244 protein-coding genes, 4 tRNA genes, 1 other RNA gene and 1 riboswitch (2 of these 250 cut by a window edge) are annotated in these 221,175 nt (G+C 61.4%); of the genes, 95 read left to right on the top strand and 154 right to left on the bottom strand.

Features of this window, described 5'->3' with window-relative positions; all coding sequences use genetic code 11:
• Positions 1–118, bottom strand: partial view of a cobalamin biosynthesis protein gene (locus tag AC1DOG_RS03155; RefSeq protein ID WP_477926887.1) — the start only. It extends 317 nt beyond the left edge of the window; 118 of the gene's 435 nt are visible here — the first part of the coding sequence; the start codon lies at positions 116–118; the stop codon falls past the left edge of the window.
• A gap of 106 nt (positions 119–224) precedes the next feature.
• On the opposite strand from AC1DOG_RS03155, the gene AC1DOG_RS03150 reads away from it, so the two are divergent.
• Complete coding sequence (locus tag AC1DOG_RS03150; RefSeq protein WP_477926792.1) at positions 225–1,010, top strand: TSUP family transporter; 786 nt, start codon at positions 225–227, stop codon at positions 1,008–1,010.
• 3 nt (positions 1,011–1,013) lie between these two features.
• Here AC1DOG_RS03150 and AC1DOG_RS03145 read toward each other — a convergent pair whose 3' ends face one another.
• The 6 genes from AC1DOG_RS03145 to AC1DOG_RS03120 all read right to left on the bottom strand — a co-directional run bounded on the left by AC1DOG_RS03145 (position 1,014) and on the right by AC1DOG_RS03120 (position 8,325).
• Entirely contained in the window at positions 1,014–1,439 is a 426-nt protein-coding gene (locus AC1DOG_RS03145; protein WP_477926791.1) for an EamA family transporter, read from the bottom strand.
• A complete protein-coding gene (gene cobO / locus AC1DOG_RS03140) occupies positions 1,439–2,083 on the bottom strand; it encodes a cob(I)yrinic acid a,c-diamide adenosyltransferase (RefSeq protein WP_477926790.1) in 645 nt (214 codons plus the stop codon). The genes AC1DOG_RS03145 and cobO overlap by 1 nt, the downstream gene beginning before the upstream one ends.
• A gap of 1 nt (position 2,084) precedes the next feature.
• A complete protein-coding gene (gene cobN / locus AC1DOG_RS03135) occupies positions 2,085–6,260 on the bottom strand; it encodes a cobaltochelatase subunit CobN (RefSeq protein ID WP_477926789.1) in 4,176 nt (1,391 codons plus the stop codon).
• A gap of 226 nt (positions 6,261–6,486) precedes the next feature.
• Positions 6,487–7,542 carry a cobalamin biosynthesis protein CobW gene (cobW, locus tag AC1DOG_RS03130; protein WP_477926788.1) on the bottom strand — a complete coding sequence of 352 codons (1,056 nt, stop codon included), beginning with the start codon at positions 7,540–7,542 and terminating at the stop codon, positions 6,487–6,489.
• Positions 7,543–7,546: 4 nt separating this feature from the next.
• A complete protein-coding gene (gene cobU, locus AC1DOG_RS03125) occupies positions 7,547–8,065 on the bottom strand; it encodes a bifunctional adenosylcobinamide kinase/adenosylcobinamide-phosphate guanylyltransferase (RefSeq protein WP_477926787.1) in 519 nt (172 codons plus the stop codon).
• Positions 8,062–8,325: a hypothetical protein gene (locus tag AC1DOG_RS03120; protein ID WP_477926786.1), complete on the bottom strand. Its 264-nt coding sequence runs from the start codon at positions 8,323–8,325 to the stop codon at positions 8,062–8,064. The genes cobU and AC1DOG_RS03120 overlap by 4 nt, the downstream gene beginning before the upstream one ends.
• Positions 8,326–8,371: 46 nt before the next feature.
• Positions 8,372–8,764, bottom strand: a riboswitch (cobalamin riboswitch).
• 246 nt (positions 8,765–9,010) lie between these two features.
• Between AC1DOG_RS03120 and AC1DOG_RS03115 the strand changes: the two genes are divergently transcribed.
• The gene (locus AC1DOG_RS03115) at positions 9,011–10,801 is read left to right on the top strand and encodes a chloride channel protein (RefSeq protein ID WP_018900664.1); all 1,791 of its coding nucleotides are present in this window, start codon (positions 9,011–9,013) and stop codon (positions 10,799–10,801) included.
• Here the strand turns inward: AC1DOG_RS03115 and AC1DOG_RS03110 are convergent.
• Positions 10,798–12,252 carry a cobyric acid synthase gene (locus AC1DOG_RS03110; protein ID WP_477926785.1) on the bottom strand — a complete coding sequence of 485 codons (1,455 nt, stop codon included), beginning with the start codon at positions 12,250–12,252 and terminating at the stop codon, positions 10,798–10,800. The genes AC1DOG_RS03115 and AC1DOG_RS03110 overlap by 4 nt on opposite strands.
• 444 nt (positions 12,253–12,696) lie before the next feature.
• Here AC1DOG_RS03110 and AC1DOG_RS03105 point away from each other — a divergent pair, with 444 nt between their 5' ends.
• Positions 12,697–13,044 (top strand): hypothetical protein, encoded by a 348-nt coding sequence (locus tag AC1DOG_RS03105; protein WP_477926784.1) that lies wholly within the window; start codon positions 12,697–12,699, stop codon positions 13,042–13,044.
• Positions 13,045–13,050: 6 nt separating this feature from the next.
• Here the strand turns inward: AC1DOG_RS03105 and AC1DOG_RS03100 are convergent, their stop codons facing one another.
• Together AC1DOG_RS03100 and AC1DOG_RS03095 are read right to left on the bottom strand one after the other, a co-directional pair.
• Complete coding sequence (locus AC1DOG_RS03100; protein WP_113010586.1) at positions 13,051–13,206, bottom strand: entericidin domain-containing protein; 156 nt, start codon at positions 13,204–13,206, stop codon at positions 13,051–13,053.
• A 153-nt stretch (positions 13,207–13,359) separates the two neighbouring features.
• Positions 13,360–14,301 (bottom strand): LysR family transcriptional regulator, encoded by a 942-nt coding sequence (locus AC1DOG_RS03095; RefSeq protein ID WP_026283379.1) that lies wholly within the window; start codon positions 14,299–14,301, stop codon positions 13,360–13,362.
• Between the two features lie 72 nt (positions 14,302–14,373).
• Between AC1DOG_RS03095 and AC1DOG_RS03090 the strand changes: the two genes are divergently transcribed.
• Together AC1DOG_RS03090 and AC1DOG_RS03085 are read left to right on the top strand one after the other, a co-directional pair.
• Positions 14,374–14,628 (top strand): hypothetical protein, encoded by a 255-nt coding sequence (locus tag AC1DOG_RS03090; protein WP_477926783.1) that lies wholly within the window; start codon positions 14,374–14,376, stop codon positions 14,626–14,628.
• Positions 14,629–14,706: 78 nt separating this feature from the next.
• Positions 14,707–14,907, top strand: a complete 201-nt coding sequence (locus AC1DOG_RS03085; protein WP_018900462.1) for a hypothetical protein — start codon at positions 14,707–14,709, stop codon at positions 14,905–14,907.
• An 81-nt stretch (positions 14,908–14,988) separates the two neighbouring features.
• On the opposite strand, the gene AC1DOG_RS03080 is transcribed toward AC1DOG_RS03085, so the two are convergent.
• Positions 14,989–15,189: a hypothetical protein gene (locus AC1DOG_RS03080; protein ID WP_162726935.1), complete on the bottom strand. Its 201-nt coding sequence runs from the start codon at positions 15,187–15,189 to the stop codon at positions 14,989–14,991.
• An 11-nt stretch (positions 15,190–15,200) separates the two neighbouring features.
• On the opposite strand from AC1DOG_RS03080, the gene AC1DOG_RS03075 reads away from it, so the two are divergent.
• A complete protein-coding gene (locus AC1DOG_RS03075; RefSeq protein WP_018900461.1) occupies positions 15,201–16,220 on the top strand; it encodes a GlxA family transcriptional regulator in 1,020 nt (339 codons plus the stop codon).
• 90 nt (positions 16,221–16,310) lie between these two features.
• Here the strand turns inward: AC1DOG_RS03075 and AC1DOG_RS03070 are convergent, their stop codons facing one another.
• The 4 genes from AC1DOG_RS03070 to AC1DOG_RS03055 all read right to left on the bottom strand — a co-directional run bounded on the left by AC1DOG_RS03070 (position 16,311) and on the right by AC1DOG_RS03055 (position 22,828).
• Positions 16,311–17,141: a response regulator gene (locus AC1DOG_RS03070; RefSeq protein ID WP_112941732.1), complete on the bottom strand. Its 831-nt coding sequence runs from the start codon at positions 17,139–17,141 to the stop codon at positions 16,311–16,313.
• Between the two features lie 195 nt (positions 17,142–17,336).
• Positions 17,337–19,880, bottom strand: coding sequence for a mechanosensitive ion channel domain-containing protein (locus AC1DOG_RS03065; protein ID WP_477926782.1), 2,544 nt, complete (start codon positions 19,878–19,880; stop codon positions 17,337–17,339).
• Positions 19,881–20,058: 178 nt separating this feature from the next.
• Positions 20,059–21,498, bottom strand: a complete 1,440-nt coding sequence (locus AC1DOG_RS03060) for an MFS transporter (protein WP_477926781.1) — start codon at positions 21,496–21,498, stop codon at positions 20,059–20,061.
• A gap of 175 nt (positions 21,499–21,673) precedes the next feature.
• On the bottom strand, positions 21,674–22,828 hold the full coding sequence (locus tag AC1DOG_RS03055; RefSeq protein WP_477926780.1) for an amidohydrolase: 1,155 nt from the start codon (positions 22,826–22,828) through the stop codon (positions 21,674–21,676).
• Between the two features lie 166 nt (positions 22,829–22,994).
• Between AC1DOG_RS03055 and AC1DOG_RS03050 the strand changes: the two genes are divergently transcribed.
• Positions 22,995–23,780 carry an IclR family transcriptional regulator gene (locus AC1DOG_RS03050; RefSeq protein WP_477926779.1) on the top strand — a complete coding sequence of 262 codons (786 nt, stop codon included), beginning with the start codon at positions 22,995–22,997 and terminating at the stop codon, positions 23,778–23,780.
• Here the strand turns inward: AC1DOG_RS03050 and glpK are convergent.
• From glpK to AC1DOG_RS03005, 9 genes are all read right to left on the bottom strand, one after another.
• A complete protein-coding gene (gene glpK / locus AC1DOG_RS03045) occupies positions 23,770–25,272 on the bottom strand; it encodes a glycerol kinase GlpK (protein WP_477926778.1) in 1,503 nt (500 codons plus the stop codon). The genes AC1DOG_RS03050 and glpK overlap by 11 nt on opposite strands.
• Before the next feature lie 149 nt (positions 25,273–25,421).
• Positions 25,422–27,146, bottom strand: a complete 1,725-nt coding sequence (locus AC1DOG_RS03040) for an ABC transporter substrate-binding protein (RefSeq protein WP_477926777.1) — start codon at positions 27,144–27,146, stop codon at positions 25,422–25,424.
• Positions 27,147–27,223: 77 nt separating this feature from the next.
• Positions 27,224–27,505, bottom strand: a complete 282-nt coding sequence (locus AC1DOG_RS03035) for a DUF2160 domain-containing protein (protein WP_113198489.1) — start codon at positions 27,503–27,505, stop codon at positions 27,224–27,226.
• A gap of 15 nt (positions 27,506–27,520) precedes the next feature.
• Positions 27,521–28,336 carry a carbohydrate ABC transporter permease gene (locus AC1DOG_RS03030; protein ID WP_477926886.1) on the bottom strand — a complete coding sequence of 272 codons (816 nt, stop codon included), beginning with the start codon at positions 28,334–28,336 and terminating at the stop codon, positions 27,521–27,523.
• A 37-nt stretch (positions 28,337–28,373) separates the two neighbouring features.
• Positions 28,374–29,240: a carbohydrate ABC transporter permease gene (locus tag AC1DOG_RS03025; protein ID WP_037178749.1), complete on the bottom strand. Its 867-nt coding sequence runs from the start codon at positions 29,238–29,240 to the stop codon at positions 28,374–28,376.
• A 3-nt stretch (positions 29,241–29,243) separates the two neighbouring features.
• On the bottom strand, positions 29,244–30,314 hold the full coding sequence (locus tag AC1DOG_RS03020; RefSeq protein WP_477926776.1) for an ABC transporter ATP-binding protein: 1,071 nt from the start codon (positions 30,312–30,314) through the stop codon (positions 29,244–29,246).
• A 12-nt stretch (positions 30,315–30,326) separates the two neighbouring features.
• Positions 30,327–31,403, bottom strand: coding sequence for an ABC transporter ATP-binding protein (locus AC1DOG_RS03015; RefSeq protein ID WP_477926775.1), 1,077 nt, complete (start codon positions 31,401–31,403; stop codon positions 30,327–30,329).
• Positions 31,404–31,448: 45 nt separating this feature from the next.
• The gene (gene glpD, locus AC1DOG_RS03010; protein ID WP_477926774.1) at positions 31,449–32,975 is read right to left on the bottom strand and encodes a glycerol-3-phosphate dehydrogenase; all 1,527 of its coding nucleotides are present in this window, start codon (positions 32,973–32,975) and stop codon (positions 31,449–31,451) included.
• A 169-nt stretch (positions 32,976–33,144) separates the two neighbouring features.
• The gene (locus AC1DOG_RS03005; protein ID WP_112980561.1) at positions 33,145–33,948 is read right to left on the bottom strand and encodes an AraC family transcriptional regulator; all 804 of its coding nucleotides are present in this window, start codon (positions 33,946–33,948) and stop codon (positions 33,145–33,147) included.
• Between the two features lie 130 nt (positions 33,949–34,078).
• Between AC1DOG_RS03005 and AC1DOG_RS03000 the strand changes: the two genes are divergently transcribed.
• Positions 34,079–35,287 carry an MFS transporter gene (locus AC1DOG_RS03000; protein ID WP_477926885.1) on the top strand — a complete coding sequence of 403 codons (1,209 nt, stop codon included), beginning with the start codon at positions 34,079–34,081 and terminating at the stop codon, positions 35,285–35,287.
• A gap of 327 nt (positions 35,288–35,614) precedes the next feature.
• On the opposite strand, the gene AC1DOG_RS02995 is transcribed toward AC1DOG_RS03000, so the two are convergent.
• Positions 35,615–36,394: a putative nucleotide-diphospho-sugar transferase gene (locus AC1DOG_RS02995; protein ID WP_477926773.1), complete on the bottom strand. Its 780-nt coding sequence runs from the start codon at positions 36,392–36,394 to the stop codon at positions 35,615–35,617.
• 229 nt (positions 36,395–36,623) lie between these two features.
• Between AC1DOG_RS02995 and AC1DOG_RS02990 the strand changes: the two genes are divergently transcribed.
• The 8 genes from AC1DOG_RS02990 (at position 36,624) to AC1DOG_RS02955 (ending at position 45,775) form a co-directional block, all read left to right on the top strand.
• Positions 36,624–37,067: a hypothetical protein gene (locus tag AC1DOG_RS02990; protein ID WP_477926772.1), complete on the top strand. Its 444-nt coding sequence runs from the start codon at positions 36,624–36,626 to the stop codon at positions 37,065–37,067.
• A gap of 376 nt (positions 37,068–37,443) precedes the next feature.
• Positions 37,444–38,895: a zinc-ribbon domain-containing protein gene (locus tag AC1DOG_RS02985; protein ID WP_477926771.1), complete on the top strand. Its 1,452-nt coding sequence runs from the start codon at positions 37,444–37,446 to the stop codon at positions 38,893–38,895.
• Positions 38,896–38,965: 70 nt separating this feature from the next.
• The gene (locus AC1DOG_RS02980; protein WP_477926770.1) at positions 38,966–39,691 is read left to right on the top strand and encodes a hypothetical protein; all 726 of its coding nucleotides are present in this window, start codon (positions 38,966–38,968) and stop codon (positions 39,689–39,691) included.
• Between the two features lie 489 nt (positions 39,692–40,180).
• On the top strand, positions 40,181–40,372 hold the full coding sequence (locus tag AC1DOG_RS02975) for a hypothetical protein (protein WP_477926769.1): 192 nt from the start codon (positions 40,181–40,183) through the stop codon (positions 40,370–40,372).
• Positions 40,365–41,123, top strand: coding sequence for a hypothetical protein (locus AC1DOG_RS02970; RefSeq protein ID WP_477926768.1), 759 nt, complete (start codon positions 40,365–40,367; stop codon positions 41,121–41,123). The genes AC1DOG_RS02975 and AC1DOG_RS02970 overlap by 8 nt, the downstream gene beginning before the upstream one ends.
• Positions 41,120–43,420 carry a Mu transposase C-terminal domain-containing protein gene (locus tag AC1DOG_RS02965; RefSeq protein ID WP_477926767.1) on the top strand — a complete coding sequence of 767 codons (2,301 nt, stop codon included), beginning with the start codon at positions 41,120–41,122 and terminating at the stop codon, positions 43,418–43,420. Before AC1DOG_RS02970 ends, AC1DOG_RS02965 begins: the two co-directional genes overlap by 4 nt.
• 2 nt (positions 43,421–43,422) lie before the next feature.
• A complete protein-coding gene (locus AC1DOG_RS02960) occupies positions 43,423–44,355 on the top strand; it encodes an AAA family ATPase (protein ID WP_477926766.1) in 933 nt (310 codons plus the stop codon).
• Position 44,356: 1 nt separating this feature from the next.
• Complete coding sequence (locus AC1DOG_RS02955; RefSeq protein WP_477926765.1) at positions 44,357–45,775, top strand: TniQ family protein; 1,419 nt, start codon at positions 44,357–44,359, stop codon at positions 45,773–45,775.
• A 135-nt stretch (positions 45,776–45,910) separates the two neighbouring features.
• Here the strand turns inward: AC1DOG_RS02955 and AC1DOG_RS02950 are convergent.
• The 3 genes from AC1DOG_RS02950 to AC1DOG_RS02940 form a co-directional block, all read right to left on the bottom strand.
• Positions 45,911–45,987: transfer RNA gene (locus AC1DOG_RS02950), tRNA-Arg, on the bottom strand.
• 62 nt (positions 45,988–46,049) lie between these two features.
• Entirely contained in the window at positions 46,050–46,355 is a 306-nt protein-coding gene (locus tag AC1DOG_RS02945; protein ID WP_477926764.1) for an ETC complex I subunit, read from the bottom strand.
• Between the two features lie 152 nt (positions 46,356–46,507).
• Positions 46,508–48,178 carry a phosphoethanolamine transferase gene (locus tag AC1DOG_RS02940; RefSeq protein WP_477926763.1) on the bottom strand — a complete coding sequence of 557 codons (1,671 nt, stop codon included), beginning with the start codon at positions 48,176–48,178 and terminating at the stop codon, positions 46,508–46,510.
• 175 nt (positions 48,179–48,353) lie between these two features.
• Here AC1DOG_RS02940 and AC1DOG_RS02935 point away from each other — a divergent pair.
• The 6 genes from AC1DOG_RS02935 (at position 48,354) to AC1DOG_RS02910 (ending at position 50,904) form a co-directional block, all read left to right on the top strand.
• A tRNA-Pro gene (locus AC1DOG_RS02935) sits at positions 48,354–48,430 on the top strand.
• A gap of 121 nt (positions 48,431–48,551) precedes the next feature.
• Complete coding sequence (locus tag AC1DOG_RS02930) at positions 48,552–48,851, top strand: hypothetical protein (RefSeq protein WP_477926762.1); 300 nt, start codon at positions 48,552–48,554, stop codon at positions 48,849–48,851.
• Positions 48,848–49,222 carry a thermonuclease family protein gene (locus tag AC1DOG_RS02925; protein ID WP_477926761.1) on the top strand — a complete coding sequence of 125 codons (375 nt, stop codon included), beginning with the start codon at positions 48,848–48,850 and terminating at the stop codon, positions 49,220–49,222. The genes AC1DOG_RS02930 and AC1DOG_RS02925 overlap by 4 nt, the downstream gene beginning before the upstream one ends.
• Positions 49,223–49,304: 82 nt before the next feature.
• Positions 49,305–49,562 carry a hypothetical protein gene (locus AC1DOG_RS02920; RefSeq protein WP_112988964.1) on the top strand — a complete coding sequence of 86 codons (258 nt, stop codon included), beginning with the start codon at positions 49,305–49,307 and terminating at the stop codon, positions 49,560–49,562.
• A gap of 120 nt (positions 49,563–49,682) precedes the next feature.
• The gene (locus AC1DOG_RS02915) at positions 49,683–49,865 is read left to right on the top strand and encodes a hypothetical protein (RefSeq protein WP_477926760.1); all 183 of its coding nucleotides are present in this window, start codon (positions 49,683–49,685) and stop codon (positions 49,863–49,865) included.
• A gap of 529 nt (positions 49,866–50,394) precedes the next feature.
• Entirely contained in the window at positions 50,395–50,904 is a 510-nt protein-coding gene (locus AC1DOG_RS02910) for a DUF2335 domain-containing protein (RefSeq protein WP_477926759.1), read from the top strand.
• 17 nt (positions 50,905–50,921) lie between these two features.
• On the opposite strand, the gene ligD is transcribed toward AC1DOG_RS02910, so the two are convergent.
• A complete protein-coding gene (gene ligD, locus AC1DOG_RS02905) occupies positions 50,922–51,956 on the bottom strand; it encodes a non-homologous end-joining DNA ligase (protein ID WP_477926758.1) in 1,035 nt (344 codons plus the stop codon).
• Between the two features lie 5 nt (positions 51,957–51,961).
• Positions 51,962–52,246 (bottom strand): DUF982 domain-containing protein, encoded by a 285-nt coding sequence (locus AC1DOG_RS02900; RefSeq protein WP_477926757.1) that lies wholly within the window; start codon positions 52,244–52,246, stop codon positions 51,962–51,964.
• A gap of 172 nt (positions 52,247–52,418) precedes the next feature.
• Between AC1DOG_RS02900 and AC1DOG_RS02895 the strand changes: the two genes are divergently transcribed.
• The gene (locus tag AC1DOG_RS02895; protein WP_477926756.1) at positions 52,419–52,691 is read left to right on the top strand and encodes a hypothetical protein; all 273 of its coding nucleotides are present in this window, start codon (positions 52,419–52,421) and stop codon (positions 52,689–52,691) included.
• A gap of 48 nt (positions 52,692–52,739) precedes the next feature.
• Here AC1DOG_RS02895 and AC1DOG_RS02890 read toward each other — a convergent pair whose 3' ends face one another.
• The 14 genes from AC1DOG_RS02890 to AC1DOG_RS02825 all read right to left on the bottom strand — a co-directional run bounded on the left by AC1DOG_RS02890 (position 52,740) and on the right by AC1DOG_RS02825 (position 67,128).
• A complete protein-coding gene (locus tag AC1DOG_RS02890) occupies positions 52,740–53,366 on the bottom strand; it encodes a hypothetical protein (RefSeq protein ID WP_477926755.1) in 627 nt (208 codons plus the stop codon).
• 149 nt (positions 53,367–53,515) lie between these two features.
• Positions 53,516–53,842 carry a hypothetical protein gene (locus tag AC1DOG_RS02885; protein WP_477926754.1) on the bottom strand — a complete coding sequence of 109 codons (327 nt, stop codon included), beginning with the start codon at positions 53,840–53,842 and terminating at the stop codon, positions 53,516–53,518.
• On the bottom strand, positions 53,824–54,288 hold the full coding sequence (locus AC1DOG_RS02880; protein WP_477926753.1) for a hypothetical protein: 465 nt from the start codon (positions 54,286–54,288) through the stop codon (positions 53,824–53,826). The genes AC1DOG_RS02885 and AC1DOG_RS02880 overlap by 19 nt, the downstream gene beginning before the upstream one ends.
• Positions 54,285–54,653, bottom strand: a complete 369-nt coding sequence (locus tag AC1DOG_RS02875) for a hypothetical protein (protein ID WP_018900435.1) — start codon at positions 54,651–54,653, stop codon at positions 54,285–54,287. The genes AC1DOG_RS02880 and AC1DOG_RS02875 overlap by 4 nt, the downstream gene beginning before the upstream one ends.
• Positions 54,650–55,273: a glycoside hydrolase family 19 protein gene (locus AC1DOG_RS02870; protein ID WP_477926752.1), complete on the bottom strand. Its 624-nt coding sequence runs from the start codon at positions 55,271–55,273 to the stop codon at positions 54,650–54,652. Before AC1DOG_RS02870 ends, AC1DOG_RS02875 begins: the two co-directional genes overlap by 4 nt.
• A gap of 231 nt (positions 55,274–55,504) precedes the next feature.
• A complete protein-coding gene (locus AC1DOG_RS02865; protein WP_477926751.1) occupies positions 55,505–56,554 on the bottom strand; it encodes a dienelactone hydrolase family protein in 1,050 nt (349 codons plus the stop codon).
• A gap of 159 nt (positions 56,555–56,713) precedes the next feature.
• A complete protein-coding gene (locus tag AC1DOG_RS02860; protein WP_477926750.1) occupies positions 56,714–57,040 on the bottom strand; it encodes a hypothetical protein in 327 nt (108 codons plus the stop codon).
• Between the two features lie 12 nt (positions 57,041–57,052).
• Complete coding sequence (locus AC1DOG_RS02855) at positions 57,053–59,386, bottom strand: hypothetical protein (protein WP_477926749.1); 2,334 nt, start codon at positions 59,384–59,386, stop codon at positions 57,053–57,055.
• A gap of 12 nt (positions 59,387–59,398) precedes the next feature.
• A complete protein-coding gene (locus AC1DOG_RS02850; RefSeq protein ID WP_477926748.1) occupies positions 59,399–60,934 on the bottom strand; it encodes a hypothetical protein in 1,536 nt (511 codons plus the stop codon).
• A complete protein-coding gene (locus AC1DOG_RS02845) occupies positions 60,934–63,351 on the bottom strand; it encodes a phage tail protein (RefSeq protein ID WP_477926747.1) in 2,418 nt (805 codons plus the stop codon). The genes AC1DOG_RS02850 and AC1DOG_RS02845 overlap by 1 nt, the downstream gene beginning before the upstream one ends.
• On the bottom strand, positions 63,351–63,755 hold the full coding sequence (locus AC1DOG_RS02840) for a DUF6950 family protein (protein WP_477926746.1): 405 nt from the start codon (positions 63,753–63,755) through the stop codon (positions 63,351–63,353). Before AC1DOG_RS02840 ends, AC1DOG_RS02845 begins: the two co-directional genes overlap by 1 nt.
• A 4-nt stretch (positions 63,756–63,759) precedes the next feature.
• The gene (locus AC1DOG_RS02835) at positions 63,760–64,404 is read right to left on the bottom strand and encodes a DUF2163 domain-containing protein (RefSeq protein WP_477926745.1); all 645 of its coding nucleotides are present in this window, start codon (positions 64,402–64,404) and stop codon (positions 63,760–63,762) included.
• Positions 64,405–64,507: 103 nt separating this feature from the next.
• Positions 64,508–65,125, bottom strand: coding sequence for a hypothetical protein (locus tag AC1DOG_RS02830; protein ID WP_477926744.1), 618 nt, complete (start codon positions 65,123–65,125; stop codon positions 64,508–64,510).
• A complete protein-coding gene (locus AC1DOG_RS02825; RefSeq protein ID WP_477926743.1) occupies positions 65,125–67,128 on the bottom strand; it encodes a hypothetical protein in 2,004 nt (667 codons plus the stop codon). The genes AC1DOG_RS02830 and AC1DOG_RS02825 overlap by 1 nt, the downstream gene beginning before the upstream one ends.
• A 64-nt stretch (positions 67,129–67,192) precedes the next feature.
• On the opposite strand from AC1DOG_RS02825, the gene AC1DOG_RS02820 reads away from it, so the two are divergent.
• A complete protein-coding gene (locus AC1DOG_RS02820; protein ID WP_477926742.1) occupies positions 67,193–67,501 on the top strand; it encodes a hypothetical protein in 309 nt (102 codons plus the stop codon).
• 49 nt (positions 67,502–67,550) lie between these two features.
• Here the strand turns inward: AC1DOG_RS02820 and AC1DOG_RS02815 are convergent, their stop codons facing one another.
• From AC1DOG_RS02815 to AC1DOG_RS02805, 3 genes are all read right to left on the bottom strand, one after another.
• Complete coding sequence (locus AC1DOG_RS02815) at positions 67,551–67,934, bottom strand: hypothetical protein (RefSeq protein WP_477926741.1); 384 nt, start codon at positions 67,932–67,934, stop codon at positions 67,551–67,553.
• The gene (locus AC1DOG_RS02810) at positions 67,934–68,644 is read right to left on the bottom strand and encodes a phage antirepressor KilAC domain-containing protein (protein WP_477926740.1); all 711 of its coding nucleotides are present in this window, start codon (positions 68,642–68,644) and stop codon (positions 67,934–67,936) included. Before AC1DOG_RS02810 ends, AC1DOG_RS02815 begins: the two co-directional genes overlap by 1 nt.
• A gap of 77 nt (positions 68,645–68,721) precedes the next feature.
• Positions 68,722–68,889 (bottom strand): Arc family DNA-binding protein, encoded by a 168-nt coding sequence (locus tag AC1DOG_RS02805; RefSeq protein ID WP_477926739.1) that lies wholly within the window; start codon positions 68,887–68,889, stop codon positions 68,722–68,724.
• Between the two features lie 106 nt (positions 68,890–68,995).
• Here AC1DOG_RS02805 and AC1DOG_RS02800 point away from each other — a divergent pair, with 106 nt between their 5' ends.
• Positions 68,996–69,382 carry an Arc family DNA-binding protein gene (locus AC1DOG_RS02800; protein ID WP_470423835.1) on the top strand — a complete coding sequence of 129 codons (387 nt, stop codon included), beginning with the start codon at positions 68,996–68,998 and terminating at the stop codon, positions 69,380–69,382.
• 346 nt (positions 69,383–69,728) lie between these two features.
• On the opposite strand, the gene AC1DOG_RS02795 is transcribed toward AC1DOG_RS02800, so the two are convergent.
• The 15 genes from AC1DOG_RS02795 to AC1DOG_RS02725 all read right to left on the bottom strand — a co-directional run bounded on the left by AC1DOG_RS02795 (position 69,729) and on the right by AC1DOG_RS02725 (position 80,235).
• Positions 69,729–70,130 (bottom strand): hypothetical protein, encoded by a 402-nt coding sequence (locus AC1DOG_RS02795; protein WP_148199562.1) that lies wholly within the window; start codon positions 70,128–70,130, stop codon positions 69,729–69,731.
• 8 nt (positions 70,131–70,138) lie between these two features.
• Positions 70,139–70,624, bottom strand: coding sequence for a hypothetical protein (locus AC1DOG_RS02790; protein WP_289726650.1), 486 nt, complete (start codon positions 70,622–70,624; stop codon positions 70,139–70,141).
• 2 nt (positions 70,625–70,626) lie between these two features.
• Positions 70,627–71,052, bottom strand: coding sequence for a phage tail terminator-like protein (locus tag AC1DOG_RS02785; RefSeq protein ID WP_477926738.1), 426 nt, complete (start codon positions 71,050–71,052; stop codon positions 70,627–70,629).
• A gap of 185 nt (positions 71,053–71,237) precedes the next feature.
• Positions 71,238–71,684: an HK97 gp10 family phage protein gene (locus AC1DOG_RS02780; RefSeq protein ID WP_477926737.1), complete on the bottom strand. Its 447-nt coding sequence runs from the start codon at positions 71,682–71,684 to the stop codon at positions 71,238–71,240.
• On the bottom strand, positions 71,684–72,733 hold the full coding sequence (locus tag AC1DOG_RS02775; RefSeq protein ID WP_477926736.1) for a head morphogenesis protein: 1,050 nt from the start codon (positions 72,731–72,733) through the stop codon (positions 71,684–71,686). Before AC1DOG_RS02775 ends, AC1DOG_RS02780 begins: the two co-directional genes overlap by 1 nt.
• A complete protein-coding gene (locus tag AC1DOG_RS02770) occupies positions 72,730–73,092 on the bottom strand; it encodes a hypothetical protein (RefSeq protein ID WP_477926735.1) in 363 nt (120 codons plus the stop codon). The genes AC1DOG_RS02775 and AC1DOG_RS02770 overlap by 4 nt, the downstream gene beginning before the upstream one ends.
• The gene (locus tag AC1DOG_RS02765; protein WP_477926734.1) at positions 73,092–73,583 is read right to left on the bottom strand and encodes a DnaT-like ssDNA-binding protein; all 492 of its coding nucleotides are present in this window, start codon (positions 73,581–73,583) and stop codon (positions 73,092–73,094) included. Before AC1DOG_RS02765 ends, AC1DOG_RS02770 begins: the two co-directional genes overlap by 1 nt.
• Positions 73,584–73,586: 3 nt before the next feature.
• Complete coding sequence (locus AC1DOG_RS02760) at positions 73,587–73,934, bottom strand: hypothetical protein (protein ID WP_477926733.1); 348 nt, start codon at positions 73,932–73,934, stop codon at positions 73,587–73,589.
• Between the two features lie 54 nt (positions 73,935–73,988).
• Positions 73,989–75,032 carry a major capsid protein gene (locus AC1DOG_RS02755; RefSeq protein ID WP_477926732.1) on the bottom strand — a complete coding sequence of 348 codons (1,044 nt, stop codon included), beginning with the start codon at positions 75,030–75,032 and terminating at the stop codon, positions 73,989–73,991.
• A 12-nt stretch (positions 75,033–75,044) separates the two neighbouring features.
• Positions 75,045–75,494, bottom strand: coding sequence for a hypothetical protein (locus AC1DOG_RS02750; RefSeq protein WP_477926731.1), 450 nt, complete (start codon positions 75,492–75,494; stop codon positions 75,045–75,047).
• A gap of 3 nt (positions 75,495–75,497) precedes the next feature.
• On the bottom strand, positions 75,498–76,628 hold the full coding sequence (locus AC1DOG_RS02745; RefSeq protein WP_477926730.1) for a hypothetical protein: 1,131 nt from the start codon (positions 76,626–76,628) through the stop codon (positions 75,498–75,500).
• 10 nt (positions 76,629–76,638) lie between these two features.
• Positions 76,639–76,833, bottom strand: a complete 195-nt coding sequence (locus AC1DOG_RS02740; RefSeq protein ID WP_477831594.1) for a hypothetical protein — start codon at positions 76,831–76,833, stop codon at positions 76,639–76,641.
• Complete coding sequence (locus AC1DOG_RS02735) at positions 76,830–78,209, bottom strand: anti-CBASS protein Acb1 family protein (protein ID WP_477926729.1); 1,380 nt, start codon at positions 78,207–78,209, stop codon at positions 76,830–76,832. Before AC1DOG_RS02735 ends, AC1DOG_RS02740 begins: the two co-directional genes overlap by 4 nt.
• Complete coding sequence (locus AC1DOG_RS02730) at positions 78,206–79,657, bottom strand: PBSX family phage terminase large subunit (RefSeq protein WP_477926728.1); 1,452 nt, start codon at positions 79,655–79,657, stop codon at positions 78,206–78,208. Before AC1DOG_RS02730 ends, AC1DOG_RS02735 begins: the two co-directional genes overlap by 4 nt.
• Positions 79,624–80,235, bottom strand: coding sequence for a terminase small subunit (locus AC1DOG_RS02725; protein WP_477926727.1), 612 nt, complete (start codon positions 80,233–80,235; stop codon positions 79,624–79,626). The genes AC1DOG_RS02730 and AC1DOG_RS02725 overlap by 34 nt, the downstream gene beginning before the upstream one ends.
• Before the next feature lie 21 nt (positions 80,236–80,256).
• Between AC1DOG_RS02725 and AC1DOG_RS02720 the strand changes: the two genes are divergently transcribed.
• Positions 80,257–80,685, top strand: coding sequence for a hypothetical protein (locus AC1DOG_RS02720; protein WP_477926726.1), 429 nt, complete (start codon positions 80,257–80,259; stop codon positions 80,683–80,685).
• Here the strand turns inward: AC1DOG_RS02720 and AC1DOG_RS02715 are convergent.
• From AC1DOG_RS02715 to AC1DOG_RS02625, 19 genes are all read right to left on the bottom strand, one after another.
• Complete coding sequence (locus AC1DOG_RS02715; RefSeq protein WP_477926725.1) at positions 80,682–80,810, bottom strand: hypothetical protein; 129 nt, start codon at positions 80,808–80,810, stop codon at positions 80,682–80,684. The two genes, AC1DOG_RS02720 and AC1DOG_RS02715, sit on opposite strands and share 4 nt — an antisense overlap.
• A gap of 36 nt (positions 80,811–80,846) precedes the next feature.
• On the bottom strand, positions 80,847–81,152 hold the full coding sequence (locus AC1DOG_RS02710) for a hypothetical protein (RefSeq protein ID WP_477926724.1): 306 nt from the start codon (positions 81,150–81,152) through the stop codon (positions 80,847–80,849).
• A 500-nt stretch (positions 81,153–81,652) separates the two neighbouring features.
• The gene (locus tag AC1DOG_RS02705; RefSeq protein WP_477926723.1) at positions 81,653–82,213 is read right to left on the bottom strand and encodes a hypothetical protein; all 561 of its coding nucleotides are present in this window, start codon (positions 82,211–82,213) and stop codon (positions 81,653–81,655) included.
• A 28-nt stretch (positions 82,214–82,241) separates the two neighbouring features.
• Positions 82,242–82,745 carry a hypothetical protein gene (locus AC1DOG_RS02700; protein WP_477926722.1) on the bottom strand — a complete coding sequence of 168 codons (504 nt, stop codon included), beginning with the start codon at positions 82,743–82,745 and terminating at the stop codon, positions 82,242–82,244.
• Positions 82,742–83,038, bottom strand: a complete 297-nt coding sequence (locus AC1DOG_RS02695; protein ID WP_477926721.1) for a hypothetical protein — start codon at positions 83,036–83,038, stop codon at positions 82,742–82,744. Before AC1DOG_RS02695 ends, AC1DOG_RS02700 begins: the two co-directional genes overlap by 4 nt.
• Positions 83,035–83,553: a helix-turn-helix domain-containing protein gene (locus tag AC1DOG_RS02690; protein WP_477926720.1), complete on the bottom strand. Its 519-nt coding sequence runs from the start codon at positions 83,551–83,553 to the stop codon at positions 83,035–83,037. The genes AC1DOG_RS02695 and AC1DOG_RS02690 overlap by 4 nt, the downstream gene beginning before the upstream one ends.
• Complete coding sequence (locus tag AC1DOG_RS02685) at positions 83,550–84,191, bottom strand: hypothetical protein (protein WP_477926719.1); 642 nt, start codon at positions 84,189–84,191, stop codon at positions 83,550–83,552. Before AC1DOG_RS02685 ends, AC1DOG_RS02690 begins: the two co-directional genes overlap by 4 nt.
• Positions 84,184–84,672 carry a DUF1376 domain-containing protein gene (locus AC1DOG_RS02680; RefSeq protein ID WP_477926718.1) on the bottom strand — a complete coding sequence of 163 codons (489 nt, stop codon included), beginning with the start codon at positions 84,670–84,672 and terminating at the stop codon, positions 84,184–84,186. Before AC1DOG_RS02680 ends, AC1DOG_RS02685 begins: the two co-directional genes overlap by 8 nt.
• Complete coding sequence (locus AC1DOG_RS02675) at positions 84,665–85,030, bottom strand: RusA family crossover junction endodeoxyribonuclease (protein WP_477926717.1); 366 nt, start codon at positions 85,028–85,030, stop codon at positions 84,665–84,667. Before AC1DOG_RS02675 ends, AC1DOG_RS02680 begins: the two co-directional genes overlap by 8 nt.
• The gene (locus tag AC1DOG_RS02670; protein ID WP_477926716.1) at positions 85,027–85,209 is read right to left on the bottom strand and encodes a hypothetical protein; all 183 of its coding nucleotides are present in this window, start codon (positions 85,207–85,209) and stop codon (positions 85,027–85,029) included. Before AC1DOG_RS02670 ends, AC1DOG_RS02675 begins: the two co-directional genes overlap by 4 nt.
• Positions 85,206–85,778, bottom strand: a complete 573-nt coding sequence (locus AC1DOG_RS02665; protein WP_477926715.1) for a TRM11 family methyltransferase — start codon at positions 85,776–85,778, stop codon at positions 85,206–85,208. Before AC1DOG_RS02665 ends, AC1DOG_RS02670 begins: the two co-directional genes overlap by 4 nt.
• Positions 85,775–85,960, bottom strand: a complete 186-nt coding sequence (locus AC1DOG_RS02660; protein ID WP_477926714.1) for a hypothetical protein — start codon at positions 85,958–85,960, stop codon at positions 85,775–85,777. Before AC1DOG_RS02660 ends, AC1DOG_RS02665 begins: the two co-directional genes overlap by 4 nt.
• Positions 85,960–86,343: a hypothetical protein gene (locus AC1DOG_RS02655; protein ID WP_477926713.1), complete on the bottom strand. Its 384-nt coding sequence runs from the start codon at positions 86,341–86,343 to the stop codon at positions 85,960–85,962. Before AC1DOG_RS02655 ends, AC1DOG_RS02660 begins: the two co-directional genes overlap by 1 nt.
• Complete coding sequence (locus AC1DOG_RS02650; protein WP_477926712.1) at positions 86,340–87,680, bottom strand: DUF4942 domain-containing protein; 1,341 nt, start codon at positions 87,678–87,680, stop codon at positions 86,340–86,342. The genes AC1DOG_RS02655 and AC1DOG_RS02650 overlap by 4 nt, the downstream gene beginning before the upstream one ends.
• Positions 87,681–87,707: 27 nt before the next feature.
• On the bottom strand, positions 87,708–88,082 hold the full coding sequence (locus tag AC1DOG_RS02645; protein ID WP_477926711.1) for a hypothetical protein: 375 nt from the start codon (positions 88,080–88,082) through the stop codon (positions 87,708–87,710).
• Between the two features lie 445 nt (positions 88,083–88,527).
• Entirely contained in the window at positions 88,528–88,680 is a 153-nt protein-coding gene (locus AC1DOG_RS02640; RefSeq protein WP_477926710.1) for a hypothetical protein, read from the bottom strand.
• A 97-nt stretch (positions 88,681–88,777) separates the two neighbouring features.
• The gene (locus AC1DOG_RS02635) at positions 88,778–89,131 is read right to left on the bottom strand and encodes a hypothetical protein (protein WP_477926709.1); all 354 of its coding nucleotides are present in this window, start codon (positions 89,129–89,131) and stop codon (positions 88,778–88,780) included.
• A complete protein-coding gene (locus AC1DOG_RS02630) occupies positions 89,128–90,081 on the bottom strand; it encodes a DUF2312 domain-containing protein (RefSeq protein ID WP_477926708.1) in 954 nt (317 codons plus the stop codon). The genes AC1DOG_RS02635 and AC1DOG_RS02630 overlap by 4 nt, the downstream gene beginning before the upstream one ends.
• Complete coding sequence (locus AC1DOG_RS02625) at positions 90,078–90,296, bottom strand: helix-turn-helix domain-containing protein (protein WP_477926707.1); 219 nt, start codon at positions 90,294–90,296, stop codon at positions 90,078–90,080. Before AC1DOG_RS02625 ends, AC1DOG_RS02630 begins: the two co-directional genes overlap by 4 nt.
• A 102-nt stretch (positions 90,297–90,398) precedes the next feature.
• On the opposite strand from AC1DOG_RS02625, the gene AC1DOG_RS02620 reads away from it, so the two are divergent.
• The 21 genes from AC1DOG_RS02620 to AC1DOG_RS02520 all read left to right on the top strand — a co-directional run bounded on the left by AC1DOG_RS02620 (position 90,399) and on the right by AC1DOG_RS02520 (position 101,105).
• A complete protein-coding gene (locus tag AC1DOG_RS02620) occupies positions 90,399–91,013 on the top strand; it encodes an XRE family transcriptional regulator (RefSeq protein ID WP_477926706.1) in 615 nt (204 codons plus the stop codon).
• A 152-nt stretch (positions 91,014–91,165) separates the two neighbouring features.
• Entirely contained in the window at positions 91,166–91,414 is a 249-nt protein-coding gene (locus AC1DOG_RS02615) for a helix-turn-helix domain-containing protein (protein ID WP_477926705.1), read from the top strand.
• Between the two features lie 64 nt (positions 91,415–91,478).
• Positions 91,479–91,829 (top strand): hypothetical protein, encoded by a 351-nt coding sequence (locus tag AC1DOG_RS02610; RefSeq protein WP_477926704.1) that lies wholly within the window; start codon positions 91,479–91,481, stop codon positions 91,827–91,829.
• Positions 91,826–92,050 (top strand): hypothetical protein, encoded by a 225-nt coding sequence (locus AC1DOG_RS02605; RefSeq protein ID WP_477926703.1) that lies wholly within the window; start codon positions 91,826–91,828, stop codon positions 92,048–92,050. The genes AC1DOG_RS02610 and AC1DOG_RS02605 overlap by 4 nt, the downstream gene beginning before the upstream one ends.
• On the top strand, positions 92,047–92,391 hold the full coding sequence (locus tag AC1DOG_RS02600; RefSeq protein WP_477926702.1) for a hypothetical protein: 345 nt from the start codon (positions 92,047–92,049) through the stop codon (positions 92,389–92,391). Before AC1DOG_RS02605 ends, AC1DOG_RS02600 begins: the two co-directional genes overlap by 4 nt.
• Complete coding sequence (locus AC1DOG_RS02595) at positions 92,375–92,689, top strand: hypothetical protein (RefSeq protein ID WP_477926701.1); 315 nt, start codon at positions 92,375–92,377, stop codon at positions 92,687–92,689. The genes AC1DOG_RS02600 and AC1DOG_RS02595 overlap by 17 nt, the downstream gene beginning before the upstream one ends.
• The gene (locus AC1DOG_RS02590) at positions 92,686–92,922 is read left to right on the top strand and encodes a hypothetical protein (protein WP_477926700.1); all 237 of its coding nucleotides are present in this window, start codon (positions 92,686–92,688) and stop codon (positions 92,920–92,922) included. The genes AC1DOG_RS02595 and AC1DOG_RS02590 overlap by 4 nt, the downstream gene beginning before the upstream one ends.
• Complete coding sequence (locus AC1DOG_RS02585; RefSeq protein WP_477926699.1) at positions 92,910–93,920, top strand: hypothetical protein; 1,011 nt, start codon at positions 92,910–92,912, stop codon at positions 93,918–93,920. The genes AC1DOG_RS02590 and AC1DOG_RS02585 overlap by 13 nt, the downstream gene beginning before the upstream one ends.
• 1 nt (position 93,921) lies before the next feature.
• Positions 93,922–94,251 (top strand): hypothetical protein, encoded by a 330-nt coding sequence (locus AC1DOG_RS02580; protein WP_477926698.1) that lies wholly within the window; start codon positions 93,922–93,924, stop codon positions 94,249–94,251.
• A 10-nt stretch (positions 94,252–94,261) separates the two neighbouring features.
• Entirely contained in the window at positions 94,262–94,444 is a 183-nt protein-coding gene (locus AC1DOG_RS02575; RefSeq protein ID WP_112988841.1) for a hypothetical protein, read from the top strand.
• Positions 94,441–95,427, top strand: coding sequence for a recombinase family protein (locus AC1DOG_RS02570; protein WP_477926697.1), 987 nt, complete (start codon positions 94,441–94,443; stop codon positions 95,425–95,427). The genes AC1DOG_RS02575 and AC1DOG_RS02570 overlap by 4 nt, the downstream gene beginning before the upstream one ends.
• Position 95,428: 1 nt before the next feature.
• The gene (locus tag AC1DOG_RS02565) at positions 95,429–95,839 is read left to right on the top strand and encodes a recombination protein NinB (RefSeq protein WP_477926696.1); all 411 of its coding nucleotides are present in this window, start codon (positions 95,429–95,431) and stop codon (positions 95,837–95,839) included.
• Positions 95,836–96,141 carry a hypothetical protein gene (locus tag AC1DOG_RS02560; RefSeq protein WP_477926695.1) on the top strand — a complete coding sequence of 102 codons (306 nt, stop codon included), beginning with the start codon at positions 95,836–95,838 and terminating at the stop codon, positions 96,139–96,141. The genes AC1DOG_RS02565 and AC1DOG_RS02560 overlap by 4 nt, the downstream gene beginning before the upstream one ends.
• Positions 96,138–96,494, top strand: coding sequence for a hypothetical protein (locus tag AC1DOG_RS02555; RefSeq protein WP_477926694.1), 357 nt, complete (start codon positions 96,138–96,140; stop codon positions 96,492–96,494). Before AC1DOG_RS02560 ends, AC1DOG_RS02555 begins: the two co-directional genes overlap by 4 nt.
• Positions 96,494–96,856 carry a hypothetical protein gene (locus AC1DOG_RS02550; RefSeq protein ID WP_477926693.1) on the top strand — a complete coding sequence of 121 codons (363 nt, stop codon included), beginning with the start codon at positions 96,494–96,496 and terminating at the stop codon, positions 96,854–96,856. Before AC1DOG_RS02555 ends, AC1DOG_RS02550 begins: the two co-directional genes overlap by 1 nt.
• Positions 96,853–97,053 carry a hypothetical protein gene (locus AC1DOG_RS02545; protein WP_477926692.1) on the top strand — a complete coding sequence of 67 codons (201 nt, stop codon included), beginning with the start codon at positions 96,853–96,855 and terminating at the stop codon, positions 97,051–97,053. Before AC1DOG_RS02550 ends, AC1DOG_RS02545 begins: the two co-directional genes overlap by 4 nt.
• Positions 97,053–97,472 (top strand): DUF968 domain-containing protein, encoded by a 420-nt coding sequence (locus AC1DOG_RS02540; RefSeq protein ID WP_477926691.1) that lies wholly within the window; start codon positions 97,053–97,055, stop codon positions 97,470–97,472. Before AC1DOG_RS02545 ends, AC1DOG_RS02540 begins: the two co-directional genes overlap by 1 nt.
• Positions 97,469–97,696 (top strand): hypothetical protein, encoded by a 228-nt coding sequence (locus AC1DOG_RS02535; RefSeq protein ID WP_477926690.1) that lies wholly within the window; start codon positions 97,469–97,471, stop codon positions 97,694–97,696. The genes AC1DOG_RS02540 and AC1DOG_RS02535 overlap by 4 nt, the downstream gene beginning before the upstream one ends.
• Positions 97,693–98,475 carry a deazapurine DNA modification protein DpdA family protein gene (locus AC1DOG_RS02530; RefSeq protein ID WP_477926689.1) on the top strand — a complete coding sequence of 261 codons (783 nt, stop codon included), beginning with the start codon at positions 97,693–97,695 and terminating at the stop codon, positions 98,473–98,475. The genes AC1DOG_RS02535 and AC1DOG_RS02530 overlap by 4 nt, the downstream gene beginning before the upstream one ends.
• Before the next feature lie 165 nt (positions 98,476–98,640).
• Positions 98,641–99,084 (top strand): hypothetical protein, encoded by a 444-nt coding sequence (locus AC1DOG_RS02525; protein ID WP_477926688.1) that lies wholly within the window; start codon positions 98,641–98,643, stop codon positions 99,082–99,084.
• A 764-nt stretch (positions 99,085–99,848) separates the two neighbouring features.
• Positions 99,849–101,105: a hypothetical protein gene (locus tag AC1DOG_RS02520; RefSeq protein ID WP_477926687.1), complete on the top strand. Its 1,257-nt coding sequence runs from the start codon at positions 99,849–99,851 to the stop codon at positions 101,103–101,105.
• A 239-nt stretch (positions 101,106–101,344) separates the two neighbouring features.
• On the opposite strand, the gene AC1DOG_RS02515 is transcribed toward AC1DOG_RS02520, so the two are convergent.
• The 5 genes from AC1DOG_RS02515 to fdhD form a co-directional block, all read right to left on the bottom strand.
• Entirely contained in the window at positions 101,345–101,527 is a 183-nt protein-coding gene (locus AC1DOG_RS02515) for a hypothetical protein (RefSeq protein WP_477926686.1), read from the bottom strand.
• Between the two features lie 10 nt (positions 101,528–101,537).
• A complete protein-coding gene (locus AC1DOG_RS02510) occupies positions 101,538–101,744 on the bottom strand; it encodes a hypothetical protein (protein ID WP_477926685.1) in 207 nt (68 codons plus the stop codon).
• Between the two features lie 190 nt (positions 101,745–101,934).
• Positions 101,935–102,453, bottom strand: coding sequence for a Dps family protein (locus tag AC1DOG_RS02505; RefSeq protein ID WP_289726715.1), 519 nt, complete (start codon positions 102,451–102,453; stop codon positions 101,935–101,937).
• 40 nt (positions 102,454–102,493) lie between these two features.
• Positions 102,494–102,655: an SPRY domain-containing protein gene (locus tag AC1DOG_RS02500; protein WP_162726938.1), complete on the bottom strand. Its 162-nt coding sequence runs from the start codon at positions 102,653–102,655 to the stop codon at positions 102,494–102,496.
• A gap of 280 nt (positions 102,656–102,935) precedes the next feature.
• A complete protein-coding gene (gene fdhD, locus AC1DOG_RS02495) occupies positions 102,936–103,757 on the bottom strand; it encodes a formate dehydrogenase accessory sulfurtransferase FdhD (RefSeq protein WP_477926684.1) in 822 nt (273 codons plus the stop codon).
• Positions 103,758–104,008: 251 nt separating this feature from the next.
• On the opposite strand from fdhD, the gene AC1DOG_RS02490 reads away from it, so the two are divergent.
• On the top strand, positions 104,009–105,589 hold the full coding sequence (locus AC1DOG_RS02490) for a sensor histidine kinase (protein WP_477926683.1): 1,581 nt from the start codon (positions 104,009–104,011) through the stop codon (positions 105,587–105,589).
• Between the two features lie 158 nt (positions 105,590–105,747).
• Positions 105,748–106,122 (top strand): response regulator transcription factor, encoded by a 375-nt coding sequence (locus tag AC1DOG_RS02485; RefSeq protein ID WP_289726718.1) that lies wholly within the window; start codon positions 105,748–105,750, stop codon positions 106,120–106,122.
• Positions 106,123–106,203: 81 nt separating this feature from the next.
• Here the strand turns inward: AC1DOG_RS02485 and msrA are convergent, their stop codons facing one another.
• A complete protein-coding gene (gene msrA / locus AC1DOG_RS02480) occupies positions 106,204–106,716 on the bottom strand; it encodes a peptide-methionine (S)-S-oxide reductase MsrA (RefSeq protein WP_018900361.1) in 513 nt (170 codons plus the stop codon).
• A gap of 369 nt (positions 106,717–107,085) precedes the next feature.
• On the opposite strand from msrA, the gene AC1DOG_RS02475 reads away from it, so the two are divergent.
• Positions 107,086–107,310 (top strand): alkylphosphonate utilization protein, encoded by a 225-nt coding sequence (locus AC1DOG_RS02475; RefSeq protein WP_018900360.1) that lies wholly within the window; start codon positions 107,086–107,088, stop codon positions 107,308–107,310.
• Positions 107,311–107,498: 188 nt separating this feature from the next.
• Here the strand turns inward: AC1DOG_RS02475 and AC1DOG_RS02470 are convergent, their stop codons facing one another.
• The gene (locus AC1DOG_RS02470) at positions 107,499–107,978 is read right to left on the bottom strand and encodes a DUF192 domain-containing protein (protein WP_477926682.1); all 480 of its coding nucleotides are present in this window, start codon (positions 107,976–107,978) and stop codon (positions 107,499–107,501) included.
• Positions 107,978–108,556, bottom strand: a complete 579-nt coding sequence (locus tag AC1DOG_RS02465; RefSeq protein ID WP_018900358.1) for a cold-shock protein — start codon at positions 108,554–108,556, stop codon at positions 107,978–107,980. Before AC1DOG_RS02465 ends, AC1DOG_RS02470 begins: the two co-directional genes overlap by 1 nt.
• Positions 108,557–108,749: 193 nt before the next feature.
• On the opposite strand from AC1DOG_RS02465, the gene AC1DOG_RS02460 reads away from it, so the two are divergent.
• The 3 genes from AC1DOG_RS02460 to AC1DOG_RS02450 all read left to right on the top strand — a co-directional run bounded on the left by AC1DOG_RS02460 (position 108,750) and on the right by AC1DOG_RS02450 (position 110,693).
• On the top strand, positions 108,750–109,190 hold the full coding sequence (locus AC1DOG_RS02460) for a VOC family protein (protein ID WP_209190778.1): 441 nt from the start codon (positions 108,750–108,752) through the stop codon (positions 109,188–109,190).
• Positions 109,191–109,345: 155 nt separating this feature from the next.
• Entirely contained in the window at positions 109,346–110,422 is a 1,077-nt protein-coding gene (locus tag AC1DOG_RS02455) for a YcbK family protein (RefSeq protein ID WP_477926681.1), read from the top strand.
• A gap of 196 nt (positions 110,423–110,618) precedes the next feature.
• Positions 110,619–110,693: transfer RNA gene (locus AC1DOG_RS02450), tRNA-Glu, on the top strand.
• Positions 110,694–110,798: 105 nt separating this feature from the next.
• Here the strand turns inward: AC1DOG_RS02450 and AC1DOG_RS02445 are convergent.
• The 4 genes from AC1DOG_RS02445 to AC1DOG_RS02430 form a co-directional block, all read right to left on the bottom strand.
• Positions 110,799–111,155: a cupin domain-containing protein gene (locus AC1DOG_RS02445; RefSeq protein WP_477926680.1), complete on the bottom strand. Its 357-nt coding sequence runs from the start codon at positions 111,153–111,155 to the stop codon at positions 110,799–110,801.
• A 168-nt stretch (positions 111,156–111,323) separates the two neighbouring features.
• Positions 111,324–112,655 carry an NAD(P)/FAD-dependent oxidoreductase gene (locus AC1DOG_RS02440; RefSeq protein WP_477926679.1) on the bottom strand — a complete coding sequence of 444 codons (1,332 nt, stop codon included), beginning with the start codon at positions 112,653–112,655 and terminating at the stop codon, positions 111,324–111,326.
• Positions 112,656–112,821: 166 nt separating this feature from the next.
• A complete protein-coding gene (locus AC1DOG_RS02435) occupies positions 112,822–114,048 on the bottom strand; it encodes an adenylate/guanylate cyclase domain-containing protein (RefSeq protein ID WP_477926678.1) in 1,227 nt (408 codons plus the stop codon).
• 165 nt (positions 114,049–114,213) lie between these two features.
• Positions 114,214–114,978, bottom strand: a complete 765-nt coding sequence (locus AC1DOG_RS02430; protein WP_477926677.1) for a TIM barrel protein — start codon at positions 114,976–114,978, stop codon at positions 114,214–114,216.
• Positions 114,979–115,210: 232 nt separating this feature from the next.
• On the opposite strand from AC1DOG_RS02430, the gene AC1DOG_RS02425 reads away from it, so the two are divergent.
• Positions 115,211–116,395 (top strand): MFS transporter, encoded by a 1,185-nt coding sequence (locus tag AC1DOG_RS02425; RefSeq protein ID WP_477926676.1) that lies wholly within the window; start codon positions 115,211–115,213, stop codon positions 116,393–116,395.
• A 280-nt stretch (positions 116,396–116,675) separates the two neighbouring features.
• On the opposite strand, the gene AC1DOG_RS02420 is transcribed toward AC1DOG_RS02425, so the two are convergent.
• From AC1DOG_RS02420 to AC1DOG_RS02390, 7 genes are all read right to left on the bottom strand, one after another.
• A tRNA-Lys gene (locus AC1DOG_RS02420) sits at positions 116,676–116,751 on the bottom strand.
• A 123-nt stretch (positions 116,752–116,874) separates the two neighbouring features.
• The gene (locus AC1DOG_RS02415; protein WP_477926675.1) at positions 116,875–117,786 is read right to left on the bottom strand and encodes a PhzF family phenazine biosynthesis protein; all 912 of its coding nucleotides are present in this window, start codon (positions 117,784–117,786) and stop codon (positions 116,875–116,877) included.
• 65 nt (positions 117,787–117,851) lie between these two features.
• Positions 117,852–118,592, bottom strand: coding sequence for an NUDIX hydrolase (locus tag AC1DOG_RS02410; protein WP_477926674.1), 741 nt, complete (start codon positions 118,590–118,592; stop codon positions 117,852–117,854).
• Positions 118,593–118,603: 11 nt separating this feature from the next.
• Complete coding sequence (locus AC1DOG_RS02405; RefSeq protein WP_477926673.1) at positions 118,604–119,713, bottom strand: endonuclease/exonuclease/phosphatase family protein; 1,110 nt, start codon at positions 119,711–119,713, stop codon at positions 118,604–118,606.
• A 70-nt stretch (positions 119,714–119,783) separates the two neighbouring features.
• Positions 119,784–120,812, bottom strand: coding sequence for an ABC transporter ATP-binding protein (locus AC1DOG_RS02400; protein ID WP_477926672.1), 1,029 nt, complete (start codon positions 120,810–120,812; stop codon positions 119,784–119,786).
• On the bottom strand, positions 120,800–122,494 hold the full coding sequence (locus AC1DOG_RS02395; protein WP_477926671.1) for an ABC transporter permease: 1,695 nt from the start codon (positions 122,492–122,494) through the stop codon (positions 120,800–120,802). The genes AC1DOG_RS02400 and AC1DOG_RS02395 overlap by 13 nt, the downstream gene beginning before the upstream one ends.
• Before the next feature lie 10 nt (positions 122,495–122,504).
• The gene (locus tag AC1DOG_RS02390) at positions 122,505–123,482 is read right to left on the bottom strand and encodes an ABC transporter substrate-binding protein (RefSeq protein ID WP_477926670.1); all 978 of its coding nucleotides are present in this window, start codon (positions 123,480–123,482) and stop codon (positions 122,505–122,507) included.
• A 168-nt stretch (positions 123,483–123,650) separates the two neighbouring features.
• On the opposite strand from AC1DOG_RS02390, the gene AC1DOG_RS02385 reads away from it, so the two are divergent.
• Entirely contained in the window at positions 123,651–124,709 is a 1,059-nt protein-coding gene (locus tag AC1DOG_RS02385) for an aldo/keto reductase (protein WP_477926669.1), read from the top strand.
• A 19-nt stretch (positions 124,710–124,728) separates the two neighbouring features.
• Here the strand turns inward: AC1DOG_RS02385 and AC1DOG_RS02380 are convergent, their stop codons facing one another.
• Positions 124,729–125,952 carry an aminotransferase-like domain-containing protein gene (locus tag AC1DOG_RS02380; RefSeq protein WP_477926668.1) on the bottom strand — a complete coding sequence of 408 codons (1,224 nt, stop codon included), beginning with the start codon at positions 125,950–125,952 and terminating at the stop codon, positions 124,729–124,731.
• A gap of 201 nt (positions 125,953–126,153) precedes the next feature.
• On the opposite strand from AC1DOG_RS02380, the gene AC1DOG_RS02375 reads away from it, so the two are divergent.
• Positions 126,154–127,254 carry a branched-chain amino acid aminotransferase gene (locus AC1DOG_RS02375; RefSeq protein ID WP_477926667.1) on the top strand — a complete coding sequence of 367 codons (1,101 nt, stop codon included), beginning with the start codon at positions 126,154–126,156 and terminating at the stop codon, positions 127,252–127,254.
• A gap of 74 nt (positions 127,255–127,328) precedes the next feature.
• Here the strand turns inward: AC1DOG_RS02375 and AC1DOG_RS02370 are convergent, their stop codons facing one another.
• On the bottom strand, positions 127,329–127,820 hold the full coding sequence (locus tag AC1DOG_RS02370; RefSeq protein ID WP_112982571.1) for a YidB family protein: 492 nt from the start codon (positions 127,818–127,820) through the stop codon (positions 127,329–127,331).
• Between the two features lie 143 nt (positions 127,821–127,963).
• Between AC1DOG_RS02370 and AC1DOG_RS02365 the strand changes: the two genes are divergently transcribed.
• Entirely contained in the window at positions 127,964–128,221 is a 258-nt protein-coding gene (locus AC1DOG_RS02365) for a GlsB/YeaQ/YmgE family stress response membrane protein (RefSeq protein ID WP_112425912.1), read from the top strand.
• A 241-nt stretch (positions 128,222–128,462) separates the two neighbouring features.
• On the opposite strand, the gene ilvC is transcribed toward AC1DOG_RS02365, so the two are convergent.
• From ilvC to AC1DOG_RS02350, 3 genes are all read right to left on the bottom strand, one after another.
• Positions 128,463–129,482: a ketol-acid reductoisomerase gene (gene ilvC / locus AC1DOG_RS02360; RefSeq protein ID WP_018900336.1), complete on the bottom strand. Its 1,020-nt coding sequence runs from the start codon at positions 129,480–129,482 to the stop codon at positions 128,463–128,465.
• A 60-nt stretch (positions 129,483–129,542) separates the two neighbouring features.
• On the bottom strand, positions 129,543–130,211 hold the full coding sequence (locus tag AC1DOG_RS02355) for a TetR/AcrR family transcriptional regulator C-terminal domain-containing protein (protein ID WP_183794365.1): 669 nt from the start codon (positions 130,209–130,211) through the stop codon (positions 129,543–129,545).
• 105 nt (positions 130,212–130,316) lie between these two features.
• On the bottom strand, positions 130,317–131,219 hold the full coding sequence (locus tag AC1DOG_RS02350) for an AraC family transcriptional regulator (RefSeq protein WP_477926666.1): 903 nt from the start codon (positions 131,217–131,219) through the stop codon (positions 130,317–130,319).
• A 218-nt stretch (positions 131,220–131,437) separates the two neighbouring features.
• On the opposite strand from AC1DOG_RS02350, the gene AC1DOG_RS02345 reads away from it, so the two are divergent.
• The gene (locus AC1DOG_RS02345; protein WP_289726736.1) at positions 131,438–132,484 is read left to right on the top strand and encodes an NAD(P)-dependent alcohol dehydrogenase; all 1,047 of its coding nucleotides are present in this window, start codon (positions 131,438–131,440) and stop codon (positions 132,482–132,484) included.
• A 155-nt stretch (positions 132,485–132,639) separates the two neighbouring features.
• Here the strand turns inward: AC1DOG_RS02345 and AC1DOG_RS02340 are convergent, their stop codons facing one another.
• Complete coding sequence (locus tag AC1DOG_RS02340; RefSeq protein ID WP_477926665.1) at positions 132,640–133,902, bottom strand: NAD(P)/FAD-dependent oxidoreductase; 1,263 nt, start codon at positions 133,900–133,902, stop codon at positions 132,640–132,642.
• Between the two features lie 284 nt (positions 133,903–134,186).
• On the opposite strand from AC1DOG_RS02340, the gene AC1DOG_RS02335 reads away from it, so the two are divergent.
• The 4 genes from AC1DOG_RS02335 (at position 134,187) to AC1DOG_RS02320 (ending at position 137,855) form a co-directional block, all read left to right on the top strand.
• A complete protein-coding gene (locus AC1DOG_RS02335) occupies positions 134,187–134,903 on the top strand; it encodes an aspartate/glutamate racemase family protein (RefSeq protein ID WP_477926664.1) in 717 nt (238 codons plus the stop codon).
• A 67-nt stretch (positions 134,904–134,970) separates the two neighbouring features.
• Complete coding sequence (locus tag AC1DOG_RS02330; protein ID WP_477926663.1) at positions 134,971–135,888, top strand: bifunctional helix-turn-helix transcriptional regulator/GNAT family N-acetyltransferase; 918 nt, start codon at positions 134,971–134,973, stop codon at positions 135,886–135,888.
• 66 nt (positions 135,889–135,954) lie between these two features.
• Complete coding sequence (locus AC1DOG_RS02325) at positions 135,955–136,572, top strand: TetR/AcrR family transcriptional regulator (RefSeq protein WP_477926662.1); 618 nt, start codon at positions 135,955–135,957, stop codon at positions 136,570–136,572.
• A 71-nt stretch (positions 136,573–136,643) separates the two neighbouring features.
• A complete protein-coding gene (locus AC1DOG_RS02320) occupies positions 136,644–137,855 on the top strand; it encodes an MFS transporter (RefSeq protein ID WP_477926661.1) in 1,212 nt (403 codons plus the stop codon).
• A 53-nt stretch (positions 137,856–137,908) separates the two neighbouring features.
• Here the strand turns inward: AC1DOG_RS02320 and AC1DOG_RS02315 are convergent, their stop codons facing one another.
• Positions 137,909–138,328: a winged helix-turn-helix transcriptional regulator gene (locus AC1DOG_RS02315; protein ID WP_477926660.1), complete on the bottom strand. Its 420-nt coding sequence runs from the start codon at positions 138,326–138,328 to the stop codon at positions 137,909–137,911.
• A gap of 123 nt (positions 138,329–138,451) precedes the next feature.
• Between AC1DOG_RS02315 and AC1DOG_RS02310 the strand changes: the two genes are divergently transcribed.
• Positions 138,452–139,339: an SDR family oxidoreductase gene (locus AC1DOG_RS02310; protein WP_477926659.1), complete on the top strand. Its 888-nt coding sequence runs from the start codon at positions 138,452–138,454 to the stop codon at positions 139,337–139,339.
• A 69-nt stretch (positions 139,340–139,408) separates the two neighbouring features.
• On the opposite strand, the gene AC1DOG_RS02305 is transcribed toward AC1DOG_RS02310, so the two are convergent.
• Positions 139,409–140,161 carry a pyridoxine 5'-phosphate synthase gene (locus tag AC1DOG_RS02305; protein ID WP_477926658.1) on the bottom strand — a complete coding sequence of 251 codons (753 nt, stop codon included), beginning with the start codon at positions 140,159–140,161 and terminating at the stop codon, positions 139,409–139,411.
• Between AC1DOG_RS02305 and AC1DOG_RS02300 the strand changes: the two genes are divergently transcribed.
• Both AC1DOG_RS02300 and AC1DOG_RS02295 read left to right on the top strand, forming a co-directional pair.
• Positions 140,160–140,333, top strand: a complete 174-nt coding sequence (locus AC1DOG_RS02300; RefSeq protein WP_477926657.1) for a hypothetical protein — start codon at positions 140,160–140,162, stop codon at positions 140,331–140,333. The two genes, AC1DOG_RS02305 and AC1DOG_RS02300, sit on opposite strands and share 2 nt — an antisense overlap.
• Positions 140,334–140,590: 257 nt before the next feature.
• Positions 140,591–141,280 carry a MerR family transcriptional regulator gene (locus tag AC1DOG_RS02295; protein ID WP_477926656.1) on the top strand — a complete coding sequence of 230 codons (690 nt, stop codon included), beginning with the start codon at positions 140,591–140,593 and terminating at the stop codon, positions 141,278–141,280.
• Positions 141,281–141,343: 63 nt separating this feature from the next.
• Here AC1DOG_RS02295 and AC1DOG_RS02290 read toward each other — a convergent pair whose 3' ends face one another.
• A complete protein-coding gene (locus AC1DOG_RS02290) occupies positions 141,344–142,471 on the bottom strand; it encodes an ATP-dependent DNA helicase (RefSeq protein ID WP_112941776.1) in 1,128 nt (375 codons plus the stop codon).
• A 174-nt stretch (positions 142,472–142,645) separates the two neighbouring features.
• On the opposite strand from AC1DOG_RS02290, the gene AC1DOG_RS02285 reads away from it, so the two are divergent.
• Genes AC1DOG_RS02285 through AC1DOG_RS02275 form a run of 3 tightly spaced genes read left to right on the top strand, consistent with a single transcriptional unit; the run spans position 142,646 to position 144,342 of the window.
• A complete protein-coding gene (locus AC1DOG_RS02285) occupies positions 142,646–143,026 on the top strand; it encodes a COG4315 family predicted lipoprotein (RefSeq protein ID WP_018900320.1) in 381 nt (126 codons plus the stop codon).
• A gap of 21 nt (positions 143,027–143,047) precedes the next feature.
• Entirely contained in the window at positions 143,048–143,563 is a 516-nt protein-coding gene (locus AC1DOG_RS02280) for an RNA polymerase sigma factor (protein ID WP_477926655.1), read from the top strand.
• Positions 143,560–144,342, top strand: a complete 783-nt coding sequence (locus tag AC1DOG_RS02275; protein WP_477926654.1) for an anti-sigma factor family protein — start codon at positions 143,560–143,562, stop codon at positions 144,340–144,342. The genes AC1DOG_RS02280 and AC1DOG_RS02275 overlap by 4 nt, the downstream gene beginning before the upstream one ends.
• Before the next feature lie 27 nt (positions 144,343–144,369).
• On the opposite strand, the gene AC1DOG_RS02270 is transcribed toward AC1DOG_RS02275, so the two are convergent.
• The 6 genes from AC1DOG_RS02270 to AC1DOG_RS02245 all read right to left on the bottom strand — a co-directional run bounded on the left by AC1DOG_RS02270 (position 144,370) and on the right by AC1DOG_RS02245 (position 147,445).
• Entirely contained in the window at positions 144,370–144,741 is a 372-nt protein-coding gene (locus AC1DOG_RS02270) for a nitrile hydratase accessory protein (RefSeq protein ID WP_477926653.1), read from the bottom strand.
• Positions 144,728–145,411 carry a nitrile hydratase subunit beta gene (gene nthB, locus AC1DOG_RS02265; protein WP_477926652.1) on the bottom strand — a complete coding sequence of 228 codons (684 nt, stop codon included), beginning with the start codon at positions 145,409–145,411 and terminating at the stop codon, positions 144,728–144,730. Before nthB ends, AC1DOG_RS02270 begins: the two co-directional genes overlap by 14 nt.
• On the bottom strand, positions 145,383–146,057 hold the full coding sequence (gene nthA / locus AC1DOG_RS02260) for a nitrile hydratase subunit alpha (RefSeq protein ID WP_477926651.1): 675 nt from the start codon (positions 146,055–146,057) through the stop codon (positions 145,383–145,385). The genes nthB and nthA overlap by 29 nt, the downstream gene beginning before the upstream one ends.
• Positions 146,058–146,117: 60 nt before the next feature.
• Entirely contained in the window at positions 146,118–146,711 is a 594-nt protein-coding gene (locus AC1DOG_RS02255) for a LysE family translocator (protein ID WP_477926650.1), read from the bottom strand.
• A 109-nt stretch (positions 146,712–146,820) separates the two neighbouring features.
• The gene (locus AC1DOG_RS02250) at positions 146,821–147,165 is read right to left on the bottom strand and encodes a type II toxin-antitoxin system PemK/MazF family toxin (RefSeq protein ID WP_477926649.1); all 345 of its coding nucleotides are present in this window, start codon (positions 147,163–147,165) and stop codon (positions 146,821–146,823) included.
• Positions 147,166–147,172: 7 nt separating this feature from the next.
• A complete protein-coding gene (locus AC1DOG_RS02245) occupies positions 147,173–147,445 on the bottom strand; it encodes an AbrB/MazE/SpoVT family DNA-binding domain-containing protein (RefSeq protein WP_209190808.1) in 273 nt (90 codons plus the stop codon).
• 65 nt (positions 147,446–147,510) lie between these two features.
• Here AC1DOG_RS02245 and AC1DOG_RS02240 point away from each other — a divergent pair, with 65 nt between their 5' ends.
• Positions 147,511–148,359, top strand: a complete 849-nt coding sequence (locus tag AC1DOG_RS02240) for an aldo/keto reductase (protein ID WP_477926648.1) — start codon at positions 147,511–147,513, stop codon at positions 148,357–148,359.
• A gap of 22 nt (positions 148,360–148,381) precedes the next feature.
• Here AC1DOG_RS02240 and gstA read toward each other — a convergent pair whose 3' ends face one another.
• On the bottom strand, positions 148,382–149,017 hold the full coding sequence (gene gstA / locus AC1DOG_RS02235; protein ID WP_477926647.1) for a glutathione transferase GstA: 636 nt from the start codon (positions 149,015–149,017) through the stop codon (positions 148,382–148,384).
• A gap of 129 nt (positions 149,018–149,146) precedes the next feature.
• Here gstA and AC1DOG_RS02230 point away from each other — a divergent pair, with 129 nt between their 5' ends.
• Positions 149,147–149,497, top strand: coding sequence for a winged helix-turn-helix transcriptional regulator (locus tag AC1DOG_RS02230; protein ID WP_477926646.1), 351 nt, complete (start codon positions 149,147–149,149; stop codon positions 149,495–149,497).
• 71 nt (positions 149,498–149,568) lie between these two features.
• Here AC1DOG_RS02230 and ilvN read toward each other — a convergent pair whose 3' ends face one another.
• The 4 genes from ilvN to AC1DOG_RS02210 are packed head-to-tail and all read right to left on the bottom strand — an operon-like array spanning position 149,569 to position 152,717.
• On the bottom strand, positions 149,569–150,141 hold the full coding sequence (gene ilvN, locus AC1DOG_RS02225) for an acetolactate synthase small subunit (protein ID WP_018900306.1): 573 nt from the start codon (positions 150,139–150,141) through the stop codon (positions 149,569–149,571).
• Positions 150,142–150,167: 26 nt separating this feature from the next.
• Entirely contained in the window at positions 150,168–150,569 is a 402-nt protein-coding gene (locus AC1DOG_RS02220; protein ID WP_477926645.1) for a type II toxin-antitoxin system VapC family toxin, read from the bottom strand.
• The gene (locus tag AC1DOG_RS02215; protein ID WP_477926644.1) at positions 150,550–150,867 is read right to left on the bottom strand and encodes an AbrB/MazE/SpoVT family DNA-binding domain-containing protein; all 318 of its coding nucleotides are present in this window, start codon (positions 150,865–150,867) and stop codon (positions 150,550–150,552) included. Before AC1DOG_RS02215 ends, AC1DOG_RS02220 begins: the two co-directional genes overlap by 20 nt.
• Before the next feature lie 56 nt (positions 150,868–150,923).
• Positions 150,924–152,717 carry an acetolactate synthase 3 large subunit gene (locus AC1DOG_RS02210; RefSeq protein ID WP_477926643.1) on the bottom strand — a complete coding sequence of 598 codons (1,794 nt, stop codon included), beginning with the start codon at positions 152,715–152,717 and terminating at the stop codon, positions 150,924–150,926.
• Positions 152,718–153,058: 341 nt separating this feature from the next.
• Here AC1DOG_RS02210 and AC1DOG_RS02205 point away from each other — a divergent pair, with 341 nt between their 5' ends.
• Complete coding sequence (locus AC1DOG_RS02205) at positions 153,059–155,149, top strand: ATP-binding protein (protein WP_477926642.1); 2,091 nt, start codon at positions 153,059–153,061, stop codon at positions 155,147–155,149.
• Between the two features lie 4 nt (positions 155,150–155,153).
• Here the strand turns inward: AC1DOG_RS02205 and AC1DOG_RS02200 are convergent, their stop codons facing one another.
• Both AC1DOG_RS02200 and miaA read right to left on the bottom strand, forming a co-directional pair.
• Positions 155,154–155,411 carry a hypothetical protein gene (locus tag AC1DOG_RS02200; protein ID WP_112941788.1) on the bottom strand — a complete coding sequence of 86 codons (258 nt, stop codon included), beginning with the start codon at positions 155,409–155,411 and terminating at the stop codon, positions 155,154–155,156.
• Between the two features lie 72 nt (positions 155,412–155,483).
• Entirely contained in the window at positions 155,484–156,380 is an 897-nt protein-coding gene (gene miaA / locus AC1DOG_RS02195; protein WP_477926884.1) for a tRNA (adenosine(37)-N6)-dimethylallyltransferase MiaA, read from the bottom strand.
• On the opposite strand from miaA, the gene serB reads away from it, so the two are divergent.
• Complete coding sequence (serB, locus tag AC1DOG_RS02190) at positions 156,379–157,269, top strand: phosphoserine phosphatase SerB (RefSeq protein ID WP_477926641.1); 891 nt, start codon at positions 156,379–156,381, stop codon at positions 157,267–157,269. The genes miaA and serB overlap by 2 nt on opposite strands.
• 65 nt (positions 157,270–157,334) lie before the next feature.
• Here serB and AC1DOG_RS02185 read toward each other — a convergent pair whose 3' ends face one another.
• From AC1DOG_RS02185 to AC1DOG_RS02165, 5 genes are all read right to left on the bottom strand, one after another.
• Positions 157,335–158,924, bottom strand: a complete 1,590-nt coding sequence (locus AC1DOG_RS02185) for a DegQ family serine endoprotease (protein ID WP_477926640.1) — start codon at positions 158,922–158,924, stop codon at positions 157,335–157,337.
• Between the two features lie 197 nt (positions 158,925–159,121).
• The gene (gene hflC / locus AC1DOG_RS02180) at positions 159,122–160,066 is read right to left on the bottom strand and encodes a protease modulator HflC (protein ID WP_113236510.1); all 945 of its coding nucleotides are present in this window, start codon (positions 160,064–160,066) and stop codon (positions 159,122–159,124) included.
• Positions 160,067–160,069: 3 nt separating this feature from the next.
• Complete coding sequence (gene hflK, locus AC1DOG_RS02175; protein ID WP_112941793.1) at positions 160,070–161,164, bottom strand: FtsH protease activity modulator HflK; 1,095 nt, start codon at positions 161,162–161,164, stop codon at positions 160,070–160,072.
• Positions 161,165–161,318: 154 nt separating this feature from the next.
• Positions 161,319–161,831 carry a dihydrofolate reductase gene (locus AC1DOG_RS02170; protein WP_477926639.1) on the bottom strand — a complete coding sequence of 171 codons (513 nt, stop codon included), beginning with the start codon at positions 161,829–161,831 and terminating at the stop codon, positions 161,319–161,321.
• 12 nt (positions 161,832–161,843) lie between these two features.
• Positions 161,844–162,638, bottom strand: a complete 795-nt coding sequence (locus tag AC1DOG_RS02165; RefSeq protein ID WP_477926638.1) for a thymidylate synthase — start codon at positions 162,636–162,638, stop codon at positions 161,844–161,846.
• Positions 162,639–162,754: 116 nt separating this feature from the next.
• On the opposite strand from AC1DOG_RS02165, the gene ssrA reads away from it, so the two are divergent.
• The 5 genes from ssrA (at position 162,755) to AC1DOG_RS02140 (ending at position 164,872) form a co-directional block, all read left to right on the top strand.
• Positions 162,755–163,124: a transfer-messenger RNA gene (gene ssrA, locus AC1DOG_RS02160) on the top strand.
• A gap of 127 nt (positions 163,125–163,251) precedes the next feature.
• Positions 163,252–163,770, top strand: a complete 519-nt coding sequence (locus tag AC1DOG_RS02155; RefSeq protein WP_477926637.1) for an SspB family protein — start codon at positions 163,252–163,254, stop codon at positions 163,768–163,770.
• A gap of 62 nt (positions 163,771–163,832) precedes the next feature.
• A complete protein-coding gene (locus tag AC1DOG_RS02150) occupies positions 163,833–164,027 on the top strand; it encodes a DUF4169 family protein (protein ID WP_113010225.1) in 195 nt (64 codons plus the stop codon).
• Positions 164,028–164,106: 79 nt separating this feature from the next.
• Entirely contained in the window at positions 164,107–164,382 is a 276-nt protein-coding gene (locus AC1DOG_RS02145; protein WP_477926636.1) for a ribbon-helix-helix domain-containing protein, read from the top strand.
• Positions 164,366–164,872 (top strand): GrpB family protein, encoded by a 507-nt coding sequence (locus tag AC1DOG_RS02140; protein WP_477926635.1) that lies wholly within the window; start codon positions 164,366–164,368, stop codon positions 164,870–164,872. The genes AC1DOG_RS02145 and AC1DOG_RS02140 overlap by 17 nt, the downstream gene beginning before the upstream one ends.
• A 37-nt stretch (positions 164,873–164,909) precedes the next feature.
• On the opposite strand, the gene AC1DOG_RS02135 is transcribed toward AC1DOG_RS02140, so the two are convergent.
• From AC1DOG_RS02135 to AC1DOG_RS02125, 3 genes are all read right to left on the bottom strand, one after another.
• On the bottom strand, positions 164,910–168,662 hold the full coding sequence (locus tag AC1DOG_RS02135; protein WP_477926883.1) for an AsmA family protein: 3,753 nt from the start codon (positions 168,660–168,662) through the stop codon (positions 164,910–164,912).
• A 242-nt stretch (positions 168,663–168,904) separates the two neighbouring features.
• Entirely contained in the window at positions 168,905–170,317 is a 1,413-nt protein-coding gene (locus tag AC1DOG_RS02130) for an FAD-binding oxidoreductase (protein WP_477926634.1), read from the bottom strand.
• 107 nt (positions 170,318–170,424) lie between these two features.
• The gene (locus tag AC1DOG_RS02125) at positions 170,425–171,459 is read right to left on the bottom strand and encodes an aldo/keto reductase (protein ID WP_477926633.1); all 1,035 of its coding nucleotides are present in this window, start codon (positions 171,457–171,459) and stop codon (positions 170,425–170,427) included.
• Positions 171,460–171,551: 92 nt separating this feature from the next.
• On the opposite strand from AC1DOG_RS02125, the gene AC1DOG_RS02120 reads away from it, so the two are divergent.
• Positions 171,552–172,454 carry a LysR family transcriptional regulator gene (locus AC1DOG_RS02120; RefSeq protein ID WP_477926632.1) on the top strand — a complete coding sequence of 301 codons (903 nt, stop codon included), beginning with the start codon at positions 171,552–171,554 and terminating at the stop codon, positions 172,452–172,454.
• A gap of 157 nt (positions 172,455–172,611) precedes the next feature.
• Positions 172,612–173,700 carry an AbrB family transcriptional regulator gene (locus tag AC1DOG_RS02115; RefSeq protein ID WP_477926631.1) on the top strand — a complete coding sequence of 363 codons (1,089 nt, stop codon included), beginning with the start codon at positions 172,612–172,614 and terminating at the stop codon, positions 173,698–173,700.
• Here AC1DOG_RS02115 and AC1DOG_RS02110 read toward each other — a convergent pair.
• Complete coding sequence (locus AC1DOG_RS02110; RefSeq protein ID WP_477926630.1) at positions 173,697–174,596, bottom strand: AraC family transcriptional regulator; 900 nt, start codon at positions 174,594–174,596, stop codon at positions 173,697–173,699. The genes AC1DOG_RS02115 and AC1DOG_RS02110 overlap by 4 nt on opposite strands.
• Positions 174,597–174,629: 33 nt before the next feature.
• Here AC1DOG_RS02110 and AC1DOG_RS02105 point away from each other — a divergent pair, with 33 nt between their 5' ends.
• Complete coding sequence (locus AC1DOG_RS02105) at positions 174,630–175,037, top strand: DUF2000 family protein (RefSeq protein ID WP_112982604.1); 408 nt, start codon at positions 174,630–174,632, stop codon at positions 175,035–175,037.
• Between the two features lie 117 nt (positions 175,038–175,154).
• Here the strand turns inward: AC1DOG_RS02105 and AC1DOG_RS02100 are convergent, their stop codons facing one another.
• From AC1DOG_RS02100 to AC1DOG_RS02085, 4 genes are all read right to left on the bottom strand, one after another.
• Positions 175,155–175,820 (bottom strand): YiaD family glycine zipper/OmpA-like lipoprotein, encoded by a 666-nt coding sequence (locus AC1DOG_RS02100; protein WP_047505753.1) that lies wholly within the window; start codon positions 175,818–175,820, stop codon positions 175,155–175,157.
• A 180-nt stretch (positions 175,821–176,000) separates the two neighbouring features.
• The gene (locus AC1DOG_RS02095) at positions 176,001–176,996 is read right to left on the bottom strand and encodes a flagellin N-terminal helical domain-containing protein (RefSeq protein ID WP_477926629.1); all 996 of its coding nucleotides are present in this window, start codon (positions 176,994–176,996) and stop codon (positions 176,001–176,003) included.
• Positions 176,997–177,263: 267 nt separating this feature from the next.
• Positions 177,264–180,419 carry an efflux RND transporter permease subunit gene (locus AC1DOG_RS02090; RefSeq protein WP_477926628.1) on the bottom strand — a complete coding sequence of 1,052 codons (3,156 nt, stop codon included), beginning with the start codon at positions 180,417–180,419 and terminating at the stop codon, positions 177,264–177,266.
• Complete coding sequence (locus AC1DOG_RS02085; RefSeq protein WP_477926627.1) at positions 180,419–181,618, bottom strand: efflux RND transporter periplasmic adaptor subunit; 1,200 nt, start codon at positions 181,616–181,618, stop codon at positions 180,419–180,421. Before AC1DOG_RS02085 ends, AC1DOG_RS02090 begins: the two co-directional genes overlap by 1 nt.
• Positions 181,619–181,970: 352 nt before the next feature.
• Between AC1DOG_RS02085 and AC1DOG_RS02080 the strand changes: the two genes are divergently transcribed.
• Both AC1DOG_RS02080 and AC1DOG_RS02075 read left to right on the top strand, forming a co-directional pair.
• Positions 181,971–182,792, top strand: coding sequence for an alpha/beta fold hydrolase (locus tag AC1DOG_RS02080; RefSeq protein ID WP_477926626.1), 822 nt, complete (start codon positions 181,971–181,973; stop codon positions 182,790–182,792).
• 192 nt (positions 182,793–182,984) lie between these two features.
• Positions 182,985–185,468, top strand: a complete 2,484-nt coding sequence (locus tag AC1DOG_RS02075) for an ATP-dependent helicase (protein WP_477926625.1) — start codon at positions 182,985–182,987, stop codon at positions 185,466–185,468.
• Positions 185,469–185,739: 271 nt separating this feature from the next.
• Here AC1DOG_RS02075 and AC1DOG_RS02070 read toward each other — a convergent pair whose 3' ends face one another.
• Positions 185,740–186,087, bottom strand: a complete 348-nt coding sequence (locus tag AC1DOG_RS02070) for a hypothetical protein (protein WP_477926624.1) — start codon at positions 186,085–186,087, stop codon at positions 185,740–185,742.
• A gap of 286 nt (positions 186,088–186,373) precedes the next feature.
• On the opposite strand from AC1DOG_RS02070, the gene AC1DOG_RS02065 reads away from it, so the two are divergent.
• The 5 genes from AC1DOG_RS02065 to pncA all read left to right on the top strand — a co-directional run bounded on the left by AC1DOG_RS02065 (position 186,374) and on the right by pncA (position 192,968).
• The gene (locus AC1DOG_RS02065; protein ID WP_477926623.1) at positions 186,374–187,210 is read left to right on the top strand and encodes a siderophore-interacting protein; all 837 of its coding nucleotides are present in this window, start codon (positions 186,374–186,376) and stop codon (positions 187,208–187,210) included.
• A gap of 281 nt (positions 187,211–187,491) precedes the next feature.
• Positions 187,492–187,995, top strand: a complete 504-nt coding sequence (locus AC1DOG_RS02060) for a hypothetical protein (protein ID WP_477926622.1) — start codon at positions 187,492–187,494, stop codon at positions 187,993–187,995.
• 240 nt (positions 187,996–188,235) lie between these two features.
• Positions 188,236–189,876, top strand: a complete 1,641-nt coding sequence (locus AC1DOG_RS02055; protein WP_477926621.1) for a Na+/H+ antiporter — start codon at positions 188,236–188,238, stop codon at positions 189,874–189,876.
• Positions 189,877–190,933: 1,057 nt separating this feature from the next.
• Positions 190,934–192,235 carry a sugar MFS transporter gene (locus AC1DOG_RS02050; protein ID WP_477926620.1) on the top strand — a complete coding sequence of 434 codons (1,302 nt, stop codon included), beginning with the start codon at positions 190,934–190,936 and terminating at the stop codon, positions 192,233–192,235.
• Positions 192,236–192,338: 103 nt separating this feature from the next.
• Positions 192,339–192,968 (top strand): bifunctional nicotinamidase/pyrazinamidase, encoded by a 630-nt coding sequence (pncA, locus tag AC1DOG_RS02045; protein WP_477926619.1) that lies wholly within the window; start codon positions 192,339–192,341, stop codon positions 192,966–192,968.
• Positions 192,969–193,066: 98 nt separating this feature from the next.
• Here the strand turns inward: pncA and AC1DOG_RS02040 are convergent, their stop codons facing one another.
• Entirely contained in the window at positions 193,067–193,315 is a 249-nt protein-coding gene (locus tag AC1DOG_RS02040; protein WP_477926618.1) for a DUF2164 domain-containing protein, read from the bottom strand.
• Between the two features lie 133 nt (positions 193,316–193,448).
• On the opposite strand from AC1DOG_RS02040, the gene AC1DOG_RS02035 reads away from it, so the two are divergent.
• Positions 193,449–194,165, top strand: coding sequence for an AzlC family ABC transporter permease (locus AC1DOG_RS02035; protein WP_477926617.1), 717 nt, complete (start codon positions 193,449–193,451; stop codon positions 194,163–194,165).
• A gap of 1 nt (position 194,166) precedes the next feature.
• Positions 194,167–194,475: an AzlD family protein gene (locus AC1DOG_RS02030; RefSeq protein ID WP_477926616.1), complete on the top strand. Its 309-nt coding sequence runs from the start codon at positions 194,167–194,169 to the stop codon at positions 194,473–194,475.
• Between the two features lie 45 nt (positions 194,476–194,520).
• On the opposite strand, the gene AC1DOG_RS02025 is transcribed toward AC1DOG_RS02030, so the two are convergent.
• A complete protein-coding gene (locus tag AC1DOG_RS02025; RefSeq protein WP_477926615.1) occupies positions 194,521–196,356 on the bottom strand; it encodes an aminopeptidase P family protein in 1,836 nt (611 codons plus the stop codon).
• Positions 196,357–196,641: 285 nt separating this feature from the next.
• On the opposite strand from AC1DOG_RS02025, the gene AC1DOG_RS02020 reads away from it, so the two are divergent.
• Entirely contained in the window at positions 196,642–196,791 is a 150-nt protein-coding gene (locus AC1DOG_RS02020; protein ID WP_018897591.1) for a hypothetical protein, read from the top strand.
• A gap of 237 nt (positions 196,792–197,028) precedes the next feature.
• On the opposite strand, the gene AC1DOG_RS02015 is transcribed toward AC1DOG_RS02020, so the two are convergent.
• From AC1DOG_RS02015 to AC1DOG_RS02005, 3 genes are read right to left on the bottom strand one after another with little or no spacing between them, the layout of a single operon-like run.
• Positions 197,029–197,907, bottom strand: a complete 879-nt coding sequence (locus tag AC1DOG_RS02015; protein ID WP_477926614.1) for a 50S ribosomal protein L11 methyltransferase — start codon at positions 197,905–197,907, stop codon at positions 197,029–197,031.
• 15 nt (positions 197,908–197,922) lie between these two features.
• Positions 197,923–199,047 (bottom strand): FAD-dependent oxidoreductase, encoded by a 1,125-nt coding sequence (locus AC1DOG_RS02010; protein WP_477926613.1) that lies wholly within the window; start codon positions 199,045–199,047, stop codon positions 197,923–197,925.
• A 4-nt stretch (positions 199,048–199,051) separates the two neighbouring features.
• Complete coding sequence (locus tag AC1DOG_RS02005; protein WP_477926612.1) at positions 199,052–199,654, bottom strand: SCO family protein; 603 nt, start codon at positions 199,652–199,654, stop codon at positions 199,052–199,054.
• A 314-nt stretch (positions 199,655–199,968) separates the two neighbouring features.
• On the opposite strand from AC1DOG_RS02005, the gene AC1DOG_RS02000 reads away from it, so the two are divergent.
• Both AC1DOG_RS02000 and AC1DOG_RS01995 read left to right on the top strand, forming a co-directional pair.
• A complete protein-coding gene (locus AC1DOG_RS02000) occupies positions 199,969–201,933 on the top strand; it encodes a methyl-accepting chemotaxis protein (RefSeq protein ID WP_477926611.1) in 1,965 nt (654 codons plus the stop codon).
• Between the two features lie 2 nt (positions 201,934–201,935).
• Positions 201,936–202,406 carry a chemotaxis protein CheW gene (locus AC1DOG_RS01995; protein WP_037110830.1) on the top strand — a complete coding sequence of 157 codons (471 nt, stop codon included), beginning with the start codon at positions 201,936–201,938 and terminating at the stop codon, positions 202,404–202,406.
• 85 nt (positions 202,407–202,491) lie between these two features.
• Here AC1DOG_RS01995 and AC1DOG_RS01990 read toward each other — a convergent pair whose 3' ends face one another.
• From AC1DOG_RS01990 to AC1DOG_RS01975, 4 genes are all read right to left on the bottom strand, one after another.
• Positions 202,492–203,361 carry an aldose 1-epimerase family protein gene (locus AC1DOG_RS01990; RefSeq protein ID WP_477926610.1) on the bottom strand — a complete coding sequence of 290 codons (870 nt, stop codon included), beginning with the start codon at positions 203,359–203,361 and terminating at the stop codon, positions 202,492–202,494.
• 117 nt (positions 203,362–203,478) lie between these two features.
• Positions 203,479–203,973: a CreA family protein gene (locus AC1DOG_RS01985; protein ID WP_112944291.1), complete on the bottom strand. Its 495-nt coding sequence runs from the start codon at positions 203,971–203,973 to the stop codon at positions 203,479–203,481.
• A gap of 147 nt (positions 203,974–204,120) precedes the next feature.
• On the bottom strand, positions 204,121–204,711 hold the full coding sequence (locus AC1DOG_RS01980; RefSeq protein WP_477926609.1) for a 3'-5' exonuclease: 591 nt from the start codon (positions 204,709–204,711) through the stop codon (positions 204,121–204,123).
• A 99-nt stretch (positions 204,712–204,810) separates the two neighbouring features.
• Positions 204,811–205,269 carry a nuclear transport factor 2 family protein gene (locus tag AC1DOG_RS01975; RefSeq protein ID WP_477926608.1) on the bottom strand — a complete coding sequence of 153 codons (459 nt, stop codon included), beginning with the start codon at positions 205,267–205,269 and terminating at the stop codon, positions 204,811–204,813.
• A 341-nt stretch (positions 205,270–205,610) separates the two neighbouring features.
• Here AC1DOG_RS01975 and AC1DOG_RS01970 point away from each other — a divergent pair, with 341 nt between their 5' ends.
• Positions 205,611–206,144: a GNAT family N-acetyltransferase gene (locus AC1DOG_RS01970; RefSeq protein ID WP_477926607.1), complete on the top strand. Its 534-nt coding sequence runs from the start codon at positions 205,611–205,613 to the stop codon at positions 206,142–206,144.
• A 52-nt stretch (positions 206,145–206,196) separates the two neighbouring features.
• Here the strand turns inward: AC1DOG_RS01970 and ligA are convergent, their stop codons facing one another.
• The 8 genes from ligA to AC1DOG_RS01930 form a co-directional block, all read right to left on the bottom strand.
• Positions 206,197–208,359, bottom strand: a complete 2,163-nt coding sequence (gene ligA / locus AC1DOG_RS01965; RefSeq protein ID WP_477926606.1) for an NAD-dependent DNA ligase LigA — start codon at positions 208,357–208,359, stop codon at positions 206,197–206,199.
• A 142-nt stretch (positions 208,360–208,501) separates the two neighbouring features.
• Positions 208,502–210,175, bottom strand: a complete 1,674-nt coding sequence (gene recN / locus AC1DOG_RS01960; RefSeq protein ID WP_112980921.1) for a DNA repair protein RecN — start codon at positions 210,173–210,175, stop codon at positions 208,502–208,504.
• A 5-nt stretch (positions 210,176–210,180) separates the two neighbouring features.
• Entirely contained in the window at positions 210,181–211,047 is an 867-nt protein-coding gene (locus AC1DOG_RS01955) for an outer membrane protein assembly factor BamD (protein WP_181459232.1), read from the bottom strand.
• A gap of 273 nt (positions 211,048–211,320) precedes the next feature.
• Positions 211,321–212,277, bottom strand: a complete 957-nt coding sequence (gene lpxC, locus AC1DOG_RS01950; protein WP_113198361.1) for a UDP-3-O-acyl-N-acetylglucosamine deacetylase — start codon at positions 212,275–212,277, stop codon at positions 211,321–211,323.
• A 288-nt stretch (positions 212,278–212,565) separates the two neighbouring features.
• On the bottom strand, positions 212,566–214,287 hold the full coding sequence (gene ftsZ / locus AC1DOG_RS01945) for a cell division protein FtsZ (RefSeq protein WP_477926605.1): 1,722 nt from the start codon (positions 214,285–214,287) through the stop codon (positions 212,566–212,568).
• Between the two features lie 57 nt (positions 214,288–214,344).
• Complete coding sequence (gene ftsA, locus AC1DOG_RS01940; protein WP_018897575.1) at positions 214,345–215,676, bottom strand: cell division protein FtsA; 1,332 nt, start codon at positions 215,674–215,676, stop codon at positions 214,345–214,347.
• On the bottom strand, positions 215,673–216,605 hold the full coding sequence (locus tag AC1DOG_RS01935; RefSeq protein ID WP_113198360.1) for a cell division protein FtsQ/DivIB: 933 nt from the start codon (positions 216,603–216,605) through the stop codon (positions 215,673–215,675). The genes ftsA and AC1DOG_RS01935 overlap by 4 nt, the downstream gene beginning before the upstream one ends.
• Positions 216,593–217,519, bottom strand: a complete 927-nt coding sequence (locus tag AC1DOG_RS01930; RefSeq protein ID WP_111562104.1) for a D-alanine--D-alanine ligase — start codon at positions 217,517–217,519, stop codon at positions 216,593–216,595. Before AC1DOG_RS01930 ends, AC1DOG_RS01935 begins: the two co-directional genes overlap by 13 nt.
• 499 nt (positions 217,520–218,018) lie before the next feature.
• On the opposite strand from AC1DOG_RS01930, the gene AC1DOG_RS01925 reads away from it, so the two are divergent.
• The gene (locus AC1DOG_RS01925) at positions 218,019–219,323 is read left to right on the top strand and encodes an MFS transporter (protein WP_018897572.1); all 1,305 of its coding nucleotides are present in this window, start codon (positions 218,019–218,021) and stop codon (positions 219,321–219,323) included.
• Between the two features lie 116 nt (positions 219,324–219,439).
• Positions 219,440–220,537, top strand: coding sequence for a metallophosphoesterase (locus tag AC1DOG_RS01920; RefSeq protein ID WP_477926604.1), 1,098 nt, complete (start codon positions 219,440–219,442; stop codon positions 220,535–220,537).
• A 45-nt stretch (positions 220,538–220,582) separates the two neighbouring features.
• Here the strand turns inward: AC1DOG_RS01920 and murB are convergent, their stop codons facing one another.
• A protein-coding gene (murB, locus tag AC1DOG_RS01915) for a UDP-N-acetylmuramate dehydrogenase (RefSeq protein WP_111562107.1) crosses the window boundary here: on the bottom strand, positions 220,583–221,175 show its 3' portion. It continues 382 nt past the right edge of the window; 593 of the gene's 975 nt are visible here — the last part of the coding sequence; its start codon lies off the right edge, out of view — the gene reads right to left on this strand; its stop codon occupies positions 220,583–220,585.

Here is a 221,175-nt window from a genome sequence, read left to right as displayed (position 1 = left end):
CACCCGCCATCTCCAAGGCCGAAGCGACCAGCGCCATGACCTCGTCAGCCGATGTCGCGCGCTCGCAGCCGAGGCCGAGCACGTAGCGGCGGGTGGTATCGAAGGAGAGTGCGGTCATATGCGCGAAATGCCGGTTGCCTGTGTCACGCAAGCCATTGCAGCCCCGTCAGGTAAATGCAACAAGCGCGACGACACAGCGCATTAGCAGCCCCACAGGTTTCCCCTTGTCCGATCTTGCCCCCCACCTGCTTTTTCTCCTCGCTCTCGCAGCTTTCCTTGCCGGTTTCGTGGATGCCATCGCCGGTGGTGGTGGCCTCATCACCGTTCCGGCAATGCTGATCGCGGGCATCCCGCCCCTGCAGACGCTGGGCACCAACAAGGTGCAATCGGTCTTCGGCGCGGCATCGGCCACCATCGCCTATGCACGCAAGGGCCACGTGAACCTGCGCGATCAGCTGCCGATGGCGTTGATGGCCGTCATGGGTGGCGCGCTCGGCGCGGCACTTGCGACGATCGTGCCGGGCGATGTGCTGAGGGCAATCATGCCGGTCCTGCTGATCGCGATCGCGCTCTACTTCGCGCTGAAGCCGAATCTTGGCGACGTCGACAAGCACCGCCGCATCACACCCTTTGCCTTCGGCCTCACACTGGTGCCTGCCATCGGCTTTTACGACGGCGTTTTCGGCCCCGGCACCGGCTCGTTCCTCATGCTCGGCTTCGTGTCGCTGGCGGGCTTCGGCATGCTGAAGGCAACCGCCCACACCAAGCTATTGAACTTCGGCTCGAACGTCGGCGCGCTCGCGATCTTCGTATCATTCGGCGCGATCATCTGGAAGGTTGGCCTGATGATGGGCGTCTGCCAGTTTCTCGGTGCACAGCTCGGCTCGCGGCTTGCGATGCGCATCGGCGCCAAGCTGATCAAGCCGCTGCTCGTCATCGTCTGCATCGCGTTCACGATCAAGCTCTTGTCCGACCCCGCCAATCCGCTGCGCGTCTGGCTGGGGCTCTGAACCTCAGAACAACGCGAGAAGCAACGCTCCGCCAGCGATCAGGCTGACGCCGAGCCAATTCATCATGTTGAGCTTCTCGCCGAGAAAGACGACGCCGAAGATGGCGACGAGGACGATCGACAGCTTGTCGATCGGCGCGACACGGGCGGCATCACCGATCTTCAGGGCGCGGAAATAGGCAAGCCACGACGCCCCGGTCGCCGCGCCCGAGAGGCAGAGAAACAGCCAGGTCTTAGACGAGATGCTGGAAAACGGCTGCCACTGCCCGCTCGCCAGCACGATGGCGCTGATGATGATGAGAATGACGACGGTGCGAATGAGCGTGGCGAAATCCGAATTGACGCCCGCCACGCCGATCTTCGCGAAGATCGCCGTCAGCGCCGCGAACGCGGCCGACAGAACAGCCCAGAAAACCCAGCTCTGCGTCATCAGAACTCCACGCCTGCCTGCCCCTTGATACCCGAGCGGAACGGATGCTTGATCAGCTCCATCTCCGTCACCAGATCGGCAATCTCGATCAGCTCATCCTTGGCATTGCGCCCAGTGAGAACGACGTGAGTCATATAGGGCTTTTCCGTCTTCAGGAACTCGATAACCTCGTTGATATCAATGTAATCGTAGCGCAGCGCGATGTTGATCTCGTCGAGCAGCACCATGGAATTGCGCTCGTCGCGGATCAGCTCCTTCGCCTTCTCCCAGGCAGCGCCGGCGGCAGCCACATCACGGGCGCGATCCTGCGTTTCCCATGTGAAGCCCTCGCCCATCGTGTGGAACTGGCAGACATCGGAGAAATGTTTCTCGATCAGGTCGCGCTCGCCCGTCCACATCGCGCCCTTGATGAACTGCACCACGGCAGAGGGCTTTCCATGCGCGATATGGCGGAAGATCATCCCGAAGGCCGAAGACGACTTGCCCTTGCCCTTCCCCGTGTGGACGATGATCAGGCCCTTCTCGCCCGTCTTCGTCGCCATGATCTTGTCGCGCGCGGCCTTCTTCTTGGCCATCTTCTCGCTGTGGCGTGCGTCGTCGTGGCCAGTGGCTTCCGTCGTGGTCTCGGTGGTTTCCTCAGTCATGTCAAACTTCCCCGGATGCAATCTTCAGTCGGTCGGCGGTGTCGCCACCGCCTGATCTTTCGTGTGTATGGTCTGTGGCAGCGAGATCGAACCGCGCCGAATTGCTGCGCGGCGTCCACAGCCGTCGTTCGATCGCCTCCAGCAGCCGCTCTCTCATTTCCTCGTAGGCTGCAGGGTTCTTCTCGATCATGAAATCGCGCACGCGCTGATCGACGACGAAGGCCTGATAGACCGCCTCGAAATGATGGTTGCCGACAGCACCTGTTGTCGCCGCGAAGGCGAAGAGATAATCGACTGTGGCCGCGATCTCGAAGGCACCCTTGTAGCCATGGCGCATGACGCCATCGATCCACTTCGGATTGACGACGCGGCCGCGCACGACGCGAGCGATCTCCTCTTCCAGCGACCGGATGACCGGTTTCTCCGGCATCGAGTGATCATTGTGATAGATCGACGGCCTGCTGCCGCCGAGCGTCTCCGCCGCCGCCGCCATGCCGCCTTCGAACTGGTAGTAATCGTCGCTGTCGAGCAGGTCGTGCTCGCGATTGTCCTGGTTCTGCACGACAGCCTGGATGGACCGCAGCCGCTCCTCGAAGACGCCGCGCTCGGCCCGGCCCTCTTCGCCGGCGCCATAGGCATAGCTGCCCCAGACCAGATAGGCCTCCGCCAGATCGGCGCGCCGCTCCCAGCCTTTCTCGTCGATCAGCGCCTGCAGCCCTGCGCCATAGGCTCCCGGCTTCGACCCGAAAATCCGATACCCCGCCCGCCGCATCGCCTGCGCAACGTCTAGCCCGGCCTCCTCAAGCCGCGCCGCCTCGCCGCGCATCCGCGCCGCGATCGGATTGTCATCGGCATCCTCATCCAGAGCCCCAACGGCCCGGATCGCCTTGTCGAACAGCGCGATCTGCTCCGGAAAGGCATCGCGGAAGAAGCCGGAGATACGCAGCGTCACATCCACCCGCGGCCGCCTGAGCATCGCCTGCGGAATGATCTCATAGCCGGTGACCCGCCGCGAGGTCATATCCCAGACCGGCTTGACGCCGATCAGCGCCAGCGCCTGGGCGATATCGTCGCCGCCGGTGCGCATGTTCGACGTGCCCCAGGCCGTCAGCCCGAAGGACACCGGCCATTCGCCGTGATCCTGTACATAGCGGCGCACCAGAAGCTCCGCCGATTTCTTGCCCAACTCGTAAGCCGCCGGCGTCGGCACCGCGCGGCTGTCCACGGAGTAAAAATTCCGCCCCGTCGGCAACACATCCGGCCGCCCGCGCGTCGGCGCGCCCGAGGGGCCGGGGGCGACGAAGCGGCCGTCGAGGCCGCGAAGCAAGCCTTCGATCTCGGCGTCGCCGCAGGCGAGGATGGCGGGCTTCAGGCGGGTTTCGATTTCGTCGAGGACGGCGCGGGTCGCGTGCCAATCGGCAGGGCATGGCAGCTCACCGGAAACGAACTTGGCGGCCAGCAGTTCGATGCGCTCTACGGTATCGCCCTGGGTGCGCCACGGGTCGGACGAGACGTCCGCGAGGATTTCGGGGCGTGGGCCGGCCCATGCGGCGGCCATGTCGCAATCGAGGGGGTCGAAGGTTGCGTTGGCGGGTGGGGTACCCCCCTCTGTCCTGCCGGGCATCTCCCCCACAGGTGGGGAGATTGGCTGGGCTTGCCCGCTCGCTCCACGCTCATTGTTTGGTTGGGGAGCAAGCCGCGAGTCGATCTCCCCACCTGTGGGGGAGATGTCCGGCAGGACAGAGGGGGGTACCCCACCCGCCAAGCTCCCCACCGCGTCACCACCACTCCCGAAAACATCCCCAGCAATCGCCCGCTGCAAACTCCGGTCACCACCCTCACCCAGCCCGCGCGGCACCCGCGCCAGCGCCACCGTCAGATCCGTCAGCAACCGCCCTGCCGGCGACACCCCAAACACATGTAGCCCATCGCGGATCTGCATTTCCTTGAGATCACACAGATAGGCATCGAGCTTCTTCAGCGCCTCGCTCTCGCTTTCCCCCTTCGCAATCCCCGCATCCTGATCGAGCCCGATATCGGCGACCAGCTCTAGGATCTGCTTTCCAAGCAACCGAATCCGCCGAGGATCGCCGCCCGAGGCCTCATAATATTCGTCGACCAGCGCTTCGAGATCTTTCAGCGGCCCGTAGCTCTCCGCCCGCGTCAAAGGCGGCGTCAGATGGTCGATGATCACGGCGGCGGTGCGGCGCTTGGCCTGCGTCCCCTCGCCGGGATCGTTGACGATGAAGGGATAGAGATGCGGCAGCGGACCGAGGATCGCTTCCGGGTAGCAGCTCTCGGACAGCGCCAGCGCCTTGCCCGGCAGCCATTCGAGATTGCCGTGCTTGCCCATGTGGATCACCGCATGCGCATCGAACTGATGGCGGAGAAACGCATAGAAGGCCAGATAGCCATGCGGCGGCACCAGATCCGGCGAATGGTAGCTTTCCTTCGGATCGATATTGTAGCCACGCGCCGGCTGGATGCCGACGAGCACATCGCCGAAACGCGTGAACGGCAGCGCGAACGCGCCGTCCACGACATAGGGATCAGCCTCCGGCTCGCCCCAGCGCGCGCCGATCTCATCTTGAATCTTTTTCGGAAGAGTTACGAGGAAATCCTTGTAACGACTCACGGAAAGCATCTCGCGGATGATCTTCCCGTCACGCCCGGAATTGGTCGGGCCATCCATGATATGACGCATCAGCGCGTCGCCATCGGCAGGGATGTCGCTGACAGGATAACCAGCCTTGCGCATCGCCTGGAGCACCTCGATCGTGCCCGCTGGCGTGTCCAGCCCGACGCCGTTTCCGAGCCGGCCATCGCGGTTCGGATAGTTCGCCATCACAAGCGCCACCCGCCGCTCCGCCGGCTTCGCATGCCGCAACCGCGCCCAGTTGGCGGCGAGCTGCACGGTGTAAGCCATGCGTCCAGCATCCGGCTCGCTGGCGACGATATTGGCCTCGACCCGCGCATCATAGCGCGCCGCCGACTTGAACGAGACCGCGCGGGCAAGAACACGGCCATCGACCTCGGGCAACGCCACGTTCATCCCAAGATCGCGCGCCGACAGTCCCTGCGAGGAGTTCTCCCATACCTCCTTCGAGGATGCGGAAAAGATCGCCTGCAGCACGACGGCGTCGCTCGCTTCCAGCACCGTCGGCTGCCGCTCCGCACCCGGCGCCGAGACCGCGAAACCTGTCGTGTTGATGACGACATCGGGCCTCGTGGCGGCGAAGACGCTTTCAAGGATGCCTTTGGAGACGGGGTCCTTGAGGCTGTAGGCGAAGACCGGAAGCGGCCGGATTCCTTGAGCGATCAGCGCTTCGATCAGCGACTCGACCGGGCGGGTTTCGCCACTTTGCACGAGGGCGCGGTAGAAGGAGATGGCGATGGTGGGGATGTTCGCGGTGGCTAGCGTCTCACTCGCGATACCCCCCTCTGCCCTGCCGGGCATCTCCCCCACAAGGGGGGAGATCGACTCGTTGCTATCTCCCAGCCAAACAATTGAGGTTGGAGCGAGCGGGCGCTCCCAGCCAATCTCCCCACCTGTGGGGGAGATGTCCGGCAGGACAGAGGGGGGTAACCCGCCCACCGACAGCGCCCTCCACTCCTCAACCCCAACAACACCCCGCCCCGGCCACCAGATCCCAGCCTTCATCAAAGGCGCTGCCGCCTCCGGCTTCTCGACCCCCGACAGCATCGCCTCGGCATAATCGAGAAACGCATGCGTATTCGCATCGCCCCCCTCGATCAGATAAGCCCAGAGCGCATTCAGATCCTCAAGCGGCACATTCGAAAACGGCGTCAACCCCGCATCCGGCTTGGAATCTCCCGGTAGTACCGCGATCAGCGCCCCGTGCCGCGCAGCAGCCGCATGCAGCGCCTCCAGCGCGTAGTGAAAATAGCTGGCGCCGCCCAGTGCTCTCACGATGATCAGCTTCGCATGCCGCGCCGTGCGCTCTACATAGGCATCGACGGACATCGGATGCTTGAGGCTCATCAGGCTGGCGATACGCAGCGACCTTGCATCCGCACGCCGGCCATGCGTAGCGGCCACCGCCGCCAGTTCGGTGTCGGCGGCCGAGAGGAACAGAATGTCGCCGGGGGACTGACCAAGATCGATCGCCTCCTCGCCGTCGCTGATGGTTCCCTGCTGGGCTAGGAGAAGGTGCATGTCGGTGTGTCTTTACGGGAAATGTTGGTCGTAGGCGCGGAGTACGTGGCCCCCTCATCCGACCCTTTGGGCCACCTTCTCCCCGTCGGGGAGAAGGGAAGATTGGCACTAGCGGCTAGCCACGAGTCTCTTCTCCCCCGCGGGGAGAAGGTGCCGGCAGGCGGATGAGGGGGCCGCACCGCATCGCTCAAACGATTCTCAAAGCGACAACCGCCCATCCCAACCATCAACCTTGAACCAGCGCCTCGATCGCCTTGCGCACCGCGCTCTCGTCCATCTCATGCAGCCCGATCACCACCAGCCGCGTGCCACGCGTCTCGCCGGCCGCCCAGGCGCGGTCGAAATAGTGGTCGATACGGCCTCCGACAGCCTGCAACTGCAGGCGCATCGGCTTGCCGGGAACGTCGACGAAGCCCTTGAGGCGCAGAACGTCATGCTCGGCGATGATGCCCTTCAGGCTCTCAACGAAGGCGGCTGGATCGGCGATCGGGCCGAGCTCGACGACAAAACTGTCGAACTCGTCGTGGTCGTGCGGCGTACCGTCCTCATGCTCCAGCTCGTGATGGGACTTGCGGTTGCCGATATCCTCCTCGGTGCCGATGCCAAGGCCGAGCAGCACGCTTGCCGGCACGTCGCCGTTCTTCGCCTCGATCATCGCGGGCTTGCGCGCCGTGCGCGAAGCAACCTCGTCGCGCACCCGGGCAAGGCCGGCGCCGTCGATGAGGTCGGTCTTGTTGAGCACGATCAGGTCGGCGCAGGTCAGCTGATCCTCGAACAGTTCCTCGATCGGGCTCTCGTGGTCGAGCGTCTCGTCCTCGACGCGGCGGGCGTCGACGGCATCGTGATCGTCGGCAAAACGGCCGGCGGCGACGGCGGCGCTGTCGACCACGGTGATCACGCCGTCGACCGTCACCTGCGTTCGGATGTCGGGCCAGTTGAAGGCGGCGACCAGCGGCTGCGGCAGGGCAAGACCCGAGGTTTCGATGACGATATGGTCAGGACGGTTCTCGCGCTCAAGGAGCTTGCTCATCGTCGGGATGAAATCGTCGGCCACGGTGCAGCAGATGCAGCCATTGGTGAGCTCGATGATATCGTCCTCGGTGCAGTTTTCCGCGCCGCAGCCCTTCAGCACTTCGCCGTCGACGCCAAGATCGCCAAACTCGTTGATGATGAGCGCGATTTTCTTGCCGCCCGCATTGGTCAACAGGTTGCGGATCATCGTCGTCTTGCCGGCGCCGAGAAAGCCGGTGATAACGGTGGCGGGGATCTTCTGCTGGTTCATCAATTCAACCCTTCATTTTCAGCGGCAGTCCCGCCGCGATAAAATACACATCCGCGGCGACCGCCGCGATCATCTGGTGCAGCCGTCCGGCATGGTCGCGAAACTCGCGCGCCATCCGGTTCTCGGGCACGATACCGAGGCCGACTTCATTGGAAACAATGACGAGGCGCGCCTTGGCCTTCGGCAGATAGGCGGCAAGTGCCGCAAACTCCGCCGCCATGTCGCGCTCCTCCATCATCAGATTGGTGACCCAGAGCGTCAGGCAATCGACCAGAACCGCCCGCCCCTCGCCATCGATCGCGGCAAGCTGGCCTGCGAGATCGAGAGGCTCCTCATGCGTAGTCCAGAGGTCGCCGCGATCGGCCTTGTGCTGATCGATCCGCGCGCGCATCTCCTCGTCCCAGGCGCGGCCGGTGGCGATGTAGTGGCGATCGAGGCCGCTGTCGACGACGAGCTGTTCGGCAAAGCGCGACTTGCCGGAGCGGGCGCCGCCGAGGATGAGCGTAGAGGATACGGTCGTCATACGCGCAAGGCTTCCAATGTCGAGCGCGATTGCCTGCCCACATCTCCCTCATTCCTGTGCTTGTCACAGGAATCCAGCCACCGCGCGTCCGCGCGGTGAATGACTTCGTTGCTTCCATGGAGTCTTCCGCGTCCAAGGACTTGGACGCGCTGGATTTCTGTGGCATCGCCCGAGCCAAGCTTGGGCACAGGAATGAGGGCGCGCTTATTGAAGCTTCCAAGCATCGGTCCGGCCGACGCCAAAATCTCATTGTCTGCCATGACAACCTCCGTGCTGGCATTGGGCACACTTGCCCAGGGATGGGCTTTGCGCCCGGCACGATTGGCAGGTCTCCTGGCTCGCGGGTCCAGGCGACGATCGGGATAGCCGTGCAGGCCATCCCGATCGTGCCATCGGTTCTTCCTCGCCTTCCCGGCTGCAATCATGAAAAGGCGGACGATTCGTAGATTTAGAGGCGTCCAACCCCGGTTGATCGTGCTTGCATTGCCAGTGGCTTTTTCCGCCGTCTTCAGCCTCTCGCCCGCCTGCACCACGCAGGCAGCCGGCTTGAGAACATCCGACGCCGGACGGAAGACCCTGACCGCTCTACAGTCGCGGGGTCGGCTGTGATGAAGGCGCCCTGGTTGGGTCCACCCCGTCACATTCCCTTTTCATCCGCACCGCTTTTGGCGATCCGGAACCATCCGTTATCGATCCATGGTTAGGCAAGCGCGACTGCGAAGTCAATCGACCGCCAATCGCGGCCACCAGCCAAATTGACTGGCATCAACTCTCAAGACGATCATCTCTACCAGATTTATCGTCTATTATCAGAGACTTAATGTCATAAAAACTTGTTGCGTCAGCCGGGTTTTTGCCGCATTTGCAGCGCATGCGGCGCAGCACCGTAAATGTCCCCTCCTTCGCCACCCTTGAACGGGCTTTCGCCCGCCTAGTTTCCCCATCATGCGCCTAAAAATCAATCTTAGACGGCTTGGCCCGCTACACACACTGCTCGATGCGGGGCGCATGCGCGCGCTCCTGAGGCGCAGCGAGATGGGCATGGTGCTGGCCGGCGCGCTGATCGGCGTCACGTCTGGCCTCGCCGTCACCGGCATGAGCCTGATCTCGCGCGAGATGCACAGCCTGATCTTCGGGATCAGCGATGTGGAGCGTCTGAGCTCCTCGCAAATCGACGACAAGTTCCTGCTGATGGCGGCCCCCGTCTGCGGCGGCATCCTGCTCGGCCTGTTGATGTATGTGCTGGCGAAGACCCGCAAGAAGCCGATGGTCGACCCGATCGAGGCCAACGCGCTGCATGGCGGCCGCCTGTCCTTGACCGACAGCATCATCGTCGCGATCCAGAACCTGATCTCCAACGGTTTCGGCGCCTCCGTCGGCCTAGAGGCCGGCTATACGCAGTTGGCGTCGGGCATAGCCTCGAAGCTCGGCTTCAAGCTGCAACTGCGCCGCGCCGATCTGCGCGTCCTCGTCGGCTGCGGCGCCGCCGGCGCCATTGCGGCCGCCTTCAATGCGCCGCTGACGGGCGCCTTCTACGCCTTCGAGCTGATCATCGGCACTTACACGATCGTATCGCTGACGCCGGTCGTCGTCTCGGCGCTCGTTTCAACGCTGGTGGCCCGGCTACTCGCCGGCAGCGACTTCATCATCGATGTCGGCGATTTCGGCACCGTCATGCCGGCCGACTATGTGCCCGCCATCCTGCTCGGCGCCTTCTGCGCCGGCATCGGCATCCTGATCATGCAGGGCGTCGCCTTCATCGAGGAGCTCGCGCGCCGCAGCTCGATCGCGCTCCCCTTCCGCCCGGCGCTAGGCGGCATCATCGTCGGGCTGCTCGCGCTGGTGACGCCGCAAGTGTTGTCGGCAGGCCATGGCGCGCTGCATCTCAATCTCGATCGTGAGGTCGTGATTCCCGTGCTGATCGGCCTTTTCCTGCTCAAGGCGCTGGCCTCGGCGATCTCGATCGGCTCCGGCTTCCGCGGCGGCCTGTTCTTCGCCTCGCTGTTCATGGGCGCGCTGCTCGGCAAGTTCTTCGCCTACTCGGCCCCCTATTTCGCCCATGCGACGCTGACGCCGATCATCTACGCCGTCGTCGGCATGAGCTCGCTTGCCGTCGCCGTCATCGGCGGGCCGCTGACCATGACCTTCCTGGCGCTCGAGATCACCGGCGACTTCCCGATCACGGCGCTGGTCTTGGCCGCCGTCATCACCTCGTCGCTCGTCGTGCGCAGCACCTTCGGCTACTCCTTCGCCACATGGCGTTTCCACCTGCGTGGCGAAAGCATCCGCAGCGCCCACGATGTCGGTTGGATCCGCAATCTGACGGTCAACAAGCTGATGCGCGCCGACGTCAAGACCGCGAAGGTCGGCATCAGCATCGAGCAATTCAAGGAGAGCTTCCCGATCGGCTCGGCCCAGCGCGTGATCCTGGTCGAGGACAGCGGCAAATATGCCGGCCTCGTGCTCGTGCCCGATATCTACGCCAATCTCACCGACACCGCCGACGAGAGCAAGGGTCTCGACGAATTCGTGCGCTACCGCAACGACTTCCTGACGCCGCAGATGAACGCCAAGCAGGCCGCCGCGATCTTCGACAAGACGGAGAGCGAAGCGCTCGCCGTCGTCAACAATCTCGTCGAGCGCACCGTGGTCGGCCAGCTCAGCGAAGCCCACACGCTGCGCCGCTACAGCGAAGAGCTCGACCGCCGCCGCCGCGAGGTCTCGGGCGAAATCTAACCCAACAGGTTGTCCAGCCAGCGCTTGTCGAGATGGGCCTCGAGCTCGGCGGCCACCTCGTCGAGCGCCTGCTCGACGCCTGCACGATAGTCGCGGCTTTGACCGGTCAGGCCGAAGCTCGCAAGCAGCCGGGACCGGTAGCCGTCGCTCGCAAACAGCCCGTGCAGATACGTCCCAACGACCCGCCCGTCCCCGGATATCGCGCCATCAGGCTTGCCGTCGACGATCGCGAAAGGCCGAACGCGGTCGGCGCCTTCGGTAATCCCGAGATGGATCTGGTAGCCCGAGAGCGCCTCGCCATTCTCGGCCGAAACCGCCGCGCTGTTGCGCACCGTCTTCTCCGCGTCCATGACGGTCTCGACGTGGAGCAGCCCGAGCCCATCGATCTCGCGCACACTCCCTTCGATGCCCAGCGGATCACGCACCATGCGCCCGAGCATCTGGTAGCCACCGCAAATACCGATGACCCGTCCGCCGCGCCTGATATGCGCGGAGAGATCCTTATCCCAGCCTTGAGCCCTGAAATCCGCAAGATCGGAAATGGTCGACTTCGAGCCTGGAAGAATGATCAGCTGCGCATCGGCAGGCAATCTTTCGCCGGCACGAACGAAAACAAGCTCCACATCCGGCTCCGCCAGCAGCGGATCGAGATCGTCGAAGTTGGCGATGCGCGGCAACACGGGAACCGCGATCTTCAGCGCCCCGGCCCGCCCCCGCGCCAGCCGCTCCAGCGCCACCGAATCCTCAGCCGGCAGCCGCGCGGCGGCCTTCAGCCACGGCACAACGCCGAAACAGGGCCAGCCTGTGAAACGCCCGACAGCAGCAATCCCGTCGTCGAACAGCGAGACGTCGCCACGAAACTTATTGATGATATAGCCCGAGATCATCGCCCGATCCTCGTCGGACAGGATCGTGTGCGTCCCGACCAGCGAAGCGATCACCCCGCCACGATCGATATCGCCGACCAGAACCACGGGCACACCGGCGCGCGTCGCAAAGCCCATATTGGCGATATCGCCGGGCCGCAGGTTGATCTCGGCCGGCGACCCTGCCCCCTCGACGATGACGAGATCGGCGCCGCGCGAAACCTCCTCGAAGCTCTGGGTCACGTAATCGAGCAATTGCGGTTTGAGCCGCTGGTAGTCGCGCCCCTTGGCCTGCCCCCAGACCTTGCCCTGCACGATGATCTGGCTGCCGACATCCGATTGCGGTTTCAAGAGCACCGGGTTCATGTGCACGGAAGACGGTACGCGCGCGGCCATAGACTGCAGCCACTGCGCCCGCCCGATCTCCCCGCCATCATCGGCGACGGCGGCATTGTTCGACATGTTCTGCGGCTTGAACGGGCGCACCGAAATGCCGCGATTGGCGGCCAGCCGGCACAGGCCGGCAACCAGCACCGTCTTGCCGACATCCGAGCCGGTTCCTTGCAGCATGATGGCTTTGGTCATTGACGCGGCGCTCCTCGAAACTGAAGACGGCGTACAACGGCGTTTCAGCCCTGGTCAATTGCAACGGCTCGATCGCAACCGTTCTAAATGCGAAAGCCGCGCAGACCCGAGGTCGCGCGGCTTGCCGAAATACGCTGGCGCTTTGCCCATACACGGCGAAGCTCACGTTCCCCGGGACGCAATACCTGATCCGGAGAAGCAGCGGTTGTCCCCCGCCACGTCGCTATTCTTAGCGCCACATTGTTACCGGATGGTTAGTGAGCACTTAACCAAATATGAATTCAGGCCGTTTTGACGATTTTGTTTCGGCAACGATATGAGCGGGTTGAGACAGGCTGCCGCACGGGCGACAGGTTTCCGCAAGCAAGCACGTTGCATATAAGTCGCCGAAGACGACTCGCCGCTTCCAGCGACGAACGAATACAGACGACATGGAGAATGACGATGACCTCAGCCCCGTTTCCCGATTCCGAGACGATCGCCGCCAAGTTTTCCGCGCTGGGCGAACAGGACAAGTCCTATCTCGGGCTGATCATGGAAAACCCGGCGCAGGACGACAGCCTGATTGATGGCATCCATCGTCACCTCGACAATGCGTCGCGCGCACCGTTCCTGAACACGCTGAAGCTCGAGGCATTGGGAAAATGGGTTGGGGACGCAGCGCCGCCGCGTCTCCAGATTCGTTTGATGGAAGCTTCCAAGTCCAGCCAGCATCCGACCTATTCCGCCTTCCGCAAGGGCCTGACGGCGTCCGGCGGATTGGAAAAAGCCTATCCGCCGGCGCAGATCTGAGCCGGCTTAGCGCTTCGCGGCGTGATTGACGCTGCGGCCGGCATCCTGCGTAGCATTGACGGTGTTGGCCGCGTCGCGGCCGACGCCACGGATGGTGTTGGCGCAAGAGGCCAGAGTGAACAGAAGCATGATGGCAGCACCAATCTTTACCGTGGTGGTCATAGTCGGAAATCCCTTGTTAAAAACCGCTCTCCGCAGCCAGTCGCACGACTGCTGCGCGCTGATAACGCACTGAACCCAAAAAGGTTTCAGCCGGACTTCTCTTTTTTAAATGAACGATATTAGCCGGGCATCGGTCACATGCCCGGTCGGCCGTCAGGCGGCGATCGCCTTGGCCTTTTCGCTGAATGCCAGCCGGATGCTTTCGGCCACCGTTTTCATCGGTGCGGTCATCTGCGATACGGTCAACAGGCGGATATCGAACGAGCCGAGTTCGGGCAGCCCGTCCTGCGCGCCGAGAATTTCCATGTCCTCTCCGACATAGGAGCGCGGCAGAGGCGCGATCGCGAGATCGGAGACCACGGCGGCGCGCTGTGCCATCGTGTGACCGCTCAGAAACGCCACGCGGAAATCCCGCTTCATCCGCTCGAGCTGCGCAAGCGCCTCAAGCCGCCAGATGCATCCCTCTTCCCAGATGGAGATCGGCAAGGGTTCGCGGCGATGCGCGGTACCGCATTTGGCGCCGGCCCAGACCAGCCTTTCGCGATAGACGATCTCGCCATCGGTCGGCAGCGGGCGCGTGGCGCAATTGATCAGCGCCAGATCGAGCCTCTGCTCCTCCATGCGCTTGCGCAGCCCCAGGCTCATGTCGATGGTCACATCGACCATGATGCCGGGAAAATTCTCGGCGAAGTTCTTCAGGATGCCGGGCAGGATGCGCTCGCCGATATCCTCGGGCGCCCCCAGCCGCACGACGCCGCTCAGCTCCGGCATGATGAAGCGCGACACGGCCTCATTGGAGAGAGCCAGCATGTTGCGCGCGTACGACAGCAGAACCTCGCCATGCTGCGTCAGCGAAACCGAGCGCGCGTCGCGCAGAAACAACGTCGCGCCGAGCTGCTCTTCGAGTTTCTTGATCTGCATGGACACGGCCGAGGGTGTCCGGAACACGGCTTCGGCGGCCGTTGAAAAATTGCCGGTCTCGGCGATCGCCACGAAGGTGCGAAGCACATCGTTGTCGAGGAGCGGAATGGGACGGCGAAGCGGAGCTGTCATCATCTCATCTTTCAATTTTCTTGATACATAACACAATATCATTTTGTTTGATTGAAAGTCAACGGAGGTTCAGTCTGGTTGGCATCGGATCACTTCGATGAAGGAGACAAACCGATGACCACTCGAACCCTGACAGACAGCCTGCGCGACTTCATCGCCCGCCGCCGCGTTCTGGCGATGCGACGGACCGCCATCGAACAGATCGCCCGCCAGCCCGGCCACCTTGCCGCCGACGTGAACGTGCCGCGCCGCTATGCGCCAGCGGGCATCACCGTCGTCATCGTCAGCGCCGTCGGCTGCCCGATCCAGATGATCGGCCAATCATTCAAAATGATTGATGATAGCCATAAACTCTATTCGTTTGATTGATGGGCCGCAAAGGACCATATCAGTAACAACGAATTCACAACCGAGAGACGTCGGTCGATACGAGAAAGGACATTCGACATGACCACGATCACCTTCAGAGACAACAAGCTGTCCCATGTGGCTCACCATGACCACTCCCTGTCAGCCTATGCCCGCAAGGTTGCCCGCGCGTGGCATCAGTGGCAGGCAGCACGCGAAATCGAAGCCATGCCGATTGACATGCGCAAGGATTTCGGCTGGCCGTCGGCGGATAATGTAGACGACCACAAGGCGATGTAATGGATGCGACATACCTCCCCGCATGAGAGCGGCGCCTGCTTCCCGGCAGAGCCGCTTTCGTCGTTTTAGGCCCCTCGTGATTTAATCTTGAATATCAGGAACATGTATTTCTAAAGGGGCTTTTGGCGAACATTTGTTCTTGTCAAAAGCCAATTGACCGACGTCAATTAAAGCAATGTCGCATTTTTGCTCTTTGCGGCCGCATTTTTCCATGAGAATGTCGCTTTCTGAATATCTAAGCGGCGCAATCCAAGCACCAATAGCGCATTGGCCCTCCATCATGGATTTCTCACATGAGCAAGATGTCGCATAAGAAACGCTCCATCGTCTTCTTCATGGTACCGCAGTTTACGATGCTGCCCTTTTCGGCCGCAATCGATACGCTGCGCATCGCCAACCGCATGCTGGGCTACCAGGCCTATACCTGGCGCCTGACCTCGGTTGATGGCGAAAAGGTCTATTCCTCCTGCGGCATCGGCGTCGAGGCCAACACGTCGCTGGCAGACGAGCGTCGCAACCTCGGCGGCGAGAACCGCCCGAGCATGGTGCTGGTCTGTTCCGGCATCGACGTCGAGGAATTCAACAACAAATCCGTCAATGCGTGGTTGCGCGAATCCTACAATCGCAGCGTCGCCGTCGGCAGTCTCTGTACGGGCGCGCATGTGCTTGCTCAGGCTGGTCTCCTGAACGGCAAGCGCTGCGCGATCCACTGGGAAAACCTGCCGGGCTTCTCCGAAGCCTTCCCGCAGGCGGAGGTCTATGCCGATCTCTACGAAGTGGATAGCAATCTCTACACCTGCGCCGGCGGCACCGCCTCGCTCGACATGATGCTCAACCTCATCGGTGAGGACTTCGGCGAGACGCTGGTCAACCGCGTCTGCGAGCAGCACCTGACCGACCGCGTACGCAGCCCGCACGACCGCCAGCGCCTGCCGCTGCGCGCCCGTCTCGGCGTCCAGAACGGCAAGGTTCTGTCGATCATCGAATTGATGGAAGGCAATCTCGCCGAGCCCTTGTCGCTGCTGGAGATCGCAGACGGCGCCGGCCTGTCGCGCCGCCAGATCGAGCGCCTGTTCCGCCAGGAAATGGGCCGCTCCCCTGCCCGCTATTATCTCGAAATCCGGCTCGACCGCGCTCGTCACCTGCTGGTGCAGTCATCCATGCCGGTGGTTGAAGTGGCTGTCGCCTGCGGCTTCGTCTCCGCATCGCACTTCTCCAAGTGTTATCGCGAACTCTACCACCGCTCGCCGCAGCAGGAGCGCGCCGAGCGGAAAATGACGATGGCGACCGCACGACAGGCCATCGCCGCCTGAGCAGAAAAGCAAAGCCAAGAGCAAAAAGAACCCGAAACGCTCCACGCGCTTCGGGTTGTCTTTTGACAGGTGGCCTGCGAAAGCGACGTGTCAGGCGCTCTTGCGCATCGGCTGCATCGATTGGATCTGCAACAACGTGTCGAGGTTCTGGTTGACGCGGCAATAGAACTCTTCGTCGATGAACGGCCGCAGCATGAAGTCGTTGCCGCCGGCCTTCAGGAACCGCGCCGAGAGCAAACGATTTGACGAAGACGACACGCCGATGATCCGCAACTGGTGCGAGCCGATGCTGGAACGGATGCGTCGCGTCAGTTCGAAGCCGTCGATATCAGGCATGTTGTAGTCGGTGATCATCAGCCCGATATCGCGATTGGCCTTGAGAATCTCCAGCGCCTTGGCGCCGCTATCGGCCGTGCTCACACGGAAATTGTAGCGCTTCAGCCGGCTCGACAGCAGCGCGCGTGCCGTGGCGCTGTCGTCGACGATCAACACGTGATGGCGATGGTTGGTCAGGAAGCGGCAAATGGATTCGGCCAGGAGATCGACGGCGAAGACGTTGTCCTTGAGGATGTAGTCGACGATATCCTTTGCCAGCAGCTTGTCGCGCATGCCCTCATGGAACGTGCCGGTGAAGACGATCGTGGGAATGCTGAGATCAACCAGATACTCAAGCGCCTCGCCGTTCTCGGCGCCCGGCAGATTGATGTTGGAAATGGCGAGCGTGATTTCCTGGGACGACTTGTCGTAGCACAGCTGGAGATCTTCGAAATTCCGGCAAATCTCCACGTCGATGTTGAAGAGTTCCTTCAAACGCGTGCTGATCATCGACGTAAAGACGTTCGAATCCTCCGCCAGAACAATACGAACATCATTAAATGTGTCGCCGGAATACTGCATCCCGGAAATCCCCAAAAACGCCATGTCAAAACCCCAAACTGAAATCGGTCTCCCTGCTTCAAATCGGTACATGGGGCGGTTTGAATAAGTATTAAACGGCAAGCTTACTTGCGGCACAAATGACCGCAAGAACACGCCGCAGGGCCTTTCTTCGCAACATGATTAAAGGACTGTTCGCGCAGCGCTATTCTATCGCCTAGTGACGAGCAGGCAGACGGCTTAGCCGTCCGCCGTCTTCCCGCGCAGCCGGCGAACGCGGCCATCGTCCTCGTCGATCTTGGCGTCGCCGGAAACCTCTTCCGCTGCCGGCTCCGGCGCAAGGATTTCAGCGTCCGGCGTGACGGTATCCGGCTGGCGGTGGAACACCACATCGCTCTGCGGCAGCGGGATCTCGATCGCCTCCTGGCGGAAGCGCTTGAGGATCGCAATCCTGAGATCATTGCGCACCTTCAACCCGTCGCCCATGTCGCCGAGCATGAAGCGCAGCTCGAAATCCAGCGAGTAAGGACCGAAGCGCAGGAACTCCACATGCGGTTCCGGATTGCGCAGCACCAGCGGCACCGCATTCACCAATTCGAGCAGGATATCCATCACCTTCTGCGGATCGGAATCATAGCTCACCGAAACAGGGATTTCGGAGCGTCCCATCTTGTTGCGATGGGTCCAGTTGCCAACATTGGCGTTGATCAGCTCCGAGTTCGGCACGATGATCGACTGCTTGCGGAAGGTCTCGATCTCCGTCGCACGCACCGAGATGCGCTTGACGATACCTTCAGCGGTCCCCGAGACCACATGGTCGCCGACCTTGAACGGCCGCTCGACCAGCAGGATCAGGCCGGACACGAAGTTCGATACGATGTTCTGCAAGCCGAAACCGATACCGACGGACAGAGCCGAGGCGACCAGCGCGAAGCTCGACAGATCGATACCGGCCGCCGACACGCCGATCAGCGCCGCGATGCCGACACCCAGATAGCCGATGCCCGTCTTGACCGAGTTGCGCACGCCAAGGTCGACATGGCTGCGGGCCATGACGTTGTTATCAAGCCAGCGCTGGATCCAGCGCGTCAGGAGATAGCAGCCGGCGAACAGCAGGATACCCGTGAGGATGCCGACCAGCGAAATGCTGATGCCGCCGAGCCGGACTTCCGTGAACAGGCGATAGGCGATCAGCTGCAGGTCCTGCACATGGAAGCCCCAGAGCAGCAAGATCAGCGGAATACCTGTTGCCAGCGCCACGCCGTAGATGCAGAAGCCGACGAGCAGCCCGACCTGATCGATCACGACAGGCCCGAGCTTGAAACGCGACGCGAGATACTGGCCCGGCCGCGTATCGCCGAAGGTTTCCGTCCGCGAAATCGCCTTGCCCGAGAGCAGGCCGATATAGGTCGTTACGCCGATCGCGCCGGTAAAGATCAGCTGCGATGCGATGAAGCGCGCGAAACCGACATAACCGGTCAGCGCCGCGAAGATGAGACCGCCGCCAAGCACGCGGAGCACGATCGCCAGGCCCTTCGGCCAATGCCGACCAGGCGCATCGGGATCACGGCTCTTCGCCATCATCGGCCGCCCGAAGGACGCCGCGATCAGGATCAGACCGATGATCAGCGCCGCGATCCAGCTGCGTACGACGGTGAGAACCAGAGGCGAACCCATCGATTCGCTGATGCTGCCGAAGAAGAAGTCCAGCGCATGGACGATCGCCATCGCCAGCAGGCAGGCGCTGATCGAGCTCGCGCCGCGATTGGACAGTCGGACGAGACGCCACTGCGGATCGCGGGGCGCGAACACTGCATTGGTGAAGCGCCGAACGAAATAGATAACGCCGATCGTCGAGAACAGCGCCGCCACAACGGGCGCGATATCGGGTCTCAGGACATTGAAGCTATCGAGGAAGAGATAGGACGTGACCAACAGTGTCGCGAGCGACAAGGTTCTGACCAACGTCGACCAGAAGGCGATCGACAGCCGGCTGATATAGGAAGGCGGCTCGTCGCTCTCCTTGCGCTGCAGATAGTGCCCGAAGAGCCGGTAGCTGCCGGAGAGAAGGATCAGCGCCGTTGCGAGCGACATGAAGATTGCAGCCGCAAAGGCGAAGGCCTTGAACTTCAGCACGAAGCCCAGCCAGCTCGCCAGTGCCTGCTGGAATGCGCCCACTTCCTGGACAAACGCGGTGCCGGCATCGGCAAGCACGGAGGCGGAGATGTCGCTGCGGCGAAGCAGCGTTGCGGCAAAAAGCTTGCGGCGCAGTTCCGCGATCTGGTTGCTCATCCGGCCGAGCGAGGCGGTCAGCGTTTCGGCATCGCCCTGTACCACGTTGAGCTGCGCGCGCTCGGACATCAAGGCGTTTCGCTCGTTGGCGACGATCTCGGCCTCGGGCGGCTGCCCGTCCTTCGGCGGCTCGCCAAGCTCGGCCAGACGTGCCTTGATCTGATCGAGGCGTGGCGTGATACCACCGGCAATCCCGGCAACGCCGCGATTGAGCTCATCCGCCCGCCCGGCCAGCGCCACCAGTCCGTCATCGTCGTCGACGTTCTGCTTCAAGTTTTCCTGAAGTGCCGCAAAATCGGCCTTTGCCTTGGCCATGTGCTTGGCGGCCTGGTCGCCCGGCCCGCTCTGCGCCGGAGGATTCTGTGCAGCGGCTGGCTGAGCGCTCTGCGTAGGTGCTGCGGGTGGCGGGGTCTGCGCATGGCTGGAACCAGCGCCGGCCACGGCCAGCGAGACAAACAATAGGCTCTGAAGCAGAAAACGTGTCAGCCGCAAGGTATCCCCGCCAAGTTTGGTAGCAACTTCGGTAGTAAGAACGAGCGCCCGCTTTTCATAGGAAAGAAAGGCGACAGAAAGGCGACGCGGCTCGAAGCAATCATCTGAGCCCTCGCTATCACGTCACGATCCGGGCGGCGACGTGGAAATCGGCCGCACCTGGATAACTGACTAGGCACTACCGCTGACGCTTGTGTCCCGAAACCTCGGCGCCGGCATCATGAGGCAATTGCAGAAACCGCAGCGTCGAAACGACGCCGATCGCGCCGATGACAACGAAAGCCCAGCGAAAATCGACAAGCCCGGGATCGCTGAGCCCGCGAACGGCAGCCGACACGTTGAGAACGGCGGCCGCAATCGCAACACCGAGCAACATCGACATCTGCTGCAGCATGCTCGACAAGGTCGAGGCCGAACTTCTTTGCGCGCCGCTGATATCGGCAAAAGCGATCGTGTTGAGCGCGGTGAACTGCATGGAGCGCGACAGGCCGGTGATGAACAGCAAGGCGTAGATGACCAAACGCGGCGTCTCCGGCACGAGAAAGCCGCAGGCAGCAATTGTCAGTGCCGCGATCAACCCGTTGAAGAAGAGTACGGTCCGGAAGCCGAACCGCGCGAGCAACGGCGTCGTCACCGTCTTCATGCTCAGATTGCCGAGGAAATAGACCAGCAGGTAGATGCCCGCCTCGATGGAGCTCAGCCCGAAGCCGAGCTGGAACAACAGGGGCAGCAGAAACGGCGGCGCATTGATGGAGGTGCGGCTTGCCGTTCCGGCAGACAGCGTGGCGATGGCAAAGGTCTGCACCTTGAACGACGAGAGATCGAGCAGCGGATTGTCGACGCGCATGAAATGCCGATACGCCAGGAAAGACAGAACGATACCGGCAACCAGCATGGCGCCGACGGGCGCAAGACCGCCATGCCATTTCGCCGACAGTTCGAGCGCCGCCAGAAGCAGCGTCAGCCCGGCGCCGCTCAGGATAAAGCCGCGCACGTCGAGCCTTCCGGCATCCTCCTCGCGCTGCTCCGGCACGAAACGCCAGACAAGCGCCATACCGAGCACACCGATCGGAAGATTGATCAGGAAGTTCCAGTGCCAGCTTGCATAGGTGGTGATGACGCTTCCTAGCAGCGGCCCGATGACGGGTGCCGTCAGTGCCGGCCAGGTGATCAGCGCGATGGCCTGCACCAGTTCGGATTTGCGTGCGTTCTTCAGCACGATGATCCGCCCCACAGGCGTCATCAGCGCGCTGCCGGCGCCCTGGACCGCGCGGGCAAGCACGAATTCGGTCAGATTCTCTGAAAGCCCGCAGAGCAGCGAGGCGACCGTGAATACGGCGATGGACGCCATGAAGACGCGGCGCGCGCCGTAGCGATCGCCAAGCCAGCCGGAGAGCGGAATGAATGCCGCCATGGTCAGCATGTAGACGGTGATGCCGATGCTCATCGATATCGTGGGAACACCGAAGCTCGCCGCCATCTGCGGCAGCGAGGTGGTGACGATCGTACCGTCGAGAATCTGCATGAAGAAAGATACGGCGACGACCAGCGCCACTATTTTCGAACGGCGCGCGCTACCCGCGTCACCATCCGCCTCGACCGTCTCAACTGCTGTCATCAATCTGCCAATGTGAAATCTGGATCAAACGGCCGGCAACAGCACATGCGGCGTGGGGCGTCGGTCGACCCGATCGTAGATAGGCCCATCCCGCCGAGTGGGAAAGGGAAAAACGACCGGCGCGGGCAATTTCCATGAGCCGGCGCACATGACATCAATCAAATCTGCGGCATCATCAGCCGAGGATATTGGTGATCGCCCGCATGAAGACGCCGGCCCCGATCGGGATCAACGCCTCGGGAAAATCATAATCCGGATTGTGCAATTGCGGATGCGTTTCGCCCGACCCGAGGAAGAACATGGCCGATGGCGCGACGGTTCGAAACAGCCCGAAATCCTCCGAGCCCTTCATCGGCAGCAGGCGGCTGTCGCTCTGGTGACTGACGCCCTCGTCATCCAGCGCCCGCCGCAGCGCATCGACGGCTTCGGGCGAATTGAAGCACTGATGAAACACATCCTCGTAAGTGATCTCGATCTCAAGCCCGGCGGCATCCGCCTCGTTCTTCGCCAGCATTTCGGCGCGCTGCACCAGCCCGGCCATCCGCTCGTCGGTCAGCGTCCTCAACGTCGCCCATATCTCGGCCCGCCCGGGGCTGATGCCGAAGGCGGGCTCGCCGAGCCGGGCGTGGGTGACGGTCACCWGCGCGAAATCGGGACCGACAGGTGCGACGCTCCCAAGCGCCGTCAACCCGCCAAGCAGGCTCGCCAGCGCGAATGTCGGCGCAATGCCATCTTCCGGGCAGGAGGCGTGCGAAGTCTTGCCGTTGAGAACGATCTTCATCCCACGCGACGCGCAGTTGACCGGACCTTCACGCAGCAGCACATGCCCCAAAGGCACACCCGGAAGATTATGCAACGACAGCGCCATATCGGGCTTCAGCGTCGCGAACTGAGGATCGGCGAGCACCGCGGCCGCACCCGCGCCATTCTCCTCGGCCGGCTGAAACAGGAGGATCACACGCCCTTTGTTCGGCCGCTTCTGCCCGAGCGCCGTCGCAACCGCCATCAGGATCGACATGTGCCCGTCGTGACCGCAAAGATGCCCCTTGCCCGGGATCGTCGACCGGTATTCCTCGTTGGATATCTCCTCGATCGGCAATCCATCGAGCTCGCAGCGGATAAGGACCGTCGGCCCCGGAATGGCCCCGTCATAGACAGCGGCGACACCATGGCCGCCAAGGTTCGAGACGATCCGATCGGGCTTTGCCAGAAGCAGCGCCTCCTGCACCCGGCGCGCGGTCTCGACCTCTTCGCCCGACACCTCCGGATAGCGGTGAAGCTCGCGGCGAAACGCGGTGATATTTGAAAGCTCTTCCTGCGTCAGAAACATCGGCGTCATCCTGCAAATCTGCCGCATGCTATGTGCGCCTGACCTGGGTAGCAAGCCGCTTCGTGAAACGGGGAAGTTGTCCCGGATTGCCGAAAGCGCCGCAGAACTTTCGCTTTTCGGCTTCGGCTTATTTGTATATGTAAAGGCATATTCACAGGAGAACAGCATGGACGCGGATGAAGCCGACCGGTACCGGGCGCCTGCCTTGGACAAGGGGCTTGATATCCTCGAGCTTCTGGCGAGCGTCGAGGAGGGGCTCACCCAGGCTGAAATCGCCAAGCGCCTCGACCGCAGCCCCAACGAATTCTACCGCATGCTCGACCGCCTCGTGCGCCGTGGATATGTCACCAAGCTCGAGGGCGACCGGTTCACGCTGACGCTCAAGCTCTTCGGCCTGTCGCAGCTGCACGCCCCTGCCCGCCGGCTCGCCTCCTTCGCCATGCCGCTGATGCGCGATCTCGCGCAGCGCACCCGTCAGGCAAACCATCTCGTGGTCTTCGATCGGGGTTCCGCCGTCGTCATCGCCCAGCACGAGGCGCCGAATTACTGGGGCATCTCGATCCGCGTCGGCTCGCATATGAGCCTGCTCGAAACCGGCTCCGGCCACGTGCTGCTGGCCTTCCGCACCGATGAGGAACGCGAGATGATGATCGCCGAGCACGCCCGCGATCCCAAGGCCAAGCGGCTGGGACCGGAGTTCTACCAGCGCCTGTCAGATATCCGCGAACGTGGCTACGCGAAGATGCCGAGCGCCCAGACCGCCGGCGTCCACAACCTCTCCGCCCCAATCCTCGGCCCCGACGGCCGCGTCATCGCCGCCCTCACCTGCCCCTATATCGGTCTCGTCAACGCGCCAGACGCGCCCGATATCGATCAAACGATCGTCATGCTGCAACAAGCCGCCCGCGACCTCTCACTGCTGGCAGGATCGGACGTCAAGATCACGGGCTGAGCGGGCGCGAAAGCGTTCGCGATACGGCATCGCGCCAGCCGGCGATCTTCGCCTGCCGTTCGGTGTCCGGCATCGTCGGCAGGAACTGGCGGTCGCTGTGCCATGCTTTCGCGAAAGCGGCGCGATCCGGCCAGACACCCGCCCGCGACCCCGCAAGCCATGCGGCACCGAGAGCCGTCGTCTCCTGCGCTGCTGAGCGATCCACGGGATTGGCGACGATGTCGGCGAGGCGCTGCATCGTCCAGTCGGAATTCGTCATGCCGCCATCGACCCTGAGCACGGTCCCGGTCCGACGCTCGCCCCAATCCTTGCGCATGGCCACAAGCAGGTCCAACGTCTGGTAAGCGACCGATTCAAGCGCCGCATGCGCCAGCTCCGCCGGCCCGCTGTTGCGCGTCAATCCAAAGATGGCACCGCGCGCCTGCGGATCCCAATAGGGCGCGCCGAGACCGGTGAATGCGGGCACCATGTAGACGCGCTGCCCCTGGTCGGCCGCAACAGCCAAAGCGCCGCTGTCGGAGGCGCGCGAAATGAGGCCGAGTCCATCGCGCAGCCATTGCACGGCAGCACCCGCAATGAAGATCGACCCTTCGAGCGCATAGGTCGTTTCGCCGTCCAGCCGATAAGCGATCGTCGTCAGCATGCGGTTCGACGAGGCAACCCGATCCCCGCCGGTGTTGAGCAGCGCGAAGCAACCCGTCCCGTAGGTCGATTTCATCATGCCAGGATCGAAACAGGCGTTACCGATCGTCGCGGCCTGCTGGTCTCCGGCAACGCCCAGGATCGGGATTGCCGCTCCGAGGATAGACCTGTCCGTGACCCCGAAATCATCAGCGCAGTCATTGACATCAGGCAGCAGCGGCGCCGGTATTGCAAGCACGCCCAAAAGCTCGTCGTCCCAAGTCGCATCGGTGATGTTGTAAAGCATGGTGCGCGAAGCGTTCGTCGCATCGGTGGCGTGAACCCGCCCGCCCGTCAAATTGAAGATCAGCCAGCTGTCGATGGTGCCGAAGCAAACACCGCCCATCCGTGCGCGCTCCCGCAGCCCGTCGACATTGTCGAGCAGCCAGCGCAGCTTGGTGCCGGAGAAATAGGGATCGAGCAGCAGCCCCGTCTTGGCGCGAACCAGCCTCTCGTAGCCGTCCGCCTTCAAGCTGTCGCAGATCTCGGCGGTCCGCCTGTCCTGCCAGACGATTGCCCTGTAAAGCGGCCTGCCGGTCTTGCGGTCCCACACAACGGTCGTTTCACGCTGGTTGGTGATCCCGATCGCGGCGATCGCCGAAGCCGCGATGCCCGCCTTGTCGATCGCCTGCCGGGCGGTGGCGACGACGCTCTCCCATATCTCGCAGGCATCATGTTCGACCCAGCCCGCCTGCGGATAATGCTGCCGGACGTCCATCTGCGCCGAGGCGACCATCGTCATTCTGTCGTCGAAGATGATTGCCCGCGACGACGTCGTGCCCTGATCGATCGCCAGAATGAACCCGCCCATGATCTGTTCCGACTGAATAGGAGTACCGTTCCCGCCGTTCGAACGGCAGGTTGCCAACATGGATTTGAAAATGGAGAGAACCGGCGACAGCCTTCGCACGCCGCCGGCATGGAGATTGGCCGGGGTTTGAAACCCCGGCCTGGCGCCCGTTACTGGGACTGCCAGCTCTTGACCAGTTCGTCGTAGTTGACGGTAACCGGCTTTTCCTTCTCGTTCTCGATCTTCAGCTGGGGAGCGAGGTTGCCCTTGGCGACCGCGTCCTTGTTCCAGTATTCGAGATCATGCTCTTCGGCGAGCTTCGGGCCGATATCGCCCTGCACCTTGGCGCGCTCGAGGCGCTGCAGGACCTTTTCCTGCTCGGCGCAAAGCGAATCCATGGCTTCCTGGGCGGTCTTGGCGCCTGAGGACGCATCGCCGACGGCCTGCCACCAAAGCTGTGCCAGCTTCGGGTAGTCAGGAACGTTGGTGCCTGTTGGAGACCACTGCACGCGGGCCGGCGAGCGATAGAACTCGACCAGACCGCCGAGCTTCGGAGCGCGCTCCGTGAAGCTCTTGTCGCGGATGGTGGATTCGCGGATGAAGGTGAGACCGACATGGCTCTTCTTCACGTCGACCGTCTTCGAGGTGACGAACTGCGCATAGAGCCATGCGGCCTTGGCGCGGTCGTCGGGCGTCGACTTCATCAGCGTCCAGGAACCGACGTCCTGATAGCCGAGCTTCATGCCGTCCTTCCAGTAGACGCCGTGCGGGCTTGGTGCCATGCGCCACTTCGGCGTGCCGTCCTCGTTGACGACTGGCAGACCCGGCTTGACGGCATCGGCCGTGAAGGCTGTGTACCAGAAGATCTGCTGCGCCACTTCGCCCTGCGCCGGCACGGGGCCGGATTCGGAGAAGTTCATGCCCTGCGCCGCCGGCGGTGCATAGGCCTTCAACCAATCCAGATACTTCTGGATCGAGTAGACGGCAGCCGGACCGTTGGTATCGCCGCCACGCGCGACGCATGAGCCGACGGGACGCGAGTTCTCGTCGACCTTGATGCCCCACTCGTCGACCGGAAGACCGTTCGGAAGGCCCTTGTCACCGTTGCCGGCCATCGACAGCCATGCGTCGGTGAAGCGCCATCCAAGCGACGGGTCCTTCTTGCCGTAGTCCATGTGGCCGAAGACCTTCTTGCCGTTCACTTCGCGGCCGGTGAAGAACTCGGCGATATCCTCATAGGCAGACCAGTTGACCGGAACGCCGAGATCGTAGCCGTACTTCGCCTTGAAGTCCGCCTTGTTCTTCTCGTCGTTGAACCAGTCGTAGCGGAACCAGTAGAGGTTCGCGAACTGCTGGTCGGGAAGCTGGTAGAGCTTCTTGTCCGGCGCGGTCGTGAACTTGGTGCCGATGAAGTCGTTGATGTCGAGTCCCGGATTGGTGACATCCTTGCCTTCCTTTTCCATCCAGTCGGTCAGCGAGCGGGCCTGCTGGTAGCGCCAATGGGTGCCGATCAGGTCGCTATCGTTGACATAGGCGTCGTAGATATTCTCGCCCGACTGCATCTGCGTCTGCAGCTTTTCGACGACGTCACCTTCGCCGATCAGGTCGTGGGTGATCTTGATGCCGGTGATGGCGGTGAACGCCGGTGCCAGCACCTTCGATTCATATTCGTGGGTGGTCAGCGTTTCGGAAACGACCTTGATGTCCATGCCGGCGAAGGGCTTCGCGGCATCGATGAACCATTGCATTTCCTTTTCCTGGTCCCCACGGGAAAGCGTCGAAAGATCGCCGACTTCCTTGTCCAGGAATGTTTTCGCCTCGTCCATGCCGGCATAGGCGGAACCCGCCATGGCCAGCAAGATGCCTGCTGTTGTCGCTAGTAGATGCCGTCGCATGATATCCTCCCAAGGTTTGCGATTGCAGTCTTCACGTCAGGCGGCCAGTACCCCCGGCCATCTGTATCTCCCTGGCCTCACACGTAGCGGAACACGCCGATGGCGTAGACTACGGCAAGCCCAAGAGCCCACCACAGGTTGGGCCCGACGAGGCCCAGCCATGCGAGATGAATGAACGCTGCTCCCAGCAGCGAAATGAAGAGACGGTCTCCCCGCGTGGTCTCGAACCTCAAGACCCCCACACGCGGCGATCCGCCCGGCGCCAGATACTCCCAGACGCTCATGCCGATCAGGAGCACGAGGATCGTGAGAAAGAACAATGCGGTCGGCAGCGTCCACGCCATCCAGGAAAAGTTCATGTCTGGTCTCCCCTTTTAGACGCGGCCGAGCGCGAAGCCCTTGGCGATGTAGTTGCGGACGAAATAGATGACGAGCGCGCCGGGAATGATGGTGAGCACGCCGGCCGCCGCCAGCACGCCCCAGTCCATCCCCGAGGCCGAAACCGTACGCGTCATGATCGCCGAGATCGGCTTGGCCGCCGTGGTCGTCAGCGTGCGGGCAAGCAGCAGCTCCACCCACGAGAACATGAAGCAGAAGAAGGCCGCCACCCCGATCCCCGATGCCACCAGCGGCATGAAGATGCGGATGAAGAAACGCGGGAACGAGTAGCCGTCGATATAGGCCGTCTCGTCGATCTCCTTCGGCACACCGGACATGAAGCCTTCGAGGATCCAGACCGCCAGCGGCACGTTGAACAGGCAGTGCGCCAACGCCACCGCGATATGGGTGTCGATCAGGCCGAATGCCGAATAGAGCTGGAAGAACGGCAGTGCGAAAACGGCGGGCGGCGCCATGCGGTTGGTGAGCAGCCAGAAGAACAGGTGCTTGTCGCCAAGGAAGCGGTAGCGCGAGAAGGCATAGGCCGCAGGCAGCGCCGCCAGCACCGAGATGACGGTGTTCATGACCACATAGGTGATCGAGTTGATATAGCCGTTGTACCACGACGGATCGGTGAAGATGATCGTGTAGTTCCTGAGCGTCGGGTTCTGCGGCCAGAGCGAGAAGGTGCCGGTGATCTCGGCGTTCTCCTTGAAGCTCATGTTGACCAGCCAGTAGATCGGCAAGAGCAGGAAGATGATGTAGACGGTCGAGACGACCCAGGAGAAGTTGGCGGCCGGCTTGTATTTCATCGTCTGTGTTGTTGCTTGGGCCATGGTTCTCTCCTCCTCACGCGTTCTCGTCGCCGCTGGTCATCACGGTGTAGAAGATCCATGAGAGCAGCAGGATGATCAGGAAGTAGATGATCGACATCGCGGCCGCCGGACCGAGGTCGAATTGACCGACGGCCATCTTCACCAGATCGATCGACAGGAAGGTAGTCGAATTGCCGGGTCCGCCGCCGGTAACGACGAAGGGCTCGGTATAGATCATGAAGCTGTCCATGAAGCGCAGCAGCACGGCGATCAGAAGCACGCGCTTCATCTTCGGCAGCTGGATGTAGCGGAACACCGACCAGCGCGACGCACCGTCGATCTTCGCCGCCTGATAATAGGCATCCGGGATCGACACGAGGCCTGCGTAGCACAGCAGCACCACAAGGCTCGTCCAGTGCCAGACATCCATGACGATGACGGTGATCCAGGCATCGACTGGATCGCGGACGTAATTGTAGTCGAGCCCGATCGCCTCCAGTGTATGGCCGAGCAGGCCGATATCGACGCGACCGAACACCTGCCAGATCGTGCCGACGACATTCCACGGGATCAAAAGCGGCAGCGCCATCAGCACGAGGCAGACCGGCACGCCGATCCCCTTCTTCGGCATGTTGAGCGCGATGAAGATGCCGAGCGGGATCTCCAAAGCCAGGATGATCAGCGAGAAGGCGAGATTGCGCTGCAGCGCTGCCCAGAAGCGGTCGGATTGCAGCGTCTGCACGAACCAGTCCGTGCCCGCCCAGAAGAATTCGTTGTTCCCGAAAGTATCCTGCACCGAGTAGTTGACGACGGTCATCAGCGGGATCACCGCCGAGAAGGCGACGAGCACCAGCACCGGCAGCACCAGAAACCAGGCCTTGTTGTTCCAGGTCTTGTTCATGGCTCAGCCCTCCCTGCCGACGCGCCAGGAATCGGCGTAGATGTTGATGGCCTTGGGATCGAAGGTGACCCGCGCCTCCGCGGGGATCTCGGCATCCTCCGTCAACACGATGGCGATCGGCTGGCCCGCGAAATCCGCCCGCACGATCTTCTGCCGGCCGATATCCTCGACCCGGTTGATGGTGACGGGCATGCCCTCGCGCCCGAGGCGGATGAACTCCGGCCGGATGCCGAGCTCCGTCTTGGCGCCCGCGGCAGCCTTCGGCGCGTAGTCGAGAGCCAGGGTCTCAGCGCCCATCGTTACTCTATTGCCGTCGAGCCTTGCCGGCAGGACGTTCATGCCGGGCGAGCCGATGAAGTAACCGACGAAGGTGTGGCTCGGCTTTTCGAAGAGCTCGGCGGGCGTGCCGATCTGCACGATCTCGCCCTCATACATGACGACGACCTTGTCGGCGAAGGTCAGCGCTTCCGTCTGGTCGTGCGTGACATAGACCATCGTAAAACCGAACTGCTTGTGCAGCCGCTTCAGCTGCGAGCGCAGCACCCATTTCATATGCGGGTCGATGACCGTCAGCGGCTCGTCGAAGAGGATGGCGTTGACGTCGCTGCGCACCAATCCCCGGCCGAGCGAGATCTTCTGCTTCTGGTCGGCGGTAAGCCCCTGCGCCTTGCGCCGAGCCATGGGCGTCAGATCGATCATCTCGAGAATTTCGCGAACGCGACGATCGACTTCGGGCTCCAATACGCCGCGATTGCGCAGCGGAAAGGCCAGATTGTCGTACACGGTCATCGTGTCGTAGATGACGGGGAACTGGAACACCTGCGCGATGTTGCGCGCCTGCGTCGCCAGATTGGTCACGTCCTTGCCGTCGAACAGGATGCGGCCATGCGAGGGCTGCAGCAGGCCGGAGATGATGTTGAGAAGCGTCGTCTTCCCGCAGCCCGACGGCCCGAGCAGCGCATAGGCGCCGCCGTCGTTCCATTCGTGGTCGACTTCGCGCAGCGCGTAGTCCTTGTCCGATTGCGGGTTCGGCCCGTAAGCGTGGCGGATGTGGTCGAGCGTGATGCGTGCCATGTCCCTACCCCTTCAAGCCGCTGCGCCGGACGAGATCGCCCGGCCGCTGGTGTCGAACGCCATCAGGTGGCGGCCATCAAGAAACACGTCGATATCGGTATCCGGATCGATGTCGTGAATACCATGCGCCAGCATAACCCAGCGCACACCCTCGTAATCGAGATAAACGAAGCTCTCCGAGCCGGTGATCTCCGATAGCTGCGTGCGCGCCTTTAACCTCACTGCACCCGGCGTCTGCGCCGCAAGCCCGAGATGATGCGGATGAAACGCCACCGTCACCGGCCCATCGGCCATGCCGGCCAGATGCGCCGGCACCGCGAACACATCGCGCCCGTCGCGCTGGAACGTCGCGCCCGCCTTCACCACATCGATGAAATTGAGCGGCGGATCGGCGAAGGTCTTGGCGGTGGTGAGATCGCGTGGGCTCCGGTAGACCGAAATCGTCGGCCCGAACTGTGTCACTCGCCCTTCCGACAGCGTCGCCGTATTACCGCCGAGCAGCAGCGCTTCGGATGGCTCGGTGGTGGCATAGACGAAGATGGCGCCCGATTGCGCGAAGATCCTGGGCAACTCGGCGCGCAGTTCCTCGCGCAGCTTGTAGTCGAGATTGGCAAGCGGCTCGTCCATCAAGACGAGGCTGGCGTTCTTCACCAGCGCGCGGGCAAGCGCCGTGCGCTGCTGCTGGCCGCCGGAGAGATTGAGCGGCGTGCGGTCGAGATAGGGCGTCAGCCGCAGGAGATCGGCGGCCTTGCGCACCTCGCGATCGATCGTGGCGGCATCCTTGCCCGATATCCGCATCGGCGAGGCGATGTTTTCATAGACCGTGAAGGCGGGGTAGTTGATGAACTGCTGGTAGACCATTGCGACATTGCGCTTCTGCACCGGCATGCCGGTGACATCGACGCCATCGAAATGGATCGTCCCGCTGGTCGGCCGGTCGAGCCCGGCCATCAGCCGCATCAGCGACGTCTTGCCAGACAGGGTCGGCCCCAGGAGCACGTTCAGCGTGCCGCGTTCAAACGCGAGATCGGTCGCGTGGATGTGCGTATCCGCACCCACCGTCTTTGCGATGTTTCGCAATTCCAGCATTCAGGTTCCCGTGCCTCCTCACAGCGGGGACCACATGCCGCTCTTTTATCCGGCCATCTGAGCCGGTAGCGCGGCCATGTACTCCTCCAAAACCGCGGCTTGCTCCCTCGTCAGGCGCAAGCCCTCCTTCGTTCTCCTCCAGAGCACGTCATCGGCGTGTCGCGCCCATTCGTGCTCGATCAGGTAGCGGACCTCCACCTCATAGAGGTCGCTCCCGAAACAGCGCCCGAGATCCTCTGTCCCGCGCGCCTGTCCCAAAAGCACCGCGGCCTTCGTGCCGTAGCGGCGAACGAGGCGGCGGGCATGCGTATCGATAAGAAACGGATAGCTGCCCTTCAGCTTACGCACTTCCGCCTCGTACCCCTGAGCCGGAAAATCGCCGCCCGGCAGATGGCTCTTGGCCGTCCACGGGGCACCCTTGGCGCCGATTGCCGCGCCGATCTTCTCCAGCGCGTGTTCCGACAGCCGGCGATAGGTGGTGAGCTTGCCGCCGAACACATTGAGCAACGGCGCCGGCGCGCCCTCGCCTTCGAGCTTCAGCACGTAATCGCGCGTCGCTTCCTGCGCCTTCGACGCTCCGTCGTCGAACAGCGGGCGCACGGCCGAATAGGTCCAGACGATATCTTCCGGCCGCACCGGCTCGTTGAAATACTCGCTCGCGGCCTTGCAGAGATAAGTCGTCTCTTCGTCCGAAATCTTCACATCCTTCGGATCGGCCTTGTAGTCGCGATCGGTGGTGCCGATCAGCGTGAAATCCTGCTCGTAGGGGATCGCGAAGATGATTCGGTTATCGGGGTTCTGGAAGAAGTAGGCTCTGGGATCGTTGAACTTCTTCTTCACGACGATATGGCTGCCCTGGACGAGGCGCACATGCCGCGCCTCGTTCTGCCCGAACGCGGCGCGAATGACGTGATCGACCCAGGGACCCGCCGCGTTGACCAGCATCCGCGCCTGAAAGTGCCGCTTCTCGCCGGTCACCGTATCCACGGTCTCGATCGCCCAGACACCGTTCTCGCGATGCGCCGAGACGACCTTGGTGCGCGGCATGATCAGCGCACCCTTGTCGGCCGCGTCGCGCGCATTCAGCACCACCATGCGGGCATCGTCGACCCAACCGTCGGAATATTCGAACGCCTTCGAAAACAGCGCCTTCAGCGGCTTGCCCGCCGGATCGCGGCGCATGTCGAGCACCTTGGTCGGCGGTAGAAGCTTGCGACCACCGAGGTGGTCGTAAAGGAACAGCCCCAGCCGGATCAGCCATGCCGGCCGGATGCCGCCCTTGTGATAGGGCAGCACGAAGCGCATCGGCCAGATGATATGCGGCGCCATCACCCAGAGGATCTCGCGCTCCATCAGCGATTCGCGCACCAAACGAAACTCGTAATGCTCGAGATAGCGCAAGCCGCCGTGAATGAGCTTGGTGGCACCAGAGGACGTACCGGAGGCGAAATCGTTCATCTCGGCCAGCGCAACCGAATAGCCGCGCCCGATCGCGTCACGCGCAATACCGCAGCCGTTGATGCCGCCACCGATAACGAAAAGATCGTGAATCTGACCGCTCACGCGTCCCATGCCCCCAGAAAATGCCGCAACGCAAACAAGACAACGCAATTGCGAAAGCGAAAACAGTTAAAGCGAAACTTATTCGAATGTCAAACGAATGTTTCGCACAGTTATGCCGCGCGCCGATGTCGGGCGTGTGACAGCGCGAAACGCCTGCGCTCGAAATTATCGAGGAATTTCAATTGGGCTCGGCAACCCGGAAATAGGCGCGAGGCGGCGCGCCAAGCATGCGCTTGAACATGGTGGTGAACGCCGCGACGCTTTCGTAACCGAGATCGAACGCAACTGTTGTGACCGGCTGGCCCGCCGCCAGCCGTGGCAACGCCGTAAACAAGGCAGCCTGCTGCCGCCATGTCGAAAGGCTGATGCCGGTCTCGCGCCGGAATGCGCGGGTGAACGCCCGCCGGCTCATGTTCAGCTGCTCGGCCCAATCGTCGATCAAGAGCCGCGCGGTTGGGTTCGCCAGAAAGGCGCGGCAAAGCCCCGCAAGCCTCGCGTCACCCGGAATGGGCAGGCCAAGCGAACGGTCCGGCAGCCGCGAAATCTCCTCAAGCAGCAGCGCCACCACCAGCCGCTGGCGCCGCGAACCCTTGAGATCACCACTCGGAGACACTGCTTCGATGATCAGCGCACGCGCGAGATCGGTGAGCCCGACCACACGAATGGCCTCAGGCAGCGCGACCAACGCGTCGGAGCTGATATAGGCCGAGAGCATGGTGACCTCGCCCAGCATATCCACCGAGTGATCCAGTCCGGCCGGTATCCACAGCGCATGCTCCGGCGGCACCATCCAGCGCCCCTGCCGCGACGACACCATGACCACGCCGGTGCGCGCATAGACGAATTGCGCGCGGCTGTGCCGATGGGCCGCCACATGATAGCCCGAGGGGTACTCGGACGGGATCGTGTGAACCGGCTCGGACGCAGCCTCGATGGCCGCCAACCGCTCGACATGGAGCTTGGCCAGTTCGGCCGATGTCATATTTTGCAACGCTTTCATAAGCCCTGGCCCAATCGCGAAAGAATGAGACCAAAACACGAAAGCGGGACTATCACAAGGAGACTATGCGGATAGTCAGTTTCTCAGGAGGAACATCGTGACTACAGGTACAATGACGGCGGAGAAACACTCCGCGGAACAGACGGTTTTCAGCATCATCATGGCAGTCAGCTTCTGCCATCTCTTGAACGACACGATGCAGTCGCTCATCCCGGCCCTCTATCCGATGATCAAGGACGGCTACGGTCTCGACTTCACCCAGATCGGCCTGCTCGGCCTGGTCTTCCAGGTCACGGCCTCGCTGCTGCAGCCGCTGATCGGCATCTACACCGACAAGCGCCCGCTGCCCTATTCGCTGTCGATCGGCATGGGCTTCACGCTGATCGGCCTGGTGCTGCTCGCCTATGCGCATGCTTACTGGGTGCTGCTCGTCGGCGCCGGCGTCGTCGGTCTCGGCTCGGCGGTCTTCCATCCGGAATCCTCCCGCGTCGCCCGCCTTGCGTCGGGCGGACGCCACGGTCTGGCGCAATCGCTGTTCCAGGTCGGCGGTAATTTCGGCTCCGCCATCGGCCCGCTGGCCGCCGCCTTCATCGTGTTGCCACGCGGCCAGACCAGCGTCGCATGGTTCTCGGTTGCCGCATTGACGGGCATGATCATCCTGTGGCGCGTCGGCGTCTGGTATTCGAACCACCGCCGCACCAATGCCGGCCGCAAGGCTGCCATGCCTGCCGTCGTGCTGCCGCGCGCCAAGGTGATCATGTCGATCGCGGTCCTCGCCATGCTGGTCTTTTCGAAATACGTCTACATGACCAGTCTTTCGAGCTACTACACCTTCTACATGATCGAGCGTTTCCAGGTGTCGGTCCAAGAAGCGCAGATCCTGCTCTTCGTCTTCCTGGGCGCGGTCGCCATCGGCACGGTCGCCGGCGGCCCGATCGTCGACTGGTTCGGCACCAAATTCACGATCTGGTTCTCGATCCTCGGCGCCCTGCCCTTCACGCTGGCGCTGCCCTATGCGGGCTACACCTGGACGATCGTGCTCACCTTCGTGATCGGCATCATCCTGGCGTCGGCCTTTTCCGCCATCGTCGTCTTCGCGCAGGAACTGGTGCCCGGACGCGTGGGCATGATCGCCGGCCTGTTCTTCGGCTTCGCCTTCGGCATCGGCGGCATCGGCGCGGCAGCACTTGGCATGGTGGCGGACCGCATGGGCATCGTCTTCGTCTACAACATCTGCTCGTACCTGCCGCTGCTCGGCCTGCTCACCGTCTTCCTGCCGGACCTCGGCAAAGGCAGGCGCCACGCAACGGCCTCGAAGTAGCCGAAAGCAAGCCGCAGCATCATCAAAACCACAAAAGGCCGAAGCACCCGCTTCGGCCTTTCGTCTTTGAATGTCATGTGAAGCTTTTGAGCCGGCCCGAATTCCGGACAATAAAAAAGGCCGGGGCGAAACCGCACCGACCTTCCTATTCGCATCTCACACCAGTGCCAGTACATCCGTGGTCAAAAGCATAAAAGCGATACCGGCAACTGCGAGCGTTCGCTGTGTGGAACACTGACCAGCAATGCCGATGAACCTCATATGGTAGGTCAATGTGGCGAATTCAAGTCCGAGGGGGAGTTTTGCACGCACGAACCGACATCGATGTTAGGCGGCCTTGTCCTTGCGCATGGAGGATGCCAGGCTTTTTTCGATCGTCGCGATCCTTTCGCGACGACGTTCGAGCTTTTTGTTGCGGCGGCATGTTTTGCCCGCTGTAGCCTGTCGGCTTGCCTGAAGCTGCTCGATGTAGACGGTCTCGCCTTTCGGGTTCGAAAGTCGGTCGAATATCCAGCAGAAGGACGCGGAGAGTTCCTTGACCTTGTAGAGCGGCGTATGCGAGGCCTGATCCTGATCAAGAATTTCCTGAAGCACGACCTGATCCCAGATATCTGGATCGCTGTCGCAGCGCTCTTTCCACACTTCCAGAAGCCGGAGCGTCGCTGGCGTATCGTTCAGCAGAATGGTCGCGGAAATCAGCCGGTCGCCCTCGCGATAAACTGCCACATCGCAGTCATATCCGGCCAGCACCGGCCACGGGTCACGATGGAACACCGCATCGACGTCGACGTAGAGCAGCGGGCCAGGAAATTTCCTGCGCGCCTCTAGGAGAAATGTCGGCTTGAGCGCCGCATTGCGCACCCACGTTCCGGCACTCTCGATCGCCGTTGTATGCACCGTCAGGCCAAGACGCTCAGCAGACGCCACCATGCGCGCTGCCTCGTTCGCATAAAACGAATCCGCCGTGTGAAAGGCGACGATGTCGCCCTTGAAGCCGTGGGATAAGACGATCTCCGAATCCGTCGGGAAAGATACGACGTGATCGCGGTACTTGGCTTTCGACTTGCTGAAGAGGTCAAGGAACCGGTAAAATAGGTTCGTGGTCATACTCAATCCTGGCTGTCCATGTCGGACAGAAAATTTAGAGCGTCAGACCGCGACGGAATCCCTGACTTTGTTTTCGTTGGGCAATTAGGCGCTGACCTCAGGTGTTGGCGGAACAAACATCACAACAATGCGGAATGGAGTCTCATAACCTCACACCGATCCGGAACCACCGGTTAATTGTGCCGGCGGGGAAACCAGGCAATGCTGTATCGTTGTCAGAGGCTGCCCGATGCGCATACGTTTTACAGCCATAATCGCCGCTAGTGTTTTGACCCTCCTCCTTGGTTCCATTGCGTCCGCAACGTCAATGCCTCCGCTGGCGTCGGAACCGGAACAGAGCGCTGCCATGTCGTTCTACCGAATGAAGAGATGTTCGGCACTCCATTTTGCTATGGGCAAGATGCTTGAAGATGCCGAACAAGAGGACGTAGTAGATATCGCTAAGAAGCACTTGGTGTCTTCGTTTTACTTTCAGACCTTTGCGATAGATGCCGGCTTTCGCTTCGGCTCCAGTGCAAAGGTGATCAACGACGACATCGAGGCCATTGCGATCAACTATTTCGGGATGTGGCGTGAAAACGCGCTGGCAACCGGGAACAACTTCGATCCGGTAACAATCTCCGATTCGAGTTATTGCGTCGCCTATCTGAACATGATTTTGGGTCGAAAATAAATCTGCGCAGAGAAGCACCCTCGAATAGGGCGATCACCCAGACCCCCAATAACCCAGGCCGCCAATCGTAGACTGGTAGACAGAACATGCCCGAGGGAGAAAAAGCAACTAGACTTGAATTCAATATCGCAAAGCCAGATGGACCTTCGCCAGACCTTGTTATTCACTTCAAACACAAGCGAAGGACTTTATGAGGACCTCCTTTCAGGGAAACTCAACGGCGTCAGCGATTTGGCCATTGGCAGCGCGGAAATGACGAACTTCGTGAGTAGTAAAACGTTGTGATCTCCAGGCTGTCACTATCGGCGGGATCGCCATCGTTCTCCTGTAGTTGCTTGCACCATCACCTCCGACCCTTTTCGAAAGAGGGTCGGATATGTCACGGAAAACTTCCATTACGAGTGCACGGTCGAAAGCAACAGCGAGGGGCTATGAACTCCTGGACGCAGAGTTTCGTGGTTACAAGCATCAGCATTCGTTTCGTTGCGCCGCCAACCACGTATTTCTGGCCAGAGCAGGTAACATTTTCTCAGGTGTTGCTGGGTGCAGAGACTGTTGGGAAAATCGACGAGGCGATCATACTCGGATCGACGAGAGCCATATATTAGAAGCCGCTGAGCGGTTTGAGTGCCAGGTCGTCACGGACCTTAGCTCGTTCAAGAACACGAAGCAGCGTATCGACGTTGTCTGCGGTGGCGGCCATGCCTTTGATATTGAGGTGGGCTACCTGCTTGGAACGAAGGTAAAAGTCCTTTGCGCTGTATGCCGCGACGACAACGAGCCAGAACGGATAGCGAAGAATGGTATAGCCAGGCTGGAAAAGCTCGTTGAGAAACACGGCGGCACCGTTCTCTCAACCTGGGAGGAGTGGCCAGGAGACCGCGGCAAGTGTCGTATTCACTGTCCTATGGACGCCGGTCACGAGTTCAAAGCGAGTCTGTCAAACATCAGGAAGGGCAACTTCTGCGACATACATAAGCAACGCCGAAAGGTGTGGAACCTTCAAATGCTTCAGCACGCTGCAGCGGAACGTGGTGGGGCATGCTTGTCGCCAGAGTACCACGGAACGACCGAAAAACACCTTTGGAAGTGTATCGCTGGGCATGAATGGAAGGCTGAAGCCTATCGGGTCGTGACCGAAGGGACATGGTGTCCGCACTGCCCAAAGAAGGGAGAGCTTCGCTGCCGCGCCATATTTTCCCAGATTTTCGGCGTCGATTTTGCCAGTCAGCGGCCCGACTGGCTTCGTGAGGCGGCAGATACTCCACGTCTTGAGTTAGACGGGTATGGTCTTGAGTACGTCATTCCATCGGGACCCCATATGGGGTTGGGTATCGCCTTCGAATATCAAGGTAGGCAGCACTACGACGCCACCGTGTTCCACTCGAGCCAAGAAGCCTTCGAGGACCAAGTCCGGAGAGATGAAATCAAGCGACTACGATGCAAGCAGAATGGCGTAGTCCTGATCGAAGTGCCGTATTTCGACAAGCCATACGCCCCAGATGATCTCCTATTTCCGATTGTCTATGACCTCTTGAGAGCAGCCGAGGTTCCAATACCTGTTCATGTGGCGCAAACACAGGCTGAGAACTACAGTTCCGATTACCGATCGACCTTCATGACAATCGTGGCCGAAAAGGGATACACACTTTTCGATGAATACGCAGGAGAAGGCGTGCAGCTGAATATGCTCTGCCCTATCGGACATGCAATTAGGCCGACTCCATTTAATGTCCGCCGTTCCACAACATTCATATGTCGGCGCTGCAAAGTAGGAAATCTTCGAAGACGAGTAGAGCGGCAACGAGCAGATGGAACGAAACAGTAGCACTTTCTGACCGGCGATCACCATACCCGTAAACCTCTGATACGATTCAGGAAAAATCGGGGAAGAGAGAATGAGAATCGCCAAGGAACTTTTTTGTCAAGCTGCTGTCGCTATAACGGCATCGCTTGTAACTCTTTACGCCGATAAAAGCTGGCCAAAACGCGAGGAGCCGCGGCCAGTCGTCTTTCATCAGAAACGGCCGGGCCTGAACGGAACCTTTGAACACGTCTATTACATCTGGAACGCACGAGGAGACACGTTCTCGATCGAGGCGCGAAATCGAGGCCTCGACAACGTCTCGCTGTACGGCCAAGAGGTCTTCGAGGTCAACAAGCAGCCTGCGGGATGGACATTCAAGAGTCAGCTCCCAGATTCGCTAGCAATCATCGCGGGGACATCTTCTAGCATCAATCCGATTACTTTCACCATAGGTGGCAAGGAGCTGCGGGCATTTGCACTCGACGCGCATCAGCAAATGGACAAATGGTTCGACTGGGTAAGAATTGCCGATGAGCTCAAGATGGATCGGCTTCGGGCGATCACCAGTCGCCTCGAGGCGAAGATACACTATTTCGATTTGGGTACTTCTGGCGCACCTGTTGTTACAAGAACGATAGATATTCCACCAGTTAACGCCGAAGACTACCGGGACAGTTCTGAAGACGAACTTCTCGCTCGCGTGAAAGGAAGCCCCGTGAGTCCTCTTCCACCGCCCAGAGGGATACCGAAACCCAAGGGTGGCCACACCAAACCCTACGATAGGACTCAAGGAAATACCCCGCGGCCAGAAAGGTAAATGCTACCACCCGCGGTTTTCGCCCACGCCCCTAACAGCGATCGCTAAAATCGATCGCTCCCTCCGCGTTCCCCGTTAACCTTTGATTCACGGATGCGGTGTATAACCGATCACAGGACTGACCAACCAAGGGAATACCTTGATGATGTCGATAGCCACCATGGCGCTGATATGCGGAATATCCGCATCGCGATCCGCAGGCTGACGACGGGTTCTGTCTTACTGGCGCATACGCCGGGCCTTTTTGACCACCCCGAGTACCAGTGAATTCTGTTTGTGTAATCGAGGTGGTGCCAATGTCTTACTCCCCAGATTTTAAAATCCAAATTACAGCCGAGGCGCGTCTTCCATCAGAGACGGCCACCATTCGCAACATCCAACTCCTCATGCGGAGCATACGCGGGTTCTGACGCCCCCATCCGGGCCGATTCCCGATTTTGTTCTCCCGTGACGTCGTCTTGACGGCTCACGGCATGCAGGAGGTGTGTGGTGAAGGCGCATTTTTACCCGTTCACGGGACAGGTCACCCCTGTCGCGATGGAGATGCTCGTCTCTCTCGGTGTGCCGGCATCGACCGTCGGCGCATTGCGGTTGCAATTCGACGCGTCTGTCTTCGAAAACCAGACAGGTGCGTCGGTTTCCAACCGCGCCGACCGATCAAAAGGAGGCTCCCGTGGATAAGACGGAAGCCATCCTCGAGGCGATCTTCTCCGATGCCCACGTGCCCGTCCGCAAGGTCGGCCGCAGCATGTACGGCACCGGCCACGCCGTCTCTCACCCGTCGTCGAAGGTTCCCAAGGGGATCATGCGCGCACGTTCGCCTTTGATGGCGGACGGGCTGCTGCATCTCGACACCGACCCGAACGTGGTGCGGATGTCGCCGTATCCTTTGGTGGCCCTCCATTGGTCCACGGACGACAACGTGACGGTCTTCAAGCGCGAACACATCCCCGACATGGCGATCGAGCTTGCCGACGGCAGCGTGGTCTTCGTCGACTACCTGTCACGGGCCGAGCAGGCCGCCACGCCGGAGTTCCAGCGCCGTGTGGCGGAGCGTATCCGCCATTTCGGCGACGAGTTCGGCTGCGCTTACCAGGTGCTGGACGAGCGCACGGTCCGCATCGAGCCGCGGCTGTCGAACGTGCGTTTGATGTGGACCCACCGCGAGCGCGAGACCGAGCCCCGTTCGCTGTCGCACGCACGCGAGGCGCTGCGCCGGACGCCGCTGCCGAACACCATCCGAGCGGTCTCGGACAATGCCGACATCTCCCGCCAGGCGATCCGCTGGGCGGGCGACGAACTGCCGACAGCGGTCGAGGAGACCAACCTGGTGTTCACGGCCGTGATGCAGCTGGCGATGCGCGGCGAGGTCCTGCTCGACCTCGGCCGCCCACTGACACTCGATTCCACGATCCATGAGGGGACGAAATGACGATCAACTCGAAAACCTTCGAATTCCTGTCGGAGAAGGTCATCCGCCTGCTGTCGCCGGCCGACCTGAAGCTTCCGGAGACACCTGCCGACCATGTGAAGGCTCCGTCGCAGAACATCCTGCCGGGTGACGAGTTCATGGTCTACGTGGAGGACAAGTCGGTCTGCGGCCACTACGTCGCCAAGGAATGGACGAACGGATCGCCGAACGCGCCTCGCAAGCTGGTGCTGGTCGACAACGAGTACCAGGTGCCGCTGTGGCTGTCGTCGTGGCAGATCGACTGGCTGAGCATGCAGGGCCGCATCCGCACGGTCCACCAGTCGCCACGGCCGCATTCGAAGGTCGAGCTTCCGGACAATCCGCTTGGGCTGACGGAGTACCAGAGCCGTCATGCACATCGGCTGCTCGCCTACGTCGATCACTACCGCGATCTGTGCATCAAGGAGAACCGTGGCCAGCCGAGCGTCGCGTTGATGAACCGTGCGCGCGACGAGGTCGCTGCCAAGCGCGGCGAGCGCCCGCTAGGCAAGACGGCGATCCACGAGGCGATGGTGAAGCTCCGCGACCGCCGTAACATGGACCGCGTGTGTGCGGTGGCTCCGCTGCCGAACAACGGCAATCCTGGTGGCCGTCTGGGCGAGAAGCTCGAGGAAGCGGTCCAGAAGGCCGTGCGTATCGCATGGACCGTTCCCAAGGGAACGTGGCTTCAGGTGAAGGCACAGCTCGAGAAACTGTGTGATGCCGAGGACGGCGAGTACAGCGAGCTGGCCGAAGAGGCCAAGAATGTCTCGAAGAGCACGCTCCAGCGCCGTTTCGCGGGCGTCGACCTCTATACGCGCACCTTCCTGCGCTACGGGGAGGAAGAGGCAAACCGCATCAACGCCATGTACATGCGCATCGCCCGCCCCGGCCATCCGCTGGACGTCGTGGATATCGACCATACGGCCTTGAATGTCGTGGTGTACGACGAGCTGGTTCCCGTCAGCTTCGGCCGCCCGGACATTATCGTGTTCCGCGACCGTCATTCGGGTGCGGTGATCGGCTTCCATATCGGCTTCGAGGCACCGTCCTTCGCGGGTTTCCTCGCTGGCCTGAAGCACACGGTCTACCCCAAGGACCCGCAGTCGTTGCCGCCCAAGATGAAATGGCCATGGTACGGGATGCCGGTCCGCCTCGGCGTCGACCAGGCGAGCCATTTCGTCGGCGGCGACATGGAGAACGCGCAGCGCGAACTCGGCTTCCAGGTGATCGAGTATCGCCCTGGCCGTCCGTGGGAAAAGGGCGCGACGGAGAAGCTGTTCTCGATCCTCGGGATGAAGATGATCCACAGCCTTCCCGGCGCGACGGGAGCGACGCCCGACGAGCGCAAGAAGTTCGACGAGGATGCGGAGAAGGCAAAGCCCGCGATCTCGATCCAGGAGCTGTACGGTTTCCTCGCCTACTACTTCGCGGAAGTCCACAACCGATCGCTGACGGCCGGCATCGGCCCGCTGATCACGCTCAAGGACACGCCGGCGAAGCTGTGGGCGGAGGGCATCCCGCACGCCACGATGCGTCCGCTGATCGATCCGGCGGTGTTCACCCGCCTTGTCGGCTACACGCAGGAGGTCACGATCCAGGCGGACGGCATCCGCATCAACTACCTCCACTACATGTCGGCGGAGCTGATCGCGCTGCGCTCGCATCCCAAGCACAAGATGGGGAGCCACAAGGCGGCGATCGGCAAGCACAGCGCCACGAAGTACACGGCGACGATCGATCCGAACGACCTCGGCCGCATCTGGGTGCGCGACCCGTACCGCAAGGTGATGATCGAGGTTCCGATCATGGACATGGAGAAGCGTTACGCCAACGGGCTGTCGCTTTACCAGCACAAGAAGATCGTCGAGTACCACCTCAAGGAGTCCGGGGATGCGCCCGGCGTCGGCGAGCTGACGGAGGCGCGGCGCAAGCTCGAGCTGATGCTTGGCGATATGCATGCCAAGCGCCGGCAGCACAACACGGCCATGAAGCTCGCGCGGTTCCTGACGGGCCAAGCCGCCAAGATCAGAGGGTCGGAGGTCGTCGAGCTCGCGCCGAACGGCTCGGTCAGCACGCATATCGACTACGCGCAACCCGAGGTCCAGACGCCGGAGGCGAAGCTCTCCACGCGCGGCCGCGGGCTGATGCCCGGTGACGACCACACCACCGTCGTCGAGGTCGCCGAGCAGACGCCGCCCGAGGCCGAGTCACCGCCGGAACCGGCCGTCGCCGACATCGAAACCCTGAAGGAACGACACAAAGGATGGGAAGACTGAACATGACCGACGCCATCAACATGGACAAGCTGACGCCGGAGACGCGCATCGTTGCAGCCTCGTTGCCGCCGCAGGAACGGCAGCGGATGATCGAGACGCTGATCTATCCCTACCCGCTGTTCAAGCAGGGGTTGGCAAACATCGGGAAGTTCCACATGCCGGTGGAAGGCGGAACGCATGGCCGCGGGAAGATCGGTGGCCTGCTCGGCCCATCGCGCGTCGGCAAGTCGTCGATCTGCAAGTTCTACCGCTCCAAATTCCCGTCGGGCTTCGACGACGAGGGCGAGGTACATCCTGTCGTCTACCTCCAGGCGTCCGACGACATGCTGCCCAAGACGATGTCCGAGCGCATCTGTCGGCAGGTCGGCGCGCATTCGCTGGCCCAGATGAAAATCCCGGCACTGATCGACAACACGATCGAGCGCCTCGTGTGGGCGAAGGCCCAGCTGCTTGTCATCGACGACGCGCAGTTCATGTTCATGAACCGCCGCGCGGATCAGGTCCGCAACTTCAAGAGCTTCCTCAAGCTTGCCGCCGACCGCAATGCCTTCAACATCCTGCTGGTCGGCGACAGGTCGATCCTCGATGTGATCCGTTCGGTGGATTACCTCCGTGGCCGCGGCGGCTTCCCACACACCAACCTCGATCCGCTTGGCGAAGGCCAGGATGAGTTCGAGCAGTTCTGCCTACTGCTGGAGGGCATCGACAACCGCCTGCCGTTCGCGGTGAAGTCGGACCTGTCGACCCCACACATCGCCCGCGACATCCATCGGCACAGCAGCGGCTTGATCGGCCGCGTGATGGAGCTGGTCCAGACCGCAGCGTTCGAGGCCATTAACGACGGCACCGATAACATCCTGACCGAACATCTGCGGTCGGCCGCCGAGCTGCTGCTGCCCGCGACCGATTCCCACCGGTACTTCCAGGGAGGCTGACATGACCGCCACGACCAATATGCCGTTCTCACGCTGGCGTCTGCGTCCGCAACTGGGCGAGCCTGCGTATAGCTACTTCGCTCGGCTGGTTGCCGACGAAGGGCATTCCAGCGTCACCGTCTATGCCAACGAGATCGGGCTGAACGGCCGCAACATCGTGCCTGAGGAGATGCTGGCGGCCCTGCTTAGGCTTCCGCTCTCCGATACGGAGAAGGCGATGCTGCAGGCAGCCACGCCGCTCTTGAGGGGCGACCACTGGCATATCGGAAACGAGCGTCTGCTGATGAAGCATATCTCATTCAAGACGCGGCGCTATTGCCCGAACTGCCTCGCTGAGGCCCCGTACCACCGCATTCAGTGGGATGTCGTCGTCGCGACGCATTGCGCCGAGCATCACGTCCCGCTTGTCGCCGGAGGAGTGGGCTGGTGGTGGCCGCATTTCGATATGACACCCAAGGGCCAGAGCATGCGGACGCTGGTCCATGCCACCGACCACAGCAGTCTTCCATTCCACGAGTTCATCCGCGACCGCCTGGAATTCGGTCGACGTGAAACCGGCCCATTCGAGAACTGTGATCTCGGCGAGATTATTGCTCCGCTGCGGCACTACGCTCGCTACACGGATACGAATGGGAACCGAGTGAACCCTGTACTGAACGAGCATCCCGACATCGAAGCGGGATTCGCTCTAATGATGGCGTCCCCTGAGGACCGGGCAGCGTGGTTCGGCGACTGGTACAAATCAGTTGTGCCTCCAGAAGTTCTTCGACGTGGGTTCATTGCATCGACCAAGGTTGCCTCGTGGCAGCACCAAGGGCGGATCGGCAATAAAATCTGGGACGACATCGAAGAGGCCCAGCACCAAGGGTTTGCGAGGGTCGGCGTCCTCGGCCGTATGTATTCCGGCGGTGTAATGGCTCGAAACGATCGAACCATGAAAGAGATCGCCGCGGAGATCGGCGTGCCTGTGAAGGGCATCCGCAATCTCATCAGGACACTCGACATCCTGCCGGACCGCGTGTGGGATAAGCGGGCGTTGGTGATCGATGAGGAAACATACGGCAAGATCAAAGGCTACGCAGACGATCTGATCACTCTCCCAGAGACTATCTCCATCACGGGGGTGCCGGGGTATATCTTCCGATATTTGGTGAAACAGGGTTTCGCCCATGAGATTTTGGGCATGACGACGGGCGGCACTTGGGGGCCGAGGTATTTGGCATCGGAAGTTCGAGAACTCGTGGACCGTCTCCGATCATGCCACGCGACAGGTAAAAGCGCCGAAACCCGAACGTTGAGAGGTTATGCGAAACGGCGTGGCATCTCGGAAGGAGAAGTTCTGGCGCGCACCCTTCGTGGCGAACTCGCACTCGCGGCCGTGGATACATCCCGAAACGGGCTAAGGGCGCTCTACTACTAGATCAAATCAATCGTACGATATTTCAGCCGGGGCCGCGAAAGCGGCTCTGGTTTTTCGTTTTGCGGACTTCGTTTGGGGACCTTGATTCCGGATCGTCTGACCATGTTCCGGATCGATGTGATGCTCGAAAAAAAATGGCGACCCCTGCAGGATTCGAACCTGCGACCACCTGCTTAGAAGGCAGGTGCTCTATCCAGCTGAGCTAAGGGGCCACACTGCCGATGCGCCTGGGCGCATCGAAGGCATGGGCTCTGGTAGCGATCGGTACGTCCGATCAGTGCGTCCAGGGCTGCGTGCGCGTATAGCGGAAATTATCCGGATATGCCACCGTCTGACGCTGCGGATCTTTCGGCGCGATCACCCGGTATTCGATGCCGTTGCGCTTGGCATAGGCTTCGGCCAGTTCCTGCGTTTCGAAATTCAGCTTGACCTGCTGGCGCATGTCCGACGACGAGGTGTAGCCCATGATCGGGTCGATCGTGCGCGGCGCTTCCTGATCGAACTCCAGCACCCAGAGATGAGCCTTTGCCTTGCCGGATTGCATGGCGGTCTTTGCTGGACGATAGATCTTGGCAGACATAGCTGCACGCCTCCGAATTATGGCTTTCGCAATCAATGGACTGCCCCCGTGCGGGGCATCTTCATCTACGATCGCACAGATAGATGAATTTTGCTTAGCGGCGAATCCCTTCCTTTTCAAGCGAAAAGCCATGGAAGCCGCGCGCCAGCGACTTACCCCTTGAACGAGGCCTGCACAGCCCTGCCCGGCGCCTTCCGGCAGCCGGAAAACAGGTCGAGCTTCGCGTCATAGACGCTGGTTTCGACATCCATCAGCCCAAGAACGCTGTGGAAGAAATTGTCGTGCGACACCGGGTTGGCGGCGCTGGCCGCAAGGCAGGCCGTGTCGATGCCGGAAGCCGCGCTGAAATCAGGCGACAGCCAGACGATGATCGGCGCCCGCGTCTGCTCCGCCGGCGCAATGATATAGGGCGCGCCATGGAGATAGAGCCCGTTCTCGCCCAGCGATTCGCCATGGTCGGAGACATAGAGCATCGACGCCGAAATCGTGTCCTGATGCTTCTTCAGATTGTCGATGACCTTGGCCACCACGTGATCTGTAAAGAGGATCGTGTTGTCATAGGCATTGACGACCTCCTCCGGCTTGCAGGCGCCGAATTCGGGCGTCCGGCAATCCGGCGTGAAGCGGCGGAAATCGTCGGGGTAGCGCCGGTAATAGGCAGGCCCGTGGCTTCCGAGCTGATGCAACACGAGAACGCTGTCGCTCTTCACATTCGAGAGCCAGTCGCCGAGCTTGTCGAGCAACACGGTGTCGAGGCATTCGCCATCCGTGCAGAAGCGCGGGTCGGCGGCATCGGGCAGGAAGCGATAGGGAATGCGGTTGGCGACGCCATAGCTGCCGGTATCGTTGTCCCACCACTCGACGTCGACCTTGGCGTGGCCGAGAATATCCGTGAGATTGTCGGTCTCGAGCCCCTTGCGGTGCGTATAGTCCTGGCGCGGATAGACCGAATACATGCAGGGCAGCGAAACCGCGGTAGAGGTGCCGCAGCTCGTCGAATTCTTATAGTAGATGACGCCGCGCGCCTTCATCTCGGGATTGGTCTCGCGCGGATAGCCGCCGAGCGAAAAATTCTGCGCCCTGCCCGTCTCCCCGGCAACGATGATCGTCACCCTGGGCTTACCATTGGCGCTCGGCGTGCGCTGATGCGCATCCGTACCGAGTGGCCGGCGCACGATATAGCGGTCATCCTCCGAGGCGAAGGCAAAGCGCGCGGCACTGCCGATCGGAACGAAGGGATTGAGCGTCAGCATCAGGTCCTTGTGGAGGCGCCCGACCGAGGCATAGGTCTGCGAGAAGCCGAGCCCGGCCGCAATGGTGATACCAAGGCATGGCACGATGACGGCCATGTTCCAGACGAACTTCTTCAGGAACGGCTTGTGAACGACCCTCACCCAGAGGATGAACAGCGACGGCAACACGCCGGCAAGCAGGATATGCAGCAGGAACGACGGCGTGATCAGATGCGCCGATTCCGCCTGCGTCGTCACTGCCGCGTTGCGGATCATCTCCTTGTCGATGATCACGCCGAACTGATCCGTGAACCACGACGACACCACCGCCACCATCAAAAAGAAGATCAAAGCCGGCTTGGTCAGGTATTTTACGGAAAACGTCGTGAGCGCCGCGATCGTCAGCGTCGAAATGCCGACCACGAAGGCGGCGAAGGCAACCGGGGCCGAGGAGAGATAGTCGAAAGCGCGGGTCCAGAAGGTGTGGTTGGCCACCACGAGAATATAGATCGCCGTCAATACCGATAGCGTCACGCTCCCGATCTTCGGCCGAAAGCGCTCGCTGGGCTCCGCTAAAACCGTGTCTTCCAATTCCACCCATCCTGAAACCGCATGCCCGGCTCAGATGCCGGGCGACCAAGCCGCGGGGGATGGCATTCGATACTGACATCAACCTGAATGAGTGGGAGAGAGCCGATCCTTGTGAAAAGACCATTTTAGTTATTGCAGCGCATGATCGAACCGTGTATTGCGCTCCTCGTTGGCACGGAGTGTAGCGCAGTCTGGTAGCGCATCTGGTTTGGGACCAGAGGGTCGGGAGTTCGAATCTCTCCACTCCGACCACCGACAAATGCCTGAGAATTCTCGGCAATTTCCCATCTCACACAAACTGTCCAAACTCCCTTTGTGGGAGTGCCGTGGGAGAAACCCACTATTTCAGCATCTGTGGGAGACAATCACCCGCATGCCCGATCGCTACCAACCCCTGTACCACTGGCGCCGCACGAAGCTGGACGAGAACGACGAGCCAAACGATTCCGACTGGTCAGGCTATGACGGGGAGATCGGGATAGGGAGGATACAGTTGCAGGCGCATGGGCCGACAAAGGGGAAATGGCTCTGGGCCGCGCATGGCCCTCACGTCCGCCGCCGGCATACCCCACACACAGGATACGAACCGGAAGGCCGGGAGGCCATGAGGAAGGTCGAGGAATACTATCACGCGCTGATGGCGGCCAATGGCCTCAAAGGGAGCAAGCAATGATCGCCACACTGCTGGTATGCGCCAGCCTGACCGTCGTCGACGGCGATACCGTCAAGTGCGACGGACAGAACTTGAGACTGTTGGGGGAAGGCGTTCCGTTTGTCTCGGGCATCGATACGCCGGAGATCGGAAGTCATGCCAAATGCATGAAGGAACGCAAGCTGGCGCTGTTCGCCAAGGGAAGGCTGAAAGAGATATTGGCCGAGGGAGGCCTCGCGGTCGAGTTTTATGGGGTCAGGGACAAGACCCCTGCCCGCCGGCCGCTGGTGAACATCTACCGGAACGACGGGTCAGAGGTAGGGCAAACCCTGCTGAAAGAAGGGTTCGCCAGGACGTGGCGGCCGGGACACAAGAACAACTGGTGTGACTGAGCGCAGGTCAGACTTTTGGCCATCTTGGACAGTGTCGGCTTTGCCAGTATATTTGCCACCGCGTTCTACGAGTGTCGCTGAGATGAAAACCGAGATCGACCACGTTTCCCATGGCTGGGCTTTGCTGGCGCTACGAATTCCCGAGATCCGTGCGCTGTCTAAGCACCGCCAATCGATCGGCGAGATGTGTGAAGCCTACAGCATCGCCGTGCTCCACCTGCGCGAGTTGAAAAAGCTTGGCCCCGACACCGAAAACATCGCCGAGTATGAGCGCCTTATCACCGAAATCGAACGGGAAACGTCGTACTACTTGACGATGCGGGCCCGGCTGTCGGCTTAGCGAGTGACCGAATGGATAGGTTCGCGCAAGGTCTGACGATTTTTATCCGCACCGCTAACCGCACCGCACCGTGACGAACGTCAGCTTTGGTTTTGAGGCGGCCCTAAAGGAATCCGATTCATGAGCGACGATGGACACGACGATAAACACCTGGCTGTCATAAAAGACGTCGTCCGTCACGCGATCCAGCTGACCGAGGCTCTTGCCGAAGCCGAAAAAGCCGGCGTGGATATGATCGTATCTTACGGCGAGCTCAATATCGGCGACAAGCGTATCAAACACGTGATCGCAAGGCCGCGCTAGTCTGCCAACGTCTTGCTCGGCAGGTGGAGAGCCTAAAGTCCCTCACGCTTGTCTCTCACATTTTCCCGACTGACGTAAGCACGCATGAGGCGACGCAGAGCCCAACCTCCCCATTCGATTGATGCATTGAGAAATTGGTACATCTTTATGTCAGAGTGACCCGCGCACCCGCCAAAGCTTAGAATGACGGCGAATTGGCGCGACAGACTGGAACAAGGTTCGCCTACGAGATTTTCCTTGTGAGGAATCTTGGAAACCGTTAACGAAGTTTAATAGAGTTTACGTTGAAATAGCCCGATCAATAATTAGATTTGCGCTATGCACAAAACCAAAACTCGAAACGAAGGAAAGAAACGTATGATCGTGCCTCATTCCCTCAAGGTAGGGTTTGTCGAGGGCTTGGCTTCGCCTCTGTCCTTTCTGTTTGTACCAGTCACGCCTGTCGAAAAATATGAATCGTCTGTCGAAAGCGCTATCGAAGAAGTCGGCAGGGCGTTCCGGATGGTAATGGTCAAGGAACAGAGAGAAGTTGGCAAAACAGCCAGAGCAAAAATCCGAGTTAAAGCCGGAAAAAGAGCCCGAAAAAGCAGGTGAAGCCGATAACGGCGGTGCCCTTGAAGGTATCGTTGAACGTCAGCTCGACCCCGTACTATCTAACTTATCGAAGGTCCAAAGAGATCAGGTCATCTCTAAGGTTGTTCGGGTAGTGCAGGCCGAGAAGTTCTCGGGGCCCCTTCCTCATCCGCGACACCTCAGTGAATACGACGCTATACTTCCGGGCGGCGCCGAGCGTATCTTCACGCTGGTTGAGACTACGATGGATCACAACATGGGTGTCCAAAATAAGGCTCAAAAGGATGATCATCACTACCGTCTGATAGGAATGGGTCTCGGGTTTCTTGCGCTCGTCCTGTTGGTCGGAGCAGCTTTTTATGCGGGAATGCATGGCAACAATATCTTGGCCGGCCTCTTTCTCGGCACCGGGGTCCTTAGCTCAATTGGCGTCTTCGTATCGGCTCACTTGAGAAAAGACCAGTAATCTAAGATTGTTCTGCGTCACTCGATTTCAGATATCGCCGCATTGTCCCAAAGTTCTCGCAGCCCCTTGTACGAGGCGTGCCGCAGCTTCCCGTCCCTCGTCCATGCTCGATATTCAATCTCGGCTATAAGCGTCGGCTGAACCCACACCAGGTTCTTGCGGCGGCCCCCGTACGCGATCGGTGACGTCTTGCGCTTGATCCGATCGAGCGTCTTTCGCAGATCGTTCGCTACGCGCTCGGTGAAGCCAGTTCCGACCGATCCGACATAGACGAGCTCGCCGCCACGCCGGGCCGCCAGGAGCAAGCTCCCAATCCCTCCCCGCGCCGACATGGAATGCTCGTAGCCAACAATCATGAAGCTGTCGGACTGGACGCATTTGATCTTGAGCCAGTCGCCGAGGCGTCCTGAACGGTAGGTGCTATCGAGCCGCTTGGCGATGACGCCCTCAAGGCCGTGCTCGCAAGCTGCCTGGAAGAGTTGCTCTCCGTCGGCATCGGACTCCTCGGAAAGTCGGATCGCACCGTGTCCGCCGGCCGGGACCAAGCTTTCGAGCAGATGCCGGCGCGTCGATAGCTCGGTGTTGGTGAAGTCATGACCGTCGAAATATAGAAGATCGAACGCCATGAAGATCGCATCGCGAGCAGTGAGCTTGCCGCCACGGCCGCCGAGCGACTGCTGCAGCATGTTGAAATCCGATCGGCCCTGATCGTCCATAACGACAGCCTCGCCGTCGAGGATCGCCGTGGAAACAGGCAGAGCCTTAGCGGCGGCTTCGATCAGAGGAAAACGGTGCGTCCAGTCGTGGCCGCCTCTGGTGAGAATTCGGACGCCCTTAGGCTCGATATGGACCGCCAGGCGGTAGCCGTCCCACTTCACCTCGAACGCCCAATCAGGTCCGACGGGTGGCTTCTGCTTCAGCAGCGCAAGGCACGGCTCGATACGATCCGGCATAGGGTCAAGGGGAAGGTTCGGCTGCGCGGGGTCGCGAGGCTTGCGCGCGCGGCTACGGAGCGGCTTGTCGCTCGTCTGGAGAGGTTTGGCTCGGACCATGGCGATCAGCTCGCCTTCCGGATCTCGGCCATGTCATCTGGAAGGATATGCATGCCGGCCGCGTGGGCAGCATCGACGAAGGCAGCGCGGGCCGCAGCGGGCTCGGCAGCCATCACCATGGCATCGATCGACCGCGCCAGCGCGCTGTGAAATCCCGGCTTCGTCTTATCCGGCCAGTCCGACATGAGGAATGAAACCATCTCCTCGACGGTCTCGGCGGGAGCATACTGTCCGACGCCGCGGATCTCGACTTCGAGCGGTTCGATCGGGGTAAGGGAAAAGCTGGCCATGACGCGGAACCTCGGCTGATGTTGATGGCGAATCAACTGACGCCGAAGTGATTCGTTCCGAATCTAATCAAAGGGTTGCTATGATCGTCCATATCGTGGAGAACTCTCACATCTGAGACTTGCCGGCGTTCATCTGTCGCGACACAGTCACGATCGCACGAGGAGAGCGCCAATGAAAATTATGACAGAAGATCAAATCCCGAGTTTCGTCCAAGACGTTGCGGACACCGGTTGCGATATCGTCGCCATCATGGGAGGAGCAGGGTTCCACTTCGGAGACGCCGATTTGTCACCCCAGGATTACGAGGTTGCCGAGCCGCAGATTCAAGCCATCTGCGAAAAATACGGACAGCGCGACCACCTCACGTCAGAGATCGCCGCATATCTGGTATCGATCGGGCGCTATTCGCAACGGGTGTCAAACGCGGCCCGAAGACTCAACTAAGCCGTCGCACATCGACAAGTTTTAGCCCCGCCATCGTGCGGGGCTTTTTTATCCGCCTTGGGCACCAGAGAGGCGTTGGCGTTCGATTCGGTCCAACCGCTCGCGCATATCGAGGATCACGTCCCTCGCCCCGTATGTGGCCGCCTGGCTCTGCTTCAGCTCGTCGATCTGCTTTTGCAGCTGAGCCTTCTGCATATCGTCCGACTGCCAGACGCGCTCAAGCTCCGCCCGCGGCACCTGATCCTTCTGAACCGTCTCGATCCTTGCTGTCAGCTGCCCGAACTTGTCGATGTAATCGTTCCGGCTGACGACGCGGTTGTTCTCATAGGTCGCCCTGAAGTCCTGAAAAGCTGATACAGAGAGGGCATTTTCGGCCACACGGGAGACGGACACCTCAATGCGGTCCTGGCTCTTCGAGAGCGTGCTGTAGAAAAACGTCCCGATCGTCACCAGAACGGTGAAGCAGACGCCGGCGGCCGCCCAAATGACCGGCCACTGCGTTTTCGAGTTTGATCGCAGCTCGTTCGACAGTGTGCCGATCGCCGCGTTGACGCTCTGAAACCCGGTGTTCATGTTCGACCGGAGATCGACGATATCCTTGCCCTGGTTCTCAACCCGCTCGGATAATCGAGCGTATTGAGCCATTGGGTCGAAGCCGTTGCCGTTGTTGCTCATGTCACTGTTCCCTGCCAACCCCGTATGCCCTTTCGATCGAATGCCATGCTTGACCGGTGTCATCCGATCGACTAAATCCGCCGCCGCCGTGCTTCCTGTCACAAGACGGCAATGGGAGGGTCCGGCCTGACGAGGAGGTCGGGCCCTTGCTACTCCTTGGCAGATCCCTTGTTGAGGGCCGCGTTTCGCCGGTTGAGATCGGCAATCCAAGCCGCGCAGTCATCGGCCTGCTTGTCCCTGTTGTCGGCTGCGACTTCCCAGCGGAACTTGAAAATGACCCACGGCTCGTCTCGCAATTGGACGCGCTCCATATGGGCGATGCAGGCCGGGATCGGGACAATGGGCGGGATTTGCGCCGCCGCCTGCCCTCTCGTCACCGCAGCAGACTGCAAGCGCCCGTCCGCCTTCTCGTCCGTCGACTGGCAAGCAGCGAGAGCCACTGCCATGACCAGGACGGCTATCGTTTTGGTGACCATGACCTGTCCTTATCGTTAGGGCGTGAGAGTTGGGCATCTTGATCGGCCTCGGCGCGCAGGCGTTCTATCTCGGCCGCCTTGGCTTCCTCGCCCCGCTTGGCGTCAAGGGCGCGCTTGTCGGCCTCCGCCGCCGCCTCATCCGCCATTCGCCTCAGAGCGCGCTCACGGGCCAGCGTGGCGTTTGCTGCCGTCAGTTCGGCGGCAGACACCATCTTCTCTATGCGGGCGTTGTAGATGGCGGTTTGCGCGGCCGTGGCAAGCTTTACCTGATCGGCGGCGAAGGAGTGCGCCCTGCCCGTCGTCAGGTCACCGATGATCGGGATGCTCGACAGGTATGGAATGCGCGAAGCGCCGGGAATGCCCCAGTCGTAGACGTAGAGACCAAGGAAGGCCAAGCCACCGAAGCCGATCGCGCGGTACAGGAATGTGAATATGGCACCAATCATGGCCTGCCCTCGTCTTTGGCGTTGAATGGTTGGGGTGGAGGCTCGTATGGCTCTGGGCAAGCCCGATCGACCGGATCGCCGTCGACGGCCACAGGAGGCGTGGCGTATGGCAGGCCAGTCCCAGTGCGCCAGATCGCGATGATGTCTTGGACGGTCGCAAACCCGGTGTAGCCGAGCACGAGGACCATGATCATGACGCCCCATATCCATGCGACTGTTTCATTGACCCTAGTGTCGGGCGCGTCGATGAGCTTCATTAGCTGCCAGCAAGCCCAGGTGACGACTGGAAAGATGATTAGGCGGCGCCATTTCCAGCCAGGCTCCCCGGTCTTCTTCGCCTCAGTGGGCTTCCCCTTCGTCTTCATGCGGCAGCCTGCAAGGCTTCGTAGAATCGCTTGGCATAGCCGGCGACATCGTTAGCCCGATCGAGGCCGTTTATGATCTTGCGAGCGTTCACCCAGTCGGTGCTCTGCGCGGTGAAGTAGTCGCCGAGCTTCTTGCCGGTGAAGAGACCGCGAGCCATACCCTCGAACATGATCTTGACGGCCACATCGTCCCGCATGGCCAGATCAGGGTTGCCGACGAGGTCAGCGCCGACGATCGGCCCCATCCTCTCATAGTTGGCCTTGTGGGTCAGCTGCACGAGACCACGGCCCAGCCATGACTTACCCTGCGCATCCTTCCGCCAGTAGGCAGACTTGACCCACGGCATCCGACCCTTTGCCCACGAGCTTTCGAGGCGGGCAATGGCCTTGTCGACCGTTGGGTTGGTGGCCTCGTCCGCCTGGCGGGTCTCGATGACCGGCTGCATGGTTCGAGCCGTCTCGTGGAAGGCCGTCGCCAGCATGTAGGCCAGCCAGCGCGGGTCGATGACAGCCTTTGCCGCCTCGTCGAGGATGGCCTCCATCCCCTGTACTTGAGACGCAGTGAGCGATCCGCCGAACAACGAGGTTCGAACGCTCGCGAAGAATCGCGATCGGTCCATTATGATCTCCGAATTTTGAGATTTTCAGTTCAAGAGAAGCCGCGCGCGGACGCTCAGCACATCCCTGCAAGGCCGGCGTTGTGATTATTTGCATTTTGCAGGCGACCACATCGATGATGGTCGTCGCCCGCTACGCGACGGAGATATGACTTGGTCTAGACAAAACTCTCACTCCACTCGCTCACTCACGACCGCGTTTCACTAGCACGAGCGGGACAGTGAGCCTGGCGGTTAGTGAGTTTCAATAAATGCCTTGGCTGCGTCAAAATCAAAAACGTGCCCCGCACCATGTACATACAGATCGGGCGCCCCACCTTTAATCTCCCATAGCCTCTTGATGAGTAGCCATTCGCCTAAGAAGTCTTGTACTGATACAGGTCGCGGCAAGCCTGGGAAATATGTGCTGATTGGTGGAACTGGCTTCGTACTCGGAAAAAACGGATCTCTTCGGCCCATTTGCCACTGCGCAGGCTTTGGAGCCAAAAGTGCGTAGATCGGTGCGTAATCAAACAGCTGATTCATATCAAAGTTGTTCGGCTGATCCACAATCCGATAATTTTCGCGAAGGTAGGTCAAGCCGACCAAAGATCCCGCGAATACTCCCTTCGAGATATCATCTCTGTACGCCATCAGGAAAGAGGCAGAAACAGCTCCGGAGGAAAGTCCCGCCACCACCATGCCGGTGTGCGCCGGAAGATACGGTTGTACGCCGTCAACAAGGCGCGACAGCATCATCACCCACGTCGTGTAATGTGAGTTACCCAGATTTTGATAGTCTGCAAGTTGCGAGTACCAGAGGTGCGATGGCGCAAAGACTACATAGCCAGCCTGAGCCCACTTTTCTGGCCAGTACCCGGCGTCAAACATGCTCCATGGAGTCGTGCCGCGCTCAGGCATTTCGTGACCGTGGATGACAATTATGATTGGCTTACTCAGATCAACCACGTGAGGGACGGCGAGGAGTGTACCGAACATTTGGGATGACGGGAATTGGAATCCTATCTCTGTGAGAGTATATCCCGTCTTCTGCTGCTCATCGCCGACAACGACCCGTGAGGGCAGGTCGATCGCGTTCTTCTCCACCATTGCTTTGTAGGTGATCTCAAACGATGAGCGCCAAGCATCGAATGTAGTTCCTCCTTCAGCGACGGCATCATATGTTAGATCATAGGATGGCGTGGTGTGCGGCCAGAGCCATGGGCTAAAGTCCGAGAGGGAAGCAGCGAGAGATTTATCGCAAAGAAACGACAACATAAAAAGCAAAGCGAATATTTTTCTCACGATTTGACCTCAATCACCCTTCGTGTCTATCGGGTACCATGCTGCGATCATGAAGTCACCCGCATGAAGTGTAGAGTTACCGGAATCGAGGGGGTGAATTCGCTCATTTGTTGAGCCAACGCTCCGCGCTCGCAAACAATCGCAAAGCAAATTCTACGGCTATTCCAACATGGCGCCATCGCGCCAGAAGCCGTCCATGTATTCGCTCGTCAGCGATTTCATGGCAGCGAAGAAGCCGACGAACCAGTTGCTGCGCTTGAACTCAGTGGCGCCGGCAAGGAGCATTCTCGCCTGCCATTGGATATCCTCGTTGAGGATGGCATCGACCATTGCAGCGAACTCAGCTGGCAAGGTGTTGGCGACGATCGCCGCCAGCGCCTCTTCCTTGGTGATCATACCCCGATTTGCCAGCTCCTGGTAAAACTGGCGACGGCTTATCGTCTCCGGCACCGCTACAGGTGCCAGAGTTCCCCACATTGTTGGCATGGTCTAATATCCTTATGACTGCTGGAGAACGACGCCGGAGGCGATGATGCCCTTGTTTGTTAGTGTCTTGAAGCGCCACTTCATCGACGTGCCAGAAGGTTGACCGGTGATGGTCGCAACACCCTCATACATCTTCACCCCTCCGAACAGCGGCATCGTTAGCGCGAGAGTGACCGCCGTCCATGTCGTGCCGTTGTCGCGCGAGACTTCCATGGTGAAGTCCGTACCTGGCGTCAGCGTCAAAGCGTCAGCGAGCTGCACCGCAATGCGTGCTACAGAAGGGACCGACGATGCGGTGTAGGCCACTGACACAAGCGTCATGTTGTTGTAGAGGGACGCGATCGCCCAAATATCGTCTTGCGCGCCGGCGCCGCCAGTAAGGTTGGCGACTGAATGGTTGACGGTTGTAGATGAAAGAGCGCCACCACCGCCTGCACCCGTGCCAGATGATGCCGCCCCGCCAGGATTGCCGGTCGCTCCTCCGCCGGTACCAAGCCTACCGTTACCCCCAGTACTGCCCGTCCCGCTGGATCCGCCGTTAGCGCCACCACCGCCGCCGCCATTGGCGGCCGAATTCCCAGCGGCCGCGCCACCAGCCCCACTAGGACCGCCGGCACCGCCGCCACCTCCACCGCCCGAGCCGTCATTTTGTGTTGGCGTGCCGCCCGCGCCTCCCGAATATTTTACGGTCCCTATTCCCGACGCGGAAGCGCCGCCAGCGCCTCCGGCCCCGGAGCCACTGACGGATCCATTGGCGCCCCCGCCACCACCCTTAGCGCCGACAGACGACGCCGCGAGACTTGCACCGTTGAACCATGTGTCTCCACCGTTAGCGTTGGCGACGCTCGTGCCAACTTGGTAGGAGACGCTTGCTCCGGGCGTTAGCGTCAAGTTGGTGGTTTTCGAATATGCACCGCCACCACCGCCGCCGCCAGCGTTTCGACTTGAAGAGCCACCTGACGCATAACCCGAACCCGAACCACCGCCGGCGCCAATCGTTTCGATTGTATTGTTGGCGCTATTCCAATCGGAAGGTACCGTCCAACTTGTCCCACTCGTTAGGACAACAGTGATATTTACACCGCCAGACGTGACATACTGGACGACGATGATACCTGGTGCGCCAGGAGCGCCGACCCCGGGGCCCGTTGATCCACCGGCGGCAGCGCCGGCACCGCCACCGTAGCCGGAGGGTGTTTTACCGTTACCTGAATTAGCCCCGGTGTTGTTGTTGAATGTACCGCCACCCGCGCCACCACTTGGGCCATACGGCCCGCTGCCGGCAGATAGGACGGTGGGCGAGTAGAGATCGTTTGTAGCGTCGTAGGTCGCGTTGGTCTTGGTTGCGATGCCGGTCTCATCGTCAAACGAATCCGACACTCCACCAACCATGCCCATGCGCTGCCCTTTCAGATCGGAAATCTCGATCGCAAAGAGCGCGTCGTTCTTACCACCACTGCTCCCGATCGCGTTGATCGCCGCCTGCACGGTCGTCGGTGAACCAGGAAGATTTGCTGCCGAATTGTCGAAGGAGACATCGGCGGCGGTGGCGGCAAGCCAGGTCTTGAACTGAGACTTGCTCTTAAATTTCAGGAGTTTTCCGGTCGTTCCGTCAAAAAATGCCGGCATGTCATCGGTTACGCCGGCCGGTCCTACGACGTCGCCGGTGCCAGATCCATCAGTGCCTTTGATCGCGGTCAGCTGCCAGTATGAGTTGCTGGTAGTTGGCAGTGTTGGCGGTGCGTTTCCGGTTGTGGCTTGTAGTGCAACGAACGATGATCCGTTGTAGAGCACCCCATCATTCCGAGCGTACGCGGTCACCGCACTATATGTGCCGCGCGGGTTAACGTACCCGGCCGGCCCCTCCGGACCGATGGGGCCTACACCGTAGGTGAAGGGACCAGCCCAGTCACCTGACGCCGCACTCGCCTTAATGAACAGCTGGGCGGGATTGGTGTCGATTACGAGGTAGGAAAAGCCTTTCGGGCGCTCGTTGTATGTAGCGCGGTCAGTTGCCGATCCGGCAACATCATATTTCCAAAGGCTTCCGGCCTGTAATTCGGCGTAGATCGTTGCGAGGATCGAGCTGTTGACGGAGTTCTGCTCTTCGTCAGCGGACCAGCGCACAAGCACGTAGTCATAGGTGCCGCTTACCCCTGCCCAAGGCTTCTCAGCGGTGATCGAAGTGTTGCTGTCGACACTCTGGATCGCCAGCGGATTGCCGCCTGCTACCGGGAATATGATGCCGCCAGCGATCAGCATGGTTGCCCACGCGGTGCCAACACCCGTAACCACGGCAGAGCCGTTCGCCAGGGTGATCTGCCCTGTCTTGTATACTGCGGTCATGTTTTGAAGCCCTTAGGAAGCTGGGATGCCGAGAATGTAATAGCGGATCGCGTATGGCGGGTTAGCGTCAGCTGTCGTGCCGATCGTGTAGCCGGGCGAGACATTCGAAGATGTTGAGGTGTAGGCGATTGGGTTGCCGATGAACGAAAAAAACCTCGCCTCGCTCGCTGTCAGTTGGCAATAAGTGGAATCGCCGGAAGTGACGACGGTGCCTGCGTCGTTGTTGTAGTAGATCAGCTTCGTGAAAGGCGTCCGCACGCGCTTCCCGAATGATCCGTTGAACTGCATGTTCGTACCGCCGCCGTGGATGGTCATGAATTTAACGATCGGGAACAGTCCGTTCGAGTTAAACGGCACAGAGTATTGAACGCCGTTTCCGCCAGAAAGACCGATTGTCCCTTGAGCCAAAATGCGAAGCGTCGGCCAACGGCTGTCAATGATGACGTCCGCGAGGCTGGGCGTGCTGGATGCGCCCGGTCGCAAGAACTGCACGACGTCCTGGGTGCCGTCGTTGAACTGCCTCAGCACACGATTGCTGCCCGACGTTTGCGCGCTGTTGTCGCTGGCAAACACCACAACGCGAGCCCGGCAAGCGCCATAGGGGTTATTCAGGGTGACGGTCGTTCCAGAGACGATGTACTGAATGCCGAAGTTCGTGTTGAACGTCGCTGGTGTTGTCGGGAAGAACAGCGCTCCACCGGTGTAGGCCGAGATGTCGACCAGCAGCTGCCCCGTCACCGCGATCCCGCGCAGATAAGGCGTCATGTCGAGATTTGTCGTCCCCGACGGCACCGCCAGATCTGCCGCGTAGATCACCTTCAACGGACGGTTGATGCTGTCGAAGACCAGCTGCGTTCGTGACGCTGTGCGAACGTCATAGCCCGTCTTGGCGACACGGCATTGGGTGCTGTTGATCTGCACCGACATCTGGCCGGGGATAGGAGCCAAGGGAGGACTTGCCAGAGCCGTCTCATCGCCGGGCAGGTTCCAAACCACTAGTTGGCGATCTCCCACGTCCAGCGGCCAGGTTGATGTTGCCGGGCGCGTGCCGATCAGATTGGACTTGGAATTGCCGAGCTGCGGAAAGGTGCTTGACCAGCTCTGCATCCATCCGCCCTCCTGAGCCTGCCATAAGGCATACTCACCTGCGCGGTTTTGATATCCGTAGCTCTTCTGTGAGACTATAGGACCCTGCACCCACCCCCCGATAACCCTCTTCATATCATGGACTGGCAGGTTGTAATCAAGCAGCGGAAAATAGTCTGTCGTCCACGCTATCCAGCTGTAACCCAGGGTGTTGCCGATATCGGCTCGCCCGTAGTTTGATGTGCCTGTCCCGCCTGGGTAGTAAGCGGCGGAATTTCCGTTGCCGACATACCCAGCCGTATCACTGCCAGCAAACTTGAAGAACCCCGCATCCTTGGAGTTGAAATCGAACTTTGCGTAATCCGAGTCCGGCGTGGCGAAAGGATCATATGACGCGTCGGCCATGATCTTAATTGAAGCCGAGCCTGTGCTATCCAGGCCAATCATCGTCCGTTTTGACATTAGCTGAAGATCTCGATCGTTCCCTGGATGCCGTCGATTTGCATCTTATTGTTGTCGGATATCCACGCGCCGCCACGGATCGTACGGATGCGTGCCGAATTGAGGGTCAACTCTCCGTCCTCGACGACAAACGGAAATGAATTTTCATCATCAGACGTGATGAGAACGAACTGATCCACGTCGAATGCGGCTCGCGACTTGAGCACACCGTCGTCCGTATACAACTCGATGAAGAAACCACTTTGCTTCCACGTGTCGCCGATAGAGCCCTTGAGAAGAATGGCATAGCGAACGGTGACGCCTTCTGGAGCTGCTACCGCTTGGAATGCCACAAGGCCGTTAGCCAGGTTCTCGCCGAAAGCCGCAATCAGCTCTTCGGTCTGCGCCACGATGTTGGCGACGCTGGAATTGAGAACAACGATTTCCTCGCTGAAGCTCGCACCCTGTACTGCAACCTTCCGGCTGAGCGTCTGCGACACCCCGCTGGTGATCTGGAAGTTCTGCTGCAACTGATCGAGCAGACCCTCGTTGCGATTCATGCTGGCATAAAGATCCTTGAAAACGTCGAGCACCTCGCCTTTCAGCTGTCCGAGACCGATTTCCAGGTCTGCGTTGCCGCCGTCGAGCGACGTCACATCGACTGGATCTGTCCAACTCGTCGCGCGATCGGCAATCAGTTTGTGACGAAATTGGTATGTCGTCAGGCTCAGAATGCCTTCCTGAATGAAGGCAATGTTGGCGTCAGCCTGAACAGTTCGCGAGAACTTGTTCGCCGGCTCTGTCTTGATCCACCACTCGATGACTATGCCCGTGACCGTGGCATCCTCGACTGGCGACCACGAGACGCGGAAAGCGGGGTACGAGCGACCATCAGCACCGACGCCGAGGACAGGAGCGATCGAAAAGTCCTGCAGCTCATTGAGATAGACCGGCTCGCCGTTAGGGATCGGAATTGCTGGCGGAATGACCGAGACAGAGTCATAAATGGCGCCATCACGCTCCTGCAGTGAAAGCGAGACGTTGCGCGGCCCGTCGCTGGTCAGCGCCCTGATCGATCGAGCCTGCACCATGTAGACGCGGTCACCGTATCGAGCCGAGTTCCAGCGGACCCAATCACCTGCCTTGATCGTCTGGAAGCGCGGCCGAATGACGATGTCGGCCGTTGCCTCGTAGCGATTTTCGTTGAAGTAAATCGAGGCGAGCTGATTGGCCTGACGCTTCGAGCGAACTTGCGGGAAGTCGAGATTGACATCACGAGTACGCCGATCGAGCGACACGTATCCGGCATTCGTCTGGGTGTCATAGCCGGCTGGCGACCACATGTTCTCTGGCTCCGGATAGGTGCCAGAGACGGCGTTGACAAGATCAGCCATTGAGCGGCGACGCTGGAAGCGGACGGCTTCCCCTGCAATAAGATCATCATCGGTAAACGTCTCAACGATCGGCTGGTCGGTCCCGATCAGCGGCCACGAGCCGGTGACGTCGTCGATGACGATCCCGCCGCAAGCCGTCATCACTGCTTCGATATTGTCGCCATGCTGGGCGTCAGCATCAAACAGCACCGAGCAGCGGTAGCGAGGCTCGCCGCCTGCATCCTCGTCGCAGATGTTCATGGCGGTGGCATAGCGGTCAAACGGCAGGTCCGCCGACGCCATACCCATACCGCAGAACATATCGCCATTGACTGAGAAGCCGCGCCGGTAGTTGTACTCCTGAACGATCGGGCTCTCGGAAAACTCGTGCGTCGAGTAGTCATCCCACCGATGTCCGCCAGAACCGCCCACCGTCGAATCCTTGCGAGGGTCGTAAAGGCGAGCACCGCGGAACTCGAAGAAGAAGTCGGGGAACTGCCCAAGCTTATCCTGGTCATAGGTCAGCTCGGCCTTGATCCAGCAAACCCCAGTCCCGATATGATCAGCCGTCCAGCGCCCGAAGGGATTGGAGTGATTGATCATATCGGCGTCGGCCGCCGTCTGGGTGCCGTAATAGAAGGTGAAGCGGATCAGGCCGGCATAATCACCGCTGACCACGGAATAAATAGTCTTGAAGGCATCCCCGCCGATGACGCTCAGCGACAGTAGCGAGCCACCCGCCCAGATGCGCGACAGGCCGTCGCAAGGGAAGTCGGCGAGCACGTAGACCTGCTCGAGGTACTTGTTGGAGCTGCCGTAGGTGTTGACGTAGCAATCATGGCCAGCGATCCCCACCAGGCCGCAAGCGACCTTGCGGGAGACGTTCTCGCCATACTCGCGCTCGAACTCGACGCCGCCGACGGCCGCGCTGTTCTTCTTTGCCTGGCGCTGCTGGATCTTACTGACAAGCAGGTTAAGGCCGATCCCGATGATCGCCTTGCCGATGATGCCCAGAGAGCCGAAGAAGCCGCCGATTGCGGCCCCGATAGGTGCGAGAAAGGGCATCAGATCACCTTGAATGCATATGCGACCGACGAGGCCGGCAGGAACTCGACGGCATCAGCACCGCGCGTCATGAACCCGATCGACGTGAAGATGCCGCCAGAGAGGACGCCATCGCGATCTACGACGCCTATATCGCCGCGCTGCGCCATGCTGGGCGCGATATCGGAAAACTTGGCGGCAAAGGCATCGCGGACGGTCTCAAATCCGCGCTGGCGCAACTTCTTGGCTGCGCCCGTTTCCGTCTTGTAGCCAAGGGCGTCGGCATACATCCGCTCGCCGGTGACAGCCTCGACGCCATCGTCGGCGATCAGATAGCAGTCCGATGTGCCGTAGAGCGAAGGCAACGCCTGATGCTTCGCCACAACCGCATTGAGGCGTTTCTCCCAGCCGGGAAGTCTGGTCATGTGGTTACAGTCCCTTGAAACCTATGGCGCGCGCTGCGCCTGCAGCCGCGCTTTTGGCAGCGTTGACGGCAGAGCCAACGGCCTTGCCCCAAGCGATATCGACACGGCCGGCAGTCGCCGAATGCTCAAAGAACCTGTCGCCGGGGTCACGGCGCTGCTGATCAGCAACCGTCCGCTTGCGCCCATTCTGCCGCGAGTAGTCTAGCTGCCTGCCCTCGCATCGCGCAGTGAGGTAATAGCCGCGCGTGTCGTCAGCATTGTGCTCGATGACGTCGAGGTAGCCGCGAGCGACTGGCTCCACTTGTATGAGCGTCATGCTATCCGGGTGGAAGTGTGCGTCGTAGACGACGACGGGCCGATCTCTATAGTCCTCGTTTTCGATCTCGGTGAGGATCTCCGGGGTGAGGTCAAACTGCTTGCTCTCGGCGAGCGTGAGCGTGAAGCCGCCATCCGCCGCCGTGCCCGTCCCGCCGCCGATGTCAGAAACTTCAATAAGCCCGAAGGGCTGATAAGTGACGCCCGCATAAGTGAACGGCTCCCGGCGGGCGATAAAGCCATAGATGCCCGAGCCGAGCTGCACACGAACCATCTGACGTGTTGAGATCCGGCCGGCGTCGTATAGCGCTTTGACCTCTGCGGAGAGAGCCATCAGAACAAACGCCTGCGCTGCGCATCTCTGACCATATCGATGATGGTGGCACGGAAGACAGCATCATTCAGCAGCCAGCGGATGACCCGGCGACGAAACCAATTCATTGGCTTTCCCTCAATTGAAACGAGACGGTGCGGAACAGCCCCTCACCCGGGGTCTGATAGCTGCCAGGCACCAGTCGCATTACGAGCGCAGGGTTTGCAAACCTAACAACCGCACCAGCCTGGGCGACGGTGTCGAACGGCGGCGGCTCGACGGTGATCGACCTCGACGCCCCCGATCCGGATACCTCCGTGATCCGGCCGATGTAATACCGGCCAGATCGCTCAACGCCAATGCGATCCCCTACAGACAGCACCAGTCCAGCATCGACGCTGTTGACCGACAGGATGTTGCCGTCGGTGACCGAAACGAGATTGCCAGGATCATCAGCCGGAGCGTGGTTCTCCCGGTGAGCCTTGGGATAACCCTGTGTCGGATGCCGGAAGAGAACCGTGCGAAGGCCTTCGCGAAGCGAGAGCCACCAAGCCTCGATCTCGGAATACTCATCGAGATACAGGGGCCGGGTGGCCATATCTGCAACCCAAGTCGGGTCTTCGGTCTGCGTGTAGTTCGTAAGGCGAGAGCCAGACCGAGAAGCCTTGACGGGATCATCGAGCACGAAGTCGCATTTGACCCACGAGATATCGGGGAGCGGACGAGGAAACGATATCGCCATTAAATCATCCGTCTCTTCTGGGCATCTTTGACCGTGCTGACAATGGTGGCAGGAACGTCAGCGCGGAACTTCGCGAAGTCACTGCGCAGAGCGGCAATCGCTGCATCGTCTGCATTTGCCGCATTAAAGACTGGGGCTATGCTAATGTTGACATTGCCGTTTTGCCCGCTTGCGTTCTGGTTCGCGGGAACCTGCAGACGATGGTTTGGCACGACCTCCTCGCCACCCTTGAAACGAACGAGTTCAGGCCCTTTTTCTCCGACCCAAGCGATACCAGGGCGAGCCGAAGACGTGCCGGTCGCATACCCTGGCAAGGAACCAGTGTATGCGGTGGCACCGGATCCGAGGTTGAACCCTCCGGAGCTGCTACCGCCACCGAATAGGCCGCCGAGGAACCCAAGGATGCCTCCGCTACCGGCCCCGCTACCAGCGCTGCCGACCTTGAAGACAGCATCCATCACGTCGCCAAGCAGCTTGTCGGTGATGCGGTCGAGGACGTTTAGCGCAGCCTTGCCGAACGACTTCCAGAAGCCTTCGCCGTTCTTGAGCCCATCGCGCAGATCGTTGACGAAACCGAGCGTGGTGTTCTTCACGAACTCCATAGCCTGCTTCGCCTTCTGGATTGCCTCCGTCTGGCGGTTCTGGGCTTCAGTTGCGGCAGCTAGAGCACTGGACGTCTGATCGATCTGGGCAATCAACTCCGGCGTAATCGTCTTTTTGGCTTTCTCAGCAGCGGCTAGGAGGTTCGCGGAGGTGCGTGCTTTTGTGATCGCGTAGTCATAATCGTTGACCAACGGGTTCAAGGAAGCTTGCGCAGCAGTTTCCGCCTGGATGGCCTTGGTACGCTCCTCAATGGACAGGATTGAAGATTTGTAGTTGTCATTCGATGCTGACCGAGTTCGGGGCGTACGTCCGCCTAAGCCTTCCAGCTCTATAAGCGGTCTGCGCGACGGCGTTGGAGCATCGGTAGGAACGAAGTCCTCTTCCTTCATGATGGAACCATTTTCGCTCCACAGCGGGCCGAGCGTTCCTAGTTTAGGCCCGTTCTGACCCGTAGTCAGGGCGTTGAGCCGCTCCTGGCTCAGGCGGTTTGCCTCATTCGCAGCGCGAAAAATCTGATTGGCTAGGCCGCCGAAAGCATCCGCAAAATCGTCAACGGCTTGGATCCCTGAAGACCTCATTGACCCCGTCAAGGCATCTTGGACCGCCTGTAGGTCTGAAACCGATGCCGTTCCATCTTCCACCCCTTTGCGCAAGGTCTGGAAGGTGTCATTGAGCTTATCGATTTCTTCTGATTCCCCACCGGCTTGCCTCAGCGAGACGATCATGTCCGCAAACTGGACGTTGATGTCTTCCAGAGGCGCGCGAACACTATCCCAATTTACCCTTTCCAACGCATCGTAGGCCTGCTTGAGGTCACCAACGTCCTTAGCTCGCTCCAGCTCGTTGACAAAACTCTGGAGTGCAGGAACTGCCGCCCCCCACCTATCAGCGACGTCTTGGATCAATTCCGCCTGCTGCTTGAGAGCGGCCGCAGAATCCGGCGCGTTCGATGAGATCGACGAGAAATAGGTGAGCGCAGCGCCCGCCGCGATGCCTGCCGCGATACCTATGGGCCCGAACCCGAGCGCCAGATCTGGCAGCTGGATCGCGAGGGACTGAAGAAAGTTTCCCGTCACCTGAGTTTGCTGGGCAACCTGACTGAGCTGCATCGCCATCATGCGCGCCTGGTTGGTGAACCCAGTGGCCGACCGAGCATTGTCGTTCACAGCGGAATTCATCGCGACAAGCGCGCTGGTCGACTTCGTGACGGACGCAGCCCCATCCGAGTATGCGCGAGCGGCAGCATTTACCGATCCAACTACGCCGCCAGTTGACTTTCGCAAACCTTCGACTGCAGCCTCAGCCTTAGTGGCCGCGCCGGATAGTTTGTTGATCTCGTCCGCTGCCTTCTGCGGAGTGCCATTGGTCGAAACCTGAATGCCGAGCTGGGCTACGTCCATGTCTTTTGCCTTTTGGCGCCATGCGCACTATCGTCCGCCCAGTTTACAGCTAGGAGGGGAATCAATGGATGGTTGGTTGAAAGGGCTGGTGGCTACCGCTTGCGTTGTCGTGATCGCGGGAGGCGCCTATTACGGATGGTCAGAGTATGATCGCAAACAGACAGCAGAGAGAGCGCGGCAGAGATCCGTCGAAGCTAATGTGTCGCCGGAGCAGTGCCAGACTATGGCGACCGCTACGCTTCCCGACAATCCAAGCCAGCCGCCGAAGACATCGCGCTACACCCAAGAATTGGTGCTGTGTGCTCGATATGGCTACCTCGCAACGTACGAGAAGCACCAGTTGGAACTAACTGGTATTGTTCCTAAAAGCTAAACATGAAGAGGCGGCCCGAAGACCGCCTCTGCTAACTCTGTGCATGCTACTATGCCGCCGCGCTGTAGCTCAGAAGATCGCGAATGATGGAAGACGAAATGCGGACATCGGTCGTATCGCCGTCCAGTTCGATCTTGTCGCTACCGTAACACCAAGCCACGGCAAGCGCTTTCACCTGCAATCCGGCCAACGTCTGCGCCGGAACCGCCTCGATCGCATCCACCAACCTGTCACTGATGGCATACGCTCGCTCAAAGGCATCGGGGTCTCGTCCGAGCGGATCGCAACGCTTCTCCTCCGCCCAAGCAACCTTCAACTGTTCCCCAAGCGCTATCAGGTGGCTGTCATCTGCCGCCAGAGCTGGAGCGAGGGCGGCAGTGTGAGACGTGGCGGCTACTACGATACCGGCTTTCAAAAGGGTGCGGCGGTTCATTACGCTGCCCTCGCCGACGCCGGAAACGCCTTAGCAAGAACGGCGAGTCCCTTAGCGGTGACGCGCACTTGCGTGGAGATCCATTCGGTCCCGTCCGGCCGAGGTCCGGTAGACACCTTATGCTCAAGATAGCCAGATGCCATCTTTGACTGGTACGCCAAATCTTCCTTGGCGCCGGCTCGACGATAAATCCAGCCGTTTGTTCTCATCCAACGGATGAGAATTTGCGGAGGAATGCCGAGGCTCTTGGCTGCCTCAGTCCGGCTGAAGGTTCCGGTGGCATCCGTCAAATGCTCCAGAGCTTCAACGTCGTGCTGCATCTCCTCGACCTTACTCTCGAGAGCGAGAACCTTCTCGACGTTCTCGAGGAGGAGATGACGGAGCAGGGAAGGATCGTTAAGGTTCGGCGCTGTCCCCGGCCGGTGACGGCTCTCCAGATCCTCCAACCGGTCAATGATGCGCGCACGAAGCTCGACGCTATATCCCGACACAAGGAGAAGCGTCTCGCGCTTTGGAAGATTGAAGCAAGCATGCTCCTTCCCCTGCCCGTCCAAATAGGTGCCCCCAAAATTGGGGAGACCTCCAAGGGCCTGCATCATGATGCGAATATCACGCATAACATGATCATGACGCTTGCCGGTCAGATCAGCGATTTCGCGGCTCGACATTGTCAGGGCGGCGCCCTGCGTGGTATTGATGATGTCATTCATTGAGGAAGTCCTTTTTCCTTGGTGAATTTGCTTTCCGACGCGCCAACGTCGGCATGCTTCCGAAGGTCGGGGCGCTCTTAAGCGGATGCCCCGGCCTTTTCTGTTTCAGCGTATGCTCGCTTGAGGTGATAGACGACCTCAGCGTTCATGGTTCTCTCATTCTCAATGGCAGCGAGCTTAATAGCCTTCCGAAGTCCGTCCGGAAGCCGAAGCATCAGCTTGTCTGCTTCTTGTGCTTTCCTCATTTCGTCTCCACAGTGTCACCGTGACACAAACGAAAGATGTCACGGTGCCATCCTTGCGTCAAGCGCCGCGATGCGTCACCGTGACTTTTATTTGCAGGTATTATCGATGTCCTCTGCCACAAGCCGCGAAAGCGACAAGTTTATGCTCCGCCTTCCCGACGGGATGCGCGACCACCTGAAAAAGCTTGCCGCTAAAAGTGGCCGAAGCCTGAACGCTGAGATCGTCCATCGGCTGGAGGTGTCGATCGGCTGGATTGATCTCCCGGAAATCCCTGGGCTCGACAAGGTCGACACTATCGACGCTGAACTGAGGGAGTTGCGGCACGATGTAGAAATTTACAAGCTTTTGTCCGAGAAGCTTGCCAAAGACCTGCAGGAACTACCGAAGTTGCCTCTGCCCTACGTTCCTACGATCGCTGATGACCAAATGGAAATGCTTGCACAACGCGTCGCAACCATCGTGGCAGAGGCATCAAAAAAGAGCGGCTCGTGATTGGCTGAACATTAGTCCGCCGGTCTTTCACGCTCCCTAATCGCCTCACTCTCGGCATCGACGGCTGACCGGAACGTCGTATCCATCGACTTGAGGATGGCAATCTCTTCACGTCTGACGATGTTACCGGTTATTTGGCACCAAGCTATGAACTCGTAGCTGCAAATAGCCGCCGGGCCGTTGAAGCCTGGCGTCAGTCCCTGCCGGATATCCCAGAACCAATCCCAGAGAAGCGCGCCGTCTTGAGGGACATCGACCTCGGGACTATTCGTCTCGAAGGCCTCGTTCCTCTCGCGGCGCGTCTCTCCATCTTTATCTCGGACGGAATCGTATCGGCCGACGACGGCTACGGCTTCGCAGAGCCTTTCGCCGAGGTCTTCGTAAAATTTGCGCGATCCTCGGAAGCAGCCGCCACCTGGTCATAGATCCAGCCAGCCTCCTCAAGCACTTCCCTGGCCGTCTCGAAGCTCAGCTCCGGCTTCGATCCCTTCCAGTCGTGGTCGCCCCAGTCCCACGATGCGACCGACGCGGCAGCCTTGTCGAGGTATTCGGCCTCGACCTTAGAAGTGGTCAGCTTCTTCTTGCGGCTGGCGAGGAACTTGTCGCTGTGCTGCCGAATGACCTTCTTGACTGCATCGGACTCTGCCGAGCGGATCATGAAGCGGATGCCAAGCGGCTCGTCGCTGACGGGATCGACGAGCTTGAGCTCGAACAGGTCTTCAGCGTTCACAAGGGTAGAGATATCCATTGGTCACCTTACGGAGTGGTTACGGGATCGACGCGGATCGGCAGCTGGTTGAGGCCGATCGTGTAGCGGGCAAGATCGAAGTCGTCAGAACCGCCGCCCGGATAGAGCGGGCCGGAGACAACGCCGCGGCTGTAGAAGATCGTGTTCGTCTTGCCGGGAGGGGCGTCGTTGCGCTCGATCTTGATGGCCATGTTGTTCTGGTTGAGCGGGTCACCAAAGCCGCGCAGTATTACCTGTCCTGCATCGTCGGCCACGTCGGCAACCTCGATCTGTGGGTCGCCGGCATTCGCAACGCCCTTCTGCTTCTGCGAAACAGCCTCATCGAGGGTATTGTAGACGTTGATGTTCGAGGTCGCGCCAAGGTCACCGATGTTGCCAACCTTACCGACCAATACCCAAGTCAGCGCCGCATAGGTGCTAGCTGTCAGGTCGGTGTTCTGCGCGGTGGCGCAAGCATAGACCTTGCTGCCCTTCTTCGTCGTCTTGTTTGCCATTTCTAGGCCTCCGGTTCAAAAGCGATGTAGGGAATGCTGACCGGGATCATGAGCCGATCAGTATCTTGAAGCGGGCTTGCGGCCCATGGCTCGCTGCTGATCGTGATCCTCACGTCAGAAGCGAATAGCGTTTCATTCTTGAAGCGGTTGACGATCGCGCCAGCCACCTCGAGCCCATCGAGGATGCCCTTCCCGACCGGCCACATGACCGATACTTGCATGATCCCGATCTTCTGCTGAGGGTCATCGCCCAGCGTGACCTGTCGCGTCCGGTTCGGTAGGAAGTCGACCTTCAGGTACTTGTCGGGTTTGGTCTGCCCCGCAGCTGGAAAGGTGACGTTCGGACCCGCGATCGGCAGAACGCCAGGCATTGTCCGCAGGCGGGCTTGCAAGGCCTCGAATATGATTGCGTCGGTTGTGACCGCCATGTATCGCTAACCCATGTCAGAGAAACCGCCCATTCCGGACAGCGAGATCTATGACCTCCTGCAGGAGGTTTGGTTGACGCTCGCGCGTGAGGAAGGTCAGACCGATTTCGGCAACAACACGCTGAAAGCTGCTCGACTGGCGATATTCTCGTTGCAGATGGCCATGACCATGAAGGGCGAGCAGATCACAGACCGAACGCCTTCCGAACCCTCTCCGCATTCCGATTGACGATCGCATCCCAGTTCTGAGCTGCTGATCGCACAAAAGCTGCCGGCGGCCGGCCATTGGCTCCATACTCCTGATGTGCCGCGTAAGCGGCGGTGTATCCGAAATACAAGTCGTCATCGAGCGACGCGCCAGCGATGACTGCCTCGACCGTGCCGAAGTCAAAGGCGTACTTCTGCCCGCCCGCTGGGTTGGCCTTAGGATTAATCGCCGGCATGGCCGACGTTGATGCCATCAGCGAAGCCCAGAGGAAGCCCGTATCGTATGGGAGCCGACCGCCATCGACATCGATCGTCTGCATCTCCTTGACGACCTCTTGAGCGCTTTCGTTTCGGACGGCTTCTATGGCTTCTGGCACCGCTTCCGCCCAGCGAGCCACCGCAGCAGAAAAGGATAGGCTTGCCATCAGGCGGCCCGCGCTCGGTACCGGCGAAGGCCAGCCGCGATGTAATCGATGCGGTATTCCAGACGACACCTACAGCCGATCTTGTGCCTCGCTGGAATGCCTGGGGCATGCGGAAACATTAGCAATGTGCCGTCCGATGCAACGAACGCCTGATCGAGCGGCACGCCCTCTGCCTTATAACGGGCCGCCATCTCGATATGCTGCATTCGCGGATGCTCTGATCCAGAGTGCAGCCAGTGCTTCGTGACATCCTGAGCGGCAATCTTCCCGCTCCCGATCTGCTGCCGGATAGCGTTATCGCGAACGGCGAAAAGCGCCGACCTGGTTTCCTCAAGGCCGATCATCTCGCCACGCAAGCGAAGATTGTTATCGGATAGCCTACCGATCATGCGCTGGATCAGCGCCTCGTCCACTGCCCGTCCCTCGCGAATAGCCTTGGTCACTGATCGGTCGAAGCGCTTATCGCGCGTTTTAAGGTCGAGATAGGCCTTCATCGTCGTTGGGTCGCCCGACTGAAGGTTCTCTCGAGCCCTAGTGATGAAATCCACCTGCCGAGACGTCAGGCCGATCGTGCCGCCTTCCCTGCGACCTGTCACGCGGTTCACGCGCCCGATGACGTCGAGCGCCGTAGCCGTGGGGTTCTTCCCTTGGGCGAGCCCAGTTTCGAAGGCCGTGCGGAGTGCCTGGCGCTGATCTTCGGTGATATTGGCCACCAACATCGACGACTGCTCGCGGATGAGGCGCTCGGCTTCCAGATTGCGCACACCGAACTGGAACAAGACGCGCGTACCGTCCGCAGCTACCAAAGAAGGCAAGCTCTGAACGAAGCTGACGCCGCCAGTATTGAAGGCCTCCCGCAGGGCAAGCTCCAGCGCTGCGAATGCCTCCGGATCGAACTGGATAGCCGCGACCGCTCCTGAGATGTCGCCGCGCTCCAGACGCTTCACTACCGTCTTCATCAGTACGCCTGACTTGATGCTCTCAATAGCATCACGGAACGCCTTGGCGACGCGCGGCTCGTATTGCGCAAGCAGCTCTTCGAACGTCATGCCAAGCGCCCCTGCACGATATGCACAACGTTGACGATGCCGTCGTAGTTGTTCGGATCTGCGTTGATGACGTGGTACTCGACCCCGCCAGCGGAGACGATGTCACCGACCTGTGGCACGACAGCCAGGCCGACCGAGGAGATGTAGATCTGCCGGTCGGTGGTCAGGATCGTCGTCCCGTTGATGTATCGCTGGTCATAGGTCATCGGCACCAGCGTGGCCGGGTAGACTGTTTCCGTGCCGTCACCGCCCAAGACCGGGTCGGGAGGCGTGATGCGCTTGACGGTGCCCTCTTGCCCGAATTCCTCGATCAACTCATGGGCAACCGCCTGGATTTCTGCATAATCGAACGTCGCCATCAGCAGCCCACCGACCAGAGGCCAAGGCAGACGAGATCCTCATCCTTGAGGAACGGCGCCAGCATGCCATCGACGATCGAGATCAGCGGCGTGATGGCCGAGGCCGTGCCGTCGTCCTTCGCCGTCTGGTATTCCTTCTCGATCTGGCCGACCTTCACGCGCTTAACGGCTCCAGAGGACGTGCCGATCGCCGTAAGGCTCCCCGGCTTCAGCCCTTCCTGATAGGCGGCCTGGTAAGAGGCGTTGATCACCGCAGGCGGGACCACATCGGAAGGCAAGAGCTTACCGTTGACGATCGCACGCTCGCGCGGCCACTGGCGATCCTGCAGCGGGTCAACCACGCTGCCAAGGAAGCGAGAGCCATACACCGCATCGATGTATTGGCTCCCGCGATTGCGAAGGACGGCCGGCGACGGCGCGGTTCCCGACAGGACATAGCCGTTATCAGTCAGCCAGGATGCGAAGCCCGTATCGTCGCCGTAGCCTGCCATTGATCAGGCTTCCTTCTTGTTCAGTTCGACGAAGGCGGCTTTGTCCTCATCGGTCAGCTCTTCGAAGCCTTCGAGGTCATCCTTGCGGAGGGCCTTCGTCACTTCCTCGCCATCGAGAGTGATGACCGAATATCCACCACCCTTCTTTTTGACGGCATAACCTTCATCAGCAGGGTTGGTTACGGGCTGCGCGCCCTCTACTGGACCGCCGGAGAGAATATCAAACCGGCCATTCCAGCCCGTGAAATCGTCTGCGACTTCCATTTCGTGGCCGACCGGCATCTCTTTGCCGTCCTTGCCATAGATGCCGGTGGAATCAAGTCCTGCCGGCGCTTTCAAACGGATCTTCATGAGATCGCTCTCCTGTTGAGATTGGATGGCCCCGCCCGAAGGCGAGGCGCGCTATCAGGTATTTGTGCTGTAGAACACACCCGATTTACCGTTGTAGTCCGCCCGGATCTCGAGGCCGAGCGCGCCCATCTTCAGGAACTGGTAGTTCGCCGTCGGGTACTGGCGCGGCATAGCGGTCGTGTTGACGGCCATACCGATCAGAGGACGGATGAACTCAGACGAGGGAACAAAGCCGAAGAACTCATTGCCCGAGAGCTTGAAGGTCACTTCGATCTTGTTGATGCGGCGGTTGGTCAGCAGGTACTGCAGCAACGTACCGCCCTTGAAGCCGTTCGCGCCGGAGTACGAGCGGTCGAGGTTACGACCGATCTCAGGCGAGACGTAGATGTTGACCTTGCCGGTGATGAGCTGGGCGTCGAGCATGGCGCCAAGCGTCTGGGTGAAGAAGTTGTCGATCGCGTCCGAAGTCGTGGCCGCCGACGTGAGGTCGATGTTCGCACCGGACGCGCCGATGTTGATCGCCTTCGCCAGCGGGTTGCTGCGGATCCCGGTACCGGAGTAGCCCTGGAAGACGATGGAGGTATCGCCGTTCAGGACGTAGTCGGCCTGGTCCTTCTTGATCTTGGCGTTGGCCGCTTCTTCGTCATCAGCGATGGCGTCGAAGTTCTCGGACTGCAGGGTGTTCCATTCGCGCCATTCACGGCCATAGCCGTCCTGGAAGATCGGAACCGGCGTGCCGCGGTACGCATAGACGACCTTGTCCATCGGTACCGGCACCTGACCCGACATCGAGCGGATGACGGGGTTCGCGGAATCCGATGCCACGCGGGTCATGCTGACGAGCTTGCCGATGTTGATCGGACGAGCGAGCGCCATCAGGTCGCGCATGTAGACTTCGCCTTCGTCATCACGAAGAACGCGGCGGGTGATACTGTCGATTTCCATCCATGCGTCGCGAGGAAGGACGGCGGCAGCATTCGAGAGCGACGCCATATGATCTTCGATCTGATGGAAGTGCTCACGATTGACGGACACGTCTGCCCACCACTCCGCATGAGGGCGGGAGTTGGCGACGAGCTGTTCGGAGAAGTATCGCATGGGTTCAGCTCCTTACGCCGATGCCAGGTTGCCCTTGGCCACGCGCGCGCGGACAAGCTGATCGGCACCTGAGGTGTTGTTGTATGCCTCCTCGGCAAACGCGATGATGCGATTACCAGTGGCGGCAAGAACGAACTTGCCGGAGGCGTTGGTGGTCAGGCCTGCGCCTCGCGTCACGTTGGTGCCGGTGGGCACTCGGACGTTGAAGAACTGCTCGTCAAGCATTTCCATGCCGATGATACGGTCGTTGGCCAACCAGGCGTCATCAACGCCCTTCATTGCGAGGTAGTTATCCTGCGCAATGTAGATCTTGGCGTTGGATGCTGCGCCGGCCTGGGCGAAGCTCGAACCGGACTCGACAAGTGCGGTCCCGGGCAGGATGGCAGCAGCGCAAAGACGCTCCTGCACCTGCGGCAGGTTCTCGGAGACCGGACCTGCATAGATCTTGTTATAGCGGGCCATGGGTTACTCTCCCTTCGGAGGCTGGAAGCCGTTTGCCTTAACGACACCGTTGAAGGCGGAGTTGAGGGCGGCGGCAGCCTTGGGGTCTGCCTTTGGCGCCAGAGCGCGCAGAGTGGCGAGCGGCGTGGCCTTTGCCGTGGCTTCGTCCAGCACCTTCGCGTTGACGATCTTGGTGACGAGCTCAGCGTGCTCGGCATCGTCCTTGGCCTTCTGGTTCGCAACCATGGCGGTGTGGGCGTCCGTCAGCGGCTTGACGGCAGCGTTGACGGCTGCGGTCACGGCGTCGGCGATGGTCTTGTTCATCGCCTCGTTCGGCTTTCCTTCCGAGAGGGCGTCAACCTTCGCGGAAAGCGCCTTGATCTGTTCTTCAACAGTCATGTCGAGTTCCTTTGTGTTCGTGGATGGTTCCCGCCCGGAGCCGATGGCGTCCATGATTGCGGATTTCACTTTCTCCCAGACGCTGATGTTCTGTCGGCGCATGAGAGCTTCGACGAGGCGAGTGCCCGCCCAATCGATCTCCTGGTCAGCAGCATCCGTCATGGCGGAGTTGATGACCTCAATCTCTTCGAATTCGCCCTTGGCGTTGACCAGCATGCCGACGCCTTGATCAGGGGTGGCAGCGCCATCCTCGTTGAGGAGGATGGCATCGTGGTCGAACACCATGGCGCGGGCGACGCGCTTGTGATCGTCGGCGTTGACCGCCTCCATGATAGCGAGGAGGCCGGTAGAAGTGTGGATCGGGCCGCCGGCCTCGATCGCCGCCAGGACCGCCTTCCCGCCTTCCGAGCGATTGGCGACCTCGACGTCGATCACCTTGTCGAGGAGTACGCGACCGCCCTCTTGACGCACATTCTCGTTCCATGCGCCGATGTAGCCGATATTCAGGCCTTCAGGATCGCGAGCCGAGACGAACTTGCCGTTCACCAGTGGGTGACCTAGCGGAGCGGGCGACCGATTGAGTGTTTGATAGCTCTTGGCGATCTCCTCGGCCGGGTACTTGATCCCGTTCATAATGATGTTGTCGGGCAAGGTGGCCGACGGGACGATCACCAGATCGCGGCCGTTGCGCTTTTCCTTGCGGACAGCCTTCACGTTCGCCAGTGTCCTGACGTTCACACGCACCTGATTGGGCATGGGATTTCCTCTAGGTTTTGCTGCGATTGCGCAGCGGAACGAACCCGATCGGGCCGGTCTCTTCTACGGAGAAGATGTCATTGCCCGAGGCGTCGAGAAGGCCGGTCTTTTTCACCTGGCGATCTTTTTCAATGACGAATTCAGCGGTGGAAGCCTGCCCCCACTCGGTGAAGAATGTCCCGCCAGTGGTCACGTAGCGCTTCATGCTGCATCCTCTTTTCCAGGAGGTGTGACGGCCGCGTCGATCTCGTCGTCGGTCGCGTCATCGCGGAACTTGTCGGCGTCACTCAGCGGCTCGTAGCCGACTGCCGCCCGGATCTCGTCGTCGGTAAAGACGTAGACAGAGCCGCCCATCTTCTGATTGACTCCGGCCATCTTGTCGGCGCGATCGACCTTCTCGGACATTGACGCCTCGGTGAGGTCGGCCCAGTCGATGAACCAGTCCTTCTCGTCGAGGATGCCGAAGCGCTCGAGGCGGTCGATCAGCAGCCGGATGTTCGGGATAGTCTGGTTGGCACGGCGGGACATGTTGGTCTGCGCCCACTCGTCCGCGTCTTCCTGGCTGGCGCGCTCCCCGGTCTGCATCCCGACGAGAACCTTCACCGGGATGTTGATCGATGCGGCAAAGTCCTGCAGAGCCACCGCATAGAAGTGCTCAGGCGATGGCAGGGTGATGTTCAGCGTCTTGGCCTGCATCCCCATAATCATGAGCAACTGGTCAAAGCCGGCATTCCAGTCGGCGACCTGCTCGTTCATCTTGTCGGCGAGATCCTCGATGCCCACGCCCATGGCCTTTGCCATCTCGGCGATCTTGGCTTCCTTGTCGACCTCAAGGACGGGCGCGCTCTTCGCGTTCTTCCAGAAGCCCTCGCCGCCGGCGCCCCTCACCTTCTCCATGTCGACCAGGGAGTTGTAGCCGGGTTCCAGCGCCGACGAGCCGTTGACCGAGCCGTCCTTTGACCAGACGATGATGCGGTCTGGGTGGATTGAGATCTGTCGCGGCTGCTGCTTGTTCGTTTCAACGGCGGACTCGCTGAACTGGAACATCTTCGGCTGGCCGTAGGTCTCTGACGTCTCGACCGTGTCCCACTCCGAAACCTTGAGCTGTCCTTCCCATGCCGGGATGACCTCGACCAGGCCCATCAGGCCACCAGTCACGGTCCCAACCGGCTGGTTGAATGCTTGCCCGTCAGCGAAACGGAGGATGACGCCGGCATAGGCACCCACCATCGACATGCGATCGGCTTCAGCCAGGCGCGTCCACAGGCGGAGATCATCGAAGCGCTGGCGGATCTGCTTCTCGAGCGGCGTTTCCTTCGCCGTACCCTTCTGCGAGCCGTCGCGTTCCTTTTCCAGCAGGAAGGGATTGTCCTGCCACGTCTTGCGGATCGTCTTATCGACCCCTGCCGCGGCGATCCCGTTGCGGGAGTACATCCGGTAGAGCTGCTCGAACGTCAGGCTCGTGGGATAGCCGAAATCCTTGTAGTGGTCGTGCTTGGGCGTCGTTCCCGGGAAAAAGGCCGGGAACATGCTGTCGAGGCGGCGCTGCACATAGTTGGCCAGCCGTACAACTTGGTTCATCGGTTCTTCTTCCTCAGGAACATGGCGACGGACGGGCCGGTCGCGATGTTGACGTTGTCGGCGGCGATCACCGCATCGGCGAGGTTGTGCGACTTCACGCCCAGGTCTTTCTTGAGCTTGAGCTTTGGCACGACCCGCTTCTTTCCTTCACTCTCGACCCACCACGGCACGCAAAGCTCGGTGAACAGGGCATCCAGCTTCTCTTTCCCCATCTCTGAGGAGAACGAGAGGATGTCCTCCGGCTTGATTGGCTGCCCCCTGACGACGGCGTTGAACGTGAGCATGGCGCGGCGGGCCGTATTGGCCCACGCCTGCGCCTTCAGGTTCAGATACTCATCCTTGTTCAGCGGGCTATTGCTGTTCTGCGGGTCGCTCGGCTTGTCGCCATCCATGACCCCGCCACCAGCGTGGAAGGCGAAATGCTCGACCTTTGCGTCGTTCGTCTCGTTCTGCTCGTCGATGTAACCGCCGACGAAGGCGCCAACGCCGATCGTGTCATAGGACACCGTCGCGCCAGCATGCTTGGCCTTGGCCCAGACGCGCTTAGCATTCTGCACCAGCTCATCCTTGCCCGACGCCCAGTCCTCGGCATCCGTGAAGACGCCTTCGATCTTGTCGGCCGTCGCACTCTTGTCCTCGCCATCATCGGCTGGGTCGAAACCAATGATGTTCCGACCGGTGACATCGATCTTGAGCACCTTGTGGGCATCGACGCAGGCGTCGAGCCACTTGCGCTTGAAGATCGATAGCTCGCTGTCGCCGAGCGGTACCCCGCCGTAGACGTGCTCGAACTTCTCCGGATCTCGTTCCCGCATCGCTGCGATGTCGCGCAATGCCTTCGACGATAGGAACGGGTTCTCCGTGTAGTCGATCTTCCGGACCACACAGTGAGGCGGCACGTTGACGACGAAGTTCTTCCAGACGTAGTCGGTGACCAGCTTCGGGTTGAACAGCAGGATCGCCAGGCTGTCCTCTTTGCGGATCGTCGGGCCGATGACGGTCCATTGATCCTCGGTCAGCTTCTCCGCTTCTTCCACCCAGAGGATGTCGACGTCGGACGTGCCCTTGATGTCCTCAAGGTTTCGCTCGATGCCGTAGAAGATGAATTCTGCACCGGTGCGCCGGTGGATGATCGTCGTCTTCTGGACGTCGAAGGCGGCTTCCAGTCCAAGATGAGCGATCGCCCACTTCAGTTCGGTATAGACCGAATCTTGAATGCGGTTCTGGAAGCGCCGGATGCAGAGAACCCGCATCCTGACGCCAACATGATCGACCAGGCGGACCAGCTGGCACGCCGTGTCTCTCGTCTTCGAGCTCGAGCGGCCACCGTGAAGGACAGCAATGTCGGCTTGGCCGAGAAAGACCTGCTCCCAAAAGTCATGCAGTGCCGGGTTGGTCAGGTGGGTGGTGGCGTCTAGCTCTTTTCGCTGCGCAGCACTTCCCGCCATGTTCTCGTCTCGGTCTGTATGGGTGCGCCGTCCTTGCCGGTGTGCTCGTGGCGCTCGACGAACATGCCAAGGTGCTTACCGATGTCGACCAGGGCGCCCTTCTTGTCGTGAAGCTTCAGCTTGATGCCGCCGGTCGAGTTCTGGCTGATCTCGGCAATCGCGCCGGCCGTGTCATCATCGATCTCGTCGCTGGCGATCAGCTGCACATTGTTGGTGACGACGTTCTTGATCACCAGCGTGTCACCACCGTCGGGATTGTCTTCCTCGGTCACCAGGGTGCCCTGCCACTTGATGGCCTTGCGGATATCAGCAAAGCCGATCTTGGCCAGCTCAGCTAGAACGCGCTCCTTGGTGATCGCGAGCTTGTCGATGGCCTTTTCGGTGGCCTTGCGCTCGACAACCTGCTCCCACTCCAAAAGCTCCGAGACGCGGTCTTGAATGCTTTGCTTTTGCTTTAATGTCGCAGCGTTACCACGGTTCGCTTTAAAGCCGGCATCCTGGTAGGCTTGATCTGATGTCTTGCCTTTGGCCAACTCTTGCGCGAATTTCTCGTGCCGTGCATTTTTTAGGACTGGCATGGGTCAACCTTGGGGGCGAAATTGGACATACCTGGTGCTCTAAGTGGGGTCTCAACGGCCCTGACGATCGTCAAACAACTCAATGATATTGACAAACAAGTCGATGAAGCCGGCTTCAAGCTCAGGATAGCTGAAGCGACGGCCTCACTGGCAGAAGCTAAGCTTGGGCTCATCGATGCTCAGGAAGAGCTCCGCTCGAAGGATCGCGAAATCAACGATTTGAAAGAGCGCCTTAAGTACCGGTTCGATAATCTCGTCGAACATAAGGGCTACCGCTACTCAAGCGCCGATGGGAACCCAATCGGGAACCCGCTCTGCCCTATCTGTGAAGAAACCGGCTCTCACATCAAGTTGGTCAGAATGATAACCGTTTCAGGCCAGCCGTTGATGTGCCCCAAGTGCAAGTCTAACCACAGCAACGTGGCAACGTTCGGTTATCCCTCGGACTAAAGCGCCCGCCACAGATCCCGACCAGGCGGCTCGTAGTGAGCGCAGCCTGTGACGGCGCCGACGATGCAGGCAATAGCCACTAGGGCGAGGAAGGCGATGATGATACGTTCTGCTCTACGGGTCACATCGCCCTCCTCTGTTTTGATATTCAGCCGTTCGCGTCAGCCTGCGATGTCAGGGTCGATGTGCTGGTAGGCGGACGGCGAGAAGGAGAAGGCGGCAACGGAAGCAGTTTCGTAACTGCTGGTACTTCGGATAGCGGCCGGCGCATCGACGGTAAGGTTGGCTTCGGCGACGATCGCGACATGGTCGAGAACGTCAGCGACTGGTGCCGGATACTCCTTGGCGACAGTCGCCGCATGAATGCCGGGGTCGATCGGGATCATCTCCGCGCTCGCGGGCGCCATTGAGATTGCACACAGCATCGCGGCTGCGGCGAGGCAGCCGATACTTCGAAGGAGGCGCATGCTCTTTCCTTTCTGCTTGGTTGAACGAGAAAGCCCGCCTCGGCGAACCGGGCGGGCTGACGAGACGCTTTCCACGTCTCTCCGGGTATAGCGCTCCCGGTGCTGCTCGACGGGAAGGAACGGCCAGGCACGAACCCCGACCCTCGAGCTATCGCCCGCCTTCCCGATAAGAGACCCACCTGATGCGCATCGTGGAGAGGCGTGGCGGGTACGTTCCTGACGGCTTCAGCGATGTCGCCCGCCACGGTCTTGCCGCTGTGTGCACCAGCGCGGCAAATTGCTTAACCGGCCCGAGGGCTACCGTCGAGCGCCGTAGCGCTTTTGCAATTGGCTCCAACGGCCCCGATTGACGGTCGATATCGTTGGCTTAGGGCGCCCCGTGAGGGGAATGCTAAACCCGCGAAGGTCAGCAATGAGGTTAGGTGGATTTCACTACCATCGGCGCAAATCACCACCGTGATTTCTATGTAGCATCCTCGGGTTCCGAGTAAAATACCTAGTCAAGCACGTTTTCGCAGTTTCCCATGATTTTCATACCCGAAGTGGATGGCGAGCGCGGTCAGCCCCTGTTTCAGCATCTCGATGTAGGCGCGCTGCAAGTTCTTGCTCTGCGTCATCTCGGTGACGGCCCTGCCCTCGCCGGCAACCTTGACCATGATGTCGTATCCGATGCCGAGGACGGCGCGGCAGGCGGCAAGGTCAATTCCTGCCTGGATCTGCCGATCGGATAGCGCCGACCGTGCGCCGCCCCCATCCACCGGCTCGCGGCTATAGTCGAACGATCCGGCGCCGGAGCCGCCCAGCGCTTCCCACACCGTGCGGAATCGCTCTCCCGCCTTCACCTGTGCGTCGTCAAGCAGGCCGCGCTGCTCAAGCGTTACAAGTGCGCTCTCCTTCATGTTCTTGAGCCCTGTGATCTTCTTCGGGTTCCATGCTTCCCCGTCATGGGCCGGGTTGTGGAGCGGGTTGTCTATCTCGCTCATTACTGGCTTGACCTGCCTGTGGCCGATCTCCGCCAATGTCACCGCCGCCAGCTTTGCTTTACGTCCTCGTTTCGCCATTCTCGTTCCCTCGTGTCGAGCCGCCGCTCTACTGTTGGTTCTTTGTCTTGGACAGTTCGCGCAGCATGTCGTCGGCTGCGGCAAACAGAAGTGAAGGGGTGGAAAGGTCGCGAGTGAGCGCTCCGCCGAACGGAACCCGCTCCTCTTCCATCTTATCCCAGTCAGTAAAATGCCCTCTGACGATGTTATCGAGAGCGCTCCAAGCGCACTCCTCGTCCCATTCCGGCTCGTAATATCCACTCGTGGCGCCGACCATCGCCGTGCCTTTACGTGGGTGAGACGGTGGGCTCACGAGGATCGGCCTCCCTGATCGAGCGCGACGCAAGATTTCCGCCGCCTGGCGGCATCTGTATTCATTGCGGGGTTCATAATCAGGGCGAACGCGTCGACGCTCCCAGTGTTTCCGATCGGTGATAAGCCATCCGTGATAGTTGTCGCCGCGCTCAGACGGAAACTGCTCGCGGGTGTCTCCGAGCATGGGCAGGTAGGTCGCAGCTCGTTTTGAGAGCTTCTTCAGGATCCTCAGGTTCATCCAACCACCTCGACCACTCGGCCGCCGCCGCGGAATAGCTTGCGCTCAGCTTCCGCGAACTTCGCCCGCTTCATCGATGTCGGCACGGCACTCATGAACTCGCCGACCATGTGGCCGTTGAGATGAGCCAGCAGCGCCGCGTGTCCCGCGTCCTTGGCTTCCTGCTGGGTGGCGAAGAGAATGTCGTGCTTGCCGTCTCTCAAGACACGGTTTGATGACCACCGCACATCGCGGTAGAAGGCTATCCAGCCGTTCGGGGAGAGGATGGCACCCGAATTGAACGCGTTCGTCATGCCGCTGCACCCTTCATTTTCTCGATCTTCCGGGTTGCGTGGAGAACCGTCGTGTGATCGCGCCCACCGAACCAGCGCCCGATCGCGGGGTATGACAGATCGGGCCGCTGCGTCTTCACCTCCCACATGGAAAGCTGGCGCGGGTAGACGACATCGTGGGTTCGGCGGCCGCCTTTGACATCCCGAACCGATACGGTCGGGAAGTCGGCCAACACTTCCAGGACGATTTCGAGGATCGATCGCCGTTCGAACTTCACGATCTCGACTTCGCCATGCTCCTGCATCTCTCGAATCCGAAGGATGACCTGGTAGGCGGTGATGTGCTCGGAGAACATCGTGGCCTCGCGCATCCAGAGCGGCTTTGGCGGGGGTACCGCCACCACCGGCTTATGCTTCAGAACCTCGATGATGGGTGTCTTTGCCCGAACAGCCGGGTTGAAGAGCCGGTTATGGGCTGCAAGCGCCGCCGCCCTCATCTCCGCCGCACTGGTGAACTCTCTTGCTGTGACGATCATCGTTTCGCACTCCTGACAATACTCGTTTGGGAAAGCTTGGATGGGGGTTGGTGGATGGGGGCCTTCAACGCGTCGAGGCGGGCCTGTGTCTCCTCGTCGATCGAGCTATGAGGCTTGGCCGAGATGGCGGGGGCGCCAGCTGTCACCGACTTGGCGAGCTGCCGCACCCACTCGCGATGGCCAGGGCGGGCGCGCTCGATCGCTATCTGGTCGCGGCGGCGCTCGTCCTCGGCGCGTTCGAAGAGCCGTTCGGCCTCCCGGCGAAGTATCGACATCTCCGACATGAACGGGAGCACGACCGAGCGGGCATGGCGGGCGAACTCTGCGCACGTCGGCATGTACTGGCCGGTGTGATTGGCAACTCTGCCAGCGAGGAAATCGTTGGTCGCCTCCGAGACGGCCCACTCTGGGAGATCCTGGCAGGCGATGCGGAACTCAGCCCCGAACGCCTCGTGGTCTGTTTCCGGCTGCCAGCGCAACTGGCCTTGAAGGCGGGTTGCTGCATCGACGATCGCAACGAGCTCACAGCGCTTAAGCAGCAACCTCAGTTCGGCAACACGGGTGGCAATGTCGCGCGCTCGGCGCTGATACCGCTCTGGAAGGCGGTCGAATATATCGCTTGGGATTAGGTCAGCCATTGATGATCGCCTCAACCATTTTGTCACGGGGGGATTTTTTTGGCGCGCGAGCGCCCTGAGAAAAACCTTTTGTAGGTTTTTCGATGTGTTCAGGATTAGGTTCAGGGTAGCATTGCGTTCGCAATGCGTTCGCATCACCCTTTTCCGTGTTATTCCAACGGCTTGCCGCGCTATCGCGTGCTTTGGCCTTCTTGAGCGTAGCTTTTTCTCGTTCGGTTTTGAGACGCTTCTGCACCCATCTTTTCCGGCGCTTGTCGAGCGTCCAAAAGGCCATGATGATTGCCTTCATGCCTTTCCACTTGGCTATGGAAACGCCTGCTTGACGGGACAACATGTCGTCGTCGTCAGCGAGCGAGCAGTCGTGGGAGCGCCACGCCTGGAAGAGCAACAGGAGATAGGCCCCGTGCTCCTCAGTCGTGAGGTGCTGAGTGTCCGCAAGATAGGCGTCCGTCCAGAACGGCATACAGGGGAGATCAGCCATCGGCCCACTCCAATTCTACAAGCACCTTGCCGCCTTTGACCGGATCAGCGACCGGAGCGATACGCAGGTGCCACTTGCTGTCATCGACGCCCACTGCTTGGGCGATTCCGTCGAATGCCGCCTTCATGGATGCAATCATGTTGTCGAGGTCGCGGGAGCGACGATCGGGCGGCGAGAACGTGACCTTGGCTGTCAGCCGGTCGGCCTCGATCGCTTCACGGCGGATCGACCGCGTGGCATAGAAGGCGTCACGCTTGGCGAGCTTCTTGATCTCCGCTACCCGGCGCCAATGGGCGCGAGCGTTGGGAGAGAGGCTGCGCGAAGGCCATGGAAGCTGGATGATGATGCTTTCCATCATGCCGACCTCCTGATCCACTGCGGAGCCGGTTCCGTCTCTCCCGTCAGGCGAGCGAGATAGTTCGCGACAACGCTCTCATGGCATCCGAGCTCGGATGCTATCTCGAACGTGCCTTTTCCCTGGTCCCATAGGTCGAGGATGCGAGAGGCGGTGATATCGGCGCGATCGGTGATGTTCATTCCCTGCCCTCCCAGAAGAGCTTAGGAGAAGGCACGGCGAGGCTTGGCCAACCGATTGGCCGCCAGACATACCAAGCATGGTCCTCGGTGCCGCTGCTTTCGCCAGGGAACCACTGAATGCGATCGACGAGGGCGATCTTGGCGGCGAAGCGTTCGTTGTCTGCAAAGAGATGGCGGCGTGTCTTACCGAAATCGAACTTTGCCGTCAGCAGCAAGGCGACCAAGCCTTTGCACCGCGTCAGTGCGTATTCAGCGAATAGGACGGCATCACGGTTGCCCTTGCCATAAGGCGGGTTGGTGATGATCATATCGACCTGCTCCCAGCTGCCGTGCGGCTTGAGAAAGTCGATGACCATGTCATGCTGCCGGTCATAGGTTTCGATGTCGGAGGTCAGGACATCAGCACCGGCCTCGCGAAGGACATCGGCCATGAGGTGATTGCCGGCGGCCGGTTCCCACACCTTTTTGCCTCGCACTGGGAAACGGCGTAGCAAGGCCTCCGTCGCCCACGGCTCGGTCTGGTATAGGTCGTTTTCCTTGCGGGCGTAGTTCGAGGCCACAACCGTCATGCCGCATCCCCTCTCCGCTCATGCGCTGCCAGCGACCGCTTGAGGCGATCGAGCGTCCGTGTGACGCATCTGAGCTTGTGCTGCTGGTAGCCGTTGTCCTGGGTGGCCATGCGAGAACGTAGGCCTTCGGCTATGTCCGTCTGGACGGTGATTTCTTCGCGGAGGAGATCGGGCTCGGTCATCAGTGCAACACCCCGTACTCAGCTTCGAGGCTTTCCAACCAAGCCAACCCCTTCTTGGCCATGGCCCGATGATTGTCCTTGCAGCAGCTATCGTTCATCCGCCGCGAAATCTGGTACCAGCCGCAGTAGAGGCGGCCGATCGCAGTGCCGAGAGCTTCGTCGAAGCTGGGATAGAAACCATGGAAAGGACCGCCGTGGCCGCAATACCCGCCGAACTGGTCACGCGTGGTATAGGACCAGGTGCCGTCACTGTTGCGCATTACGCCGATGTGTCCGTAGCTCCAGCCCTTCTTATCCAGATCGGTTTTGAACCAGGTGGGGGCATCGAGGACCGGCGGCCGTGGCGGCATCATCAGGTCGAACATGGAGAGCTGCTGCATCATGCTGGCCTCCGGATCTTCAGAATCCCGGTAGGCACATTCGTGCCAGCCTCCGAGAAGCTGCCGACGGGAAGGTCAGTCCATTGTCCTTGAAGCTCCTGATGATCGTAGTGAGCCGTCGCCGGCAGTATTGACACAAGTGTGCCGCCTGGCTTCAGGAACTTCAGCGCATGGTTGACGTGCTTGATGTAGTGCCTGCCGTAGAACGGCGGGTTCATGACCACGAAGTCGAAGTCCGGCCGCGCCGGCTGTTCAAGGAAATTCCCGGTCAGGACTGAATGACCCTTCGCCCGGGCTTCAGCCGCTCGTCCGGCGTGAACCTCAATACCGAACGGGCGGCAACCCCTCGCGCGAAGTTCGTCGAGAATACGTCCGTCACCGCACGACGGCTCAAGCACCCTGTGAGGTGGCGCCTCGCGACCTGAATATATACCGGCAACATCCATGGCGCGCGCGATGACATCGGCGGGCGACCAATAGAACTGCAGGTCTTTCGAAACGGCCGTGCTGGCCTGGTGCTTTGCGTCCTCTTCTTCGGCGTCTGGCAGAACCTCGCCGTAGAACTCGGCAAGTGCGCGGTTGATGTCGAGTAGCGTGCTAGGCGCGAAGAAGACGTGCGCGTTGCCGTTGCTGAACTTTCTGATGGTTAGGCCGCGATCGAGCGTCTGATACTCGCCTTCCCGATACTTGCTTTTCCATGCGATCGTTCGACCGTCCAAGACCGCATCTTCGCTGGAGCCATGCGCCGCTTCGATTGCACTAAGTTCGTCGTGGCTCATAAGCGGCTTGCCTTGATAGGCGGCTAGTGCGTTGACGATGTCGCGCAGCTTGTCTCGCCCATAGCTGCCGTAGCCGCCATAACTGCTGATGATGACGCGCTTCGGCAGTCCCTTGACCCCGATCTTGACCTTGGAATGCGACTTGTAGGCTTGGTCGAGATCAGAAAACACTTCAGCCAGGCCCCGGAGAATGTGGTGGCGCGGGCGCATAAGATAATCGCCGAACGTGGCCTTGGCGTTGTCGAAAGTCAGCTCAGGCGGCTGCTCGAGCGTCCGTTCGAACAGCTTCTTGTCCTTAGCGCTGGCGATCATATCAATCTGCAAGCGGTCATAGATCGCCTTCCAAGCTGACTTGAGCAGGTTGGAGCGAAGCTCTGAAGGCGAAAGGTATGGTCGGTGGCGGGTTACCGGCGCGACAAACTTTCCCTGAACGCTCGCGGCCAGTTCCAGTTTGCTGAACGCTGCCTCGAATGAAGCGATGGCATCGTCCATGGCGGCATTCTTCTCGTCGTACTCGTCTACGAGGTCGAGGACCGTGCGCTGTGTGACAAGCTGGTTCATGATTTATCGCCCGCCTCTTCCCTGATCTCAGGCGCGATCGCGTAGGCCAAATGCCTCGCGTACCGCAGCAACCAGCGTGCGAACGAGACGCGTATCTGGCCCACCAAGGAGAGCGTCGGCTCTTTCAATTGCTCGGTCATTTTTGCGCATCTCCTGCCTTGCGTCGTAGGTGAGCCCGCTGACCGCCTCGACGCGGAACAGCTCTTGGGGCTTGATCGAAATTCGTGGATCGGCGTACCAAGCGTCCTTGGTTCTGGTGTAAGACCAGCCAAGCTCACGGGCCGCAGCTCGGATGCGCGCTGACACGCTCCCGATGGATGGAGGCGCAATTTCCTCCTTCAAAGCTTTCTGACAAAACTCGACTGTACTCATTTCTGATTTCTCCGAACCCTTTTCGGACATTTCCGAAATCTCCTGTGCGATGAATCTCCTTGTTCAGTAGGAGCCTTCAGATGCACCGGAGAGATGATGAGAAAGACCAAGGGCAAAGCAGCCTTGCAGGGCTCCCGCCCTTGGTCTCCGGTCCGCCTGGGCCAACCGCAGTAATTCCATTCCGACCCCGTTCCGCCGCTTCGTCAGGGTCGGTAGCTGACGGCAATCCGCCGTTGCCGTCAGCGTTTCATTCCCTCGGAAATGCAGCTCAAGCAGTAGTCCTTAGGACCGCGAGCAAGCGTCTCCGGTTGAAGGTGCTCCGGGCCACCGTTGAGGACGGCGACGGCCCGGAGCTTTGACGGGCTTGGGAGGGGTGCGCGCCGTCAATCTCGAAGTCGGTATTTCAGTGCCTTGCCTAGAAGGATGCCGAGAGGGATCTGCATCAGGAGCCAGCCAGTGAGGGCGACGGTGAGCGTCATGGGTCCACCCTCGTGATCCGGTAGACGACGCCATTGCGCTCCATCATGCCATTCTGGATACGGAGCTTGTCCGTCTTCGCCGCCATGGACGCCGTGACGATCAAGCCGACCATGAAGCCCACACATATTCCGGTAACGAGCATGCTCATGACGATCTCCCCGGCCTTGCCACCATCGCCCGGTCATGACCGGTGCGATGTTCAACTGCGTTCTGTGCAATACGGTCTGTGCCTTCGGATGGTCTGGTCATGCTGCCACCTGCCGCGCCAAGTCCTGCAGCTCTTTCATGAAGGCATAGGTCTTTGGCGCTCTCCGAGCCTTCGACCAGTCAACCCCAACCTCGTCGGCCATCATCGAATGAAGTTCATCCCAACGCTCGACGTAGATTTTCCAGACAGGTCCGTAGGCAGCCATTTCGGGAAGCCGCAGCCGCCAGAGTGGAAACCTTTCAAGAAGTCGAATGCACCGACCCAGGTCAGAGGGATCGTAGGGATAAGACCCAGTGCTCTCTCCCGAAATCATGTGAGAGAAAATTGCCTTGGACGACATGCCGGTGTCGTGACCGTTCATCCATCTGAAGGCTTCCTGAAGTTCACTCACGCCGCCACCTCTTCCGCTTTCGCGGCCTTCTTGCAGGAGAAACAATGATTGCTGCCGTAGCCGCCGCAGTTCTCGGGACGCCGGCAATCCGGTCTGAGGGATTTGGCCGGGGGTGCTTTGAACGAGGCCCCGGCCTGATGTGTTGCGGCGTACTCGGGTGCGGTTACATGATCGCCTCCTGTGTTGGCGCCGACGCTGCCTGGATTGGCCAAGGAGGCCTGTGGGCTTACGCGGTCGAGGCTGTGGCGTCCGGCGTCCCCATGGGCTGCCGTAGTTTTCACGGAATGGAGTTCGGGGATGCCATGTGCATCAGCGGCGGCATCCCCTACCGGTGCAGCGGACGCATCCGACTGCTCCTTGCCTCCGGTACGGCAATCGTCAGCAAAGCCGACCGTCGAGGAGTGCTGACGCTCACTGTCCTCATCGGTCCTACTAGCCGGATCATTGGAAGCAGCAGCTATCGCGCCGGTTGCCTCCTCCTCGACGTTCGCTACGGGATTGGAGACGGTTCCGCTCTCGGTACCGACAACTGTCACGCCAGTTGGTTCTGCACCCGGCGTTCGGCTACTCGTTGCACGCTCGTTGCGTGCAAGTTCGATCTGCTCGCGCATATGCTTGACCGTACCGAAACGGTCGCCGTCGTTTCTGAATTCCCCCGTTTCAGGGTCAAATTCTCCAATGTTTTCTCGTGCGTGCATGCGCGCATCGCGCGCCACGCCGTTGAGCGCGTCGAGGTAGACATCGACGACAGCGTCGAAGTGCGCATCCTCGGGGGTTGCGGCATCCTGTTTGACCTTGCGATTGAACGCAGCTCGCAGCGCCTTGCCATCGTATCCGGCATGCTTTGCCTCGGAGAAAAGCTCCTTGAGATCATCGCTGATAGCCTTCTTCTCGCCTTCGAGGCGCTCCCAGCGTTCGAAGATAGCTTTGATCTGGGTGTCGGCGCTCATGCTGCGGTCTCCGCTATGACGGCCCGAAGCTCAGGAAACCACTCTGCCAACGGCACCATGTTCCCCGTCGCGTCTTGGATCTTCTTCGCCATAGCCAACGACGGACGTCTTTCCTCTGCGACATATCTTGAGATTGTCGCCTGCGAGACTTTCATCTTGCGGCCGAATTCGCTGTGCGAGATCAAGTTGTTTTCTAGGTATGTTCCGAGCTTCATGCCCCATCTATACCATTATGGTATGCTCTTCGCAAGTGCGATCTATACCATTTTGGTTTTTGACGAGATTTCCTTGCGGCAGTACCGAGGGGAATGGCCTCATTGTTGACAAAACTACGCGAAGCGAAAAAACTCTCGCAGCCCGAGCTGGCGAAGCTTGCTGGCACTTCTCAGCCGCAGATCTGGCGCTTGGAGAAAAGTGAGAGAAAACTCTCCAAAGATTGGGCCGAACGACTAGCCCCTCATCTTGGCGTAACTGCTCAAGAACTCATGTTCGGGGAAATTCAAGACGCCAGCGATGTCGAAATCGTAGGACTCGTTGGCGCGGACACCGAAGGCCAACGCGTCTATGGTGCCGGACACGGGCAACTAGGGTGGGTGGAAAGGATTCCTGGCGCGAATGACAACACTGTTGCCGTTATTGTGCGGGGAAATTCAATGCGCCCGTATGCGGAAGACGGCGGCATCATCTACTATGATGATCGACGTGACCCCCCATCTAACGAGATGCTTGGCGAAGTTCTAATTATAGGACTCGATGATGATCGAGTCCTTCTAAAGCGACTCCTTCGACCCAGCACCGGCAAGGCCGGGCACTTTGATCTTGAATCCTTTAACGGCGATCAGTTGCCAGATCAGCGAGTCCTTTGGGCTGCATATGTGGCCGCTGTTATTCCTCCGCGCCAAGCAAAGAAAATAATCAAAGATTTCCTTTAATCGCCGTCACCAAATTGGTGTTCGGGGATTTTTTTAACCGTCTAAAATCGGCGGCCCGCAATCCTACGTGTACAATTATACCAAAATGGTATTGACCACACATTCCATTATGGTATGTTCATCATCATCGAAACGCAACCGAGGATGAGAACATGGCGAAGCGACTTACAGACGTAGACAGGGAAATCGGGGCCACCATCAAGGCGATCCGCCGCACCAACGGCCTGTCGCAGGCGGCTCTTGCCGAGAAGCTCGGCGTCACCTTCCAGCAGGTCCAGAAGTACGAGAAGGGCACCAACCGCGTGTCGGTCGCCTCGCTCATCACGATCTGCAAGGTTCTCGATATTCCGCCGTCCGCTGTGATCGGCTCCTTCTTCGAAACGCCGGCAATCGCCGCCTGAACGCCTTCGGTATCAGCCCTTCACTGAGGCTGATCTCGAAAGTGTTCTTGAGAGGATTTATCCCGTGTGCACCTACCATTTCGAGCAACTCACTATCCCCGGCCTCGGCGAAGGCATGCTCCTTTACGGGAAGGCCGAGCTGGTCGTCAATGACGAGCGCTATCCGGATGAGTTTGCCGTCCAGGATATCAAGGTCGGCGACAAGTGGCTTCCTCGCTCTCCCCGAGGCGGCGGCGGCACGTTTGAGCAGATGCTCTTCTCCGCGATCGAGAAGGTTCTCTACGACGAGAAGACGGTCCACGGGCGCCAAGCTTCCCTTGAGTGGGGTGACGCTCTGGACGGCAATATGCCGGTCTCGGTTCCTGTCTTCCGCGCTCGTCGTGGCTTTGATGCGCGTACCGGGAGGGTGGCATGAGCGAACACCCTATCAAGCAGACGATCGAGCATATCGCGATTGACGACGAAGGTTCGCACACGGTTGGCCGAAATGGCGTGACCCGCATCGAAGCCTGCACCAAGTCCGGATTGCACGCTGACATTCCCTATGTCCGCGTTTGGCGTGGCGACGTCTGCATCGCCGAGTTCTGCCAGCACAACATCGTTGGTGTGTATTTCTCGCCGGAGGGGCTTCGATGACCCGCAAATTCCACACCGCCCAGAACGTCACCATCTCCGGCGATAGCTGCGGCACTGAGGTGAACCTCAAGATGTCGGTCGCCTTTACGGTTCATCGCGGCTGCAAGCAGACGCTGACCGAGCCGGGTGAAGAGCCGAGCGTCGAGGTCAACAAGGTCTCGTTCGAAGATGGAAGCGGCCCGATCGACCTTCCGTGGTCGATCGAGGATCGCATCACCAGCACCGACAGTTTCAAGGCTTGGCTGATGGCCGAAGCTTCCGAGCAGCACGAGGCAGCGCTTGACGATGCCGCCGACACCAAGCGGGCAGAAAGGGATCTCGACCGTGACCTCCCATTCTGACCTCGCTGCATTCAACCCCAGCAACAAGACCGACGCTCTGGCCGACTACATCCGCATAAAGATGGCGTCGTTCGCACTGGCGATGTTCTCCAGCCCTGATTTTCGGGCTCTCGATACAGCGCAGCAGATCGAGGTAATGACCGGCGGCGTGCTAACCGGCCTCATGGGAGCGCTTCACTCCTTCATTGTCGACACGACCGAAGGTCATGACGAGATCGAGCGTTTCGTCACCTCATACGTAAGCCAGGCGCGCCATCAGGCCGAAGGAATTGCGGCGAGCGGGGAGACCAGACAATGACCTCCCCTTCTGACCTCGAAGCCGCCCAGTCCTTCTTAGACCGCGCCAAGGCCATCAACACCAAGATGGAAGCCGAGCGCCGCCGCATGATCGCCGGCCTCAATCAGGCGGTTGTCGTGATCCTCTCGATCGCCCTCGTCGGCGTCCTCACCATCATCTCAATCGCGCCGACAGAGCAGAAGCTTAAGGCGGACGCGCTCATCAACCAGGAGCAACTTACATGGCAGAAGTGAACGTTTGGGCTTGGTGGCAGGATGCCCTAGCCGGCAAGATCGGCCCGATCCATGACGGCGATCCGCAGCAGGGTTTCTACCGTACCCGTTACAAGGATGGCCCATGGGAGCCTGTAGCCATCTGGCTCGACGACGGGAAGTGGCTTGCCATGCGCGGCGATCATCCCGCCGATGCGGTAAATATCTGGACTTTCGCCTGCCGGAACCCGGTATCGCACGAAGCCTACACCCAGGCGATCGAGGGCGGTGGCTGGGATGATGAGCCGGAGACGCCGGCTATTGGCCACAATCTCCCCTCTGATCCGTTCGAAGCGTTGCAGGTCGAGTTTGCTGCCGAACGAGAACAGGTTGACGCCTTCCTGAAAAAGCCGATCACGACCCAGGCTGAGGCCGATCGCGCTGCGATCTGGTCAAAGCGCCTGTCGACGATCGCGAAGAAGGCGACAGACCTTCACAAGGTGGAGAAGCAGCCGCACCTGGACGCCGGCCGCAACGTCGACAACAAATGGCGTGACCTCAAGGCAGAGCCCGACACGCTGAGCAAGAAGCTCAAGCGCCATATGGACACCTTCCTGCAGGAGCAGGCACGCAAGGAGCGCGAGCGCCAGGCTGCTGCTCGGGCGGAAGCCGATCGCATCCAGCGTGAAGCTGACGCAGCTCGCGTCGCGGCCGAGAAGGCAGCCGCGAAAAACGACAACGATGCGGCCGCTGTCGCTGCCCATAACAACGCGATCGCCGACGCCGAGCGGCTTGCCCAGCAGGCGGCGCAGGCCGAACGCGATGCTCAGGCTCGCAACGCTAGCGCTGGCCGCACCGGTGCCAAGGTCTCCCTGCGCACCTTCGTGTTTGCCGAGATCACCGACTTCGACAAGCTACTGATGGCGCTGAAGGACCGTGCCGAGATCAGGGAACTCGTCGAGACGCTGGCGAACCGCGCCGCGCGCGGAGGCTTTGAACTGGCCGGCATGGCCATCCGCAGCGAACAGAGAGCGGCTTGAGATGACCCAGACAACACCCCGCACGATCGTCGCCGTTAAATTCGCTTGGGAGAAGGAAGGCAAGACATACGACTACTTCGCCGACTTCCCGGTCGAGATTGGCCAGCGCATCCACGTTCCGACTAAGCGCGGAGAGGCCAAGGTCGAGGTGAAGGAGATCAAGGTCGAATCCGAAATGGCTTCGGTTGCCGCACTTCGTCCGGTCGAAGATCTGCGTACGGAATACGAGAAGCAGGCCAAGTATCCCAACGGTCAGCGCAAATACTCAGAAGACCGGACATTGCTCGATGAAAAGGGCAATCGGTCAGTCTTCGACGACGTCGATCGATAGGAGAGAGCTTATGCTGATCAGGCTCCTAATCATCGTGTCCGCCGTCCCGATCCTCGTGTGGACCTTTGTCGCGGAGTTCTTCTGCGGCGTGCGCGGTGCTGTCTGGTTCGCGTGGAACGAGACGCTGATCAGCTTCCACCAGATGAATGCAGCTTTCAGATCGAAATCAATCAACAAGGAAGATTGGCGATGAATAGCCACGTCCCTGCACTCTCCGGCGGCGGCACTGTCCTCGCCATCGTTCCTCAAACTTTCGAGGAGACGCTGCGCATTGCCCGCGCTGTAGTTGCCTCGAACCTGGCGCCGTCCGCACTCATCGGAAAATTGACTGGAGAGGAAGCCGCGGCGGCCGTCGCTGTCGCCATCATGTCGGGCGCCGAGCTGGGCCTCAAGCCTATGGTTAGCCTTCGCAGCTTTACCGTTATCAATGGCAAGCCAGCGCTTTACGGTGATGGACTGATCAACGTCGTCCGGATGTCCGGCAAGGTCGCGTATCTCCGGACCGGCTGCGAAGTCCGCAACGGTAAGATGATCGGCTTTTGCGAGGCAAAGCGTCTCGACACCGGCGAAGACAAGCGCGTCGAGTTCAGTCAGGACAACGCAGCCCGTGCCCGCCTATGGGATGAGCGCGCTGTCGTCAGGAAACAGGTCTGGGAAAACGGCCAGAAGGTCTGGCGCGACAACGTGCCGAACGATGCGCCTTGGTATCGCTTCCCTGAGCGTATGCTGGCATGGCGGGCAGCCGGCTACTGCCTCCGCGAACTGTTCGGCGACGTGCTTGGCGGCATCCGTGATGAATACGAAGCCCGCGAGATCGCCGACCTCGACGAGATGCGCGATGTCACGCCGGTAAGCGCGGCACCGGCGGCCGCTGCGGCGAAGTCCGGACCTCCAAAGCCACCGGTTCCGCCGAAGCCGCCCGCCCCCAGCGCGGAGAAGACGATCGAGGCAACGGTGAATGAAGACGCCGGCGGTGAGTTCATTCTCAGCGAATTCCTCGAGCATATAGAGACGTCACTCRCAGGCGCGAAGGACGAGGCCGACGTCGAGGAGATATGGAACGACTTCGACGCGCCGGCCACGCTCGAGAGTGAAGGCCACGCCGACATGATAGATGCGGCCCTCGCCATCAAGACGCGCCGCCTGGCGGTTCTCTCGCCTCTAAACGGTGGCTGACATGGGCAGAGCGCTTCTTGTCCTCGCGAACCAGCACTTCCGCGAGAAGGCGATCGACTGGATATGCCGCGCGCCGGTGGATACGCGCGTCGAGTTCAAGGGACCGAAGCGCAGCCTGCCTCAGAACGACCGCATGTGGGCAATGCTCACTGATCTCGCCAACCAGCTCGTCTGGTACGGCCAGCGCATGACGTCGGACGACTGGAAGCTCGTCATGCTTGATGCGCTGCGCCGGGAAGCCCACGAGCAGCTCCGGATCGTCCCGAACACCGACGGGACCGGCTTCGTCAATCTCAGCACGTCGTCATCCGACCTATCGAAGGACGAGATGACGGCCCTCATTGAAATCATCTTCGCCTTTGGCGCCCAGCACAGCGTTGAATGGTCCGATCCGAAAGGAAAAGCGGCATGACAGACACCGCCGAAACATTCGAAGCCACCGAGAAGGCTCGCGTCCGCATCCCGACCATGGCGAAAATCATCGACGACTTCGCCTTCGATCAGGCGGGAGAGTTCATCGCTGCAGGCCAGTCCACCCGCGAGGCAACCTCGATCGTAGCCAACATGCTGATCCGCTCCGCCTGGACGATCGCTTCTGTAGCTGTGCTTGAGGCTGGCGGCCAGCCTGACAAGGACAAGTTCAGAGCTGCCGTCGAGGCTCAGCTCAATTCCATCACCTTCAAGATTGTAGAGAAAGAGGGAGGCGCGGCATGAACCCGAAGCTTCTCCATATCCTGCAGCACTCGCTCGGCCTCGACGAGTACGGGCGTGGCACCTTCTATCGCAACCGGTTCGTGACCGGTGAAGGCAGTCTGGACCACCCGCTCTGCATGGAGCTCGTGAAACTTGGCTATATGAAGCGCGTCGCCAATGTCGAAATGTTCGGCGGGGACGATTATTTCCACGTCACCGAAGAGGGAAAGAGGGCCGCCGTAGCGGAGAGCCCTGCTCCTCCGAAGGTATCGCGCAGCAAGCAGCGCTATCTCGACTTCCTTGCCTACGACGGCTCCATGACCTTCATGGAATATCTCAGGTGGCGGGACTATCGCGATCGGAGGTCCGCATAATGGTTGCTCTGAACTTCGCTCCTGAGTTCGCCGGCCCCGTAGAGCGCCGGGAAAAGCGCCAGACCATCCGCCAGACCAGACGCGCCAAGGTCGGGGACCGGATCCAGCTTTATACCGGACAGCGAACCGCTGAATGCCGCAAGCTGACCGCTGACGATCCGGTCTGCACTCGTGTCACCTACATCGCCATCCGCGTGACCGGCATCACGCTAGGGAACGTCGAAGGCCTTCCTCGCGATCGGGACGACTTCGCCCGCCTCGATGGGTTCGAAGACTATGCGGCAATGCTCTCCTGGTTTCAGCAGCGCTACGGCGCCGGCGAATTCGTCGGATATCTCCATCAATGGGAGTGGCAAGCATGAGAACCGCCTCCGAATACCTCAAAGCCAACCCTCACGCTCGATCGACGACGATAGCCCACCGGGAAAAGGTAGCGGCCACCGTCGAGCAGCTTCAGCGCGAGATAGCCGCCAAGGGCATGAACACCCGACCGAGGAGCGATACCACCGTCCGGAAGATGATGCGCGGGATCGTTGCGCTGATGGCGAGGATCGGCTGATGGCTTTCCAGATCGCCCCGCGCCCACTCAACCCGATCCCGGCCCGACGCCCACAGAAGCGCAAAGGCTACTTGTCTTGGGTGCACACATTGCCTTGTGTCGTGACCGGCCAATCAACAGTCCAGGCGGCGCACGTCTCCTTCGCGTCTCCATGGCATGGTCACTATGGCCGAGGGAAAGGCACGAAGGCACCCGACCGCTTTGCCCTTCCCCTCTGTGAGGCAGAGCATACCCGCCAGCACTCCATGAACGAAACCGCCTACTGGAATTCCGTAGGCATCAACCCGCACGAGTTGGCCAACACTCTGTTCGGCCTTTGGAGCGACTACGAGGAATACGAGGCCACAGAGCGCGCAACCTCACGAATCCTCTCTGGGCTCGCCGCCAATGACCGCCTTCCTTCGAGGGACACGCTATGAAGAACCCGAATCCTATCAACCTGTCCACGCCCGATGAAGTTCGAAAGGCCGGCTGGCAGGCCGAGACCCGCGATGCGGACGGCCATCTCTGCCGCACGCACGTACCGTTCGAGAAGGACGAAGACATCGTCTGGCTGGTCCGCGAGGCCATGGAGAACGGCGAGACTGTCACGATCTGGCCACCCGCCCAGCTTTACGCCCCGATACAGGAGACGAGACGATGACAGGAGACGTAAAATTCTACGTTGGCCTGCATCAACCGGCAGATGCCCAACACTTCTCGCTAGCCTGCATCAGCATCAATCGATTGAGGAACCGCCGGAAGGCTGTCCCGTGTGGCGAGGTGCTTGTCGACAGCGGCGCATTCACCGAGATATCAAAGCACGGTCACTACCGCCATAGTGTCGAGGAATATGCGGCCGAACTTTATCGCCTGCATACATCTGGGGTCGTGCAGATCGCTGCCGCAGTCGCTCAGGACTACATGTGCGAGCCCTTCATCCTGGCAAAAACTGGGCTAACGATTGAAGAGCACCAGTGCCTCACGATCGAACGTTATGACGCCTTGGTCTCTGAGCTCGAACGGCTTTTTAATGGCCCTGTCCCGTTCCACGTCATGCCGGTCCTGCAGGGCTTCGCGCCTCAGGACTATGTCGATCATATTCGGATGTACGGCGACCGGCTGAAACCCGGCATGTGGGTAGGCGTTGGTTCCGTCTGCAAGCGACAAGGTGACCCGAGGGCGATCATGCGCGTTTTGCAGGCAATCGCCGCTGAGCGTCCCGATCTGCTGCTCCATGGGTTCGGCGTAAAGATTACCTCCCTACTGCATGCTGGCGTCAGGGCGCTGCTCGCGACTGCGGACAGCATGGCGTGGTCTTTTGCAGCTCGGAAGCAAGGCCGCGACGCAAACGACTGGCGAGAAGCGGAAAGGCTTGTCGAGCGCGTTCGCGACGCCGCTAATCAAAACAGTCAACCATGGCAGATGGAGATGTTCGCATGATCACCCGCGATGACATCACAAGAGCTTTCGATACTCCTGTCGAGTTTCGACTGAGCTTTTGGCGGGAAGAGACAGGCCTAAGAAGGCCTACCGCATCAGAGGTTCGGCAGAGGCTTCTTGATCTGCTGCCTGACCTCTCCCCTCCCCAGCAGAAAGGCAAGTGATATGAGCGACGCAATCAGCCGCGAGCTTCTAGGCAAGATCGTGGACGAGGTTTTCGACGGGGCTATCGAGGACGCATCTGTCATCGAGGATATCTATGCCGCCATCAAGCGACATGAGGCCCCATCACCCCATACTAATGTGGTGGGGAGCGATCCGGTCGCTGAGATAGTCGAAGCAACATCTCCAGCCGCCGAATTGATCTTCGGACGGGACATCAAGTTCTTCGAAGCTCTCCGCACTTTACCTATCGGCACGAAGCTGTACGCCGCGCCTCTTTCAGTTGGGGGCGATAGGCATCAACGCATCCTTGGTATCCTTGATGATTTTGCCGAGATGCAGCCGGAAGAAGATGAGGATTGGGAAAGCTGGTATCACGCCTCTTTTGATCTAGCTCGGCAAAAGATCCGCGCCGCTCTGCCCTCTCCTATGGATGGCGGGGAATGAACTTGATAAAACTCACCCCATCTGCACGTAGAGGGAGCGTTGACCGAAGGCATCAAATTGCTACGCGTGCACCCTTACCAAAGATAAATCTCCACAAAGCGATAAAGCTCCCACCATGCTGCGCCGCTTACGCAGACGACGAAGGCCGTGGCCGCGACAACAAGGATATTTGTTCGCATGTCCCCGGTCTCCGACGATCGAATGAAAAACTAGTGCTTGGTAGGCATTCGCGGAAATTCGGACTTCCGAAGTTTCTCTATCTCGCTTTCAATCAGGCCCCGAAGAAGTTTCCTCTTTTGGGGTTCAGTTTCAGTGAGCAAAATTTGGCGGTAGCGTTTGATGTTCTGAGTTGCGATCCAGGCGTCCATAAAGCCGCTCGCTTTCTGTCGAGATCAAAGCGGCGATCAAGCGGCCTCCCTAGTCGCTCGTCGTTCAATCTCCTACTCACGAGGCGCTCGCCACCGGGGCAAGTCAAACGAATTTATATGACCAATGGCTACCCATCGCCCGTTCAGAGGTCGGCGGGCGCCGAGCCTGTGGACGATGGCAGTGGAAAGCGGGGATAACATGGGAACAGAGTTTACCCCCATCTCCATCGATGACCTGATTTCGCACGATCAGGTGCTTGAGCAGTACCCTTTCCTCAGCGCCCAGATCTTGAATCGGTGGCTTCGCGAGAAGTCCATTCGGTGCTTTAAGGGGAAAGACGGCAAGACGGTCTATCCGAAGTCGGACCTATCGGGCGCTTTGAACAGGGAAATGGCATGCGAAGAGACAGAGGACCAAAAGGCCTTTGGCAGTACAAAGACCAATGGATCGGCGTCGAAGCCGGCCGAGCCGGTTTCTATCGCTACTGGTACGATGACGGAAGCGGACGCGTTAAGCGAAAAGCTCTGGCTGCAGTCGATCTCGAAGCAGCGAAGGAAGAGCTCGTCGACATCCTCGGCGCCCCAGCCCCGTCGAGCCGAGACCCGCGAGAGGTCTATCTCTTCGCCGTCCTGAAGCATTATCAGGACCACTATGCGGAGCCCAAGGGCTATAAACAGATGGCGGCTGTACGGCGGGCTTCCGAGCTCGTCTACACCGCATTCCAGTCGTTTATGGGAGCGCCAAGGGTTTCGGACCTCACCCGGCTCAATCAGCGTCGCGTCTGGGCTCATATGGCCGCCGAGAGTGGCCTGTCGGCGAAATCAATCATGACATACATGATCGCCGTGCGCGCCGCCGTCCACTACGCCTCAGTGCCGCAGCTCATCACCATTGCAGGCGAGCAGGTAGAGACCCAACTGTTAGACGCCCCTGTCACCGTCTTCTGCAATCAGGCAGAGATCGCTGAGCACATCGGCGGCGAGATGTCGAAGCCCAGGGAATATATCCCAACCTTTGCCGAACTCGGCAAATGGATCGATGCGATCGAGGAAGATGCTGACTTCCGGTTCGTGATGATCATGCTGAACACCTGCGCCCGAAACGAAGCCATTTTCGACCTGAGGCTGTCGAGGCAGCGAAACGCCGAGTTCGGAACCCTAGACCTGAATCCTGTCGGCAGGAGGCAGACGAAGAAGCGCCGCCCGGTCATTCGCGTGACAACGAACCTGGCCGCATGGTTCGACCACTGGAAGGACGACAAGCCAGTTGGCCAGTACCAGGACACCGTAGAGAAGCGCCTGAACAAGCTCGGCAAGCCAACGCTGGACGATGAGGGGGAAGTGACCGATATCGGTCTCGGCATGCCGGAGATGACATGCTATACGCTGCGGCACTTCATGGCGACCAACATGCGCCGTGCGTCTTTCCCGGTATCCAGGGAGCAGCGTTCGAAGTGGCTAGGCCACAAGGTCAGTGAGGGATCGACCACCACCGACTGGTATGAAAAGTTTGACCCGGATTATCTCGAGGAGCCAATGCGCGCGACCGAAGAAATCATCGCCAAACTGCAGAAGTTCACCAAGCGAAATCTCTTCGCTCCGACCACCCAAGCAGATGGCAAGGTCAGGGTGATTGACGGCGGGAAACTGTGAGAGCACTGTGGGAGAAGTTCTGGATTGTTCTCCGGCTGTTCTCAAATGTTCTAAGGGAGAATTCCAGAGTTTCTGGGATGTTTGCCGCCAAGAGTGCGGTTTGGGACCAGAGGGTCGGGAGTTCGAATCTCTCCACTCCGACCATCATCACCACGCTGAAATAGCTGGTAAATTTCCCTGAAAATTTGATCGATATATCTAGCAAGGCAAATGCCTTGTGAGAGCTGCGGAGCGCGTCGCTACCGGCTTTGCAGTAACCCGCCAAGAGAACCGTCGGCCTTGCCCGCGAGATGGACAAAGACGAAGTCGTGACGATGCGGCAGCTCGAGCGCTTGCGCGACATTCATGATCCCAAGCGGAATCCGCGACCCGTCCCTTTGAATTGATACCTCGACAAGCGGCTTGCATTCGTTCGTCATCACCGTTTCCTCCTTATGTCTGTCCACCACAGTCCTCACTCAAGCCGCTGAGCGCCATGGACAGGAACGGCGGCAACGTGAACTGCCAGTAGAGACGTTCCCAGAGCGACGCATCCGGATCCGCATCGAGCAGCGCTTCCAGTGGCATCGAGGGAAATGGCCGTATCTGCCCGGATACAGGCTGGCTTGCCGCGCCGTCGCGAAATGCCTGGGTGGTCATGGCGCATCCCCTTTCGTTTTATGAACGCAGCCTAGGACGGGGCCGGCGATCTCGAAATCCTATTGGGGTGTAGCTGCAACCATACCAAGGTATGTGGCATGTCCGCCCCGAGAGCTCCGGCGCCACGAATCAAAAAACCATCCCCGACCGGCAAGACCAGGGATGGTTGGCGTCGGGAAATCGCTTCAGCTTACGCGCCGCGGCGCGTGCTCTCGAACAGGAACCATGCGCGGCGTTCGCCTTCGTCGATCCAGTTTTCCAGGAGGCTCGTCGTCGCGACGTCGTTATGCTCGGATGTCAGCTCGTGCAGCTGGCGCATCAGGCCCACGAGCTGCTTGTTGTCGTCGCGCAGCTCGGCAAGCATGTCCTCCGGCGTCACGTAATCAGCATCGTTGTCGAGCAGCCGTTGCAGGCGCCCGATGTGGCCGATGGAGCGCAGTGTCGTGCCGCCGATCTTGCGGGCGCGCTCGGCGATGTCGTCGGTCATGGCGAAGATCTGCTCGCCCTGCTCGTCCAGCATCAGGTGATAGTCGCGAAAGTGCGGGCCGGACATGTGCCAGTGAAAATTCTTCGTCTTCATGTAGAGCACGAACACGTCGGCAAGCAGCGCCGTCAGCGCCGCCGCGATATCGGTCGTAGCGTTCGAAGAAAGATCGGTCGGGGTGGCGAGCGCTGCACGCTGGATCTTGGATGCGGGTTGATATGTCATGGTCGGTGTCTCCTGATGATGGGATGTGAATGGGGTGGGATCAGTGGATGGTCGAGGCTATCAGCGAGATCGGCAGGCGCGTCTCGTCGTGATCGACGGTGATCGCGATCCGCCGCGGCCGCTTCTCGTCGGGCAGCTGCGCCGGCGGGCTGGTTCCAGGTTGTTTGGCAGCTAGGGAGAATGGCTTCTTGAACGACGACATGGGATCGGCTCCAGTCCGGTGAATGTGGCTGAAGCTTAGGCTGCCTTCTTCGGTCGGCCTATTCTATGGTCGTCTAGTCGGACCAAACCTAAGTATAGTTATGGAGCGGATGGGAACGGGCTAGTTTCTTCTCGTGCCTCACGTCCCCTCCGTGAGGCGGTAGCGCCAGACGCTACATGTCTTCGATCCCGCCCCCGCATCGAAGACGCGGATCGCTCCCCCTCGATCCGCCAGAGACCGCCCCCTACCCCGGGGCGGTCTTTCCTTTTTTGGGTTACGCTTAGAAAACCACCCGGTGTGGATGCGTGAAGATCTCGAAATCCTCTCCGCGCGCAACGGCGATCATGGTGATCCCGGCCTCCTCGGCGGTGCGAATGGCATAGGCCGTCGGCGCCGAGATGGCGATCAGGATCGGGCTGCCGAGGAACCCGGCTTTCTGGATCATCTCGATCGAAAGCCGGCTGGTCACGACAACCGCACCGCTGCCACCCGAAACGCCCGAGCCGACGACGGCGCCGCAGAGCTTGTCCAGCGCGTTGTGCCGGCCGACATCCTCGCGCACTGCTAGAAGCCCGCTCCCCGGCACGAAAAACCCGGCGCCATGCACTGCGCGGGTCTTGTGGTTGAGCTGCTGGTGATCGCCGAGGCTCGCCACCGCGCGCGCGACATCATCCGGCGTGACCGTGAGATCGGAAGACAACACCGGCCGAACCGTGCGCACGGCCTGCTCTAGCGATTCGATGCCGCAGAGCCCGCAACCGACCGGCCCCATCATGTGCCGCCGGCGCGCGCGCAGCTTCTCCTCGACATCGTCGACAAGCGCGATCTGCACGTCGATGCCAACCTTGTCCTGAACGATCTCGATCGCCTCGATCTGCGAGACCGTGTCTATCAGCCCCTCGGTGAGGCTGAAGCCAACGGCAAAATCGACGAGATCATCCGGCGTCGCCATCATCACCGCATGCGAACTGCCACCGTAGGAAAAGGCGATCGCCACTTCCTCGGGAACGCTGCGTGCCGCGGGCGCTGCAACCCCACCCCGAAAGGCGATCGTCTGCACCGCTTCATGGCTCGCTCGGCTATCGACGAAACTGATATTCACTCTGCTCTTCCCTGAACAACGCGGCCTCCGGATAGTGGACCGCTCGACAGGCATTATAGGCCCGGACCGGCCGGTCTGTCCTCGTCAAAGAACGACAGCCTGCGGCCAGCACCAGCCGGGTCGGTTGCGAATACGGTCAATCGCTTGAAACAAAAGACAAAACCACCTTTTGCGTAAACGACACCTATGTATAGGTTAGAATGACGGCCGCGATCACTATCATGCGCGCCAAGGTAGATGGGGATCATATCATGAGTGCGGAGCGAGCCGGTGTGCTGTTCAATCAACGCGGCGGCGGGAGCCATCGCATCACCGTAGCGCTGATCGCGGCATTTCTGATGGTGGCCGTCTTCACGATCGACACCTTCACCGAGATCGAAGGCGCGATTGCCGTGCTTTATGTCATCGTTCTTCTGCTTTCTTCGGAAGTCCTGACCCGCATGGGGCTGCTGCTGGCGCTGGCCGGCTGCATCTTCCTGACGATCCTGTCCTATTTCCTGACCCACGGACCGGACCCCGATCTGCAAACCTTCATCCGCCTGGCCGTGTCCTTGGCAGCGCTGACCATCACCATGGCGCTACTTTTGCGAAACGACGCCTTTCGCGACGAGCTGATTGCGAGAAATGCCGAGATTCGTGAAAGCGAAGCCCGCTACCGCTCGATCTTCGACGGCGCCCGCGTGGCGCTCTGGGAGCGGGATTATTCGCAGCTGCGCACCCACCTGATGGGCTTGAAGGCGTCCGGCGTCTCCGATCTGGAAGAGCATGCCCGCCGACATCCCGAAGTGATCGATGATTGCATCGGCCTGCTGCGTACCGTTGCGGCGAATGAGGCAGCCCGGGAGCTTCTGGGCACCACCTCCGCAGGCAAGGTGAGCAATTCGATGGTCCATTTCATCGCGGCCGGAGATCAGACGTTTCTGCACGTGATGAATGCCATCTTCAACGGCCAGTCCTATTTCGAAGGAAAGGGCACGATCACGACCGACAGCGGCGAAATCAAGCAGGTGCTTTTGAGCATCAGTTTTCCCGAAGACATCGCCGCGTTCAACCGCGTGGTCGTCGGCATGGTCGACATCACCCAGCGCGAGATGACGGAAGCCGCTCTGGTGGAGGCGCGCGCCGAATTCGCCAAGGCATCGAAAGCCGCCACCATCGGCGCCCTCTCCGCTTCGCTCGCACATGAACTGAACCAGCCGCTCGGCGCCATCGCCGTCAACGCGCAGACGCTACTCCGCTGGCTGGATCGCGACCCGCCGGATCTCTCGGCGATCCGCCGTTCCGCCGAACGCATCATTCGAGACGGCCAGCGCGCCAGCGACATCATCCACAACACCCGCAACCTCCTCACCCAGCAGGAAAGCAAGGCCGAGTGGATCGACCTCGCGACGCTAATCGACGAAACCCACTCGCTGGTCGAGCACGACCTGAAACGCGACGGCATCACTGTCACCGTTCGCCCGGGCGCAGACGTGCCACGGGTCAAGAGCGTGCGTGTGGAAATCCAGCAGGTCATGATCAACCTCATGACCAACGCCATCCAGGCGATCAACGGCGCAAAATGCCCCGTTCGCGAGATCGTCGTCGAAATCCAGCCGGTCGATGGCATGGTCGGTGTGTCGGTGAAGGACAGCGGACCAGGGATCAGCCCAGAGGGGATGGAGAAGCTCTTCACCCCCTTCTACACCACCAAGGCCGAGGGGCTCGGAATGGGCTTGTCGATCTGCCGCAGCACGCTGGAAAGCCGGGGCGGCAAGCTCGACGGCTTCAATCATCCCGATGGCGGCGCAGTGTTCAAGATGACCTTGCCGATCGAGGATCCGCATCTGTGACCGGTTGTGCGCTTGGCCAACGCTCGGCGCAGGTGAGCAACCTAGACCCATGTATGATACCGTTTCGCAGCGTCGGGGCGCATATTGGCAAAAACAAGCAAGCATTCCCGAGTCCGGAATAGCCAAGTCCGGCAATACCACGTCAAGGTCACCCCCACTTGCCCCAAATTTCCACCATCGCCATCGTCGACGACGACCAAGCCATCCGGGAGGCGCTCGACGATCTCGTCCTGTCCTGCGGCTACCGGAGCCTGCTGTTCGCAAACGCCGAAGAGTTTCTGGCATACCAAGATCGCGCCGCGATCGACTGCATGCTCCTCGACGTCTCCATGCCCGGACTAAGCGGCATCGAACTGCAGGCCGAACTGAACAAGGCGCCACCTAGGCCGCCGATCATCTTCATGACGTCCTATCGCGACGAGCGAACCCGGTCGGCAGCACTCGACGGCGGCGCCTTTGCCGTTCTCGGCAAGCCTGTCGATATCAAGCATCTACTCGCCTGTCTTGAATCGGCACTTCAACAACGGAACTGACCGAGGCGGCAGCGCCATGCGCGCCCGCAAACGCAAAACGCCAGGTCTTTCGACCTGGCGTCATGAAGAAGTGGCTCTCGTTCAAGCCGCGGAAGATTGCCGCTTCGGCAGCTTCCAGCCTGGACGGACGAAGTGGCAGGTATAGCCATTCGGAATCCGTTCCAGATAGTCCTGATGTTCCGGCTCGGCCTCCCAGAAATCGCTGACCGGGGCGAGCTCGGTCACCACCTTGCCCGGCCACAGGCCGGATGCGTCGACATCGGCGATCGTGTCTTCGGCAACGCGCTTCTGCTCGTCATTGGCGTAGTAGATGGCCGAACGGTAGCTGGGGCCGAGATCGTTGCCCTGGCGATTGGGCGTCGACGGATCGTGGATCTGGAAGAAGAATTCCAGAATGTCGCGATAGCTGGTCTTGGCGGGATCGAAGAGGATTTCGATCGCCTCGGCGTGATTGCCGTGATTACGATAGGTCGCATTGGCGACCTCGCCGCCGGTGTAGCCCACGCGCGTGGTCTCGACACCCGGCATACGCCTGATCAGATCCTGCATCCCCCAGAAACAACCGCCTGCAAGCACTGCGCGTTCGATAGTCATCGAATATCTCCATTCCCTGAGGTTCATTACGGAATTTTCGTCGGGCGGCAGTCCTGATGTTTCCGCCCATCCTGCCTGAGCCGCCTGCAAGGCAACTCGCCGCGTACCCTACAGATAGGGATTCGACGTCACCTTTGCCAGTCCAACATGATCGGCGCGCTCATATCAGCAACGGGACAATCAGCGAGCGCTGATGAGAGACAGTGTCCAACCAATTGATTTTACTTTGACGGCTCCAGCCTCTAGGGAAGCATCATTGGCTGCGTGGCGCAGGCTCGATACCCCAACGTGATGTGTATCACGTTACGGGAACCGCAGGCGCGCCATATCCCTCATATCCAACAAGCAATTTAGAAAAGCGAGATCACAATGACCGACGAACCAATTGTAAGAGACAGCAACGGCGCCGAGCTTAACGACGGCGATTCCGTCACGCTCATCAAGGACCTGAAGGTCAAGGGCACATCGGAAACCATCAAGCGAGGAACGCTGGTGAAGAACATCCGCCTCAACGGAAACCCCGGTGAAGTGGAATGCAACACCAAGCAGGTCAAAGGCCTGGTACTGAAGACGGAGTTCCTCAAAAAGGCGTAGGCAGCAGTGATATGTGTGCCGGATCGCAACGTTTGATGCAGATCAAGGTGACAACCTATCGCGGCGCTATTGTAGCCACATGAGCTTCTTGCACGTCGCTCATAACCGTACAACTTGGCTCGTCCTGGCGATACCGCGGGACGAGCCTTTTTTATGCGCGAAAGGAAGAAGCGGGAGCCGACCCGAGGCTACTTGTACTTGGTGATCGTCGGGCTGGTGACGCGGTCGCCCGCCTTGAGGCCGAGCTTGACTGCAGCACCCGCATTGAGCTCGATCACGTATTTCACCGGGCTCACCGAATCGATGATATCGCGGGAATACGGCACCGCATTCTGCTTGACGCCGCGAACGATACCCGCCCGATCGACGAACAGCATGTCGAGCGGCAGAACGGTGTTTTCCATCCACATCTGCACCCGCTTCGACGCGCCGAAGTCGAAGATCATGCCCGCGTCGGCGGACATGTCCTGACGGTACATCAGCCCGCGCTGCCGCTGCTCGTTGGTATCGGCAATCTCAACGGTAAAGTTGTACTTCTGTCCTGCCGTCGTCTCGATGACCAGCGGCTCCTTGTCGAACTTGACGACGGACTGGGCGAACGCCGGCAGCGCCAGCATGAAAAAAAGCGCCAAAAAGGCGCTTCTGATCCGGTGCGAAACCATGTTCATCAGTGCGCCCGGCTCACAGGGGTCGGCGCATCCGGATGGATTTCGGCGGCCATCAGACCCTTGTCGCCATCACCGAAGCGAACGAGCACAACCTGGCCGGGACGAAGCTCGGTAAGTCCGAAGCGACGCAGCGTCTCCATATGCACGAAAATATCCTCGGTTCCCTCGCCGCGCGTCAGGAAGCCGAAACCCTTGGTGCGGTTGAACCACTTGACCAGCGCGCGTTCCAGACCGCTCGTCGCCGTGACCTGCACATGCGTGCGCACCGGCGGCAGCTGCGACGGATGAACCGCCGTCGACTGGTCCATGGAGAGAATCTTGAATGCCTGATACCCACGATCTCGGCGCTGAATGAGCGCGACGATACGCGTGCCTTCGAGGATGGTCTGATAACCGTCGCGGCGCAGGCAGGTCACGTGCAGAAGAACGTCCTGCATACCATTGTCAGGCACGATGAAACCGAAGCCTTTCGCGACGTCGAACCACTTCACGACACCGGTGATTTCGATGAGGTCAACCGCATCGCCCGCGAGTTGTTCGAGGTCAGTGAATTCCGTCGATGAAATCCTGTCAGCCATTTCGCCAGCCCCTCAATACGCGTCACACTGTTACGGTTAACTGATTCTTGAGATCAAGATTAACATGTTGGTAACGGATTAGCGCAAGCCCTACTTTTCGTTTATTCGCAGCCGCCAATCTTACCCCCTAGTCTTGCCTGAACCTGACGTTCCGCCGCATAAGGGGCGCGCCAGCATTTAAAGAGGAAACAGAATGCGTTATCTCCACACCATGGTCCGCGTGAAGGATCTCGATGCATCGCTCCATTTCTACGTGACCCTGTTCGGGCTCGAAGAAACCCGCCGCATCGAAAATGAAAAGGGTCGCTTCACCCTCGTGTTCCTGGCAGCCCCCGGCGACAAGGCCGAAGCAACAGCCAAGGGCGCTCCCTGCCTGGAACTGACCTACAACTGGGACCCCGAGGATTACACCGGCGGCCGCAACTTCGGCCACCTCGCCTATGAGGTCGACGACATTTACGCGACCTGCCAGAAGCTGATGGACAATGGCATCACCATCAACCGCCCGCCGCGCGATGGACACATGGCCTTCGTGCGCTCGCCTGACGGCATCTCGATCGAAATTCTGCAGAAGGGCGGCAGCCTCGAAGCGGCCGAACCATGGGCTTCGATGGGCAACACCGGCGCCTGGTAAGCCGAGGCTTTTGCGAGGCTTGCGGCTTTTTCGATTTCCGGCCACTGCGTCCGGATCGTCCTTGCCGCACAACTTTGCTGCGGGCACTCTCCGGATGACTCGAGGGGAAACGTGCGTTTTGCACACCCCTCGCCTTCATTTTGGAGAATGCTCGCTTGCTCGCTGTTGAAAAGCGCACGCCCATCAAGGCGGCACTTCTGATCGCCGCCTCCGCCTTGGCGCTGTCGGGCTGCGTGTCCGACAAGCCCGCCGTCGACGCGCTCACATCCGCAGCCGCCGAACCCGCGCCCGCCCAAGATCAGCAGACGGCCGCAAACGCTGCCCCGACAGCGGCTGGCGCCCAACAGGCCGGCTACCGCGACCCCAGGATGACCAACGTCTCCGGGATAGCCAATGCTCCCGGCGCGCAAGCCGCCAATCTGGCACAAGCGCCGGGCCAGCCTGCATCGGCAACGCCGGAAGCGATGGCCCCCGCCAATATCGGCGGCCTAGCCATGCAATCGACCGGCATCAACGCCCAGGCGATGAGCATCTTCTCCGTCAAGCCGAAGATCCAGAACAACCCGACCTCGACCACACTGCAGCCATCGACAGGCGTCGGCGCAACGCGCTCCAGCGTCTATTCGAGCCAGCTGCCGGTCGAGGAGGCACCACAGCAGCAAACACTGCAGCCGCAGCAATCGTCGCAGAACACCAGCACTAGGGTCGATCCGGTCCAGACCGCCTCGCTGGCGACAAGCTCCCTTCCCGGCCAGAGCATGAACGCGCTCTACGCCGCGCCGAAGCAGAACCTCCTCACCAGCCTCTCCGGCCTCATCAAGAAGGCATCACTCCCCGGCATGACCCGCGTCGCGCCGAACGGATTGCATCTGCAGAACGACAAGGTCGAGGTCGGCTGCTTCAAGCCGAACCTTCTGAAGGTGATCAAGGCGGTCGAGACCCATTTCGGCAAGCCTGTGGTCGTCACATCGGGCTACCGCGATCCCGAACACAACCGCATGGTCGGCGGCGCCGAGGAATCGATGCACATGAGCTGCGACGCGGCCGACATCCAGATCGACGGCGTCTCCAAATGGGATATCGCCAGCTATATCAGGTCGCTGCCCGACCGCGGCGGCGTCGGCACCTATTGCCACACCGATTCCATCCATCTCGACACCGGCCGCAACCGCGACTGGAACTGGGGCTGCGGCGGCCGACAGCCATCCGCTACCGTGGCGCGCGCGCTCTGATATCAAGCTCATACCACTCACCGCCGTCCGCTGTCTCCCCGACAACGGGCGGCGTTCGCGTTTAGACGTTTGATTTCAAGGCAATACGCGCGTTTTTCCACACGCCGGCATTTCTTGTCATTTTTTTGCAAAAAATCGCTTCTTGCCGCTTGCGGGAATCCAAGTGCCTGATTATAAGGGCGCCACCACGAAGGAAGCGCCCTTCGTCTATCGGTTAGGACACCAGATTTTCATTCTGGGAAGAGGGGTTCGACTCCCCTAGGGCGTGCCATCGTGGTTGATTTCATTACATTTTCTTGACGCTCGTCCGAGTAATGCCGCGATGATCTTGCGCGCCCGGCGATGACGCCATTCGGCGCACTGACGTCACCATATCTCAGATGCGCGGCTTGGGAGCCGGTTCACGATCGGAATCACCGGAGTTTGGCTCTCCCTTGGGCTCGATCAAGAGAACCTTGACTTCGTTCTTGGCTCGGGGGCGATGAACAATCCCCTTGGGCACAACGAATAACTCGCCGGCCTTGATCGTGTGAGGCGACTCGCCTTCGATATCCATCTCCATTTCGCCTTCCAGGACGTAGAAAAAATCATCCGTCGCGTCATGCTTGTGAAAAGGGTATTTGCCGATGAACTTGACGACCATCACGTCATTTTCGTTGTAGTCGGCGATGACGTGCGGATCCCAGTGACTTGAAAACTGGCCCAGCTTCTCATCGAGATTGACTGTCTGCATCTGCATTTCCTCATTCCATTTCCGTCATTTGTCCGCGATCGAGACGATGATCTCTTCGCGACGTCTGCCGCGGATGACACGGGAATGGAAGCCGGGTCTTGAACGATTGTGCAAACTTAGGCGCAATATCTACGTGTGGCGTGAAGCGACCAGAAGCCGCCCCCCCACTCAAACCCCGCTGATCAACTCGATCTTCGACCCATCGCTGAACCGCGACAGCCGGAACGCCTTGGGATCGACGATCGGCGCCCTGCCTGTCACGATATCGGCCATCAGCCGCCCGGCGGCCGGCGCGATGCCGAAGCCGTGGCCGGAAAAGCCGGTCGCGATGTGGAAGCCGGGAATGGTCTCGACGTTGGAGATGACGGGCACCGCGTCAGGCGTCACGTCGATATAGCCCGCCCAGCGCTGCGCGATCTCGGCCTTCTCGAAGATGGGAAACGCGGCCTTCAGCTCGGCCAGCGCTTTGTCCTGCTTGCGCTTGGAGGGAATGGGATCGAGCACCCTGTTATATTCGAAGGGGCTCGCCTCATCGAGCGACCACTGGCGCGGGATGCGGGCTTCGTCGAGAAAGCGCAGGCCGAGCCTGAAGGAGAGCGCCTTCCATTCGGAGCGTAGCGCCGGCAGAAAATCCATGGCATGGCGAAACGACGCCGGCACGATGTCGACGATATTGTCGTAGCCCGACGCCACCGTATATCCGCCGTCCTGGCGCTTGCGGATGGCGAAGTCGTTGGCCCAGATCGTCTGCTCCGGCCCGCCTTCGAGCGGCTTGGTCCTCAGAACGCTGTTCATCACCTTCAGCTGCGGAAGATCGATCCCGAAGCGGCCCGAAAACAGGCTGGACCATGCCCCACCGGCGAGCACCACGGCCTGGCAGGCGATCGGCCCGCGTTCCGTCACCACGCCACAGACCGCGCCCGCAGCCAGCTCGATCCCGCGCACCGCGCATGCGGTGAGGATCGCGGCGCCCTTGTCGCGCGCGGCTTCGGCAATCGCGGGTGCCGCCTTCTGCGGCTCGGCGCGGCCGTCTGCGGGCGTATAGAGCGCGCCGGCCATGGGCAGCTTCGAGCCGGGAAAGAGATCGCCGAACTCGCGGGCGCTCAGCATCCTCGTGTCAATCTGATAATCCTGGAGATTGGCGCGCCAGCGGTCGTGATCCGACAGCTCCTTCTCGTTGGCGCAGGTAAAGATGATGCCGGCGCGCTTGAAGCCGGTATCGCGGCCCGTACGGGCGTCGAGATTGTCCCATATGCGCAGCGCCTCGGCCATCAGCGGCACCTCGCGCGGATCGCGCATCGAGATGCGCACCCAGCCCCAGTTGCGGCTGGACTGCTCTTGCCCTATCCCGCCCTTCTCGCACAACACGACCTTCAGCCCACGCTCGGCGAGCTCCAGCGCCGTCGAGCACCCGACGATCCCGCCGCCGATCACCACGACATCGCAGGCATCGGGAAGCGTTTCATCGCCATGAACGGGAACGACATAGGGACCGGGCATAAGGGGATATCTCGCAGATGGTGGTTATCTTGCGAGATGGTCTAGCGCCGGCGGCACGCGCTAGAAACAGCAAAACCGCCACAAGCGCGAATTTGCCGCGGATAAGAATAACTTGCGACGATCGCGGGGCCGAACAACGCCCGCCGCGACCACCAAAAGCAATCGGCTACTTCAATGGAAACGCAAACACGTCGACCGGTTCGCCAAGTCCGCGCAGCGGAAACGCCCCCAGGCTGTCCATCTCGTCTTCCTGGCCGGCCATCTCCACGAACGCACGGGACAGAAGCACCGGCCGCTTGATCTCCTTCGTCAGGCTTTCTAGCCGCGAAGCAACATTCACCGCCGGGCCGATCACGGTAAAATCGAGCCGCCGGCGCGATCCGATATTCCCGTACATCACCTCTCCGACGTGCACGCCGATCCCATAGCGAAGAACCTCGCGGCCCTTGCGCTTGTTCTCGGCGTTGAGCTCGACCATCGACGCCTCGGCGGTCTTAATCGCCTGCAACAGATTTTCGCAGGCTTCAGGGTTGCTGAGCGGGAAGATCGCCAGCATGCCGTCGCCCATGAACTTCAAAATTTCGCCGCCATGCTTCTCGATCGGCTCCGACATCGCGTCGAAATAGCCGTTGAGGAGCTCGATCACGTCGTCGCGCGGCCAGTGGTCGGAAATCGTCGTGAAATCGCGAAGATCGCAGATCAGGATCGCGGCTTCTACCGTGGCGCCGCTGCCGCGCGTCGTGGCGCCGGCCAGGATCTGCTCGCTGGCATGCGGACCGACATAGGTCTGCAACAGCGTGCGCGCCATGATGTTCTTCAGCCGGATTTCGGTTACCAGCGTCAGCGCCGGCAGCAGGTCCTTCAGATAATTGACATGCTCTTCCAGAAACCCGCCGGGACGATCGCTGGCGAAGGTCACGATGTGCCGCTTGCCCAGCGTATGCTCCATCGGCCAGGCAATGTACTCCGTCACGCCCTCGCGCTTCAGGTCGTCGTAGAATTCGGCATGCCCGTCGCCGGGGCGCAGCGCCTCGATAGCCTTGCGCACCTCTGTCGCACCACTGAAGATCTCGTTGACGGGGCTTCGCAGGAACTCAGGCGTGGTTTCGATGCCGTAGTCGAAGGTGGTGATCTTCGCCTCGGTCATCCCGGTCTTCCAGAGAATGCGCGCGCCCAGCCATTGCGGATGATGCGTCCTGAAATGCATCGTGGCGCGGCTCACGGGAATGCCCTCGTCGCGCAGCCGGTCGCAGAGCTGGACTAGAAGATTGTCGATATAGCGCTCGTTGCGTGTCTCGTTGACCAGCCAGTCCAGACTGGCCGTTCTCTGCCTCGGCCACTGGCCAACGCTCAGCTCTGAAGGCTGTGGAGCCGGGTTTGATTGGAATTGCATCGCCCTACACTCCGCGAGATCCCGCGGCCTTCTCAACATCAAAACAAAAAATCATTCCTACGCCAGCTAAATGGGGTGGCCGGTCGTGGAATGGAATGCCTTATCGGCAACAGCTAACGGAAAACGTTTCGGTCGGCCCGGCGTTTGGGACAACCAACGTTCTGATCAACCAAGCAGACGCCGCGTTTGCTCGATCGTTTGCGCGCTTGCCTGTGTCGGTCGGTACTCCAGCCCCAGAGCGCCGCGATAGCCCTGAGCTACCAGCCAGTCGGCGCGCGCCTTCAGGTCGACCGAGCCGCTCCCCGGCTCGTTGCGGCCGGGATGATCGGCGATATGGACATGGAAGACCTTGTCGATATCGCCGCCGATCACGGTGGCGGTATCCTCGCCCATGACGGCGGAGTGGTAGATGTCGTAGATGATCCCGATCTCCGGCCTGCCCGTCTCCTTGACGATATCGAGCCCTTCCCGCGTCGAACCGAGAAAATAGCCGACATGGTCGATCAGCGTGTTCAAAGGCTCGACGCCGAGCCGAACGCCGCTGTCCGCAAGCACCTCGCCGGCCCGGCTCAGCGTTTCGGTCAGCGCCGCCCGCTGCTCCTCGCGGGATTTGCCGGCGAGATCGTCGCCGGCCTGCGCGATCAGCGTCCTGGCCCCAAGCCGCCGCGCGACCTCGATCGTCCGCTTCAGCCCCTCGAGAAACGCCGCCTGGTTGGCGCGGTCCGTGAGTGGGATCATCGGTTCGGCCACGAAACTTGCAAGCTCGATGCCGGTCTCGTTCAAGGCCCATTCGATGCTGCCGATATCCTTGTTGGTCCACCGCCAGAACTCGACGGCCTCGACACCGTGGCGGTGCGCCAGCTTGATACGATCGGCAAAGGTCTCGGCTTCATCGGCAAAAAGCCATTCGATACAGGCAGAAAGCTTCATGACATCTCACTTCGTTTCAGCAAGGCAGACGGTGCGATCCAGACAATTTCCAAGGACTGTAAGCGCGCCGCACCATCCGCGCCAGCATTAGACTCAGCATCGCTACATTACAAACCACCGCGATAGTTTTCATGCAAAATACACGCATCATGTTTATTTTTGATTGTGTCGGCGAAATCCCAAACTAGGATATTGCCAGCGCCGATCTGCGCATACCCACCTGGAGACACCAATGCAGCTCGCGCCGCAGCACCGAATCTATGTCTGTTTCTTTCTTTTCGCCGTATCGATGGGCGCCCTGCTTGCCCGCATGCCGGACCTGCAGCTGGCGCTCGGCGTCGATCGCTCAGAACTGGGCCTGACGCTGATCGGCGCGGCCGTGGGAGCGCTGACGGCGCTGACCTTCGCCTCCCCCATCATCGAGCGCCTGGGCGCCCGCACGACGGCCTTCATCACCGTGCTCGGCACATCGGCGCTGATCGCAACCGTGCCGTGGATGGCAAGCGCCCCCCTCGTGTTCTGCATCCTTATTCTAGAGGGATTGCTGGCCGGCTCGCTGGAAATCAACCTCAATGTCGAGATCGACCGCATCGAGGCGCAGCTCGGTCGCGGCGTTATGAACCGGGCCCACGGCTTCTGGAGCCTCGGCTTCTTCCTGACAGCACTTGCCGCATCGGGGATCCGCCAGGCAGGCGTGCCGATGCATATCCATCTTGGTGTCACCTTCGCCTTCGTGCTCATCGTCGGCACCTGGGTCATCTCGGGCATGCGCAATGCGCCCGCGCGCGTCACACACCACGAGGAGGCGAAAGCACCGTTGATCGCGCTGCCGACGGCAGCCCTGCTGCCGCTCTGCGGCATCGGCATCGCCGCCTTCCTGATCGAGGGCGCCGGCATCGACTGGTCGGCGATCTACATGCGCGACGTCTTCAATTCCGAACCCTTCATCGGCGGACTGGGCCTCACTTCGTTCACCTTCTTCATGGCCGCCGCCCGCCTGCTGGTCGACCCGCAGGTCGATCGCTTTGGCGCACGCGCCGTGGCGACCGTTCTGCTGGTGCTGGCAGCGGCCGGCGTCATCGCCGTCTGGGCGGCACCGCATCCCTTCGTGGCATTGCTCGGCTTCGGCCTCATGGGTGCCGGCTGCAGCGCCGTCTATCCCCTCAGCGTCTCGGCCGCCGCGCAGCGCACCGATCGCCCGTCCCACGTCAACGTCGCGGCCGTGGCGCAGATGTCCTTCGTGGTGTTCTTCCTGGCGCCGCCACTGCTCGGCTTTATTGCCGACCATGCCGGCATGCGCATCGCCTACCTCATCTGCCTGCCGCTGATCATCTACGCGCTGCTGTCGATCAAGTCGCTGCCCACCCGCAGACGCGCCGACCAGCCGACCGATGCGAGCGCCGGAAGCGCGGCCTAAATAACGACGGCAAACTCGGAAAATGAATTTTCGCGACCGCCGATGGCGTTCGCGAGGGCACCGCGAATCGCTGAGCCGGCAAATCATGCACTGCGAAAAAATCCCGATTCGAATCGGTCCGGAACAGGCTTCTCAGCATCGCCAGAGATCGCGTGACCGTTGTGATTCGCGCGGTTGAATGAAGATCAAAAAACGTCGGTTAAAGTGCAGGCCCCGCCTTCCCGGCGGCACTCGCCGAAGCGAGTGTTGCATCTGCAATACTTTGATTTCTTTGAAAGAATGGTGGGTGATGTAGGGCTCGAACCTACGACCCGCTGATTAAGAGTCAGCTGCTCTACCAACTGAGCTAATCACCCGTCCGCGCTGTGTTGCGTGGTGTGAGAGGGCGTATAAACAGGATCGTTCGGCTTGTCTAGCGCCCTTCCGAAAATTCTTTCAACAAACGCGATTTTTTTGTGCGTTGCCGAAATCCAATGAAATCAAAGGTCCAGCGTACCGGTCGCAAGCCGCACCGCCTGGCCGCCGATCCGGGCGTTCGAAATCGCCCCACCCTCGATATCCATATGCAGGTGGATAAACGACGGGCGCCCCATCTCCACGCCCTGCTCTATCATGACGTCGTGATGACCGTCCGGCAGACGGTCGAAATGATGGATAGCGCCTGACAGTGCCGCTGCAGCCGATCCCGTCGCCGGATCCTCGACGATCCCCATCCCACTCGCAAACATCCGCGTATGGAATTTCGCGACGTGGTTCACGCCACCGCGACAATAAATGTAGGCGGAAGCCAGCGCCCCATCGACGAAGGGCACGGTCGCCTCCCAGAGCTGCGGATCGAAATCCAGCCGCTCGGCCACGCCGATATCGCGCACCGGCACCAAGAGGAACGGCACGCCGGCCGTCCACAGCGACGGAACGTGATTCTCGAAGCCGATCTCGCTCGTCTTCAGCGACAGCGCCTTGCCGATACCGATTCTATCGAGCGGCATGGTGATCTGCTGCGATTTGCGCGGCAGGTCGAATTCCGCGAAGCTCGCCTCGCCCTCGTTCAGCCGCACCGCGCAGCGCACCGGGCCGACGTTTTCTTCCAGCACAGAGACAAGATCGATGGTCGCGCCGCCATGGATGCGTTCCGCGAGCGCGATCGCGGTTCCAACCGTCGGATGCCCGGCGAAGGGAAGTTCCCGGCCCGGCGTGAAAATGCGGATCTTGGCGACATGGGCGGGATTGCCGGATGCCTGCACGAAGACCGTTTCGGAAAGGTTCAGTTCCTTGGCGATGGATTGCATCGCCTCATCGCTCAGATCGTCGCCATCGAAGATGACCGCCAGCGGGTTGCCCGTCAGCTTGCGATTGGTGAATACGTCATAGACGCTGTAGCTGCGCGCCACATCGGCCTCCTTGTATCGATCCTCGTGTCGCCAACCTGCCCGACCGCATGAGCGAGCGCAAGGCGTTAGGTGAGCGAAGACTTATGGAAGTACCAGTCGATGACGGGCAGCATCGCGAAGTTATAGGAATAGGCCTCCGGATCGGCCGAGCGAATGGCAACCGCGCCCGCGATTTCCTTGTCGTCGGCGACCAGCATGTGGGCGTGAATCCTCTCGACGATCTCATCAGCCGTGAGCTCGAATCGGAACATCCTGAGCACGGTGACCGTGCGCCGATGATAGGTCGCGAAATATCCGTCGCCGGCCTGAGCATCACGCAGATCGAACCCGGTCTCTTCCAGCACCTCGCGGCGCATGTTGTGTTCCAGGTCGCAGCGCCCGTCGAACGTATCCTCAGGTTCCAGCGAACCCGCCGCGAAATAGACCTGCCCGGGATTGGCCGTATGCGCCCCCATGCGGATCGCCACCAGCGCCCCATCGCTGCTTTCGATGACGGGATAGGCGAAGAGATGGATACCGCCCTGCCGCTCCGGCTGCCGGCGCCAATACATGAAGGTGGAGAAGGGAATCATGTGCCCCTCGCCCGCAAGGCCGTCGCTCGTCAGCGAAAGCCGCTTCTGGAAAATCATCCGGCCATCGAAAAGATGCGAATTGGCGGCCGTCTCGCTGACCCAGTTCTCGGCGATCGCCTCACGGTTGGCGCTGTAGAACGGATGGTCGCCCGCTAGAACCCTGAGATCGACGCCCGCGATCGGAAACACTGTGCGCGGCTCCGGCCAGCCGGCGAAATCCTCAGAAAAATCCATCTCAAATCCATTCATTTCAAATCGAGTTCCATCACGACAGGGCAATGATCCGACGCCTTCGGCCGGTCCCAGCCGGTGCGGGGATAGCGCTCGACCTCCTGCCCCGGCGGAAACACCGTGCGGAAAGGCTGGCCGTTGCGAATAATCTCCGGCAGGCGCCCGGCATTGGTTTTAGCCAGCGCCGGCGACAGCCAGATGTAATCAAGCTGGCACAGCCACTGCTCCTCCGGCCCGCGCGCATGGTAGAGCGTCCAGCGGTCGAGGGGATCGCGGCGGCGCACGACATTCTCCGCGAAGCCGTCGCGGCTGAGTTCGTCGAGCGCACTCTCGCTCTCGTCCTCATGTTTGAACGAATAGCCCGTCCGCCGCCGCCCGATCACGTCGACGCGCTCTTGGTAGTCGTTCATGTCGCCGCAGATGACGAAGCGCTTGCCGTCGGTGTTACCGGCTCCGAATCGATTCTCGATGATCCCCCGCACCGCCTTCGCCTCGGCCCGGCGAACCGGCATAGTGTAGCGCCGACCATCAACGCCCTCGCGCGGCCCACCCATCGACTTGAAGTGCACGACATAGAGCGTCACCGGCACGCCGCCGATCCTGAGATCGAGCTCCAGGCAGTCACGCTTGAAAATCTTGTCGTCGAGATGCGCGTGCTCCGCGAGCTCGTCGTTGAACAGATCAAGATCGCGATAAGTGGTCATCGCATGGCTCTTGATCTCGACCAGCTCGATCTTCTGCCCGTCGCGGGTTTCCTCGCGCATCAAGACGGCGACGTCGATGCCGCGGCTGTCATTGCCCTCGACCAGATATTTCTGCCGGTAGCCGTTGCCGACCATGCGGAAGAGATAGCCGTATTCGAAGGCCTGCAGCGCCTCCATGTTGTCGATCTCCTGCAGGCAGAGGATATCGGCATCCGCGTCGGCAATCGCCAGCGCCGTCATCTGCCTTGTATCGTCGGTGGACGCGATTACCCGCGCCTGCTCCAGCTGCTGGTAGACGCCCTCGCTGTGGACCTCGAAGAGCTTGATCACCCGGTCTTGGCGCAGCTGGTTTCGAAATCCGGTGAAGTCGAACCGCGTCATGAGGTTTTCGACGTTGAAGGTGGCAATGCGTAAAGACATCAGGCACTTCCGGTTGGCTTTGCGCCAACACTAGAGAGCAAATGCCGCTTCGGAAAGCCCGCTTCGCCGATCATAGTCGCCAGGCGCCGCGCACGATGGCCCGGACCTCATCGCCGATAGCTAGCTTCGACCGGCTGAAAGCCCTGAGAATCTGCCCATCCGCAAGCCTCAGCCGGGCGGCATATCGCTCGCCCTCGTAGAGCACGGATTCGACCGTCGCCGCGATCCCCTCGCCGCCGAGAACGACATCTTCCTGTCGCACCAGAATATCCGACCGCGAGGCCGAAACACCCTCGCCCGCAAACAGCGGCAGAACCGCCGCCCAATCCAGTTGCCTAACGTCACCATCGGGAGACTTCAGCGAAACGATAGCCCCACGGCCTATCAACCCGCCAACGACGCGCCCTTCGGGACGCGCATAAATCTCATCCGGCGGCGCCACCTGCAGCAGCTGCCCTTCCGACATCACGGCGACATCGGTCGCCAGCGCCATCGCCTCGCTCTGATCGTGCGTGACATAGACCATCGTCGCGCCGGAGCGCTGGTGGAACTCGCGAAACGTCTCCTCCATCTCCTGCTTCAGATGCCGGTCGAGATTGGCGAGCGGCTCGTCGAGAAGCACCACGTCGGGCGACGTGACGAGGCAGCGTGCCAGAGCCACACGCTGCCGCTGTCCGCCCGAGAGATCGGCCGGCCGCCGCTCCGCATAGGCTTCGAGCCTGACAGTCGAGAGCGCCTCGCCGACCTTCTTGCGATAGGCCTCGCCCGAGATCCCGCGCACCTTCAAGGGATAGCCGACATTGTCGGCAACGCTCATATGCGGCCAGAGCGCATAGGACTGGAACACCATCGCCATGTTGCGCTTTTCCGGCGGCAGCGATTGCGAAGCGTCGGCGAGCAGCCGCTCGCCGAGATGGATCGACCCATCGGTCGGCGTCTCGAAACCGGCGATCATGCGCAGCACCGTCGTCTTGCCGCAGCCGGACGGCCCGAGCAGCGCCAGGAAGCCGCCCTCGCGCACGTCGATCGAGAGGTTTGAGACGGCGGCACGACCGGTACCGAAATCCTTGGCGACGCGATTGAGGATCAGTTTCGCCACGGCACAACTCCCTTCGGCAGCCGCTTTGCCATCAGTTCCAGAAGCAGCATCATGAAAACGACCATGAGAACGACGAGCACCGACAGCGCCGAAGCGAGATCGGAGCTGCCGCTGTCATCGAGATTGTAAATCGCGACGCCGAGCGTCTGCGTACCCGCCGACCAGAGCAGCGCCGAGATGGTGAGCTCGTTGCAGGCGATCAGGAAGACGAGGATCACCGAGGCACCGGCCGCCGGCGCGATCAGCGGCACGATGATATCCTTCAGCCTCCGGAAGAACCCCGCCCCCGACAGCCGCGCCGCCTCCTCCAGCGCCGGATCGAGCTGGTGGAAGGCGCTGACCACGGGCTTGAGGCTGACCGCGAAGAAGCTCGAGAGATAGGCGATCAGGATGATCCACACCGTGCCGTAGATCGTCACGTTGATCAGCGGGATCGGTGCCGCGAAGACCAGAATGAACGACACCGCGACGACGATCCCCGGCAGCGAATACGGGATCTCGATGACACTGGCGACGACGCGCCCGAGCATGTCCCTGCGCCGCGTCAGCGCATAGGCAGTGAGCACAGTCAGCACAAGGAGACATATCGCAGTCCCCGCCGCCAGCGACAACGAATTGACGAAGGCCGTCCGCGTCACCGCCTGCTTGAACAGGATCTCGGAGAAGGCATGGAACGTCATCGTCTTGAAGGTCAAGGGCACGCCATAGGCCGGCACAAGGGCGCCGGCGAGCAGCGCGAAGAAGGGTGCGGCCAGCATGAAGAAGATGACAATCCAGAGCACCGGCGCAAACAAGAGCTTCCAGTATCCGAGCTCGAAGGTGGCGGTCGCGCCGGAAAGACCGAGCACGCGATAGTCGCGCCCGCGCAGCGCCCGGTCCTGAATGGCGAGCCCCGCCACCGAGATGATCGCGATGATCGCCGAGAGTAGCGCCACGTCGCCGAAGGTGCGGCTGGTGAAGGCCGAGAACTTGGTGAAGATCAGCGTCGGCAGCGTATAGATCGAGGCCGGGATGCCGAGAATGGCGGGAATGCCGAAATTGCCGGTGCAGGACACGAAGGAGATCGCCGCGCCCGCGATAATACCAGGCAGCGACAGCGGCAGGATGATGTCGCGAAACACCCGGAAACTGGATGCACCCGAAAGACGCGCCGCCTCGACCCCGTCACGCGGCAGCGACATCAGGCTCGCCCGCAGCGCCAGATAGACCAGCGGCGCATGCTGCACGCCGTAAAGCAGCGCAATGCCGCCGATCGAATAGAGCGGCTGCGGCGAGCCCAGCGGCGGCGCGATATGCAACGCCTTCAGAAGCGGGCTCGACGGCCCCGACATCTGCACCCAGGCAAGTGCCGTCACCTGCGGCGGGATCATCATAGGCAGCACGAAGAGAAAGCTGATGAACCCCTTGGCCCTGATATCGGTAAGCGTCAGCAGGAAGGCGAAGGCGCAGCCGATCGCGAGCGAGATGATGGTGCCCAGGACGGCGGTGACGAGCGTGTAATAGGTCGCCGACCAGAGCGCCGGATCGGACAGAACCGCGATCGCGCCGCCATTGGCGAGCGCGGCAACACCCGTCATCGCCAGCCGCGCAAGCGGCAGAACGCTGAGGACGAGAACGATCAGAACGATAAAAGGAAACAGCCAGACGGGCTGGCTGTTTCCGGGACGCACATATCCGTACATCGAAATGAGATCAGTTCGAGCCGTAGATGCCCGAGAAGGTCTTCAGGTCGGCATCAGTGTTCTTCAGCGCGGCGGCGGCGTTGATCGGCAGTACCTTGATCGTGTCACGTGCCGGGAAGCCTTCTGGAAGCTTCATGCCGTTGCGAGCAGGGATATAGCCGAGCTTGACGAAGCCTTCCTGGCCCTTTTCGGAGAGCACGTAATCGACGAACTTCTTGGCCGCGTCGGCGTTCTTGGCGCTGGCGAGGATACCGACCGGCTCGGTTACGGCCGAAACACCTTCCGTCGGGAAGACGAACTCAATCGGCGCGCCCTTGGCCTTTTCGCGGATCGGCATGTAGTCGACGATCATGCCATAGGCCTTCTCGCCCGAAGCGACGGCCTTGAGGATGCCGCCGTTACCACCGGCAGCGGTGGCGCCGTTTGCGGCCAGATCCTTGTAGAAGTCCCAGCCCAAGCCATCGACGCCGGCAAGTGTCTGCGCGTGGATGAGTGCGGCACCTGAGGTCAGCGGGCTCGGCATGGTGACGAGGCCCTTGGCTTCCGGCTTCGTCAGGTCCTTCCAGCTCGTCGGCTTCAGCGAGGCCGACGTGTTGTAGATGATGCCCGTCGTGATCAGCTTGGTCGAATAGTAGTAGCCGTCGGCATCGAACAGCGAGGCGTCGTAGTTGGCGGCCTCAGGCGACTTGTACGCCATCAGCTTGCCGGCTTCCTTGAGGCGCTCGAGCGTGACGGTGTCGGCAATCAGGAGAACGTCGGCAACCGGATTGCCGGCCTCGATCTCGGCCTGCAGCTTGGCCATGATCTTCGGCGTGCCGTCGCGCACCCAGTCGACCTTGATATCGGGGTTGGCGGCCATGAAGCCATCGACGGTTGCCTGCGCATCCTCGTTCGGCTGGCTGGTGTAGAGCACCAGGTTTTCGGCGGATGCCGGGATGGCGAACAGGCTTGCAGCGAGAAGGGCTGCGGCGGAAACGATGGTCTTCATGGATAATGCCCTCGGTGATGGAAGGCCCGTTCATTAGACAGCTGGATTAACACGATTGTGACAGTTGGCATTTGCCAATCACGGGCCGTCCGCCCCTTGACCCCATCACCTCACCCCTATCTTCTAGCCCGCGTTTTGATTTTCGATTTCAGGACAGGAGGAAGTCTTATGGAATATCGTCAATTGGGCCGTTCGGGCCTCAGGGTTTCGACGCTCACCATGGGCACCATGACCTTCGGCGGCAAGGGCTGGGCAAAGACCGTGGGCGACCTCGGCGTTTCCGAGGCCCGCCGTCTGGTCGACATGTGCATCGACGCCGGCGTCAACCTGATCGATACGGCAGACGTCTATTCGGCGGGTGCATCCGAGGAGATCATCGGCGAGATTCTCGGCGGCGTCAGGAAGAACGGCACGCTGATCGCCACCAAGGCGCGATTCCCGATGGGCGAAGGCCCGAACGACGCCGGCAATTCGCGCTACCACCTGATCAGCGCCTGCGAAGCCAGCCTCAAGCGCATGAAGACCGATGTCATCGACCTCTACCAGGTGCACGAATGGGACGGCCAGACGCCGCTAGAGGAAACGCTGGAGGCGCTGGATACGCTCGTGAAGCAGGGCAAGGTCCGCTACGTCGGATGCTCCAACTTCTCCGGCTGGCACATCATGAAGGCGCTGGGGATCAGCGAGCGCGAACACCGCGAGCGCTTTGTCAGCCAGCAGATCCACTACACGCTGGAAGCACGCGACGCCGAATTCGAGTTGCTGCCGATCAGCCTCGACCAGGGGCTGGGCGTGCTGGTCTGGAGCCCGCTCGCCGGCGGTCTTCTGTCGGGCAAGCACCGCCGCAACCAGGCGGCACCCGAGGGCACCCGCCAGTTCGCCGGCTGGACCGAACCGCCGATCCGCGACGAGGACCGCCTGTGGAATATCGTGGAAACGCTGGTGTCGATCGCCGAAAGCCGCAACGTCTCGGCGGCCCAGGTGGCACTCGCCTGGCTCCTTGGTCGCCAGGCGGTGACGTCGGTGATTATCGGCGGGCGCACGGAGGCGCAGTTCAAGGATAATCTGGCGGCGGCAGACCTGAAACTGTCGGCGGAAGAGCGCAAGCGGCTCGACGATGTCAGCCTGCCGCAGCTGCTCTATCCTTACTGGCACCAGCGCAATACCGCCAGCGACAGGCTTGGCGAGGCCGATCTATCCTTGCTCGGCCCGCACCTCAATCAATAAGACCGAAACGGTCGGCGGCTTATTGGCCGCCGATCTCGCCCGCGATCAGCTTTCCAAGCCGCGCGATACCTTCCTCGATCTTCTCCTCGTTGCTCGACGAGAAGCTCATGCGCAAGGTGTTATCGCCCGAACCATCGGCAAAGAAGGCGCGGCCCGGCACGAAGGCGACCTTGACGGTCTCGATCGATTTCGCCAGCAGCTTGGCGCCGTCCATGCCCTTCGGCAACGTCACCCAGACGAACATGCCGCCCTCCGGCTTCGTCCAGCTCACGCCCTCCGGCATGTGCTTTTCGAGTGCCGACAGCATCGCGTCGCGACGCTTGCTGTAGGCCGCCTTGATCTTGGCGACCTGGGCGTCGAAACCCTTGCGTGCGACCTCGGCGATGGCGATCTGGTTGATCGTCGAGGAATGCAGATCGGCCGCCTGCTTCATCAGCACCAGCTTGCGGATGACAGGCGCGTTGGCGACGATGAAGCCGACGCGCAGGCCGGGCGCCAGCGTCTTGGAGAACGATCCGCAATAGATCGTCCTGGTCTTGTCGATATCGCCCTTCTCGGCGATCTCCAGCGACAGGATCGGCGCGACCGCCTCGCCGTCATAGCGCAGCGACTGATAGGCCGCGTCCTCGATGATGGCGATGTCCATCTCGTCGGCGAGCTTGATCAGCTTCTTGCGGCCCTCAAGGTCGACGGTCTCGCCGGTCGGATTGGAGAAGTCGGCGGAGAGATAGGCGAACTTCACCTTGCCACCGGCTTCCTTGGCCTGCGCCTGGTAGGACGCCGGCGTGCGGTTGCCGTTGGGCGTCAGCTGGTCGTAGGCGGGCTCATAGGCGTTGAATGCCTGCAGCGCGCCGAGATAGGTCGGCCACGTCACCAGCGCCGTGTCGTTGGGCGACAGGAACAGCTTGCCGAGATAATCGAGCCCCTGCTGCGAGCCGGAAACGATGAAGACGTTGTCGAGGCCGCAGGCAATGCCGAGCTTGCCCATCTCGCCCACCAGCCATTCACGCAGCGGCTTGTAACCTTCGCTCACCGAATACTGCAGGGCCGAATTGACCGCAGTGCTGTCGAAGATATCAGAATAGGCCTGCTTGAACTCCTTGTCCGGAAACAGCGCCGGATCGGGAATTCCGCCTGCGAACGAAATGATGTCGGGCTGGTCGAGAAGCTTCAGAAGCTCGCGAATCTCCGAAGCGCGCATGCGCGACGAGCGGGTTGCAAAGATGTTTTCCCAATTCAGCATGGGGTTTCCTCGAAATTTTTTGTCTTTACTGGACAAGACCACGCAATAAATGATAAGTCAACATTGCTGACCTATTTGTTTGCTACCGTGACAATTTTCGGGTCTTTTAATGCGAAAGCCGGCGAAATCGGCCTTTGCAAAGCACACGCTGCGGCAGTAGTGTCGCCGCCGAAATCAAACAGGCTATGAAGGTGCCCGGAAATGACCGCGTCGTCGAATACTCCCGAAATCAAGATCGAATTCCATACCTCGCCGGTCTCCGACGCGGACCGCACCAAGGCCCTCGAAACGCCAGGCTTCGGCAAGGTCTTCACCGATCACATGGTGCTGGCGAAATGGACCGCGGATAAGGGCTGGCACGATGCCAAGGTCACGCCGCGCCGCCCGCTGGAACTCGATCCGGCCAGCGCCGTCCTGCACTACGCCCAGGAAATCTTCGAGGGCATGAAGGCCTACAAGGCCGATGACGGCCGCATCCTCCTCTTCCGCCCGGAACAGAACGCCAGCCGCTTCAACCAGTCGGCAGAGCGCATGGCCATGCCGCCGGTGCCCGAAGACCTGTTCCTCAAGGCAGTCGAAGAGCTTGTCCGTATCGACAAGAACTGGATTCCCTCGGGCGACGGCAGCCTCTATCTGCGTCCCTTCATGTTCGCCAACGAGGCCTTCCTCGGCGTACGCCCGGCGCAGGAATATATCTTCTGCGTCATCGCCTCGCCTGTCGGCGCCTACTTCAAGGGCGGCGCCAAGGCCGTATCGCTCTGGGTCGAGACCGAATACACGCGCGCTGCCGCCGGCGGCACGGGTGCCGCCAAATGCGGCGGCAACTATGCAGCCAGCCTCGTCGCCCAAGCGCAGGCTGCCAAGAAGGAATGCGATCAGGTCGTGTTCCTCGATGCGGCCGAACATCGCTGGGTCGAAGAACTCGGCGGCATGAACGTCTTCTTCGTGATGAACGACGGCACCGTTGTCACCCCGCCGCTCGGCGGTACCATCCTGCCGGGCATCACCCGCGCCTCGGTCATCGTTCTCGCGGAAGAAAAAGGCCTCAAGGTCGAGCAGCGCCCCTACTCCTTCGCGGAGTGGCAGGCTGACGCGGCGAGCGGCAAGCTGGTCGAAGCCTTTGCCTGCGGCACCGCCGCCGTGCTCGCCGGCATCGGCCTCGTCCGCCACGCAGGCGGCGAGTTCAAGGTCGGCAACGGCGAGACCGGCAAGCTGACGACGGAACTGCGTAACGAACTGGTCGGCCTTCAGAAGGGCGTCACCAACGACCAGCGCGGCTGGACCCGCCGCATCATGGCGTAAGCCACCGGATAGATCCGATCACTACGAAAGGCCGGCAAGGTTTTCACCTCCGCCGGCCTTTTCATGTCGGGTAATCAGGACCGCAGAAGTGCCGCGATCTGCGCCTGGCTCGGGATCTGCCCCTGCGGCGTCAGCTTGTCGACGACACCAGGCAGAACCTTGGAAAGCTGGGCCAAAAGCTCCTGCTCGCTGATCCCCGCCTGGCGCGCCAGATCGCTGATCGTCTGCGAGCCGAGCGCGCTTTCCAGATTGCCGGGCGCGATCGGCTGGTTCTGTCCAGGCTTCACCCAGGAATCGGCAACCGACCCCTGCCCTGCCTCGGCGAGCTTGCCGAGCAATCCGCCCAAACCGCCGAGACCACCCAGGCTGCCCGCCAGTCCTCCGAGATTGCCCAGCAGCCCGCCATCGTCTGCGCCGGCATTGGCTTGCTGGTTCGGCTGTTGTGGCTGTTCCGGCTCGCTCTTGCCACCGGCGCCAAGCAGCTTGCCGACGAGAAGCGCGCCAAGCGCGATCATGATCGGCTTCGAGATGTTCCCACCGGGAACGGCATCATCAAACAATCCCATGTCATTCTCCTTCGGTGTTGTTTTGAAACGAAGAGCAAAAACACAACATGAGGCCCGACCGAGCCTTGAATTCCGCCATGACAACTTTAGCTGATGCTGAAAGATGGTCGGATTGTCCGCCCATTCAAGGAGGGGAAGACAAGATGTCCGTCATCGGGTGGATTATTCTCGGGCTGATCGCCGGCTTCATCGGCAGCAAGATCGTCAACAAGACCGGTTCCGGCATGCTGATGGACATCGTGCTGGGGATCGTCGGCGCCATCGTCGGCGGCGTCATCTTCACCTTCTTCGGCGCCTCCGGCGTCACCGGCTTCAACATCTACAGCCTCGTCGTCGCCGTCATCGGCGCGGTCGTCGTGCTATGGCTGTATCATGCGGTGAGTGGCCGGCGTTCGGTGTGACGGGCCTGCGACATCAGGCGTCGCCGCCCTCACACCCTCATTCCTGTGCTTGTCACAGGAATCCAGCCAACCCAAGTCCTTGGGTTGAAAAGACTCTTTCGCATCGCAGACGCGATGTTGCTGGATCCCGGCACAAGGCCGGGATGAGGTGAAGTGTGGAGAGTGCCGCGGCAAGAACCCCAACAAAAGTAAAAGGCCGGCGCTTTCGCACCGGCCTCCATATCTGCGATAGCAGAAGAGATTAGTTGACAGCCTTGTCGACCAGCTTGTTCTTGCCGATCCAAGGCATCATGCCGCGCAGCTTGGCGCCGACTTCTTCGATCGGATGCTCGTCGTTGACGCGGCGGATACCCTTGAAGCGGGCAGCGCCGGCACGGTATTCCTGCATCCAGTCCGAGGTGAACTTGCCGGTCTGGATGTCCTTGAGGACACGCTTCATCTCGGCCTTGGTTTCTTCGGTGATGATGCGCGGACCGGTGACGTATTCGCCCCACTCTGCCGTGTTCGAGATCGAGTAGTTCATGTTGGCGATACCGCCTTCATAGATCAGGTCGACGATGAGCTTCACTTCGTGCAGGCACTCGAAGTAGGCCATTTCAGGCGCGTAGCCAGCTTCCGTCAGCGTTTCGAAGCCGGCGCGGATCAGTTCGACGAGACCGCCGCACAGAACGACCTGTTCGCCGAAGAGGTCGGTTTCGCACTCTTCGCGGAAATTGGTTTCGATGATGCCCGAACGGCCGCCGCCGACGCCGCAGGCGTAGGAGAGAGCGAGTTCAAGAGCGTTGCCCGAAGCATTCTGATGAACGGCAACGAGGCAGGGAACGCCGCCGCCCTTCTGGTATTCGCCGCGAACCGTGTGGCCCGGGCCCTTCGGTGCGATCATGACGACGTCGAGCGAAGCCTTCGGCTCGATCAGGCCGAAGTGAACGTTGAGGCCGTGTGCGAATGCGATGGCGGCGCCGTCGCGGATGTTGCCGGCAATGTCGGCCTTGTAGATGTCGGCCTGCAGTTCGTCAGGCGTCGCCATCATGATCAGGTCGCCCCACTTGGCGGCGTCGGCAACGGTCATGACCTTGAAGCCGTCGGCTTCGGCCTTCTTGATGGTCGGCGAACCGGCCTTCAGCGCGATGGCGACGTTGGCAGCACCGCTGTCCTTCAGGTTCAGCGCGTGGGCGCGACCCTGGGAGCCGTAGCCGACGATGACGACGTTCTTGGACTTGATGAGGTTGAGGTCTGCATCACGATCGTAATAGACGCGCATTTGAATTGTCCTTCCCTTTGCTTGTCTTGTAGACTGTCAGTATTCGGTAAAACTTGGTCGTCAGACGACGGCCGGCATGTCGGCCAGCGCCTTCTCCGTCCCGTAGAGCCGGAGGAAGGCGGTCACCGCCTTTTCCGCCTGGCGCGCGGTATCCGTAACGCCCGTGGTATCCCCGAGCAGCATGCGCACATGCAGGTCGGAAACGATCAGGCCGTAGAGTGTGTGATAGGCTTCGTCGGCATCGTTGAAGCGCAGCAGCCCTGCCCGCTTGCCGGAATCGATGAGGCCCATGGCGCGGCGGTCGATCTGCCGGCGGCCGCGCTCGAGCAAGAGCTTGCCGAGCTTCGAGCCGTCGCGCGGCGACTGGCCGATCGCCAGCCGGTTCAGCGCCAGCGACACGTCACCGGCCAGAACCTCGAGCAGATCACGCGAGAAAATAACGAGATGGTCGTGCAGGCTGGCCGATGTCAGCCGCTCGCCGTTGCGCTCGAAGGTGCGCACCTTGCTCGCCTGATAGGCGATCATCGCAGACAGCAGGCCGTCGCGGTCACCAAACCACTTGTAGAGGCTTTCCTTGGAGCAGTTGGCCGCGCGCGCGACGCCCGATGTCGTCAGCGCCTTTTCGCCGCCATCGACGAGCAACCGCAGCGCCTGCTCCAGAACGGCGTTCTGGCGCGGCGAAAATTCGCTGGGCTCCAAGTTTTCGACAGACACGACATTCGCTCCCAATAAGTACCGTACGGTACGGTTCTTGAGCGCTTATCGCCTAGAAGCACCCACTCGTCAAGAGCCAGCAAAAGGCAGAAGCATAAATTTTCGGCGTGCCGCGCTTGTTTATTCGGCAGCGTTCAGCACGGCATCCACATCACGCGCCGGCGACAGCCCGTATAGACGGCTATATTCGCGGCTGAACTGTGACGGGCTCTGGTATCCGACACGGTGCCCGGCGGTGCCGGCATCCAGCCGCTCGATCAGCATAAGCCGCCGTGCTTCATGAAGCCGGATCTGCTTCTGATACTGCACCGGCGTCATCGCCGTGATCGACTTGAAATGATGATGGAACGACGAGACGCTCATGTTGACGTGCTCGGCCAGCTCTTCAATGCGCAGTGTCCGCGCGAAATTTTCGCGCAGCCAGGCGATCGCCCGGGCGATCCGGTTGCCTTGCCTGTCGGCGATCGCGATATCGATCACTTGGTCGCCCGCCGGTCCCGTCAGGATGCGATAGAGGATTTCCTGCTCGATCAGCGGCGCCATCGCCGCGATATCCGCTGGACTATCAAGCAAGCGCAGAAGCCTGACCGCCGCATCCAGCAGCTCCGGCGTCGCCACGTTGACGACAATGCCGCGCTGGCCCGATGGCGGTGCCGCGCTGCGCTGTATGGTCGAACGGCTGAGCAGATGAAGCAGCTTTTCGCTGTTGATCGCAAGCGTGATGCAAAGATGCGGAACCTCGGCGCTCGCCTCCACCACCCGCCATGCGACCGGCAGGTCGACCGACGTAAGCAGATAGTCACCTGCCCCGTAATTGATGGTATCGGTGCCGAGCTGCAGGCTTTTCGCCCCCTGGATTACCATGGCGAAACAGGGTCGGTAGCTGCCATGGCAAGGCGCGCTGGGCGTCGTGCGGCGGCTGATCCCCAGCCCCTCGATCCCCGTCTGCACTTCTCCGTCGCCAAGCGCGAAGCGTCCCGCGATCGAAGCGATCTCCTGGTAGCGGTTAAACAGCAAGGTCATCAGTCGCACTTTCCGGTGAAAACGGCTTGCCTGCCGTTTGGACTGCTTATCTAGGATGGATTTGCATGACCGCAAATACCGCCCCAGTCACTTTTACAGGTCTCCAGCACTTTTGCAGGATCGTGCAAGAACACGAGAGGATCGCTCTAACGCTGCGTGCCCTTGCTGGCGCATAAGGGCACCATCCCTTTCCACCCCGCCAAAGAAGGATACTTCCCATGCCAATCGCAAGAGGCTACGCCGCTACCGATGCATCCAAGCCGCTGACGCCGTTCACCTTCGAACGTCGGGACCCGAACGCGGATGACGTCGTCATCGACATCAAGTACGCCGGCATCTGCCACTCCGACATTCACACCGTTCGCAACGAATGGAAGAATGCCGTCTACCCGATCGTACCGGGCCACGAAATCGCCGGCGTCGTTTCGGCCGTCGGCGCCAACGTCACCAAGTTCAAGGTCGGCGATCACGTCGGCGTTGGCTGCTTCGTCGACAGCTGCGTCGGCTGCGCAACCCGCGACCTCGACAACGAGCAGTACATGCCGGGCCTCGTCGGCACCTACAACAGCGTCGATCGCGACGGCAAGACGGCAACGCAGGGCGGCTACTCCGACTCGATCGTCGTCAGGGAAGACTACGTGCTGTCGATCCCCGGCAACCTGCCGCTCGACGCCTCCGCGCCGCTTCTGTGCGCCGGCATCACCCTCTACTCGCCGCTGAAGCACTGGAATGCCGGCCCCGGCAAGAAGGTCGCCATCGTCGGCATGGGTGGCCTCGGCCACATGGGCGTCAAGATCGGCTCCGCGATGGGTGCCGATATCACCGTCCTCTCGCAGTCGCTGTCGAAGAAGGAAGACGGCCTGAAGCTCGGCGCCAAGGAATACTACGCAACGTCTGATGCTTCGACCTTCGAAAAGCTCGCAGGCACCTTCGACCTGATCCTGTGCACCGTTTCCGCCGAGATCGACTGGAACGCCTACCTGAACCTGCTGAAGGTCAACGGCACGATGGTCCTGCTCGGTGTTCCGGAAAATGCCGTCCCGGTCCACGCCTTCTCGATCATCCCGGCCCGCCGCACGCTGGCCGGCTCGATGATCGGCTCGATCAAGGAAACCCAGGAAATGCTGGATTTCTGCGGCGAGCACAACATCGTCTCGGAAATCGAGAAGATCAACATCCAGGACGTCAACGAAGCCTACGAACGCGTGCTGAAGAGCGACGTTCGCTACCGCTTCGTCATCGACATCGCCTCGCTGGCAGCCTGATCGAACGAATAGCGGGTTCGCCCGCCCCATCAGTCGAAAACCGAAGCCCCCGTCATCCGGCGGGGGCTTTTTTTCGTGGCCGCTACAGGAAACAGAAAAGCCCCCGGTTCGCACCGGAGGCTTTGGAATGGTCGTCGCAAATCTTCGGGCGAGACTTACTTCTCGTCCGCAATGGTCTCGCGCTGCGTGATCAGGCGGGCGCTGTGCTGGCCGCTGAGGAAGATCCACAGCCAGCTCCAGGCGACCGAAAAGCGCGAACGCGTGCCGATCAGGAAGTAGATATGGGCGATGCCCCAGATCCACCAGGCGAGACCGCCCTTGAGCTTGATCTTTCCGAAATCGGCGATCGCCGCACTCCGGCCGATCGTCGCCAGGCTTCCCTGGTGCCTGTATTTGAAGGCCGGCGGCGTCTTGCCCTTCATCCGTGCGTGGATGACCTTGGCGACGAAGGCGCCCTGCTGCTTGGCGGCGGGTGCGACGCCCGGCACCGGCGCGCCGCTCTCCTGCGTCACCGAAGCGGTATCGCCGATGACGAAGACCTCGGGCAGGCCCGGCGCCGTCAGATCCTTCTCGACGATCGCGCGGCCGGCGCGGTCGGCCGGGATGCCCAACCACTTCGCGGCAGGCGATGCCTGAACGCCGGCCGCCCAGCTGATCGTCCGGCTCGGGATGAACTCCTCGCCGATCTGCACACCCTCGGCCGTGCACTCGGTAACCGGCTTTCCAAGCCGAACCTCGACGCCAAGATCGTTGAGCGCCTTCAAGGCATATTCGGACAGTTCCGGCACGAAGGTCGGCAAGACCCGCGGTCCGGCCTCCACGAGGATGACCTTGGCCTTGCGCGTGTCGATATTGCGGAACTCCTTCGGCAGCGTCTTATGGGCGAGTTCGGCGATGATGCCGGCAAGCTCCACGCCGGTCGGGCCGGCACCGATGATGATGAAGGTCAGAAGCGCGTCGCGCTCGGCCTGATCAAGTGCCGTCTCCGCCTTTTCGAAGGCCAGGAGCACACGGCGCCGGATCGTCGTCGCGTCCTCGAGCGTCTTCAGGCCCTGCGCCACCGGCGCCCAGTCGTCGCGACCGAAATATGCATGGGTCGCGCCCGTGGCAAGCACCAGCGTATCGTATTTCAGGACGTTGCCATCGCGCAGCGTGACCGACTTCGTGCCGGTATCGACGCCCGAGACATCGCCGAGCAGCGTCGTCACTTCGGGGCGGTCGCTATAGAGATGGCGGATCGGCCAGGCGATCTCGGAGGTCGACAAAATCGTTGTGGCGACTTGGTATAGCAGGGGCTGGAACAGATGGTGATTGCGCCGATCGACAAGCGTAATGCGGACACCAGCGCCTTTAAGGTCGTTTACGAGTTGCAGCCCTCCAAAGCCCCCTCCAACAACGACGACGTGATGATCGGCCATAATCTACCCTTTTGGTAATTTGCATAAGAATTGACCAATGTCATCTTCCCTAGCCCCGTTTCAACCACCGTTTCAGCATAGCTAACCTGCGTTGACGGGACTGCGACCAATCAGCGCGCGGGCTGGCGCGACGACATGCACGATCCCAAATGCGGCATTTACCCATACAAAAGAACAGGATCGGCTGGCAATTCCGCCCGTTATTTGCATGATGCGCCCTAAAGCGGGCGACCGCCAGAAGAACGCTCGTCGCAAAGACGCAGCAGCAGAAGGAGGAGCATCGAATGCGGACAATCGGCCTGATCGGTGGCATGAGCTTTGAAAGCTCCGCCGTCTACTATCGCCTGATCAATGAGATGGTTCGCGATCGCCTGGGCGGCTTCGCTTCGGCCGAACTGTTGATGCATTCCGTAAATTTCGACGAGATCGTCGCGATGCAGAAAGCCGGCGATTGGGATGCCGCCGGCAAACGGCTCGGCGACGTCGCGGCACGCCTGCAATCGGCCGGCGCCGGCTGCGTCCTGATCTGCACCAACACCATGCACCTCGTCGCCGGCCCTGTCGCCGAGCGCATCACCGTCCCGCTGATCCACATCATCGATGAGACCGCGGCAGCGCTGAAGGCCGCCGGATGCCGTCGCCCGCTGCTGCTCGCCACGCGTTACACTATGGAGCACGGCTTCTATACCGACCGCGTGAAAAGCCTCGGGCTCGACATCATGGTGCCGGATCAGGAAGACCGCACCACTGTTCACGACATCATCTTCAACGAACTCTGCGCCGGTCAGATCCTAGATAGCTCACGCGAAAAGCTCTTCGAGATCATCGAGCGCGAACGCGCCAAGGGCGCCGACAGCATCATCCTCGGCTGCACCGAGATCTGCCTGATTCTCGATCCGGACAACCTGCCCCTGCCCGGCTTCGACACCACGAAGATCCACGCCAAAGCCGCCGTCGATTTTGCCCTGGGCGATCAAGCCACACGAAAGTCGGTCGCCTAGCCGCAACAATTTAGTTGACTCAGTCAATTAATTAAAGGACATGGTCTCCCAATAGGAGACCTGATCCATGTCTGATTCCGCCCTCATCGACGCCGCCCGCGACTTCAACCGCTTCTACACCAACTTCCTGGGGGTCCTGAACAAGGCCTATCTCGACACCCAGTTCACGCTGACCGACGCGCGCGTCCTCTTCGAAGTGGGCTCGCAGGAACGCGTCAGCGCCGTGGCTTTGGTCCGCGACCTGCACCTCGACCCTGCCTATCTCAGCCGTATCCTCAAGCGCTTCAAGGCCGAAGGCTTGATGGAGACGACGCCTGATCCCGACGACCGGCGCAGCCAGCTCATCTCTGTCACCGATCAGGGACGCGCGCATTTCCAGGAACTCGTCGACCGCTCCAATGCGCAAATCGCCGGGCGCTTCGAGAAGCTGGCATCAGGCGAACCGCAGAACGTCGTCGCGGCGATGAAGACGATCAGGTCCCTGCTCGACCCCGAAGCCACGCTGCCGCCCCTGGTCATCCGCCCTCATCGCCCCGGCGATATCGGCTGGATCGTGGAGAGCCAGGCGAAGTTCTACAGCGAGGAATATGGCTGGGACATGCGCTTCGAGGGGCTCGTTGCCGAAGTCGCGGGACGCTTCCTCACCAATTTCGATCCGGCCATGGAATACGCCTGGATCGCAGAGCGCGGCGGCGTCAACATCGGCTCCGTGCTGATGACCAACGGCGGCGACGGCGTTGCCAAGCTACGGCTCCTCTATATCGACAAATCGGCGCGCGGGCTTGGCCTTGGAAAGACATTGGTCGACGAGTGCATCCGCTTCGCGCGGGCCAAGGGATACCGGCAGATCTCGCTCTGGACCAACGATGTCCTGAGCGCCGCCCGCAACATCTACGTCAAGGCTGGCTTCCAGCTCGTATCCGAGGAGAAACACCGCATGTTCGGCCCCGAGCTCAACGGGCAGACCTGGGTTCTCGATCTTTAGACTAAATTGCGAAACCGCAAGTTTTCGGCTTGATTTGGAAACGATCATTTCCTAATAAACCGATCCATGACGACACACGCACTCATCGACACCAGCCGAGCGCGCGGACGCCCGCGTGAATTCGATATGGACGCAGCGCTTGGCAAGGCGCTCGACGTCTTTTCCGAGCGCGGCTATCACGCCGCCTCGATCAGCGACCTGACCGAGGCGATGCAGCTGACCTCAGGCAGCGTCTACAAGGCATTCAAGGACAAGCGCGGCATATTCCTCGCAGCCTTCGACCGCTATCGGCGCATTCGCCTCGCCCTGCTCGACGCACGCCTGAAAGACGTCGCCACGGGCCGCGAAAAGGTCCGCGAACTTCTGGTGTCCTATGCATCATCCTCCCATGGCGAGTGCGGTACGCGAGGATGCCTCGTGGTCGGCAGCGCCAACGAGCTCGCGATCTTCGACGACGAAGCCGCGCAACGTATCGCGGATGCCTTCGATGCCAATGAAACCCACCTGGTTGAACTCATCCGCCTCGGCCAGAGCGATGGCTCCATTTCCGCCACGCTCGATGTCGAAGCCACCGCGCGCACCCTGCTTTGCCTGACCGCAGGCATGCGCATCGTCGGCAAGACCGGCCGCACAGCGCCCGACATGGACGCCGTCGCCCGTGAGGCGATGAAGCTTCTGACCTGATCGTTTTCCCATGAGCGCGCAAAACCGCGCTCGTAACCACCTGTACTATCCGTTTGCCCCCGGAGCACCGCATGAGCCTTTCGTCCACCACGCCTGAGACCGTTGCCACGCCAACGATCTCGCCTTTGATGACATTCCTTTTCGCCGCCGCCTGCGGGCTCGTGGCCGCCAATCTCTATTACGGCCAGCCGCTCGCCGGCCCGATCAGCGCTTCGCTCGGCTTCAGCCCCGCCGCCACCGGCCTGATCGTCACGCTGACGCAGATCGGTTACGGCCTCGGCCTGCTTTTGATCGTCCCGCTGGGCGATCTCGTGGAAAACCGCAAGCTGGTGCTGATCCTCGTTGCCGCCTCGGCCGTGTCTCTCATCGGCGCCGCGCTGTCGACGGCGCCGACGATGTTCTTGACCGCCTCGCTCTGTATCGGCATGGGCTCGGTCGCCGTTCAGGTCCTCGTGCCCTTCGCCGCCAACATGGCGCCTGATGCCTCGCGCGGCCGCGTCGTCGGCAATGTCATGAGCGGCCTGCTCTGCGGCATCATGCTCGCCCGCCCGGTCGCAAGCTTCCTTGCGGAAGCAACCTCCTGGCACGACGTCTACTACGTCTCGGCCGTCGTCATGATCCTGCTCGCCGCCATCCTGCGCGTCCAGTTGCCGGTCCGCACCCCGCACACGCGGCTGAGCTACGGCGCGCTGCTCGCCTCCATGGCGCATCTCGCCTTGCATTCCCGCGTCCTGCAGCGGCGCGCGCTTTATCAGGCCGGCATGTTCGGCGCCTTCAGCCTGTTCTGGACGACGACGCCGCTTCTGCTCGCAAGCCCCGCCTTCGGCCTGACGCAGAACGGCATCGCGCTCTTCGCGCTTGCAGGTGCCGCCGGCGCCATCGCCTCGCCGATCGCCGGCCGCCTCGCCGATCGTGGCCTCACCAAGATCGCCTCGACCATCGCCATGCTCTGCGGCATCACTGCCTTCCTGATCAGCCACTTCGCGACCGACGGTTCAGCACTCGCACTGACGCTACTGACAGCGGCCGCGATCATTCTCGATTTCGGGGTGACGACCAATCTGGTGGTCGGCCAGAGGGCGATCTACGCGATCGGCCCGGAGCACCGCAGCCGCCTTAACGGCCTCTTCATGGCAACCTTCTTCGCCGGCGGTGCGCTCGGCTCTGCAATCGGCGGCTGGGCATTCGCCACCGGCGGCTGGACGCTGGCCGCCTGGATCGGCCTCTGCTTCCCCAGCCTCGCCTTCCTGCTTTTCCTCACGGAAGGGCTGCGGAAACGCTGATCAGTATCGGGAACGGCGTGACGCTTCACTTCGTGCCACAAGGCACGCAAGCGTCACACACCTGATGCGTCGAACTTGACCCGGGCGGAGCGAACGGCCTCATGGTTGTTCTCCGCCCAGTTCAACAGCAGCGCCAGCGTCTGATAGAGCGAGGTTCCGAGGTCCGTCATCCGGTACTCGACGCTCGGCGGCTTGGTCGGAAACACCTCACGCTCGATATAGCCGTCGCGCTGCAGGTCGCGCAGCGTCTGCGTCAGCATGCGCTGTGAAATATCCGGGATCATCCGGCGAAGTTCGCCAAAGCGATAAGGCCGCTGCGACAGTGCCTCCAGCATCAGCGTTGCCCACTTGCCGCCGATCTGCTGCATCATGTCCCGCACCGGGCAATTGTTGAAATCGAGCTTGGAGAGATCGACCTCGTTCCGCACGCGCGGCTCGGCCCTGCTCTTCAGGTTGACGACGGTGCCGGCCATTCTGCTGGTTCCCTTTTGGTAACTTACGGCGCAAAAACTGCCTCCTTTACAGCTGCCGGTCAATCCCTATTTTAGCCCTAGTCTCTTTTCGAGACCAGCAATCGAACCTAGAGGTTTACAGACATGAGCGAAACGATCCTCATCACCGGTGCCGCCGGACAGCTCGGCCAGCGCGTCATCCATCATCTGCTTGAGACCTACAAGGTTCCCGCGTCCAACCTGATCGCCGCCAGCCGCGACACCTCCAAGCTGGCCGACCTTGCCGCCAAGGGCGTCCAGACCCGCAAGGCCGATTTCGACGACGCCGCCTCGCTGGAAGCAGCCTTCAAGGGCGTCGACCGCGTGCTCATCATCAGCACCGACGCGCTCGCCGTTCCCGGCCAGCGCCTGAAGCAGCACACGACAGCCGTCGCCGCTGCCGTCAAGGCCGGCGTCAAGCACATCGCCTACACCTCGATGCCTTCACCCGACAAATCGCTCGTGACCTTCGCGCCCGATCACCTCGGCACCGAAAACGCCGTAAAGGCAAGCGGCCTGCCCTACACGATCATCCGCAACGCCTGGTATCTCGACAACTACATGCACTCCATGCCGCACAATCTTCAGGGCGGCAGCTGGTACACGGCATCGGGCGACGGCAAGGTTCCGAACATTTCGCGCGACGATTGCGCCCTTGCAGCCGCCGCGGCGCTCGCATCGGGCACCAAGGACAGCGCCACCTACACGCTGACGGGCGCACAGTCGCTTTCCGCCGATGAGATCGCCGCCGCCATCTCGCAAGCCGCCGGCAAGCCGCTTGCGGCCGTGAAGGTGACCGACGACCAGCTGCGCCAGGGCCTGCTCGGCGCCGGTCTTCCCGACTTTGTCGCTGACATGCTGGTTTCGGCCGACGCCAATGTCCGCGCCGGCAATTTCGATCACGTGACCGAGGACTTCACCAAACTGACCGGCAAGCAGCCGCAGTCGCTGAAGGACTACTTCGTGGCCAACAAGGCAGCGCTCGTCGCCTGACAACGCGTTCCCTGAAGCCACAACCCGCTCCGCACCACCGGGGCGGGTTTTTGTTTGACCAAACTGGATTTAGATCTTCTGGCCGCAGGCGCGGCAGAAGCGGCGAACGGTCTCGGCCATGCCGAACTCCAGCGCATCCGCCGTCAGCCCGTGGCCGATCGAGACCTCCGCGAGCTTCGGGATGCGCTTCACCAGCGGCGGCATATTGGCGACGGTAAGGTCATGGCCGGCATTGACGCCGAGCCCGATCGCCAGCGCGGCATCGGCCGTCTTGCCGAGCGCATCGAGGATCGGCCCGACACGCTCCGGCGCGTCGTAACAGCCGCCGTAGGGGCCGGTGTAGAGCTCGATCCGATCGGCGCCGACAGCCTTGGCTATGGCCACCGCCTCCTCGTCCCCGTCCCCATCGGCAAACAGCGATACGCGGGTGCCCATCTTCTTCAGCCGCGCGATCACATCCGTCAGCAAAGCGCGATCCCTGCGGAAGTCCCAGCCGTGATCGGACGTCGCCTGCGAAGGATGATCCGGCACCAGCGTCACCTGCTCCGGCGCAGCCTTGGCGCAGAGCTCAAGGAACTCGTCCGTCGGATAGCCCTCGATGTTGAACTCGGCTTCCGGAAATTCATCGTCGATCAGGTTGCGAATAACAGGCAGATCGGAAAACCGGATGTGCCGCTCGTCTGGGCGCGGATGCACCGTCAGTCCGCTCGCGCCCGATTTGAGCGCAATGCGCCCCAGCGCCTCGACGCTCGGCCACGGCAGGTCGCGGCGATTGCGCAGCATGGCGATGGCGTTGAGATTGACGGAAAGCGTGGTGGGCATGGCGAGTTTCCATTCAATGAAAGAAGCTGCCTCGCTTTTAAGCCAAGGACGCCGTCGCGGCCAACGAGATTCGTGCATGATTGCATGTGAATTTCTGATTGATGGCTCGCCGCCGCCACATCGCAGCAAGCAAAGTAACGCCAACGGCAAGACGTATCAGAAAAACGATTAAGCATCCGGGACAGAAACGCGCCGGACGATTCGTTCAGAAGTTGCAGTGCAGTCGCATGTACATTCGACTATAATTTACAAGTGACTATTTTTAAGGATAACAAATCAGTCGTTTAACGCATAGTCTGATCGCAATGGATCACCAGATCGAGGATCCGTTGCTTTGCATGCCGACCGGGAATGCATCGTCAAAACCGCTCGACCGCGCCCGTATCCGTGTCATGCGCGCACTTGATCATGCGTAGAACAGGAGGGCTCATGTCCGAACGACATAAGCAGGCTGCCAGACCAAACGCTCCGCCCCAGGCGCCTCCCGATTTCAGGTTTCTGCCGCGCGTCGCGCGCCCGGCAAGCCTGCCCGGCGGCAAGGTCGCGATTGCCGACATGGCCAACGCCTTCGGCGTCACCCACCGAACCCTGCATTTCTACGAGGAGAAAGGGCTAATCGCTTCGAGCCGCATCGGGCTGATGCGCGTTTACGAACACGCCGACATCAGGCGCATGGCCGTCATCAACGTCTGCCGCGAAGCGGGCATGCCGGTGGCCGTCATCCAGGAACTGATGGTCGATCTCTGCAGATCCACCACCCAGCAGGACGCCGACGCCGTCTTCGCCGCAGCACTTGCCTCGCGAAAGCGCGAACTGACGGCCGAAATGTCGACGCTGCACCGCCAGCTTCAGCAGGTGACCGAACTGCTCGAAAACACCGCCCCCGGCGACGAGCCGCCGCTCAACGACAACCAGCATGAACGCTCGCTGACCGAACAGGAATATCGCTGCCTCGTGCTGATGACCGAGGGACTATCGACCCAACGCATCGCCCGCACGCTCGATCTCAAGGAGGACGACGCGAAATCGATCGAGGCCGCGATTATCAAAAAGCTCGACACCAACAACCGTTTCCAGGCGATCGCCAAGGCGGTCCTGCTCGGCATCGTGCAAATCTGAAGCATGTCGCACAAAACTGTGCAGCGGTTTTGCGGCACCGACATGCGACGCGCTTAAAAAACCTCAGCGGACGATCGTCAGCGTTTCCGCCGCGCGCGTGATCGCGGTGTAGAGCCAGCGCTCCCTCGTATCGCGAAACGCCCAGCTTTCATCGAACAGCACGACATTGTTCCACTGCGAACCCTGCGCCTTGTGCACGGTCAGCGCATAGCCGAAGTCGAACTCGTCGTAGCGCTTGCGGGTGTTCCAGGGAATTTCTTCCTCGACATTTTCGAACACCTGTTTCAGGAGCTTGATCTTCGCCGCCCCGCGATCGATATCGTCATCCTCGGGACGGATCAGAAGGTTGATCCCCGGCTTCGTCGTCTCCTTCGACGATGTCATCACCTGCCAGAGCGAGCCGTTGAGCAGCCCCTTGGCGGGATCGTTGCGCAGGCAGACCAGCTTGTCGCCCGTCTGCGGATAATCGGCGGTGAAACCCTTCAACTCGCGCAGCCGCTGATTATAGCGCCGCCGCGTGCGGTTGGTGCCGACGAGCACCTGATCGGCATCGAGCACCAGCGACTGGTTGACCTCGTTCTTCGAGATCACCTGCGCCGCGCCGTAATCGCCATACATGATCTCCTTGCCCTCGCGCACCTGCATGGCGAGCCCGATGATCGGGTTGTCGCGCGCCTGCCGGTGAATATCGGTCAGGAGATAGTCGGGTTCCTGGTTGGTGAAGAAACCGCCGCCGGAGACGGGCGGCAACTGGCCGGGATCGCCGAGAACAAGGATCGGCGTGCCGAAGCTCATTAGGTCCTTGCCCAGCGCCTCATCCACCATCGAGCATTCGTCGACGATGATCAGCGCCGCCTTGGCGACGGGGCTCTGGCGGTTGATGGTGAACATCGGCGCGATCGAGGTCTTGCCTGTCTCTTCGTCCTCGACGGCCTCTTCGCCGCGCGGCCGGTAGATCAGCGAATGCAGCGTGCGCGCATTGCTGGCGCCGCGCGTGCGCAACACTTGCGCCGCCTTGCCGGTGAACGCCGCAAACAGCACCTCGCCATCGACATGCTCGGCGAAATGCCGCGCGAGCGTCGTCTTTCCGGTGCCGGCATAGCCGAACAGGCGAAAAATCGGGGCCTTGCCCTCCTTCAGCCATTTGGCAACGGCTTTCAGGGCTTCGTCTTGTTGCGGAGCAAATTGCATGATCCATCGACTTGGCAGGATTCGTCAGCGATAGGCAACCGCAAAATGCCGCAAGGCGGCCGACCTTCCCGCCCGATCGAAAAAATCTGACGACACCATGGAATAAAATCGCCCCTCGCTTTGTCTCATGTCAGGCAACGCAGATCGCGTGCGCCCAACCCGAGGAGACACCCGATGAAATCCGCGAAATTCCTGATCGCTCTTACCGTCGCATCCGCAGCCGCCACCGCCGCCTTCGCCGCCCCACCCGTCAAGACGGTCGATTCGGCCAAGGGCAAGGTTCTCGCCGGCGAAAACGGCATGTCGCTCTACACCTTCAAGAAGGACACGAAGGACGTGTCCAATTGCTACGACGATTGCGCCAAGAACTGGCCGCCGCTGATGGCCGATGGCAATGCCAAGCCGGAAGGGGCATACTCGATCGTGGACCGCAAGGACGGCATGAAGCAGTGGGCGAAGGACGGCATGCCACTCTACTTCTGGGTCAAGGACAAGAAGATGGGCGATATCACCGGCGACGGCGTCAAGGATGTATGGGATGTCGCAAAGCCATAAGGACAGGGCAGGCTTGATCGCATGAAGCCACCCGCACCCGAAACCTTCGAGGGCCAGATCCTGGCCCTCCTCCCGTCGCTCAGGCGCTATTCCCGCAGCCTGACGCGCTCCGACAGCGATGGCGAGGACCTGCTGCAGGATTGCGTCGAGAAAGTGCTCGCCCGCCGCGCGCAGTGGCGCGGCCTGAACCTGCGCGGCTGGGTGCTGACGATCATGACCAACCTCTACCGCAACCAGCGCCGCACCATCGTGCGCGGCAACACGGTCGATATAGACGGTGCCATGGACGTGGCAGCCCCCGAGACATCCGCAGATCCGCTCGAACGCTCCCGCCTGGAAGACGCGCTGAACGGCCTGTCGGAAGATCACCGCGCCGTGCTGATGCTCGTGGTCATCGAAGGCTACACCTACCAGGAAGTGGCCGACATGCTCGACATTCCCTTGGGCACCGTCATGTCGCGCCTGTCGCGCGCCCGCCAGCAACTGGCCGAACACATGAAATCAGACAACATCATTACGCTTCGGAGACCAAAATGAACGCCGCCGACCAACCCGTGACCGAAGCGGACCTCCACGCCTATACCGACGGCGTCCTCGCCGATGCCGACCGCCCGCGCATCGAAGCCTGGCTGCGCGACAATCCCGAAGAAGCCGCAAGAATAGCCGAATGGCAGGCGCAAAACGCCGGCATCAAGGCGATGTTCTCAGGCCACGAAAAGAGCAGGCCCGGCGACACCGACATGATCGGCAAACCACCGGCGCTCTCGCCCTGGTCGAAGCGCCTCGCCGCCGTCGCGGCAACCATCGCCATCTTCGCCGCCGGCACGCTTGCCGGCCACTACGGCCCCGCTCTCTTCGAACGCCCGCAACTGCAGCTGACAGCCCAGGAAACCTTCCCGAAGGAAGCCCAAAACGCCTTCCTGGTCTACGCCAGCGAAGTCCGCCACCCCGTCGAGGTCTTCGCCAACGAGGAAGCGCACCTCGCCACCTGGCTCGGCAAGCGCCTGGCTATATCGAACCTCAAGGTCCCCGACCTCACGAGCCTGGACTACCACCTCGTCGGCGGCCGCCTTCTGCCAGTCGACGGCAAGCCGGGCGCGATGTTCATGTACGAAAACCAGACCGGCGAACGCCTCACCGTCCTCGTCGGCCGCAACACGGCGAACAAGACGACCAGCTTCCGCTTCGCCTCATCAGACAACATCGAAACCTTCTATTGGATCGACGGCGAACTCGGCTACGCCGTCACCGGCGAGATATCACGCGAGGAGTTGAGGAAGGTCGCCGAGGAATGCTACCGCCAGTTTCCCTCGTGATGTCACCGTTAGGAGACGATCGTACCACTAGTGCTGCGGATCATTGGCAAGCTCAATCGGCTTCCCATGCGGCGTCGCCTCCGCCGCCCGCTGCCAACTCTGCTGCAGGCCCATGATCGTCTCGGCATCAGCAACACCGCGATCAACAAGGATCGACGACAACGCCGCCACCCAGCAATCAAAATAGTCGCTGCCATCCTCCGCCCGGCCGGGCTTATGCAGCTCACCGGACAATGCCTCAGCCCACTCCGTCCACGTAAACAGCCCCCGCTCATGCAGATGCACCGTCATCGCAAACGCCTCGGCCGCCCACGGCTCCGGAAACACCGGCTCGCCATCGAGGGAGCGTGGCAGTTGCGGCGATTGGGCAAGCCGCGAGCGGGTGTTACACTGGCTCAAGATAGCTCTCCCAGGCATCGATCGACACCGTCAGCGACGGATCAGCCCCCTCGCCCCAGATCTCGCCGCCGTCGAACACGACGGTATAGACCCATTGCGGGTTCTCGCCCTTGCCATGCGCGTTATCATCAGGAAACACGAAGGAGCCCTGCACCGCCTCGACAACACCGACCTTGGCGCGCGCATAACGCGGCAGCCGCGTATGCGTCATCGGATTGAAGTTCCGCGTCTTCACCTTGTCGCCGACAGCAAACCGCGCCGGCTGATCGAGCGGGCGATCACAGGGACCGCCCTTGGCGAGAACGCCTGAGACCATATCGGCCTTCAGCACCCGCTTTGGCGCAGCGCCGTCGAACTGCCTGTGGCCGCTTGCGATCTCCTCGGGGCTGGTAAAGCCGTGGCGTTCCAGAAGAACCTCCAGCGCCCGCGTCCAGATCTCGTAATAGCTGGCCGAGAGATAGCTGGCCGGCGGAATGCTTTCGCGCGCGTGTCGGCTCTCGTCGATGTTCCAGGCACCGAAGGCACCGCAGGAGAGCGTCAGCCCCAGCGCCCGCTTCTCCCACTCCGCGTGGAAATAGGGCTCGTCCTTCTCCGGCGCAATCGCGCCGAAGCCCATCTGCCCGCCGAGATCGTGCGGCCGTTCATGCCGCCGCTCCCGGTGCTGCGGCAAGGCCGGCGCCGATCATCGCATCGCGGCTGACGAGATCGGCCAGCTGCTCCTCGCTCAAGCCCTCCGTGCCCGCGGGCCGCTGCGGGATGACGAGATAGCGCAACTCCGCCGTCGAATCCCAGACACGGATCTTCTGCCCCTCGGGCAGGCTCACGCCGAATTCGCCGAGCACCCCGCGCGGATCGATCACCGCTCGCGAACGATAGGCCGGCGCCTTGTACCATGTGGGCGGCAGGCCCAGCACCGACCATGGATAACAGGAGCACAGCGTGCAGACGACGAGATTGTGCGTCTCCGCCGTGTTGAACACCGCGCGCATGTGCTCGCCCTGGCGTCCTGTGTATCCGAGGCTGGCGATCGCAGCCGTCGCGTCGCGCTTCAGCCAGTCGGCGAACTCGGGATCGCTCCACGCCTTGGCGACCACGCGCGCGCCGTTCCTGGGCCCAACCTTGGTCTGATAGGTATCGACGATCGCATCGATCGCCGCGGGATCGATCAGCCCCTTCTCCGTCAGCACCGTCTCCAGCGCCTTCACGCGAGCCTGCATGTCGGAATAATGGTTGTCGTGGTGATGATCATGATGATGATCGTGATCATGGTGGTCGWCGTGTTCGTGGTCGTCGTGCAAGAGACTATCCTCCGCCATTGTCGACCTATCCTTAGGCACTCGCGAAGCGGACGCCAAGCCCCGACCAACGCGATCGGCCTATTTCAGCATCGGCCACAAGCTAAGCACCAGAAGCACCGCCATGGTGATGTTGAACCACTTCAGCCGCACAGGATCGGACAGCCAGTCGCGCAGGGCCGAGCCGAACCCGGCCCAGGTGGACACGCTCGGCACGTTGACGGCGGCGAAGGCCAGCCCGACGATCATGACGCTGACGAAGTAGATGTCCTGGACCGTATAGGTCGCCATAGCCGTCACCGCCATGACCCAGGCCTTCGGATTGACCCACTGGAACGCCGCCGCCGACAGGAAGGACATCGGCTTAACCGCGCCCTTGCCTTCGCTGAGAGACCGCGACGTCGCGATCTTCCAGGCGATCCACAGCAGATAGGCACCGCCCATAAACTTCAGCGCCGTATAGACCGCCGGCACCGTATGCAGCACCGCGCCAAGCCCGAACCCGACGCCGATCAGCAGCGAGAAGAACCCGGCGCCGATGCCGATCATATGCGGGATCGTACGGCGGAAACCGAAATTCACGCCCGAGGTAAACAGCATCATGTTGTTCGGGCCGGGCGTGATCGATGTGATAAAGGCAAAGAGAAGCAGTGCCAGAAACGTATCCAGCGGCATGGGTGACCTCCGTGGCCCGCGATCATCGTCACGTGCCGTGTTAATTTAGGTCAGCATAATTGACCTAAATCGGAGTTTCCATCTGCCTATTGTCATGGTGACAGGATTGTCAGCCGGAAGCACCAGTCACGCTTAGATCGAGCAGCCTGCCGACGTAGCTTCTGACCAGTGTGACGAATTCGGTAGGTAGTGTCTCAATCTGACGAAGCACGCGCTCCTCGCAGTCAAGCGAACGCACCTGATCCGCCAGAACCATACCTTGCGTCTTGAGACCATCAGGGATCATTATTTTCGTCGGCCAAGGCGTCATATTTCTCGTAATCGGGCAGACGACGATGCGCTTGGAGACTTCGTGCATCAAGACATTTGAGATGACGAGCGCCGGCCGGATACCGGATTGTTCGCTGCCTCTGATCGGATCGAGGTTGACCACGACAATATCGCCAGCCTTCAAGATATGGCTACTCGTCATGGTCGTAGAAACGTTCGGAACCGACATCCCGGCCCCAATCGACCGTCTCCGGTTCATTTTCCGGCCCCAGGCGCCGGATCTCGGCAACAATCTCCGCAAGTGAAGGCGCCAGCTGCTGCTTCGGCTTTTCCAGCGTCGCCTTGCCATCGCGAACGTCAAGGTTGACGACATCGCCGGCGCGCAGGTGCAGTTCGTCCGTCACCGCCTTGGGCAGGCGGATCGCGATACTGTTACCCCACTTGGAAATCGTCACCTTGGTCATATCTAGCCCTTGATATCCAATGTATATCACTTGCCGGAGACACCGACAACATAACGAGGCCGACCATGCAAGACGATCCGATCCCAACGCTGACCATGCGCGACGGCACCGAGGTGCCCGTGCTGGGCCAGGGCACCTGGAACATGGGCGAAAAGGCGTCGGAGGCCAAGCGCGAGATCGAGAGCCTGCGCGCCGGCCTCGACCTCGGCATGACACTGATCGACACCGCCGAGATGTATGCCGAGGGCGGCGCCGAGAAGATTGTCGGCGAAGCGATCCGTGGCCGCCGCGACGAGGTCTATCTGGTCAGCAAGGTCTATCCCTGGAATGCCAGCCGCAAGGGCACGATCGAGGCCTGCGAAAACAGCCTGTCGCGCATGGGCACCGATCGTATCGATCTCTACCTCCTGCACTGGCGCGGCAACCACCCGCTGGAAGAGACCGTCGAGGCATTTGAGACCTTGAAGGCTCAAGGCAAGATCGGCCAATGGGGCGTCTCCAATTTCGATACCGACGACATGGAGGAACTGCTCAATGTTCCCGCAGGCAAGAATGTCGCCGCCAACCAGGTGCTCTACAATCTCGGCCGCCGCGGCATCGAGTTCGATCTCCTGCCCTGGTGCCAGGAGCACAACATCCCCGTCATGGCATATTCGCCGATCGAGCAGGGCCGCATCATCCACCATCCCGAGATCATCCGCATCGCCAAGGCCAACCAGGCAACCCCGGCGCAACTCGCGCTGGCCTTCCTGCTGGAACGCGAAGGCGTCATCGCCATCCCCAAGACCTCGAATGCAGCCCGCGCCACTGAGAACCGCGACGCCGTCTCGCTAGACCTCAGCGACGAGGACCTCGCCGCCCTGGACGCCGCCTTCCCGCCACCATCAAGAAAAAAGCCGCTGGAGATGCTCTGACCTCCAGCCGCTTCGCAACCATTCAGACCACCACTAGCCCTTCGGCCTGAAGCGCCTTTTGAACCGAAGGGCGGGATCGCACGCGTTCGTACCAGGCCTGCAGGTTACGAAATCCATCGAAGTGAATGTCTGCCCGGATGTAGCTGGTCAGCCATGGCGCTTGTCCCCAACCAGTAAGCGCGAAGAGATAGGCGTCGGCAACTGTGAACGTGTCGCCCGCGAGATAGGCACGCCCTGCCAACTCTTTATCGATGAAGGCGTAGCGGTCTTCGAGTTTCGGCTTCGCTGTCTCGACATATTTGCCGGCCAGTCGCGCGTAGAGCAGCGGAATGAACCCCTTGTGAATTTCCGATGTCAGGAAGCTCAACCATTGCTGAAGCTTGTAGCGCGCAATAGTGCCGTTCGCGGGTGCCAATCCGAGCTCCGGCTTCAGATCGGCGAGATACTGAACAATGGCGGGCCCTTCCGTGAGGACCGTACCGTTGTCGAGTTCAAGCGCAGGCACATAGCCAAGCGGATTGATCTCCTCGAAATTCCCGCTGATCCCGAAGCTGTGCTTCTTGCTGTCGACCAGCACCAGCTCGGTATCGATGCCGAGTTCGTTGAGCACGATGTGTGGTGCAAGCGAGCAAGCGGCCGGGATGTAATAGAGCTTCATGTTTATTCCTTTTAGGTGCCTACCAACGCGCAGCGCGCCGGATCGAAGGCAATCTAAAAGGTTGGGCTACTTTTTAAAGAAGGCACTGTAATGTAATGTAGGTACATATTTTATACTGGGGAGCGCCACATGAAGGAAAGCGTCACTAATTGCACCGTGGAGGAAGCGATGCGGCTCCTGGGCGGCAGATGGCGGCTCCTGATCGCATACTTTCTTCTCGATGGACCAAGGCGCTTTAACGCCCTGAGGCGCAGCCTGCCGGGTATCTCGCAGCGCATGCTGACACTTGATCTGCGTGCCTTGGAGGATGCAGGGCTGATCAGCCGCACGGTCTACCCAACGGTACCGGTCACGGTGGAGTATCAGTTGACGGATGACGGAAACCGGCTGATCCCCGTGATCAAGGTAATGCAGGAATTTGGGAGATGGCTGAACGAGCGAGAGCCGTCCGCGCGGCCAGAGCCCGAAACAGGTTCGTAAAAACAGCAGCTAAGAACGTGACGATCCCGGCAAGTCGAACGTGACTAGCCGAGATCGTCGTGTGTAGCGTCTTACATGCCCTGCGGACCACGGTTCATCGCCGCGATCCCGGTGCGGCAGACCTCGATCAGGCCGAGCGGCTTCACGATCGCCACGAACTGGTCGATCTTTGAGGACTTGCCGGTCAATTCGAGAATGAAATGCTCGACGGTCGCATCAACGACCTTGGCGTGGAAGGCATCTGCCAGGCGCAGCGTCTCGGCGCGCGTCTCACCATCGCCGGCGACCTTGATCAGCGCAACCTCACGCTCGATCGGCCGCTCCTGCCCGAGTTCGCGCGCCCGCACCGTCAGGTCGACAACGCGATGCACGGGAATGATGCGCTCGAGCTGCGCCTTGATCTGCTCCAGCACCTGCGGTGTACCGCGCGTGACGATGGTGATACGCGACAGATGCGCCTGGTGCTCGGTCTCCGACACCGTCAGGCTCTCGATGTTGTAGCCGCGACCGGAAAACAGGCCGATGACGCGGGCAAGAACGCCCGGCTCGTTATCGACGAGAACCGAAAGCGTGTGGTTCTCGATGGCAGCCGTTTCCGGCGAAATGAAGTAGGCGGAGCCCGTCGGCTGTAGGTGTGCGTTCATGTCTTGGTCCGTTTCCTCAGATTATGTCAGGACGCCAGCTCGACGCTGACGGAATTTATGTGTTTTTGAGCAAGCTTGGCGAGACCCTTATCGAAGGTGAGAAAGGTCTCGCCGGCAGCGGTAAGGCTGACGTGCAGGGCGTCGGCGAAATCCATGCCGGCTTCGAAACCGTCAAGGGCTTTCAGGATCTGCTCTCGTTCGACAACGATGATGGCGTCGGTACCGAGAACTTGCCGAAGCAGCGTAGCAATCTGACTGCGATCCAGCTTCAGCCTGCTCCTGAGAACCCATTCGGTTTCAAGCAGGACAGTCGGCAGCACGACCAATCGAAACGTCGTTGTCAGTTGAGCTGCCTGTGCCCATTGAGCGCTGTCGTCCCGAGCCAGCAGGCGAACAAGGATATTGGTGTCAATCGTCCTTGTCTTCATTCCACTGGCGCTCCAACCGCTCCCAATCTGCAATTGCCAGCTCGTCGATCGCCTTTCGTATCGCCTCAGGAGACAGGTCGACAGGCGGCCCTTCGTACTTCGGAAGACTGTCCAGGAATTCCTGGGCCGTCATCACCTTAGGGAAGCCATCCTGTCGCTCCGCCTCCACCGGCTGCAACACCACCCCGCGTCCGCCATCGACGATCTCGAGCTCGGCGCCCGGCTTCCAGCCATGCGCATCACGAACCGCCTGTGGCAGTGGTACGCTCCCGTTCTCAGATATCTTCACTCTGGCCATGGCACCTGCTCCTCAAGGAAGGGACGCGATTAATCTAGCGCGTCCCCTCGCTACGATCAAACGAGCGCGCGGCCCTTGGCGTCGATGGCGTTGGCGACGGCCTCGTCGGTGGCTTCGTCGGGCAAAAGCATCTCGTTGTGTGCCTTGCCCGACGGGATCATCGGGAAGCAGTTGGCGAGATTGGCGACGCGGCAATCGAAGATGACAGGCTTCTTGACGTCGATCATCTCCTGGATGGTCGCGTCGAGATCGCCTGGCTTTTCGCAGCGCAGGCCGACGGCGCCATAGGCTTCCGCCAGCTTGACGAAATCGGGCATCGCCTCGGTGTAGGAGTTCGACAGGCGGTTGCCGTGCAGCAGCTGCTGCCACTGGCGAACCATGCCCATGTACTGGTTGTTCATGATGAAGATCTTGATCGGCGCTTCATACTGGATGGCCGCCGACATTTCCTGGATGCACATCTGGATCGATGCATCGCCGGCGATGTCGATGACGAGGCTTTCCGGATGCGCGATCTGCACGCCGAGCGCTGCCGGCAGGCCGTAGCCCATCGTTCCCAGGCCACCCGAGGTCATCCAGCGGTTCGGCTTCTCGAAGCCATAGAACTGCGCCGCCCACATCTGGTGCTGGCCGACTTCCGTCGTGATGAAGGTGTCGCGATCCTTGGTCAGCGCATAGAGACGCTCCAGCGCATATTGCGGCATGATCACGTCGTTGCTGTGCGTATAGGCAAACGAGTTGCGCGCGCGCCAGCGGGTGATATCCGACCACCAATCCGCGATCTGGCTCTTCTCCGGCTTCTTCGGCAGGGCCCGCCACAGGCGAACCATGTCTTCCAGAATATTGCCGACGTCGCCGCGGATCGGAACATCGACGCGAACGTTCTTGTTGATCGACGACGGGTCGATGTCGATGTGGATCTTCTTCGAGTTCGGCGAGAACGCGTTGAGACGGCCGGTGATGCGGTCGTCGAAGCGGGCGCCGATGCAGACCATGACGTCGCAATCATGCATCGCCATGTTCGCCTCGTAGGATCCGTGCATGCCGAGCATCTTCAGCCAGTTCTTGCCGGATGCCGGATAGGCGCCGAGCCCCATCAGCGTCGAGGTGATCGGGAAATCGGTGAGCTCGACCAGCTCGCGCAGCAGCTTGGAAGCTTCAGGCCCGGAATTGATGACGCCGCCGCCGGAATAGATGATCGGACGACGCGCCTTCGACATCAGCTCGATCGCCGCCTGGATCTGGTTGAGATCGCCCTGAACCTTCGGCTGGTAGCTCTTCTGGATCGCGTGGGCGGCCGGCGGCGTGTAGGTGCCGGTGGCGAACTGGACGTCCTTCGGAATATCGACCAGAACGGGCCCCGGACGGCCCGACTGCGCGATGCGGAAGGCCTCATGAATGATCGCCGCCAGATCGTTGACGTCCTTGACCAGCCAGTTGTGCTTGGTGCAGGGGCGCGTGATGCCGACGGTATCGGCTTCCTGGAAGGCGTCGGAGCCGATCAGCGACGTCGGAACCTGGCCGGAGAGGCAGACGAGCGGGATCGAATCCATCAGCGCGTCCTGCAGCGGCGTCACCGCGTTCGTGGCGCCCGGACCTGACGTGACGAGCATGACGCCGACCTTGCCGGTGGAGCGGGCATAACCTTCGGCCGCGTGGCCGGCGCCCTGCTCGTGGCGAACGAGGATGTGCTTGATGTCGTCCTGCTGGAAGATCTCGTCATAGATCGGAAGCACGGCGCCGCCGGGATAGCCGAACAGGTGTTCGACACCATTGTCCTTGAGCGCGCGGATAACGATTTCCGCGCCTGTCATCCTGTTTTCGTCCGTCTGATTGTCCGTGCCCGTCATGTTTTTGTTCCATTTTGACTGCTGGGATTTGAAGGTCTTAGCGGCGAGCCTGAATTTCAGGCATAAAAAAAGGCCCCTTGGGGAGCCTGTTGTCTAGCGCATGGGTGGCTATCGCCGGATGGTTACACCATCCTGCCCATGCGCTGTCCCACCACAATAAGGATTGCTGCTATCTTCATGGCCGGAAGTGATAGACAGAAAATTTCGCAGCGTCAACGCTTAAAGCAATAAAAAGCCGAGCATGCGTTGTCGGTAATAAACATGGCCGCAGAAGCCCTTGCGGCAAAGGGTTTATTAAACGTTCCCTTTTATCCTGCCCTGCAATCTCAGGGAGTAGCCCTTTGCAGAACAACGACTTGCAGACGTCAGGCAGCGCGGGCGAGCATGACCGCCGCGATGTACTAGCGCCGGGAAACCGTTTCCTCGGCCGCGTTGTCGCGTGCAGCGGGTCCCGCGCCACCATCGCAGCCGTCGCCGAAGCCGGCGGCACAGACCTCACCGAACTCTGGTCCGTCGGCCGCCTGATCTCGATCACCGTCGGCCGCAACCGCGTCGTGGCGCTCGTCTATTCCATGAACACGGGCACGCATGCCTGGGGCGAAGGCGAGGACAACTATTTCAAGATCGAAACCGAGCTGCTCGGCGAAGTCCGCGTCGACGAGGACGGCACGGAGCAATTCTCGACCGGCATCTCGCGCTACCCCTATCTCGGCGCCGTCGCGCATCGGATCCGTTCCGCCGACCTGATGCGCATCTATGACGCCGGCACGGGAACCACCGCCGTCATCGGCAAGTTGACGCAGGACGACAGCATCGATGCGTCGATCCACGTCCCCTCCATGCTGTCGAAGCACTTCGCCATCGTCGGCTCTACCGGCGTCGGCAAGTCGACCGCCGTGTCGCTGCTGCTTCACAAGGCGATCGAGGCCGATCCCAAGCTGCGCGTCCTGATCCTCGACCCGCACAACGAATTCGCCGCCGCCTTCCCCAAGCATTCCGTCGTCGTCGATACGGATACGCTCGACCTGCCTTTCTGGCTGATGCGCCTGGAAGAATTCGCCGAAGTGGTGTTCCGCGGCCGCACGCCGGTGCCGGAAGAGCTCGACATGCTCCGCGACATCCTGCCGGAAGCCAAGCGCGCCTTCCGCGGCAGCGACAATTCGCTGGTCCGCCGTACCACCGAGAAAAGCTCGATCACCGCCGACACGCCGGTGCCCTACCGCATGGCCGACCTGCTGGCGCTGATCGACGAGCGCATCGGCCGCCTGGAAGGTCGTGGTGAAAAGCCGTTCCTGCGCTCGCTGAAGATGCGCATCATCGCGGCGATCAACGACCCGCGCTACCACTTCATGTTCTCCAACAACACGATCTCCGATACGATCATGGAGACGGTGGCCGAGATCTTCCGCGTGCCCGGCGACAACAAGCCGATTTGCACCTTCCAGCTTTCAGGCATCCCGTCCGAGGTCGTGAATTCCGTGGCGTCTGTGCTGTGCCGCATGGCATTCGAAATCGCGCTGTGGAGCGATGGCGCCATCCACATGCTCGTCGTCTGCGAAGAAGCGCACCGCTACATTCCGTCGGACCCCTCGCTCGGCTTTTTCCCGACGCGCCAGGCAATCGCCCGCATCGCCAAGGAAGGCCGCAAGTACGGCGTCTCGCTCGGCATCATCACGCAGCGCCCGGGCGAACTCGACCAGACCATCCTGTCGCAGTGCTCGACGCTGTTTGCCATGCGCCTTGCCAACGACCGCGACCAGGAAATCATTCGCTCAGCCATCCCGAATTCCTCGATCTCGACGACAAGCTTCATCTCCTCGATCGGCAACGGCGAAGCGATTGCCTTCGGGGAGGCGATCAGCGTGCCGATGCGCATGCGCTTCTCCCGCGTCAGCGAAGACCTGCTGCCGAAGGCCAATGGCGCGACACCGAAATTCACCGAGGAAGATCCAGATAACGTCGACCTGCGCAAGATCGTCACCCGCATGCGCGCGGTGAGCGGCCCCGACATCTCGGCCTTCCAGCAAAGCGTCAAGAACGCCGGCCTCGACCTCGGGGAAGAAGAAGACGCCGACTACGACCAGGTCTTCGCGGCCGACGTCTATCCGCCGATCATCCCGGCGCCGATCCCGATCACACCACCGCTCGCCCCGATCGAGCCCTACCGCCGCGACATGCTGCCGTCAGCCCCGGTATCGCGCGAACCGCCCGCACCGCCGAGATCATCACGCGAGTCCTTCGGCGTCGCCGCCGACACCTCGATCGACAGCCGCTTGGAAGCGCTGAGACGCGAAATGCGCGGCGAACAAAATCCGGCCTCGCGCCCCGCCGACCCACAAGCGCAGCCGACAAGCATTCGCCGCGAACCCGGCGTGTCACTGCGCGAGAGCATCCTGAAGAAGCCGCTGAGCAGCCTTTACGACAAGGATTGAGGGCTTAAGCGTTGCCCGATTTGGCTGCAGCCGCAAGCACGCTGAGATGCCGCTCGACCAGCGTCAGAAAGGCAATCGTCCCGCAGACCAGCGATGCCGCAACGATCCCGCCGATCGCGCCGAACAGCGCACCGATGACGAACATTCCTGGCCCGCCCTGAGCCGCCGCCGCGGCACCGGCGGAAATTGTCGAGCCGGCAAGAATGATGACTGCGAGAATCGCGTTGATCGACGCAAGCGCCTTGAAGAGAAAGTTGTTCATGAGGTCCCCCAGTTTAATCCTCATGACTGATTAGACAGCAACCCTGGCGCGAAACTTGCGGCCGCCATCCCATCAAGGTGCAAGCCGCTCCCAGCTATCATCCATCTGGTTGCGAAACCACGTCATCTGCCGCTTGGCATATTGCCGCGTCGCAGCCGCTCCCTTTTCGAGCACATCCTCGCGCGACATCGTGCCGTCGAGCATGACCGCGATCTGCGAAACGCCGATCGCCTTCATCACGGGCATCTCGGGTGCCGGCGACAGTGCCAGAAGCGCCCTCACCTCGTCGGCCGCGCCCTCAGCCAGCATAAGCTCGAAACGCCGGTTGATGCGGTCATGCAGCACCGCGCGCTCCGGCAGCACCACGATCTTTCGCGCCCTGTCCGGATCGATGACGACAGGGCCGGACCGCCCCTGCAGCTCGGCGATCGACCGTCCCGTCGCCTCCAGCACTTCAAGTGCCCGAACGATCCGCTGACCATCCTGCGGATTGAGCGCCGCGGCCACATCGGCATCGCGCGCCGCAAGCTCCGCATGAAGCACCGCGCCACCTTCCTCGATCAACCGCGCCCTGAGCCGCGTGCGGATCTCCTCGGGGATCGCGGGCATGTCGGAGAGGCCACCGGTCAGCGCCTTGAAATAGAGCCCCGTCCCGCCGACGAAGACAGGCAGACGACCATCCGCCCGCAGTTGCGGCAGCAGTGCGGTGACATCGCGCAGCCAGGCGCCGGTCGAATAGGCGGTCGCCGCAGGCACGTGGCCGTAGAGATAGTGCGGCACGCCCTGCATATCCTCGTCCGACGGCCGCGCCGTCAGCACCCGCAGCGTGTCATAGACCTGCATGCTGTCGGCATTGATCACGACGCCATCGTGACGTTTCGCGAGCTCGACGGCCAGCGCGGACTTGCCGCTGGCCGTCGGCCCGGTTATCAGGATCGCGTCCATTGCGTTCAGAAGGTTTTCCATCATGGCTCTCGTTGCCACGCTTGTTGCCAATCCGTCAAATCCTGTTCTGACAGCCGCCATCGCCGAGAAGGCCGCGGACGCCGCCAAGGCATCCGGTCTCTACTGGCTGGCCGACGGAGTAGCCTGCGATATCGCGCTGCGCGACGGCACCGACCCGACGGACGCCCACGCCGCGATCACATCCGTCATCGCCGGCGCCCCGATCGATCTCGTCATCCAGGATCAGGACACCCGCCGCAAGAAGCTTTTGATCGCCGACATGGATTCGACCATGATCGGCCAGGAATGCATCGACGAACTGGCGGCCGAAGTCGGCCTCAAGGACAAGGTGGCCGCAATCACCGCCCGCGCCATGAACGGCGAAATCGCCTTCGAGCCCGCTTTGCGCGAACGCGTGGCGCTCCTCAAGGGCCTGCCGATCTCGGTTGTCGACGAAGTGATCGCCAAGCGCATCACGCTGACGCCGGGCGGCATGGAACTGATCGCGACGATGAAGGCGAAGGGCTATTACACGGCGCTGGTTTCCGGTGGCTTCACCGTCTTCACCAGCCGCATCGCCGCCACCCTAGGATTCGACGAAAACCGCGCCAACATCCTGCTTGAGGAAAACGGCCACCTCACCGGCTTCGTCGCCGAACCGATCCTCGGCAAGCAGGCGAAGGTCGATGCGCTTGAGGATATCTCCAAGAAACTCGGCATCTCCCCTGAAGAGGCCATGGCCGTCGGCGACGGCGCCAACGATCTCGGAATGCTGCACCTCGCAGGTGCCGGCGTCGCCCTCCACGCCAAACCCGCCGTCGCGGCCGAAGCAAAAATTCAGATCAACCACGCCGACCTCAGTGCCCTTCTCTACATCCAGGGCTACCGCAAGACGGATTTCGTGACGGTGTAAAACAGAAACCGGACCACTGGGGTCCGGCTTTCAGATATTCATAGCTAGATTGGCTGACGCCGCCCCTACTCCATCGGCACCGCGACAAACCGCAGATCGCCGTTCGCCGATGCGATCATCATCTGCGCGTTGCGGCGGCCTTCCTGCTTCAGCGACTGAACCTTGGCGACGACGGTATCAGGCGAGCGCATGAATTCCTGCGCCACTTCGACGATCACGTCGCCGGCCTTCAGCCCCTTTTCGGCCGCAAGCGAGCCCGGCTTGACCTCGGAGACGAGAACGCCGTCGACGCTCTCGGCGATGCCGAAGCTCTTGCGATTATCCGCATTGAGCGCCGATAGCGACAGGCCGAGTACATCCTTCGCATCGCCGACCTCAGGCGCCGGCTGCGCGGGCTTGCCCTTGCCGTCAGGCATCGGCTGGGCCTGATCGCCGTCAGGCTGGTCCATGTCCTGGTTTTCCTGCGGGTCAGGATTGATCACGCCGCCGTTGCTGTCAGAACTGTCGGCTGCGGCCTGGTCGCTGTCTTCTAGACGGCCGAGCGTGACCTTGACAGTCTGCTCCTTGCCATCGCGCAGCACCACGACATCGACCGCCTTGCCCACGGGGCTTTCAGCCACCACGCGCGGCAGGTCGCGCATCTCGTTGACGGCCTTGCCGTCGAATTTCAGGATCACGTCGCCGGCCTTGATCGAGCCGTCGTCGACAGGGCCGCCCTTGATGACGCCAGCGACCAGAGCTCCTCTCGCGCTGGAAAGGCCAAGGCTGTCAGCCACGTCGTCGGTGACGGGCTGGATGCGCACACCGAGCCAGCCGCGGCGCGTCTCGCCGAATTCGCGCAGCTGTTGCACCACGCCGGCGGCCAACTCCGAAGGCACCGAGAAGCCGATACCGATCGAACCGCCGCTCGGCGAGATGATCGCCGTGTTGATCCCGATCACTTCACCCTTCATGTTGAAGAGCGGGCCGCCGGAATTGCCCTTGTTGATCGCCGCGTCCGTCTGGATGAAGTTGTCGTAGGGGCCGGCGTTGATGTTGCGTCCGCGCCCAGAGATGATGCCGACGGTGACCGAACCGCCGAAGCCGAACGGGTTGCCGATCGCCATCACCCAGTCGCCGATGCGCATGCCGCTGGAATCGCCGAACTTGACGAACTTGAGCGGCGCCTTCGGCTCGACCTTCAGGACCGAGAGGTCGGTCTTGGTGTCGGTGCCGATCAGCTTCGCTTTGAGCTTGCTGCCGTCGGCGAAGTTCACCTCGATATCGTCGGCGCCTTCGATCACGTGGTTGTTGGTGACGATGAAGCCCTGCGGATCGATGACGAAGCCGGAGCCGAGCGAGCTGACATTGTGGTTGCCGCCGGGCTTGCCCTTCTGCTTGTTGAAGAAGTCGTTGAAGAACTCCTGGAACGGCGATCCGTCGGGCGCGCGCGGTGCCGGACCGGCACCCTCGTCGTCCTTGACGTTTTGCGACGTTGAGATGTTCACGACCGCGTCGAGCAGTCCTTCGGCGAGATCGGCAACCGACGCCGGGCCGTTGGTCGGCGGCGTGGTCTGTGCCTGCGAGACCCCGGCAAAGCCGACATTAGCCAGCATTGCTGCCCCGGCCAGAAGCGCGAGCGATCGTCTGAAGGTCGGGCGGATCGTGGGGGCCATCAAGCATCCTCATGTGTGTCAAAAACGCACTCTGACCATGAGCATAAGGCGTAATGATGGAGGGTGAAATCACCTTTTCGCGAAATCCCGTGCAATCTGCGTGGGCTGCCCGTGAAGCTCGGGAGCGATGGTGAAATCCCCATAAAATAAAGGGGCCGGCAAGATGCCGGCCCCGATGGAACTTCAGATGATGGCGATCAGTTCGCCGGTGCTGCCGGAACCGCAGGCAGGCTTGGCGCCGCCGACGGAACCTGGCCGGGCTGGCCGGTCGCGCTGTTGAAGTAGCGGAAGAAATCCGTGTCCGGCGAAAGCACCAGCGTCGTGTCCTGCGAGGACATGGCGGTGGTGTAGGCCGCCATCGAGCGGTAAAACTCGAAGAACGCGGGGTTCTTGTTGAACGCGTCGGCAAACAGCCTGCTGCGTTCCGCTTCGCCTTCACCGCGCAGGATTTCGGAATCACGCTGCGCTTCGGCGGTGATTTCGACAACCTGTCTGTCGGCGATGGCGCGACGGCGCTGGCCTTCTTCGCCACCCTGCGCGCGCAGGAGTTCGGCTTCGGCAAGACGCTCGGCGCGCATGCGGTCGTAGGTCTTCGGCGCGACTTCGCGCGTCAGATCCGTACGGCGAATGCGGACGTCCTGGATGTTGAGGCCAAGCGCCTCGGCATCCTTGTGCAGGTCGTCGCGCACTTCGAGCATCATCGCCACGCGCTCTTCGGAAAGAGCGGCATCGAAATCACGCAGACCGTAGACGCGGCGCAGCGACGAATCGAGCTGCGTGCGAAGACGTGCTTCGGCGGATTCGCGATCGCCCGATACCGTTTCGCGGAAACGACGAACGTCGCGGATGTCGTAGATCACGAAGGCATCGACATCGAATGTCGCACCGCCGCGAACCTGAACGCGGATGTTGTCGAGGTCGAAGCGAAGCGCCTGCTTCTCGACGATCTGGACGCGATCGGCATCCATGAAGGTGAACGGCAGCTTGAAGTAGATGCCGGGCTCGGTCTTCACCGACTGGATCTGACCGAAGCGGACGACGATCGCCTGCTCGCGCGCGTTGACCACGAAGATCGACGAGTAGAGCGCCATGAGAACCACGGCAAAGACGACGAGAAAGATGGGAAGTTTATTCGACGTCATGGATCAACCTCCCTGCTGCGCCGGTTTGCCGATTTCGTTGAGCGGCAGATAGGGCACAACCCCCTGCTTCTCGTCGATGATGACCTTCTTGGAGTTCTTCAGCACCTGTTCCATGGTTTCCAGGAACAAACGCTTGCGGGTCACTTCGGGAGCCTTCGTGTATTCGTCGTTGACGGACGTAAAGCGCTGCGCCTCACCTTCCGCTTCCTTCACGACGCGATCCTTGTATGCGGCAGCCGCTTCGCGGATCTGCGCCGCGTCACCGCGGGCCTGACCGAGCTTCTGGTTGGCATACTGGTTTGCCTCTTCGACGAGACGCTGCTTGTCCTGGTCGGCACGCTGCACTTCTTCGAAGGCATCGGCGACTTCACGCGGCGGCGCGACGTCCTGGATGGTGATCGCGTTGATCGAGATACCGCTCTTGTAGCGATCCATGGTGCCCTGCACGATGGCGGCCACTTCGGTTTCGATCGGCTGACGATTGTCGCGGAACGCGTCCTGGGCAGGACGACGGCCGACGACTTCGCGCATGGCGCTTTCGGCGACCTGCTGCAGCGTCTCCGCCGGGTTCTCGACGTTGAAGAGATAGGCCTTCGGGTCCGTCACGGTGAAGAACACCGAGAACTGGACGTTGAGGATGTTCTGGTCACCCGACAGCATCAGGCCGTTCGACGAAGAAGACGACGTCGCGCCGATATTCTGCTGCTGGACCGTGACCTTGACGATTTCGACCGTTTCCATCGGCCACAGGTGGAAATGCAGGCCCGGTGCGGCCACTTCCTGCTTCGGATTACCGAAACGCAGTTCCACGCCACGCTCGTCCGGCTGGACGATGTAAATGCACTGGAAAAGCCAGAAAGCCACGATGACAGCCGCGACGATCAAGAGAACGCCTGTGTTGAACCCGCCGGGCACGACGCCGCGCAGCCGGTCCTGACCACGACGGATCATGTCTTCCAGATCGGGCGGTCCGCCCTTTCCGCCGCCACCACCGCCGCGTGGACGGTTCGGCCCCTGCCCCCATGGTCCCTGATTATTTCCTCCACCGCCGCCGCCGCCCCAAGGGCCGCCGCCGCCATTCTGATTGCTCCAGGGCATCAAAACCTCGTTGTTCGTTACACTCTGCGATCGCTTAACCCACGGGGGCGACGGATATTCGCGTTCGAAACCGTTATAGGTATCGCCGCATCGGCTTTCAACGCAGCATGAGGAACTTGGCAATGTTTATTGGAAAATAGTTTCTTTTCGCCGCTCAGCGCCTGTCATAAACGACATAGCGGGTGGCGTAGCTGTCCTTCTCGCCCTGGGGCACGCTAAGGGTCTCGCCGGCACGCCATATGGCGGGATCGATCGCGGGAAACGACGTATCGCCATCCACATCCGTCTCCACATGCGTTACGCACAGACGATCGGCGATATCGATCGCCTGGGCGTAGATCTGCCCGCCGCCGATAATGCAGATCTCGTCTGCACCGGTTTCCACCGCCAGCCTCTCGGCCAGCGCCACAGCTTCATCAAGCGAGCCGACAGTGCGGACATCAGTATGATCGATGACCGTCGAGCGCGAGATCACCACGTTCGGCCGTCCCGGCAGCGGGCGGCCGATCGATTCATAGGTCTTGCGGCCCATGATCACGGGTTTGCCCAACGTCACGGCCTTGAACCGCTTCAGATCAGTAGAGAGCCGCCACGGCATGTCGCCGTCACGGCCGATGATGCCGTTGCGCGCGGCGGCGACCACGATCGTCTTGCGGATATCGGACATGAGACCCCTTAATCAGACCGCGATCGGCGCCTTGATGCTGGCATCGGCCTCGTAGCCGACCAGTTCGAAATCCTCGAACTTGAAGCCGAAAATGTCTTTCACGTCGGGATTGATGCGCATGAACGGCATCGGCTTCGGCTTGCGGGTCAGCTGCAGCTTCGCCTGCTCGAAATGGTTATGGTAGATGTGCGTGTCGCCGAGCGTATGCACGAAGTCGCCGAGCTTCAGCCCGGTCACCTGCGCGACCATCATCGTCAGCAGCGCGTAGGAGGCGATGTTGAAGGGCACGCCCAGGAACACGTCCGCCGAACGCTGATAGAGTTGGCACGACAGCTTGCCGTCGGCGACATAGAACTGGAACAGGCAGTGGCACGGCGGCAGCGCCATGTTGTCGACTTCGGCGGGATTCCAAGCCGAAACGATGTGGCGGCGCGAATTCGGGTTCTTGATCAGGCCGGACACCAGATTGGCGATCTGGTCGATATGCCCGCCATCGGGCGCCGGCCAAGAGCGCCACTGCGCGCCATAGACAGGGCCGAGATCGCCCTTCTCGTCGGCCCACTCGTCCCAGATCGAGACACCATGCTCCTTGAGATAGGCGATATTGGTGTCGCCCTTCAGGAACCACAGGAGCTCATGGATGATCGAACGCAGATGCAGCTTCTTCGTCGTGAGGACGGGAAAGCCCTCCTGCAGATCGAAGCGCATCTGGTAGCCGAACACCGAACGCGTGCCGGTTCCGGTCCGGTCGCCGCGGTCGGTTCCGGTTTCCATCACGTGGTTCAAGAGATCGAGATATTGCTTCATCGCCCGCCGCCGATTCCATTTTTCCCATATTTAAGCCCATCGACCGGCAAAACCAATCACGCCCCCGTGTTTTTCCCGGTGATTCCTTGAAAGACCACGATGCTTTTGTGACGATGGCTCTTCCCATGCGCTCAGGAAAACACTATATCACGCTTGCCAGTCTTCGGATTGGCTATGGCGATAAATGAGCGGTGTAATAAGCCTATTGGACCCGGGGGCGGTACCCGGCGCCTCCACCAAAAACCGGCGGCCTTACAAAGAGATGGCCGGCTTTTGATGGGGGCGAAACAGGATCGACAAGGGTGTAAAGATCGTCTTTTTGCTCGGCATTGTACCGCCGTTATCGGGCTAAAATTGTAGTTGCAAACGACAACTATGCGGAAGCTCGTCTCGCTGCTTAATCGCGGTGTGACACTTCAAATTAAGTCCTGAAGGTTCGCACCTTAAGGCGGGGTCCGAAGGCACCTGGCAACAGAAGCCTTCACCTTCTCCCCCAAGCTCAAATCATGTATGATTTGCGAAAGCATGACTCGGCTGCGGGCTTTTCCAAGCCGCTTGAGCATGGCATATAGGCTTGGAACAGACGTACGGACGAAAGAAAGACAGGGAAAGCATGGGGCAGGATCATATCCGGTACGACATTCTGGCACAGGACGCGCTTCGCGGCGTCATCCGCAAGGTATTGTCGGAAGTCGCGGCAACCGGCCGCCTGCCGGGCGAGCATCACTTTTTCATCACCTTTCTGACCGGCGCTCCCGGCGTTCGCATCTCGCAGGCCCTGAAGTCCAAGTATCCCGAGCAGATGACCATCGTCATCCAGCACCAGTTCTGGGAAATGAAAGTCACAGAATCGAGCTTCGAGATCGGCCTCTCCTTCTCCGACGTTCCGGAAAAGCTCTTCATCCCCTTCAACGCCATCCGCGGCTTCTACGATCCGTCGGTCAATTTCGAACTTGAGTTCGACGTGCCGCTCGCCGATAGCGACGAACTGCCGGAAGCCGAGATCACCGCCTACCCGGTCGCCCCCGAAAAGGCGGAGAAGACCGATGACGCGGCGGCAAAGCCCGCCGACGGCGACGAGAAGAAAGCCGGATCGGTCGTCTCTCTCGACGCCTTCCGCAAGAAGCAGTAAGAACCAAAGGGAAGCAATCGCTTCCCTTTTTCATATCGCCTGTTTTATATTTTAGGTGTCCCGTGAGCGCCGAAATCGTCAATCTCCGCCAGTTCAAGAAGAAGCAGGCCCGCTCCGACAAGGAGAAGCAGGCCGAGCAGAACCGGATCTCCTTCGGCCGCACCAAACAGGAAAAGCAGCTCACCAAGGCCTTGAACGACAAGGCCGAGCGCACGCACGACCAGGGCCGCATCGACAAGAACGACGACGCCGAATGACCGCCCACGAGCGCGAAAAAGACTCCGCGATCAAGCCTTTGCGCGCGTTTGCGGAATCATTTTCCGAACACGACGCGCAATGATCCGCAAGCACTCGATCACGCTGCACGGCCACCGCACCAGCCTGTCGCTGGAAGACGAATTCTGGACCGAACTCACCGCCATCGCCGCCACCCGCGCCATCCCGCTCGCCGGCCTGATCTCCGAAATCGACGACAACAGGGACGCCGACAGCAACCTCTCCTCGGCGCTGCGTCTGCACGTGCTCGCCTGGCTGAAATCGATGGGCGCCGCTCCTTCGCCAAACGAGGGCCAGCACAAAAACGGGGAAACGACGGATGCCGGAGCGCGTTGAGATCGTCCCCTATGACGCAGCATGGCTGGGAAGCTTCAACGAAATCGCCGCCGCCCTGATAACCCTGCTGGGCGATCGCGTGCTCGATATCCACCACATCGGCAGCACCTCGATCCCGGGTATGGCCGCCAAGCCGCTCATCGATATTGATGTGATAATGCCGACCGCAGCCGACGTCATCGACGCCTGCCCGCTGATGGAAGCCGCCGGCTACGAGCCGCGCGGCAATCGCTACGACGCCGATATCTTCGCCTTCATGAAGCGCACCGCAGCACCCAAGCAGCGGGTCTATCTATGCCCCGAAGGCCACGACACGCACCACCGGCGCATATTATTCCGCGATTATCTGAGAACCCACCCGCAAGCCGCCTCGGATTATCAGGCGCTGAAGCTCAGGCTGGCTAAGGACTTCGAATATGACGGCGACGGCTACACCGCCGCCAAGGCCGCCTTCGTCAGCGATATCGTCGCCCGCGCCAGCAAGCGCTGAAACCTGACCAACAGCCGACACCGGCCGCGCAAGAACGTTATTGCGGAACCTGCACGCCCGGCAAACCCGGCACCGTATTGAAGTTCAACGAATTCTGCGGCGGCGTGATCAGTTGCTCCTGCGCCCGGCGTGCCGCCTCGGCCGCAGCCTTGGCATCCGCTTCCGCCTTGGCCTTCGCGGCGGCTTCCGCCTGCGCCTTGGCTTCAGCTTCGGCCTTGGCGGCGGCTGCCGCCTGATCGCGCTCGGCCTGCTGTGTCGCGAGCAGCCTCAGCCGCTCCTCTTCCGCCTTACGCTGCGCCTCGATGGCGGCGGCCTTCTCGCGCTCCTGATCGTTGAACTTGGCGAGCGACACTTCGCGGCGCAGACGCTGCTGTTCGAGAACGTTCGACTGCAGTTTCTCAACCCGCCGGCGCTCGCGCTCGAAGGCGCGCAGAGACAGGTAACCGGTGATATCGGTGACATCCATCACCCGGCCCGGCGATCCGAGAACGCCGGAGAAATCGAGCCGGATCGACGGATCGGCGCCGGTCAGCGCCTCGCCCATCGGATTGAGGTTGATGTCGAGAGACGCGTTGATCCGCTCCTGCGGCAGATCGATCTGCGCATTGCCCGTCAGCGTTGCCTGGTCGGTGGCGACAGTCACGTTCTGGACCCTCAGCACCCCGTCCGTGACGTTGAACGGCACCGCCGTCGCCGGCAGCTTCGCCTCGCCGTTGTTGAGCAGCGTCTCGACGATCGGATGCACCTTGCCGGCGTTCAGCTGATCCTGCATCGGATCGGTCGCCGACAGAAGCGGCGCCAGCATGCCGAGATTGAGACCGCGCACGCTGGTATCGCCGAGCTTCATCTCGCCGGAACCGTTTAGCGAGCTTGCGATATCCTTCATCGACTTGCCCGATGCTTCCATCGACAGCGCCAGCCCGAACTTGCCGCTGGCCACAGGCGAACCGCCGTCCCGCTGCCACACCACACCGCCGAGATCGGCATCGGCAAGCGCAAGCTTGGTCTGCAGGAAGCCGGTTCCATCGGCATTGGTGAACTTCACATTGGCATCGACAGTGCCGCCGTCCCAATTGCCCTTCATGTCGTTCAGCTGCAGCTCGTCACCCTTGTAGGCGACGTTGGAAGTGAAATCGGTGATCGGATTGGACCAGCCGAGCCAGAACTGCTTGGCGTTAAGCTTCAGGTTGACATCCATGTCCTTGAACACGGGAATGCCGAGCGGTGCCGCGAGCAGGTTGCCGTTCGCGGGATCCGTCATCGGCCCGTAGACCGCCTCGCCAAGCCAGGTGGCATCGGCCTTCGTCAAGGCGAGATCGCCCGAGGCCGTCGTCCGCTCTGCCTTGCGATCAAGCGTCATCGCGCCGGTGAATTCATTGTCCGCCGCATGGCCGGCAATGTTGCCGAAGGCGACCTTGTCGCCATCGATCGCCGCCGTCGTCGTCAGCTTGAACGGCAGGCCGGTGCCCATCTGCGGCACGCCGATGCCGTTCATGACGAGATAAGGGTCGAGGTCGGCGCTCTCTAGCGACAGCGCCAGCTGCCCGTTCATGAAGCTCTGCGGCCGGATATCGACCTTGCCGGCGGCGGTAAACGAGGTGCGGTCCGTGGCGAATGTCAGGTTGGCATCGGCGGGATCGGTCCCCTCCGCCTGCACCTTCAGCGTCATGCGGCCATTCGCATCCGCGTCGACAGGCAACGGATCAAGCCCCGCCTGCCCGAACAGCACCGAGGTCACATTGTTCTCAAGCGTCGCCTCGAGGCTCGTCGTGCCCTTGCCGGTCAGCGCCAGAAGGTCGGACATGCGGTAATCGAGGTTCACGCGGCTGCCATTGGCGACACCGGCAAGCGTCACCGAGAGCCCGTTGTCCTGATCGCTGCCAAGCGTGACCGCGCCGCGCAGCGCCGTATTCGTGTACCAGGCCGCATTGCGCACCAGCCGGTCCATGACGGGGTGCTGCGGCAGCTTCTGCTTCAGCATGGTGAAGAACGGACCGGGATCGGCCGCCTTGAAGGTGATCTCGCCCGAGCCTTTGTAGTCGAGCAGCGAGCCCTCGGCGCGGCCGGTCGCCGTGAACTCGGCGCCCGCCAGGTTCTTCACGGAAAGCTTGTCCACGCCGAGCGCGCCATCGGCGATCGTGAAGCTGGTCTCCACATCGCCCGCTTCGACACCAAAGGCCGTGAACTTGTCGGCCTTGAGCTGCGCCTTGATCTTGTGATCGAGAACGTTATTGCCAGCATCCTGCCCGGTAAACAGGCCGGTCAGCGCTCGGAGCGCATCGAGATCCAACGCATCGCCCGCAAGCGCGACATCAAGCGTCGGCGCCTGGTTCGGCACCGCCTGGCGGTCGAGCCTGCCCTTCAGCGTCGCGGGACCAACCGCGATCTCGAGATCATCGAACGTCTGCCGCTCGTGGGTGAGGTTCACGTTCGCCGAAAAACCGGCCTGCTGCAGCGACCGTATCGCCGGATCGACATCACCCGAGAGCCACGAGGCAAGCCCCGTCGGCTGCTTCGAGGCGACGGTGATCGCCCCCTTGAAGGACGGCTGGCCCTGCAGCGTCAGCTGACCGTTACCCTCGACCAGCGTACGCCCCGGCAGCGTGCCGAAGGCGTGATCGATCGTCCAGCCGCTGCCGGCCGGCTCCAGGTCGAGCTGCACGTCGCGAATGGTGGTATCACCAGCAACAATCGCCGGCAGCCGCACGCTTGCCTTGCCGGGCACCTGCGGCACCGGGATCTGCGCGATGATCTGGATCAGCGCATTCAGCCTCTGCTTGGCCGAAAGGCTCGGATCGCGCGAGGTCTTGCCGCCGGAACCCTGGTTGCCGATGCGATTGACGTCGATCTGCTGGCCATCGGCGGTGAGCAGGAACTGCGGCTTCACGCCGGTATCGAGCGTCGCCTCGCCGGTGACCACATAGGGGTCCTCGACCGCGCCGATCTCCAGGCGGTATTCGGGGATGCGGATGCTCTCGTTGGTAAGCTCGAACTTGCCCTTCAGCCGCGGCGGCTGGCTCTTGTCCGTGCCCTTGGCCTGGTTGGTGCCCGTGCGCTCGATCTGCGCCGACATCGTGCCCTGGTAGTTGGGCTTTCGGTCCACAAGCTTCAGCTCGCCGTCTAGATCGACCGAAACAGGATGCTTGTCCGGCTGCAGCCGGGTGCGCATCCTCAGAACGCCGTTCTCGTCCAGCTGGTTGCTGGAGATGAGGAAATTGCCGTGCTCGCCGTCAAGCGCCGCATCACCCTCGATCCGCCACGGCCCGGCCAGCGATTTCGCCGACATTTCGGCGTTGACCCCGGTCACCAGACGCGTGCGGCCCGATTGATCGTCGATGAATTGAACATCGCCGCCGCTGACATGCACGTTTTCGAGAACCACCGTCTTGGCGGGGATTTCCGGCTGGCTGCCGCGCGTCCAGTCGAGCGTGCCATCCTTCAAGAGCCGCAGCTTGACCTTGGGGTTGACCACGCGCATGTCGAAGATCAGCGCCTCGCCCGAGAGGAACGGCGCCAGTTCCGCATCCATGGAAAACTGCTCGACCTGCACGATCGGCGAGCCGTCCTGCTCCTGGCCGACGCGCACGTCATGCATCGTCACCGAGGGGAACGGCAAAAGGCGGGCATCGACCGCGCCGTGGACCACGACCTTCTTGCCGATGATGCGGCTGGCCTGATCCTCGAAATTCTGTCGGAAGCCGGTCCAATCGATGAACATAGGCGCGAACAGCGCCACGAACAGCGCCACGACAACCACACCACCCAGTACGACGAGAAACCGGCCTACCAAGTCAATCATTCTCCATTCGGGCTACACCGCGGACACAAGGCCAAACTCGATCAGGAAACCCGATCGAGTTTTGACCCTAAATCATCAACCCGAAGCGTGTGAAGCCGCTTTCAGGCAACAAACCGCGCAATTCCTTGTTACGCCCGCGCTTTACCGGCGGCGCTCCGATTCGCTACGCTGTTCTTAATCCCTATCGGCATTCATGCCGCAAGCAAGCCAAGATCAAAACAGAGTGTTGATTTTCAGGCAGAATGGAAAATCTTGCCCGGATTGAAGATGTTATCCGGGTCGAGCGCATGCTTGACCTGGCGCATCAGATCGACCGCGCCCCCAAGTTCCTCTTCGAGAAACGCCATCTTGCCCTGGCCGATACCGTGTTCGCCAGTGCAGGTGCCGTCCATCGCAAGCGCGCGCTTGTTGAGCCGCGAAACGAAGCCCTCGGCAACGGCGATCCCCTCCTCCGTCTTGTCATCGAACAAGAGCAGCACGTGAAAGTTTCCGTCGCCGGCGTGGCCGACGATCATCGCCAGCAAGCCATGCTCCTCGATATCGACCTGCGTCTCGCCGATGCAATCCGCCAGGCGCGAGATCGGCACGCAGACGTCGGTCGACAGCGCCGCCATCTCCGGCGCCAGCGCGCGCGAAGCCCAATAGGCATCGTGGCGGGCTTTCCAGAGCTTGTTGCGCTCCTCGGCGTTGACGGTCCAGGCGAACTCGCCGCCGCCGCACTCGGCCGCGATCTCGCCGAACTGCGCCGACTGCAGCGCGACCGTTTCGTCAGTGCCGTGGAACTCGACGAACAGCGTCGGCTTCTCGTCGTAGTTCAGTTTCGAATAGGCGTTGCAGGCGCGAATCTGCAGGGCATCCAGAAGCTCGATGCGCGCGACCGGAACGCCCATCTGGATCGTCATGATCACCGCGTCGCAGGCAGCACGCACCGTCGGAAACGCACAGACGCCGCCGCCGATCTTCTGCGGAATGCCCTGCAGCCGCAGCGTCACAGACGTCAGGATACCGAGCGTACCCTCGGACCCAACGAAAAGCCGCGTCAGATCATAGCCGGCGGAGGATTTGCGGGCGCGCCGCGCCGTGCGGATTTCCTCGCCGTTGGCGGTGACGGCGGTGACCGAAAGCACGTTGTCCTTCATCGTGCCGTAGCGCACGGCGTTGGTGCCGGATGCCCGCGTCGCCGTCATGCCGCCGATCGAGGCGTTGGCGCCGGGATCGATCGGGAAAAACAGGCCGGTGTCGCGCAGGTAGGTGTTGAGGTCCTCGCGGGTGACGCCCGGCTCGACGGTGCAGTCGAGGTCTTCCATGTTGACCTCGAGCACCCGGTTCATCCGGCTGAAATCGATCGAAATGCCGCCATTCGGCGCATTGACCTGCCCTTCTAGCGACGAGCCGGTGCCGAAGCCGATGACAGGAACCTTGTGCTCGGCGCAGACCTTCACGACCGCCTTCACATCATCGGCGCTTTCGGCAAAGAGCACGCCATCCGGCAGCTGCGAGGGAATGTAGGTGGTTGTGTGCGCATGCTGCTCGCGAAACGACTGGCCGGTCTGGAAGCGCTCGCCGAAGCTCTGTTTCAGGATGCCGAGAACGCTGGCGATACCCGCCTCGTTGCGTGTGCCAGCCTTTGCGTCTTTGAGCGCCATCTCTTTGATCTCCTTACCGTCGTTGCCTGGGAGGCAGGTTGGTATGAGACAAGAGATGGCGGCTGTCTAGTAGCAGAATAGCCGCAGCGGTACGGCCATCACCGAGCTCAGACGAGCGACGGGTTCAATCGTGCGAAACCCTCCTGCCGCTGATACGGAAAATAAGGATAAGGCGCGCTGACGGCACTCGCCTTGTCGAGCCGCTCGACCTGCTCTTTCGACAGCGACCAGCCGACAGCCCCGAGGTTCTGCCGCAGCTGCTCCTCGTTACGCGCGCCGATGATCACGCTCGATACCGTCGGGCGGCCGATCAGCCAGTTGAGCGCGATCTGCGGCACGGTCTTGCCGGTTTCCTCGGCCACGATGTCGAGAGCATCGACGATGTCGTAGAGCTTCTCATCATCGACGGGAGGCCCGTATTCCGCCGTCTGGTGCAGCCGGCTTCCCTCCGGCAAAGGCTGCCCGCGCCTGATCTTCCCGGTCAACCGCCCCCAGGCAAGCGGGCTCCACACCAGTGCTCCGACGCCCTGGTCGGCGGCGAGCGGCATCAGCTCCCACTCGTAGTCGCGGCCGGCCAGCGAGTAGTAGACCTGATGCGCCACATAGCGCGGATAGCCATGCTGAGCGGACACGCCGAGCGACTTCATCAGCTGCCATCCGGAGAAGTTGGAGACGCCGATATAGCGGATCTTCCCGGCATCGATCAGCTGCTCCACCGTCGACAGCACCTCCTCGATCGGCGTCGAAGCGTCGAAGGCGTGCAGCTGCAGCAGGTCGACATAATCGGTGCCAAGCCGCTTCAACGCCGCATCCGTCGCCCGCAGCAATCTCGCACGCGACGTCCCCCAATCGCCAGGTCCATCCCCCACCGGCAAAGCGGTCTTGGTGGAGATCAAAACTTGATCGCGCCTGCCCTTGATCGCGTGGCCAAGCACCTCCTCCGACGCGCCCCCCGAATAGACGTCGGCGGTATCGAACAGCGTCACCCCCGCCTCGATCGCGATATCCACCATCCGCGACGCCTCGGCGCCCGTGGTATTGCCCCAGGCACCGAACAGCGGCCCCGATCCGCCGAATGTGCCCGCGCCGAAACTCAAAACCGGCACTCGAAGGCCGGATGCACCAAGCTGTCTGTATTCCATGGTCTGTCTCCTGTTTCTTCACCAGAGATAGACACTTCACACACGATGAAATAGATTGCCTTCAGGAACACAATTCATGAATTGAAGTCATCATGAGCAGACAGGACATCAACCGCTCCGGAGAGATGGAAGTCTTCGTCCGCGCCGTCGAACTGGGCGGCTTCACCGCTGCAGCTCATGCCTGCCGCATGACGCCATCGGCCGTCAGCAAGCTGGTCGCGCGGCTCGAAGCCCGGCTCGGCGCCCGCCTCGTCAATCGCTCCACCCGCAAGCTGCAACTCACGCCCGAGGGCTGCGCCTTTTATGAGCGCAGCGTCACCATCCTCGCCGATATCGCCGAAGCCGAGCGCTCGGCGTCATCGGGAGAACTGGCCGCCGGCCCGGTCCGCATCAACACCAGCGCCTCCTTCGGCAATCACATCCTGGCGCCGCTCGTCTCGGATTTCCTCGCGCTGCACCCCAGGATCACGCTCGATATCTCCCACACCGACAGGGTCGTCGACCTCCTCGACGACCGCGCCGACGTCGCCATCCGCGCCGGACCGCTGAAGAGCTCCACGCTGATCGCCCGCAAGCTTGGGGCGACGGATATGGTCATCGTCGCCTCGCCCGGTTACTTGGAAATACACGGCACACCCACCACCGTGTCCGATCTCGAACACCACCGCCGCATCGGCCTCTCCTATGCCCGCAGCGTCGAGGGTTGGCCGATGCGCGATGGCGTCGACGTCATCCGGCTACCTCTCACACCAGGTATCCAGGTCGCCGATGGCGAGGCGATGCGGCACATGGCCTTGTCGGGCGCCGGCCTCGGCCGCCTCGCCCGCTTCACCGTCCGCGCAGACATCAAGGCCGGCCGTCTGATCCCGCTCCTCGAAGACGTCAACCCCGGCGACACAGAGGAATTCCACGCCGTCTATATCGGCCAAGGCGGCCCGCTACCGGCGCGGGTGCGCGCGCTGCTCGATTTCCTCGCCGCAAACGTCAGGATGTAGGACCCCAAGAATTCGCAATTGACCCCATGCGCGGACGGCGCCTATACCCACGGCACGCCATCGGCGCCCGCCGATTTTCCAGCAAAGCCTCTGCCGCTCCCCCAGACGTCGCATCGACCCGTCATCAGCATTGGCAAGACATGCATCGGATAAGCCGTTGAAAGACGCCAGCCGCAAACTCCGAACCGCCAGCCTGCCGCGCTGGGCATTCCTGCTTGCGCTCTCCACCATTCTTGTCATCGGCCTGGAAATGCTCGGCCTGCCCGCCTCGCTGCTGATCGGCCCGATGGTCGCCGCCATCGTGCTGGCCGTATCGATCGGCCAGGGATCGCTGCGCGTCCCGCGCGCGCCGCTGCTTTTCGGCCAGGCGCTGGTCGGCTTCATGATGGCCCGCGCCATCACCGTCGACATCCTGCAGACGATGGCGACCGACGCGCCGCTCTTCCTCTCCATGATCTTCGCCGTCATCGCCGCCGCCGGTCTGCTCGGCTGGCTCTTGACCCGCTGGCAGGTGCTCCCAGGCACGACAGCGGTCTGGGGCTCGTCGCCGGGTGCCGCATCGGCGATGGTCATCATGTCGGAAGCCTATGGCGCGGACGCCCGCCTCGTCGCCTTCATGCAATATCTGCGCGTCGTCTTCGTGGCGGTCGCAGCCTCCGTCGTCGCGCGGCTCTGGGTCGCAGCCGATGGTGGCGAGCCGCCGCCGCTCATCATGTTTCCGCCGATCGACTGGCCGGCGCTTGCCGCAACCGTCGCGCTGACGATCGTCTCGGCCTTTTGTGCTGTCCGCTTCCGCATACCCGGCGGCACCATCATCGTGCCGCTCGTCGTCGGCTCGCTGCTGCAGGGCTTCGGCCTGTTGAAGATCGAGCTGCCCATGTGGCTGCTGGCGATCAGCTACGCCTTGATCGGCTGGAGCATCGGCCTACGCTTTACCCGCGGAATCATCGCCCATGCCGCCCGCGCCCTGCCGCGCGTCGCCGCCTCGATCCTGTTTCTGATGTCTCTATGCGGCTGCATGGCCTATGCGCTGCATGTCTTCGCCGGTGTCGATCCACTGACCGCCTATCTCGCCACCAGCCCGGGTGGCGCCGATTCCGTCGCCATCATCGCGGCCTCCAGTGACGTCGACGTCCCCTTCGTGATGGCCATGCAGACCGGCCGCTTCCTGATCATCCTGTTCACCGGCCCCATGCTTGCCCGCTTCATTGCCCGGCGCTCCGGCCTTGCGGAAAATCCGGCCTAGAAAAGGTCTCGCCTCAGCCCCGCCCATTGGCCGGGCGTCATGCCGTATGCCTTCTTGAAATGCCGGTTGAAATGGCTCTGATCGGCAAAGCCGGTGGCGAACGCCGCCTCCGCAAGCGCCTGCCCGGCCCCGATCATCGCGCGCGCCTGCTGCAGCCGCCGCATGAGGAGATAGCGGTGCGGGCTGGTCGCGAATGCTGCCCGGAAATGCCGCGCCAACTGAAACCGGTCGAGCCCCGTCACGGCCTCTAGTTCGGCCGACGTCACCGGCCGCGTCGCATGCGCCTCTAGATAATCCCGCGCCAGTCTCGCCCGTTGCCAGGCAATGCTGCCAAGCGGTCGACGCGGAGTACCCGCATGCCGCGCGAGACCACCCGCCACGCGTGACACGAAGTCGTCGACGAAGAGTTCATCCAACTCCCGGTCCAATTCACTCAGCGCCCCCAGAAACGTCCCTGCAAGCACGGGATCGTCGAATACTGGCTGATCGACGAAGGGCAAGCCGATACGCGCCGCCTCCAGGCAGTCGAAAAGAAGCGACGGCTCCAGATAGAGCATGCGGTATTGCAGCCCATGATCCGTGCCCGCCCCGCCATCATGCTCCTCGTCGGGATGCAGCACGATCACCTGCCCCGGCATGCTGAAACGCCGCTCGCCGCGATAGGAAAAGGTCTGCACGCCCTTGAGCGTCACCCCAAGCGCATAAGTATCGTGACGATGCGGCTCGAATGCGTTCCCGGCGAAGTTCGCTTCGATGCGCTCGATGCCTGGAAAGGCAGGCGCGGTGACGATCCCAGGCGCAATCGCGCCCGGTGCTATCGCGCGACCGTCGGCGCCGGGCTCCGTGCACAAACGTTCAAGACCCTCAAGGGCGTGATGGCTTAGATTCTGGTCCAACCGACGTCAAAACCCGCATGAAAAGAGACCGGAATGTTTGATACCAAAATTGCGATCGTGCTGCGAAACAATCTTCCATCCTGGCAGACGCTGAATGTCACGGCCTTTCTTATGAGCGGCATCACCGGCCAGAACCCCGAGATCATCGGCGACGCCTACAAGGACCGCTCGGGCAATCTCTACAACCCGCTGTCGATCCAGCCGATCATCGTTCTGGCGGCGCCCGAGGAGACCATGTCCACCATCCACCGCCGCACGCTGGAGCGCGGCATCACCGCGTCGCTCTTCATCGAGGAGATGTTTGCGACCGGCCACGACGCCGCCAACCGCGCTGTTTTCGCGCAATACGCGCCCGATGACGCCAAGGTGGTCGGCATCGCGATCCGCGCCGACAAGAAGATCGTCGACAAGATCACCAAGGGCGCGGTCATGCACCCTTGAAGCAATGCCAGGAAAAGTGTGAAGCGGTTTTCCGTCCGGAATTGCGTAATTTAAACGACTCTAACGCAAAACGGCCGGGCATCGAGCCCGGCCGCTTTAACTCTCGATCGAGCCCGATCAGCTCTGGGTGATCGGCGCGATCTGGATTTCGACGCGGCGGTTCTGCGCGCGTCCGGCTTCCGAGGCGTTGGAAGCCACCGGCTGCGACGGGCCGAAGCCGACGGCCGACATGCGGCGCTGGTCGATACCCTGGCCGCCGAGATAGCCGGCAACGGACTCTGCACGGCGCTGCGACAGATCCTGGTTGTGCTGCAGGCTGCCGGTCGAATCGGTGTGACCGTTGACGTCGATCAGCGTGCGGTTGAACTTGCGCAGCACGATCGCCACCGAGTTCAGCGTCGGGTAGAAGCCCGGCTTCACGGCGTCCTGGTCGACGTCGAAGGTGATGTTCGACGGCATGTTGAGGATGATGTTGTCGCCGTTGCGGGTGACGGAGATGCCGGTGCCCTGGAGCTGCGCGCGCAGTTCCGACTCCTGCTGGTCCATGTAGTTGCCGATCGCGCCGCCGGCGAGAGCGCCGACACCGGCGCCGATCAGCGCCGCGTTACGTCGACCGACCGGCGAACCGCCGACAGCCAGACCCGCCAATGCGCCGACGCCAGCGCCGAGCAGTGCGCCGCCCGATGTGTTCGACATCTTCTGCTGGCCCGTATACGGATCTGTCGTCGTGCAGGCGCTGAGGTAGGTCGCGGCAACGGCGAGAAGGATGAATTTCTTGATCATGGACAGGCGTATCTCCAATTCGATGGTGATGCGAGCAGTGTTAAGGAATGCGGCAAGAAGATGAAGCGCGCGCCCTGAATACTGGAAAATCGATGGATTGCACAGCCTTAGAGCCGGAACTCCCGAAAAAGTCACCGGCGTTGGCGACGCCGGTGTCGAAATCGCGCAAGCTATGCGGCGTCAGAAGTTCTGGAACAGCTGCCGCACCGTATCGTAGGTGGCGTTTGCGATGTTGAGCGATTGCAGGCCCAGCTGCTCTTGCGTCTGCAGCGCCGCGAGCCGGCTCGATTGCTCCTCCATGTCGGCATCGATCAATCTGCTCATACCCCGCGCGAAGGCATCGCCCAGGGTCTGCGCGAAGTCGCTCTGCAGGCTGATGCGCTTCTCCAGCGCGCCGAAAGACGAGCCGATCGTCGTCATCTGCCCGAGCATCTTGTCGACGACGGAGACCATCTCCTTCACCTCAGCGGTGCTCGTGCTCGACGACACGCCGATCTCGACCTGCCCTGCCGTATTGCCGGCGCTGGCGAGCATCACATAGTTCTTCGAGGCGCCGGCTTCCGTCGCGAAATACTGCGAGGTCAACGCACCATATTCGCCCGACCCCGTGGTCCGATCGTCGATCAGATAACGCGCGTCCTTGGATGTCGTCGATCCCACAGGCGCGATATCGACCTCGTAGCTCAGCGTTCCGATTTCGACGCTTCCATCGGGATGCCTTGTAAACGATGCCGGAATCTCACGCGGCTTGGCCGGATCGTCGCCATCGTCGATCGCCACCCAATTGTCGTTATTGAAGCTCGCCGCCGCGGAAACGGAACGAAGCTGATCTTTCAGATGCGTGATATCGAGATTGATCTTGTCCTTGTCGACGCCATCCTCGGTGGCGGCCACGAGCTTGGCCTTGATCTGGCTGACGAGATCGGTCGATTCGCCAACGGCAGTATAGGCCGTGTCCATCGTCGCGGCGGCCAGCCCAAGCGCGTCGCGCACCGCCGACTGAGCCCTCTGGTCGCTTTTCAATGTCGAGCTGATTGCCCAATAGGCGCCATTATCCGAGGCGCGCTCGACCCGGAGGCCGGTGGAGACCTGCCTCTGGGTCGTCGTCAGTTTATTCCCGATGTCGCGCAATACATAAAGCGCGGCATCCACCGAAGTGCGCCGATAAATACTCACGGATACAGAACTCCGAACACAACAATACGCAACAGGTACAAATGAACCGGTGCCGCGAACACTCATGTTCGGGGGCGCCAAAACAGCGGCGCCGCGCAGCCTCCAAGAACGCTGGAGGACTATCGGTATCGACAGCAATGATTACGGCTTATGCTTAAAAAACAGCTAAAAGCTGCAATTAATTTAGCGTGTTACGCAACCGATCGGAAACCATACGAGAACGCCGCCCGCACCCGGCCCGAGGGCACAGGCGCCGGGCGGCGATTATCACTCGGCAGCTTCGAGCTGATCCCGCGCGGCGACGATTTTCGGCCGCTCGGCATGTTCCATCTCCTGATGCAACCGTGCCTCTTCATGCGCATGCGGCTTGGCGAAGCGGGCGATCAGCAGATAGGCGACGGGCGTGATGAACAGCGTCACCAGCGTCGCGAAGCCAAGCCCGCCGACGATCACCCATCCGAGCGCCACGCGCGCTTCGGCACCCGCGCCATGCGCGAAGACCAGCGGCACGCCGCCGAGGATGGTGGCGATCATCGTCATCATGACGGGACGCAGACGCAGCGCACAGGCCTTCTCGATCGACGCCCTGACTTCCTCGCCCTGATCGCGCAGYTGGTTGGCGAACTCSACGATCAGGATGCCGTTCTTGGCCATGACGCCGACAAGCAGCACCAGGCCGATCTGGCTGTAGATATTGAGGCTGGAACCGGTGATCACAAGCGCGAAGACCGCGCAGGCAAGCCCCAGCGGCACCGTCGACATGATGATCACGGATGAGAGCATGCTCTCGAACTGCGCCGCCAGCACCAGGAAGATGATGATGATGGCGAAACCGAAGGTCAGCGCCATGCCGTTGGCGTTTTCTTCCAGCGTCGCCGCTTCCGCGAGCGGCATCAGCCGCGCACCCGAGGGAAGCAGCGGTCCGGCCAGCGTCACGGCCTCTTTCACCGCATCGCCAAGCGACACGCCATCCTTCAGCCCAGCCGTGATCGCCACCGACGCCAGCTGCTGCTCGCGATTGAGCTGCGGCGCAACGGCGCCCTCTTCCAGCGAGGCGATGACCGACATCGGCACGATCTTGCCGTCGCCGGTTTTCAGGAACACGTTCTCCAGATCCGTCGGATCGTCGAGCGGCCGTGTGTTCGAGGTCAAGAGCACCGGATAGGCATCGCCCTTGACGAAGACGTCGACGACGGAGCGCCCTTCCAGCAGCGACTGGATGGCGGTCGACAGGCCGGTGATGTTGATGCCGAGGTCGGACGCCCGCTCGCGATCGATCGAGATCGACACCTGCGCCTGCGTCGGCTCGTTGGCGAGGCGCGGCGTGTCGTAGCGGCCCGTCGCGTCCAGCGCCTGCACCAGCTTCAGCGCCGATTGCGTCAGCGCATCGTAATCACTGCCGATCAGCGCCATCTGCAACCCGTTGCCGGCGCCGCGAATGCGCAGGCTGTTGGACTGGATGGCATTGCCGCGCAACGCCGGAACCTTCAGCGCCGCGCGATTGATGTCGGCGACGATTTCGTTCTGCGTGCGCTCGCGCTCGCCCCAGGGCGCCAGCGTCAGCACCATGAAGCCGCTATTGGCCTGCCCATTCTGCCCGGAGACGGAGAAGACGTTGCGGATATCGCCGCTATCGACGAGCGGCTGCAAATACTCTTCGACCAACTGCAGCTTGTCGCGCGTATATTCGAGGCTCGATCCCTGCGGCGTCGTCAGCCGCATCATCACCATCGCACGGTCCTCGTTGGGCGTCAGCTCGCTCTTCACGCCGGTAAAGGCCACGACGGCGGCACCGGCGAAGATCACCGAGAACACGATGACCACGAAGGGCGCATTCAGGCAGCGCTGCAGGCACCATTCATAGGCGCTGGAAAACCGGTCGCCGAAGCGGCCGAGCATCCCGTGATCCTCTTTCATCTCCCGTGTCAGCATCCGCGACGCCATCATCGGGCAAAGCGTCAGCGCCACCAGCGATGACAGGCCGACCGAAAACGCGAGCACGAAGCCGAACTCGCGGAACAGGCCACCGACCTGCCCCGGCAGGAACGACAGCGGAATGAACACGGCGGCCAGCGTCGCCGTCGTCGCGATAACAGCGAAAAACACCTCGCGCGTGCCAAGGACGGCAGCCGCGCGCGGCCCCATGCCCTGCGCGCGCCGGCGCACGATGTTCTCAAGCACCACGATGGCGTCGTCGACCACGAGACCGGTCGCGAGCACGATTGCCAGCAGCGTCAGGATATTGATCGAGAAACCGACCATGTAGATCGCCGCCAGCGTGCCGATCAGCGCCACCGGCATGCTCACCGCCGGAATGATCGTCGCCCGCCAGTCGCGCAGGAAGAGATAGATGACGGCGGTGACGATGACGGCGGCCAGCACCAGCGCCAGCACCACTTCGTGGATGGCGCCCTGGATGAATACCGCGTCATCGCTGGTGATGGCGATCCTGGTACCCTCGGGCAACGTCTTCGACAGCTGCTCGACCGCGGCCTTGATGCCGTTGGAGATATTGAGCGTATTCGACTGCGCCTGGCGGATGACGCCGAGACCGATGCCGGGCACCCCGTTCGAGCGCAACGCGGTCTGCCCATCGCGCGGCCCGAGCGTCACGGTCGCCACATCGCCGAGACGCACGCGGTCTAGCAGCATCACGTTGGCGAAATCCTCGGGCTTCTGTAGGCTGGCGGTGGCTCGCACCACGATATTCTGCGTCGGGCTCTTCAGCGAGCCGGCCGGCACGTCGAGCGCTGCATTCGACAGCGCATTGGTGAGATCGCCGATCGTCAGCCCGCGGCTTGCGAGCTCCGACTGATCGACGTCGACCCGAAACACCTTCTCCTGGTCGCCATAGCTCTCGACATCGGCAACGCCGTCGACGGAGGCCAGCCGGTCGATCACCTCGTTGTCGACGAGCAGCGTCAGGTCGTCCATGTTGAGCTTGGTGGAGGTGACGGCGAGACGCATGATCGGCTGCGAATCCGAGTCAGCCTTGACGATCTGCGGCGCGTCGGCGTCGTCAGGCAGCCGGTCGGTGATCCGCCCGATCGCATCACGCACGTCGTTGGCGGCAACCGCCAGATCCACCGTATCCGAAAACTCCAGCGTCACCCGGCTCTGGCCGAACTGCGAGCTCGACGAGATCGACTTCAGCCCGCTGACGCGAGCCGATGCGCCCTCGATGACCTTGGTCACCTCCTGGTCGATCGTCTGCGGCGACGCGCCGTCGAAGGTGGTGCGCACGGTCACGACCGGCCGATCGACGTCAGGCAGCTCGCGCACCTCGATGCCGACATAGGCGGCGAGACCCGCAACGATCATCAGCGTGTTGAACACCAGGGCCAGGATCGGCCGGCGCACGAAAAGCGCCGTGAACGTCTGCTTGCCCGAAGGCGTGTTATTATGGGTGCCGCTCTCGCTCATCAGGTGACGGGCTCCTTGGCGGCCAGTTCGCCCCCTTCGGAGCGCACCGGCCCGCCCTCGCGCACCCGCTGCAGGCCCTGCGTGACGATCAGGTCGCCATTATCGAGGTTGCCCTTGACCAGCACATAGTCAGGATTGCGCTGAACGATGCTGACGCGCACCTTGTGCGACTTCTGCTCGGCCACGCGCCAGACGAAGGAGCCTTGCGAATCCCACTGCACCGATTGCGGATCGACCGCCGGATACTGATCGCCATCGAACCGCATGCCGACGCTGAACGACATGCCGGCGCGCAGCTCGTCGGCCGCATTGTTGATGCGCGCCCGCATCCGGAGCGTACGGCTCGCCGGATCGACGCGGTTGTCGATCGCCTCGACCGCACCCGAAAACACCTGCCCAGGCCGCGCCACCGACGTCGCCTCGACCGCCTGGCCGACCTTGACCGTATTGGCGAAACGCTCCGGCACCCAGTAGTCGACAAGGATTTCCGTGCGATCGTCGAGCGTCACTATCGGCGTCGTCGTCGAGACGTTGTCGCCGATATTGACAGGCATGATGCCGACGATACCGTCGATCGGCGCCAGGATATTGCGGCGGTCGAGGCTCAGCTGCGCCGCCTGCAATTGCAGCCGCGCGTTCTGCTCGGCGATCTCCTGATCGAACACATCCATGCGCGACACGCTGGACTTGATATTGTTGTAGAGGCTGGACTTTTCGACCGCCGATTTCAGCGCGACTTCCGCCTGCCCCTTGACGATCACCTGCTCCTCGCTGTCGAGCTTGGCGATGATCTGCCCCTGCTTGACCCGGTCGCCCGACTTCACGAGGATTTCGCGGATGAGACCGCTTGCCTGCGGTGTCACCACCACCGAGCGGATCGCATCGCCCGTGCCGATCGCACCCAGCCGGTCGTTGACAACACCTGGCACGACGGCCTGCGTGACGACAAGCACAGCGCCGTTTCGACCGCCACCGCCACCATTGCCGCCGCCTGAGCGACGATTGCTCGCCTGCTCGCTGCCAGCGGCAGGCGGCGCCGCACGGCCTACATTATCGGGATCGATCGCTTTACCGACCAGTGCTTCGGGAACGCCGGCATTGCGCAGCGTATCGCGCGCACCAGGCACAAAGACAGCCCATCCGGTAACGCCAGCGGCGATAACGATGAGACAGATCGTAAACTGCTTCCAAAATGACATTCACGTCTCCAGAGGGACTCGAGGTTGTCCAGGGTCGATCGAAAGAGGCGCATACGTGGCAAATCGCCGCGCAACGCTGGAATTATTGTCCGATTGCTGGTCAGCGGCAAGCAAATTGGCCGCCCATTACAGCATTGTAATGTCAACTGTTGGTGACCGGCTGATGTCGGTCATCTCGCCCTGACGTTGCCGTCCTCGCAAAAGCGCGCACCCGCAGGAGCGAATGTCCGCCGGACCGGCAAATAGTGCTTTCGTTTCTGATCATTCCGATGTTCTCTGCCGTCGTGCCATGGGCCGCAAGCGCGCCCGCCGCTCCATTCATTCAACAGCGAACGCAAAGAGGATGACGAGCATGCCGAAGATCACCACCAAGGACGGAACGAAGATTTTCTACAAGGATTGGGGCACCGGCCAGCCGATCCTCTTTTCGCATGGCTGGCCGCTTTCGGGCGACGCCTGGGAAGCGCAGATGCTCTATTTCGGCCAGAACGGCTACCGCGTCATCGCCCACGACCGCCGCAGCCACGGCAAGTCCTCCCAGACCTGGGACGGCAACAACATGGACCAGTATGCCGACGATCTGGCCGAACTGATCGAGAAGCTCGACCTGAAGAACCTGATCATGATCGGCCATTCCACCGGCGGCGGCGAAGTCGCCCACTATCTCGGCCGCCACGGCACCAAGCGAGTCGCCAAGGTGGTGCTGGTCGGCGCCGTTCCGCCGCTGATGCTGAAAACTGACGCCAACCCCGAGGGCTTGCCGCTCAACGTCTTCGACGGCATCCGCAAGGGCACCGCGCTCGACCGCTCGCAATTCTTCCGCGACCTCTCCATGCCCTTCTACGGCTTCAACCGCGACGGCGCCAAGGTCAACGAGGGCCTGCGCGAAACCTTCTGGCTGATGGGCATGGCCGGCGGCATCAAGGGCGAATACGACTGCATCCACGAATTCTCCGAGGTCGATTACACCGACGACCTCCGCAAGATCGACAAGCCGACCCTCTTCATCCACGGCGACGACGACCAGATCGTCCCGATCGTAGCTGCCGCCCTGAAGTCCTCGAAGATCGTAAAGGGCGCCGTGCTCAAGGTCTACGAAGGCAGCGCCCACGGCCTCGCCCAGGTCGAGCCGGAACGGTTCAACGCGGATGTGCTTGACTTCATCAAGGGGTGATCGACCCTCCACCGTCGTCCTCGGGCTTGTCCCGAGGACCTGCCAAGCCCTCGTCTTGCTCGACGTGAATGGACACGAGGCGCCGCACAACGCCACCCGCTCCCCACCGCAACACCCAACATCCCGTGGACCGGGAATGAAAGCAGAACATCTTTTCTGGTCTTTCCGATCCGAATCACTACATTACGCGCCATGAGCAACAGTTTCGACGATATGCCCTTCTTCGACGAGGAGCCGGGCGAAGCGCCGCGCAAGCCGCAAGCCCCCGCAGCCCCAGCCCGCGGCGCCGCGACATCAGGAGGTCTTGCCGCCCGCGCCATGGCCGCCCGTGGCGGCGCTCGGGAGCGGCCGGATTATCTCGACGGCCTCAATCCCGAGCAGACCGAAGCCGTCGAAACGCTGGAAGGCCCGGTGCTCGTGCTCGCCGGCGCCGGCACCGGCAAGACGCGCGTGCTGACCACCCGCATTGCCCATATCCTGAACACCAACCGCGCCTTCCCCTCGCAGATCCTGGCGGTGACCTTCACCAACAAGGCCGCCCGCGAGATGAAGGAGCGTATCGCGCATCTGGTCGGCGGCGCGGTCGAGGGCATGCCGTGGCTCGGCACCTTCCACTCGATCGGCGTCAAGCTGCTGCGTCGCCACGCCGAGCTCGTCAACCTGCGTTCCGATTTCACCATTCTCGATACCGACGACGTCGTGCGCCTCGTCAAGCAGCTGATCCAGGCCGAGGGCCTCGACGACAAGCGCTGGCCGGCCAAGCAGTTCGCCGGCATGATCGACACCTGGAAGAACAAGGGCCTGGGCCCCGCCGACATCCCCGAGGGCGACGCGCGCGCCTTCGCAAACGGCAAGGGTCGCGAACTCTACTTCGCCTACCAGCAGCGCCTCTCGACGCTGAACGCCTGCGATTTCGGCGACCTCCTGATGCATCCGATCGCGATCTTCCGGAAGACGCCCGATCTGCTCAAGGAATACCACCAGCGCTTCCGCTATATCCTCGTCGACGAGTATCAGGACACCAACACCGCGCAGTACATGTGGCTGCGCCTGCTCGCCCAGCGCCCCAAGGGCGAGCCGCAGAACGTCTGCTGCGTCGGCGACGACGACCAGTCGATCTACGGCTGGCGCGGCGCCGAGGTGGACAACATCCTGCGCTTCGAGAAGGACTTCCCCGGCGCCAAGGTGATCAAGCTCGAGCGCAACTACCGCTCGACCGCCCATATTCTGGGTGCTGCCGCGCACCTGATCACCCATAATGAAGGCCGCCTCGGCAAGACGCTGTTCACCGACCGCCGCGACCCTGATGATATCAAGGTGCAGGTCCACGCCTCCTGGGATTCGGAAGAGGAGGCCCGCGCCATCGGCGACGAGATCGAGCAGCTGCAGCGCAACCAGCACAAGCTGAACGACATTGCCATCCTCGTGCGTGCCTCCTTCCAGATGCGCGAGTTCGAAGATCGCTTCGTCACGCTCGGCCTCAACTACCGCGTCATCGGCGGCCCGCGCTTTTACGAGCGCCTCGAAATCCGCGATGCCATGGCCTATTTCCGCCTCGTCGCCCAGCCGGCCGACGATCTCGCCTTCGAGCGCATCATCAACACCCCCAAGCGCGGCCTCGGCGACACCACCGTGCGCGCGCTGCACGATTATGCCCGCGCCCGCGACATCCCGATGCTGGCGGCAGCCGCAGACATGATCGAGACGGACGAGCTGAAGCCGAAGGCGCGCAAGGCGCTGTTCGACGTGATTCAATCTTTCCGCAGATGGCAGGAAAGGCTTGAAAACACATCACATACAGAGCTCGCCGAGCAAATCCTCGAAGAGTCGGGCTACACCGACATGTGGAAGGCCGACAAGACCGCCGACGCTCCCGCCCGCCTCGACAACCTGAAGGAACTCATCCGCTCGATGGAGAGCTTCGAGTCCATGCGCGGGTTCCTCGAGCACGTCTCGCTGGTCATGGACGCCGAGCAGAACGAGAACCTCGACGCTGTCTCGATCATGACGCTGCACTCGGCCAAGGGCCTCGAATTCGAGACCGTCTTCCTGCCCGGCTGGGAAGAAGGCCTCTTCCCGCACCAGCGCTCGCTCGACGAGACCGGCCGCGCAGGCCTCGAGGAAGAGCGCCGCCTCGCCTATGTGGGGCTGACCCGCGCCAAGCGCCGCTGCCACATCTGGTTCGTCTCCAACCGCCGCATCCACGGCCTGTGGCAATCGACCATCCCCTCGCGCTTCCTCGACGAACTTCCCGACACTCATGTCGAGGTCGCCGAAGTCGAGCAGAGCTACGGTGGTTACGGCCGCGGCGGCTACGGCCAATCGCGCTTCGACAAGGCCGAGCCCTTCGCCAATAGCTATTCCACCCCCGGCTGGAAGCGCGCCCAGCAGAACCGCAACGACGCCACCCGCGACAACTGGGGGTCCCGCTCCGGCCATTCGGTCGAGCGCATCGGCTACGGCGAAAGCGGCCCGAAGACCCGCACCATCGACGGCGAACTCGTCGCCAAGTCGACAGCCACCCAGCCTTCGAAATTCACCATCGGCGACCGCGTCTTCCATATGAAGTTCGGCAACGGCAACATCAAGATGATCGAGGGCAACAAGCTGACGATCGACTTCGACAAGGCCGGCGAGAAGCGGGTGCTTGATGGGTTCGTCGAAGCCGTCGGCTAGCCAACACACGGCGGCCACAAGCCGCCGTCACCCTTTCGTGACTTCGCATATACGCCCACCTCCCGCATACTCCCCGCGCCCGCACATAGTCCCGGGCCTAAATAGGAGGATGCCATGAAACGCTACTCTCTATCCCTGATCGCAATGTCCCTTGCACTGGCCATCGTCGGCAACCCGGCGATCGCGCTCGCTTGCAACAAGATCGTCGGGACGTGATCAGCTGAAATGAATAGGGTGAGCGGGTGCGAGCCCGCTCACCATCTTTCTCCCCTCACCCCAAGAGCGGCATCGACCCCAGCCCCAATATATCGTTGAGCAGCGCCAGCCCGATCCCCGCTGCCACGATCGTAAGCCCGATCAGAAACAGCCGCCGCGAACGGTCGTATTTGGCCGCGATCAGCGAGTCCCGCGCGAGGAGATCGGCAAAGACCTTCACCTGAAGTGCGATGCCGACGACAAGCAGCAGCATCGGCAGGATGTCGATCGGGCTCCAGTCGTTCGGGTTGGAGACCCAGCGGCTGATGAAGGTGAGGCAGAAGCCCAGGATGATGCCGGCGGCGGTCAGCGAGCCGTTGCGGAAGGTGGCGTCGATCTTCTCTTCCGGATCCGGCTCGGGCATGGCTCTGGCTTTCGGTTGAACGGCTCAACGAAGCAAGGCAGAAATCGCGCGAAACGGCAAGAGCGGCCGAAGATTACAAAAGCTTCACTAAAAAATCATGTTTTAATCTTGCCAGTCCCGCCGGCCCCGCTAGGTAAGGGGCACATCTGCCGCATCCGCTCCTTGAGAGCGGCGCCGCACGTAAGCGTTAACGTCAACCAACGCGCTGATCGAACCCGAAGCCGGGGTGCGAGCGGCGCGGCGTGCCTGCGTCATGAGCGTCCCGGTTCTGAAGAAGGAACCAAAGATGACGGCCAACACCACGCCATCCCCCACCGAAAAGCGCCACCTGATCGAACGCGTCCGCCACGAACTGAAGCGCCGCGTGCTGACTGTGCGCCGCGTCGAACATGTCACGCCGCAAATGCTGCGCGTCACGCTCGAGGGCGCCGATCTCGAAGGCTTCGTCAGCCTCGGCCATGACGACCACGTCAAGATCCTCGTGCCCCGCCTAGGCGAGGAGCCGGCTTTCCCGGAAATGGGCCCCGAGGGCAAGCTGCTGATCGACCCGGAAAACCGCCCGTCGCTGCGTGACTACACGCCCCGCCGCTATGATCCCGTGGCCGCAGAACTCGACATCGACTTCGCCCTGCACGAGGCCGGCCCTGCCACCGAATGGGCGATCAACGCCAAGCCCGGCGACAGGCTCGGCCTCGGCGGCCCGCGCGGCTCCTTCGTCGTCTCCACCGATTTCGACTGGTACCTGCTGGTCGGCGACGAAACCGCGCTCCCCGCCATCGGCCGCCGCCTCGAGGAACTGCCCGAAGGCGCCAAGGCAATCGTCGTCGCCGAAGTCGCCGGTCCCGAGGAAGAGCAGACCTTCGCCAGCAAGGCCGACCTCTCCGTCACCTGGCTGCACCGCGGCGCGCAGCCGGCAGGCACCACGGACGATCTCGAACAGGTGCTGCGCGATATCATGTTGCCCGAAGGCGACGGCTATGTCTGGATCGCCTGCGAAACCGTCCTCGCCAAGCGCCTGCGTGTCGTCATGGTCGAGGAGCGCGGCCATCCCAAGCCCTGGATCAAGGCCGCCGGCTACTGGAAGCGCGGCCAGGCCGATTTCCACGAGACGCACGGGGATTGAGGGCGGCTTGATGCCGTCCCCTCCGCCCTCTTTGTCGCGTGCCGCTTGCTCGACGGGGATGGATACGAGAAAAGGCTGGGCTTCGGGTGAAACGCCCAGCCCAGCCCGAATCGCCCACACACATAGGGTAAACGAAATCTTAATCCCGCTGATTGACCTCGGTCAATCGGCTGAAATTCATCACAACATTCCCCTTTTGACGCCGCCGGCAAATCACCTTAGCCCGTCCCTGTTCGTCCATGAAGGACGGTTTTCACGATGGACTCGCAAAGGAGATTCCAGTGACCAGTGTTTCCTCTCTGGGCGGCAACAATGCCCAGTATATTTCCAGCCTCGACAAGAACGGCGACGGCATCATCTCCGCCGACGAGCTGGCCGCAGCCAACACCACCAGCACAACCGCGACGACGACGACCAAGGCCTCGACGGCAAACAGCACCGCCGACAGCGCCAGCGTCACCCAGAAGATCGCCGCCGACATCCTCTCCCTGATGCTGCAGCTGCAGCAGTCGAGCGAGAGCGACGATGGATCGAGCGACGATGGCAGCCTCTCCGGCAACAGCCCGAAGGGCATTCTGGCGCTGATGGACAGCAACAACGACGGCAAGCTGACGACCAGTGAGGTTCTCTCAGCCGATCCGTCGAAGATCGCCGAAAGTGCCGGCGCCGGCGACAACACCGCCGTCACGCAGGTCCTCACCGACATGCAGACCGCGATCCGCGCCTACCAGACCACCTACGGCTCCTCGCTCGCCTCCGATACCGACAACACGCAGACTATGTGATTGGCCGCCTGATTGGCGTGCAACACGGCTCCGCCGGGGGAGCCGAAACAGCCCATATTTGCGATACCGCCCGCCGTGTATGGGCAAGCGGATCCAGCCTCATCAAGCACTTGACCCACAGTGCACGCGCCTATGGCGCAATGTCGCAGGTCGGACGAAGCGATAGCCCCGCCGTTGCAACGACAGCCAAAAACCCGCAAAACCGAACTTCGACGGTAAGAACGAAGGACATGGCATTTCATGGAAAGCATCAGCGTTTCGTTGATCCTGCTGTTTGCAGTGGTCGTTAGCGGAACACTCACCAGGCTCTCCCCGATCCCGATCCCGCCGCCTCTCGTGCAGATCGCGCTCGGCGCCGTTATCGCCTCGGTGGCCGATCTCGGTGTCAGCCTCGATCCCGATCTCTTCTTCCTGCTCTTCCTGCCGCCGCTGCTCTTTCTCGATGGCTGGCGCATTCCCAAGGAAGGCCTGCTCCGCGACAAGGGCGTCATTCTCGAGCTGGCGCTCGGCCTCGTCATCTTCACCGTCCTCGGTGTCGGCCTGCTCATCCATCTGCTCATCCCCTCCATGCCGCTTGCCGTCGCCTTCGCGCTGGCAGCCATCCTCTCGCCGACGGATCCGATCGCGGTCTCCGCGATTGCCGCCCGCGTGCCGATCCCCAACCGTCTGATGCACATTCTTGAAGGGGAATCGCTGCTCAACGACGCGTCCGGCCTCGTCTGCATGCGCTTTGCGGTCGCCGCAGCACTCACCGGCACCTTCTCGCTGACGGATGCCGTCGGCACCTTCTTCTGGGTGGCGATCGGCGGCATTGTGATCGGCGTCGGCGTCACCTGGGCGGTCATGCAGCTGCAGCGCTTCCTCACGCGCAAGCTTGGCGAAGAGACCGGCTCGCTGATCCTGATCAGCCTGCTGCTCCCCTTCGCCGCCTATCTGATCGCCGAACATCTGGAATGCTCCGGCATTCTGGCGGCGGTCGCGGCCGGCATCACCATGAGCTTCGGCGAGCAGAGCGGGCGCGCATCCGCCGTCACCCGCGTGCGCCGCACCGCCGTCTGGGACACGGTCCAGTTCGCCATGAACGGCGTCATCTTCGTGCTGCTCGGCGAGCAGCTGCCGCAGATCGCCTCCAGCGCCATCAACATCGTCCGCGAAACCGGGCATTACGACCCGCTCTGGCTCATCGTCTACATCGTCGCGATCAACGTGGCGCTCGCCGCGCTGCGCTTCTCCTGGGTCTGGGTGTCGCTGCGCTTCACGCTTTATCGCGCCGCCCGCAGCGGCTACGAGTTCACCCGCCCGAGCTGGCGCCTCGTTGCCGCCACCTCGCTTGCCGGCGCCCGCGGCGCCATCACGCTCGCCGGCGTTCTGACTCTACCGCTGACCATGGGCGACGGCTCACCCTTCCCCGGCCGCGACCTGTCGATCTTCCTCGCCGCCGGCGTCATCATCGTCTCGCTGGTCGCCGCCAGCATCGGCCTGCCCTTCCTCTTGAAGAACCTGCATGTGCCGGCAGAGCCCTCCCACCAGCGCGAGGAGGACGAAGCCCGCATCCGCGGCGCCGAGGCCGCCATCAAGGCGATCGAGCAGCTGCAGCACGACATGGGCGAAGGCCGCGCCGACGCCGACCTCTACGCCGACGCCGGCGCCCGCCTGATGGACATCTACCGCCAACGCATCGCCGGCCGCTCCAAGACCGGCGACGACGCCATGCTTGCCCGCCGCAGCGAAGAGATCGAACGCAAGCTGCGCCTCGCCGGCGTCAAGGCCGAACGCGCCGAGTTCTTCCGGCTGGCGAAGAACCGCAAGCTCTCGGAAGAGCTGATGAAGAAGCTGGTGCGTGAGGCCGATCTTGCCGAGGCGCGTTTTTCGGGGACGTGAGGGCGAGCTTTGGGGTGGGGCGGGTCGTGAGCTAGCGTTTTGCCGTGTAACGCCCTCTCTGCCTGCCGGCATCTCCCCCACAAGGGGGGAGAACGCTGGAGGCAGCCGCTCGCTCCACTCTTGCTGTCCGGGCGAGTTATCGCCGCGGGTCTTCTCCCCCCTTGTGGGGGAGATGGCCGGCAGGCCAGAGAGGGTCTTTAGGGCGCAGCCTCAGCCCCCATACCACCACCCCGCGCCACGGGCACAACCACCCACCCCACAAAACAAATCCCTCAACCCGCTCAACACCCTACCCCCCCACCCCAAACTTTTCTCATCCCCACCCCGCGCCGCCCCGCCATACTCCCCTCGTCACCGCACTGGGAGCCGGGTCGCGAACCGGATGCTCAGCCGCTCGAAATCCGGCGTGTGGTGATGGTTGCCAAGGGGGTTAGACGCCGTCAGGGCTGATGATCCACCTGCAAGACCGATCCGAGAGACGCTCCTGTCGGGTCGGGCGAACCGGAAACCAAGGTGATCGGGCAGGCGGACAGCCTGACAACCAATACCACCGACAACAAACCGCCTGCCCTTCCCGTTTCATGCCGCCGACCGTCGCGAGGCTTTGCTTCGCGCGCGGTTTTGGCGTGCGTGGAAGGTGGGATAAGATTAACGTTGTGCCGTGCAATGCCCTCTCTGGCCTGCCGGCCATCTCCCCCACAAGGGGGGAGAAGACTCGTGGCTCGCACTCGCCCAAACAGCAAAGGTGGAGCGAGCGGCCACCCCCAGCGTTCTCCCCCCTTGTGGGGGAGATGCCGGCAGGCAGAGAGGGTCTTTCGCCCCCGCAAACACCCCAAAACACCCTCTCCCCCACCCCTGATCTCGCAAATGCGAAACATTTTACTGCAAAGCACAACAAAACACTTTGAATACTATCGAAATCCGAAAATTGCGCATATATGACGCACCGTGGCTTGCTGCACGCTTCCCCCAGAGCGCCCCGCCGAGCCACCGCCGGCCCGTTTTGACAACGGCATTCAAAGGAAAATACCCGGCGTCCACAACAGGAGGTTCCAAAGTGGCCAGTATAACAACAAACAATGCTGCGAAGACGTCGGCGTCGTCGTCTCCGGCAGCCAATTATCAGTTTGCGCTCATTGCCCTGACATCGCTGTTCTTCATGTGGGGTTTCATCACCTGCCTGAACGACATTCTCGTCCCGCATCTGAAGAACGTCTTCCAGCTGAACTACACGCAGTCGATGCTCATTCAGCTGTGCTTCTTCGGCGCCTATTTCATCGCCTCGCTGCCATCGGGCGCGATCGTGAAGCGTATCGGCTATAAGTGGGGCATCGTGCTCGGCCTGATCATCGCTGCCATCGGCTGCGCGCTCTTCGTTCCCGCCGCCAGCTACCGCGTTTACGGCCTGTTCCTCGGCGCACTCTTCGTGCTCGCATGCGGCGTGACGCTGCTGCAGGTCGCGGCCAACCCCTATGTCACCGTTCTCGGCCCGCCGGATACCGCCGCCAGCCGCCTGACCATGACCCAGGCCTTCAACGCGCTCGGCACCACGATCGCGCCGATCTTCGGTGCCTTCCTGATCCTGTCGGCAGCCACCGCGGCCGTTTCCGGCGCCACGCCCGAACAGCTCGACGCGATCAGGATCGCCGAAGCCGGCGCCGTGAAGTTCCCCTACATGCTGCTTGCAGCCGCCTTCCTGGTGCTCGCCGCCGTCTTCGCGGCCCTCAAGCTGCCGCAGGTCGAAGGCGACGAGGAGATCGAGCCGATCGTCGGCGGTGGTTCTGCCTGGCAGTTCCGCCACCTCGTGCTCGGCGCCATCGGCATCTTCGTCTATGTCGGCGCTGAAGTCAGCATCGGCAGCTTCCTCGTCAACTTCATGAGCCAGCCCGACATCGCCGGCTTCTCCGAGGCCGACGCCGCCCATTACGTCTCCTATTTCTGGGGTGGCGCCATGGTCGGTCGCTTCATCGGCGCGGTTGCCATGCGCTATGTCGACGACGGCAAGGCACTGGCCTTCAACGCGGCCGCCGTCATCATCCTGCTGCTCGTCACCGTGTTCACGACTGGTCACACCGCCATGTGGGCGATCCTCGCGGTTGGCCTGTTCAACTCGATCATGTTCCCGACGATCTTCTCGCTCGGTCTCTATGGCCTCGGCAAGTTCACCAGCCAGGGCTCCGGCATCCTGTGCCTGGCGATCGTCGGCGGCGCTCTCCTTCCTGTCCTCCAGGGCGTCCTTGCCGATACGATCGGCATCCACCTCGCCTTCCTGATGCCGATCGTGTGCTACGCATACATCGTCTTCTACGGCCTGAAGGGTCACCGCCCGAATGCACAGCAGGTTGCCAAGCACGCCTGATCGATAAAATCGCGCCCCGCCGCACTGGCGGGGCGTTTCCACTCTTGCGCCGTGACACACGTCTTGGCATGTTGCCGTGCAACAATAGGTGGAGAAACTGCCAATGAAGGCCTTGCTGCTGATCGACATCCAGAACGGGTTCTGCCCCGGCGGAAACCTCGCCGTTCCCGATGGCGACAAGGTGGTCCCGATCGCCAACCGGCTGATCGCGAGCGACCGATACGACCTGATCGTCGCCTCGCAGGACTGGCATCCGGAAGGCCACGGCAGCTTCGCCTCCTCTCATGAAGGCAAGCAACCCTTCGAACTCCACGAACTCTCAGGCAAGCCGCAGATGATGTGGCCGGACCATTGCGTCCAGGGCACGAAAGATGCCGAGTTACATCCCGAACTCAGGGTGCCCGAGATCGACGTGATCTTCCAGAAGGGCGAGAAGCACCACGTCGACAGCTACTCCGCCTTCCGCGACAACGACCAGGACGCCATAACCGGCCTCGCCGACTATCTGAAGGAACAGGGCGTCACCGAGCTCGACCTCTGCGGCCTCGCAACCGATTACTGCGTCAAGTTCTCGGCCCTCGATGCGCTCGAAATGCTACCCGGCGTCAAGGTTCGCTTCATCGAGGACGCCAGCCGCGGCATCACGCCGGAAGGTGTGGCCGCCGCGATCAAGGAGATGCGCGAAAGCGGCATCGATATCGTCACCAGCGAACAGCTTATCGGCGAGGCCTAGAGCAATTCCAGCAAAAGTGCAGCGCGGTTTTGCGTCCGGAATTGCGTCGTAACAAATAGATAGAGCATCTTTGCATTTCGAAGAAACGCGGAAAGGCTCTAGTCACCCGCCTCGCGCTGCAACTGATACACATCATCAGAGAAGTCGTCGATGCGGCGCGCCAGCGCTGCCTGTGCATCGTCGATACCCTTTCGATAATAGGCAGCTCCCACCTCCTTTGCGAAGAAATCAAGCACCAGTTCGGCCTTCAACAAGCCGATCGGCTGATCAAGCTCGCGGTCGAAGTGGTGCTGGATGCGCGCGATCAGCGCCGCCTTCTCGTCCTTGGAAAATTCGATCGGCTTCATCGTCCCCTCATTGGCTTCACGGCTACTGCTTTGGCACCGTTCAGCGAAATCGATCGGTCAATCAAGGAAATTCGCTTGCGGGCGTAGCCCTCGCCCCTTAGAGGGGTTCCAAATTCCAGGAGGATGATCGCCGATGTCACGCGCGAATTTTATCGACGGTCTGCGCGGCGGTTTCCCCATCGCGCTGGCCTCCGCCCCGTTTGGCGCGCTGTTCGGCGCGCTCGCCGCCGATCATGGCATGTCGCTGTTCGAACTCACCTTCATGAGCGCCACCGTCTATGCCGGCGCCAGCCAGATGGTCGGCCTCGAGCTTTTCGGCCATGACGTCCAGGCATGGCTGATCGTCGCCTCCATCCTCGCCGTCAATTTCCGCCACGTGCTCTATTCGGCGGCGATCGCGCCTTACATCAAGCATTTCACCAAGCTGCAGAAGTTCTTCACCTTCTTCCTGCTTGTCGATCCGCAGTTCGCCGAGACGGTGAAGCGCGGCGAAGCCGGAAAGCCGGTGACCTTCGCCTGGTATCTCGGCTTCGGCCTGATCATCTATGTCCCATGGACGCTGGTCAGCCTGCTCGGCGGCACGCTCGGCCGCTATATCGGCGATCCGAAGTCGATCGGGCTGGATATCCTGCTGCCGGCCTATTTCCTCGGCATCGTTCTCGATTTTCGCCACCGCGACAACTTCATTCCCGTGGCCGCCGTCAGCGCCATCGCCTCGGTCGTCGCCTATCACTATGTCGGCTCGCCCTGGCATGTGAGCCTTGGCGCTGCCGCCGGCATCCTGCTTGCCGCTTTGTTCCCGCCGCCGCCGACGGCGCAGGAACTCGAATCTGATCTGCACGAGGTGTGACGTGACCTTCGATCCCCACATGTTGCTGATCATCCTGGCAGCCGCCGTCGCAACCTATGCGACGCGCATCGGCGGCTATATCCTGATCACCACGATGAAGCGCATTCCGCCGCGCATGGAAGCGGCCCTTGCCGCCGTGCCGGCCGCGGTGCTCACCACGCTCGTCGCCCCCGCCTTCTTCACCGGCGGCTGGGAAACCGAGCTGGCGCTGGTCGTTGCCCTTCTGGTCGGCCTGCGCGTCTCGCACACATGGATGCTGGTCGCCGCCTGGGCGGTCGTCATGGCCTGGCGCCACACGATCGGCGGCTGACGCGGCGACCGATCAGCGGTCGCCGCCCCCACAACTCGATAGTTCTCAATATTCCAGCGGCAGCGTCGCGTTTTCCAGCCACGCCTTGACCTCGTGGTCATGGATCAGCGGCATCAGCGCTTCACGCGTCTTCACGTGATAGTCGTTGAACCAGTGCAGCTCGTCATGGGTCAGAAGCTCGGGAATGACGAGGCTGCGGTCGATCGGGCAGAAGGTCAGCGTCTCGAAGCTCATCACCGGCATGTCGCCGCCCTCGACGGGCTCGGCATCGCGCACATAGATCAGGTTCTCGATGCGGATCCCGAACGCGCCCGGCCGGTAGTAGCCGGGCTCGTTGGAAAGGATCATCCCTGGCAGAAGCTCCTGCGTCGACATCCGGGAGATCCGCTGCGGCCCCTCGTGCACGGAGAGATAGGAACCGACGCCGTGACCCGTGCCATGGCCGAAATCGGCCCCTGCCCGCCAGAGCGCGATACGCGCCAGCGGATCGAGATCGCAGCCGCGCGTACCCCTAGGGAACCGCGCCGTGCTGATCTGGATCATCCCCTTCAGCACCAGCGTGAAGAACCGCTTCTGCTCTTCCGAAACAGTGCCAACACCCACCGTGCGGGTGATGTCGGTGGTGCCGTTGATGTATTGCGCGCCGGAATCGATCAGGAACAGCTCGCCCGCCTCAAGCTTGCGGTTGCTCTCCGTCGTCACCCGGTAGTGCATGATTGCCGCGTGCGGTCCGGCACCCGAGATCGTGTCGAAGGAGATGTCCTTCAGCGGGTTCTGCATGCTCTGCCCGACCTTGGCGCGCGCCGCCTCGAGCTTCTCGGCGACCTCGATCTCGGTCACCGTGCCGGGCTTGGTCTGCGCCAGCCAGCACAGGAACTCTACCATCGCCGCGCCATCCTGCAGATGCGCCGCCGCAGACCCGTTGATCTCGACGCTGTTCTTGACAGCCCGCGGCAGCTTCGCCGGATCGTTGCCCTCGACCACGACACCATCAGCCGCGCGAATGATGCTGGCAAGCCCGTAGGAGGTGAGATCGGGATCGACGAGCACCCGGCCACCGTCCTTGGAAACCGCCGAAAGCGTCTCCTTGAGCACCGATGGCGGCAGCTGCACGCACATCTGCGCCAGATAGGCCTCCTGCTCGATCCCAGTCTTGCGCTTGTCGAGAAACAGGTCGGCCTTGCCGTCGGCATAGATGATGGCGCGCGCCAAAGGATGCGGCGTGTGTGGCACGTCGGCGCCGCGAATGTTGAAGATCCAGGCGACCGAAGAGGGATCGGCGATCAGAACCGCCTTGATATCCTTGGCTTTAAGATCGGCCGCGATCTTGGCGATCTTTTCATCGGCGAGGATACCCGCCTGCGCCACGTTCTGGATGGCAACGGCCCCCAGCGGCTCCTGCGGCCGGTCGGCCCAGAGCCTGTCGAGCGGATTGTGCGGAAGGATGATCAGCGAGCCACCGATTGCGTCCAGCGCGTTCTCCAGCCGCTTGACCTCGGCGCCGGAATGCAGCCACGGATCGATCCCGAGCCGCAGCCCCTTGGCGCCGTGATTGCCGAGCCACAGATGCGGCGGCTCGTTGACGAGATCGCCACCCGTAAACACCGAACCATCCACCTGCTCGGCAAGCTGCGTCACATAGCGGCCGTCGACGAACACGATCGCTTCAGTGCGCGTCACCAGCGCCATGCCGGCCGAGCCGGTAAAGCCCGTCAGCCACGCCAGCCGTTCCGAACATGCCGGCACATATTCGCCGTTGAACTCGTCCGCCCTGGGGACAAGAAAGGCGTCGATCGCAAGTTCGTCGAAACTTGCACGCAGCGCAGAGGTGCGATCGCGGCCGAATTGTGGCGTGGAGGTGACTTCGAAAGACTGGTACATGCTCAAAAACCTGATGTTTGGTCCGACATTCAACACGAATCCGGCAGGCGGAATGCCGCTATGTTATCGGAATTTCACGCGAACGGGAGAAAAACCGCGTCTCGCCGACAACCGAAAGCCGCGTAATATTTGGGCGGAAATGAGGCGCAATTCACCGGCTTGGCACGCTTTATGCATTGGCTGCATGGCTCCCATGAAACAAACCCTCTGCCTCGATTTTTTCAATCGGTTATAAGGCGCTCATCGAATGGTTCAAAGTGAACCGGAAACAAAAGGAATTTTGAAATGACTGCCTCTCTGTCGCGCTCCGCTTACAGCAGCCCGGTACAGGCTGGCGAGCGCCAGACTGTCCGTCATATCATCGGCGCTCGTCGCCCGCTGAACGAAGGCCCCCGCACCATTCTCGCTGGCGCCGCAAGAAGCTACGCATTCTGAGCAACGCGCCGCTCCGCTCTCCTCCTCCCTCACCGGAACGGCGATCAGAATAAGTAGACGTCTGCTTGAGCACTCCTCCTCATCAAGCTCGCAGACATGATCGGGAAACCGGTCGCAAGGCGGTGCCATTGGCGCCGCCTTTTCTTTTTGTCGCGATGTGACGCGATTGAAATGCAAAAGCCCCGAGGCCATCAGGCGCTCAGGGCTTTTTTGATTGCTAATTAAATCCTAGTGGCCTCATGGCCGGTCGAGATGGATCGTCACCCAGCCATTGCGCCAGATGGTGCGCACATGCCTCAGATGCGCGCCATTATAGGCCGCCAGCACCTTCCAGCGCTGCGACGCCAGAATGCCCGACAGGATCACCGATCCGCCCGGCGCCAGATGCGTGACGAGCTGCGGCGCCATCTTGATCAGCGGCCGCGCTAGGATGTTGGCGATGATGAGATCGAACGGACCATGGTTCGAAAACGCCGTCGAATGGAACCCCGGCGCCGTCTCCGTGATGATACCCGACGCGATGCCGTTGCGGCGCACATTCTCGGCCGCGACACGGGTGGCGATCGGATCGATGTCGGTGGCGAGAACCGGAATGTTCTTCAGCTTGCGCACCGCGATCGCCAGAACACCGCTACCCGTGCCGAGATCGAGCGCGTTGCGGACCCGGCGCGAACGCACCACGCGGTCGATAACCTCGAGGCAGCCCGCCGTCGTGCCATGATGGCCGGTGCCGAAGGCCTGCCCGGCATCGATCTCGATGGCGATATCGCCGGAGCGCACCTTGTCGCGGTCGTGCGAGCCATGCACCAGGAAGCGCCCTGCCCGGACCGGCTTCAGCCCCTCGAGCGATTTCGCCACCCAGTCGACATCGGGAATGACCTCGCGCTGGACAGACATCTCGGGGAATGCTTCGCCCAGCGCTGCCTCGACCCGAACCCGGACGTCATCCTCGTCCTCGCGCATCATGTAGACGGAGGCTTCCCAGATGTCCTTCTTCTCGTCGATTTCGGTGGTGGCGATGGCAAAGTCTTCTTCGCCGAACACCTCGGACAAAAGGTCGAGCACTGCCCCGGCCAGCACTTCTGTCGTCGTCACATAAAGGCGGATTTCACTCAAGGTCGGTCTTTCCCGTTACAACGCGCCGTCAATCCACGGCGGCGGCGGCGTGTCGTATCCCGCAACGCCGGTCAGCAATCTTCTTTGGAATGCAGGTAGTCTAAAAAGCACCGGCACCGCAAGGTTCCGGATCGAAATAGCCAGTCGATTGCGCATCGCAATCAGCCTTGTCAGCTGCCGCGTCTGCTTCAGCACCGTCTTGACCGCCGGCAGCCGCAACCGGCTGTACTCGCTCTCGCGCCCCTCGGAAATCAGATAGGCGAGCCAGCAGGCATCCTCGATCCCGAGATTCATCCCCCGCGCACCAGCCGGTGAATGGATATGGGCGGCATCGCCGGCCAGAAACACATTGCCCTTGGCCATCTCTTCGACATGGCGGAAATGAATGCGAAACTCCGAGGCCCACAGACGCTCCGCCACCGGCCCGGGATGCACGATCTTCGTCTCGAAATCCGGCAGCGTGGAAATGAACCGCAGCACATCGCGCTCAACCGGGATCCGGCCGATCATCCCGGGATCGACCAGCTGCATCTCGATGAAATGCGGGTCGATCTCCTTTTTGTAGCGAAAGTCGGCGAGATAGAAGCTGCTCTCCAGCGCCTCGCCCGGAAAGCCGATACCGACAGCCTTGCGCACCACCGAATGCGCGCCATCCGCCCCGATGACGATATCGAAAGTGGCCGTCTCGACGGTCCCGTCAGGCTTGCGCAGCGTGACGACGGGCTTGGCATCGCCGGATACCTTCTCGATCGCGGTCTGCCACTCGGGATCGACCTCGTAATCATCGAGCTTGCTTAAGAGCAGTCGTTCGGTATGACCTTGCGCCAGCGCATAAATGGCGCTGAAGCGCCCCTGCAGCTTCGTCGTGTCGACCGTCGCCAGGCGTTTCCCCTCGGAGGTCGCGCGAAACTGCGCGATCTGCTGCGCCTCCTGCAGGATGGCATCCGTCACCCGTGACGGGCCAAGCAGCGTCAGCGTCCGGGCATTGACGCCCAGTGCCCTGCTTTCGGCAAGCGGAACGGGACCGACATCATTGTCGACGACACGCGGGCGAAAGCCGCGTCGGGCGAGTTCGAGGGCAACGGTAAGACCGGTCGTGCCGGCGCCTGCAATCAGAATGCTGCGATGCCCCGGCGCCATGATCTCATCCCTTGTTGGCGAGGTTCTCCAGCTTTTTTACCGCCGTATCGGGATTTTCGCCATAGGCGATCGTGCCGGAGAAACGACCCTGGGAGTCAAGCAGGAACACCTGCGCGCTGTGATCCATCGTGTAATCGCCATTGGGATTGTTTTCGTCGACCGGCACCTTCTTGGCGTAGACGCGGTAACCCTTGATCACCTCGGCCACCTTGTCCGGCGCGCCCGAAATGCCGACGATCCGCTTGGAGACGTTCGACACATACTGGTTCATCACCTCGGGCGTATCGCGCTCCGGATCGACGCTGACGAAATAGGCGTGCAGCTTGTCGCCATTCGGATCGACCTGCTTCAGCCAGCCATCCAGCTCGAACAGCGTCGTCGGGCAGACCTCGGGGCAATGGGTGAAGCCGAAGAACACCGCCGACGGCTTGCCGCGAAACGCCTGCTCGGTGATCGGCTTGCCATCCTGGGCGACAAGCGTGAACGGAACGCCGAACGGACCGTCGGAGGCCACTTCCTTGGTCTGCGTCACATTCAAGGTCAGCCATCCCAGGATACCGGCCATCAGGAACACGGCAACCCACACGGCGATACGCACTGTTTTCATCGATAATTTCCTCGCCCCAGGGAATGATCCCTTCGCTTGCCTGATATCGCGTCGCCGGCACCCGCGCAATTCAACAAGACGTTTTTCGAGCCGTGATGAATTGCCTCACCCAATCAGGAGCGCAATCGCGGACCCGCCATTTCCAAGCGCGGTATCGTTAGCAAATACTTAAAAAATCATTGGCATATTTAGCCCCGGATAGGACGCTCGCCGTTCGACTGACATGATGTCCGGCTGGAGCTTGATCCCGCTTATCCGCTTGCTGGCGAATGAGAACATGACCGCGCTCATCGCGGGAGGGGACAAGTCTTCACATGACAGACATGACAGTGCGTAAGAGCCTTTCCGTCAGCCAGAGGCTCGGGACGCTCGCCGGCGCGGCATTGATCGGCTTCGGCGCGATGATGGGCATCGGATGGTATGAAAACATCACGGTGCGCAAGGCGCTCGATCGGGCCAACGAAATCCAGGCAAGCGTCGACTACATCAACGAGATGCGCACGGCCAACCTGACCCTGATCCTGGCCGCGATGGACACCATCGTCGATCGCGACAGCAAGGTGGTCACGGCGGAACGCCTGAAGCTGATGAACGATTCGATCGCCCAGCTCTCAAGCGGCGCCAGCCAGATGCGCCTGCTCGCCGACGAAATGAACGCAGCCGCTCTCGTCTCGAATTATGACGGCGATGTCGCCGCCCTCAAGCAGAGCATCCTCGGCGACCTCAAGAATGCCGTCGAGACAGGTGCTCCAGCAGCCGCCTTCGACCAGCTGGACGACGCCATCGACGCCGGCGGCGACAAGCTGACCACGACGCTCGACAAGCTGGCGCTGGATGGCGGCGCCATCGCCAAGAAACGCATCGAGCAGGCCAACGTTATTTCCCAGAACGCCGTCTACATCCAGATCGGCCTCGGCATCATCGCGATGTTGTGCATGGCCGGCCTCCAATACATCCATGGCGGCTCGATCCGCCGCGGCATCGAGAGCGTCCGCGCCAGCATGCAGCGGATCACCAATGGCGATCTCGACAGCCCCGTGCCCGCCACCCAACGTGGCGACGAGATCGGCGACATGGCCCGCGCCGCCGAAGGCTTTAGGCAGGCGGCGATCGACAAGCGCGCGCTCGAACAGCGCAGCGAAAGCGAACGCCAGCAATCGGACGCCGAGCGCCGCAGCCGCGACGCCGCCAAGCTTGCCGACACCGAGGCGCTCAACACTGCCGTCACAGCGCTCGGCCAGGGCCTGAAGCGCCTTGCCGCCGGCGATGTCACCGCGACGATCGCAAACGCCTTCAAGCCGGAACTGGAGGGCCTGCGCGCCGACTTCAACCAGACCACCGCGACGCTGCGCCAGACGATGACCGAGATCACCCGCAACGGCACCTCAATCCAGGCCAACGGCCGGCAGATGCGCTCGGCCGCCGACGACCTCGCCAAACGCACCGAGCAGCAGGCAGCCTCTCTGGAGCAGACATCGGCCGCGCTCGACCAGATCACCACCACCGTGCGCAACGCCACCAACCGCGCCGAGAGCGTCGGCCAGATGGTTGCCCACACCCGGGAGAACACCGCCAAGTCCGATATCGTCGTCAACGACGCCATGGCCGCGATGGAACGCATCGAGACCGCCTCGCGTGAGATCGGCCAGATCATCAACGTCATCGACGAGATCGCGTTCCAGACAAACCTGCTCGCGCTGAACGCGGGCGTCGAGGCGGCGCGTGCCGGCGAGGCCGGCAAGGGCTTCGCGGTCGTGGCCCAGGAAGTGCGTGAACTCGCCGTGCGCGCCGCCAACGCCGCCAAGGACATCAAGACGCTGATCGGCAAATCCGGCGCCGAAGTGAAGACCGGCGGCGAGCTGGTGACGGCTGCGGGACAGGCTTTGCGCGAAATCGGCGAAGATGTTTCGCGGATCGACGAACATGTTAAATCAATCGTAACCTCTGCACGCGAACAATCGGTAGGACTGAACGAGATCAATACAGCCATCAGCCAGATGGACCAGGTCACGCAGAAAAACGCGGCCATGGTGGAAGAGACGAACGCGGCAAGCCATACGCTTGCCACCGACGCCGACCACCTGATCCAGCTGATCGGCACGTTCAATATCGGCGAGGGCATGAATGCCCGTCACACGCCGCGGGAAGCATCAGCAGCCTCGCATCCGAAATCATCTCCCGCCCGAGCCCTCATCGGCAAGGTCGCGGGCGCATTCAGCGGCGGCAGCGCCGCACGAGCCATGGCCGCTCCGGCCGGAGACAACTGGGAAGAATTTTGATCATGAATAGCACTGTCATCAACCAGACCGGTTCTCATTTGGAGATCGTGTCCTTCCATCTCGGCGAGCAGGAATTCTGCATCGACATCATGGCGATCCGCGAAATCCGCGGCTGGGCGCCGGTCACCCCGATGCCGCACACCCCGCCCTACGTTCTCGGCCTCATCAACCTGCGCGGCGCCGTTATCCCCGTCATCGACATGGCCTGCCGCCTCGGCATGAAGATGACCGAGCCTTCCGAGCGCTCCGCCATCATCGTCACCGACATCGCCGGCAAGCTGGTCGGCCTACTGGTCGAACAGGTCTCCGACATGATGACCATCAAGAGCGAAGACCTGCAGCCTGCGCCGGAAATCATCCCGGAAGAACAGCGCGCCTTCTGCCGCGGCATCGTGGCCCTGGAAAAGACCATGGTCTGCTTCCTCAACCTCGACACCGTCATCGCCGACGAACTGGCCCGCGAAGCCGCGTAAGCCGGATCGAGCATCGCAATACGAAACAGCCCGCGACGGGATCCGTCGCGGGCTGTTTTCATTTCAAGCGGCAGCCAGCCTGAGCCTAGCCCGAGATCTCGACGGAGAAGGCAAAGCGCGCGGTCTTGCCCGCTTCAAGCGTCTGGCTGTAGGGCCGCTCGGCAAGCGCCTTGGAGCCACCATTTTCGGCCGCCATGCCATGCCAGGGCTCGATGCAGATGAACGGCGCGCCGGGCTTCTGCCAGAGCGCCAGATTGGGCAGGTTCTCGAAGCTGAAATGCAGCGTCGGCCCACCCTCGGCGCTATAGCGCAGCCCATCGCCGGCTCCCTCGGGGAAGACCATCGCGTCCTCATCGAACATCCTGTGATCGAGCACCAGCCGCCCTTGCCTGAACGGCGACGGATGCTTGGCGAACGACAACAGCCCGCCGGACAGGCGGATGAGCGCGGGCTCGGCGCCATTGTCGAGCGTAATCACATGATCACTCCCCTCGGCACCCGGCAGCGGCCAGACGAAGGCGGAGTGGAAGCCCAGCCCGAACGGCATCGGCCGCGTGTCGCGATTGCTCACCTCTGCGGCGACCGTCAGCGTTCGTCCTTCGAGGGTATGCTCCACCGCAAGCACGAAATCGAACGGATAGGCAGCCTTCGTCGCCTCCGACGCCGCAAGTTCGTAGCGGCACATCGTATCGCTGGACGCGGTGAGCGCGAACTCGGCACGGCGGGCAAAGCCATGCTGGTTCATCGGATAGCGCTTGCCCTCGATCTCGACCGCATCGTCAGGCGCCTTGCCGACGATCGGAAACAGGATCGGCGACCGCCCGCTCCAGAAGGAAGCGTCGCCGTTCCACAGCAGCGAACGGCCATCGCTGGTATCGAGCGTCTGCATCTCGGCACCCAGCGACGAGACGTCGACGCTCAGAAACTCGTTTGCTATCCGGGTGGTATCAGGCATCGTCAGTCCTCTTCCATGTGATCTCCGGCGCGGACCTTATCCGCGCCGCATGACGATTGCCATATCGCATGAGACGACAAGACCAGGCTTCACCGAAAGTTGCGCGCGCGCCCGCCCTTATTGCGGCTTGCCGTTCTTCCAGGTCACCGTCTGCCCGTAGAGCGACACGGTGGAGATCGCCATCTTCGCCGATCCGTTGGTGAGCTCGCGTGAATGCGCCAGATAGATCAGCGTATCGTTCTGCTTGTCATAGATGCGGGTGACGACGAGCTTCTTCCAAACCAGCGAGATGCCCGACTTGAACACCTCGTCCCCGCCCTTCGAAAGGTCGATATCGCCGATCTCGATCGGCCCGGTCTGATGGCAGGAAATGGCGCTGTTCGAAGGATCCTCGAACCAGTTTCCGTTCTTGACGCGATCGATGACGCTGCGGTCGAAATAGCTCACATGGCAGGTGACGCCCTTGACCTCAGGATCGGCCACCGCATCGACGAGAATATCATTGCCGATCCAGTCGACCCCCACCTTGCCGACGACATCCGCGGACGCGGCACCTGCGGACACACCAGCCAGGATGGCTGCGGAAAGGACGAGATTGCGAAGTCTGGACATGGCGATATTCCCTCAGCGGCGCTTCAATGTTGCGCAAGCTAAGATAGGCGGAGCCTGCCGCATGGCAAGAAACCCCATGCCCATGAATTGACCCCATGGAGCGAGACGCGCCCCGCCGGCTTCAGCGCCAGCAGCAAGCTCGCGCCGCTAGCCCCTGCGGCAGGTGCAGGGCTCGTAGCCGCGCGACGTCAACCGCCCCGGCTTCATGCCGATGAATTCGGGGATAGCATGCACCGCCGCAGCCCCCACATGCCGCGCCATGGCAATCGCCGCCTGCGCGCAGACGGCGGCATCCTCGGCGGCATTGTGGTGCACGAAACGCAGCCCGAGATGCTCTGCCAGAATGTTCAGCCGATGCGACAGGAAATGCGGCCAGATCCGCTGCGACATCTTCAGGCTGCAGAGATAGGTAAGCTCGGGATAGGCCTGCCGGTAGCCATCGAGGCAGGCACGCCAGACGCTGAAATCGAAGGAGGCGTTATGCGCGATCATCGTCGCACCCCTGAAGTCATCGACGAACTCGTCCATCACCTCGGGAAATTTCGGCGCATCCTCGACATGTTCAGGCCGGATGCCGTGGATGGCGATGTTCATCCCCGAAAACCGCATCTCCCGCGGCCGTATCAACCGCTCCTCCACCCTGGTCACCACCCCATCCTCGATCCAGGCAAGCCCGACCGAACAGGCACTGCCGCGCTGCTCGTTGGCGGTTTCGAAATCGATAGCGATGGTTTTCAAGCGAACTTTCCCGACTGACGGTCCCGCCGCCCTTTTAGACGCGGCGGAACGATTCGGCAAAAGCAGACGTCGACCCGCAGCCGATCTCGGTCGCCGAGCCTAGAACATCGTATTGGTGTTGGCGGACTTTTCCGGGATGGGCTGAACCGCGTCCCAGTGCTCCTCGATCTTTCCGTCCTTCAGGCGGAATATGTCGACGATGGCGTTGCCGCGTGTTCCCGGTTCGCGCAGCGCGAAGACGTGCAGGATCACATAGTCGCCGTCGGTGAAGACCTGTTTGATTTCGCTGTGAGACTGCGGATATTTCTGCTTGAGGAAGCCGAGAAAGTCCTTCAGCCCCTCAGGACCGTCGGCGGCGTTGGGATTGTGCTGGATGTATTTGCCGAGATAGGGCGCAGCCGCCGCAAAGTCCTTCTGGTTGAGCGCCTTCTCGTAAAAATCGAGCACGATTGCCTTGTTGCGCTGCTCGACAGTTTCGCTGTCAGCCTGCTGGGCATAAGCCGGCACTGCGCAGGCCAGCGTAAGGGCAACGGCAGAGAGAGTAAGCACTTTCCTCATCGGACTTCCTATCGGTTCGTATCTGACGACTCGCCGCTGAGCGAGGCGATGACCGAAAGATGCAAATCCGCTCGCCCATGGAAAGTCACAGTCGCTTTACCGGCCGGTTCGCAAGGCCCGGCGGGGGCAATACCCGGATGAGTTGACAAAGGTAACGACATATCGCAACCTCGTGCCATGATCGCCAACGCAACCATGATGACCCTTCATATCACCACGCCCCATCAAGGGTGCGCGGGTGCTGTGCTGTGTTGAACGCATAGCGATCATCCCGAGAACCCTGCCGAGGCGAGCAGGGTTTTTGGAACCGGCTCTCCTCGTATCGACAAAGGAGAGCCAGAATGCCGAGAGACCCTGAAAATCCGCAGCCCAATAAAGCCGCACCTGCCGGAGACATCCGCGTGCGCGCCCTACTTTCATCGGACGCCGAAGCGATCGCCGAGTTGACGAACCTTCCCGGTTTTCGCGCCGGCACGCTGCGTCTGCCCTATCCATCGGTGACCGAGGTCCGCAAGTACGCGGAGAACCCCTCGCCCGGCGCACTCAATCTCGTCGTGACGCTCGACGACAAGATCGTCGCTAACGGAGGTCTCAACCGCTTTTCCGGACGCCGACAACACGTCGCGAGCATTGGCATGGGTGTGCATGACGACTTCGTGGGCCGCGGTTTTGGCAGAAGGCTGCTGGCGGCGATGGTCGAGGCGGCGGATGACTGGCTCGACATCAAACGCCTTGAACTCACCGTCTACACCGACAACGAACCCGCCATCGCGCTCTACCGAAAGTTCGGCTTCGAGCAGGAAGGGCTGCTGAAATCCTTCGGATACCGCGCCGGCGAGTATGTCGACGCGTATGCCATGGGGCGGTTGCGATGAGAGTATGGTGGTCGGCAATCAACCGATCACCGTCGACCAAACACCTGACACCTCACCCGCCAATCAACGCCAGCCACTCATCCTCATCCATCGTCTGGACGCCGAGTTCTTTTGCTTTGTCGAGCTTCGATCCGGCGCCGGGGCCAGCAACCAGGATATCGGTCTTCTTCGAGACCGAGCCGGCGACCTTGGCGCCGAGGCTTTCGGCGCGCGCCTTGGCCTCGTCGCGGGTGAATTTTTCCAGGCTGCCGGTGAAGACGACGGTCTTGCCGGCGACGGGGCTGTCGGAAGCGGCGATCTGCTCGGCGGCCTCGGGCGTCACCTCGTCCAGCAGGCGGCCGACGACGTCGAGATTGCGCGGCTCCTTGTAAAACTCGACGATGGCGCGGGCGACGATCTCGCCGATGCCCTCGACATTGTTCAGATCCTGCCAGGCGTCACCGGCCAGCGACGAGGCTTCTTTCATCGCGGTCTCGAAAGCCTCGTAAGTGCCGTAGTGGCGGGCGAGCAGCTTGGCGGTGGTCTCGCCGACATGGCGGATGCCGAGCGCGTAGATGAAACGGTTGAGCGCGATCGAGCGGCGCTCGTCGATGGCGTCGAACAGCTTCTTGACGCTCACCTTGCCGAAGCCGTCGATATTCTCGAGCTTGGTCAGCGTCGAGGCCTCCTGCCGCTTCTTGAGCGTGAAGATATCCGGCGCCGTGCGGATCTTCAGCGCCTCGTCCTCGCTCTCGAAGAAGAAATCGACCTGCTTGGTCCCAAAACCCTCGATATCGAAGGCGTTGCGCGAAACGAAATGCTTCAGGTGCTCGGTCGCCTGCGCGCGGCAGACGAAGCCGCCGGTGCAGCGTGTGACGGAATCGAGCTTGCCGGTCTTCTCGTTGCGCTCCCGCACCGCATGCGATCCGCACACAGGACACGTTTTCGGAAACACATAGGCCTCTGCCCCCGCCGGCCGCTTCTCCATCACCACGTCGAGCACCTGCGGAATGACGTCGCCCGCCCGCTGCACGATGACGGTGTCGCCGATGCGGATATCGTGATCATCCTCGCGGATGCGCTCGCCGGAATTGCCGATGCCCTTGATGTAATCCTCGTTGTGCAGCGTCGCATTGGTGACGACGACGCCGCCGACGGTGACGGGCGTCAGCCGCGCCACCGGCGTCAGCGCGCCGGTGCGGCCGACCTGGATGTCGATGTTCTCGACAATGGTGAACGCCTGCTCGGCCGGGAACTTGTGCGCTGTCRCCCAGCGCGGGCTGCGCGAGCGGAAGCCGAGGCGCTGCTGCAGGTCGAGCCGATCGACCTTGTAGACGACGCCGTCGATATCGTAGTCGAGATCGGGACGTTGAAGGCCGATCTCGCGGTAATGACCGAGAATGTCCTCGACCGAGGACAACCGCTTCATCAGCGGATTGATGGGAAAACCCCATTTGCCGAAGGTCTCGACCATGCCCATCTGTGTGTCTGAAGGCATCTCGGAGATCTCGCCCCAGGCATAGGCGAAGAAACGCAGCTTGCGGCTCTCCGTCACCTTGGCGTCGAGCTGGCGCAGCGACCCTGCCGCCGTGTTGCGCGGGTTCACATAGGTCTGCTTGCCCTCGGCCTCCATCTGCGCGTTGAGCGCAAGGAAGTCGCTCTTGGCCATATAGACCTCGCCGCGCACCTCGACGATATCGGGCGCGTCCGCAGGCAGCGTGTTCGGGATCTGCTTGATGGTCTTCACATTGGCGGTAACGTTCTCGCCCGTCGTGCCGTCGCCGCGGGTTGCGGCGCTCACCAGCTTGCGGTTCTCGTAGCGGATCGACATCGACAGGCCGTCGATCTTCGGCTCGGCGGTAAACGCGATCGAGCCGTCGGGGAGCTGTCCGAGGAAGCGGTAGACCGAGCCGATGAAGTCCTGCACGTCCTCGTCGGAAAACGTGTTGTCGAGCGACAGCATCGGCCGCGAATGGGTGATCGGCGCGAAGGTGGCGAGCGGGGCGGCGCCGACACGGCGCGACGGGCTGTCGTCGCGGACGAGTTCCGGGAAGCGCTGTTCGATCGCATCGTTGCGCCGCTTCAGCGCGTCGTACTCGGCATCCGAAATCGCCGGCTGGTCCTTGCCATGATAGAGCTCGTCATTGCTGGCGATCTCGGCCGCCAGAAAGGCAAGCTCTGCGGCGGCCTGTTCTTCGCTCAGGGTTTCGACGGGCGTTTGGTTGGCGGCGGACATGGCAGACTCCCTTTGAGGAGTCGTTTTCTAGAGCAATTTTCACCGGGGAAAAAGCGCCGCTTTATGGTTGTCAGCAACTGGTTACAGATCGGTCCGATGATCGACTGGACGGACCGTCACTGCCGACGCTCTCGCCAGCGACCTACTCGCCCGCCGTCAACAACCGCTTGGCGGCCGCCCTCGCCTCTTCCGTTACCGAAGCGCCGGCCAGCATGCGGGCGATTTCCTCGGTGCGGTCGTGCGGCTCCATCGTCGCCACGCGGGTGGCGATCTTTTCGGAGCCCTCGGAAGCCGGTCCCTTGGAGATCAACAGATGCGTCGCAGCCCGTGCCGCCACCTGCGGCGCGTGGGTGACGGAGAGAACCTGGACCTTGGCCGACAGCCGCTTCAGCCGCTGGCCGATCGCATCGGCGACAGCGCCACCGACGCCCGTGTCGATTTCGTCGAAAACAAGCGTCGGCGCCGAGCCGCGATCTGCAAGCGCCACCTTGAGCGCCAGCAGAAAGCGCGAGAGCTCACCGCCGGATGCGACTTTCATGATCGAGCCTGGGCGCGTGCCTGGGTTGGTCTGGACGTGGAATTCGACCACGTCGATGCCCTCGGCCGCAGCCTCTTCCGGGTTGGAGGCGATCTCCACCATGAAGCGGGCGCGCTCGAGTTTCAGCGCCGGAAGTTCGGCCATGACGGCTGCGGCAAGCGCCTCGCCGGCCTGGTGACGCTTGGCCGAGACCACCTGCGCGGCCGCCTCATAGGCGACCTTCGCGACGCCGACCTCGGCTTCGAGCTTGGCAAGCTTCTCCTCGCCGGCATCGAGATCGGCCAGATCGTTGCTCATGCGGATTGCGAGCGCCGGCAGTTCGGTGACCGGCACCGAATATTTGCGCGAGGCGCCGCGCAGCGCGAAAAGTCGCTCCTCGACGCGCTCCAGTTCCTTGGGGTCGTATTCCGTCTTGCGCAGTGCGGCTTCGACTTCCATCTGCGCGTTGGACAGCTGGTCGAGTGCTGCATCAAGCAGCGCCACGGTGTCTTCCAGCAGTCCCGGCGCCTCATGGCTCTTGCGCTCCAGCCGGCGCACCAGCGAGGCGATATGGGGCACGGGCGAGGCATTGCCGTTGAGGAATTCGGAGGCTTCGGCGATATCGCCGGCGATGCGCTCGGCCTTCATCATCTTCTGGCGGCGTTCGGCGAGCTCATCCTCTTCGCCGTCCTGCGGCGCCAGCTTGTCGAGCTCTTCGACGGAGGAGCGGATGTAATCCGCCTCGCGCGCTGCCGCCTCGACCTTCTCGCGGTGCTTCTTCAGCGTCCGCTCCGTATCGCGCCAGACGCGATAGAGCTGCGAAACGCCGGCCACCTCGTCGGCGATGCCGGCGAAGGCGTCGAGCAGGATGCGGTGGGCGTGAGTATCGACCAGCGCGCGGTCGTCATGCTGTCCGTGGATCTCCACCAGCATCTGGCCGGCCTGGCGCATCAGTTGCACGCTGATCGGCTGGTCGTTGACATAGGCCTTGGTGCGGCCATCGGCGCTCTGCACGCGACGGAAGATCAGGTCGCCGTCATCGTCGATGCCGTTGTCGCGCAACAGCACGCGGGCCCGATGGTCGGGGCCGACGTCGAAAACGGCGGTCACCTGCCCCTTGTCCTCGCCATGGCGGACAAGACCGCCGTCGCCGCGCCCGCCAAGGGCGAGCGACAGGCTGTCGAGCAGGATGGATTTGCCGGCGCCGGTCTCCCCCGTCAGAACGGAGAGACCAGCCTCGAAGGCAAGATCCAGCCGCTCGATCAGGACGATATCGCGGATCGAAAGCTGGATCAGCATCGGCTTTAGGTACCGAGGAGTTTCTTGCCGGCTCGCGAAATCCACGAGCCCTGATTTTCACGCGGCTCTGCGCCGTTGTTCTTCAAGAGCTTGTAGGAATCCGCGTACCACTGGCTGTCGGGGTAGTTGTGGCCGAGAACGGCGGCTGCCGTCTGGGCTTCCTCGACGATACCCATCGCGTAATAGGCCTCGACCAGACGCGCGAGCGCCTCTTCGACCTGGTTCGTGTTCGGGTACTTCTCGACGACGATGCGGAAGCGCGAGATGGCGGCAAGGTATTCCTTGCGCTCCATGTAGTAGCGGCCGATCTGCATTTCCTTGCCGGCGAGCTGGTCGCGGGCAAAGCGGATCTTCGCCTGCGCGTCGTCGACATATTCGGAATCTGGATAGTTGTCGATCACGGCCTGCATGGCCTCGACGGTTCTGGACGCAGCGCGCTGGTCCTGCGTCACGTCGACGATCTGCTTGGAATAGGTAAGACCGATCAGATACTGCACATAGGCGGCATCCTTCGACTTCGGATACTGCGCCATGTAGCGGTTGCCCGAGGCCAGCGCTTCGTCGAGGCGGCCCTGGCGGTACTTCACGAAGGTGCTCATCACGAGACCCTTGCGGGCCCATTCCGAGAACGGATTTTCGCGGTCGATCGAATCGAACTTGCGCGCGGCTTCCGCCATGTTGCCGGCCTTCATGTTGGCCAGACCCTGATTGTAGAGAACATCAGGCGGATCGCTCTGCAGGCCGAGCTTGGTAATATCGATATCGGGGTCCGATTGGCATCCGGAAATCAAGGCACCTGCGCTCAGCACCAGGAGCGATGCGAACAAAGCACGCGCTGTCTTCATCATACTTTCAGACCCTGCATAACCCATCGGAACATCCCAAGAGCCGCCATCCCTCAACGGCAGCCACGCCTCGCTGGCGTTTCTAGCCACAAATGCATGGCCAGAGCAACGCATTGATGATGCATTAACGCATTTTTGTGGCGACCCCGCCGATAATCGTCTGTTTTGTCCGGATAATTCTCGATTATGCCCAGCTAAATATCTGCCGCGAAAGGTCTATCGGGAATCACACTTGGCTGTTGCACATAAAGAAACCGCCTCCCGAAGGAGGCGGCCCTGGCCTAAAGAATGCGATGGAGGTCAAGCCGACCAGGGAGCAAATTCAGGAGCGTTGACGCGGATGAAATCGCGCGGGGCAACACGCTGGCGCGGTGCCGAGGTCTCGACCACTTCATAGGCGGTCGGATCGCTGAGCAGCGCCTTCAGCGCATTGGCGTTCATCTTGTGGCCGCCGCGATAGGAGCGGTAGCAGCCGATGAAGGGAGCGCCGGCAAGCGACAGGTCGCCGACGGCGTCGAGCGTCTTGTGACGCACGAATTCGTCCTTGGCGTAGCGCAGGCCTTCGACGTTGATGACGGTGTGATCGTCGGAGATGACGACCGAGTTTTCCAGCGACGAGCCGAGCGCGTGGCCCGAGGCCCAGAGACGTTCGACGTCGCGCATGAAGCCGAAGGTGCGGGCGCGCGACAGTTCCGACTTGAAGGTGGCGGCGGTCATGTCGCCTTCCCACTTCTGGCGGCCGATCAGCGGCGTGTCGAAATCGATCTCGACTTCGAAGCGCATGCCGTCATAGGGACGAAACTCGCTCCAGGAGCCGCCATGCTCGATGCGAACCGGCTTGGTGATGCGGATGTAGCGGCGCTTGACGCCGAGCGATACCAGACCCACCTGCTCGATGGCGTCGATGAACGGCATCGAGCTGCCGTCCATGATCGGCATTTCGGCGCCGTCGACTTCGATGACGACGTTGTCGAGGCCAAGCGCGTAGACGGCGGCCATCACATGTTCGACCGTCGCGACGGAGCGCGCCGGAGAAAAGCCGAGAACGGTGCAAAGGTCGGTATTGCCGACCTGCGAGGAAACAGCGCGAAGCTCGGTGACTTCGCCGTTGTCATGCATGCGATTGAATACGACACCAGTGTCGGCTTCAGCGGGGTTGAAGGTAATCGAAACGTCGGCACCCGAATGAACGCCGATTCCCGAAAGCGAGACCGGACGCGATACCGTCGTTTGAAAACCCAACATGCCAATAACCATTAATCTTGCCTTTATTATCCTTGGCGACCCGCTACGACCGATATGTCGAAACTCATCCGCCAAGGCTTATTCTCTCCGTCGCGGTGCTGCGTCAAGGCGCACGTAGACGGTTTTGCAGCCCATACATACGTGTGCCCGCGCTGCAATCCAAATCACTGTTTCTTTCGCATTGTTACGAAAGCATGCATTTGAAATCACAAGGCAATCAGGCGCAAATCGGAGTGCCTGATACAACAATGCCCGGGAGCGAACTCCCGGGCTGTTGCGTGGCGATTCTGCGTGTCTTTATCAGTTCGACTGGCGGCGAAGGAAGGCCGGAATTTCGAGCTGATCGTCTTCCTGCATCATGCGGGCCTGCGGTACGGCACGGCCCTGATCATCCAGGTTTCCGCGACGCGGAGCATAGAGGCTCGCTTCCGGAGACAGCGGGCGACGCTGCTGCGAGGACGCTGCCGGAGCCGACGTCATCTCAGGAGCAACTTCCTCTTCGCGGCGACCAAGCGAGTTGGTGATGCGCTTCAGGAGGCCCATCGGACCGCGCTCTTCATGCGCATGCGACACGGGTGCCGGCTGCGAACGATGATCGATCTCGGCCTGAACGACCGGCGGGAAATCCTCGACCTTCGGCATGCGGACCGGCTGCTGCTGCATGACAGGAGCAGGCTGCTGCATGACCGGCGCCGGCTGATGCATCACAGGCTGCGGAGCCGGCTGCTGCATCACGGGTGCCTGCTGCTGGACCGGAGCCGGACGGATGATCGGTGCGGCTTCCGGGGTTGCGAAGATCTTGCTCGCCGGGCGGAAGGTTTCCTGCGGAGCAGGCTGCTGGTGAACCGGGGCAGCCGCGCGCGGAGCGTGGATGTCGAGTTCGCGTTCCATTTCGGCTTCGGCCATGCGGATGGTCTGCGCGATCTGGTCGGCCTTCGGTGCCTGCTGCATGACAGGGGCAGGCTGGACTGCGGCCGGAGCCGGAGCAACGGCCGCCGAAGGACGGATAATCGGCTTCTGGACCGGCTGGAAGGTCTTGCCGGCGTCCTGGTTCATCGCGCGGTCGATGCCGGTGGCGACGACGGAAACGCGGATGATGCCTTCAAGCGATTCGTCGAAGGTCGCGCCGAGGATGATGTTCGCATCCGGATCGACTTCTTCGCGGATACGGGTAGCCGCTTCGTCGACTTCGAAGAGGGTAAGGTCGCGACCACCGGTGATGGAGATCAGCAGGCCCTGTGCGCCCTTCATCGAGGTTTCGTCGAGCAGCGGGTTTGCGATCGCGGCTTCCGCAGCCTGCATCGCACGGCCCTGGCCGGAAGCCTCGCCGGTACCCATCATCGCGCGGCCCATTTCGCGCATGACCGAACGGACGTCGGCGAAATCGAGGTTGATGAGACCTTCCTTCACCATCAGGTCGGTGATGCAGGCAACGCCCGAGTAGAGAACCTGGTCGGCCATCGCGAATGCGTCGGCGAAGGTCGTCTTGTCGTTTGCGATACGGAACAGGTTCTGGTTCGGAATGACGATCAACGTGTCGACCGACTTCTGCAGTTCCTGGATGCCCGCTTCGGCCAGACGCATGCGGCGGCCGCCTTCGAAGTGGAACGGCTTGGTCACGACGCCAACCGTCAGGATGCCCTTGTTGCGGGCAGCCTGGGCAACGACGGGAGCCGCACCGGTGCCGGTGCCGCCGCCCATGCCGGCGGTGACGAAGCACATGTGGGTGCCGTTCAGGTGATCGACGATTTCGTCGATGCATTCTTCAGCAGCTGCACGGCCGACTTCCGGCTGCGAACCCGCGCCGAGACCTTCGGTGACGCTGGCGCCGAGCTGGATGATGCGCTCGGCCTTGGTCATCGTCAGTGCCTGGGCATCCGTGTTGGCAACGACGAAGTCGACGCCCTGGAGACCAGCGGAGATCATGTTGTTGACAGCGTTGCCACCGCCACCGCCGACGCCGAACACGGTGATGCGCGGCTTCAGCTCAGTGATATCTGGCGTATGCAGCTTGATAGTCATGGTACCCGTTCCTTCTCTTTATGGCCGCATCGCCACGCCGGCCAATTCACTCAATTTCTAGAAGCTTTCCTTCAGCCACTGGCCCATCCGGGCGAAGCGGCTGCTATTTCCGCCAAGCGACATGAGCAGACCGCTCTGTGACGCATGTGTTTCCTGGTCCGCAACCTGCGGATAGATCATCAGGCCGACCGCCGTCGAAAAGGCCGGACCCTTGGCAGCGGTCGGGAGACCCGAGACGCCCATCGGGCGGCCGATACGGACGTTGCGAGCAAGGATCTTGCGGGCAACGTCGGCAAGGCCGGTCAGCTGGCTTGCGCCGCCTGTCAGCACGACGCGCTTGCCGACGATCGGACTGAAGCCCGAGCGCTGGATGCGGTCGCGAATGAGTTCCATCGTCTCCTCGATGCGGGCGCTGACGATCCGCGACACCAGTGCGCGAGGCACCTGCGTCGGCAGATCGCGGTCATCCTCGCCGATCGGCGGGATCGAGATCAGCTCGCGCTCATCGGAAGAGTTCCCCATGGCCGAGGCATGAACCACCTTCAGACGCTCGGCGTCCTCGATGCGGGTCGAAAGGCCACGGGCCAGATCGGTTGTGACGTGATGACCGCCGAGACCGACGGCATCCGTGTGCACCAGCTTGCCCTCGGCAAAGACCGAGATCGTCGTCGTGCCGCCGCCCATGTCGATCGCAGCGCATCCGAGTTCGACTTCGTCGTCGACCAAGGCAGCAAGGCCGGACGCGTAAGGCGTAGCCACGATTCCTTCGACCGACAGGTGCGCGCGGTTGACGCTGAGCTCGAGGTTCTTCAGAGCCGTGCGCTCGGCGGTCACGACATGCATGTCGACGCCGAGAACGTCACCGTACATCGACAGTGGATCGCGAATGCCGCGCTCGCCGTCGAGCGAGAAGCCGGTGGCCAGCGAGTGCAGCACGGCGCGATCCTGGCGCAGCGACTGCTGGCAGGCTGCCGCCAGAACCTTCTTCAGATCGTTCAGCTCGACTTCCTGGCCGCCGAGATCGATGGTGGCGGTGTAGATGTCGCTGGTGAGGCGTCCGGCCGTCAGGTTGACGATCAGGCTCTCGACGGTGAGGCCAGCCATGCGCTCGGCTGCATCGACCGCGAGGCGGATGACGCTTTCGAGCGCATCGAGATCCGAGATCGCGCCGGTCTTGATACCGCGCGAACGCTGGTGGCCGATGCCGATGATTTCGATGTTATGCGTGCGACCGGGGAGGATCTGGCTCTCCTCGCGCGGCGTCAGCCGGCCGATCATGCAGACGACTTTCGTCGAACCGATGTCGAGCACGGAAACGACATGCGACCGCTTGGACGAAAGCGGCTTCAGGCGCGGCAATCCAAAATGGGACGAACCGAACAAGCTCATATATTCTGCCCCGCCTTCTTCAAATCCTTGGTGCGCTGATCGAGAACAAGCTGACGGCGCTCCATGGCTTCAGGCGTCAGTTGGATGGCCATACGGTCGGAGAGGCGAAGATCGACGGCCGCGATATCGCGATCGAGAAGCGCCTGCTCGCCATTGAACTTCGAAAGGCGCGCCAGCGCCTGATCGACATCGTCTTCCGGCAACTTGACGACGACGCCGTTATCCATGTGCAGATCCCAGCGACGGCCGGAGACCCAGACATAGGCCTTCACGCGCGCCTTGATATCGGGCCACTTGGAGAACTCGTCTGCGAGCGAAGCGGCAGCCACTTCGGCGCCGCGACCAACGACCAGCGGAAGCTGCGAAAACTTGTTATCGCGAAGCGGCGCGATGACCGCCCCACCCTTCTCGACCAGCGAGAGCTCGGCGCCATGCTGCCAGATCGCGTAGGCTTCGCGCTCCTTGAGTTTCACCTCGATCGTCTTCGGATAGACCTTGCGGACCTCGACGCTTTCGACCCAGGGGAGCTTCGCGATCTTCTGACGCGCCGCATCCACATCGAGCGCCACGAGCGAAGTCGTGCCGTCGAGACCGATCAGCTGGAGGATATCGATTTCGGAGGTCTCGGAATTGCCGGATACCTTCACGTCCTCTACGGCAAAGCCGGCGGCAGCCGTCGTCGCCTGGGCGACAACTTCCGTGTGACCACCCAGAGACATGCCGTAGAAACCCGTCGCGGCGAAGAACGCCAGCGCCGACACCGTACCCGTATGGGCAGGAATGTAGATGCGACCGCTGCCGAGGCTGACAAGGAAGCGGACGACGCGGCGCAGAGGCCGCGGCAGCACGATGCGCCCATCGCCTTCAGCATAGGAAGGCTCGGCTTGATGGCTTGGGCGCCCCATCCTTTTGACCGTTACCGAGAACAAGAAGCGTCCTCCACCATCCAACGAAGAAATTCACCAAACGAGTAGCCGGCATGACCGGCCATTTCGGGCACAAGAGAGGTTGGAGTCATGCCTGGCTGAGTATTGATCTCCAGCCAGATGATTTCGCCGTCTTCGGAGAAGCGATCGTCGTACCGAAAATCTGACCGACTCACTCCACGGCAACCAATTGCTTGATGCGCCCTTAGGGACAATGATTGTATTTTTTGGTAAATATTCGGTGAAATTTTCGCCGGAATGACGTGTTTCGAACCACCAGCCACATACTTGGAATCGTAATCGTAGAAGCTGTGACCCTGCGGAACGATCTCGGTCACACCCAGCACCTGATCGCCCATGACGCCGCAGGTCAGCTCGCGACCATGCACGTAACGCTCAACGAGAACCTCCTCGCCATACCGCCACTCGGCCGAACCGATGATCTGCGGCGGACGCGACTGATCCTCCTGAACGATGACGACGCCGAAGCTCGAACCCTCGCGCACCGGCTTCACCACATAAGGCGGCTTCATCGGATGTTCGGCGGGGAAAGCGAAGCGGTTGATCACCTGCGACTGCGCGACAGGAATGCCGGCGGCAGCCGCGACACCCTTTGCCTTGCTCTTGTCCATGGCAAGTGCCGAGGCCAGAACGCCGGAATGGGTGTAGGGAATTTCGAGATATTCCAGGATGCCCTGGATCAGCCCATCCTCGCCGAACGGCCCATGAAGGGCGTTGAACACCACATCGGGACGCAGAGCGGACAGCTTGGCGGAGACGTCGCGATCGACATCGATACGGGTCACCTGGAAGCCTTCAGCCTCGAGAGCATCCGCGCACGCCGCCCCGGACGAAAGGCTGACAGGCCTCTCCGAGGAAAATCCGCCCATAAGGACAGCGACATGCTTGCGACTCATAGATACCCCCAAAATAATCCGTACTTTGCATTCCAAGGCTTGCACCAAGCTGGCTTTCTTCCGAATCTGGCTCGCATGGCGCACGTGTATTAGAGCGTCATTATGGTTAACGAAGCGTTTACTTTTGTTAACTTCTTCCCCGAACCGGCATGAATTGTGACAGTCGGGCGCAGCCGTCGAAACGTGAAAACCCCGCAGCGCCAAGCGCTACGGCCGATATGTCAAAGCGAAACAAAAAGTTTAAGGAACCGCTCCAAGCGGGCTCCGACCGCCGGCCGCTCCTAGATTTGCGCCGACGCAAATCCGAGTTTCCACCACGCCTGCAACCACTGGAAACAGACGCCGAAGCGCGGTTGAGCACCTGACTTTCCGGCTGAAAAAGCAAGCACCCTAGTTTTTGTCGGTTTATTGCGCGAATAACGTTTGCGCCGAATTAAAATTGCGTTATGAGCCCCTAGCCTCCCAAGGGCATACAACCGAAATCCCGATTGGAATGAAAATGTCAGACGCGATATCTCCAGTATCGCCGACATCAGCTTCATCGAACAGTGCACCGCTCAACTCGCCGGCACGCGTTCTGATCGCAAGCGTCGTCGGCACCACCATCGAATTCTTCGACTTCTACGTATACGCGACGGCCGCCGTGCTGGTCTTCCCGACGCTGTTCTTCCCGAACAGCGATCCGACCACCGCGCTGCTCGCCTCCTTCGCGACCTTCTCCATCGCCTTCTTCGCCCGCCCGCTTGGCGCCGTGGTCTTCGGCCACTTCGGCGACAGGATCGGCCGCAAGACGACGCTGGTCGCGGCCCTGCTGACGATGGGTATCTCCACCGTCATCATCGGCCTGCTCCCCTCTTATGAATCGATCGGCGTTCTCGCGCCTCTGCTTCTCGCGCTTTGCCGTTTCGGCCAGGGCTTCGGCCTCGGCGGCGAATGGGGCGGCGCGGTGCTGCTGGCGACCGAAAACGCACCTGAGGGCAAGCGCAGCTGGTACGGCATGTTCCCGCAGCTCGGCGCACCGCTCGGCCTCTTCCTGTCCTCGGGCATCTTCTGGGTGCTGTTGCAGTTCATGCCGCAGGAGCAGCTGCTGGCCTGGGGCTGGCGCGTTCCCTTCATCGCCTCGATCGTCCTGATCGTCATCGGCCTGTGGGTTCGCCTGTCGATCACCGAAACGCCTGACTTCCAGAAGGCCATCGACAAGAAGGAACGCGTCGCCGTTCCTGTCGCCGAAGTCTTCCGCAAGCACAAGCGCAGCCTGTTCCTCGGCACCTTTGTGGCGCTCGCCACCTTCGTGCTGTTCTACATCGGCTCGGCCTATCTGCTCTCCTACAACGTCAAGGTTCTGAAGATCCCGTTCCTCGACGCGCTTGAGATCCAGATCGTCGGCTCGATCTCCTTCGGCATCTTCATCCCCATCATCGGCAAGCTTGCCGAGCGCTTCGGCCGCCGCGAAATGCTGATCCTGACGACCGTCCTGATAGGCTTGTTCTCCTTCCTGCTCCCCGGCCTGATGGCTGGCGGCGAAGGCAGCATCCTGGTCTTCGCGATCGTCGCCATGGCGCTGATGGGCATGACCTACGGCCTGATCGGAACGGCGCTCGCAGCCCCCTTCCCGACCGCCGTGCGCTACACCGGCTCGTCGATCACCTTCAACCTCGCAGGCATCTTCGGCGCGTCGCTCGCGCCCTATATCGCCACCTGGCTGCAGGCGAACTACGGCATGCTTTACGTCGGCTACTATCTCGGCCTTTCCGCCGTCATCACGCTGATCTGCATCCTGGCCTCGGGCCGCGACGAAGTCTGATCGGTCCATTCTTGAACATGCGAGGCCGCGACGGGAAACCGCCGCGGCCTTTTTCGTTGTTGTCTGTTAACGCCCCACCGCTATTTTCGATGCGATCAAAGGCTGGGGAGAGACGAATGCTGACACGACGATCGCTGCTGACGCATGGCCTGGGCGCCGGCCTGTCGCTATCTCTCCCGCCCCTCGCCCGCGCCGCCGGCGTCCCCGATACCGACGTCACCTTCCTCGTCATCAACGACATCCACGCCTGCCGCATCGGCGATGGCCTCAGCCCCAATTGCGAGGCCGAGGGCAAGACCGACGCCAACCTGCTGCGCCACATCCGGGCGCTGAACAACATCCACCACCAGACATGGCCGGAAGCGATATCAGGCAAGCCGACCGGCTTCGCGCTCGCGGGCCAGCCTATCGCCAAGCCGCAAGGCGTCATCGTCTGCGGCGACGTCACCGATGATGGCGGCGGCCAGATGGCGGAGTTCGCGGAGGGGTCGCAGTTGCTGCAGTTCTCGCACCGCTATCAGCAGGGACCGGGCGCCGACCACATCCACTTCCCCGTCTATGTCGGTCTCGGAAACCACGATCTCGACCAGGATGGACATCCCCCGCAGGTCGACTGGTACCGCGACGAACTGCGCGACTACGTTCAGCTGAACCACAAGCCGAGCGTCTTCTTCAAGCCGGTCGTGTCCGTCGACAATTACGACGAGGCCTCCGACAATTACTCCTGGAACTGGGGCGGACTGCATCTCATCCAGGCGCAGCGCTATGGCGGCGACAACACCAAGGGCACGGCCAACAGCCTCGACTGGATGAAGCGCGACCTCGCAGCCTATGCCGCCGACGGCCGCCCGGTCGTGATCTTCCAGCACTATGGATGGGACAAGTTCTCGCTCGAGCGCTGGGATCCGGAAAAGAGCACCTTCACCGTTGAGGGCAGCGGCGCGCCGCACTGGTGGGGTGAATCAGAACGTCAGCAATTGCTTGCAACCCTTCAAGGTTACAACGTAATCGGCATTTTCCATGGCCACGAGCACGACACGCGCATGGCCTACCAGGCCGGCGGCATCGACGTCTTCAAGGCCCGCGCCGCCTTCATGGGCGGCTTCAGCCTCGTGCGCATCAAGGGGAATGTGATGGATGTGGCGATCGGTGACGCCAGCGACGATGTCGGCGGGGTGACATTCACCACCGCCTTCACCAAACATTTCGGCTAACGCAGATCGCGGTGCCGCAGCTTGCGGCACCGACAGGCATGGAGCTTACTCGCTCGTCACGCCCTGGAACGGACGCACTTCGCGGCCGGGCATGAACAGGCCCAGGCGCTTGATTTCCCATTCCAGCTTGATGCCGGAATTCTCGAACACCTCGCGGCGAACCTGCTCGCCGAGATATTCGAGGTCGTAGCCGGTCGCCTGGCCGTTGTTGATCATGAAATTGCAATGCAGCGACGACATCTGCGCGCCGCCGATGACGAGACCGCGGCATCCCGCTTCGTCGATCAGCTTCCACGCGGAGTGGCCTTCGGGGTTCTTGAAGGTCGAGCCACCGGTCTTCTCGCGGATCGGCTGCACCGTCTCGCGGTGGCTGCGCACGGCATCCATGTCGGCGCGAATCTTGGCGCGGTCCTCGGCATAGCCTTCGAACAGCACCGATGTGAAGATCAGGTCGCTGGCGGCCGACGAATGGCGATATTCATAGCCCATGTCGGCATTCGACAGCACGTGCTTGTTGCCCTTGCGGTCGATCGCGGTGACCTCGACGACGCGATCACGCGTCTCGCCGCCATTGGCGCCGGCGTTCATCCGTGCTGCGCCGCCGATGCTGCCGGGAATGCCGTAGTAGAAATGGAAGC

The sequence above is a fragment of the Rhizobium sp. 01N48 genome (genome assembly GCF_056399145.1).
Note: the sequence above shows the minus strand (reverse complement) of the source record. Positions and strands in the feature narration are given on the sequence as shown.

Bases quoted from the DNA above. Each gene is read 5' to 3' on its own strand.
- AC1DOG_RS02100 (WP_047505753.1), bottom strand. From the start codon at position 175,820: ATGATCAAGAAATTCATCCTTCTCGCCGTTGCCGCGACCTACCTCAGC.
- AC1DOG_RS02755 (WP_477926732.1), bottom strand. From the start codon at position 75,032: ATGCGATACTTCTCCGAACAGCTCGTCGCCAACTCCCGCCCTCATGCG.
- AC1DOG_RS02575 (WP_112988841.1), top strand. From the start codon at position 94,262: ATGCTGATCAGGCTCCTAATCATCGTGTCCGCCGTCCCGATCCTCGTG.
- AC1DOG_RS02915 (WP_477926760.1), top strand. From the start codon at position 49,683: ATGAGCGACGATGGACACGACGATAAACACCTGGCTGTCATAAAAGAC.
- AC1DOG_RS02745 (WP_477926730.1), bottom strand. From the start codon at position 76,628: ATGCCCAATCAGGTGCGTGTGAACGTCAGGACACTGGCGAACGTGAAG.
- AC1DOG_RS03015 (WP_477926775.1), bottom strand. From the start codon at position 31,403: ATGCTGGAATTGCGAAACATCGCAAAGACGGTGGGTGCGGATACGCAC.
- AC1DOG_RS03005 (WP_112980561.1), bottom strand. From the start codon at position 33,948: ATGACATCGGCCGAACTGGCCAAGCTCCATGTCGAGCGGTTGGCGGCC.
- AC1DOG_RS02890 (WP_477926755.1), bottom strand. From the start codon at position 53,366: ATGAGCAACAACGGCAACGGCTTCGACCCAATGGCTCAATACGCTCGA.
- AC1DOG_RS02325 (WP_477926662.1), top strand. From the start codon at position 135,955: ATGACGACACACGCACTCATCGACACCAGCCGAGCGCGCGGACGCCCG.
- AC1DOG_RS02275 (WP_477926654.1), top strand. From the start codon at position 143,560: ATGAACGCCGCCGACCAACCCGTGACCGAAGCGGACCTCCACGCCTAT.
- AC1DOG_RS02775 (WP_477926736.1), bottom strand. From the start codon at position 72,733: ATGACGTTCGAAGAGCTGCTTGCGCAATACGAGCCGCGCGTCGCCAAG.
- AC1DOG_RS03080 (WP_162726935.1), bottom strand. From the start codon at position 15,189: ATGATGGAGGGCCAATGCGCTATTGGTGCTTGGATTGCGCCGCTTAGA.
- AC1DOG_RS02130 (WP_477926634.1), bottom strand. From the start codon at position 170,317: ATGGCGCTCAAAGACGCAAAGGCTGGCACACGCAACGAGGCGGGTATC.
- AC1DOG_RS02555 (WP_477926694.1), top strand. From the start codon at position 96,138: ATGAACCCGAAGCTTCTCCATATCCTGCAGCACTCGCTCGGCCTCGAC.
- AC1DOG_RS02305 (WP_477926658.1), bottom strand. From the start codon at position 140,161: ATGCCCACCACGCTTTCCGTCAATCTCAACGCCATCGCCATGCTGCGC.
- AC1DOG_RS02025 (WP_477926615.1), bottom strand. From the start codon at position 196,356: ATGTACCAGTCTTTCGAAGTCACCTCCACGCCACAATTCGGCCGCGAT.
- AC1DOG_RS02765 (WP_477926734.1), bottom strand. From the start codon at position 73,583: ATGGCAGGCTACGGCGACGATACGGGCTTCGCATCCTGGCTGACTGAT.
- AC1DOG_RS02080 (WP_477926626.1), top strand. From the start codon at position 181,971: ATGCCGAAGATCACCACCAAGGACGGAACGAAGATTTTCTACAAGGAT.
- AC1DOG_RS02855 (WP_477926749.1), bottom strand. From the start codon at position 59,386: ATGACCGCAGTATACAAGACAGGGCAGATCACCCTGGCGAACGGCTCT.
- AC1DOG_RS02955 (WP_477926765.1), top strand. From the start codon at position 44,357: ATGACCGCCACGACCAATATGCCGTTCTCACGCTGGCGTCTGCGTCCG.
- AC1DOG_RS02660 (WP_477926714.1), bottom strand. From the start codon at position 85,960: ATGACCGAGCCCGATCTCCTCCGCGAAGAAATCACCGTCCAGACGGAC.
- AC1DOG_RS02165 (WP_477926638.1), bottom strand. From the start codon at position 162,638: ATGAAGCAATATCTCGATCTCTTGAACCACGTGATGGAAACCGGAACC.
- AC1DOG_RS03100 (WP_113010586.1), bottom strand. From the start codon at position 13,206: ATGACCACCACGGTAAAGATTGGTGCTGCCATCATGCTTCTGTTCACT.
- AC1DOG_RS02300 (WP_477926657.1), top strand. From the start codon at position 140,160: ATGGCGAGTTTCCATTCAATGAAAGAAGCTGCCTCGCTTTTAAGCCAA.
- ligD (WP_477926758.1), bottom strand. From the start codon at position 51,956: ATGGTCCGAGCCAAACCTCTCCAGACGAGCGACAAGCCGCTCCGTAGC.
- AC1DOG_RS02510 (WP_477926685.1), bottom strand. From the start codon at position 101,744: ATGACCACCCAGGCATTTCGCGACGGCGCGGCAAGCCAGCCTGTATCC.
- AC1DOG_RS02320 (WP_477926661.1), top strand. From the start codon at position 136,644: ATGAGCCTTTCGTCCACCACGCCTGAGACCGTTGCCACGCCAACGATC.
- pncA (WP_477926619.1), top strand. From the start codon at position 192,339: ATGAAGGCCTTGCTGCTGATCGACATCCAGAACGGGTTCTGCCCCGGC.
- cobO (WP_477926790.1), bottom strand. From the start codon at position 2,083: ATGACTGAGGAAACCACCGAGACCACGACGGAAGCCACTGGCCACGAC.
- AC1DOG_RS02640 (WP_477926710.1), bottom strand. From the start codon at position 88,680: ATGAGCATGCTCGTTACCGGAATATGTGTGGGCTTCATGGTCGGCTTG.
- AC1DOG_RS02530 (WP_477926689.1), top strand. From the start codon at position 97,693: ATGACAGGAGACGTAAAATTCTACGTTGGCCTGCATCAACCGGCAGAT.
- AC1DOG_RS02690 (WP_477926720.1), bottom strand. From the start codon at position 83,553: ATGATCGTCACAGCAAGAGAGTTCACCAGTGCGGCGGAGATGAGGGCG.
- AC1DOG_RS02700 (WP_477926722.1), bottom strand. From the start codon at position 82,745: ATGAACCTGAGGATCCTGAAGAAGCTCTCAAAACGAGCTGCGACCTAC.
- AC1DOG_RS02380 (WP_477926668.1), bottom strand. From the start codon at position 125,952: ATGCTGAATTGGGAAAACATCTTTGCAACCCGCTCGTCGCGCATGCGC.
- AC1DOG_RS03120 (WP_477926786.1), bottom strand. From the start codon at position 8,325: ATGGCAGACAATGAGATTTTGGCGTCGGCCGGACCGATGCTTGGAAGC.
- AC1DOG_RS02390 (WP_477926670.1), bottom strand. From the start codon at position 123,482: ATGAAGACCATCGTTTCCGCCGCAGCCCTTCTCGCTGCAAGCCTGTTC.
- AC1DOG_RS02295 (WP_477926656.1), top strand. From the start codon at position 140,591: ATGTCCGAACGACATAAGCAGGCTGCCAGACCAAACGCTCCGCCCCAG.
- AC1DOG_RS02825 (WP_477926743.1), bottom strand. From the start codon at position 67,128: ATGGACGTAGCCCAGCTCGGCATTCAGGTTTCGACCAATGGCACTCCG.
- AC1DOG_RS02585 (WP_477926699.1), top strand. From the start codon at position 92,910: ATGGCAGAAGTGAACGTTTGGGCTTGGTGGCAGGATGCCCTAGCCGGC.
- AC1DOG_RS03030 (WP_477926886.1), bottom strand. From the start codon at position 28,336: ATGAAATACAAGCCGGCCGCCAACTTCTCCTGGGTCGTCTCGACCGTC.
- serB (WP_477926641.1), top strand. From the start codon at position 156,379: ATGGCTCTCGTTGCCACGCTTGTTGCCAATCCGTCAAATCCTGTTCTG.
- AC1DOG_RS02345 (WP_289726736.1), top strand. From the start codon at position 131,438: ATGCCAATCGCAAGAGGCTACGCCGCTACCGATGCATCCAAGCCGCTG.
- AC1DOG_RS03050 (WP_477926779.1), top strand. From the start codon at position 22,995: ATGGACGCGGATGAAGCCGACCGGTACCGGGCGCCTGCCTTGGACAAG.
- AC1DOG_RS02125 (WP_477926633.1), bottom strand. From the start codon at position 171,459: ATGGAATACAGACAGCTTGGTGCATCCGGCCTTCGAGTGCCGGTTTTG.
- AC1DOG_RS03085 (WP_018900462.1), top strand. From the start codon at position 14,707: ATGACCACGATCACCTTCAGAGACAACAAGCTGTCCCATGTGGCTCAC.
- AC1DOG_RS02705 (WP_477926723.1), bottom strand. From the start codon at position 82,213: ATGGCGAAACGAGGACGTAAAGCAAAGCTGGCGGCGGTGACATTGGCG.
- ilvC (WP_018900336.1), bottom strand. From the start codon at position 129,482: ATGCGCGTCTATTACGATCGTGATGCAGACCTCAACCTCATCAAGTCC.
- AC1DOG_RS03145 (WP_477926791.1), bottom strand. From the start codon at position 1,439: ATGACGCAGAGCTGGGTTTTCTGGGCTGTTCTGTCGGCCGCGTTCGCG.
- AC1DOG_RS02500 (WP_162726938.1), bottom strand. From the start codon at position 102,655: ATGTCGTCGTTCAAGAAGCCATTCTCCCTAGCTGCCAAACAACCTGGA.
- AC1DOG_RS02075 (WP_477926625.1), top strand. From the start codon at position 182,985: ATGAGCAACAGTTTCGACGATATGCCCTTCTTCGACGAGGAGCCGGGC.
- AC1DOG_RS02735 (WP_477926729.1), bottom strand. From the start codon at position 78,209: ATGAACCAAGTTGTACGGCTGGCCAACTATGTGCAGCGCCGCCTCGAC.
- AC1DOG_RS03070 (WP_112941732.1), bottom strand. From the start codon at position 17,141: ATGGCGTTTTTGGGGATTTCCGGGATGCAGTATTCCGGCGACACATTT.
- AC1DOG_RS02010 (WP_477926613.1), bottom strand. From the start codon at position 199,047: ATGGCGCCGGGGCATCGCAGCATTCTGATTGCAGGCGCCGGCACGACC.
- AC1DOG_RS02170 (WP_477926639.1), bottom strand. From the start codon at position 161,831: ATGTCCGATATCCGCAAGACGATCGTGGTCGCCGCCGCGCGCAACGGC.
- glpD (WP_477926774.1), bottom strand. From the start codon at position 32,975: ATGGGACGCGTGAGCGGTCAGATTCACGATCTTTTCGTTATCGGTGGC.
- AC1DOG_RS02255 (WP_477926650.1), bottom strand. From the start codon at position 146,711: ATGCCGCTGGATACGTTTCTGGCACTGCTTCTCTTTGCCTTTATCACA.
- AC1DOG_RS02860 (WP_477926750.1), bottom strand. From the start codon at position 57,040: ATGCCAACAATGTGGGGAACTCTGGCACCTGTAGCGGTGCCGGAGACG.
- AC1DOG_RS01925 (WP_018897572.1), top strand. From the start codon at position 218,019: ATGTCAGACGCGATATCTCCAGTATCGCCGACATCAGCTTCATCGAAC.
- AC1DOG_RS02435 (WP_477926678.1), bottom strand. From the start codon at position 114,048: ATGCAATTCCAATCAAACCCGGCTCCACAGCCTTCAGAGCTGAGCGTT.
- AC1DOG_RS02215 (WP_477926644.1), bottom strand. From the start codon at position 150,867: ATGGCCAGAGTGAAGATATCTGAGAACGGGAGCGTACCACTGCCACAG.
- AC1DOG_RS02035 (WP_477926617.1), top strand. From the start codon at position 193,449: ATGTCACGCGCGAATTTTATCGACGGTCTGCGCGGCGGTTTCCCCATC.
- AC1DOG_RS02750 (WP_477926731.1), bottom strand. From the start codon at position 75,494: ATGGCCCGCTATAACAAGATCTATGCAGGTCCGGTCTCCGAGAACCTG.
- AC1DOG_RS02980 (WP_477926770.1), top strand. From the start codon at position 38,966: ATGAGAATCGCCAAGGAACTTTTTTGTCAAGCTGCTGTCGCTATAACG.
- AC1DOG_RS02820 (WP_477926742.1), top strand. From the start codon at position 67,193: ATGGATGGTTGGTTGAAAGGGCTGGTGGCTACCGCTTGCGTTGTCGTG.
- AC1DOG_RS02000 (WP_477926611.1), top strand. From the start codon at position 199,969: ATGACAGACATGACAGTGCGTAAGAGCCTTTCCGTCAGCCAGAGGCTC.
- AC1DOG_RS02925 (WP_477926761.1), top strand. From the start codon at position 48,848: ATGATCGCCACACTGCTGGTATGCGCCAGCCTGACCGTCGTCGACGGC.
- AC1DOG_RS02565 (WP_477926696.1), top strand. From the start codon at position 95,429: ATGGGCAGAGCGCTTCTTGTCCTCGCGAACCAGCACTTCCGCGAGAAG.
- AC1DOG_RS01990 (WP_477926610.1), bottom strand. From the start codon at position 203,361: ATGCCTGATACCACCCGGATAGCAAACGAGTTTCTGAGCGTCGACGTC.
- AC1DOG_RS02470 (WP_477926682.1), bottom strand. From the start codon at position 107,978: ATGAACATGGTTTCGCACCGGATCAGAAGCGCCTTTTTGGCGCTTTTT.
- cobN (WP_477926789.1), bottom strand. From the start codon at position 6,260: ATGCACCTTCTCCTAGCCCAGCAGGGAACCATCAGCGACGGCGAGGAG.
- AC1DOG_RS02685 (WP_477926719.1), bottom strand. From the start codon at position 84,191: ATGGCTGACCTAATCCCAAGCGATATATTCGACCGCCTTCCAGAGCGG.
- AC1DOG_RS02740 (WP_477831594.1), bottom strand. From the start codon at position 76,833: ATGAAGCGCTACGTGACCACTGGCGGGACATTCTTCACCGAGTGGGGG.
- AC1DOG_RS02085 (WP_477926627.1), bottom strand. From the start codon at position 181,618: ATGTCATTTTGGAAGCAGTTTACGATCTGTCTCATCGTTATCGCCGCT.
- AC1DOG_RS02375 (WP_477926667.1), top strand. From the start codon at position 126,154: ATGACCGCGTCGTCGAATACTCCCGAAATCAAGATCGAATTCCATACC.
- AC1DOG_RS02920 (WP_112988964.1), top strand. From the start codon at position 49,305: ATGAAAACCGAGATCGACCACGTTTCCCATGGCTGGGCTTTGCTGGCG.
- AC1DOG_RS02285 (WP_018900320.1), top strand. From the start codon at position 142,646: ATGAAATCCGCGAAATTCCTGATCGCTCTTACCGTCGCATCCGCAGCC.
- AC1DOG_RS02550 (WP_477926693.1), top strand. From the start codon at position 96,494: ATGGTTGCTCTGAACTTCGCTCCTGAGTTCGCCGGCCCCGTAGAGCGC.
- AC1DOG_RS03060 (WP_477926781.1), bottom strand. From the start codon at position 21,498: ATGACAGCAGTTGAGACGGTCGAGGCGGATGGTGACGCGGGTAGCGCG.
- AC1DOG_RS03020 (WP_477926776.1), bottom strand. From the start codon at position 30,314: ATGGCACGCATCACGCTCGACCACATCCGCCACGCTTACGGGCCGAAC.
- AC1DOG_RS03075 (WP_018900461.1), top strand. From the start codon at position 15,201: ATGAGCAAGATGTCGCATAAGAAACGCTCCATCGTCTTCTTCATGGTA.
- AC1DOG_RS02835 (WP_477926745.1), bottom strand. From the start codon at position 64,404: ATGGCTCTCTCCGCAGAGGTCAAAGCGCTATACGACGCCGGCCGGATC.
- AC1DOG_RS02185 (WP_477926640.1), bottom strand. From the start codon at position 158,924: ATGGCCCCCACGATCCGCCCGACCTTCAGACGATCGCTCGCGCTTCTG.
- AC1DOG_RS02645 (WP_477926711.1), bottom strand. From the start codon at position 88,082: ATGTCCGAAAAGGGTTCGGAGAAATCAGAAATGAGTACAGTCGAGTTT.
- ftsZ (WP_477926605.1), bottom strand. From the start codon at position 214,287: ATGACTATCAAGCTGCATACGCCAGATATCACTGAGCTGAAGCCGCGC.
- AC1DOG_RS02070 (WP_477926624.1), bottom strand. From the start codon at position 186,087: ATGCCCGAGCCGGATCCGGAAGAGAAGATCGACGCCACCTTCCGCAAC.
- AC1DOG_RS03035 (WP_113198489.1), bottom strand. From the start codon at position 27,505: ATGAACTTTTCCTGGATGGCGTGGACGCTGCCGACCGCATTGTTCTTT.
- AC1DOG_RS02760 (WP_477926733.1), bottom strand. From the start codon at position 73,934: ATGAAGATCCGTTTGAAAGCGCCGGCAGGACTTGATTCCACCGGCATC.
- AC1DOG_RS02800 (WP_470423835.1), top strand. From the start codon at position 68,996: ATGTCCTCTGCCACAAGCCGCGAAAGCGACAAGTTTATGCTCCGCCTT.
- AC1DOG_RS02520 (WP_477926687.1), top strand. From the start codon at position 99,849: ATGCGAAGAGACAGAGGACCAAAAGGCCTTTGGCAGTACAAAGACCAA.
- AC1DOG_RS02625 (WP_477926707.1), bottom strand. From the start codon at position 90,296: ATGAAGCTCGGAACATACCTAGAAAACAACTTGATCTCGCACAGCGAA.
- AC1DOG_RS02655 (WP_477926713.1), bottom strand. From the start codon at position 86,343: ATGATGCAGCAGCTCTCCATGTTCGACCTGATGATGCCGCCACGGCCG.
- AC1DOG_RS02540 (WP_477926691.1), top strand. From the start codon at position 97,053: ATGGCTTTCCAGATCGCCCCGCGCCCACTCAACCCGATCCCGGCCCGA.
- AC1DOG_RS02020 (WP_018897591.1), top strand. From the start codon at position 196,642: ATGACTGCCTCTCTGTCGCGCTCCGCTTACAGCAGCCCGGTACAGGCT.
- AC1DOG_RS02490 (WP_477926683.1), top strand. From the start codon at position 104,009: ATGAGTGCGGAGCGAGCCGGTGTGCTGTTCAATCAACGCGGCGGCGGG.
- AC1DOG_RS02405 (WP_477926673.1), bottom strand. From the start codon at position 119,713: ATGTCTTTACGCATTGCCACCTTCAACGTCGAAAACCTCATGACGCGG.
- AC1DOG_RS02315 (WP_477926660.1), bottom strand. From the start codon at position 138,328: ATGGCCGGCACCGTCGTCAACCTGAAGAGCAGGGCCGAGCCGCGCGTG.
- AC1DOG_RS02245 (WP_209190808.1), bottom strand. From the start codon at position 147,445: ATGACCAAGGTGACGATTTCCAAGTGGGGTAACAGTATCGCGATCCGC.
- AC1DOG_RS02210 (WP_477926643.1), bottom strand. From the start codon at position 152,717: ATGACGGGCACGGACAATCAGACGGACGAAAACAGGATGACAGGCGCG.
- AC1DOG_RS02770 (WP_477926735.1), bottom strand. From the start codon at position 73,092: ATGGCGACGTTCGATTATGCAGAAATCCAGGCGGTTGCCCATGAGTTG.
- AC1DOG_RS02310 (WP_477926659.1), top strand. From the start codon at position 138,452: ATGAGCGAAACGATCCTCATCACCGGTGCCGCCGGACAGCTCGGCCAG.
- AC1DOG_RS02525 (WP_477926688.1), top strand. From the start codon at position 98,641: ATGAGCGACGCAATCAGCCGCGAGCTTCTAGGCAAGATCGTGGACGAG.
- AC1DOG_RS02065 (WP_477926623.1), top strand. From the start codon at position 186,374: ATGACGGCCAACACCACGCCATCCCCCACCGAAAAGCGCCACCTGATC.
- AC1DOG_RS02410 (WP_477926674.1), bottom strand. From the start codon at position 118,592: ATGGATTTTTCTGAGGATTTCGCCGGCTGGCCGGAGCCGCGCACAGTG.
- AC1DOG_RS01975 (WP_477926608.1), bottom strand. From the start codon at position 205,269: ATGAGGAAAGTGCTTACTCTCTCTGCCGTTGCCCTTACGCTGGCCTGC.
- AC1DOG_RS02725 (WP_477926727.1), bottom strand. From the start codon at position 80,235: ATGCCAGTCCTAAAAAATGCACGGCACGAGAAATTCGCGCAAGAGTTG.
- AC1DOG_RS02710 (WP_477926724.1), bottom strand. From the start codon at position 81,152: ATGCGCCTCCTTCGAAGTATCGGCTGCCTCGCCGCAGCCGCGATGCTG.
- AC1DOG_RS02815 (WP_477926741.1), bottom strand. From the start codon at position 67,934: ATGAACCGCCGCACCCTTTTGAAAGCCGGTATCGTAGTAGCCGCCACG.
- AC1DOG_RS01930 (WP_111562104.1), bottom strand. From the start codon at position 217,519: ATGAGTCGCAAGCATGTCGCTGTCCTTATGGGCGGATTTTCCTCGGAG.
- AC1DOG_RS02830 (WP_477926744.1), bottom strand. From the start codon at position 65,125: ATGGCGATATCGTTTCCTCGTCCGCTCCCCGATATCTCGTGGGTCAAA.
- lpxC (WP_113198361.1), bottom strand. From the start codon at position 212,277: ATGGTTATTGGCATGTTGGGTTTTCAAACGACGGTATCGCGTCCGGTC.
- AC1DOG_RS02145 (WP_477926636.1), top strand. From the start codon at position 164,107: ATGATCCGCAAGCACTCGATCACGCTGCACGGCCACCGCACCAGCCTG.
- AC1DOG_RS02040 (WP_477926618.1), bottom strand. From the start codon at position 193,315: ATGAAGCCGATCGAATTTTCCAAGGACGAGAAGGCGGCGCTGATCGCG.
- AC1DOG_RS03115 (WP_018900664.1), top strand. From the start codon at position 9,011: ATGCGCCTAAAAATCAATCTTAGACGGCTTGGCCCGCTACACACACTG.
- ftsA (WP_018897575.1), bottom strand. From the start codon at position 215,676: ATGAGCTTGTTCGGTTCGTCCCATTTTGGATTGCCGCGCCTGAAGCCG.
- AC1DOG_RS02395 (WP_477926671.1), bottom strand. From the start codon at position 122,494: ATGTACGGATATGTGCGTCCCGGAAACAGCCAGCCCGTCTGGCTGTTT.
- AC1DOG_RS02985 (WP_477926771.1), top strand. From the start codon at position 37,444: ATGTCACGGAAAACTTCCATTACGAGTGCACGGTCGAAAGCAACAGCG.
- AC1DOG_RS02460 (WP_209190778.1), top strand. From the start codon at position 108,750: ATGCGTTATCTCCACACCATGGTCCGCGTGAAGGATCTCGATGCATCG.
- AC1DOG_RS02005 (WP_477926612.1), bottom strand. From the start codon at position 199,654: ATGAAAACAGTGCGTATCGCCGTGTGGGTTGCCGTGTTCCTGATGGCC.
- AC1DOG_RS02730 (WP_477926728.1), bottom strand. From the start codon at position 79,657: ATGGCGGGAAGTGCTGCGCAGCGAAAAGAGCTAGACGCCACCACCCAC.
- AC1DOG_RS02875 (WP_018900435.1), bottom strand. From the start codon at position 54,653: ATGAAGACGAAGGGGAAGCCCACTGAGGCGAAGAAGACCGGGGAGCCT.
- AC1DOG_RS02840 (WP_477926746.1), bottom strand. From the start codon at position 63,755: ATGACCAGACTTCCCGGCTGGGAGAAACGCCTCAATGCGGTTGTGGCG.
- AC1DOG_RS02850 (WP_477926748.1), bottom strand. From the start codon at position 60,934: ATGTCAAAACGGACGATGATTGGCCTGGATAGCACAGGCTCGGCTTCA.
- AC1DOG_RS03095 (WP_026283379.1), bottom strand. From the start codon at position 14,301: ATGATATTGTGTTATGTATCAAGAAAATTGAAAGATGAGATGATGACA.
- AC1DOG_RS02600 (WP_477926702.1), top strand. From the start codon at position 92,047: ATGACCCGCAAATTCCACACCGCCCAGAACGTCACCATCTCCGGCGAT.
- AC1DOG_RS02885 (WP_477926754.1), bottom strand. From the start codon at position 53,842: ATGGTCACCAAAACGATAGCCGTCCTGGTCATGGCAGTGGCTCTCGCT.
- AC1DOG_RS02340 (WP_477926665.1), bottom strand. From the start codon at position 133,902: ATGGCCGATCATCACGTCGTCGTTGTTGGAGGGGGCTTTGGAGGGCTG.
- ilvN (WP_018900306.1), bottom strand. From the start codon at position 150,141: ATGAACGCACACCTACAGCCGACGGGCTCCGCCTACTTCATTTCGCCG.
- AC1DOG_RS02535 (WP_477926690.1), top strand. From the start codon at position 97,469: ATGAAGAACCCGAATCCTATCAACCTGTCCACGCCCGATGAAGTTCGA.
- AC1DOG_RS01985 (WP_112944291.1), bottom strand. From the start codon at position 203,973: ATGTCCAGACTTCGCAATCTCGTCCTTTCCGCAGCCATCCTGGCTGGT.
- hflC (WP_113236510.1), bottom strand. From the start codon at position 160,066: ATGACGTCGAATAAACTTCCCATCTTTCTCGTCGTCTTTGCCGTGGTT.
- AC1DOG_RS02670 (WP_477926716.1), bottom strand. From the start codon at position 85,209: ATGAACATCACCGATCGCGCCGATATCACCGCCTCTCGCATCCTCGAC.
- AC1DOG_RS02695 (WP_477926721.1), bottom strand. From the start codon at position 83,038: ATGACGAACGCGTTCAATTCGGGTGCCATCCTCTCCCCGAACGGCTGG.
- AC1DOG_RS02330 (WP_477926663.1), top strand. From the start codon at position 134,971: ATGTCTGATTCCGCCCTCATCGACGCCGCCCGCGACTTCAACCGCTTC.
- AC1DOG_RS03090 (WP_477926783.1), top strand. From the start codon at position 14,374: ATGACCACTCGAACCCTGACAGACAGCCTGCGCGACTTCATCGCCCGC.
- AC1DOG_RS02545 (WP_477926692.1), top strand. From the start codon at position 96,853: ATGAGAACCGCCTCCGAATACCTCAAAGCCAACCCTCACGCTCGATCG.
- AC1DOG_RS01920 (WP_477926604.1), top strand. From the start codon at position 219,440: ATGCTGACACGACGATCGCTGCTGACGCATGGCCTGGGCGCCGGCCTG.
- AC1DOG_RS01995 (WP_037110830.1), top strand. From the start codon at position 201,936: ATGAATAGCACTGTCATCAACCAGACCGGTTCTCATTTGGAGATCGTG.
- AC1DOG_RS02385 (WP_477926669.1), top strand. From the start codon at position 123,651: ATGGAATATCGTCAATTGGGCCGTTCGGGCCTCAGGGTTTCGACGCTC.
- AC1DOG_RS02350 (WP_477926666.1), bottom strand. From the start codon at position 131,219: ATGACCTTGCTGTTTAACCGCTACCAGGAGATCGCTTCGATCGCGGGA.
- AC1DOG_RS03105 (WP_477926784.1), top strand. From the start codon at position 12,697: ATGACCTCAGCCCCGTTTCCCGATTCCGAGACGATCGCCGCCAAGTTT.
- AC1DOG_RS02805 (WP_477926739.1), bottom strand. From the start codon at position 68,889: ATGAGGAAAGCACAAGAAGCAGACAAGCTGATGCTTCGGCTTCCGGAC.
- AC1DOG_RS02615 (WP_477926705.1), top strand. From the start codon at position 91,166: ATGGCGAAGCGACTTACAGACGTAGACAGGGAAATCGGGGCCACCATC.
- AC1DOG_RS02900 (WP_477926757.1), bottom strand. From the start codon at position 52,246: ATGGCCAGCTTTTCCCTTACCCCGATCGAACCGCTCGAAGTCGAGATC.
- AC1DOG_RS02055 (WP_477926621.1), top strand. From the start codon at position 188,236: ATGGAAAGCATCAGCGTTTCGTTGATCCTGCTGTTTGCAGTGGTCGTT.
- AC1DOG_RS03000 (WP_477926885.1), top strand. From the start codon at position 34,079: ATGACGGCGGAGAAACACTCCGCGGAACAGACGGTTTTCAGCATCATC.
- AC1DOG_RS02810 (WP_477926740.1), bottom strand. From the start codon at position 68,644: ATGAATGACATCATCAATACCACGCAGGGCGCCGCCCTGACAATGTCG.
- AC1DOG_RS02230 (WP_477926646.1), top strand. From the start codon at position 149,147: ATGAAGGAAAGCGTCACTAATTGCACCGTGGAGGAAGCGATGCGGCTC.
- AC1DOG_RS02120 (WP_477926632.1), top strand. From the start codon at position 171,552: ATGAGCAGACAGGACATCAACCGCTCCGGAGAGATGGAAGTCTTCGTC.
- AC1DOG_RS02280 (WP_477926655.1), top strand. From the start codon at position 143,048: ATGAAGCCACCCGCACCCGAAACCTTCGAGGGCCAGATCCTGGCCCTC.
- AC1DOG_RS02505 (WP_289726715.1), bottom strand. From the start codon at position 102,453: ATGACATATCAACCCGCATCCAAGATCCAGCGTGCAGCGCTCGCCACC.
- AC1DOG_RS02440 (WP_477926679.1), bottom strand. From the start codon at position 112,655: ATGCCCGGTCCCTATGTCGTTCCCGTTCATGGCGATGAAACGCTTCCC.
- AC1DOG_RS02105 (WP_112982604.1), top strand. From the start codon at position 174,630: ATGTTTGATACCAAAATTGCGATCGTGCTGCGAAACAATCTTCCATCC.
- AC1DOG_RS02845 (WP_477926747.1), bottom strand. From the start codon at position 63,351: ATGCCCTTTCTCGCACCTATCGGGGCCGCAATCGGCGGCTTCTTCGGC.
- AC1DOG_RS02780 (WP_477926737.1), bottom strand. From the start codon at position 71,684: ATGGCAAGCCTATCCTTTTCTGCTGCGGTGGCTCGCTGGGCGGAAGCG.
- AC1DOG_RS02605 (WP_477926703.1), top strand. From the start codon at position 91,826: ATGAGCGAACACCCTATCAAGCAGACGATCGAGCATATCGCGATTGAC.
- recN (WP_112980921.1), bottom strand. From the start codon at position 210,175: ATGCTGATCCAGCTTTCGATCCGCGATATCGTCCTGATCGAGCGGCTG.
- AC1DOG_RS01970 (WP_477926607.1), top strand. From the start codon at position 205,611: ATGCCGAGAGACCCTGAAAATCCGCAGCCCAATAAAGCCGCACCTGCC.
- gstA (WP_477926647.1), bottom strand. From the start codon at position 149,017: ATGAAGCTCTATTACATCCCGGCCGCTTGCTCGCTTGCACCACACATC.
- AC1DOG_RS02155 (WP_477926637.1), top strand. From the start codon at position 163,252: ATGGGGCAGGATCATATCCGGTACGACATTCTGGCACAGGACGCGCTT.
- cobW (WP_477926788.1), bottom strand. From the start codon at position 7,542: ATGAACCAGCAGAAGATCCCCGCCACCGTTATCACCGGCTTTCTCGGC.
- AC1DOG_RS02785 (WP_477926738.1), bottom strand. From the start codon at position 71,052: ATGGCGGTCACAACCGACGCAATCATATTCGAGGCCTTGCAAGCCCGC.
- AC1DOG_RS02370 (WP_112982571.1), bottom strand. From the start codon at position 127,820: ATGGGATTGTTTGATGATGCCGTTCCCGGTGGGAACATCTCGAAGCCG.
- AC1DOG_RS02680 (WP_477926718.1), bottom strand. From the start codon at position 84,672: ATGGCTGATCTCCCCTGTATGCCGTTCTGGACGGACGCCTATCTTGCG.
- AC1DOG_RS02990 (WP_477926772.1), top strand. From the start codon at position 36,624: ATGCGCATACGTTTTACAGCCATAATCGCCGCTAGTGTTTTGACCCTC.
- glpK (WP_477926778.1), bottom strand. From the start codon at position 25,272: ATGGGCGGGTTCATTCTGGCGATCGATCAGGGCACGACGTCGTCGCGG.
- AC1DOG_RS02630 (WP_477926708.1), bottom strand. From the start codon at position 90,081: ATGAGCGCCGACACCCAGATCAAAGCTATCTTCGAACGCTGGGAGCGC.
- AC1DOG_RS02790 (WP_289726650.1), bottom strand. From the start codon at position 70,624: ATGGCAAACAAGACGACGAAGAAGGGCAGCAAGGTCTATGCTTGCGCC.
- AC1DOG_RS02140 (WP_477926635.1), top strand. From the start codon at position 164,366: ATGCCGGAGCGCGTTGAGATCGTCCCCTATGACGCAGCATGGCTGGGA.
- AC1DOG_RS02430 (WP_477926677.1), bottom strand. From the start codon at position 114,978: ATGAAGCTTTCTGCCTGTATCGAATGGCTTTTTGCCGATGAAGCCGAG.
- AC1DOG_RS03025 (WP_037178749.1), bottom strand. From the start codon at position 29,240: ATGAACAAGACCTGGAACAACAAGGCCTGGTTTCTGGTGCTGCCGGTG.
- AC1DOG_RS02675 (WP_477926717.1), bottom strand. From the start codon at position 85,030: ATGATGGAAAGCATCATCATCCAGCTTCCATGGCCTTCGCGCAGCCTC.
- AC1DOG_RS02880 (WP_477926753.1), bottom strand. From the start codon at position 54,288: ATGATTGGTGCCATATTCACATTCCTGTACCGCGCGATCGGCTTCGGT.
- AC1DOG_RS03040 (WP_477926777.1), bottom strand. From the start codon at position 27,146: ATGCGACGGCATCTACTAGCGACAACAGCAGGCATCTTGCTGGCCATG.
- AC1DOG_RS02335 (WP_477926664.1), top strand. From the start codon at position 134,187: ATGCGGACAATCGGCCTGATCGGTGGCATGAGCTTTGAAAGCTCCGCC.
- AC1DOG_RS02445 (WP_477926680.1), bottom strand. From the start codon at position 111,155: ATGCAGACAGTCAATCTCGATGAGAAGCTGGGCCAGTTTTCAAGTCAC.
- AC1DOG_RS02960 (WP_477926766.1), top strand. From the start codon at position 43,423: ATGACCGACGCCATCAACATGGACAAGCTGACGCCGGAGACGCGCATC.
- AC1DOG_RS03110 (WP_477926785.1), bottom strand. From the start codon at position 12,252: ATGACCAAAGCCATCATGCTGCAAGGAACCGGCTCGGATGTCGGCAAG.
- AC1DOG_RS02220 (WP_477926645.1), bottom strand. From the start codon at position 150,569: ATGAAGACAAGGACGATTGACACCAATATCCTTGTTCGCCTGCTGGCT.
- AC1DOG_RS02870 (WP_477926752.1), bottom strand. From the start codon at position 55,273: ATGGACCGATCGCGATTCTTCGCGAGCGTTCGAACCTCGTTGTTCGGC.
- AC1DOG_RS02995 (WP_477926773.1), bottom strand. From the start codon at position 36,394: ATGACCACGAACCTATTTTACCGGTTCCTTGACCTCTTCAGCAAGTCG.
- AC1DOG_RS02475 (WP_018900360.1), top strand. From the start codon at position 107,086: ATGACCGACGAACCAATTGTAAGAGACAGCAACGGCGCCGAGCTTAAC.
- AC1DOG_RS02465 (WP_018900358.1), bottom strand. From the start codon at position 108,556: ATGGCTGACAGGATTTCATCGACGGAATTCACTGACCTCGAACAACTC.
- msrA (WP_018900361.1), bottom strand. From the start codon at position 106,716: ATGACTATCGAACGCGCAGTGCTTGCAGGCGGTTGTTTCTGGGGGATG.
- AC1DOG_RS02560 (WP_477926695.1), top strand. From the start codon at position 95,836: ATGACAGACACCGCCGAAACATTCGAAGCCACCGAGAAGGCTCGCGTC.
- AC1DOG_RS02795 (WP_148199562.1), bottom strand. From the start codon at position 70,130: ATGGATATCTCTACCCTTGTGAACGCTGAAGACCTGTTCGAGCTCAAG.
- AC1DOG_RS01955 (WP_181459232.1), bottom strand. From the start codon at position 211,047: ATGGGTTATGCAGGGTCTGAAAGTATGATGAAGACAGCGCGTGCTTTG.
- AC1DOG_RS02665 (WP_477926715.1), bottom strand. From the start codon at position 85,778: ATGACGGTTGTGGCCTCGAACTACGCCCGCAAGGAAAACGACCTATAC.
- AC1DOG_RS02895 (WP_477926756.1), top strand. From the start codon at position 52,419: ATGAAAATTATGACAGAAGATCAAATCCCGAGTTTCGTCCAAGACGTT.
- hflK (WP_112941793.1), bottom strand. From the start codon at position 161,164: ATGCCCTGGAGCAATCAGAATGGCGGCGGCGGCCCTTGGGGCGGCGGC.
- AC1DOG_RS02425 (WP_477926676.1), top strand. From the start codon at position 115,211: ATGCAGCTCGCGCCGCAGCACCGAATCTATGTCTGTTTCTTTCTTTTC.
- AC1DOG_RS02930 (WP_477926762.1), top strand. From the start codon at position 48,552: ATGCCCGATCGCTACCAACCCCTGTACCACTGGCGCCGCACGAAGCTG.
- cobU (WP_477926787.1), bottom strand. From the start codon at position 8,065: ATGACGACCGTATCCTCTACGCTCATCCTCGGCGGCGCCCGCTCCGGC.
- AC1DOG_RS02200 (WP_112941788.1), bottom strand. From the start codon at position 155,411: ATGAACAACTTTCTCTTCAAGGCGCTTGCGTCGATCAACGCGATTCTC.
- AC1DOG_RS02590 (WP_477926700.1), top strand. From the start codon at position 92,686: ATGACCTCCCCTTCTGACCTCGAAGCCGCCCAGTCCTTCTTAGACCGC.
- AC1DOG_RS02365 (WP_112425912.1), top strand. From the start codon at position 127,964: ATGTCCGTCATCGGGTGGATTATTCTCGGGCTGATCGCCGGCTTCATC.
- miaA (WP_477926884.1), bottom strand. From the start codon at position 156,380: ATGATGGAAAACCTTCTGAACGCAATGGACGCGATCCTGATAACCGGG.
- AC1DOG_RS02290 (WP_112941776.1), bottom strand. From the start codon at position 142,471: ATGCAATTTGCTCCGCAACAAGACGAAGCCCTGAAAGCCGTTGCCAAA.
- AC1DOG_RS02965 (WP_477926767.1), top strand. From the start codon at position 41,120: ATGACGATCAACTCGAAAACCTTCGAATTCCTGTCGGAGAAGGTCATC.
- AC1DOG_RS02240 (WP_477926648.1), top strand. From the start codon at position 147,511: ATGCAAGACGATCCGATCCCAACGCTGACCATGCGCGACGGCACCGAG.
- AC1DOG_RS02650 (WP_477926712.1), bottom strand. From the start codon at position 87,680: ATGAACCAGCTTGTCACACAGCGCACGGTCCTCGACCTCGTAGACGAG.
- AC1DOG_RS02945 (WP_477926764.1), bottom strand. From the start codon at position 46,355: ATGTCTGCCAAGATCTATCGTCCAGCAAAGACCGCCATGCAATCCGGC.
- AC1DOG_RS02580 (WP_477926698.1), top strand. From the start codon at position 93,922: ATGACCCAGACAACACCCCGCACGATCGTCGCCGTTAAATTCGCTTGG.